This window comes from Mycetocola zhadangensis (assembly GCF_003668565.1).
Lineage (GTDB): Bacteria > Actinomycetota > Actinomycetes > Actinomycetales > Microbacteriaceae > Mycetocola_A > Mycetocola_A zhadangensis.
This window is the reverse complement of record NZ_RCWJ01000002.1, coordinates 171,911-399,217: the sequence shown is the minus strand read 5'-3', so window position 1 is coordinate 399,217 and position 227,307 is coordinate 171,911. Positions and strand designations below refer to the sequence as shown.

224 protein-coding genes, 4 tRNA genes and 2 pseudogenes (1 of these 230 running past the window's edge) are annotated in these 227,307 nt (G+C 63.5%); 124 read left to right on the top strand and 106 right to left on the bottom strand.

The features are described from left to right. The 3 genes from D9V28_RS08460 to D9V28_RS08450 all read left to right on the top strand — a co-directional run. Positions 1–697: the 3' portion of a pentapeptide repeat-containing protein gene (locus D9V28_RS08460; RefSeq protein ID WP_121659277.1), read on the top strand. 170 nt of this gene lie to the left of the window's left edge; the window shows 697 of its 867 coding nt (coding positions 171–867); its start codon lies off the left edge, out of view; the stop codon is at positions 695–697. Positions 698–986: 289 nt separating this feature from the next. Beyond that, positions 987–1,373 carry a VOC family protein gene (locus D9V28_RS15950; protein WP_147440949.1) on the top strand — a complete coding sequence of 129 codons (387 nt, stop codon included), beginning with the start codon at positions 987–989 and terminating at the stop codon, positions 1,371–1,373. Between the two features lie 119 nt (positions 1,374–1,492). Then, entirely contained in the window at positions 1,493–1,810 is a 318-nt protein-coding gene (locus D9V28_RS08450; protein WP_147440948.1) for a hypothetical protein, read from the top strand. 197 nt (positions 1,811–2,007) lie between these two features. Here D9V28_RS08450 and D9V28_RS08445 read toward each other — a convergent pair whose 3' ends face one another. Further along, on the bottom strand, positions 2,008–3,156 hold the full coding sequence (locus tag D9V28_RS08445; protein ID WP_121659274.1) for an ROK family transcriptional regulator: 1,149 nt from the start codon (positions 3,154–3,156) through the stop codon (positions 2,008–2,010). Between the two features lie 217 nt (positions 3,157–3,373). On the opposite strand from D9V28_RS08445, the gene D9V28_RS08440 reads away from it, so the two are divergent. From D9V28_RS08440 to D9V28_RS08420, 5 genes are all read left to right on the top strand, one after another. Continuing rightward, on the top strand, positions 3,374–5,557 hold the full coding sequence (locus tag D9V28_RS08440) for an alpha-galactosidase (RefSeq protein ID WP_121659273.1): 2,184 nt from the start codon (positions 3,374–3,376) through the stop codon (positions 5,555–5,557). A 2-nt stretch (positions 5,558–5,559) separates the two neighbouring features. Continuing rightward, the gene (locus D9V28_RS08435; protein WP_121659272.1) at positions 5,560–6,510 is read left to right on the top strand and encodes a carbohydrate ABC transporter permease; all 951 of its coding nucleotides are present in this window, start codon (positions 5,560–5,562) and stop codon (positions 6,508–6,510) included. A 9-nt stretch (positions 6,511–6,519) separates the two neighbouring features. Continuing rightward, the gene (locus tag D9V28_RS08430) at positions 6,520–7,446 is read left to right on the top strand and encodes a carbohydrate ABC transporter permease (protein ID WP_121659271.1); all 927 of its coding nucleotides are present in this window, start codon (positions 6,520–6,522) and stop codon (positions 7,444–7,446) included. Beyond that, positions 7,443–8,828, top strand: a complete 1,386-nt coding sequence (locus D9V28_RS08425; RefSeq protein WP_121659270.1) for an ABC transporter substrate-binding protein — start codon at positions 7,443–7,445, stop codon at positions 8,826–8,828. Before D9V28_RS08430 ends, D9V28_RS08425 begins: the two co-directional genes overlap by 4 nt. A 277-nt stretch (positions 8,829–9,105) precedes the next feature. Next, positions 9,106–10,281, top strand: coding sequence for a macrolide family glycosyltransferase (locus tag D9V28_RS08420; RefSeq protein ID WP_220700475.1), 1,176 nt, complete (start codon positions 9,106–9,108; stop codon positions 10,279–10,281). Positions 10,282–10,521: 240 nt separating this feature from the next. On the opposite strand, the gene D9V28_RS08415 is transcribed toward D9V28_RS08420, so the two are convergent. The 13 genes from D9V28_RS08415 to D9V28_RS08350 form a co-directional block, all read right to left on the bottom strand. Further along, positions 10,522–11,505: a formylglycine-generating enzyme family protein gene (locus D9V28_RS08415; RefSeq protein ID WP_308472497.1), complete on the bottom strand. Its 984-nt coding sequence runs from the start codon at positions 11,503–11,505 to the stop codon at positions 10,522–10,524. A gap of 11 nt (positions 11,506–11,516) precedes the next feature. Beyond that, positions 11,517–12,956 carry a sulfatase family protein gene (locus D9V28_RS08410; RefSeq protein WP_121659269.1) on the bottom strand — a complete coding sequence of 480 codons (1,440 nt, stop codon included), beginning with the start codon at positions 12,954–12,956 and terminating at the stop codon, positions 11,517–11,519. 48 nt (positions 12,957–13,004) lie between these two features. Then, positions 13,005–14,501 carry a sulfatase family protein gene (locus tag D9V28_RS08405; RefSeq protein WP_229727870.1) on the bottom strand — a complete coding sequence of 499 codons (1,497 nt, stop codon included), beginning with the start codon at positions 14,499–14,501 and terminating at the stop codon, positions 13,005–13,007. Further along, positions 14,502–15,521, bottom strand: a complete 1,020-nt coding sequence (locus D9V28_RS08400) for an aliphatic sulfonate ABC transporter substrate-binding protein (protein ID WP_121659268.1) — start codon at positions 15,519–15,521, stop codon at positions 14,502–14,504. 14 nt (positions 15,522–15,535) lie between these two features. Continuing rightward, the gene (locus tag D9V28_RS08395) at positions 15,536–16,390 is read right to left on the bottom strand and encodes an ABC transporter ATP-binding protein (protein WP_183086473.1); all 855 of its coding nucleotides are present in this window, start codon (positions 16,388–16,390) and stop codon (positions 15,536–15,538) included. Then, positions 16,372–17,193 carry an ABC transporter permease gene (locus tag D9V28_RS08390; RefSeq protein WP_229727872.1) on the bottom strand — a complete coding sequence of 274 codons (822 nt, stop codon included), beginning with the start codon at positions 17,191–17,193 and terminating at the stop codon, positions 16,372–16,374. Before D9V28_RS08390 ends, D9V28_RS08395 begins: the two co-directional genes overlap by 19 nt. Positions 17,194–17,236: 43 nt before the next feature. Beyond that, positions 17,237–18,478 (bottom strand): ROK family transcriptional regulator, encoded by a 1,242-nt coding sequence (locus D9V28_RS08385; protein WP_121659267.1) that lies wholly within the window; start codon positions 18,476–18,478, stop codon positions 17,237–17,239. Between the two features lie 192 nt (positions 18,479–18,670). Beyond that, a complete protein-coding gene (locus D9V28_RS08380) occupies positions 18,671–19,717 on the bottom strand; it encodes an NAD(P)-dependent alcohol dehydrogenase (RefSeq protein WP_121659266.1) in 1,047 nt (348 codons plus the stop codon). A gap of 94 nt (positions 19,718–19,811) precedes the next feature. Next, positions 19,812–20,993, bottom strand: a complete 1,182-nt coding sequence (locus D9V28_RS08375; RefSeq protein WP_121659265.1) for a DUF4232 domain-containing protein — start codon at positions 20,991–20,993, stop codon at positions 19,812–19,814. A gap of 698 nt (positions 20,994–21,691) precedes the next feature. Continuing rightward, positions 21,692–23,071 (bottom strand): APC family permease, encoded by a 1,380-nt coding sequence (locus tag D9V28_RS08370; RefSeq protein WP_229727873.1) that lies wholly within the window; start codon positions 23,069–23,071, stop codon positions 21,692–21,694. 106 nt (positions 23,072–23,177) lie between these two features. Beyond that, positions 23,178–24,107, bottom strand: coding sequence for an aldose 1-epimerase family protein (locus D9V28_RS08365; protein WP_121659264.1), 930 nt, complete (start codon positions 24,105–24,107; stop codon positions 23,178–23,180). Between the two features lie 99 nt (positions 24,108–24,206). Then, the gene (locus tag D9V28_RS15945; protein ID WP_147440947.1) at positions 24,207–24,608 is read right to left on the bottom strand and encodes an NINE protein; all 402 of its coding nucleotides are present in this window, start codon (positions 24,606–24,608) and stop codon (positions 24,207–24,209) included. Between the two features lie 703 nt (positions 24,609–25,311). Next, on the bottom strand, positions 25,312–26,916 hold the full coding sequence (locus D9V28_RS08350; RefSeq protein ID WP_121659261.1) for an SNIPE associated domain-containing protein: 1,605 nt from the start codon (positions 26,914–26,916) through the stop codon (positions 25,312–25,314). An 842-nt stretch (positions 26,917–27,758) separates the two neighbouring features. Between D9V28_RS08350 and D9V28_RS08345 the strand changes: the two genes are divergently transcribed. The 5 genes from D9V28_RS08345 (at position 27,759) to D9V28_RS08325 (ending at position 33,041) form a co-directional block, all read left to right on the top strand. After that, positions 27,759–28,079 (top strand): nucleotide pyrophosphohydrolase, encoded by a 321-nt coding sequence (locus tag D9V28_RS08345; protein WP_121659260.1) that lies wholly within the window; start codon positions 27,759–27,761, stop codon positions 28,077–28,079. Positions 28,080–28,257: 178 nt separating this feature from the next. After that, a complete protein-coding gene (locus D9V28_RS08340; protein WP_308472499.1) occupies positions 28,258–29,841 on the top strand; it encodes a DNA/RNA helicase domain-containing protein in 1,584 nt (527 codons plus the stop codon). A 179-nt stretch (positions 29,842–30,020) separates the two neighbouring features. Continuing rightward, a complete protein-coding gene (locus D9V28_RS08335; protein WP_121659258.1) occupies positions 30,021–31,223 on the top strand; it encodes an epoxide hydrolase family protein in 1,203 nt (400 codons plus the stop codon). A 237-nt stretch (positions 31,224–31,460) separates the two neighbouring features. Next, the gene (locus D9V28_RS08330) at positions 31,461–32,105 is read left to right on the top strand and encodes a DUF4230 domain-containing protein (protein ID WP_220700474.1); all 645 of its coding nucleotides are present in this window, start codon (positions 31,461–31,463) and stop codon (positions 32,103–32,105) included. Positions 32,106–32,369: 264 nt separating this feature from the next. Continuing rightward, positions 32,370–33,041: a hypothetical protein gene (locus D9V28_RS08325; RefSeq protein ID WP_121659257.1), complete on the top strand. Its 672-nt coding sequence runs from the start codon at positions 32,370–32,372 to the stop codon at positions 33,039–33,041. A 25-nt stretch (positions 33,042–33,066) separates the two neighbouring features. Here the strand turns inward: D9V28_RS08325 and D9V28_RS08320 are convergent, their stop codons facing one another. Both D9V28_RS08320 and D9V28_RS08315 read right to left on the bottom strand, forming a co-directional pair. After that, positions 33,067–33,471: a hypothetical protein gene (locus D9V28_RS08320; RefSeq protein ID WP_121659256.1), complete on the bottom strand. Its 405-nt coding sequence runs from the start codon at positions 33,469–33,471 to the stop codon at positions 33,067–33,069. A 34-nt stretch (positions 33,472–33,505) separates the two neighbouring features. After that, positions 33,506–33,898, bottom strand: coding sequence for a hypothetical protein (locus D9V28_RS08315; protein ID WP_121659255.1), 393 nt, complete (start codon positions 33,896–33,898; stop codon positions 33,506–33,508). Between the two features lie 150 nt (positions 33,899–34,048). On the opposite strand from D9V28_RS08315, the gene D9V28_RS08310 reads away from it, so the two are divergent. From D9V28_RS08310 to D9V28_RS15940, 7 genes are all read left to right on the top strand, one after another. Then, positions 34,049–34,951 (top strand): MptD family putative ECF transporter S component, encoded by a 903-nt coding sequence (locus tag D9V28_RS08310; protein ID WP_147440946.1) that lies wholly within the window; start codon positions 34,049–34,051, stop codon positions 34,949–34,951. A gap of 85 nt (positions 34,952–35,036) precedes the next feature. Further along, positions 35,037–35,918 (top strand): MerR family DNA-binding transcriptional regulator, encoded by an 882-nt coding sequence (locus tag D9V28_RS08305; RefSeq protein WP_121659253.1) that lies wholly within the window; start codon positions 35,037–35,039, stop codon positions 35,916–35,918. A 36-nt stretch (positions 35,919–35,954) separates the two neighbouring features. Continuing rightward, positions 35,955–36,875 carry a class A beta-lactamase gene (bla, locus tag D9V28_RS08300; protein ID WP_121659252.1) on the top strand — a complete coding sequence of 307 codons (921 nt, stop codon included), beginning with the start codon at positions 35,955–35,957 and terminating at the stop codon, positions 36,873–36,875. A gap of 207 nt (positions 36,876–37,082) precedes the next feature. Further along, positions 37,083–37,442: a DUF4190 domain-containing protein gene (locus D9V28_RS16095; protein ID WP_183086472.1), complete on the top strand. Its 360-nt coding sequence runs from the start codon at positions 37,083–37,085 to the stop codon at positions 37,440–37,442. Positions 37,443–37,523: 81 nt separating this feature from the next. Continuing rightward, the gene (locus D9V28_RS08290; protein ID WP_121659251.1) at positions 37,524–38,036 is read left to right on the top strand and encodes a hypothetical protein; all 513 of its coding nucleotides are present in this window, start codon (positions 37,524–37,526) and stop codon (positions 38,034–38,036) included. Between the two features lie 152 nt (positions 38,037–38,188). Further along, on the top strand, positions 38,189–38,770 hold the full coding sequence (locus D9V28_RS08285) for an LURP-one-related/scramblase family protein (RefSeq protein ID WP_121659250.1): 582 nt from the start codon (positions 38,189–38,191) through the stop codon (positions 38,768–38,770). Positions 38,771–38,899: 129 nt separating this feature from the next. Continuing rightward, entirely contained in the window at positions 38,900–39,370 is a 471-nt protein-coding gene (locus D9V28_RS15940) for a hypothetical protein (protein WP_147440945.1), read from the top strand. Positions 39,371–39,452: 82 nt separating this feature from the next. On the opposite strand, the gene D9V28_RS08275 is transcribed toward D9V28_RS15940, so the two are convergent. Beyond that, positions 39,453–40,379 carry a DMT family transporter gene (locus tag D9V28_RS08275; RefSeq protein ID WP_121659248.1) on the bottom strand — a complete coding sequence of 309 codons (927 nt, stop codon included), beginning with the start codon at positions 40,377–40,379 and terminating at the stop codon, positions 39,453–39,455. Between the two features lie 167 nt (positions 40,380–40,546). Here D9V28_RS08275 and D9V28_RS08270 point away from each other — a divergent pair, with 167 nt between their 5' ends. Next, complete coding sequence (locus tag D9V28_RS08270; RefSeq protein WP_121659247.1) at positions 40,547–40,798, top strand: type II toxin-antitoxin system Phd/YefM family antitoxin; 252 nt, start codon at positions 40,547–40,549, stop codon at positions 40,796–40,798. Further along, a complete protein-coding gene (locus D9V28_RS08265; RefSeq protein ID WP_121659246.1) occupies positions 40,783–41,187 on the top strand; it encodes a PIN domain-containing protein in 405 nt (134 codons plus the stop codon). The genes D9V28_RS08270 and D9V28_RS08265 overlap by 16 nt, the downstream gene beginning before the upstream one ends. 30 nt (positions 41,188–41,217) lie before the next feature. On the opposite strand, the gene D9V28_RS08260 is transcribed toward D9V28_RS08265, so the two are convergent. Further along, positions 41,218–42,195 (bottom strand): NAD(P)H-quinone oxidoreductase, encoded by a 978-nt coding sequence (locus tag D9V28_RS08260; protein ID WP_121659699.1) that lies wholly within the window; start codon positions 42,193–42,195, stop codon positions 41,218–41,220. A gap of 170 nt (positions 42,196–42,365) precedes the next feature. On the opposite strand from D9V28_RS08260, the gene arr reads away from it, so the two are divergent. Continuing rightward, positions 42,366–42,806: an NAD(+)--rifampin ADP-ribosyltransferase gene (gene arr, locus D9V28_RS08255; protein ID WP_220700473.1), complete on the top strand. Its 441-nt coding sequence runs from the start codon at positions 42,366–42,368 to the stop codon at positions 42,804–42,806. Positions 42,807–42,889: 83 nt separating this feature from the next. Here the strand turns inward: arr and D9V28_RS08250 are convergent, their stop codons facing one another. The 3 genes from D9V28_RS08250 to D9V28_RS08240 all read right to left on the bottom strand — a co-directional run bounded on the left by D9V28_RS08250 (position 42,890) and on the right by D9V28_RS08240 (position 49,641). Continuing rightward, complete coding sequence (locus tag D9V28_RS08250) at positions 42,890–43,729, bottom strand: class C sortase (RefSeq protein ID WP_280524739.1); 840 nt, start codon at positions 43,727–43,729, stop codon at positions 42,890–42,892. 150 nt (positions 43,730–43,879) lie between these two features. Further along, positions 43,880–45,403 carry a SpaH/EbpB family LPXTG-anchored major pilin gene (locus D9V28_RS08245; RefSeq protein ID WP_121659244.1) on the bottom strand — a complete coding sequence of 508 codons (1,524 nt, stop codon included), beginning with the start codon at positions 45,401–45,403 and terminating at the stop codon, positions 43,880–43,882. An 80-nt stretch (positions 45,404–45,483) separates the two neighbouring features. Next, positions 45,484–49,641, bottom strand: a complete 4,158-nt coding sequence (locus tag D9V28_RS08240) for a DUF7933 domain-containing protein (RefSeq protein ID WP_121659243.1) — start codon at positions 49,639–49,641, stop codon at positions 45,484–45,486. Between the two features lie 453 nt (positions 49,642–50,094). Between D9V28_RS08240 and D9V28_RS16090 the strand changes: the two genes are divergently transcribed. The 3 genes from D9V28_RS16090 to D9V28_RS08230 all read left to right on the top strand — a co-directional run bounded on the left by D9V28_RS16090 (position 50,095) and on the right by D9V28_RS08230 (position 50,887). Further along, positions 50,095–50,164 (top strand) — tRNA-Cys (locus D9V28_RS16090). Position 50,165: 1 nt separating this feature from the next. Then, positions 50,166–50,239: transfer RNA gene (locus tag D9V28_RS08235), tRNA-Met, on the top strand. A gap of 279 nt (positions 50,240–50,518) precedes the next feature. Then, positions 50,519–50,887, top strand: coding sequence for a DUF4190 domain-containing protein (locus D9V28_RS08230; protein WP_121659242.1), 369 nt, complete (start codon positions 50,519–50,521; stop codon positions 50,885–50,887). 28 nt (positions 50,888–50,915) lie between these two features. On the opposite strand, the gene D9V28_RS08225 is transcribed toward D9V28_RS08230, so the two are convergent. Together D9V28_RS08225 and D9V28_RS08220 are read right to left on the bottom strand one after the other, a co-directional pair. Next, complete coding sequence (locus tag D9V28_RS08225) at positions 50,916–51,374, bottom strand: anthrone oxygenase family protein (RefSeq protein ID WP_121659241.1); 459 nt, start codon at positions 51,372–51,374, stop codon at positions 50,916–50,918. Further along, a complete protein-coding gene (locus tag D9V28_RS08220) occupies positions 51,371–52,228 on the bottom strand; it encodes an NAD(P)H-binding protein (RefSeq protein WP_121659240.1) in 858 nt (285 codons plus the stop codon). The genes D9V28_RS08225 and D9V28_RS08220 overlap by 4 nt, the downstream gene beginning before the upstream one ends. Before the next feature lie 81 nt (positions 52,229–52,309). On the opposite strand from D9V28_RS08220, the gene D9V28_RS08215 reads away from it, so the two are divergent. Continuing rightward, a complete protein-coding gene (locus D9V28_RS08215) occupies positions 52,310–53,266 on the top strand; it encodes an AraC family transcriptional regulator (RefSeq protein WP_121659697.1) in 957 nt (318 codons plus the stop codon). On the opposite strand, the gene D9V28_RS08210 is transcribed toward D9V28_RS08215, so the two are convergent. After that, positions 53,203–54,342: a glycosyltransferase family 2 protein gene (locus D9V28_RS08210; protein ID WP_121659239.1), complete on the bottom strand. Its 1,140-nt coding sequence runs from the start codon at positions 54,340–54,342 to the stop codon at positions 53,203–53,205. The genes D9V28_RS08215 and D9V28_RS08210 overlap by 64 nt on opposite strands. A 246-nt stretch (positions 54,343–54,588) precedes the next feature. Here D9V28_RS08210 and D9V28_RS08205 point away from each other — a divergent pair, with 246 nt between their 5' ends. After that, complete coding sequence (locus tag D9V28_RS08205) at positions 54,589–55,455, top strand: AraC family transcriptional regulator (protein WP_121659238.1); 867 nt, start codon at positions 54,589–54,591, stop codon at positions 55,453–55,455. 120 nt (positions 55,456–55,575) lie between these two features. On the opposite strand, the gene D9V28_RS08200 is transcribed toward D9V28_RS08205, so the two are convergent. Then, a complete protein-coding gene (locus D9V28_RS08200; protein ID WP_121659237.1) occupies positions 55,576–56,421 on the bottom strand; it encodes a G5 domain-containing protein in 846 nt (281 codons plus the stop codon). Between the two features lie 141 nt (positions 56,422–56,562). On the opposite strand from D9V28_RS08200, the gene D9V28_RS08195 reads away from it, so the two are divergent. Then, positions 56,563–57,096 carry a hypothetical protein gene (locus D9V28_RS08195; protein ID WP_121659236.1) on the top strand — a complete coding sequence of 178 codons (534 nt, stop codon included), beginning with the start codon at positions 56,563–56,565 and terminating at the stop codon, positions 57,094–57,096. A 175-nt stretch (positions 57,097–57,271) separates the two neighbouring features. Continuing rightward, positions 57,272–58,309, top strand: coding sequence for an LLM class flavin-dependent oxidoreductase (locus D9V28_RS08190; protein WP_121659235.1), 1,038 nt, complete (start codon positions 57,272–57,274; stop codon positions 58,307–58,309). Between the two features lie 129 nt (positions 58,310–58,438). Here the strand turns inward: D9V28_RS08190 and D9V28_RS08185 are convergent, their stop codons facing one another. Next, entirely contained in the window at positions 58,439–58,726 is a 288-nt protein-coding gene (locus D9V28_RS08185) for a glycine zipper domain-containing protein (protein ID WP_121659234.1), read from the bottom strand. Positions 58,727–58,875: 149 nt separating this feature from the next. On the opposite strand from D9V28_RS08185, the gene D9V28_RS08180 reads away from it, so the two are divergent. Next, the gene (locus tag D9V28_RS08180; protein WP_183086471.1) at positions 58,876–59,397 is read left to right on the top strand and encodes a MarR family winged helix-turn-helix transcriptional regulator; all 522 of its coding nucleotides are present in this window, start codon (positions 58,876–58,878) and stop codon (positions 59,395–59,397) included. After that, a complete protein-coding gene (locus D9V28_RS08175) occupies positions 59,394–60,179 on the top strand; it encodes an SDR family oxidoreductase (RefSeq protein ID WP_121659232.1) in 786 nt (261 codons plus the stop codon). Before D9V28_RS08180 ends, D9V28_RS08175 begins: the two co-directional genes overlap by 4 nt. A 163-nt stretch (positions 60,180–60,342) precedes the next feature. Here D9V28_RS08175 and D9V28_RS08170 read toward each other — a convergent pair whose 3' ends face one another. Beyond that, positions 60,343–61,137, bottom strand: a complete 795-nt coding sequence (locus D9V28_RS08170) for a helix-turn-helix domain-containing protein (RefSeq protein WP_121659696.1) — start codon at positions 61,135–61,137, stop codon at positions 60,343–60,345. Positions 61,138–61,207: 70 nt separating this feature from the next. Here D9V28_RS08170 and D9V28_RS08165 point away from each other — a divergent pair, with 70 nt between their 5' ends. Beyond that, on the top strand, positions 61,208–61,732 hold the full coding sequence (locus tag D9V28_RS08165; RefSeq protein ID WP_121659231.1) for a VOC family protein: 525 nt from the start codon (positions 61,208–61,210) through the stop codon (positions 61,730–61,732). 241 nt (positions 61,733–61,973) lie between these two features. Here D9V28_RS08165 and D9V28_RS08160 read toward each other — a convergent pair whose 3' ends face one another. The 3 genes from D9V28_RS08160 to D9V28_RS08150 form a co-directional block, all read right to left on the bottom strand. Then, a complete protein-coding gene (locus D9V28_RS08160) occupies positions 61,974–62,543 on the bottom strand; it encodes a TetR/AcrR family transcriptional regulator (RefSeq protein WP_121659230.1) in 570 nt (189 codons plus the stop codon). Then, positions 62,536–63,393 carry an alpha/beta fold hydrolase gene (locus D9V28_RS08155; RefSeq protein ID WP_121659229.1) on the bottom strand — a complete coding sequence of 286 codons (858 nt, stop codon included), beginning with the start codon at positions 63,391–63,393 and terminating at the stop codon, positions 62,536–62,538. Before D9V28_RS08155 ends, D9V28_RS08160 begins: the two co-directional genes overlap by 8 nt. 99 nt (positions 63,394–63,492) lie before the next feature. Next, positions 63,493–63,786 (bottom strand): DUF1905 domain-containing protein, encoded by a 294-nt coding sequence (locus D9V28_RS08150; protein WP_121659228.1) that lies wholly within the window; start codon positions 63,784–63,786, stop codon positions 63,493–63,495. Between the two features lie 72 nt (positions 63,787–63,858). On the opposite strand from D9V28_RS08150, the gene D9V28_RS08145 reads away from it, so the two are divergent. The 6 genes from D9V28_RS08145 to D9V28_RS16420 all read left to right on the top strand — a co-directional run bounded on the left by D9V28_RS08145 (position 63,859) and on the right by D9V28_RS16420 (position 71,396). After that, entirely contained in the window at positions 63,859–65,052 is a 1,194-nt protein-coding gene (locus D9V28_RS08145; RefSeq protein WP_229727883.1) for a glycosyltransferase, read from the top strand. Further along, positions 65,049–65,858, top strand: a complete 810-nt coding sequence (locus D9V28_RS08140) for a PIG-L family deacetylase (RefSeq protein WP_183086470.1) — start codon at positions 65,049–65,051, stop codon at positions 65,856–65,858. Before D9V28_RS08145 ends, D9V28_RS08140 begins: the two co-directional genes overlap by 4 nt. Positions 65,859–65,918: 60 nt before the next feature. Continuing rightward, positions 65,919–66,629, top strand: coding sequence for an FMN-binding negative transcriptional regulator (locus D9V28_RS08135; protein ID WP_121659226.1), 711 nt, complete (start codon positions 65,919–65,921; stop codon positions 66,627–66,629). Then, positions 66,626–68,107: an amidohydrolase gene (locus D9V28_RS08130; protein WP_229727885.1), complete on the top strand. Its 1,482-nt coding sequence runs from the start codon at positions 66,626–66,628 to the stop codon at positions 68,105–68,107. The genes D9V28_RS08135 and D9V28_RS08130 overlap by 4 nt, the downstream gene beginning before the upstream one ends. Before the next feature lie 119 nt (positions 68,108–68,226). Then, positions 68,227–69,630, top strand: a complete 1,404-nt coding sequence (locus tag D9V28_RS08125; RefSeq protein ID WP_229727887.1) for a M14 family zinc carboxypeptidase — start codon at positions 68,227–68,229, stop codon at positions 69,628–69,630. Between the two features lie 182 nt (positions 69,631–69,812). Next, a complete protein-coding gene (locus D9V28_RS16420; protein WP_121659225.1) occupies positions 69,813–71,396 on the top strand; it encodes a M20/M25/M40 family metallo-hydrolase in 1,584 nt (527 codons plus the stop codon). A gap of 75 nt (positions 71,397–71,471) precedes the next feature. Here the strand turns inward: D9V28_RS16420 and D9V28_RS08115 are convergent, their stop codons facing one another. From D9V28_RS08115 to D9V28_RS08105, 3 genes are read right to left on the bottom strand one after another with little or no spacing between them, the layout of a single operon-like run. Continuing rightward, entirely contained in the window at positions 71,472–71,771 is a 300-nt protein-coding gene (locus D9V28_RS08115) for a transcriptional regulator (RefSeq protein WP_121659224.1), read from the bottom strand. Beyond that, on the bottom strand, positions 71,772–72,242 hold the full coding sequence (locus D9V28_RS08110) for a hypothetical protein (protein WP_121659223.1): 471 nt from the start codon (positions 72,240–72,242) through the stop codon (positions 71,772–71,774). A gap of 60 nt (positions 72,243–72,302) precedes the next feature. Continuing rightward, positions 72,303–72,743, bottom strand: coding sequence for a hypothetical protein (locus tag D9V28_RS08105; RefSeq protein ID WP_121659222.1), 441 nt, complete (start codon positions 72,741–72,743; stop codon positions 72,303–72,305). A gap of 190 nt (positions 72,744–72,933) precedes the next feature. Here D9V28_RS08105 and D9V28_RS08100 point away from each other — a divergent pair, with 190 nt between their 5' ends. Together D9V28_RS08100 and D9V28_RS08095 are read left to right on the top strand one after the other, a co-directional pair. Then, positions 72,934–73,920: a diacylglycerol/lipid kinase family protein gene (locus tag D9V28_RS08100; RefSeq protein ID WP_229727889.1), complete on the top strand. Its 987-nt coding sequence runs from the start codon at positions 72,934–72,936 to the stop codon at positions 73,918–73,920. Positions 73,921–73,980: 60 nt separating this feature from the next. Further along, positions 73,981–75,804, top strand: coding sequence for a hypothetical protein (locus tag D9V28_RS08095; RefSeq protein WP_121659220.1), 1,824 nt, complete (start codon positions 73,981–73,983; stop codon positions 75,802–75,804). A gap of 207 nt (positions 75,805–76,011) precedes the next feature. Here D9V28_RS08095 and D9V28_RS08090 read toward each other — a convergent pair whose 3' ends face one another. After that, complete coding sequence (locus tag D9V28_RS08090) at positions 76,012–76,782, bottom strand: VOC family protein (RefSeq protein ID WP_121659219.1); 771 nt, start codon at positions 76,780–76,782, stop codon at positions 76,012–76,014. Between the two features lie 81 nt (positions 76,783–76,863). On the opposite strand from D9V28_RS08090, the gene D9V28_RS08085 reads away from it, so the two are divergent. Next, complete coding sequence (locus tag D9V28_RS08085) at positions 76,864–77,109, top strand: hypothetical protein (RefSeq protein ID WP_121659218.1); 246 nt, start codon at positions 76,864–76,866, stop codon at positions 77,107–77,109. 83 nt (positions 77,110–77,192) lie between these two features. Here the strand turns inward: D9V28_RS08085 and D9V28_RS08080 are convergent, their stop codons facing one another. Together D9V28_RS08080 and D9V28_RS08075 are read right to left on the bottom strand one after the other, a co-directional pair. Beyond that, positions 77,193–77,684 (bottom strand): SRPBCC family protein, encoded by a 492-nt coding sequence (locus D9V28_RS08080; RefSeq protein WP_121659217.1) that lies wholly within the window; start codon positions 77,682–77,684, stop codon positions 77,193–77,195. Continuing rightward, the gene (locus D9V28_RS08075; protein ID WP_121659216.1) at positions 77,681–78,052 is read right to left on the bottom strand and encodes an ArsR/SmtB family transcription factor; all 372 of its coding nucleotides are present in this window, start codon (positions 78,050–78,052) and stop codon (positions 77,681–77,683) included. Before D9V28_RS08075 ends, D9V28_RS08080 begins: the two co-directional genes overlap by 4 nt. Positions 78,053–78,173: 121 nt before the next feature. On the opposite strand from D9V28_RS08075, the gene D9V28_RS08070 reads away from it, so the two are divergent. From D9V28_RS08070 to D9V28_RS08050, 5 genes are all read left to right on the top strand, one after another. Further along, complete coding sequence (locus D9V28_RS08070; RefSeq protein ID WP_121659215.1) at positions 78,174–78,653, top strand: nucleoside deaminase; 480 nt, start codon at positions 78,174–78,176, stop codon at positions 78,651–78,653. A 13-nt stretch (positions 78,654–78,666) separates the two neighbouring features. After that, positions 78,667–79,506 carry a DUF4097 family beta strand repeat-containing protein gene (locus tag D9V28_RS08065; RefSeq protein ID WP_121659214.1) on the top strand — a complete coding sequence of 280 codons (840 nt, stop codon included), beginning with the start codon at positions 78,667–78,669 and terminating at the stop codon, positions 79,504–79,506. Between the two features lie 72 nt (positions 79,507–79,578). Then, a complete protein-coding gene (locus tag D9V28_RS08060; protein ID WP_121659213.1) occupies positions 79,579–79,926 on the top strand; it encodes a hypothetical protein in 348 nt (115 codons plus the stop codon). 11 nt (positions 79,927–79,937) lie between these two features. Then, positions 79,938–80,948 carry a PHP domain-containing protein gene (locus D9V28_RS08055; protein ID WP_121659212.1) on the top strand — a complete coding sequence of 337 codons (1,011 nt, stop codon included), beginning with the start codon at positions 79,938–79,940 and terminating at the stop codon, positions 80,946–80,948. A gap of 120 nt (positions 80,949–81,068) precedes the next feature. Next, on the top strand, positions 81,069–82,055 hold the full coding sequence (locus D9V28_RS08050) for an SDR family oxidoreductase (protein WP_121659211.1): 987 nt from the start codon (positions 81,069–81,071) through the stop codon (positions 82,053–82,055). 47 nt (positions 82,056–82,102) lie between these two features. On the opposite strand, the gene D9V28_RS08045 is transcribed toward D9V28_RS08050, so the two are convergent. Beyond that, on the bottom strand, positions 82,103–83,314 hold the full coding sequence (locus tag D9V28_RS08045) for an MFS transporter (protein ID WP_229727891.1): 1,212 nt from the start codon (positions 83,312–83,314) through the stop codon (positions 82,103–82,105). Between the two features lie 187 nt (positions 83,315–83,501). Between D9V28_RS08045 and D9V28_RS08040 the strand changes: the two genes are divergently transcribed. Further along, positions 83,502–83,930, top strand: a complete 429-nt coding sequence (locus tag D9V28_RS08040) for a DapH/DapD/GlmU-related protein (RefSeq protein WP_121659210.1) — start codon at positions 83,502–83,504, stop codon at positions 83,928–83,930. A 178-nt stretch (positions 83,931–84,108) separates the two neighbouring features. After that, on the top strand, positions 84,109–84,915 hold the full coding sequence (locus tag D9V28_RS08035; RefSeq protein ID WP_121659209.1) for a tryptophan-rich sensory protein: 807 nt from the start codon (positions 84,109–84,111) through the stop codon (positions 84,913–84,915). Here the strand turns inward: D9V28_RS08035 and D9V28_RS08030 are convergent. Next, positions 84,912–85,343 (bottom strand): DUF1761 domain-containing protein, encoded by a 432-nt coding sequence (locus D9V28_RS08030; protein WP_121659208.1) that lies wholly within the window; start codon positions 85,341–85,343, stop codon positions 84,912–84,914. The two genes, D9V28_RS08035 and D9V28_RS08030, sit on opposite strands and share 4 nt — an antisense overlap. A 145-nt stretch (positions 85,344–85,488) precedes the next feature. On the opposite strand from D9V28_RS08030, the gene D9V28_RS08025 reads away from it, so the two are divergent. After that, positions 85,489–86,121, top strand: a complete 633-nt coding sequence (locus D9V28_RS08025; protein WP_121659207.1) for a LysE family translocator — start codon at positions 85,489–85,491, stop codon at positions 86,119–86,121. A gap of 316 nt (positions 86,122–86,437) precedes the next feature. On the opposite strand, the gene D9V28_RS08020 is transcribed toward D9V28_RS08025, so the two are convergent. Next, positions 86,438–87,334 carry a 3-methyladenine DNA glycosylase gene (locus tag D9V28_RS08020; RefSeq protein ID WP_371870001.1) on the bottom strand — a complete coding sequence of 299 codons (897 nt, stop codon included), beginning with the start codon at positions 87,332–87,334 and terminating at the stop codon, positions 86,438–86,440. 92 nt (positions 87,335–87,426) lie between these two features. Here D9V28_RS08020 and D9V28_RS08015 point away from each other — a divergent pair, with 92 nt between their 5' ends. Next, positions 87,427–88,626, top strand: coding sequence for an ROK family transcriptional regulator (locus D9V28_RS08015; protein ID WP_121659206.1), 1,200 nt, complete (start codon positions 87,427–87,429; stop codon positions 88,624–88,626). 388 nt (positions 88,627–89,014) lie between these two features. On the opposite strand, the gene D9V28_RS08005 is transcribed toward D9V28_RS08015, so the two are convergent. The 3 genes from D9V28_RS08005 to D9V28_RS07995 form a co-directional block, all read right to left on the bottom strand. Next, positions 89,015–90,019 carry a sugar phosphate isomerase/epimerase family protein gene (locus tag D9V28_RS08005; RefSeq protein ID WP_121659204.1) on the bottom strand — a complete coding sequence of 335 codons (1,005 nt, stop codon included), beginning with the start codon at positions 90,017–90,019 and terminating at the stop codon, positions 89,015–89,017. 48 nt (positions 90,020–90,067) lie between these two features. Continuing rightward, entirely contained in the window at positions 90,068–91,219 is a 1,152-nt protein-coding gene (locus D9V28_RS08000) for a Gfo/Idh/MocA family protein (protein WP_121659203.1), read from the bottom strand. A gap of 114 nt (positions 91,220–91,333) precedes the next feature. Next, on the bottom strand, positions 91,334–92,383 hold the full coding sequence (locus D9V28_RS07995; protein WP_121659202.1) for a substrate-binding domain-containing protein: 1,050 nt from the start codon (positions 92,381–92,383) through the stop codon (positions 91,334–91,336). A 174-nt stretch (positions 92,384–92,557) separates the two neighbouring features. Between D9V28_RS07995 and D9V28_RS07990 the strand changes: the two genes are divergently transcribed. The 4 genes from D9V28_RS07990 (at position 92,558) to D9V28_RS07975 (ending at position 97,437) form a co-directional block, all read left to right on the top strand. Further along, a complete protein-coding gene (locus D9V28_RS07990) occupies positions 92,558–94,078 on the top strand; it encodes a sugar ABC transporter ATP-binding protein (protein WP_183086469.1) in 1,521 nt (506 codons plus the stop codon). Beyond that, positions 94,075–95,130 carry an ABC transporter permease gene (locus D9V28_RS07985; protein WP_121659201.1) on the top strand — a complete coding sequence of 352 codons (1,056 nt, stop codon included), beginning with the start codon at positions 94,075–94,077 and terminating at the stop codon, positions 95,128–95,130. Before D9V28_RS07990 ends, D9V28_RS07985 begins: the two co-directional genes overlap by 4 nt. Positions 95,131–95,236: 106 nt before the next feature. Then, a complete protein-coding gene (locus tag D9V28_RS16085) occupies positions 95,237–96,304 on the top strand; it encodes a DUF2207 family protein (RefSeq protein WP_183086468.1) in 1,068 nt (355 codons plus the stop codon). Positions 96,305–96,339: 35 nt separating this feature from the next. Continuing rightward, positions 96,340–97,437: a DUF2207 domain-containing protein gene (locus tag D9V28_RS07975; RefSeq protein ID WP_121659200.1), complete on the top strand. Its 1,098-nt coding sequence runs from the start codon at positions 96,340–96,342 to the stop codon at positions 97,435–97,437. Between the two features lie 58 nt (positions 97,438–97,495). On the opposite strand, the gene D9V28_RS07970 is transcribed toward D9V28_RS07975, so the two are convergent. Then, the gene (locus D9V28_RS07970) at positions 97,496–97,774 is read right to left on the bottom strand and encodes a hypothetical protein (RefSeq protein WP_121659199.1); all 279 of its coding nucleotides are present in this window, start codon (positions 97,772–97,774) and stop codon (positions 97,496–97,498) included. A gap of 141 nt (positions 97,775–97,915) precedes the next feature. After that, the gene (locus D9V28_RS07965; protein ID WP_121659198.1) at positions 97,916–98,206 is read right to left on the bottom strand and encodes a DUF4287 domain-containing protein; all 291 of its coding nucleotides are present in this window, start codon (positions 98,204–98,206) and stop codon (positions 97,916–97,918) included. Between the two features lie 340 nt (positions 98,207–98,546). Between D9V28_RS07965 and D9V28_RS07960 the strand changes: the two genes are divergently transcribed. Together D9V28_RS07960 and D9V28_RS07955 are read left to right on the top strand one after the other, a co-directional pair. Then, complete coding sequence (locus D9V28_RS07960; protein ID WP_121659197.1) at positions 98,547–98,906, top strand: hypothetical protein; 360 nt, start codon at positions 98,547–98,549, stop codon at positions 98,904–98,906. 165 nt (positions 98,907–99,071) lie between these two features. Continuing rightward, positions 99,072–99,401, top strand: a complete 330-nt coding sequence (locus D9V28_RS07955; protein ID WP_183086467.1) for a DUF4234 domain-containing protein — start codon at positions 99,072–99,074, stop codon at positions 99,399–99,401. A gap of 10 nt (positions 99,402–99,411) precedes the next feature. Here the strand turns inward: D9V28_RS07955 and D9V28_RS07950 are convergent. After that, a pseudogene (locus tag D9V28_RS07950) lies at positions 99,412–99,651 on the bottom strand (LysR substrate-binding domain-containing protein); the annotation flags it as partial. Positions 99,652–99,830: 179 nt separating this feature from the next. Further along, positions 99,831–100,550, bottom strand: coding sequence for an alpha/beta fold hydrolase (locus D9V28_RS07940; protein ID WP_121659195.1), 720 nt, complete (start codon positions 100,548–100,550; stop codon positions 99,831–99,833). Between the two features lie 172 nt (positions 100,551–100,722). Here D9V28_RS07940 and D9V28_RS07935 point away from each other — a divergent pair, with 172 nt between their 5' ends. Beyond that, on the top strand, positions 100,723–101,208 hold the full coding sequence (locus tag D9V28_RS07935; protein ID WP_121659194.1) for a glutathione peroxidase: 486 nt from the start codon (positions 100,723–100,725) through the stop codon (positions 101,206–101,208). 3 nt (positions 101,209–101,211) lie between these two features. On the opposite strand, the gene D9V28_RS07930 is transcribed toward D9V28_RS07935, so the two are convergent. Next, complete coding sequence (locus D9V28_RS07930; RefSeq protein ID WP_121659193.1) at positions 101,212–101,574, bottom strand: hypothetical protein; 363 nt, start codon at positions 101,572–101,574, stop codon at positions 101,212–101,214. Positions 101,575–101,710: 136 nt separating this feature from the next. Between D9V28_RS07930 and D9V28_RS07925 the strand changes: the two genes are divergently transcribed. Next, positions 101,711–102,025, top strand: coding sequence for a TFIIB-type zinc ribbon-containing protein (locus D9V28_RS07925; RefSeq protein WP_121659689.1), 315 nt, complete (start codon positions 101,711–101,713; stop codon positions 102,023–102,025). 84 nt (positions 102,026–102,109) lie between these two features. Here D9V28_RS07925 and D9V28_RS07920 read toward each other — a convergent pair whose 3' ends face one another. The 7 genes from D9V28_RS07920 to D9V28_RS07890 form a co-directional block, all read right to left on the bottom strand. After that, a complete protein-coding gene (locus D9V28_RS07920) occupies positions 102,110–102,430 on the bottom strand; it encodes an ArsR/SmtB family transcription factor (protein ID WP_121659192.1) in 321 nt (106 codons plus the stop codon). Continuing rightward, positions 102,430–103,110, bottom strand: a complete 681-nt coding sequence (locus tag D9V28_RS07915) for an SRPBCC family protein (protein ID WP_121659191.1) — start codon at positions 103,108–103,110, stop codon at positions 102,430–102,432. The genes D9V28_RS07920 and D9V28_RS07915 overlap by 1 nt, the downstream gene beginning before the upstream one ends. 12 nt (positions 103,111–103,122) lie before the next feature. Beyond that, positions 103,123–104,178 carry a glutathione S-transferase family protein gene (locus D9V28_RS07910; RefSeq protein WP_121659190.1) on the bottom strand — a complete coding sequence of 352 codons (1,056 nt, stop codon included), beginning with the start codon at positions 104,176–104,178 and terminating at the stop codon, positions 103,123–103,125. Positions 104,179–104,373: 195 nt separating this feature from the next. Further along, positions 104,374–105,666, bottom strand: coding sequence for a M18 family aminopeptidase (locus tag D9V28_RS07905; RefSeq protein WP_121659189.1), 1,293 nt, complete (start codon positions 105,664–105,666; stop codon positions 104,374–104,376). Between the two features lie 33 nt (positions 105,667–105,699). Then, positions 105,700–106,452, bottom strand: a complete 753-nt coding sequence (locus D9V28_RS07900; protein ID WP_121659188.1) for an SDR family NAD(P)-dependent oxidoreductase — start codon at positions 106,450–106,452, stop codon at positions 105,700–105,702. A gap of 84 nt (positions 106,453–106,536) precedes the next feature. After that, positions 106,537–107,496 carry an isoprenylcysteine carboxylmethyltransferase family protein gene (locus D9V28_RS07895; protein ID WP_121659187.1) on the bottom strand — a complete coding sequence of 320 codons (960 nt, stop codon included), beginning with the start codon at positions 107,494–107,496 and terminating at the stop codon, positions 106,537–106,539. Positions 107,497–107,529: 33 nt separating this feature from the next. Next, positions 107,530–108,279, bottom strand: coding sequence for a hypothetical protein (locus D9V28_RS07890; RefSeq protein ID WP_121659186.1), 750 nt, complete (start codon positions 108,277–108,279; stop codon positions 107,530–107,532). 118 nt (positions 108,280–108,397) lie between these two features. On the opposite strand from D9V28_RS07890, the gene D9V28_RS07885 reads away from it, so the two are divergent. From D9V28_RS07885 to D9V28_RS07860, 6 genes are all read left to right on the top strand, one after another. Beyond that, entirely contained in the window at positions 108,398–109,054 is a 657-nt protein-coding gene (locus tag D9V28_RS07885) for a hypothetical protein (protein ID WP_121659185.1), read from the top strand. Between the two features lie 16 nt (positions 109,055–109,070). Further along, positions 109,071–109,739 (top strand): hypothetical protein, encoded by a 669-nt coding sequence (locus D9V28_RS07880; protein ID WP_121659184.1) that lies wholly within the window; start codon positions 109,071–109,073, stop codon positions 109,737–109,739. Positions 109,740–109,880: 141 nt separating this feature from the next. Next, entirely contained in the window at positions 109,881–110,063 is a 183-nt protein-coding gene (locus D9V28_RS07875; protein ID WP_121659183.1) for a hypothetical protein, read from the top strand. 47 nt (positions 110,064–110,110) lie between these two features. Further along, positions 110,111–110,617 (top strand): metallophosphoesterase family protein, encoded by a 507-nt coding sequence (locus D9V28_RS07870; RefSeq protein ID WP_121659182.1) that lies wholly within the window; start codon positions 110,111–110,113, stop codon positions 110,615–110,617. A 79-nt stretch (positions 110,618–110,696) separates the two neighbouring features. After that, a complete protein-coding gene (locus D9V28_RS07865) occupies positions 110,697–111,095 on the top strand; it encodes a hypothetical protein (protein ID WP_121659181.1) in 399 nt (132 codons plus the stop codon). A 136-nt stretch (positions 111,096–111,231) separates the two neighbouring features. Beyond that, the gene (locus tag D9V28_RS07860) at positions 111,232–112,422 is read left to right on the top strand and encodes a MarP family serine protease (RefSeq protein WP_229727892.1); all 1,191 of its coding nucleotides are present in this window, start codon (positions 111,232–111,234) and stop codon (positions 112,420–112,422) included. 10 nt (positions 112,423–112,432) lie between these two features. On the opposite strand, the gene D9V28_RS07855 is transcribed toward D9V28_RS07860, so the two are convergent. Beyond that, positions 112,433–112,693 (bottom strand): hypothetical protein, encoded by a 261-nt coding sequence (locus D9V28_RS07855; protein ID WP_147440944.1) that lies wholly within the window; start codon positions 112,691–112,693, stop codon positions 112,433–112,435. Between the two features lie 296 nt (positions 112,694–112,989). Between D9V28_RS07855 and D9V28_RS16415 the strand changes: the two genes are divergently transcribed. Then, a complete protein-coding gene (locus tag D9V28_RS16415) occupies positions 112,990–115,854 on the top strand; it encodes a helix-turn-helix transcriptional regulator (RefSeq protein ID WP_121659178.1) in 2,865 nt (954 codons plus the stop codon). 14 nt (positions 115,855–115,868) lie between these two features. Here the strand turns inward: D9V28_RS16415 and D9V28_RS07845 are convergent, their stop codons facing one another. Next, a complete protein-coding gene (locus D9V28_RS07845) occupies positions 115,869–116,684 on the bottom strand; it encodes a DarT ssDNA thymidine ADP-ribosyltransferase family protein (protein ID WP_121659177.1) in 816 nt (271 codons plus the stop codon). Positions 116,685–116,833: 149 nt separating this feature from the next. Beyond that, positions 116,834–117,925 carry an alkene reductase gene (locus D9V28_RS07840; protein ID WP_121659176.1) on the bottom strand — a complete coding sequence of 364 codons (1,092 nt, stop codon included), beginning with the start codon at positions 117,923–117,925 and terminating at the stop codon, positions 116,834–116,836. A gap of 114 nt (positions 117,926–118,039) precedes the next feature. Here D9V28_RS07840 and murQ point away from each other — a divergent pair, with 114 nt between their 5' ends. Continuing rightward, positions 118,040–119,923, top strand: a complete 1,884-nt coding sequence (gene murQ / locus D9V28_RS16270) for an N-acetylmuramic acid 6-phosphate etherase (RefSeq protein WP_229727895.1) — start codon at positions 118,040–118,042, stop codon at positions 119,921–119,923. Positions 119,924–119,938: 15 nt separating this feature from the next. Here the strand turns inward: murQ and D9V28_RS07825 are convergent, their stop codons facing one another. Further along, positions 119,939–122,677: a helix-turn-helix transcriptional regulator gene (locus D9V28_RS07825; RefSeq protein ID WP_121659175.1), complete on the bottom strand. Its 2,739-nt coding sequence runs from the start codon at positions 122,675–122,677 to the stop codon at positions 119,939–119,941. A gap of 421 nt (positions 122,678–123,098) precedes the next feature. Between D9V28_RS07825 and D9V28_RS15935 the strand changes: the two genes are divergently transcribed. The 3 genes from D9V28_RS15935 (at position 123,099) to D9V28_RS07805 (ending at position 128,984) form a co-directional block, all read left to right on the top strand. After that, positions 123,099–126,965: a choice-of-anchor G family protein gene (locus D9V28_RS15935; protein WP_147440943.1), complete on the top strand. Its 3,867-nt coding sequence runs from the start codon at positions 123,099–123,101 to the stop codon at positions 126,963–126,965. Positions 126,966–127,086: 121 nt separating this feature from the next. Beyond that, positions 127,087–127,836 (top strand): DUF5819 family protein, encoded by a 750-nt coding sequence (locus D9V28_RS07810; protein WP_121659173.1) that lies wholly within the window; start codon positions 127,087–127,089, stop codon positions 127,834–127,836. Then, positions 127,833–128,984: an HTTM domain-containing protein gene (locus tag D9V28_RS07805; protein WP_121659172.1), complete on the top strand. Its 1,152-nt coding sequence runs from the start codon at positions 127,833–127,835 to the stop codon at positions 128,982–128,984. The genes D9V28_RS07810 and D9V28_RS07805 overlap by 4 nt, the downstream gene beginning before the upstream one ends. Positions 128,985–128,990: 6 nt before the next feature. On the opposite strand, the gene D9V28_RS07800 is transcribed toward D9V28_RS07805, so the two are convergent. Further along, positions 128,991–130,538 carry a deoxyguanosinetriphosphate triphosphohydrolase family protein gene (locus tag D9V28_RS07800; protein ID WP_121659171.1) on the bottom strand — a complete coding sequence of 516 codons (1,548 nt, stop codon included), beginning with the start codon at positions 130,536–130,538 and terminating at the stop codon, positions 128,991–128,993. 167 nt (positions 130,539–130,705) lie between these two features. On the opposite strand from D9V28_RS07800, the gene D9V28_RS07795 reads away from it, so the two are divergent. Further along, positions 130,706–131,128 (top strand): bleomycin resistance protein, encoded by a 423-nt coding sequence (locus D9V28_RS07795; RefSeq protein WP_121659170.1) that lies wholly within the window; start codon positions 130,706–130,708, stop codon positions 131,126–131,128. Between the two features lie 6 nt (positions 131,129–131,134). Here the strand turns inward: D9V28_RS07795 and D9V28_RS07790 are convergent, their stop codons facing one another. After that, positions 131,135–131,749 (bottom strand): TMEM175 family protein, encoded by a 615-nt coding sequence (locus tag D9V28_RS07790; RefSeq protein WP_183086465.1) that lies wholly within the window; start codon positions 131,747–131,749, stop codon positions 131,135–131,137. A 182-nt stretch (positions 131,750–131,931) separates the two neighbouring features. Between D9V28_RS07790 and D9V28_RS07785 the strand changes: the two genes are divergently transcribed. Next, entirely contained in the window at positions 131,932–132,852 is a 921-nt protein-coding gene (locus D9V28_RS07785) for a DUF4190 domain-containing protein (protein ID WP_147440942.1), read from the top strand. 52 nt (positions 132,853–132,904) lie between these two features. On the opposite strand, the gene D9V28_RS07780 is transcribed toward D9V28_RS07785, so the two are convergent. Together D9V28_RS07780 and D9V28_RS07775 are read right to left on the bottom strand one after the other, a co-directional pair. Next, the gene (locus D9V28_RS07780; protein ID WP_121659167.1) at positions 132,905–134,149 is read right to left on the bottom strand and encodes an RNA polymerase sigma factor; all 1,245 of its coding nucleotides are present in this window, start codon (positions 134,147–134,149) and stop codon (positions 132,905–132,907) included. A gap of 24 nt (positions 134,150–134,173) precedes the next feature. After that, positions 134,174–134,593: a YciI family protein gene (locus D9V28_RS07775; protein ID WP_121659166.1), complete on the bottom strand. Its 420-nt coding sequence runs from the start codon at positions 134,591–134,593 to the stop codon at positions 134,174–134,176. A 315-nt stretch (positions 134,594–134,908) separates the two neighbouring features. On the opposite strand from D9V28_RS07775, the gene D9V28_RS07770 reads away from it, so the two are divergent. Beyond that, entirely contained in the window at positions 134,909–135,166 is a 258-nt protein-coding gene (locus tag D9V28_RS07770) for a type II toxin-antitoxin system Phd/YefM family antitoxin (RefSeq protein ID WP_121659165.1), read from the top strand. Next, complete coding sequence (locus D9V28_RS07765; RefSeq protein ID WP_183086464.1) at positions 135,163–135,561, top strand: type II toxin-antitoxin system VapC family toxin; 399 nt, start codon at positions 135,163–135,165, stop codon at positions 135,559–135,561. The genes D9V28_RS07770 and D9V28_RS07765 overlap by 4 nt, the downstream gene beginning before the upstream one ends. Here D9V28_RS07765 and D9V28_RS07760 read toward each other — a convergent pair. Continuing rightward, a complete protein-coding gene (locus D9V28_RS07760) occupies positions 135,558–135,869 on the bottom strand; it encodes a hypothetical protein (protein WP_121659163.1) in 312 nt (103 codons plus the stop codon). The genes D9V28_RS07765 and D9V28_RS07760 overlap by 4 nt on opposite strands. Before the next feature lie 195 nt (positions 135,870–136,064). On the opposite strand from D9V28_RS07760, the gene D9V28_RS07755 reads away from it, so the two are divergent. After that, complete coding sequence (locus D9V28_RS07755) at positions 136,065–136,652, top strand: hypothetical protein (RefSeq protein WP_121659162.1); 588 nt, start codon at positions 136,065–136,067, stop codon at positions 136,650–136,652. A 21-nt stretch (positions 136,653–136,673) separates the two neighbouring features. Here the strand turns inward: D9V28_RS07755 and D9V28_RS07750 are convergent, their stop codons facing one another. Both D9V28_RS07750 and D9V28_RS07745 read right to left on the bottom strand, forming a co-directional pair. Continuing rightward, positions 136,674–137,291 (bottom strand): GyrI-like domain-containing protein, encoded by a 618-nt coding sequence (locus tag D9V28_RS07750; protein ID WP_121659161.1) that lies wholly within the window; start codon positions 137,289–137,291, stop codon positions 136,674–136,676. 26 nt (positions 137,292–137,317) lie between these two features. Further along, a complete protein-coding gene (locus D9V28_RS07745) occupies positions 137,318–137,839 on the bottom strand; it encodes a DUF6609 family protein (RefSeq protein ID WP_147440941.1) in 522 nt (173 codons plus the stop codon). Between the two features lie 102 nt (positions 137,840–137,941). On the opposite strand from D9V28_RS07745, the gene D9V28_RS07740 reads away from it, so the two are divergent. Beyond that, positions 137,942–138,880 (top strand): prenyltransferase/squalene oxidase repeat-containing protein, encoded by a 939-nt coding sequence (locus tag D9V28_RS07740; RefSeq protein WP_121659159.1) that lies wholly within the window; start codon positions 137,942–137,944, stop codon positions 138,878–138,880. A gap of 83 nt (positions 138,881–138,963) precedes the next feature. Here the strand turns inward: D9V28_RS07740 and D9V28_RS07735 are convergent. From D9V28_RS07735 to D9V28_RS07725, 3 genes and pseudogenes are all read right to left on the bottom strand, one after another. Next, a pseudogene (locus D9V28_RS07735) lies at positions 138,964–139,287 on the bottom strand (DUF3427 domain-containing protein); the annotation flags it as partial. 96 nt (positions 139,288–139,383) lie between these two features. Next, complete coding sequence (locus D9V28_RS07730) at positions 139,384–139,887, bottom strand: hypothetical protein (protein ID WP_147440940.1); 504 nt, start codon at positions 139,885–139,887, stop codon at positions 139,384–139,386. Between the two features lie 196 nt (positions 139,888–140,083). Further along, positions 140,084–141,079, bottom strand: coding sequence for an HNH endonuclease (locus tag D9V28_RS07725; protein WP_121659156.1), 996 nt, complete (start codon positions 141,077–141,079; stop codon positions 140,084–140,086). A gap of 377 nt (positions 141,080–141,456) precedes the next feature. Here D9V28_RS07725 and D9V28_RS07720 point away from each other — a divergent pair, with 377 nt between their 5' ends. Continuing rightward, on the top strand, positions 141,457–142,398 hold the full coding sequence (locus D9V28_RS07720) for a NaeI family type II restriction endonuclease (RefSeq protein ID WP_121659687.1): 942 nt from the start codon (positions 141,457–141,459) through the stop codon (positions 142,396–142,398). 14 nt (positions 142,399–142,412) lie between these two features. On the opposite strand, the gene D9V28_RS07715 is transcribed toward D9V28_RS07720, so the two are convergent. The 3 genes from D9V28_RS07715 to D9V28_RS07705 all read right to left on the bottom strand — a co-directional run bounded on the left by D9V28_RS07715 (position 142,413) and on the right by D9V28_RS07705 (position 145,241). Continuing rightward, positions 142,413–143,399 (bottom strand): DNA cytosine methyltransferase, encoded by a 987-nt coding sequence (locus D9V28_RS07715; protein WP_121659155.1) that lies wholly within the window; start codon positions 143,397–143,399, stop codon positions 142,413–142,415. Positions 143,400–143,536: 137 nt separating this feature from the next. After that, positions 143,537–144,076 (bottom strand): HEPN domain-containing protein, encoded by a 540-nt coding sequence (locus tag D9V28_RS07710; protein ID WP_183086463.1) that lies wholly within the window; start codon positions 144,074–144,076, stop codon positions 143,537–143,539. Between the two features lies 1 nt (position 144,077). Further along, positions 144,078–145,241, bottom strand: a complete 1,164-nt coding sequence (locus D9V28_RS07705; protein WP_121659154.1) for a DUF262 domain-containing protein — start codon at positions 145,239–145,241, stop codon at positions 144,078–144,080. A 335-nt stretch (positions 145,242–145,576) separates the two neighbouring features. On the opposite strand from D9V28_RS07705, the gene D9V28_RS16080 reads away from it, so the two are divergent. From D9V28_RS16080 to D9V28_RS07695, 3 genes are all read left to right on the top strand, one after another. Continuing rightward, positions 145,577–145,735: a hypothetical protein gene (locus tag D9V28_RS16080; RefSeq protein ID WP_183086462.1), complete on the top strand. Its 159-nt coding sequence runs from the start codon at positions 145,577–145,579 to the stop codon at positions 145,733–145,735. Between the two features lie 121 nt (positions 145,736–145,856). Further along, positions 145,857–146,069 (top strand): hypothetical protein, encoded by a 213-nt coding sequence (locus D9V28_RS07700; protein ID WP_121659153.1) that lies wholly within the window; start codon positions 145,857–145,859, stop codon positions 146,067–146,069. A gap of 143 nt (positions 146,070–146,212) precedes the next feature. Then, the gene (locus D9V28_RS07695) at positions 146,213–146,659 is read left to right on the top strand and encodes a hypothetical protein (protein ID WP_121659152.1); all 447 of its coding nucleotides are present in this window, start codon (positions 146,213–146,215) and stop codon (positions 146,657–146,659) included. Between the two features lie 5 nt (positions 146,660–146,664). Here D9V28_RS07695 and D9V28_RS07690 read toward each other — a convergent pair whose 3' ends face one another. The 5 genes from D9V28_RS07690 to D9V28_RS07670 all read right to left on the bottom strand — a co-directional run bounded on the left by D9V28_RS07690 (position 146,665) and on the right by D9V28_RS07670 (position 150,794). Next, positions 146,665–147,672 carry an isopenicillin N synthase family dioxygenase gene (locus tag D9V28_RS07690; protein ID WP_121659151.1) on the bottom strand — a complete coding sequence of 336 codons (1,008 nt, stop codon included), beginning with the start codon at positions 147,670–147,672 and terminating at the stop codon, positions 146,665–146,667. 136 nt (positions 147,673–147,808) lie between these two features. Next, positions 147,809–148,783, bottom strand: a complete 975-nt coding sequence (locus D9V28_RS07685) for an NAD(P)-dependent alcohol dehydrogenase (protein ID WP_121659150.1) — start codon at positions 148,781–148,783, stop codon at positions 147,809–147,811. Positions 148,784–148,785: 2 nt separating this feature from the next. Further along, a complete protein-coding gene (locus tag D9V28_RS07680; protein WP_121659149.1) occupies positions 148,786–149,028 on the bottom strand; it encodes a helix-turn-helix transcriptional regulator in 243 nt (80 codons plus the stop codon). After that, positions 149,022–149,450 carry a hypothetical protein gene (locus D9V28_RS07675; protein ID WP_121659686.1) on the bottom strand — a complete coding sequence of 143 codons (429 nt, stop codon included), beginning with the start codon at positions 149,448–149,450 and terminating at the stop codon, positions 149,022–149,024. The genes D9V28_RS07680 and D9V28_RS07675 overlap by 7 nt, the downstream gene beginning before the upstream one ends. A gap of 87 nt (positions 149,451–149,537) precedes the next feature. Beyond that, positions 149,538–150,794 carry an MFS transporter gene (locus D9V28_RS07670; protein WP_229727901.1) on the bottom strand — a complete coding sequence of 419 codons (1,257 nt, stop codon included), beginning with the start codon at positions 150,792–150,794 and terminating at the stop codon, positions 149,538–149,540. A 123-nt stretch (positions 150,795–150,917) separates the two neighbouring features. Here D9V28_RS07670 and D9V28_RS07665 point away from each other — a divergent pair, with 123 nt between their 5' ends. Together D9V28_RS07665 and D9V28_RS07660 are read left to right on the top strand one after the other, a co-directional pair. Beyond that, positions 150,918–151,835 (top strand): NADP-dependent oxidoreductase, encoded by a 918-nt coding sequence (locus D9V28_RS07665; protein ID WP_121659147.1) that lies wholly within the window; start codon positions 150,918–150,920, stop codon positions 151,833–151,835. 146 nt (positions 151,836–151,981) lie between these two features. Continuing rightward, entirely contained in the window at positions 151,982–153,085 is a 1,104-nt protein-coding gene (locus D9V28_RS07660) for a hypothetical protein (RefSeq protein ID WP_229727902.1), read from the top strand. Between the two features lie 155 nt (positions 153,086–153,240). Here the strand turns inward: D9V28_RS07660 and D9V28_RS07655 are convergent, their stop codons facing one another. The 6 genes from D9V28_RS07655 to D9V28_RS07630 all read right to left on the bottom strand — a co-directional run bounded on the left by D9V28_RS07655 (position 153,241) and on the right by D9V28_RS07630 (position 159,505). Then, a complete protein-coding gene (locus tag D9V28_RS07655; RefSeq protein ID WP_121659146.1) occupies positions 153,241–154,716 on the bottom strand; it encodes a flotillin family protein in 1,476 nt (491 codons plus the stop codon). 149 nt (positions 154,717–154,865) lie between these two features. Then, the gene (locus D9V28_RS07650) at positions 154,866–155,192 is read right to left on the bottom strand and encodes a nuclear transport factor 2 family protein (protein ID WP_121659145.1); all 327 of its coding nucleotides are present in this window, start codon (positions 155,190–155,192) and stop codon (positions 154,866–154,868) included. Positions 155,193–155,501: 309 nt separating this feature from the next. Then, positions 155,502–156,602 (bottom strand): DNA alkylation repair protein, encoded by a 1,101-nt coding sequence (locus D9V28_RS07645; RefSeq protein WP_229727904.1) that lies wholly within the window; start codon positions 156,600–156,602, stop codon positions 155,502–155,504. A gap of 31 nt (positions 156,603–156,633) precedes the next feature. Beyond that, positions 156,634–157,395, bottom strand: a complete 762-nt coding sequence (locus D9V28_RS07640; RefSeq protein ID WP_121659143.1) for an SDR family NAD(P)-dependent oxidoreductase — start codon at positions 157,393–157,395, stop codon at positions 156,634–156,636. A 104-nt stretch (positions 157,396–157,499) separates the two neighbouring features. After that, positions 157,500–158,321, bottom strand: a complete 822-nt coding sequence (locus D9V28_RS07635; protein ID WP_121659142.1) for a nuclease-related domain-containing protein — start codon at positions 158,319–158,321, stop codon at positions 157,500–157,502. 260 nt (positions 158,322–158,581) lie between these two features. Continuing rightward, positions 158,582–159,505: a J domain-containing protein gene (locus tag D9V28_RS07630; protein WP_121659141.1), complete on the bottom strand. Its 924-nt coding sequence runs from the start codon at positions 159,503–159,505 to the stop codon at positions 158,582–158,584. Between the two features lie 126 nt (positions 159,506–159,631). Here D9V28_RS07630 and D9V28_RS07625 point away from each other — a divergent pair, with 126 nt between their 5' ends. From D9V28_RS07625 to D9V28_RS07600, 5 genes are all read left to right on the top strand, one after another. Then, on the top strand, positions 159,632–160,309 hold the full coding sequence (locus D9V28_RS07625; protein WP_121659140.1) for a response regulator transcription factor: 678 nt from the start codon (positions 159,632–159,634) through the stop codon (positions 160,307–160,309). Next, positions 160,302–161,825 (top strand): sensor histidine kinase, encoded by a 1,524-nt coding sequence (locus tag D9V28_RS07620; RefSeq protein WP_147440939.1) that lies wholly within the window; start codon positions 160,302–160,304, stop codon positions 161,823–161,825. Before D9V28_RS07625 ends, D9V28_RS07620 begins: the two co-directional genes overlap by 8 nt. A gap of 76 nt (positions 161,826–161,901) precedes the next feature. Then, on the top strand, positions 161,902–162,495 hold the full coding sequence (locus D9V28_RS07615) for a PepSY domain-containing protein (RefSeq protein ID WP_220700470.1): 594 nt from the start codon (positions 161,902–161,904) through the stop codon (positions 162,493–162,495). Between the two features lie 362 nt (positions 162,496–162,857). Beyond that, complete coding sequence (locus tag D9V28_RS07605) at positions 162,858–163,160, top strand: hypothetical protein (RefSeq protein ID WP_229727906.1); 303 nt, start codon at positions 162,858–162,860, stop codon at positions 163,158–163,160. 93 nt (positions 163,161–163,253) lie between these two features. After that, positions 163,254–164,927, top strand: a complete 1,674-nt coding sequence (locus D9V28_RS07600; RefSeq protein ID WP_121659137.1) for an HNH endonuclease signature motif containing protein — start codon at positions 163,254–163,256, stop codon at positions 164,925–164,927. Here the strand turns inward: D9V28_RS07600 and D9V28_RS07595 are convergent. After that, positions 164,883–166,469: a CYTH and CHAD domain-containing protein gene (locus tag D9V28_RS07595; protein WP_121659136.1), complete on the bottom strand. Its 1,587-nt coding sequence runs from the start codon at positions 166,467–166,469 to the stop codon at positions 164,883–164,885. The two genes, D9V28_RS07600 and D9V28_RS07595, sit on opposite strands and share 45 nt — an antisense overlap. 128 nt (positions 166,470–166,597) lie before the next feature. Between D9V28_RS07595 and D9V28_RS07590 the strand changes: the two genes are divergently transcribed. After that, complete coding sequence (locus D9V28_RS07590; RefSeq protein ID WP_121659135.1) at positions 166,598–166,783, top strand: hypothetical protein; 186 nt, start codon at positions 166,598–166,600, stop codon at positions 166,781–166,783. After that, on the top strand, positions 166,780–167,232 hold the full coding sequence (locus tag D9V28_RS07585; RefSeq protein WP_121659134.1) for an HhH-GDP family DNA glycosylase: 453 nt from the start codon (positions 166,780–166,782) through the stop codon (positions 167,230–167,232). The genes D9V28_RS07590 and D9V28_RS07585 overlap by 4 nt, the downstream gene beginning before the upstream one ends. Before the next feature lie 10 nt (positions 167,233–167,242). On the opposite strand, the gene D9V28_RS07580 is transcribed toward D9V28_RS07585, so the two are convergent. After that, the gene (locus tag D9V28_RS07580; protein WP_121659682.1) at positions 167,243–168,670 is read right to left on the bottom strand and encodes a lipase maturation factor family protein; all 1,428 of its coding nucleotides are present in this window, start codon (positions 168,668–168,670) and stop codon (positions 167,243–167,245) included. Between the two features lie 188 nt (positions 168,671–168,858). On the opposite strand from D9V28_RS07580, the gene D9V28_RS16265 reads away from it, so the two are divergent. Beyond that, a complete protein-coding gene (locus D9V28_RS16265; protein WP_229727908.1) occupies positions 168,859–169,635 on the top strand; it encodes a pyridoxamine 5'-phosphate oxidase family protein in 777 nt (258 codons plus the stop codon). 196 nt (positions 169,636–169,831) lie between these two features. On the opposite strand, the gene D9V28_RS07570 is transcribed toward D9V28_RS16265, so the two are convergent. Next, positions 169,832–170,254, bottom strand: coding sequence for a hypothetical protein (locus tag D9V28_RS07570; protein WP_147440938.1), 423 nt, complete (start codon positions 170,252–170,254; stop codon positions 169,832–169,834). A 125-nt stretch (positions 170,255–170,379) separates the two neighbouring features. Here D9V28_RS07570 and D9V28_RS07565 point away from each other — a divergent pair, with 125 nt between their 5' ends. After that, the gene (locus D9V28_RS07565) at positions 170,380–170,772 is read left to right on the top strand and encodes a PPOX class F420-dependent oxidoreductase (protein WP_121659132.1); all 393 of its coding nucleotides are present in this window, start codon (positions 170,380–170,382) and stop codon (positions 170,770–170,772) included. A gap of 22 nt (positions 170,773–170,794) precedes the next feature. Here the strand turns inward: D9V28_RS07565 and D9V28_RS07560 are convergent, their stop codons facing one another. The 3 genes from D9V28_RS07560 to D9V28_RS07550 all read right to left on the bottom strand — a co-directional run bounded on the left by D9V28_RS07560 (position 170,795) and on the right by D9V28_RS07550 (position 172,686). Then, positions 170,795–171,346, bottom strand: a complete 552-nt coding sequence (locus tag D9V28_RS07560; RefSeq protein WP_121659131.1) for a type 1 glutamine amidotransferase domain-containing protein — start codon at positions 171,344–171,346, stop codon at positions 170,795–170,797. A gap of 177 nt (positions 171,347–171,523) precedes the next feature. Further along, positions 171,524–172,126, bottom strand: coding sequence for a DNA alkylation repair protein (locus D9V28_RS07555; protein ID WP_121659130.1), 603 nt, complete (start codon positions 172,124–172,126; stop codon positions 171,524–171,526). Between the two features lie 71 nt (positions 172,127–172,197). After that, positions 172,198–172,686, bottom strand: coding sequence for a MarR family winged helix-turn-helix transcriptional regulator (locus D9V28_RS07550; RefSeq protein WP_121659129.1), 489 nt, complete (start codon positions 172,684–172,686; stop codon positions 172,198–172,200). Positions 172,687–172,789: 103 nt separating this feature from the next. Between D9V28_RS07550 and D9V28_RS07545 the strand changes: the two genes are divergently transcribed. Together D9V28_RS07545 and D9V28_RS07540 are read left to right on the top strand one after the other, a co-directional pair. Further along, on the top strand, positions 172,790–173,404 hold the full coding sequence (locus tag D9V28_RS07545; RefSeq protein ID WP_121659128.1) for an NADPH-dependent F420 reductase: 615 nt from the start codon (positions 172,790–172,792) through the stop codon (positions 173,402–173,404). A gap of 265 nt (positions 173,405–173,669) precedes the next feature. Continuing rightward, on the top strand, positions 173,670–175,397 hold the full coding sequence (locus D9V28_RS07540) for a stealth family protein (protein ID WP_229727909.1): 1,728 nt from the start codon (positions 173,670–173,672) through the stop codon (positions 175,395–175,397). Between the two features lie 207 nt (positions 175,398–175,604). Here D9V28_RS07540 and D9V28_RS07535 read toward each other — a convergent pair whose 3' ends face one another. Beyond that, positions 175,605–176,570, bottom strand: a complete 966-nt coding sequence (locus D9V28_RS07535) for a phosphodiesterase (RefSeq protein WP_121659127.1) — start codon at positions 176,568–176,570, stop codon at positions 175,605–175,607. 180 nt (positions 176,571–176,750) lie between these two features. Here D9V28_RS07535 and D9V28_RS07530 point away from each other — a divergent pair, with 180 nt between their 5' ends. From D9V28_RS07530 to D9V28_RS07520, 3 genes are all read left to right on the top strand, one after another. Continuing rightward, complete coding sequence (locus tag D9V28_RS07530) at positions 176,751–178,223, top strand: phytoene desaturase family protein (RefSeq protein WP_121659126.1); 1,473 nt, start codon at positions 176,751–176,753, stop codon at positions 178,221–178,223. 2 nt (positions 178,224–178,225) lie between these two features. Then, on the top strand, positions 178,226–178,669 hold the full coding sequence (locus D9V28_RS07525) for an SRPBCC family protein (protein ID WP_121659125.1): 444 nt from the start codon (positions 178,226–178,228) through the stop codon (positions 178,667–178,669). A gap of 174 nt (positions 178,670–178,843) precedes the next feature. Continuing rightward, positions 178,844–180,208 carry an ABC transporter substrate-binding protein gene (locus D9V28_RS07520; RefSeq protein ID WP_121659124.1) on the top strand — a complete coding sequence of 455 codons (1,365 nt, stop codon included), beginning with the start codon at positions 178,844–178,846 and terminating at the stop codon, positions 180,206–180,208. 91 nt (positions 180,209–180,299) lie between these two features. On the opposite strand, the gene D9V28_RS07515 is transcribed toward D9V28_RS07520, so the two are convergent. The 5 genes from D9V28_RS07515 to D9V28_RS07495 form a co-directional block, all read right to left on the bottom strand. Further along, complete coding sequence (locus D9V28_RS07515) at positions 180,300–181,268, bottom strand: carbohydrate ABC transporter permease (protein WP_121659123.1); 969 nt, start codon at positions 181,266–181,268, stop codon at positions 180,300–180,302. Further along, a complete protein-coding gene (locus tag D9V28_RS07510; RefSeq protein WP_121659122.1) occupies positions 181,265–182,251 on the bottom strand; it encodes a carbohydrate ABC transporter permease in 987 nt (328 codons plus the stop codon). Before D9V28_RS07510 ends, D9V28_RS07515 begins: the two co-directional genes overlap by 4 nt. Positions 182,252–182,487: 236 nt before the next feature. Beyond that, positions 182,488–185,412 carry a helix-turn-helix transcriptional regulator gene (locus tag D9V28_RS07505; protein WP_229727911.1) on the bottom strand — a complete coding sequence of 975 codons (2,925 nt, stop codon included), beginning with the start codon at positions 185,410–185,412 and terminating at the stop codon, positions 182,488–182,490. Between the two features lie 248 nt (positions 185,413–185,660). Further along, complete coding sequence (locus D9V28_RS07500; RefSeq protein ID WP_121659120.1) at positions 185,661–185,987, bottom strand: hypothetical protein; 327 nt, start codon at positions 185,985–185,987, stop codon at positions 185,661–185,663. Positions 185,988–186,101: 114 nt separating this feature from the next. Then, complete coding sequence (locus tag D9V28_RS07495; protein WP_121659119.1) at positions 186,102–187,688, bottom strand: DUF7059 domain-containing protein; 1,587 nt, start codon at positions 187,686–187,688, stop codon at positions 186,102–186,104. Between the two features lie 100 nt (positions 187,689–187,788). Between D9V28_RS07495 and D9V28_RS07490 the strand changes: the two genes are divergently transcribed. From D9V28_RS07490 to D9V28_RS07480, 3 genes are all read left to right on the top strand, one after another. Continuing rightward, positions 187,789–188,160: a YccF domain-containing protein gene (locus D9V28_RS07490; protein ID WP_121659118.1), complete on the top strand. Its 372-nt coding sequence runs from the start codon at positions 187,789–187,791 to the stop codon at positions 188,158–188,160. A gap of 46 nt (positions 188,161–188,206) precedes the next feature. Further along, positions 188,207–189,232 (top strand): cell division protein ZapE, encoded by a 1,026-nt coding sequence (zapE, locus tag D9V28_RS07485; RefSeq protein ID WP_229727922.1) that lies wholly within the window; start codon positions 188,207–188,209, stop codon positions 189,230–189,232. A gap of 117 nt (positions 189,233–189,349) precedes the next feature. After that, positions 189,350–191,497: a RecQ family ATP-dependent DNA helicase gene (locus tag D9V28_RS07480; RefSeq protein ID WP_121659117.1), complete on the top strand. Its 2,148-nt coding sequence runs from the start codon at positions 189,350–189,352 to the stop codon at positions 191,495–191,497. On the opposite strand, the gene D9V28_RS07475 is transcribed toward D9V28_RS07480, so the two are convergent. Both D9V28_RS07475 and D9V28_RS07470 read right to left on the bottom strand, forming a co-directional pair. After that, positions 191,475–192,020, bottom strand: coding sequence for an 8-oxo-dGTP diphosphatase (locus D9V28_RS07475; RefSeq protein WP_121659116.1), 546 nt, complete (start codon positions 192,018–192,020; stop codon positions 191,475–191,477). The genes D9V28_RS07480 and D9V28_RS07475 overlap by 23 nt on opposite strands. 52 nt (positions 192,021–192,072) lie before the next feature. Continuing rightward, positions 192,073–192,453 (bottom strand): TraR/DksA family transcriptional regulator, encoded by a 381-nt coding sequence (locus tag D9V28_RS07470; protein WP_121659115.1) that lies wholly within the window; start codon positions 192,451–192,453, stop codon positions 192,073–192,075. A gap of 126 nt (positions 192,454–192,579) precedes the next feature. Between D9V28_RS07470 and D9V28_RS07465 the strand changes: the two genes are divergently transcribed. The 7 genes from D9V28_RS07465 (at position 192,580) to D9V28_RS07430 (ending at position 201,064) form a co-directional block, all read left to right on the top strand. After that, positions 192,580–192,933, top strand: coding sequence for a hypothetical protein (locus D9V28_RS07465; RefSeq protein ID WP_121659114.1), 354 nt, complete (start codon positions 192,580–192,582; stop codon positions 192,931–192,933). A gap of 457 nt (positions 192,934–193,390) precedes the next feature. After that, complete coding sequence (locus D9V28_RS07455) at positions 193,391–195,541, top strand: DUF6049 family protein (RefSeq protein ID WP_121659112.1); 2,151 nt, start codon at positions 193,391–193,393, stop codon at positions 195,539–195,541. Continuing rightward, on the top strand, positions 195,534–197,162 hold the full coding sequence (murJ, locus tag D9V28_RS07450) for a murein biosynthesis integral membrane protein MurJ (RefSeq protein ID WP_121659111.1): 1,629 nt from the start codon (positions 195,534–195,536) through the stop codon (positions 197,160–197,162). Before D9V28_RS07455 ends, murJ begins: the two co-directional genes overlap by 8 nt. A gap of 113 nt (positions 197,163–197,275) precedes the next feature. Beyond that, complete coding sequence (gene trxB / locus D9V28_RS07445; protein ID WP_121659110.1) at positions 197,276–198,250, top strand: thioredoxin-disulfide reductase; 975 nt, start codon at positions 197,276–197,278, stop codon at positions 198,248–198,250. A gap of 26 nt (positions 198,251–198,276) precedes the next feature. Next, entirely contained in the window at positions 198,277–198,600 is a 324-nt protein-coding gene (trxA, locus tag D9V28_RS07440) for a thioredoxin (RefSeq protein WP_121659109.1), read from the top strand. A gap of 140 nt (positions 198,601–198,740) precedes the next feature. After that, a complete protein-coding gene (locus D9V28_RS07435) occupies positions 198,741–200,063 on the top strand; it encodes an aminotransferase-like domain-containing protein (RefSeq protein WP_121659108.1) in 1,323 nt (440 codons plus the stop codon). A gap of 47 nt (positions 200,064–200,110) precedes the next feature. Then, positions 200,111–201,064: a D-alanine--D-alanine ligase family protein gene (locus D9V28_RS07430; RefSeq protein ID WP_121659107.1), complete on the top strand. Its 954-nt coding sequence runs from the start codon at positions 200,111–200,113 to the stop codon at positions 201,062–201,064. A gap of 84 nt (positions 201,065–201,148) precedes the next feature. Here the strand turns inward: D9V28_RS07430 and D9V28_RS07425 are convergent, their stop codons facing one another. The 8 genes from D9V28_RS07425 to rpmH form a co-directional block, all read right to left on the bottom strand. After that, positions 201,149–202,111, bottom strand: coding sequence for a ParB/RepB/Spo0J family partition protein (locus D9V28_RS07425; protein ID WP_121659106.1), 963 nt, complete (start codon positions 202,109–202,111; stop codon positions 201,149–201,151). After that, a complete protein-coding gene (locus tag D9V28_RS07420) occupies positions 202,111–203,031 on the bottom strand; it encodes a ParA family protein (protein ID WP_183086496.1) in 921 nt (306 codons plus the stop codon). The genes D9V28_RS07425 and D9V28_RS07420 overlap by 1 nt, the downstream gene beginning before the upstream one ends. A gap of 1,939 nt (positions 203,032–204,970) precedes the next feature. Beyond that, a complete protein-coding gene (gene rsmG / locus D9V28_RS07415; RefSeq protein ID WP_121659104.1) occupies positions 204,971–205,606 on the bottom strand; it encodes a 16S rRNA (guanine(527)-N(7))-methyltransferase RsmG in 636 nt (211 codons plus the stop codon). Positions 205,607–205,747: 141 nt separating this feature from the next. Then, entirely contained in the window at positions 205,748–206,266 is a 519-nt protein-coding gene (locus tag D9V28_RS07410; protein WP_121659103.1) for a Jag family protein, read from the bottom strand. 4 nt (positions 206,267–206,270) lie between these two features. Then, the gene (gene yidC / locus D9V28_RS07405; RefSeq protein ID WP_121659102.1) at positions 206,271–207,380 is read right to left on the bottom strand and encodes a membrane protein insertase YidC; all 1,110 of its coding nucleotides are present in this window, start codon (positions 207,378–207,380) and stop codon (positions 206,271–206,273) included. Positions 207,381–207,386: 6 nt separating this feature from the next. Next, entirely contained in the window at positions 207,387–207,728 is a 342-nt protein-coding gene (yidD, locus tag D9V28_RS07400) for a membrane protein insertion efficiency factor YidD (protein WP_121659101.1), read from the bottom strand. After that, the gene (gene rnpA / locus D9V28_RS07395) at positions 207,725–208,066 is read right to left on the bottom strand and encodes a ribonuclease P protein component (RefSeq protein WP_121659100.1); all 342 of its coding nucleotides are present in this window, start codon (positions 208,064–208,066) and stop codon (positions 207,725–207,727) included. Before rnpA ends, yidD begins: the two co-directional genes overlap by 4 nt. A gap of 28 nt (positions 208,067–208,094) precedes the next feature. Continuing rightward, positions 208,095–208,232, bottom strand: coding sequence for a 50S ribosomal protein L34 (gene rpmH / locus D9V28_RS07390; RefSeq protein WP_121659099.1), 138 nt, complete (start codon positions 208,230–208,232; stop codon positions 208,095–208,097). Positions 208,233–208,562: 330 nt separating this feature from the next. On the opposite strand from rpmH, the gene dnaA reads away from it, so the two are divergent. The 12 genes from dnaA (at position 208,563) to D9V28_RS07330 (ending at position 221,875) form a co-directional block, all read left to right on the top strand. Continuing rightward, on the top strand, positions 208,563–209,993 hold the full coding sequence (gene dnaA, locus D9V28_RS07385) for a chromosomal replication initiator protein DnaA (protein WP_121659098.1): 1,431 nt from the start codon (positions 208,563–208,565) through the stop codon (positions 209,991–209,993). Positions 209,994–210,394: 401 nt separating this feature from the next. Continuing rightward, entirely contained in the window at positions 210,395–211,543 is a 1,149-nt protein-coding gene (gene dnaN / locus D9V28_RS07380) for a DNA polymerase III subunit beta (protein ID WP_121659097.1), read from the top strand. A 70-nt stretch (positions 211,544–211,613) separates the two neighbouring features. Beyond that, positions 211,614–212,504, top strand: a complete 891-nt coding sequence (gene gnd / locus D9V28_RS07375) for a phosphogluconate dehydrogenase (NAD(+)-dependent, decarboxylating) (protein ID WP_121659678.1) — start codon at positions 211,614–211,616, stop codon at positions 212,502–212,504. Between the two features lie 32 nt (positions 212,505–212,536). Beyond that, complete coding sequence (recF, locus tag D9V28_RS07370) at positions 212,537–213,742, top strand: DNA replication/repair protein RecF (RefSeq protein ID WP_121659096.1); 1,206 nt, start codon at positions 212,537–212,539, stop codon at positions 213,740–213,742. Further along, on the top strand, positions 213,735–214,235 hold the full coding sequence (locus D9V28_RS07365) for a DciA family protein (protein WP_121659095.1): 501 nt from the start codon (positions 213,735–213,737) through the stop codon (positions 214,233–214,235). The genes recF and D9V28_RS07365 overlap by 8 nt, the downstream gene beginning before the upstream one ends. A 122-nt stretch (positions 214,236–214,357) precedes the next feature. Beyond that, complete coding sequence (gene gyrB, locus D9V28_RS07360) at positions 214,358–216,364, top strand: DNA topoisomerase (ATP-hydrolyzing) subunit B (RefSeq protein ID WP_121659094.1); 2,007 nt, start codon at positions 214,358–214,360, stop codon at positions 216,362–216,364. Between the two features lie 85 nt (positions 216,365–216,449). Beyond that, on the top strand, positions 216,450–219,035 hold the full coding sequence (gene gyrA / locus D9V28_RS07355) for a DNA gyrase subunit A (protein ID WP_121659093.1): 2,586 nt from the start codon (positions 216,450–216,452) through the stop codon (positions 219,033–219,035). Between the two features lie 2 nt (positions 219,036–219,037). Next, on the top strand, positions 219,038–219,442 hold the full coding sequence (locus D9V28_RS07350; RefSeq protein WP_121659092.1) for a DUF3566 domain-containing protein: 405 nt from the start codon (positions 219,038–219,040) through the stop codon (positions 219,440–219,442). Between the two features lie 78 nt (positions 219,443–219,520). After that, positions 219,521–219,594, top strand: a tRNA-Ile gene (locus D9V28_RS07345). Positions 219,595–219,631: 37 nt separating this feature from the next. After that, positions 219,632–219,704: transfer RNA gene (locus D9V28_RS07340), tRNA-Ala, on the top strand. 898 nt (positions 219,705–220,602) lie between these two features. Further along, positions 220,603–221,025, top strand: coding sequence for a hypothetical protein (locus D9V28_RS07335; RefSeq protein WP_121659091.1), 423 nt, complete (start codon positions 220,603–220,605; stop codon positions 221,023–221,025). Between the two features lie 400 nt (positions 221,026–221,425). Beyond that, complete coding sequence (locus tag D9V28_RS07330) at positions 221,426–221,875, top strand: NUDIX hydrolase (RefSeq protein ID WP_183086461.1); 450 nt, start codon at positions 221,426–221,428, stop codon at positions 221,873–221,875. Positions 221,876–222,004: 129 nt separating this feature from the next. On the opposite strand, the gene D9V28_RS07325 is transcribed toward D9V28_RS07330, so the two are convergent. After that, a complete protein-coding gene (locus D9V28_RS07325; protein WP_121659089.1) occupies positions 222,005–222,535 on the bottom strand; it encodes a DNA helicase in 531 nt (176 codons plus the stop codon). 105 nt (positions 222,536–222,640) lie between these two features. On the opposite strand from D9V28_RS07325, the gene D9V28_RS07320 reads away from it, so the two are divergent. The 6 genes from D9V28_RS07320 (at position 222,641) to D9V28_RS07300 (ending at position 226,215) form a co-directional block, all read left to right on the top strand. After that, positions 222,641–223,183: a peptidylprolyl isomerase gene (locus tag D9V28_RS07320; protein ID WP_121659088.1), complete on the top strand. Its 543-nt coding sequence runs from the start codon at positions 222,641–222,643 to the stop codon at positions 223,181–223,183. Positions 223,184–223,207: 24 nt separating this feature from the next. After that, positions 223,208–224,056: a rhomboid family intramembrane serine protease gene (locus D9V28_RS07315; RefSeq protein WP_121659087.1), complete on the top strand. Its 849-nt coding sequence runs from the start codon at positions 223,208–223,210 to the stop codon at positions 224,054–224,056. Positions 224,057–224,102: 46 nt separating this feature from the next. Next, positions 224,103–224,348, top strand: a complete 246-nt coding sequence (locus D9V28_RS07310) for a cell division protein CrgA (protein ID WP_121659086.1) — start codon at positions 224,103–224,105, stop codon at positions 224,346–224,348. Positions 224,349–224,587: 239 nt separating this feature from the next. Beyond that, positions 224,588–225,394: a class E sortase gene (locus tag D9V28_RS07305; RefSeq protein WP_121659085.1), complete on the top strand. Its 807-nt coding sequence runs from the start codon at positions 224,588–224,590 to the stop codon at positions 225,392–225,394. Positions 225,395–225,397: 3 nt separating this feature from the next. Beyond that, positions 225,398–225,556: a hypothetical protein gene (locus tag D9V28_RS16075; protein WP_183086460.1), complete on the top strand. Its 159-nt coding sequence runs from the start codon at positions 225,398–225,400 to the stop codon at positions 225,554–225,556. Positions 225,557–225,564: 8 nt separating this feature from the next. Then, a complete protein-coding gene (locus D9V28_RS07300; RefSeq protein WP_121659084.1) occupies positions 225,565–226,215 on the top strand; it encodes an anthranilate synthase component II in 651 nt (216 codons plus the stop codon). A 7-nt stretch (positions 226,216–226,222) separates the two neighbouring features. Here the strand turns inward: D9V28_RS07300 and D9V28_RS07295 are convergent, their stop codons facing one another. Further along, positions 226,223–226,996: an LpqB family beta-propeller domain-containing protein gene (locus tag D9V28_RS07295; RefSeq protein ID WP_183086459.1), complete on the bottom strand. Its 774-nt coding sequence runs from the start codon at positions 226,994–226,996 to the stop codon at positions 226,223–226,225. Positions 226,997–227,307 lie beyond the last annotated feature (311 nt).

Genomic DNA, 227,307 nt, shown 5'->3' with positions numbered 1-227,307 from the left:
CGACTTCTCCTGCACAATCCACGACAGCCTGCGCCCGAGGGGCTTCCGTGGGTGCACAGTCTTCGACTGCTTTGGAGCAGGCCAGAACGTATCGCAGGGCCTTTTCGCCGGGAAGAGTTGGATCGAGGACCCCGACTCCAGAAGCGACATGTTTGCCGCATTCGCTGCGGCCCGGCAACTCCACGAGATGCTCTGGTATCTGGTTGAGGCGCAGACGCGAACCTTCGATCCCGACGCCTCACGTCGTGGGGCAAAGCTTAGGAACACTATCGAGCAGGCCGTCGGGGGCGAGTTGTCGGACTTGCTTGCGCTCGGTTTACAGGATCTTCACTCCCAAGTGAGATCGCTGCTGATCGAGGTCAGCGAAGAAGTGCGGGCGTCGTACCTCGCCGTTGGTGATGACCACCTCGATGCCGCACTGGAACCGGGCGCGGACCTGATGGGTCAGAATTTCCGGTCCCGCCGATTGTGCGGGGCAAACCTTCGCGGGGCCTATCTCATCGCCACGGACCTGCGGTCAAGCGACCTGTCGGGTGTGGATCTGCTCGGCGCAGACTTCAGAGACGCCCGACTCGACGAAGCTGACCTCTCGAAGGCCCTGTACCTGACTCAGCCGCAGCTCAACGCCGCCAAGGGCAACCACGCAACGTCTCTGCCCGCGTTTCTGGAAATGCCATCGCATTGGCAGAACGGATGACCACCCCATGCGAGCGGGACCACGCGACAGGTGCCCGGCGGGTGTTCTTTGGTCACTCAGTGGCGAGGGAAACACGAGCTTGCTGGTGCCTTCGTCGCGGTCGTCGCCTGCACCGCGGGGCGGCTGCCTCAGAGCCGACCGGCGATCCTCCGGCGGAGGCGCTGGCGCTCGCAGCGCACCACTTTGTAATTAAGCATGAACTCATGAAGGATCAGGCGGTTAGCCTGCGAACGGCTCCAGCAGCACGTCCCCATTGCTCGTCAGCACAGATACTGCCAGCATTGCCATCGTGACCGCTCTCATCTCGCACACCACTTTCGACTGCCTCAACGCCTACGCGCTTTCGGTGTTCTGGAGCAAAGTTCTCGGATTCGCGCCGGACGCCGACAGTCCCGACGGCCCTGGAGATGAGGAATGCATGATCTTCTCAGCTGACCGCACCCAGAGGTTGCTGTTCATCGAAGTCCCCGACGCGAAACAAGTCAAGAACCGATTGCACCTTGACCTTGTGCCCGCCGATGGGACGCGCGACCAGGAGTTAGCGCGTCTGTTGGAGCTGGGCGCCCGAGCGATTGACGACCGACGAATGCCGGATGGAACAGGTTGGGTGGTACTGGCCGATCCCGAGGGCAACGAGTTCTGCATACTTCGCAGTGAGGCTGAGCGGTCGGGCTAGCCAGGACGAACCAGACCCCGCTCGAAAGCGAGGCCGTAACACCCGACTACTTGGTGACTCACAGGCCTCGAAACAAAAGCCCGTCACCGCTTGGGCGACGTACTCGTATTGTTTGACACATGGAAACGTTGGCGGTGGTCCTCCCGTGGGTCTGCGTCGCCATCTTCCTGTTGACCGTCTTCATGCTTCTGTTCCGCTCAAGGAACGCGGACCGAATGCGCGACTCCTGGCTCCAACTCAACGCCCAGCCCCGTCTGAACTTCGTTTTTGGATGCGTGCATCTCCTGATTGCATTGGGACTGCTAGTCCTTGGCGTCGCATTTATTCAGGTCGGTTATACGTTCGGATGGGGCTTCTTCCCGCTCGCCGCGACGCAAATCTTCGGTGTTGCTTTCTGCTTTTGGATCGCCCGTCAACGATTCGACGAGGACTCATAGCCCGAGCTTTCCCTTCGTGGTGCGCGGCGCAACCGGCCTTAGCCGAACCCCACGCATCAGCCATTCGAGCGTGTGCCTCGGGAAGTCGGCCAGGTGCGGTCGAATTGCATCCCACAGCGTCTCGACCTCACCCGGAAGCGCCACTGCATTCGAGAAGATCGATCAGCTCGGCAGCCGGTCAGGCCAGTGATCCCGAATCAGCGGCCGACGACGAACGTCTCGATCGCTGTCGCCGCGGCGCCTCGCGCCCACTCGGCGAAACTCACCGTCTGGATTTCGAGGTCAATCGGTGTCGCACGACGGTTGCGGTGATCGCTGATCCCGCGGTCGAGCGCCTCACGGTTGGCCAGAGCAAGGTCGACGCCATCACCGGTCAGGATGATCTTCTCCGGCAATGCTAGGTTCGCGACGGACGCGATGAGCTTTCCGAGCCCGTATGCCGCGGTCTCGACGATGGATGCGGCCGCCGGGTTCGTGTCGGCGAGCGCCAGCAGCTCGTCGTGGGTGACGTTCTCGTCGAGCGCAAGCCGAGCACGGGAGAGGAGAGCCTTCGTCGTGAGCAGGCTCTCGGCGCAACCCGTGTGCCCCTGCGAACACACTCCCCCGCCGATGCCCAGTGGAAAGTGGGTAATGGTGCTGAGTCCAGGGTCGGGTCCCTCGAGGATGCCTGAACCGGCCACGAGACCGTAGCCGATACCGGCGCCGATCGTGATCAGCGCAAAGTGGTCGCTGTCTTTCGCCGCACCAAACCACCGCTCAGCGCGCACAAGCGACAACACATCGTTGTCGACCACGACGGGCAGATCCATTCGATCCTTGAGTAGTGCGCCGAGGTCCACGTCACTCCAGCCGAGCAGTGGCGCTTCGAGGACAAGGCTGTTCCGCGACACCTGGCCGCCCAAGCTCACCCCGAGAGCACGGATATTGCGCCCTTCCTCGCTCAGTTCACCGACAACATCCGTAATCTGGTCCGCCACCGCGCTCGGCTCAAGACTTGCAAGCGAACGTGAGATCTCGGTAACGAGCTGAGCACGCAACGTTGTCACGACACAGTGCAGTGTGTTCTCGGTGATCTTGACGCCGACGTAGAAATCGCGACCGAGCTCGAGGTCCAGGGGTTCTTCCGGACGACCGATTCCCGGTCGACCAGAACTCGAACGCTGCACGAGCGCTCGCTCCACCAGCAGACCGGCTTCGAGCAGCGGGCCGGCAACCCGGGTCAGTGTGCCAGGCGAAACGCCCAGTCGGGCCGCGAGCTGCTTTCGGCTGAGCGGGCCGTGCAACAGCACATCAATCGCAACAGCGTGCTGCAAGCCCTCAAGCGGAAGCCGCACGTCCTGTTGCATGTTTCCCTCTCAAAGCCGAATCGCTGGAACCACAATATCGCCGGAACCGCCTGCCTTAGTTGCCAAATCAAACTTAATTTGACGAGCTACCGCGAAATCAGCTCCTGATGAGCCATCTTTTTCCCGATTTGAGTTGACTTAGTTTCGCATTGCAACTAACTTGCTGATATCCCACCCACTCACACCGGCGCCAACGCGGCCGCCACCAGGAGTAGCAATGACGCAGTTATCCGAGCCCATCGCCGAGACATCGGCGGGCAACACCGGATCGTTTTCGCCGATCGTCCATCTGCGGAACGGAGGTGTGAGCCTGGTCATCGACCTCAGCGCCGGACGCCTTCCCGTCATCCTCTACTGGGGGGAAGACCTCGGGGAGATCGGTGAATCCGAGCTGAAGAACATCGCTCTCGTCTCGGTCCCCTCCGTCGTTCCGAACGACCTCGATGTTCCTGAACTCGTCGAGATCCTTCCTCTGGCGTCTGGCGGCTGGCGGGGCCTTCCCGGCCTCGAGGGCCACAGCACCTCAGGCACCGATTGGACGCCCCTCTTCACGGCCACGTCCATCGCAGCGGATGCCACGACTCTTACGGTGCGAGCCACCGATGACGAGGCGGGACTCACAATCGTTCTCGACGTTGAGTTGCTTTCCACCGGCCTGCTCCGCCAGCGCGCCGCCGTCGAACGCACCGGCTCTGGTGAGTTCACCCTCGATGGGCTTCAGCTCACCCTTCCGGTGCCGCGCCGCGCGAGCGAGCTGCTTGACCTGGCCGGCCGCTGGGGTCGCGAGCGCTCACCGCAGCGCATGCCGTTCTCCGTCGGCGCACACCAGCGCGACAGCCGCCGCGGCCGAACGAGCACAGACGCCTCAACGATTCTCGCCGCGGGTACCCCCGGATTCGGGTTTGGCACTGGCGAGGTATGGACGATGCACGTCGCGTGGAGCGGCAACCACCGCGAGTACGCCGAGCGCCTGTCCAACGGCACATCCCTGCTCGGTGGCGGCGAACTCCTGCTCTCAGGAGAGGTCCGCCTGCAGACCGGTGACCGATACGAAAGCCCATGGGTGTACGGCTCATGGGGTCGCGGACTCGACGACGCCGCCGCGCGCTTCCACGGCTACCTCCGTGGACGCCAGACCCACCCGTCCTCGCCGCGCAAGGTCGTTCTCAACACCTGGGAAGCGGTGTACTTCGACCACAACCTGGAACGCCTGACCGAACTGGCGGCATCCGCGGCCGAGGTCGGCGCCGAGCGCTTTGTTCTCGATGACGGCTGGTTCCTGCACCGACGGGACGACAGCGCGGGTCTCGGCGACTGGTACGTGGACGAGGATGTCTGGCCGGGCGGACTCGATCCGCTGATCAGCGCCGTGACCGAGCTGGGGCTCGAGTTCGGACTGTGGGTCGAACCCGAGATGATCAACCCGGACTCCGACCTTGCCCGCGCGCACCCCGAGTGGATCCTGTCCCCAGCCAGCCGGCTGCCGGTGCCATCGCGCAACCAGCAGGTGCTCGACCTGGCTCACCCCGGTGCGTACACCTACATCCTCGACCGGCTGAGCGACCTGCTGAACGCCTACGACATCGGCTACCTCAAGTGGGACCACAACCGTGACCTGCTCGAAGCCGCACACTCCACCACCGGGGCAGCAGGGGTGCACGAACACACCCTCGCGCTGTACCGCTTGCTCGATGAGCTGCGCGACCGTCACCCGGGTGTGGAAATCGAGTCGTGCTCCTCCGGCGGAGGCCGTGTCGACCTCGGAATCCTTGAGCGCACCGACCGGGTCTGGGGCAGCGATGTCATCGACCCGCTTGAGCGGCAGACAATCCAGCGCTGGACAAGCCAGCTCATTCCGCCTGAGCTCGTCGGCTCGCACGTTGGCTCACCGAAGGCTCACACTACGAGCCGCACCCAGAGCCTGTCGTTTAGAGCGGGAACCGCCCTGTTCGGGCACTTCGGTATTGAGTGGGACATCACCAAGGCGTCAGCGGAGGACCGCGCCGAACTTGCTGAGTGGGTGGCCCTCTATAAAGAGGTACGTTCGCTCGTGCACACGGGCCGTGTCGTTCGGGCAGACGGACTTGATGAGTCGGCGCTCCTTCACGGCGTGGTTTCACCCGAGCAGGACGAGGCTCTCTTCGCCTACGTTCAGCTCGCAACACCGCTGACCGCGATCCCGGGCACCATTCCGCTCCCAGGTCTCGACGACGACGCCGTGTATGACGTCACCGTGCAGAGCCCGGGCGACAACGCGCGTCGCCGCTCACACACCGCGGCACCGTGGACGGCAGAAGGATCTCTCCGGCTGACCGGTCGGACCCTTCGCACGATCGGTGTGCAGGTGCCAGCGCTTCACCCCGAGCAGCTCCTGCTGCTTCGCGTTCGAAAGGTCGCCTGATCATGGCAACAGTGCTTCTGCCCGAGGCGACGCCGTCCACACCAGCCCAGCCCACGGCATCCGCTCGCTCGAATCGGCGTCGCGCCACACGTCGCCAGACCTGGACAGCTCTCGCGTTCATTGCACCGTCGCTTCTCGGTTTCGTCGTGTTCTATTTCTGGCCGACGCTGCGAGGGATCTACCTGAGCTTCACGGACTTCGACGTGTTCACCGATCCGGTCTGGGTGGGTCTCGACAACTACACCCGTCTGTTTGGCGACGAGACGTTCTGGAACTCGGCGCGGGTCACCGTGCAGTACGTGCTGATCAACATCACGCTGCAGACGATCCTGGCGCTGGCGCTTGCCGTGCTCATTCACCGGGTCACGCAGTCGACGTTCCTCCGCAGTGTTGTTGTCGCGCCGTACCTCGTGGCCAACGTGGTTGTCGCTCTGGTCTGGTTCTGGATGCTCGATTACCAGATCGGCATCGTGAACCAGGGAATTGAGTGGCTCGGCGGAAACGCCATCGCCTTCTTCGGTGACGAGAGCTGGGCGATTCCGACGATCGCGCTCGTCAACACCTGGCGTCACGTGGGCTACACAGCTTTGCTGATCTTTGCCGGGCTGCAGATGATTCCGAAGGAGGTGTACGAGGCGGCCCGCACCGAAGGTGCGAACGAGTGGAAAATGTTCTGGAAGATCACTGTTCCCCTGCTGCGCCCGGTGCTAGCGCTCGTGCTCGTCATCACCATGATCGGATCGTTCCAGGTGTTCGACACGGTGGCCGTCACGACCAGCGGTGGGCCGGCAGACGCCACCCGCGTTGTGCAGTACTACATCTTCGACCTCGCCTTCCAGCGGCTCGACTTCGGTTACGCATCCGCGGTGTCAGTGATGCTGCTGCTCGTGCTCGCCGTCATCGCATTCATCCAATTGCGCCTCACTCGGGCCAATGAGTCGGATCTCAACTAGGAGCCCGCCATGACAACTCAACTTGAAACGCCGCGGCGAACTCGCCCATCGGCACGGCGCGCACGGCCGTCACTGGGTAAGGTCCTCGCCTGGACGGCACTCATCGGCTTCGTTCTCGTCACCCTCTTTCCGTTCTACTGGATGCTTCGCACCGCTCTCTCGAACGGAGCGGCGCTGGCGACAGACCCGGGTTCCCTGGCTCCCGTCGACTTCACCTGGGGTGCGTTCGAGCGTGTGCTCGGCATCGCCACAACCGGTGAGGCGCAGGCGGAAGGTGGATCAGGAGCGAGCCTCGACTTCTGGGGATACCTGCTCAACTCGGTGATCGTCGCCACCAGCATCACGCTCGGCCAGGTTTTCTTCGGAGCGCTTGCGGCATACGCGTTCGCCCGGCTGCAGTGGCCCGGCCGCAACGGGGTGTTTTTCCTGTTCCTGCTCGCGCTGATGGTTCCGCCGATCTTCACCCAGCTGCCGAACTTCCTGCTCATGCGCGACCTCGGACTGGTGAACACCTACGCCGGAATCATCCTGCCGTTCTTCTTCATGACGCCGTTCGCGATCTTCTTCCTGCGGCAGTTCTTCCTCGGTATCAGCAGCGAGATCGAAGAGGCAGCACGGCTGGACGGAGCGAGCAACCTGCGCATCTTCTTCCGGATCATCCTGCCGATGAGCACGGGGCCACTCGCTACGCTGGCGATCCTGCAGTACATCCAGGCCTGGAACGAGTACTTCTGGCCCCTGCTTGTCGGTAGCGACAACAGCGTTCGAGTGCTCACGGTGGCACTCGGTGTGTTCCGGTCGCAGACACCGCAGGGCGCACCTGACTGGGCGGGGCTCATGGCCGCCGCACTGCTGGCGGCGCTGCCGATCCTCATCCTCTTCGTGATCTTCAGCCGTAAGATCGTCAACTCAATCGGATTCTCGGGCATCAAATGACACTCACATCACCACGCACGAAGCGACGTCGCCTCTCTCGCCGGGTCGTGACATCCGCTCTCGCAATTCTCACCGCCACTGGTCTCGCGGGCTGCACGCAGGGCGCAATGTCGGAAGGCGCCTGGGGCGAAACCGGAGATCTGACCTACTGGATGTGGGACTCGAACCAGGTGCCGGCCTACCAGGCCTGCGCGACGGCGTTCGAGAAGAAGAACCCCGACATCAGCATCACTATCGAGCAGTTCGGCTACGACGATTACTGGAACAAGCTGATGACGTCGTTCGTGGCTGATTCGGCCCCGGATGTGTTCGTCGACCACAGCTCGAAGTACGGTGACTACGCGTCGCGAGGGCTGATTGAGAACCTCGACGAGCTCGTTGAGAAGGACAACATCGATCTCGACCAGTACGTCAACGGCACCGTCGACCTGTGGCGCGCCGCAGACGGCCACCAGTACGGCATGCCGAAGGACTGGGACACGGTCGCGATCTTCTACAACGAGGAGCTTGCGTCTGAGGCCGGGATTTCAGCAGAGAAGCTCGGATCGATGACCTGGAACCCCGAAGACGGTGGCACCTACGAAGACGTCATCGCTCACCTGACCGTCGACAAGAACGGTGTGCGAGGCGACGAAGAGGGCTTCGACAAGACGCGCGTCGAGACCTACGGACTCGGCCTGGACGACTCGGGTGGAGGCTACGGTCAGGTGACCTGGTCGATGCTCGCGGGAACCACCGGCTGGACCTACATGGACGAGCCAACCTGGGGCAGCGAGTTCAACTATGACGATGAGCGTTTTCAGAGCGCCATCGCGTGGTGGCGTGGACTGATCGAGAAGGGTTACATGCCGCCGCTGTCGCAGACCGTCGGCACAGCGCTGTCGTCGAAGATGCAGGCTGAGTCGTACGCGATGGTGACGGATGGCGCCTGGAACATCAACACGTACGCCAAGCTTCAGGGAGTCAAGCTGAACACCGCTCCCACTCCGATCGGTGTCGATGGCGAGCGCGCCAGCACGTTCAACTCGTTGGCTGACTCGATCTCGGCGTCGTCGAAGAACAAGGGAGCCGCATGGGAGTGGGTCAAGTACCTGTCCTCTCCCGAGTGCCAGTCAACCGTCGCTGACGCAGGCGTCGTCTTCCCCTCGCTTTCCGCGGTGGGTGACACGGCATCCGAGCGTTTCGCCGAGACCGGGTTCAACATCGAAGCGTTCACCACTCACGTGGATGACGACACAACGATTCTCTTCCCACTTTCGGAGAACGCCGTCGAGATCAACGCACTCATGACCAACGCCATGGACAAGGTTCTGTCGTTCTCTACCGAGCCGTCGTCGCTCACCGAGGTGAACAAGACGGTTACCGGGCTGCTCGACGAGTAGGGCGATCCAAAAGCGCTGCCCTTCCACTCAACGCGAGTGGAAGGGCAGCGCTTTTTGTGGTTTCGGTTACTCATCGGCCCACGCTTGCACCCTTGACAGCGCCCGCCACCTCCGGCCTAAGGTGTTCCCCATGTGGATTTTCATGCGCATTCGCAATTCCTGACGCGACGCACTGCAGGGCCGGCTTCCGATAGCGCGGCCCCACCGAGCGAACACTCCCCCGTGAGTGAACTCCCGTGCGTCGCGCAATGCCCGCGCTCACACAAAGGATTTCGCCATGCGCACCCCACACCACATCTCCATGGTCGGCACGACAGCGCCCAGCCACATTTACCCATCGCTCGCCCTCATCCGCGAACTCGTGAACCGCGGCCACCGCGTCACCTACACGGTCGGCGAACAACTTGTCGACCTCGTCACCCCGACCGGAGCCGAGGTCATCGCCCACCCGTCGATCCTGCCGCTCGACGACACCGAGTGGCCCGACGACCCGGGCGGAGCCATGCGCGTCTTCCTCGATGAGGGCATCGCGGTGATGCCGATCCTCACCGAGCGATACGACACCGACCCGCCCGACGTCGTCCTCTACGACATCGGCGGTCTCCCGGCACCCCTTCTCGCCGCCCGGTACAGCGTTCCCGCCGTGCAGCTGTCGCCTACCTATGTCGCCTGGGACGGGTACGAAACCGACTTTGCCGATTTCATCAACGCGCTGCAGGCATCCGCTTCGGGAATCGCGTATTACGAGACGTATAACGCTTGGCTGCGGAAGAACAATATTCAAACGGATGCCACGGTGTGGCAAACTCGACCAGCGCACGGGTTGGTGCTGATTCCGCGGGCCATGCAGCCGAACGCCGAGAAGGTCGCCGATAACATTCAATTCGTTGGTCCCTGCCTGGATCCGGAGCGACTGGCAGACACGAGTTGGCAGCCGCCGGCGAGCGGGGCGAAGGTGCTGCTCGTCTCGTTCGGCACCGCGTTCAACGACCAGGCTCCCGTGTACCGTGCGTGCATCGAGGCGTTCGGAGATTCGGGATGGCATGTGGTGATGGCCATCGGGCAGCACGTCGATCCGGCCGAACTCGGTGACCTGCCCGACAATGTCGAGGTGCATAAAACGGTGCCGCAGCTCGCCGTGCTTGCTCACGCGAGCGCGTTCATCACCCACGCCGGAATGGGCGGTTGCACCGAGGCGCTCTGGTTTGGGGTTCCGACCGTGGCGATCCCGCAGGCGGTTGACCAGTTCGGCAACGCAGCGATGCTCGAGTCACTCGGTGTCGGCACGCATCTGCCCGCCGACGAGGTGAGCGCGGCGACACTTCGCGAGTCCGTCAACAGAGTGGCGAGTTCACCGGATGTCGCCGCCCGGCTCACCGAGATCAGTGCCGAGGTCCGCGCGAACGGAGGTGTGGGAAAGGCGGCGGATGCCGTTGAGGCCTTCCTGAGCTGAAACGTGTGCCGCCCACCCCTGCTCGGTCGCAAACGGTCGCTGGCTCGCGCGCGAAGGCTTGCTCGGTCGCAAACGGTTGCTGGCTCGCGGGCCGAGGCTTGCTCGGTCGCAAACGGTCGCTGGCTCGCGGGCGAAGGCTTGCTCGGTCGAGAACGGTCGCTCATTTCCGAAATGAGCAGCCCGTTGCGACCGAGCAAGGGCTGAACAGCCGGTTGCGACCGAGCAACAACCCCGGCTGCGTCAGGCGTCGCGCGCGCAGCGGAAGCCGAGGTGTGTTGTTGCCGAGTCTTCGGTCTGCGGCGAGCGCGCCGCCGGGCGGTAGCGCTGGCAGTATTCCGGAGCACACAGGTGCGAGCCACCCTTGGTGACGCGACTGACCGCCGGATTCGGGGCAGAGCCCAACGACAGCCCACTCTTTCCTGAGTCCGACGGTCCGCACATGCACCCGTCGCCGCATCCTGCACCGGCACTCGGCTGCGTCGACGCCCCGAGCAAATTCGCTGTCGCGGCCCGTTGGGCCTGGTGATCGGTCGTGAATGCGGTCGACGTCCACTCCCACACGTTGCCGATCATGTCGACCAGGCCAAACTCGTTGGCCGGGAAGGACCCGACCGGCGAGGTCCCCACCCATCCGCTCGCGCCGGTGTTCCGATACGGAAACGAGCCCTGCCAGGTGTTGGCGAGCAGTTGACCGTTTGGCGAGAGCTCGTCGCCCCACGCGAAGTCGCGGCCGTCGACCCCTCCGCGAGCCGCCCGTTCCCACTCGACTTCGGTCGGGAGCCGTTTGCCTGCCCACCGGGCGTATGCAGCCGCGTCGGCAAAACACACCTGCACCACCGGGTGCTTCCCGCGGTCAGAGATATCCGAATCGGGTCCGAACGGGTGTCTCCAGTTCGCGCCCGGCTGCCAGGCCCACCACGCCCGCCAGTTGCGCAGGTCGACAGGCCCATCGGTTGGGTGAAACGCGAGGCTGCCCGCCGCACGCTCCGCCACGCTCAGTTGCGGAAACTCGGCAGCATCGAGAGGACGTTCGGCAACGGTGACGTACCCCGTGGCATCCGTAAATTCGGAGAACTGGCGATTCGTGACCGGATGTTTGTCGAGCTCGAACGCTGCCACAGTCGCGCGAAACACCGGCGCTTCCTCGGGGTAATACGACTCGGATCCCATGAGAAACGGCCCGCCCGGAATGCGGATCATTTCAACCTCGGTCGTGACGGTCACGGTTGCGCCTTCTACTGAGCCGACAAAGCACCAACGGGCGCTGGCTGCGAGGGGTGCGGCGCATCGCCGAGCTCCGCCTGAAGTTGCCACAACCGCACCTTGAGTTCGTCGCGGATTTCGGCGTAGGCAGCGGCGTGGTAGACGTTGTTGAGCTCCTCCGGGTCTTCCGCCAGGTCGTACATCTCCCACTCGGGCGGGTAGATGTGGTCGGAGGACCCGGGCAGGCCCATGCCGTCGTTGTAGAAGTAGATCAGCTTGTAGCGGTCGGTCCGTATGCCGTAGTGGGCGAGCGCGTGGTGGTGCTGGTCGTCGTTCTCGTAGTACCTGTAGTAGATCGCGTCCTGGGTCGGTTCGAGAGATCCGGTGAGCTGCGGCCAGAAGCTGACCCCCTGCATCCGTTCGTGGGGATCGATTCCGACAGCGTCGAGGATCGTCTGCGCAAAATCGACGTTGGTCACGAGCTGCTCGACCGGTTTCGCGGGCGAGATCGCGTTGGGGTAGCTGATGACCAATGGCATCCGTATCGATTCTTCGTACATGAATCGTTTGTCGAACCAGCCGTGATCGCCCAGGAAGAAGCCCTGGTCGGAGGTGTACATCACGAGGGTGTCGTCGAAGTCGCCGCGCTCACGCAGCCAGTCGATCACCCGGCCGACGTTGTCGTCGACGGATGCAACGCAGGCGAGGTAGTCCTCCATATAGCGCTGGTACTTCCACAGCGCGAGCTCGTCTGGGGTGAGGCCCTCCGGCGGTGCGACCTTGAGGTCGTTGAGGTCGAGGTAGTCGGCGACGCGCATAGTGGCGTGGCGAGCGGCCATCGACCGTGTGGCGTAGTCGTCGTCGAAGGTGCTTGGAACCGGGATCTTCTCGTTGGCGTACATGCCCTGGTGTTTCTCGTCGGGTTCCCACGCGCGGTGCGGCGCCTTGTGGTGAATGAGAAGGCACCAGGGCTCGTCACCGTCGAGCGACTCGACCCAGTTGATCGAGAGGTCGGTGATGATGTCTGTCACGTAACCGGGCTGGATGTGTACGCCGTCGTCGGTGAGGATCTGCGGGTCGAAGTACTCGCCCTGTCCGCGCAGCACCGCCCAGTAGTCGAAGCTCTGCGGGTCGTGCCCCTCACCCTCACCCATGTGCCACTTGCCGACGATGCCCGTGCGGTATCCCGCCGCTTTGAGCTGCGACACGAAGGTCGGCTGGCTCGCGTCGATCGGGGTGTCGAGCGTCGTGACCTCGTTGATGTGGCTGTGCGTGCCGGTGAGGATCGATGCCCGGCTCGGCGTGCAGAGCGCGTTGGTGCAGAAGCAATTGTCGACGCGCACTCCGGCGTCGGCGATCTCGTCGATGCGTGGGGTGGTGTTCACCACCGAGCCGTACGCGCTGATCGCATGAGACGCGTGGTCATCCGTGAGGATCAGCACGATGTTCGGTCGTTTGTTCGGGGTCGTCATGGTTCTCGCTTCGTGATTTTTCCAACGGATGCCACGTGGCAGCCGGGATTACTTCTGGTAGGTCGCGTCGTCGAATCCGCTGAGGGACGGGTCGTAGCCCACCCCTCCAACGTCATACATGGCGGTCATCCAGTGGTAGAACTTGTCACCGCGGCCGCGGAGCACGTCGTACAACCGCTGCATCATGGACTCGCGCACGCCTGCCATGTCTGGGAGCGTGTAGACGTTGTTGAGCTCGTCGGGGTCGCGCTCGAGGTCGTAAAGCTCGTTGACCGACTCCGGGTTGACGACCAGCTTGTACCGGTCGTTGCGGAGCATCCGCTGGGCGATCGGAAAATGGTGCCCGTGGTATTCGCAGACGATGTCCTCTGACCACTCCGGCTGTTCGCCCGACACAAGCGGAACGAGGCTGCGTGAGTCGACGGCCGGTGCGGTATCGAGTCCTGCGAGCTCGAGGAACGTCGCCGTGCAGTCGAGCAGGCTGACGAACTCGTCGCGCACCTGCCCGGCGGGTGCTCCAGGAATCCGGACGATGCCCGGAGTCCGGTAAATGTCTTCGTACATCGCCGGACCCTTATCGTGCATCCGGTGGGAGCCGGTGAATTCGCCGTGGTCGCAACTGAAGAACACCGCAGTGTCGTCGGTGAGCCCGAGTCGGTCCATCGCCTCCATCACCCGGCCGATCTGCTCGTCAATGAGCGTTACGTAGCCCCAATAGATGGCGATGAGTTTGCGGCTCGTCTCGATCGGCATGCTGTCGAACGCCCAGTGGTCGCTGTAGTTCTGCTGCACAGGCGGTTTGCCCACGAAGGTCTCTGACATCGACTTCGGCAACTCGATGTCGGCCGGGTCGAATCTGTCGAAGTACTCGTTCGGCACAACGTACGGGAGGTGCGGGCCGAAGAAATGCAGTGCGAGGAAGAACGGCTTTCCGTCGCTCTCCCGGTCGCGGGTGTAGCGTTCGAGCATCTCGATGGCGCGGGTGGCCAGGTAGTACTCGAATGTCGCCTCGACCGGCTGGTGCAGCCGAGCGGCGAGCAGGTTGCCCGGCCCGCCGTTCGGCAGCGTTCCACGGATTTGGTCACTGATTTTGTACGGCGGCAGGCCGTGCTCCGTCAGGTAGGCCAGGTAATCCTCGTTCTCCACAGGGTTGTGCCAGCCGGGCAGGTCGGGCCCGTCGAAGCCGTAGTACGCGGCGTTCTTCTCGTTGCCCGCGTGCCATTTGCCGATCAGCCCGGTGTTGTATCCGTGTTCGCGGAGCGCTTCCGGAAAGGTGAACTGACCATCGGGGAGATCCTCCAGATAACCAACGTTGCGCTCGTGATTGGCGAGCAGCTTGTGGCGGAACGGGGCCTGCCCCGTGAGCAGGCTCGCACGGGCGGGCGTGCAGATCGCGGTGGGTGTGTACCACCGGTCAAAGCGCGTTCCTGTGCGAGCCAGCTCGTCGAGCACGGGTGTTTCCGCCAGCGCGTTTCCGTATGCACCAAGAGTGTCCACCCGGTGCTGATCGGTCATCAGGAAGAGGATGTTGCTGGCCTTCGTCACCTACTTGCCTGCTCCGACATAGAGGTCGCTGGTGTAGTAGGTTGCCGGGTCGACCGGTTCGGGCAGCTTGCCCGCTCCGACGAAGTAGGCGTTCATTCCCTCAAGCCATCCGGTGACCGACCCGTCCTCGGTGAGTTCGTCGAGTTCTGCCGAAGTCATGATCTTCACGTTCTTGGAGTCCGCTTCGACGCTCGCCTCTTCAAGCTTCAGCATGGCGGCCGTCAGTGCGACGGTTTCGTCCATGTTTTCGGCGCGGAAGTCGTTGGCCTCCCGAAGAGCGGCGATGACCTTCGTCACGGTCTCCTCGTTCTCCTCAACGAACTTGGGCGCTGACACGAACGCAGTCGGGAAAGACACTGTCTCTGCGAAGTCGTCGTTCTCGGCGAGGATGTTGAGGTCGGGCACCTGTTGTTCGATGGTGTCGATCAGCGGGTACCAGATCCCGGCCGCGTCCACCTGCTTGGAGGCGAAGGCAGCGACGACGGTCGACGGGTCCATGGCCACCTTCTCGACGTCGTCGATCGACATTCCGACGGACTCGAGGGCGAGGTTGAGGATCATGTCGCCAGAGGTCCCCTCGGGAACGGCGACCTTCTTACCTTTGAGGTCTTCCAGCGAATCGATGCCGGCCTGTGCGATCACTCGGTCAGCACTGCCCAGGGTATTGATGGAGACGATCTTCGCCTGGCCGGACGCCGGGAGCCACATGGCGCCAGGGCCGATGTATCCGAAATCGAGGTCGCCGGTGCCGAGCGCCTGGATCTGCAGTGGTCCGTTCGTGAAGACGCTCGGAGTGATTTCGATCCCGTGCTTCTCCCAGATGCCCTGATCGTCCGCGACGGCCAGGAGGCTGGCGCCGTTGAAGTCGGCAATGTATCCGAAGTTGACCGGTGTGAGCTCTTCGGGGGCAGCGGCGTCGCTGCCCTTGCCTCCTGCGGAGTCAGCTGCGCACCCCGTGAGTGCGAGCGCGACAACTGCGACGGCGGCGAGGATGCCCCGTTTGGCGAATGCGTTTGTCATGATTTCCTTGGTGTTCAGGCCGTCAGGGTTGACGGCATCGAACCGGCTGCTGCGCCGGTGGTTTGGTGGTAAACCGCGTGCCATACCCGATTGCGGAGCGCGGTGAACTCGGGGCTCAGTCGCATTTCCTCGGTGCGAGGGTATGGAAGATCGACGTCGATGATGTCGAAGATGCGCCCGGGGCGAGCGGCCATCACGACCACGCGGTTGGCGAGATACACGGCTTCGTCGACATCGTGGGTGATGAAAACAACCGTGCGCTTCTCCTGGCTCCAGGTGTCGAGAAGCTGCTCCTGTAGCTTCACTCGAGTGAGAGCGTCCAGTGCGCCAAATGGTTCGTCCATGAGCAGGATTGTGGGGTCGACGGCGTAAGCACGGGCGATGGCGCAGCGTTGCTTCATGCCGCCTGACAACATCTTTGGCAGGGCATCGGCGAACTGGCTGAGTCCCACCATTTCGATGAAGTGTTCGGCCTTTTCCCGGCGCTCCTTCGCGCCAAGCCCCGCCGTTTTGAGTCCGAACTCGACGTTCTTGCGCACGGTCAGCCAAGGGAAGAGTGCGTACTGCTGGAAGATCACGCCGCGTTCGGGGCCTGGCCCGGAGACGACCTTTCCGTCGACGACGGCCTGGCCGCTCGTCGGCTTGTCGAGGCCGGCGAGCACGTTCATGAGGGTGCTTTTGCCGCAGCCCGATGGTCCGACCACGGTGATGAATTCATTGTCGGCGACATCGAGCGACACGTTGTCGAGGGCGAAGAACTCCTTGCCGGCGAGGTTGTAGGTCTTCGTGACACCCTGCACCGAAATGCGAGCGGCGTCGGCGGCCTCTGTGGAGGCGGGGTAGGTGGTGATCATCGGCGTTCCTGCCATCCGGTCAGTTTGTTTTCGGTGAAGAGAAGAATGCGGTCCATCAACAAACCGAGGATGCCGATCGCAATGAGGTTCACGAAAATCGTCGGCAGGTCGTAGAAGATCTGGGCCTGCTGCATCCGGGCACCGAGCCCGTTCTGCGCGGCAATGAGTTCCGCGGCAACGACGGTCGCCCACGACGCGCCCAGACCGACGCGCATGCCGACGAGGATGAACGGCGTCGACGCTGGGACGACGACGCGGATGAAGATGCCGCCGTCCTTGCTGCCGAGCACACGAGCCGCGTTGATGAGCGTGCGGTCAACACTGATGACGCCCTGGAAGGTGGAGATCACGCACGCGAAGAACGCGGCGAGGAAAATCACGAAGATCTTCGGTTCCTCGCCGATGCCGAGGAGCACAATGACCAGCGGAATGATGGCAAGCGGCGGGATGGTCCGAAAGAACTGCACCCACGGCTCAATGAGCGCTCGGGCGACGGGGTACCAACCCATGAGAAAACCGACGGGGATGGCCACGAGCGTTCCAAGCGCGAACCCAATCAGCACGCGGGTGAGGCTTGCCGCGAGGTCGGTAGCGAGAGTTCCGTCGCCGATGACGGTGACAGCCCGCTCAGCGACCTCGACCGGGGCGGGAATCCGGAAACCAGCGAGCGAGAATCCCCACCAGATCAGGATTCCGGCAATGACGCTCGCGACGTTGAGCACGAGCATCAGTGTGTGGTTCTTCGCGCGTACCTTTGGCGCTTTCCTGGCGGGCGTAGTCGACTGGGCGGCCATCGCCCGCGTTGCGGTGTCTGTCATGCGTGTTGCTCCTTACGCAGCGGATGCCCGTGGGCGCGGATGGTCATGAAATGTTCCTTTGCGTAGAGCCCCGCTGGTGGTCGGGTTGATGGGTTTCGGGATAACTGGCGAGAAGAGGCGACCGGTGGAAGAGCGCAGCGATGGCACCGAGCGCGCCGTCATCGTCACCGAGTTTCGCCAGTCGGACGTGCGGCGCAGCTTCAGGTACTGGGAGCAGCTCATAGGTGATCGTTGCGACGGCCTGCTCGAAGATGACGTCGGCGATCTGCGCGACTTCACCCGCGATCACGATCTCGCGGGGATTGAGCGCTACCGCGACCGATCCGAGTACGCGACCCAGAGCATCCCCTGCATCGCGCAAAACACTCGCGACGATCGGGTCGCCCTTCGCGACGGCGGCACGAAGGTCATCGAGTGAATGAATCGGAACCCCTTTGGCTGTGCAGCCCGCGAAGATCGCGGGAACCGAAGCGATGGTTTCAAGACAGCCGCGCTTGCCGCATCGGCACTGGACGCCACTCGGGCTCACCGAGACGTGACCGAGCTCGCCGGCGAAGCCTGACGCACCGGTGACGAGCTGGCCACCAACGACGAGCCCGCCACCGATTCCGTCGGAGAGCCGCACGTAAAGAAGGTCTTGCGTCCCGGCGGCGCTCCCCCAAATCGCTTCGGCGAGGCCAGCAAAGCGTGTGTTGTTGTCGATGATCACCGACGCGTCGAACCGCTCCACGAACGAGGAAAAGACAAGTTCACCAGCGGGTACCGCCGAGGAGCCATCAGCAACGGGTGCGGGTTTCGGCATCCGCGGAGAGAACGGGCCGGGAAATCCGATGCCAATTCCCTGCAGAGCGCCATAGTGAATTCCGGATTCCTCGCCGACACGCTCGATCAATCGGAAGCAGCTGTCGATGCGTTCCGGCCAGGCCGAGTCGGCTGCATAGAACTCGGCCCCAGACGCGATGATGTCGTGTGCGGCGTCCGAGACGGCGATACGCACCCTGCGGTGGCCGAAGTCGACGCCCATGAACTGGCCAGCACCCGGATCGAGGACCAGTCGTTCGGCAGGGCGACCGCGTCCAGCACGGATGCCACCGGTCGCGTTGGCGACGGTGATCGCCCCGCGCTCGAGCAGCACGTTTGTGATCTCAGAGAGGGTTGTTCTCGAGAGGCCGACTCGGTCCGCGATTTCGCCCCGTGTCAGGGCGCCGTGCTCACGAAGCACGCGCAGAACGCGGTCTTCGTGGGTTTGGCGAATGAGTGTATGCACTCCAGCGGGCTTGAACACACCGCAACCCTAGGGAGGTCTATTTATTCCGTCAACAGTCCGACATAATTCGGTTTGAAAAATGTCCAAGTTGTTGCAGAAATCGCCTGCACCGAACAGCGAGGTCCGCCGACGCTCTGAAGACCCCTGCCAACGCGCAAAAAGGCGCTGCCCCTCAGGGCAGCGCCTTTAGTGAATCCCGCGGGCTCGCGCCTACGCGATGGTCGCGGTGTCGATCACGAAGCGGTAGCGCACGTCGCTCTTCACAACACGCTCGTACGCCTCGTCGACCTGGTCAGCGCCGATGACCTCGATCTCGGAACCGAGACCGTGCTCGGCGCAGAAGTCGAGCATTTCCTGGGTCTCGCGAATGCCGCCGATGTTGGAACCAGCGAGGCTGCGACGTCCACCCGTGAGCGAGAAGACCCGGAACTCTTGCGGCTTCTCGGGCAGTCCGACGAAGACCATCGATCCATTCAGGGTCAGCATCGACAGGTACTTGTCGATCGGCAGGTCAGCGGAGACCGTGTTGATGATCAGATCGAAGCGCTTGCTGTTCTGCTTGAAGGTTTCGGGGTCCGAAGTGGCGAAGTAGTCGTTCGCACCGAGACGCAGGCCATCTTCCTTCTTGGACAGGGTCTGGCTGAGCACGGTCACCTCGGCGCCGAGCGCCGCAGCGATCTTGACGCCCATGTGGCCGAGTCCGCCCATGCCGACGATCGCGACCTTCTTGCCCGGACCGGCACCCCAGTGCTTGAGCGGCGAGTAGGTGGTGATCCCGGCGCAGAGCAGCGGAGCGGCAACGTCGAGGTCGATGCCCTCGGGGATGCGCAACACGTAGTTCTCATCGGCGACGATCTGCGTGCTGTACCCGCCGTAGGTCTCCTCGCCTGAGTACTGCCGACCGTTGTAGGTGGCGACGTTTCCCTTGAGGCAGAACTGCTCTTCACCGGCGAGGCAGTTCTCACACTCGCGGCAGGAGTCGACGAAGCAGCCGATGCCGACGCGGTCGCCGACCTTGTGCTTGGTGACGTCGTCACCGACGGCAGAAACGATGCCGGCGATCTCGTGTCCTGGCACCATCGGGAAGATGCCTGCACCCCACTCCTCGCGGGCCTGGTGAATGTCGGAGTGGCAGATGCCGGCGTATGCGATGTCGATCTGCACGTCGTTCGGGCCGACGTCACGGCGTTCGATGGTGGAGCGCTCGAATGCTGCTCCGGCGGATGCGGCGACGAGTGCGGGCACGGTGGTGGGCATAAGGACCTCCAAGTGTGGGTGCGCGGCAGCAACTACGCCGCGAAGGCTTAAGGCTACAACGCGCTCGAACTTGCGCCCGGCCCCTTGACGCGCCTCAGTCTGAGACTTCGCCTGTCTCAGTCGGCGGCGTCGCCCACGCCGTTACCGACACGCTGCCCCCGGTGATGTCGGTCTCGACGGTGACCATTTGCCGCTGCGCTCCGGCATACGCCGCAAGGTGAAGCCAGCCAGCGGTTTCCAGCCCCGCGGTGGGCATTGCGCTCCAGCCCAGGGTCGACACGACGGCCGCGCCGGGCTCAACCTCGATACGAGTAACACCCGGATCGCTGCCGAGCATCGTACCTCCGTGGTCGACACTCACATCGAGGGCGTTGCTGTAGACGTCGGCGAACGCGACATCCGGATAGCCCTCCAGGATGCACGCCGCATCACTGACGTTGGTCGCGCGCATCACGAGCGCGCGGTGCCCCGTTGCCGCGTCAGGAGTGCCCGCTGTCATTTCCAGCTGACCGGCCGTGCACCACAGCGGATCGGCCTGCCACTCTCCCGGCGCAACACCCGGCACGGGCGTTCCGGTCGGAATCGGCTCAGGTGCCGGCCCGGTCGGAATCTGCGCCTGCACTGCCGCGTGCGCCTGCGGGGCCGCGAGAGTCAATCCGATCGCGGCGATGAGGAACAGCGCAGCGGCCGGAATCGCGATCATCCGGCGCGCGAAAACTCGGTGATCCGAGTTGCCCATCGTTTCGATCGCCACGGCGACCGCGGCCGGAATCCAGCCGTAAAGCAGACCCCACTGCGCGGCCCCGGCGACTCTCTCGGCGACCAGGCCGATCGGGGTCTGCTGCTCGACGACCGCGTTAAGCAGTTCAATCACGACCGGAATCGCAGGAACCAGAAATCCGGATGCCACGGCGCACAGCCAGTAGGCGGCAAACGCAGTTGCAGTGTTACCTAATCGCTGCTGGGAAGGGCCCGCAACCGAACCTGAGTACGGGGCGACCACCCCGGCAGCGTTATCGAGGGGCTCCCGACGCACGATTGCCGCGAGACCCGCGTATGCCGCGAAGATCGCGAGCATCGACAGCACGATCAGGAGGAAACTCCACGGCGCGGGTGCCGTGAGTTCCTGCACGGGGATCGTCTCCGGCGCAACCAGCGAGAGCACGTGTCCCTTCGGACCGGAGAGCGTCTGCCGACCGAGAAGCTCAAGGCCTCCGCTCACGAGCCAGAGGAGTGCGGCAACGGCGGCGGGCAGACCGGCTCGAATCAGGCGCATTCGGCCATCGTATCGACGGCGGGCCGAACCTCGCGGACCGGCGCTGATGACAGCCCGGACTGGGGGCCACCGGGCACACCGACTTGAGGACTATGCCTCGACCTTGGGAGTCAGGTGAGCCGTAGCCACACTCCGAGCTGCTGGAGGATAAGCAACTGGTCCGCTACAAACTCTCTGTTGGTCAGGCGCCCCAGCTTTTTGAGGTCTGTGTTCAGCCCCGAGAGCACGTACCTGCAGCAGGCGACCATTCCGTCGTTCGATAGCGAATCCGCCGCCTCTAGATTGTCGTAATACCCTGCCGGTCAGACCCGACAACTGCGGTGGGATTTACCGCACGGTAGTGATTTGATCCGTGTTGACATTTAATTGTCGATAGACCCGCATTTGCATAATGGCCTCAGAATCCCTGTATTCAGTTGAGACAATGACAAAGACAGATTGAAAGTTATCAAAAGCTGTCCGCGCCCTATTTAATTTCGCAAAGACAAGCAGTTCGTTCAATTCCCGTTTCAATGGTCGCTATTGTCGAGATTCCGCGCTACTCTGCCCGCGCTGTTTTGAGCAGCCCGCACCCCCATAGGGGCATAATTCCTACAACTGTCAGCATTCGCGGAGTCGGCATCGCCAGTCCCTCAGACTCACGATTAGTCCCCATCGGGAGACGACTCCGGCAAGAAAAGAGCGGGCGTTGGCCGTCGTCAACTCGCAACTTCTTCGTGAACTGGCGACGCCTCTGAAGGAGTGACGTTCCGTGTCGGCAGGAATAGACCCCCGACGAACACTCCGACGAGAATCACTCCCCACACGACAGCCGCGACCGGGCCGCCAACCAGGAACGGGAAGTTCCATATGGCGAGCGCAAGCGCTCCAAGAAGTCCGAGCCCGCCAAGAATCGAAGCCACGGTGACCCAGCGCGACGGCGCCTCACCGGCCACCCCGCGGTGCTTCAACCCAAAGGCGAGCACCGCGAGGCTGGTCAGTGCCATCATCCAGAGAACGCCAACCGCGCCGGCGCCCGAGTACCAGGTGTAGATCTGAACCACCGGGTCGAGCTGGGCAAGAGCCGACACCACCACGACGACCGAGGTGATCGCGCTGACCCAGAGCGACGCACGTGAGGGTGCGCGGTGCTTCGAGTGCACCTCTGCGAGCTTCTGCGGCAATACCCCGCGCTGTCCGAGAGTAAAGAGGTAGCGGGTGACGATGTTGTGGAACGCCAGCACACACGCAAACATGCTCGTCACGACGAGCACCTGCACGATGTCAGCGGCGATCGGAGCGATCACCTCGCCAGCCAAACCGCGAACCACGCTATCCGGGTTCGCCGACGCGGCGGCAACCGCATCTCCCCCACCGAGCCCCGAAATCACCAACCACGAGGAAACGAAGTACAGCACGCCCACCGAGACGACCGCGATATAGGTCGCGCGCGGCACCGTCTTCTCCGGATCACGCGCCTCATTACGGAACACCGCCGTCGCCTCAAACCCGAAGAACCCGAGAAAAACGAACAGCAGCCCAAGGCCGGGTGCACCCGAGAGCGCCTCAACCGGGCTGAACGGCACCGCCGTCAACTCCCGCCCGGAGAACACCACCCCGAGGTCGATCGCGATAACCGCGATCACCTCGAGCACGAGCACAACGCCGAGCACCTTCGCCGACAGGTCGATGCTGCGGTAGCCGAGCAGCCCAACGATCACGAGCATTACAGCGGAGATCAGCCACCACGGCAACTGCAGCCCGGTCCACAGTTCGATCAGGTTTCCGGCCTGCACCCCGAGGTAACAAATCATCGACACCGTGAGCAGCACGTAGCAAAGCAGGGCGATCGCCGCGGTTCCGAGCCCCGCACGCCGCCCAAGCCCGCGATGCACATAGGAGTAGAACGCCCCAGCGTCAGGCACCCGCGGCGTCATCCACGCATACCCGACCGAGAAGAGCAGCAGCACGACGGTAGCGACGAGCACCATCAGCGGCGCACCGATCGATCCGGACACACTGAGAATCAGCGGGAAGTTCGCGGCCACCACGGTGATCGGCGCGGCCGCCGCGATCACCATGAAGACGATGCCGGGCACGCCAAGTCTGCGGGTCAGGGCGGTTCCAAGAGAGTTCCTTACGTATCGAATCCACGACGCAATAAGACGAGCGGATGCCACGTGGCCGGCACCCGCACACCGCAAGCTAGATTGCGGCGATACTCCACGACGCGAAGGTGACGCCGCCGGGCTGAAGCACGAGCAGGTCCTCGCCCGAGTTGAACGCATCGGGCGGGCAGGTCATCGGTTCGACCGCGAGGCCGATGCGGCTGGGCAGCGGCGCGTCCGGCTTCTGGTCGGCCGTGTGCACCTGCACCCACTTGCAGGAGGAGTCCCAGCGCATGCGCACCCCAGTGCCGGACGGCGCGGTGACCTGCACCTCGGCAGTGCGGTTCGCGTCCCGAATGAGGCCGGTGAAGGCGTGGTCGATGAAGGTGTCGCCGAGAACGCGGGGACTGCGGAAGTCGAAGGTTCCGTCTGACTCGGTGGCGACATCCGCTTTCTTAATCGGGATCAGGCGGTCCTCGGTGACCGTGAGGACCTGCTCGGCGGGGAGGAGGAGGGTCCAGTCGTCGACGGTGCCCTCGCCGGCGACGAGGTACGGGTGCGGGCCGGTGCCGAACGGGGCGGGCGCGTTGCCGGTGTTGCGTGCGGCGACGGTGGTGTGGAGGCCGTCTTCGTTCAGGACGAACTCGACGCGCACTTGGATGCGGAAGGGGTAGCCGGTCTCCGCCTCGATCGTGGTGGCCAGCATGACGCGGTCGGCGGCCTCGTCGAGGGCGATGAAGTCGTGCCAGGCGACGAGTCCGTGCAGGGCGTGGTGCCGCTTCGGCTCGGTGAGTGAGAGCTCGTAGTCGGTGCCCTCGAAGCTGTAGAGTCCGTCGACCACGCGGTTCGGCCACGGCGCGAGGGTTGCTCCGCGGAACGCCGGGCGCACCTCATCGGCGTCGAACGGCACGACGAGGTCGCGGCCGTTGTGCTTCAGCGAGCGCAGTGAGGCACCGACACTGGCGATGGTCGCGGTGTATGGGCCGCTGGTGAGCTCGAACTGGGTCCCGGAGAGAGGAATGGTCATGGGTCAATTCTGCCGGGAACCTGGGCTGCGCCGCGCCACGTGTCAAGAGGCAGTGAAGCGGATGCCACATGGTTGGCTTCCGAGTTGAGGACAACTACCTCACGCAGCATTGACGGCGAGCGCGCGAGCATTCGCCGCGCGAACATAGCTGGGCAATAAGCAGAGGTCCACGACGAACCAAATCAGCACACCGATAATCAAGAGAACTCCAACGCCAACAAACGCCGTGGCCCAGCCGCCCCACCAGAGCACAATCACCATTGCGCCATTGAGCGGTTGGTTCAGATAGAACTGGTGAGCCCCGAAACTGCCAAGAAAAATGAGCATGAGATACGCGACGGCGAGTTCTTTCGGCCCTTGAGCCTCGGGCGCAGTAGCTACGGCCGGCGTGGTGCCCGTCGGAGGTGCGTACGGCCCCCACTGTGTCCCGTCCCACCAACGAAGCAGACCGGCGGAGTCGTAATGCCAGCCTGGCGCGGCCTGCGGTCGAATATCACTCATATACAAACCGTATGGCCCGCAAGACCCAGTGACAGCAGAGCCAACGTCCCCAGTGTGGGGAATCAAGCTATTCCAGCGAACGAGCAGAGCCAGAGTCTGCACATGAGACCGCTCCCGCGTGTCGACGCCACGTTCATCTAACGGACACGTCGAGCATCTCGAATGACCTCCTCAAGCGTGCCAAAACGACGGGACGATCCGTCTGCAAAGAATCCTCGAGCGTCTCTCCGGACGGTGTGAGTGGGTTGACCCTCGAGCATGACGGACCATAAGTCCATGCTCTGCGGGCGGACCGTGTATGAGGTTCCGCGAATATCGAGCGTCCAGTCGTTGCCTTCGCTGCTCGGCTCAACGCTGCTTTCGAGCGACTCAGCAGCGGCCGTCTGCACTGCTCGGCCCTCATGCCAAAGAGCGTGCCGTTGCAGGCCCTGCGAGACGGCGGAGCGAATCACCGCGTGCAAGATCACAAAGGAGATGAGAGTTACTTTCGGCTCGCCCCAGTGCGGGGCAGCACCCACCATGGAAGCGGAGCTCGCTAGTGCTCAGAGCCAGCGCCATTACTGACCACGAGGAGGCGAGCGCGCACCTCGAGGTCGAGCTTTGCCGCAAACCGGATTGTTCTCGAAGAACTGGCGCTGGAGGCAACGCCACAGGTCACCGGAACCCCCGACACGACACGATCCTTTGTTCTTGAGGGTGGTACCTAACCGACAGCGATCGGGTCATTGAAGCTCGCCCGGTACTCCGGCGCGTCCGGCTCGGTGGTGAACTCAACAATCTCGACGGATTCTTCCTTAAGCGCTTCGAGCACCTCGGCGGGTGTGACCCGGAAGAATTCCCGACGCAGGTTGACCTTGTTGACGCGGTGTTCACTGAAGCGCCGGTGGAGGAACGCTTCGATTCCGACAGCGTCTGTCGCAAAGAAAAGGGCGTGGACATCAAACCGGAAGGGCACAGAGGCATCTCCGAGTTCGGTGACCCGATCCATCGGTTCCAAGCGTCGGGTCATTCCAATCTTGACCATGTTCTCACCGAAAGCGCCGATGTTCGAGATAACGTACACATGACCCGCGCGGATGTTCGCGGCCCGGTAGTCAACGTCGTTGATCGCCCGGTCGACGTCGGTGAGTTGTGCGCGAATTCGTTCGGCTCCTTCGACGTCGCCGTTAGCCTCTAGGGCGGCGAGAGTGGAGAGGTAGTGGGAACGTTCCTTCTCCAGGCGTTCCTTTTCCCGGCGAAGTTCTGCTTCCGCTTTCTGCTGTTCGCGAAGTTCCGCTCTGCGTTCGCGTTCGAGTTCGCGTTCACGCTGGACAGCCAGCAGATGCGTGTTGGCGAGTTCGAGCTCCTTGAGACGGAGGCGGTGGTAGTCGTCGGTAATCCGGAGGCTAATCATTTTGCCGCTGTTGGCAATCTGTTCCGCGGCTTTGCTAAGGCGCGCCTGAGCTACTTGGAGATTCCCGGCCTTCGTCGTCTTGACTGCGTTCTCTGCTTCTGCGTTGTATGCGCGAAGGAGGACTTTGGACATGTCGTTGATGAACTTTTTTCCTTGAGCGGTGGAGCCGTTGAAGGTGAAGCCGGTGGCGAACGTGACGGCGCGTTTGTCTCGGATCATCCCCTTGATCCAGGACCGGACACTTTCGAGTTCGGTCGCGAGGCTCGCTGACGACTGAGCGGGGTGGTCGTAGTCGAACAGGCCGACGTCTTGCAAGGTGATGCTGTCGGTGATGTCGATGTGGCGCTGACGGAGGCTTTGGAGCGCGGCTTGCGCTTCGCCGACTTGTTTGTGGAGTTCATTGAGGTGCCCGTTGGCGGAAGCGATGGCCGCGTCGGCCGCTGCACGTTGAGCGGCGATCTCGGCATGCGCGCTGTCACGGGTCGCAGTCACAGCGGCTTCGGCGTCAGCTCGATATGTGTCGATGTCGGCGAACGCTCGTGAACCGTGCTTGTCGATGACGGCGCGAAGTTCTACATTCTCCGAGGTTAGTTGTTGAGCGAGGTCCCGGGCGTCGGCCTTCCCGAGTTTATCGATGGGGCGGATGCTCTGCCGGAGGCTCGAGGCTGCAGGCCTGCTGTTCGTCGTCGGCGCGGGCTGCCCGCCCGTGTCCAGAGCTCGGGCCTGTGCAGTCCAGCTATTGCCGTCCCACCACCGCTCAGAACCTGTTATCTCAGGGTCTGGGTACCAGCCGGGCGGGACTGTGGTCGCCGACGGTGCTTTGGCCTGAATCTGGGATGTCCATGTAGAGCCGTCCCAGAATCGCACTGTAGTCATATCGTCAGGGTTGTCGTACCAGCCGGCGGCCACAGTCATTGCAGGATATTTCCTCAATCTCGATAAGCGGCCGTCCACTCCGACGCGGACGCCCCCACCCACGCTATCGGCACAACCATCCGACCCGTAGCCCCAGTGCAGGTGAGGTGTCGGATCGCCGCTCACGGCGGCAGGGCGGCATGCTATGCCGCCACCAAGAGTAAATCTCGTTCGAGTCCAGCGCGATCCAGCCGTTTGTCTGTCGACTACCGGCCCTGGGCGTATCTCCTCGAGCGGGCCTTGGCTGAGCCGTGAGAACGCACAGGTGTTCCCCGACGTCAAAGCTCTGCAGCGGTGAAGCGCAGCCGGCCCGCGAGGGGTGACGCGGGTGCCCGCAAATGAGCAAGTCGCCGATGGAGACCCAAATGCATTCTGAGGCGTCCGCCAATGAGACGATCCTTTCGAGCATCTGCGGCAGGTAGGTCCGGGTCATGATTGAGGCTCCCGTTTGCCCCGCCCGCAAGAAAATCGTGCTCATTTGCCTCGTACGAATCGTCTTTCGTCTTTCGTCCTCAGATTGCCCCCTGACGGCACGCATGCTTCGCGCAGTTCTCGAGTGGTAAATCCCGTTACGCAGTTCATCTGCACCAGCGTGCACATCGTGCCATCCGGCGATAACGCTGAAACGTCGGCCCGACGCCGCAACACCGACACGATGGACGCATGACGTCATGGCCCAGAAGTCGTCCGCCGTCGGACGCCCACAGTCCGCATGTGGTGGCGAGGCGATGGTCTCCCGTAGCCCGCGCCGCCGAGTTTCGAATGCCCAAATCGGGTAGTGATTTTGACGAGCGGGCACCCGGGCTGTCTACACATCAATTCGCCACTGCTAGGTTGACGGCATGGTTGAAAAGTCAGTCCGCGATGAGATCGCAACGTTCATGGCGGAGCGCGACTGGGCCCAGTTTCACACTCCAGAGAATCTCGCGAAGAGCATTGTGATTGAGGCCGGCGAGCTTCTCGAGTGTTTCCAGTGGGACGCCGACGCCAATCCCGCTCGCATCCGTGAAGAGCTTGCCGACGTTCTCACCTATTGCATGCTTCTTGCCGACCGCATCGGTGCTGACCCCAACCAGATCATCTTGGACAAGCTAGCCATCACACGAGACAAGTATCCGGTCGACAAAGCGCGGGGCCGAAGCACGAAATATGACGCCCTCTAGCATCGCGCGCCTCGATTTCACCCACGAGGCAGTTTCACAGTGGGCCCCGACTCATCCACGAAACACCGACTGGCCCATCGTGTACGTGCTGGACGACTCCAAGCCCGGAGCGACAGGTTCGAGGGATCGCAAGCTCACTGACGTTTATGTTGGCGAGTCTAGAAACGCCGCATTACGTTTGAGACAACATTTCGATTCGCCGAGCAAGCAGCACCTCAAAACCATCCGCGTCATCCTTGATGAGCGCTTCAACAAATCGGCCTGCCTCGATCTCGAGTCGTCCCTCATCCGGCTTCTTGCCGGCGACGGTGCCTACCGGGTACTCAATCGAAACGACGGAATCACGGAGGGCGACTACTACGACCGTGAGTTGTACCGACGGACGTTTCGCGACGTCTTCGAGCAGCTCCGAATCGACGGTGTCTTCACCCGCAGCATCCCCGAGATCGAGAACAGCGACCTCTTCAAGCTCTCGCCCTTCAAGGCCCTGACCCCGGATCAGGCGATTGCAGTAGAGGATATCTTCAACGGCCTTTTCGAGGATTTGAAGTCCGACACCGACAGCACTATCGTCATCCAGGGCGAGCCCGGAACCGGAAAGACGGTCGTCGCCATTTATATGCTCAAGCTCCTCGTCGACATTGCAGGCACTGCCCGGGCGGAAGGTTTCGATAGCGACACGATGTTCGCGGACTTCTTTGTCCCTGAGAACCGGGTGTTGCTCGCCGGCCTTCGGATTGGACTGGTTGTGCCGCAGCAGTCCCTTCGTGAATCCATCAAGAAGGTCTTCCGAAAGACTCCGGGGCTTAACCCGTCCATGGTCATGACGGCGTTCGATATTGGAAACTCAGACGAGAATTTCGACCTCCTCATCGTGGACGAATCGCACCGACTCAACCAGCGCGCTAACCAGCCGTCTGGTGTTCAGAACAAGAACTTCTCCGACATTATCAAGAAGCTGTTCGGCGCCGACGACACCAGCAAGACCCAGCTGGATTGGATCCACACCAAGAGCACGCACCAGATCTACCTGCTCGACGCGGAGCAGAGTGTGCGCCCGGCCGACATCCCCTTCGAGGTGCTGCGTGGACTCGCAGAGGACGCAAGGAGTCGCCATCGTCACTACCCTCTGGCGACACAGATGCGTGTTCAAGCCGGATCAAACTATGTCGCCTACGTCCGAAACATGCTCGGCTCATCCGAGGACCTGAAGCCGATGCTCTCGACGGAGACGCTCGAGGGCTATGACTTCCGGATGTTCGACAGTGTTGCGGACATGCGCTCAGAAGTTTTGAGAAGGGAAGAGGAAACGGGGCTTTCTCGCCTCCTTGCCGGATTCGCCTGGCCATGGAACTCCAAGTTCGATAAAACTGCGTTCGACATCGAAGTCGAGGGCCAGCGGTTCCGCTGGAACAGCACCCAGAAGGACTGGATCGCATCCGCCAACAGCATCAATGAAGTCGGTTCGATTCACACGGTGCAGGGATACGACCTCAACTACGCCGGGGTCATCATTGGTCCGGATCTTCGCTATGACGCAATCGAAGGCCGTCTCTATGTCGATCGCGACTCCTACTTCGACAAGAAGGGGAAAGAGAACAACGCCGTTCTCGGCAAGACGTACACCGACGGCGACTTACTCCGTTTCGTGCGCAACATCTATGCGGTTCTTCTGACACGCGGCATCCGTGGCACCTTCGTGTACGTTTGCGATCCCGCGTTACGCGAGTACCTGCGCGGATTCATCCCAAGCGCCAACTAGCCGCGCGCACTCGCGCTTCAGCGGCATCACTTCTCGCCGCGCTAAGAGAATCGTGGACGACCCCGCAAATAGGCGACTTCCCCCGGCCTACGGCATCCGCTGGTCGATTTCCCAATGCGGACACTCTGTGGCCGCATGCCCTCCTACCGTCGAACCAGACGGAAGAGGAAGGAGAAGAGATGGACATCCGCCCATTCACAATCGAGGTACCGCAGCTGGAGCTCGACGACCTCCGCGAGCGGCTGGACCGAACGCGCTGGCCCAACGAAACCACGCCGACCGGCTGGCTGCGCGGCACCGAACTGGCCTACCTGCAGGAGCTCACCGAGCACTGGCGCACCGGTTACGACTGGAGCGCCGCCCAAGCGAACCTCAACCGGTTCGACCACTACCTAGCCGAGGTTCAGGGCCTGGACATCCACTTCATCCACCAGCGCTCCGGGCGAGCGAACGCCGTGCCGATCGTGCTGCTGCACGGCTGGGCTGACTCGTTCTACCGCTACATCCACCTGATCGATCGGCTCACCGGTGGAGACGGGCCCACATTCGACGTGATCGTGCCGTCGCTGCCCGGATTCGACTTCTCCGACCAGCGCCCTGCGGGGACCGGCGAGCAAGACGCCGTCTTCGCCGCTGAGGTCGTCGCCGAGCTTCTCGAGGGCCTCGGCTACGACCGCTACCTCGTGCACGGCGGAGACTGGGGCAGCTCCATCGGCCAGGAGATCGCCCGCGCCCACCCCGACCGCGTGATCGGCCTGCACCTCACCGACGTGCCGTTCGCCAACATGTACCTCCTCGACCCGACCGACACCACCGATGCCGAGAAGGCGTTCGTCGCCGCAGTCGAGACCTGGAGTGAAAGCTTCGCCGGATACGTCATGATCCAAACCACCCGCCCGCTCACCCTCTCCTACGCGCTCAGCGACTCCCCCGTCGGCCTGGCCGCCTGGCTCATCGACCACTTCGAGCGTTACTCCACCACCCGCCTGCCGCACGACGACCTGCTCACCAACGTGATGCTCTACTGGCTGCGCAACAGCATCCGGTCGTCGATCCGCTATTACAACGAGGGCATGGGCGACTGGTCAGCCACGGAAGAGTCCTGGGGTGACGCGGCACTCGATGATCAGACGACGGATGCTTCACCCAACGAACAAGATTGGTCAGCGGATACCGGTGGCTGGGCTATGAAGATCGACGTTCCGACTGCGATCGCTGTGTTCCCGGACGACATCACCGACCCGCCTCGAGAGTACGCGGAGCGGTTCTTCGACATCCGCCGGTTCACGAAGATGGAGCGCGGCGGTCACTTCGCCGCACTCGAGGTGCCGGCTCTGGTAGCGGAGGATATTCGCGCGTTCGTGGCCGAGCTGGACAAGTGAGGAACAAGCTCGTCGGCGGAACAGTTCGTGGTTGGGTTGTAGCCCGCCGGGGATTCTCGATATCCGCGTGACTTGCCGCGGATGCCCTCCTCAGAATTCTCATGGGTCACCCCAACTGGTACTGCCGCGAGCCGGCCCATCGCTGGGATGCTTGTGTGACGAGCTATCGACCGAGCTCCATACTCTCGCCCACTCCCAGTCGAAATCCGGCGGAGAGGCAATCGCCGAAGGAGCCAAATGATCGCAGCCAGTTTGTTCAAGCGGATGGTCGTTGCGGTAGTTGGCGTGCTCGCTGTGCTCGTTGTGGCGTTGGCCGGACTCGGGGCAGCGAATCTCGTCGGGCTCAGCCCGTTTGGGTCGAGCCAGACCGATAGAAGCCATCCCGCGCTGCTGAAGTCAATTAATGACATCAGCCAGTACCACGCTGCGGAAGCGAACTTCGAGCTCGTGGTGGACGATGGGGACGAGGAAGGCGTTGAGTGGCTGCCCGACGTTATTTCCGGACGACGGACGCTGTTTGTCGCGGCGGGCACCGTCAACGCGTATGTCGACCTGTCCGATCTCGCTGACGGGGATCTGAAGCTGTCTGCAGACGGCACATCAGTGACCGTGACGCTGCCAGAGGCGCAACTCGACGAGCCGAACCTCGACCACGAGCGCTCCTATGTTTTCTCTCAAGACCGGGGCGTGCTCGACCGAATCACAGACGCGATCGAGCCGGCGCAGCAATCGCAGTTCTATCAGCTCGCCGAAACGAAACTGACCGCCGCAGCGGAGGAATCCGAACTAAGACAACGTGCGTCTGAAAATACCAAAGCAATGCTCACCGGCATGTTCGGCTCACTGGGCATCAGCGCCACCTTCGTCGACGTTTCTCAGTAGCGTCGGTGGTCGGACCAGAGGCGATCCAAGCCTCGGTGGCAGCGGGTTCTGGACGCGCTCGTCCTCGCACTGGGAGGAAAGCACCGGGCCGCTCTACGTCGCGATCAAGTTGAGCGTCGCCACGAAACCGACGCGACCGCAGGCCATGGCGCCACCTGCTCGCGAATGCTGAAGCACAGTACCCCCAGTGTCAGGGCGAAGCACCGAGTCGAGCCGATCTCGCCTGTTAGCTTGAAGCGCCAGGCAACTTTTCAGGGGGAATTCATGCCGACATTCAAGGCTCGACTTCAAGTGTGCGTTTCACTCGCTGTTATTGCCACTGCCGCTCTCACCGGATGTGCATCGGGGGACGTCGCGGCGAAGGAGCCAAAGGGCACGGCTCAGTCGGAGACACCTCGGCCGTCAAACACGGCGGAGGCCGAAACGGACGTCGACCGACTCCCGCTGCTCGAGGGAACGGCGCTGCCAGCCGGGTGGACCACAGCGACCTGTGCCGGGCTATCCGCTCCGGTTCCGCCCGGGTGGTTGCACAGTGTCGACGGCGAGGACACCACCGTCTATTCGAACGACTCGCCCTCGGCTGTGCCCGCGAAGCCCGGTTACAACGGCCTCGCCCAAGTAGTGGGATTCAACTGCTCGGGGGAAAAGTCGGACTGGGACGGATCCTGGAGCGTGCAGGAAGGCACCGAGTCGTGGCGCGTGGAAGTGCCCGGCGCGAAATTCGCGGCAGCGTTCTCGCAGGTCGTTCCTGCAGCCGAAGACGGAGCGGACCCGGTTCCTGCGACCGCACCGGGCGACGAGATCGTTTCGGGAGAATTCCAGATCCTGAGCGAGGACGACGTCTATTACAACATCTATTTCGTGTTGCCTGTCGGAGACCCCAACAACGAGATCTTGCTTCAGGCGATCGCTGGAAACCTCGCGGTGGCTCCGTAAACCGACTTGTCTTTCCCGGTGGCCGCTACTCGGCCGGGGTGGGCAGGCCCCGCTGGCGGCGCAAGCTTGTCGCCTTCGCTTCCTTGACCAGGTTCCACGTCGAATAGCCGATGAGCAGTACCCACAAGCCGAACACGACCCACAAGCCACCTGGAACGTCGGTGTGCCCGGCCCCCACGCCGGCACCCAAGGCCCAAAAGAAGAGGGCCAGAATGGCTATTTCTGCCGCGACGAGAACAGCGTGCCCCCACACCGTATGGATCTTCGGTCCGAGCCCGGTGCGACCGACGCCGTACTCTTCCGGGAGATAGCTGACCAGTTCTCCGTTGTACGCACGGCGCAGATAGCGCTTCTGCCCGCTCGCCACAGCCTGCTCATGCCACGCCTTAGCCTGCTCGTCTCGCAGTTCGCGTTGCGGATCCACTGCCATTTTCTTGTCCTATCGAATCGTTCGGAACCGCGGGCTATTCCGCCGGTGTGGGCAGGCCGCGCTGGCGGCGCAAGATTGTGGCCTTCGCTTCTTTGATCAGATTCCACGCGGAATAGGCGGTCACCAGAAGAAAGAAACCGAAGGCAAACAACACTCCGCCGCTCAGCTCACCGCCCCCAAACTGGAACGCAGAGAAGACCGCCACCAAGGCAATGATCTCGCAAACCACCAAGACCGCGTGCCCCCACACCGTGTGGATCTTCGGTCCGAGCCCGTTGCGACCGACGCCGTACTCTTCCGGGAGATAGCTGACCAGTTCTCCGTTGTACGCACGACGCAGATAACGCTTCTGCCCGCTGGCGAGCGCCTGCTCGTGCCACGCCGTCGTCTGGCGGTCACGGAGTTCGCGTTCGGGGTTAGCTGTCAATTTCTCGTCCTGTCGAGTGGCGCGGACCCGCTCGACAACGTCGGTGTCCGAAAGCGAGGGGAGGGCTCTAGGTTAGCGTCGCCCACGGTTCACCGGACATGGGGAGCTCTCCCCCACCGTCACTTCCGGGGAGTGCGGCAGACTCGACGTATGACGAACCTCCCGCCGAGCCCATCCGCCCCCGCGGAGTCCGCGCCGCAAAGCCAGCCGGCCTCCAGCACGGCTCAGTACTCCCCGCAGGAGCAACGGCCGAATGGGTACGCCACAGTGGGCCCCACGCCACCAAAGCGCAGCAACGGGCCGGGGCGCGCAGCGCTGATCATCGGTATCGTCTCGATGGTCCTTTCACTCCTCCCTGTGGTCAACTTCTTCTCGTTCGTGCTCGGCTTCGCAGGCCTCATCTGCGGAACCATCGGACTCATCCTTACCGACCGGCCTCGACGACAGGCGTTGTGGGGCACCATCCTCTCGGGCGTCTCGATCAGCGTCGCGTTCTTCACGGTCCTCGCCTACACCTTTGGCCTGTTCTTCGTCGGCGGCGCCATCTCGGAATTGACCCGCGACCTGCCACAGGCCAGCGAAGCGGCATCCCCACCGACGCTGCCAACGGCTGCGGACCCGCTGCCGCTCGGGGAGATCGTTGAGCTCACCGGCGCGACAGGTGAGCCGGCCTACGAGGCGACGGTGACGGCATCCGTTATTGATGCAAACGACCAGGTTCTCGGCAACGCGCGCAACGTCGAAGCGCCCGCTGGAATGCAGTGGGCGATGGCTCGCGTCACGGTCACGTCGTTGTCGGAGGGGCACAGTACGGTCGCGAGCGAAATCACCCTCGAATACCTTTCGTCGGATGGCCACATCTTCAGTGCCGATGATGAGTATGTGATTGCTCCTGAGCCGGAGTTCGCGATGCTTGCTCCCATCAATGTCGGCGAGACCACGACGGGCAACATTGTGATCGCTGTTCCGAATGAGGACCCGGCCGGCGGGACCTGGGCGTTGTCGTACAACACGAACACCGGAACCGAGCCGTTCTACTTCGAGGTCGGGTAGCCGCGCCCGGGAGGTAACCCGCGTTTGACCTCGCCCCAAGGGCAACCCTCATGCTGGAAGCAGACCGAGAAATTTGAGGAGCCCCGTGAACGATGCACTGACCGCTGGAGAGTTCGAGGCGATCACCGGACTGACGCCGAAAGCGCTGCGCTTGTATGCGGAGCGGGGAATCCTCGCGCCGGTCGCGGTGGATCCGATCAACGGGTACCGCAACTACCAGCGCGCCCAGGGGCAGCACGGGATCATTCTCGATCTGCTGCGACGGGCTCGCGTGCCGGTCGCGGAGCTTCCGTCGACGTCCGACTTCGATTTTGACGCGCGGCGGCAGTCGCTCGCCCTGCAACGGGTCGTCGAGGACTTTTATCTTGATGTTGCCGAGCGGGTCGCCGACTTCGACCCCTCGAACTTCGTCGCGCACAGCATCGAGACGCCAGCGATGAATTGGGTCGGCGTGGTTGTCGAGATCGGATTCCCCGACGACATGAACGAGCGGGTTGAGGCGGTGCAGGAGCTCGCGGTCGACACTCCTACGATCGACCGCGCGTTCGCGAAAGCGCTCGCTGAGCTGCAGGAAAACTCTGCGAACATCGTCTGGACGGCAACACCCGGCGACGGCAAGACCAGCGGTCGAGCGATGGTGATCACACGACCAACCTCACAAGTACTTGACCCGGCAGCACGCCGCCATCTTGAGTCGCAGATTCACTCGAGCACCGGACAGAACGTCGCCGTCGCCGCGGGAACACTGCCGCGCCGCCTCGAGGTGACGTTTGCCAGTGTGGCTTCCGGCGACCCGACTCCCGCCGACGAGGCCGCAGCCGGTTACCTTCACGCGCTTGCGTTCGCGCACTATCTCGGCCAGCACAAGCTCACGGCGATCTCCGCTCACGCACGCCAGGTCGTGGACGGGCCCGCCCTCTTCGAAGGCCCGGCTCCGGTCAGCGTGTTCGACGTTCAGTTGCGGTAGAGCGCCGCCCGTCGTTCATGACAGGCTGGAAACACCATGCCGCACTCTGCCCGACTTGCCTCTCTCTCATTCATCCTCGCCATGGGCGCACTCACCGGATGCGCGGCCGGTCCCGCGAACTCCACTGCCACGCAGGTTCCTCCCGCGACCGCGGAACCTACACCCATAGCGCCCGCAGCAGACGCGCAATTCGGAGAGCTCGAGGCGAAGTTCGACGCCCGCCTCGGCGTGTACGCGCTCGACACCGGAACCGGCCTGGCCCTGGAGTATCGGAGCGACGAGCGATTCGCCTATGCCTCCACCATCAAGGTGTTCGCGTCGGCCGTGCTGCTCGATCAGACCACCGATAGCGAGCTCGACAGCCTCGTGCGCTATGACGAGTCGGACCTGCTCGACTACGCACCCATCACCGAACAACACGTCGACACCGGGATGACACTCCGCGAACTGGGCGACGCCGCCGTTCGATACAGCGACAACACGGCAGCGAACCTCATCTTCGAGCGAATCGGCGGGCCGACTGGACTCGCCACAGCGCTCAAAGCAATGGGCGACGACGTCACCCAGGTGGACCGCACCGAGCCGGAGTTGAACGAAACCACGCCCGGCGACCCGCGCGACACGACCACACCTGAAGCCTTTGCTGTGGGCCTCGAGGCACTCATTCTCGGAGATGCACTAGAACTCGCTGATCGAGAGACCCTGACCGAATGGCTCGTGGGCAACACCACCGGCGACAATCTCATCCGTGCGGGCGTGCCCACGGAATGGACGGTCGGCGACAAGACCGGGTCAGCGGGATACGGCACCCGAAACGACATTGCCGTGATCTGGCCCACGGAGGGTGATCCGATCGTGCTCGCCGTTCTGTCCAGTCGCGCGGAACCCGACGCCGAGTACGACGACGACTTGATCGCCGAGGCAACCGCTGTCGCCATCGATGCCCTGAAACGCTGAATTTCGCTGAGTAATCCGGTCCGCACCCGACGCGTGGCGTGACATCCGCTCGCTCGCATCTCTTCCAGCGGAACCTGGGGAGAGCTCCCCTACGTCGTATCCGGGGACGTCCGCAGGCTGAAGCCTGTCTAGGTCCTGGCCGCTGGGGCGCTCTGCCACCCCAACTGGTGCTGCCGCCGGACCACTCGCACTGACAGGCTGGAACGTGTGAGTTATCAGTACCCGTACGGACAGCAGCAGGTCATCTACCAGTCCGTCATCAAGCAGCCGTCGAACGGGATGGCCGTCACCGCGCTTGTTCTGGGTATTGTCGCGATGGTATTCGGGATCTGGATTCCGATCCCGGTGCTCGGATTGTTCATGATGTTTGTCGCCTTTTTGCCCGCGATTCTCGCTGTCGTCTTCGGCCACGTTGGTCTGCGGAACGCGGCTCGAAGTGGCGTTGGGCGCGGAGGGTCGATCGCCGGACTGGTGCTCGGCTACGTGGTGATCGCGCTGGCCGTCGGGACTACCGCTCTGTGGATCATCGCGGGTGCAGCCTCTTCGAGCACTACCGTCGTCGCCTAAGGGACAAGCCGAACCCCCTGCGGGCTGCAGCCGGTCGAGGGAAGGAACCCAGCTCTGCATAACGAATACTCCCTCGCCGACATGCAGACGTATGGCGCCGAGGACGCGGAGGACCTCACGGGGATTCTCAATGCCATCGATCGCGCCCTCGGTGTGTCTGAGGAGACGGAGTCTCGCAGCGATGACTGGGCGCGCATCCTCGAGGAGCGGCCCTTTGAAGTGGGAACCCTGAACATCTCGGAGGTCCCAACGGGCCCCGGGGTACATATCTGGTCGCACGACGGTGATGTAGTTTTTCTTGGCGAAGCGCTTGGCAAGAAGGGGCTGCGCGGTCGAATCCGTATTCATCTCGCGACCGGCCGCGATCTCAGCAACAGCACATTTCGCACCGCCGTCGCCGCGAGGTTATTGAGGATGGGGCGCAACGAAGCTCGATCGCGCCCACCCGTCTTGTCGGGCGTCCAGTTCAACTGGGTCAACGACTGGATCGCCAGTTGCGAAGTTAGGTGGCTGGAGTGCAGTACGCCGGAGGAAGCACATGCCATGAGGATGCGTTTGCAGGCAGATTGGCTTCCTCCTTTGAATGCTGACTAGCCACTTTGGGCCACAGTCGTAGCTCGGTGCACTTCCACGGAAACGGGTCCGCTACCGGCGCTTTGAGGCAGCGTCGATAGAATCTTCAGCGTCTGCACGTTTCGGCGCCCCCGTCGCCGCACGCGCCTGCCCATCCCCCTCAGAGGACACCGATGATCGAGCCAACGCTTCAACTCCAGTACGTGCCCCAGTTCTTCGTCAAGCAGCGCATCACCATGATGGTGAACCGCTACGAGATCGTCGAGGTGAACCCTGACGGATCCGAGGGGCGGCTCTTCGCCGTCGCCCAGCAGAAGCGGATGGCCATGCGCGAGCAGGTCACCTTCTTCTCCGACGACTCGAGAAGCGTTCCGCTGTTCGGTTTCCGGGCCCGGCAGGCCATCGACCTGGCCGCGTCGTACGACGTCACCTCCGCCGACGGCACCCTGCTCGGCTCCTTCCAGAAGGACTTCGCGAACAGCCTGCTGCGCTCGTCGTTCCACTTGCGCGGCCCCGGGTTCGAGGCATACGGGCAGGAACGCAACGCGGCCCTCGCCCTCGTGCGCCGGTTCATCGATCTCCCGCTCCCGCTGCACTTCGACTTCACCGACCGTGCCACGGGCACTCCGGTGCTGACGAGCGAACGCCAGTTCAGCCTGCGCGACCGGTACACCGTGAGTGTGCCAGACCAGCGGATCGACTTCCGTCTGGCGGCGTCGATGGCTGTTGGCCTCGACGCACTCATGCAGCGGTAGTTTTTCGCGACCGACCGACTCACCGGGGCGTGCGCGCGGGACGTGCGCCGTGGCATCCGTTTTCGAGAGACGGATGCCACGGAGCTTACGTCCCCGCACCGCGCCACCGAATACGGCAGACTCGGTTCCATGACTAACCTGCCGCCGAGCCCATACGGACCCGCCGACCCCACAGCGCAAGGCCCTCAATCACCGTATTCGGCGCCACAGCCCTCCGGCGTCGCCGAGTACGATCCCCGACAGCAGCCTCAGCACGGCTACACCGCGGGCGGCCCGACGCCGCCCGAACGCGGCCAGGGGTTGGGACGTGCCGCCTTCATCATCGGCATCGCCTCGATGGTCGCCGCGTTCATCCCGATCGTGAACGTGCTCTCCTTTGCACTCGGCCCCGTCGGCGTTGTCCTCGGCGGCATCGCGTGGGCGCAGGCGGGTCGACCGCGGGCGCAGCCCATCTGGGGCCTCGCACTCTCCGCGGTCTCGATGCTCGTGTCATTCGTCATGATTTTCGTGTTCACGTTCGGCGCGCTTTTCACCCTGGGAATGACCGTCGAAAGTGCCCCAGCCCTTGAAACGGTCGTCGCCATCGCACTTGGGGCGTAACCGCACGGAACCGCTTTCGTGCCCCGTGGCATCCGCTCGACTTTAGATTTTTCGAGAACGGATGCCACGGAGCCTCACGTTTCTAACGCGACTGGGCCGGATTGATCGGGCGCCCACGGCGGCGGGTGAGCGCGACCCCGACGAGGCAGAGGATGCCTCCGACGATCGCGAGCGGGACGGGAACTTCGCCGAGGAAGAGCGCGCCGAGGAGGATGGCGAGCGGCGGCACAATGTAGGTCGAAATGGTGAGCTGGCCGGCCGGAACGCGTGACAGGGCGTATGCCCAGGTGCTGAACGCGATGGCTGTCGGCACGGCGCCGAGGTAGACGACACCGAGGATCGAACTGGCCGGTGCCTGCTGGATGTCGGCGATCAGCTGGCCGGTGAACGGCAGGCAGGCGATCGTGCCGATGACGCAGCCGAGCCAGGTCACCTGTGCGGCGGGGAGTCGTTTCAGTGCGGGCTTTTGAAACAGCACACCTGCCGCGTATGTGACCGCGGCGAGGAGCGCCCAGAGCACGGCGATGCCGTCGACGCCTCCGTCGTGCCCGCCTGCCCCGACACCGATCAGTACGACGCCGATGAACGCGACTCCGGCCCCGATGGCCAGCCACTTCGGCAGCCCCTCGCGGAGGAAGAGACCGGCACCGAGCGCGACGAGGATCGGTGCGAGGTTGACGATCATGGCCGTTGTGCCGGCGTCGAGCGATTGCTCGGCGGTGTTGAGCGCGAAGTTGTATGCGCCAAACCAGGTGATGCCAAAGCCGAGGATGAGCAGCCATTCCCGCTTCGTCGGGCGAACCCAGCGGCGGCCGATCAGAAGCAGCGCCAGCAGGACTGTGCCGACGAGCAGCCGCAGCAAGGACAGTGCGCCAGCCGTGAAGTCTGAGCCGACGTCGCGGATGACGATGAACGCGCTGGCCCAGGCCAGCAGCGTCACCGCGATGGCGACGAGAACGAGCGGGCTCAGTGCGGTCGGTCGGATGGCGGCTGGCAAAGGTGCTGACACGTTCTCAGCGTAGGCCGCTCGCGCGGCCCTGCGGTGGTCGCACGAGCGATCTGGCCGGAACTCGACGGTGTTTCACCGAGTTTGTTGCACGAAAAGGCTGAAACCCCGGCTCGTGGTGGCCCTTCACTCGGATGCGCTCACACGGAATATCAGATAATCTGATCTGCATGCGCACCATCACGGCGACCGAAGCGAGCCGATCCTTCGCGTCACTTCTCGATGCCGCGGAGAACGGAGAATCCGTTGTCATTACACGCGGCGGGCGACGTATCGCGGCGCTTGGTCCCGCTGCGTCGAGCAACGGAACCGAATTCCTTGCTCTGCTCGGCTCCGGGGGCGTCGACTCCGACTTCCGGGGTGACGTTGAGAAAGCTCGAGATGCGGTCATCCTGGAAGGCCCGGCGTGGCCAGACGATTGATCGTCGATACGGGCGTCCTCATCAGTTCGGAACGAGATGCCGACTCGCTGCAGGCGAGCATCGATCCCGAGGACGACCTGGTGATTGCTGCCCTCACGGTGGCGGAACTGCGCACCGGGATCGAGCTTGCGAGCGAGCGACACCGCGCCGCTCGAACGGACTTCCTGGTTCGCGTTCTCGAAACGCTGCCGGTCGAGCCTTACGACCTCGCCGTTGCTGAGATGCACGGCCGGCTGCTGGCACATGTCCATCGAAGCGGATCTCGGCGTGGCGCCCACGACCTGATCATCGCCGCAACCGCGCTCGCCACCAAGCGCACCATTCTCACTACCGACAAGAATGCACGGTTCGGCGATCTACCCGGGGTGGATTGCCTACTCCTTTCCTAGAATCGACGCGAGCCACGTGGCATCCGTTCGTTAGATAGTCAGAAGGATCTTGCCGGTGTGCCGTCCGGAATCGAAGTGCTCGTGCGCTTCGGCGGCGTTCTCGAGCGGGAAGCGCGTCTCGACGGCGGCTCGGACGGCACCCGATTCAATCAGAGGCCAGACGTGTTCGGCGACCTGCGCGACGATTGCCGCTTTCTCGTCGGCCGGCCGAGATCGAAGGGTCGTCCCGGCGACGCTGGCGCGGCGGGACATCAGGAGGCCGAGGTCGAGTTCGGCCTTCGCTCCACCCTGAAGACCGATGACGACGAGGCGTCCGCCGAAAGCGAGGGCACGAACGTTGCGGTCGAGGTACTTCGCGCCGATCACGTCGAGGATCACGTCGGCGCCGTGTCCGCCGGAGAGGTCACGAATGCGTTCAACAAAGTCTTCGTCGCGGTAATTGATGCCCGCCTCGGCTCCGAAGGTGCGGCAGTAGTCGAGCTTCTCGGCGCTGCCAGCGGTGACAACGGGGTGGGCGCCGAACGCGGAGACGAGTTGCGTGGCCATGGTGCCGATGCCGCCGGCGCCGCCGTGGATGAGCACCCAGTCGCCTGCGCTCACGCGAGCGGTGAGGAAGAGATTGGACCAGACCGTGCTGGTGACTTCCGGCAGGCCGGCGGCGTCGACGAGGGTGGTGTGCGTGGGAACGGGCAGAATCTGTCCGGCTGGAACCGTGACGTACTCGGCGTACCCGCCACCGGAGAGCAGGGCGCACACCTCAGCGCCCACCTCGAATGTGTGAACGCCGTCGCCGAGCGCGGTGACCGTTCCGCTGACCTCGAGGCCCGGAATGTCGGACGCACCGGGCGGTGGCGGATAGACACCTCTGCGCTGCTGCACATCGGCGCGGTTGAGCCCGGCTGCGGCCACACGGATGAGCACCTCGCCCGACGATGGCTCAGGTCGGGGGCGATCGACGACGCGAATGACCTCGGGTCCGCCGGCTCCCTGATACTCGACTGCCCTCATGGTTGCGGTCATTCCTGCTCCCTCGATCGTCGTGCACGCCTCGCGGGTGGGGACCGCGAAGCCCTTCGACCCATGGTTGCACGCTCTCGGGCAGCTTGCCTCGGTGTGGCGTCAGCCGGAAATGCGGCTACAGCCCAGCGACGGCGCAGCGCGCTAGGCTAACGCACCAGATGGGGGTATCAACGATGAGCCAACCGACACCGTTCGAAGTGCACGAGTCCGGTGCGCTGCTCCACGGAACAAAGGCCGCGCTTGCGAAAGGCGATCTGCTCGTGCCTGGCCGCACCTCGAACTACGGCGGAGGGCGAACCGCCAACCACGTCTATCTGACGGCCACTCTCGATGCCGCAGCGTGGGGCGCCGAGCTGGCCGTGGGCGATGGCCCAGGGCGCGTCTACATCGTCGAGCCGACCGGGGATATCGAAGACGACCCCAACGTGACCGATAAGAGGTTTCCGGGCAATCCGACACGGTCCTTCCGCACAAAGGATCCGGTGAAGGTCGTCGGCGAACTCACGGACTGGGTGGGGCACACACCCGAGCAGATTCAGAAGATGCGCGATGGGCTTGCAGAGCTCTCGCGCCAGGGCAAAGCGGTGATCGACGACTGAGCTTCCCGAGCAAAAGCTTGTTGTTTTGAGCGAAGCGAGCGGATGCCAGTTGCCGCCGCTTTTCGAGACGCCTGCCACCGACCTCAGTCTTCTGCTGCACTCCCACGGGACGAAACCGTGGTTCGCGGCGGTCGTCCGGACAGCCACACGTAGACGATTGCGGTCAGCAGCACGCCGGCGGCGATCAGCGCCCACCACGGGAACGTCGGGATCTCTGGGCGCTGCCCTGCGGCGTCGAGGTCGCCGCTCGGTGTGGGAATGACACGTTCCCCCGTCACCAGAATGCGGTGGCTGTTCACTCCGAGGGGCGTGCAGGTCACTAGGGTGATGAGGTCCTTACCCTCCACAGGGAAGAGGCTCTCGGTCTCGGATGGTTCGACGACACGCGAATCGATCACGCGATACGTGAGGACCTCACCCAGGACCTCGACGACAAAGGTGTCATCCAGTTGCACGCGGTCGAGGTGGGTGAACAGTTCGGAGGTCGCAAGGCCGCGGTGAGCCGTGAGAACCGAGTGTGTGTGCGCTCCGCCCACTGGCACGGCGGTGCCTTCGAGGTGTCCGACTCCGTGCTCAAGGACGGTGCTGCTCGTTCCGTGGGAAATCGGCAGGTCCAACTGAATGGACGGGATCTTGAGGCGGCCCATCAGGCCCGCCTCGTCGACGCTGAGAATCGATTCGTAGTCACCGTCCTGCTCCGGCTGGTCGGCAAGCGGCAGGCGCTCGTTCGCGAGGATGTTCGCGCCTCCGCCGGCGATCCTCGCGTTGTAGTCGCGAGCCTGGTCGAGTTTCCTTTGCAGGGTCGAAGCGCTGAGGTCGGCAACATCGTCGGTCAGACCGTCGATGCGCTGTGACTGCTCATACTGGCTAAACCACGACACCACCGTGGGGAAGAGAAGTAACCCCGCGCCCAGTACCGCTATCAGCGCGATGATGAGCGAGATCGCCGACAGCCGCCACCGCCCGGAGCGACCGACGTTCCGTCGCGAGAGCCGCGGCTGTCTACCCTTTTTCGGGGACGACGAAGGCAGGGGTCCCGTGGGACTCCCTGCCTCCGTTGTCCTCACGTTGACTTACGCGGCGATGGGTGCGGAGACCGCACGACGACGCGACACGATAATGGCGGCACCGAGTGCGGTGACCAAAAGGGTGGCGCCCCCAATACCGAACCACAGCCCTCCATCACCACCGGTGAGGGGCAGCAGGAAATTCGCTGCCGACACCTGGGTGTGGTTGAACTCGACGTAGTTCTGCACCGGCGCAACTGTCGACGTGGGCCCAGGAACGACCACGGCCTGCACCGGGTTGCTCTGAGGCAGGTTGAAGCCGCTCGGCGGGGTAACCTCGCGCACATAGTAGTTACCGGGCGTCATGATCGGAATCTGGACGGTGCCAGCCGCGCCGGTCGTCCAGTTCGTGCTGCCGTTGATCGAGATGGGGTTCTGCTGGTTGTTCGCGTCGTTCTGGTTCAGGTAAACCTGGTACGTCGCGTTGGCCAGAGGGGTACGCGGGCCGCCGTTGTTGCTTTCGTAGGCGAAGACCGTCAGTTGCCCGATCGGGGTGGAGCCCGTCACTGTCTCGACAGAGCCATTGATGCTCGCCGTGGCGCTGTTGATGATCAGTCCGTTGGATGGGATCGACACAGCGCGCGTCAGCACGTTGAACGTTACGAGGCCGCCCTGGAGGTTGGTGAGACGGCTGAGACCTGCTGGAGTGAAGACCAGTGTGGACGTCGCCTCGGCCGTCGGGGTGGCATCGGTGTTCGTGATCGTGTAGTCGACACCGAGGACGAAGTTCTGCGCGACACCTGCGGAGCTTGTTACGGCAACGGTCGATGGCGAAACGCCGACGGGGAGCGTGGTTGGGAATACCAGCGCGCCCGGCACGGAGTCAGTGAGCGAGAAATTGGTGATGGTGTCGCCTGCTGCCAGCGTGGGAACGCTCGAGGCAATCGCCCAACGGATGAGGTCGGGGTTGCGCGCTTCAGCTGAATTCGCGGGAGCCGGAGTACGCGTCTTCGTCAACTCGGTGACAGCGTTCTTCGGGTACACGTGAACGTCGTAGATCCACTGGTTCGCTGGAGCGCCGACCGGTCCGGTGGGCAGCGGAAGCGAAACGAGAAACGGCGCGGTCGGGTTGGTCGCATCGGCGGGCAGAACGGTTTCCTGCACGTAGAACAGTCCAAGCGGCAGGTCCGCCGGGAAGGTCGCCGTTCCATTGGCCGCGGAAGGTGTCGATGTGTACGGCGCACCGGTCAGGCGCGTCGAGGCCGTCTGCGGGCTCAGGCTGTTCGCAATCGCCCAGCCCTCGGGCGTGGAGAAGTCGACACCGGCGACCTGCGTCGCGGTGAAGACTGCGCCAGGGAGGGGCGTGCCGAGGCCACTGGTGGATGGGAGCTCCTGGCCGGTGCCGACGATCTGACCATTGTTGGGGCCGAGCGCGAACTTGTGCACCGTGAGGCTGCGAGGTTGGGCTGTGTCGATGTTGCCGGGCAGGGTCACAGCCTGCGCCGGCGCGCTGGTCATGACCGCTACGCCGGCGGCCAAGGCAAGGGCGCCGATCGTAGCGGTGACCCGCTGAGTAATGGACCTGGGCATTGTTACTCCTGTCAATGATGAAAGTGATGTAGCGAGGTGGAATTCAGAAATGGGATCGCGAAAGTAGGGAAGTCAACGTGTCAGGTCATGCTCCTTCTCACGCGGCGGCGTCCCTGCCATACGGCGAGGGCGAGTGCCAGGGCGAGTACAGCCGAGCCGCCGATGAGGAACGCATCGGTGCTCGAGCCACCCGTCATGGGCAGGATGGTGGGCTGAACTGGCGCATTGACGAAGCGGTAGATCGCATTCTGGCCGGCAGCCGGGGCGGTAATCGTCTGCGATGACACGGGCGTCCAGCTGCCGTTCGGTTGGCGCAACTCGAGCCGCAACTGCTGATACGCCAAACGCGTACCGCTCCGGGCGAGTGCTTCGCTGAGGGTGTAGGAGTGCCCCGGCCGAACGTTGAATGTGCTGGACGGGTTACCGGTGGTCACAAAGTCCGCACCGGACACGGTTGTCGGGCTGAGGCCAGTCAGGGTCGCCGGCGTCGCGGTCACGTTCCAGGTGGACGGCTGGAATCCCGTCGACGGGTTCTGCACGTTTTTCAGCAGGGTGAGGGATGCTGTCGCATTCGTGACTGTGCACGTCACAGCCGTCCCTCGGGTCAGGCTCACATCTCCCGCAGCTGTGACGGGCACGGCCGCTCCAGACGCAGTAACGCACGACCAGTTGCCCACCTGCAGATACGTAGCGGGACCGCCCGCCTCCGACAGGCGGTAGGGGATGTTTGCCGAAACGGGCACCGCGTTCACGGTCCCAGTTCCGCCAGCACCGCTGGGACCCGGAAGAGCTGAGGGCAGGCTGCGCGTCGCGGCGAGCTGCCATTCCGACGGCGAGGCGCTGCCGAACGAAATGTTCTTGACGAGAGTCAAAGTGGCGATCGGCCGGTTGGTGTAGACACAGTCCACGACGGTGCCCGGCCCGATGTCGACGTTGAGCGAGCCCCGGACCTGGTCTCCGACGGTCGTGACCGTTGTGGCGCCGGCAACACCGTTCACCGTGCACACCAGGCTTTGGTAGCGGAAGCCGGTTTGGGTTGTCTCACTCACGGTGACACGCCCTCGCTGGGATGCGGCGCCGAAGAGCACCTGCCAGGTGGCAGACCCATCGGCCCCGGTCTGCTGCACTGGGTTGCGTGAAGGCAGGGTGCTGACTGTGCTGCCGGTGTTGGCCGTCGCGGCGGCGCTCATCGTCCAGCCGGGCGTTGGCGTGCGATTGGCGCCACTCCAGTCCTCGATGATTTTCGTGACTCGCACCGTTGCGAACGGCGACGGTGAGTTGGAGAACGTGCACGCGACGCCGACGCTCACTCGGTTCGGGATAGTGATCGTGGCCGACTTCTCTGTGCCGGTGTAAATGCGAACCCCGTCGGCCCAACACTCGTATACAGAGTTGTATGACGAGAGCGGCGACAGCGAGCCGAACGCCATCGTCTCGGAGATCGTGACCGATGTGTTGATCTGCACCGGTGTCGGGCCTATGCGGGCGCTCTGCACACCCGTCGCCGTCCCACTCGTCGTCGCCACCGATGACTCAGAACGAGGCGTCCCGGCTGACACAGCTATACGAAACTGATCGAGCATGCTCTGACGCCCGACCACGATCTTTTCGACGGAGAGCGTCGACGGTGACGCGCACGCGGCGAGGTCGGTAACGTTGTTGGGGGCCGCAGCGCCAATAGTGGAACGCGGGCTGTTCGGCACGCGCTCCCAGGTCATCGGGTCGAACTGGTATGCCGATGTTCCGTTGCTGAGGTAGACGTTACCTGTCGGCGAAAACGCCATACCGTTCACGGCGGTGAGGGCTTCGCCCGCGTTGGTGCCGCTCAGCGCCCTACGGACGTTCACACTGGCTGGGATCGTCCCCCCGGATGCTGCGAGAAGCGATTCACGCGTCACGCTGAACATGCCGACGTTGCTGGAGTCCGCCGCGGTCTGAACAATGTGCAGGTTGCCCTGCGCGTCGAAGGAGATGTCGCCGTTCTCTCCAACAGTCGTTCCCGTGGCCACTTGGCCCAGGTAGAGGAAGCGGCTGCCGTTATTGAGCGCGCCTGGCGTGTACTCCCACAGGCGCACGGAGCCGTTGGCCGACTTGCCAACGACGAACCGGCCATTGAGAGGGTCGACGGCACCGGCGATGATGGTGCCATCAACCGTCGCGCCAGTACGGTCGAGGAACGACCCCTGAGTCCCAGTGAAGGGCGTGCGCGTCCCTTGAAGCGCACCATTGACGATCGTGTAATTGACAATGCCGCTGGCGCTTGCCGCGTTGGTTCCCGTCCGGTCCAGGGAGACAGCGCTCGTGCCCGCTCCATTCACACCGAATGCGTTGATGTCGGTTGCCCCGGTGACCGCTCCGACCAGCTGCGTCGGCGCGGCCGCGCTTGTGGCGTTCGCCTGGGCGATCGACCCGTTCGCCCGGACGGCGTAGTAGTAGGTGCCATCGCAGTAAAGGGTCGCTGCTTGCGGAGTATTGGTGAAGGTGCAGACGATCTCGGCGCCCGGCTCGTTCGGAATGGTGATCTGTCCCGATACCGAGGTACCTGTGGCGATCGTCGTCGTGCCGCGCAGACACTGGTAACTCGTCGTGTACGAGTTCAGCGTTCCCGTGGAAATGATGGACTCAGAGACGGTGTAGACGCTGCCGCGCGTCACATTGATTGGTCCAACTCGCGCGGCCTGGATGCCAGTGTTCGTGCCGACGGTGGTGACGCTCGCGACCTCGGTGGCACCCAGACTCAGCGCGAGACGGAACTGGTCGGTCACCGCAGCACGACCTGTCACGTTCTTTTGGATTGTGATGCGCGCCGGAGCCTCCGCAACGAACGTCGCGGTTTCGGGGGCGTTCAGCACCGTGGAGACGTTGGCGGGGCCGTTTGAGTACGTGCCTGGAGTGTTCGCAACAACGTTCACGCTGATCGTGCAACTCGATGCGTTGGTTGCGAGATCGCCGCCCGTCACGGCGATCGAGGCGGCACCGGGGTTTGCCTGGACCGCGAATGCGGTGCCTGTGACGTTTGCGCACGTGCCACCAATCGAAGGCGTTGGAGCAACGACGAGGCCAGGGGGCAGATTGTCCGTGAAGGCCCAGTCGTTCTTTGCGGCGAGCTCTGACGTGTTTGTGATGGTGAATGTCAGCGTCGTCGGCGTACCTGTGGTGCCCAGGCCGGTTGCGAACGCCTTGTCGAGACTCGGCGTGGCATCGACGATGCGCAGGTTATCAAAGGCGAAGTCGTTGCCTGAGGAGGCGGAGATCTCGTTGCTGACGCGGATGCGCGCTTGAGCAGCTTCGGTCGGGGTCAGGCGCATGGCTGTGTCGGTGAAGAACCGACCTGCCCGCACCGACGTCTCGCTACCGAACCCGCCCGTCAGCGTCGGCGATGTGTAGCGGCCGTCAGTGATATTGCACGCGATGATGGGCGCCACCGTAAGGGGCTGCACGGTCGGACCGACCAGCAACGCGACGTCGATGCGCGAATTGTTGTTGGCGCCGGCCGGCCGGGCCGAGCAGGAATCCTCCGCAACGTCGATGGATGCGGCATAGTAGCGATCCGCAGAGGCCGAAAGGCCGACGGGCGAGACGGACTCGATCATCGTTTGGTTCGCCGTTGTCGTGCCGCCAGCCATCGTCATAGCGGCGACGGCGCGGTTCGCCTGCGATCCGGAAGCACCCGTCGTCGACCCGTTGGTTGGTGATGCATTGTTCGTGCTGCCGACAACCCCGAGCCTGGACTGGCCGAGTACATCGGCCATACGCCGCACCTGGTTACGCGACACGACGTCCGTGGCGGTGCCGCAGTAGCCAGTCGCCGGAAAAGCCACCGTGTAGTTCAGGATCACGCCGTTGCAGTTCGCGTAGTTCAGCCAGAAGGCGGCCGCGGTGTATCGGTTCGACGCGTAGGCGCCGAGCTGAGATGGCGCAGCGCTCGATTCGAAATCTTCGAGCCACAGCTGCACGGGAGCTTCGGGAACCCCGGCGGCAAGGACCGACACATCGGACGCTGCCACCGACGAGGGCGCGGCCTCTGGCGATGAAGCCGTTTCCTCGGCGGGTGCCGCAGAACCACCGGAAAGGTCAGACAATCCAGTAGCCGCCGCCGAGGCTTCGGGAGCCGCGACCAGCCCGAGCGTAAGTGCTACGAGCGCTGCCATCGCCGCGAACGAAAAGCCGACACGGCGCAGCGGCGCGACGTGTTCGGCCTTGCATGCTCGCTCGCGAGCAAAGCGGTCGTGGGGCATGTGCCATCCCGGGGCGAGGGGGCGGCACCCGGGGGAGCCGCCAAACGGTGGGAGCAGCACTTGCCCGCTCGCCGGAAGTGCGCATGAAGAGAAGTATCGCGGCGCTCGCGCTCAACAGGGAGGCGCACGATCTAGAAAGTCGGATATGAAGAGCCAGTTACGTCCGCGTTAGCGAGATCCCCCGATCGGCTCCGACTCATTTCGAGCATAGGAAATCCTCCGGCCTCTCGTCAATAGGTCCGACGTTTAATGTTCTGAACGCGGAGTGGGGAGTTGTCCCGCGTCGAGGTCTCAGTCCGACACAATTCGGTGCGGCCCCTGTTCCAGCCGCGGCGCGGGGTCCGCATCACTTCTGCTCGCAAGCGACCTTAATCGTTGTGTGACGACATGCGGAGTAAGTCTGCGACACATTGATTGCATCAGTGCGTCGAGGTTCGTAGCCTCGTTCTCAGTCGCGGTGCCCGAGGTACGGAGACGGTCTGCAAAACCGTTCACACGGGTTCGATTCCCGTCATCGCGTCCACCGCGGCGTACCCAAGTGGTCAAAGGGAACGGTCTCATAGCCCGTCATTCGCAAGTTCGAATCTTGCCGTCGCGTCGGTGCCAGTAGCTTTGCTCCAGCACGCGGAAACGCACGAGTACCGCCTCGGTGTCGTCCGTCACGATGACGTGCGCGCCCTCACCCGCGCTGGCCTACCGGACGTGACGTCCGTGGCATCCGCTCGCTTTGAACCCGCCTCGCTCGGTCTCGTTCGGTCGAGGATTTCAATATTCGTCGACCTTCTTCGACCGACCAGGAAGGCTTCAGCCCTTCGTGACTCCGCGGAGTGCTGTCGGGTCGGGCGGAAAATTTCTGCCCCTCTGCCATGCTGAGTGGGTGAGCAACTCGCAGCAGGCCCCGTACATGCAGTACCAGCCCGGCTATTCGCCGACCGTACGCCCGCCATCGAACGGCGCTGCGATTACCGCAGTTATTGCCGGCACCGTCGCGATCGGGATCGGGATATTCATGCCGATACCGATCGTCGGGATCCTGCTGCTGCCCTTCGCACTCATTCCAGCGGTGGTCGCCATCATCTGCGGTCACATTGGACTTCGAACTGCCGCACGAGTGCGGGTGGGACGTGGAGTTGCGCTGACGGGGTTGATCCTCGGCTACATCACAATCGCACTGGCGATCGTCACAATCGCTCTGGCGATCATCTTCCCCACGAGCGTCACCGACATCATGCTGTACGGCGTCTAGCGAATTCGCCGTGTGAAGGACACCTCGGTCAACGACGTGCGAGGGGCACAAGCAAAACAAGGGCTGCGGCGATCGACAGCAGCATCCTGAGGTGGTTCAGTCTGGTCCAGCGGAGCGCGAACCTCGACCAGACTTCGGCACGGAGATCTCCCGCCGAAGCCAGCCGCCGGTTGATGGGCACGTTCGCCGCGATTGTGGATACGACGCCGACGAGATACAGCGACGCGCCCACAATGCGAAACGGCGCGGCGGGCTCCGGATCCGCGACGGACATCACGATCGTTCCGAATGCAGCGACCGTGGTGCCGAAAAAGACAAGCAGGAATGGAGCGCGCTCGGCCTCCTCGTTGATCGCCGCCATCGTCGTAGCCGACTCTGCGGGCGGTCGACGCCGGAGCGCTGGCACCACCACCCCCGAGAACGCGAGATAGAAACCACCAGCAACCGCAGACCCGACCCCGGCGACCACCGGCACCCACTCGGTCATCGCGTCGCCCCGACCACGACGTCCCACACCCCGGTCGCGGCGGCACGGGCAGCCGAGGTCCCGAAGTCCGTGGGCTCACGCCCAAGCGCTGTACGAAGGTCCGGTGTCGTCGACGCATTGCGACCGTCGAGAATTTCCGTGAACAGCCCGGCGAGAGGCAGCGCCTCTTCTGCCGGGATTCCGTCGAGCGCCAGATCGGCGGCGAACTCCTCGGGTGTGCTCGGGTGGAACACGATTGGGCGCCCGGTGACGGCTGCCAACTCGGCCGCCACACCAGACAAGGTGAGAAGCCTTGGCCCGGTGAGCTCGAGCACCTGGTTGACGTGACGATCACCGGTGAGAGCGTCGACCGCCACGTCGGCGAGGTCATCGATGTCGAGAAAGGGCTCAGCGATCGAACCGTCGGCGGGGAGCAACAGCCGCCCGCGGCGCACAGGCCCGACGAGGAAGTGCTCGCTGAAGTTCTGGGCGAACCACGAGCAGCGCAACACGGTCCACTCGAGACCCGAGCCGCGTACAAGATCCTCCGTCGCACGTGCGCCCTCTTCGCCGCGACCGGACAGCAGCACCAGGCGGGCCACTCCCGCACCGCGGGCCGCGTCGATGAACCGGGCCATCATCTCGGGAACTCCGGGAAAAGCCAGGTCCGGGCTGTAACAGAGATAGGCCGCGCGCACTCCGGTGAGCGCCGCCGGCCACGTCGTCGGGTCATCCCAGTCAAACGGAACGTCGACCCTGCGGGAGCCGATGCGAGCGGGCACTCCGCGGTCGGTGAGACGCCGTGCGATTCGAGACCCGGTACGCCCGGTCCCGCCAGTGACGAGGACGGGTGAGAAGTTCGATGAGATATTCATGGGTCGATCCTGCCCGGCTTACGTTGGACGGTGAATAGTTATCCGTCTCGTTTCGATGCGCCAGCGTCTACACTGATGGCCATGGATCCACTCTCCCGGTTCTTCACTGAACCTCGCGCTCGTGACGCGTTCTCGCTCCGGGTGGTGATGTCGCCGCCGTTCGCCATCGACGTGCGCGATGAAGCGGCGCTGACTCTCATCGTTCCGGTGCGTGGCTCGTCGTGGCTTATTCCGAGCAGCGGCCCTGCTCAATCGTTGAGCCCGGGTCAGTCGGCGACGGTCCGCGGCCCCGAGCCCTACCGGATCAGCGATGCCCCCGACACCGAACCCACGGTGATCATCGGTATCGACCAGACCTGCCGCACCCCCGACGGCGACTCCCTCGAGACCACGCTGCGTCACGGCGTTCGCACGTGGGGCAATGATCCCACCGGTGACACCGTGCTCCTCATCGGCACCTACCCGAGTGATGCCGCCGTTGGCCAGCTCGTGACATCCGCTCTGCCTCACGTCGCGATTTTTGACGAAGACGAAACGGATGCCACGCTCGTTGCGCTCCTGGAACGGGAACTTTCGTCGTCCGACCTGGGCCAGGGCAGTGCCCTCGATCGCCTGCTAGACCTGCTGCTGCTGCATGTGGTCCGGGCGTTCGCGCGACGACCGGACGGTGTGACGCCGAGCTGGGTGAATGGCGCGGGTGACCCGGTCGTCGCGTCAGCCCTCACGTTGATGCACGAAGACCCGGCTGCGGGATGGACTGTAGCGTCGCTCGCCGACCGTGTGCACGTGTCGCGCGCGAAACTCGCGGCGCGCTTCAGCGCCACCGTTGGGCAGCCGCCGATGAGTTACTTGAGCAACTGGCGACTCGCGCTTGCCGCCGATCGGCTCGCGAGCTCGGACGTGACAACGGCGACCGTAGCCGCCGAGGTCGGATACAGCAGCGCGTTCACGTTCAGCACGGCGTTCTCACGCACCTACGGCCAAAGCCCAACCGCGTATCGACGAGCCCGTCGGAGTGCTGTCGCATCCGAGGCATGACCAGGGCCCCGGCGCTCAAGCCTCTCCTGCAGGGCAGCCTTTGAATGAGCCGCTCTCCGTAGACGAGAGCTTCCGTATTTCACGCCTCCACGCATCCGTTCACCGACCGCAAGCCAGACGCATACCGCACGTTCCAACACCCAGACCGGTGCCCACAGCGCACTGGTGACCGGGAACACCCGGGTGCCGCCACTGCGTTGCCGACCGACTTCGGCGAGCGCCAGCACGGCGGTGGCGAAGCCGATGAGGCGCACCGGGTGAAGGATACTCGCACCAAGCAGGGGAAGAAGGGCGAGTTCGAGGGTGAGCCGGGCCGGTTGCGCGAAACTGTCGTAGGCCTGCCGCACGCGCTGCCCAGCGAATTGCTCGGTTTTCGGCGGGATCCTCCCCACGAAAAGGTCGTCGACCCGACGTTCTCTGCCACCACCAGCCCGAACCGTGCGGATGAGCTCGAGATTCTCGAACAGAACGTTGCCGTCATACCCGCCGAGCGCGAGCACAAGGTCGCGGTTGACGCCGAGCGTGCCCGGATAGTCGGATGCCACGGCGCGATTGAGCAGGCTGCGTGCGGTATCCCAACGCGCGTGCCACGGCAGCGCCGTGAAGTAGTTCTGCGGGCGAACAACGTCGGCGTAGTGCAGTTCCTCCACCATCCGCTCGAGACCGCGCCTGTCATAACGGACGTCATCGTCGGCCAGGATCACCTTTTCATGGCGAGAGAGACGGATGCCGGTGAGCACGCTGGCGACTTTCCCGTTGCGCGTGCTCGGACCGTCGGGCGCTACATGGCGAACGAGACCTCCCCAGAGTGCGTGGTGCGCTGCGAAGACCGGCTCCGTCGATCCGTCGACGACCGTCACGTCGAGGCATTCGGCGAGGTCGATCAGGTAGTCGGTCAACTCGAACACGTCGCCGGCGCAGTAGGTCTCCCACTTCAACGGCAGGACGTACTCGGCGTCCAACCGGTCGTGCTGAAACTCGTAGTCAGCGTTCACGATGCGTTCAGTGCGACCGGGCGAGTCGGTGACGTTGAGGTGAGCCGCTGCGAGTGGAGCGGCAATCGTGCGGGGAGCCATGCCCACACCCTCCGCCCGCGCGTCACCGCGGTCAACCCCTTGCCGGAGTTGCGAGAAACACTTGACATTCCGGGCTCAAGGGAGTGCGTTTTGCGTGCCTGTCGCCCGCCCGGTCGCAACCGGTCGAACATTTTGCGCGTTATCGACCGTCCGCGACCCCGCGGGACCTGGCGCGACCACATCGAACCGCAATAGTGGGCTACGAACGTACTTCGGTGAGCAGGCTTGAGAAGGAAAGGGGAAGCCGTGATCGCAGTTCTCAACCGCATCGTCGATTTCGTCGAGGAGCACCTCACCGAGGAGATCGACATCGCCGCCCTGGCCAGTGCGCTCGGCACGACGGAGTACTACGCGCGCCGGATGTTCTCGTCGCTGGCTGGCATGCCGTTGTCCGAGTACATCCGACGGCGGCGCATGACGGTCGCCGCGGCCGAAGTTCTCGAGGGTCTCGACCTGTTGGGAACCGCTGTGCGTTTTGGCTATGGATCAACGGAAGCGTTCAACCGCGCGTTCCGAGCGGTGCATGGCACCAGCTCCGGCGATGCCCGTCAGAACGGTGGCCCCCTTCGCACTCAACCGCAGATCAGGTTCCGCCTGACCATAGAAGGGAACACAACCATGGACACTCGCATCGCAGACCGGCCCGCATTCCGGCTCGTCGGTCACTCAGTTCGCGTGGCGCTCATCTACCAGGGAGTCAACCCACACATCCAGGCGCACATCGCCTCGCTGCCCGAGACCGAGCACGGCCGCCTCAAAGCGCTGAGCGATACCGAGCCGGCTGGGCTGCTTCAAGTGAGCGCCGACGTGGACCCGGACTACACAGAAGGAAGCGAGCTCACGTATCTGCACGGCGTCGCGATCGAGGCGGAGACGGCTGTGCCCGAGGACCTCGACGTGATCGAGATCCCAGCCGGCACCTGGGCCGTGTTCCGCACGGCCGGACCCTATCCGGAGGCTCTGCAGTCCACGTGGGCTGCGACTGCCGCCGACTGGTTCCCGTCGAACCCGTGGCGCTTGAGGCCCGGGCCGTCGATTGTGGCCATCCTCGATCGCGCCGCTGATTTCAGCACGGCCACCTCGGAGTTGTGGCTGCCCGTGGAACGCGCCTGACCGCGCTCGACCTACCCAAAGAGGCTCTCTGAGAGGTGCGAAAGCGCACTCAGAGAACCTTTTTCGGTGGATCGGCATTCGTGTGTGGGTGGTTCTCTCGACCGGACCCGGGAGGAACTGCTACTTGTCGCAGGCTATTCCGTCGCTGTCCCGTTCAAGGTCGTACACATCCGGCCCGACCACCGTGAGCGGCCCGCGCACGTATTCAGGGCCGTTCCCGCTTCCGCCTTCGCAGTCGACGTCACTCGCGAACGGGACACACGCTCCGCTATAGCTCGGGTGGCATCCGCCGCCTGCTGCGGGTGGTGCAGGTGCGGGAGGCGCTACAACGACGGGTTGTTTGGTGCCGACGGATGTCACCTGGGTGACCGGCTGGACCGTAGTTTCTTCACGCAGCACCTCTCGGGCGGTCTCGACTCCGTCTGTCGTCGTTACCCGCGAGATGATGACCTTCTCGCCGTTAGCCCCGGCAGTGGTGACGACAGACGTCCCGATGGCGATCGACGCATCGTTAACGGACGTGCTTTCGAAGGGGATGGCGACCGGCTCGCGGATCTCGGTCTGAGTCACGACAGGGGTCGGAGTTGGAGTCGAGGTCCTCGGGGGACGCGGCTTCGTTTGCGTTTTCTCGCTCGCCTCGGAAATGCCCGCGACGCTTTCGTTAGGATCCACTGTCGCAGCGTTCGCCGCACCACCAATTGTTGCGGCAAACAGGCCACCGGCGAGCACAAGCGCACCGATCTTGCGCGAGCGAACACGGAAAAACTTGGCCGATCCAACCGTTGCCGCATATGCCCCGACACCGGTCGCGATCACGCCCGCGAAAATAACGAACTGGGAAAGCGCTCCACTTACGGCGACGATGAGGAGTACGAGAGCTCCGATCACGACCCCAATGAGGATCTTCCGCTGGCGCGAGATCGGTTCCGATGGGTTGTTGTGCTTTCCCGGGCTGGGCACCGACATGGTTACTCCTTGTTTGCTTCGCCGATGAAGCCTGCCTTCGATCGAAACGCCTGCCCCATCGTTGCCGAGTCGTTGGCGCCTGCGTAGTCCCCAGTCCGGGCTGCGGCGGCGCGTGTCGGTGGCCGGGCTCACACTGTGGCCATGAAGAAACAAGCCGCACTCATCGAAGAGGTCCTGGTGTCCTTCTTCGGCAAAGAACATGACGCCAGCACTGGGATACGTCAGAAGCGCATCGAGCAGGTTGACAAGCTTCTCCGGCGCTATCTCGAGACGGAAGCCACAACCTTCCTCACCACCCCCGAGTTGGCTCTCGTTGAAGCGGAACGCGAGTTCAACCCGAAGGCCGCGGTCGTCCGCACCGTACAAGCGGAGGCACTGCTCTTCGGGCTCAAATCCTTCGTCGAACCGCCTTATCTCGATCCCGATCCGCTGTTGCGACGCGTGCAATTACAGTGCGTCGAGAAGCTCGCCTGGCGCCTCATCACGACAGAACTCCGCGGGGAAGACACGGGCTGCGTCGAAATAGACCTCGACTGTGCGCTTCGCCGGGCCAAGGACGAGCTGACTCGCGAGCGACGCGAGAAGACGAGCGCTCGTCGGCGTGCACTGCTGGATGAGGAGATCCAAGCCCGCATTGCAACGCTTCCCCAGATTCCTCGGCAGGTCGAACCGTAAAATTCAGCTCCACGCCACAAACGCGCCGCTTCCCGCATGCGCACAACTCCGCTCCGTGAGGTTCGCGTACCCGCTGGGCCGCCATGGCCAGGCGGGGAATACGATTCAGTCGAAGACAGTTGGCTCGTATTGATGCGTACGCATCGACCTACGCGATACCCGGACGGACACCCCCATGGCACAGCAGCAGCTCGAACTCGGCCTCGATACCTTTGGCGACGTCTCGGTCGACAGCACCGGGACCCCCGAGAGCGACGCCCAGGTGATCCGCAACGTCATCGCGCAGGCCGTGCTCGCAGACTCGGTCGGCGTCGACTTCATTGGCATCGGTGAGCACCACCGCGACGACTTCTCGATCTCAGCACCTGACATGGTGCTCGCCGCAATCGCCGGCCAGACCGAACGCATCCGCCTCGGCACCGCCGTCACCGTGCTCTCGAGTGACGACCCGATTCGTGTGTTCGAGCGTTTTTCGACACTGGATGCCGTCAGTAACGGCCGCGCGGAAGTCATCCTCGGTCGCGGCTCATTTACCGAATCCTTCCCTCTGTTCGGCTTCGACCTCGCCGACTACGAGGTGCTCTTCAACGAGAAACTCGACCTTTTCGTGCAGTTGCTCAAAGAGAAGCCGGTCACCTGGTCGGGCTCCCACCGGGCGCCGCTCGTCGACGCTGACGTTCACCCCAAGACCGAGTCCGGCCGTCTCACCTCGTGGATCGGCGTCGGCGGATCTCCCGAGTCGGTCGTGCGATCGGTGCGCACCGGCATCCCCATGATGCTCGCGATCATCGGCGGCGACCCGGGTCGCTTCCTGCCGTACGTCGAGCTCTATGGTCGCGCATCCGACCAGCTCGGCCTGCCACGGATGCCGCTCGGAGCGCACTCCCCCGGCCACATCGCCGAGACCGACGAGCTTGCCCGCGAACAGCTCTGGCCGCACTTCAGCGTCAACCGTAACCGCATCGGTGCCGAGCGCGGCTGGCCCCCAGTGACCGAAGCCGAGTACGTGAATGAGATCGAACACGGCTCGCTCTACACCGGGTCACCCGAGACCGTCGCGCAGCGCATCGCCACAACGGCTCGCACCCTCGGCCTCAACCGGTTCGATCTCAAGTACGCCAATGGCCCGATGCCACACGACCAGCTCATGACGAGCATCGAGCTCTACGGCACCCAGGTCATTCCGCGGGTTCGCGAGCTGCTCGCTTCATAGCGCGCCGCTGGTCGGCACCGAACTTGCGCCGAGGATGGACGCCCCAGGCCAGGATGCCCAGCGCGATGTCGATCAGGAACGTCCACGTGCGACGCTTGTAGGTCGAACCGGCGTGATCGCGAGAGTCAGCTACTCGGGCCGGGGCGGGGCGTCGGGGGCGTCGCCGACCTCGGGTGCTTCGCCCGAATCGTCACCCGGCTTCGCGGCGCCCTTATCCTTCTGGGCCGCGTCGAGCGAGACTCCGATCGCGACTCCGATTGCGAGGCCCGCTCCGAGAAACGCCCAGTTGTCCATAGCGACACTGAGTGCCACTCCGAAACTGAGCCCGAGGGCTATCCCGATCGCCAGGAATTTACCGTCTCCGCCGTCGCCGCCCCATGCCGAGTCGCTCGGTTTCGAATTCTTGTCGGTAGCCATAACGCAACGTTATGTCGGGCACGCGAGCCACGGCATCCGCCTCAAGGAGGAAATCGCGGCCAGTGGGCGCCGCTACAGCCGCGCCCGCCCTGTCGCTGCTGCTCCGGGACCGATATGCTGTCCTTAGGACAGTAATTGAGGAGCACTTAGTGTCAGAGCCCTATTCGGAGCATCCGTACTCCTCGATCTTTCTCGCGTCGCTCACCAGTGTGATCGCGCAGTGGACGGCACCGAGCTTTCTCGTGGCCATCACCGCGCGTGAGGGCATCGATCTGGACTCGACATCGATCACGGCGATCAGCATCCTGGACCGACAGGGCCCGATGCGACCGTCCGTGCTGGCCGACAACCTCGGCACCGGCGCCTCCAACGTGAGCAAAATTCTCGGGCGCCTCGAAACCGCCGAGCTCATCGAGCGCCGTAAGGATGACGCCGACGCGCGCGCCTGGCTGGTCCACCTCACGCCGGCCGGAGCCGAGGTAGCTGCCGCGTTCATCCGGGCGGGTGACGGCATGCTCCGCGAATTGCTCGACGGCTGGAGCGAGAAGGAGCGCCACCTGCTCACCCAGCTCATGCAACGTCTCGACGCTTCGACCCGCGCGTTCGCGGCCACGCTCGACACCGACTCAGCCCGCTCCTCAACCCCTACAGAAAGCACAGTGTCATCATGACCCGCACCTACGTCGTTACCGGTTCCGCCTCAGGCATCGGCCAGGCCACCGCCGAGCTTCTCCGCGAGCGCGGGCACCGCGTCATCGGCGTCGACCTCCGCAACGCGGACATCGAAGCTGACCTCTCAACCACGCTGGGACGTGACGCCGCGATCGCAGGCGTGCTCGAAGCATCCGATTCAAAAATCGACGGCATCATCGCTGCCGCCGGCATCTCCGCCCCAAAGGCCCTCACAGTCGCGGTCAACTTCTTCGGCGTGACCGCGCTGCTCGACGGCCTTGCCGAGACCCTCGCTAAGAGCGACGCCCCGCGCATCGCGGTCGTGAGCTCGATGGCGTCACTGCAACAGAACTCGCCCGAACTCGTCGACGCGATCCTCGCCGGCGACGAGGCACGCGCGCTCGAACTCGGTGCGGCGCTCGAGGCACAGGGCCCCGAGGCCGGCTACCTCAACTACCCGTCGAGCAAGCGCGCGCTGTCGCGTTGGGTTCGCCGCGAGAGCATCGCACCGCGTTACGCCGGCGCGGGCATCCCGGTCAACGCCGTCGCACCCGGAACCGTCGTCACCGCCATGACCCGCGACCTGCTCGCCACCGAACAGGGCCGTGCCATGGTCGACTCCGCCGTGCCGATGCCGCTCAACGGCCACTCCGACGCCGTCGTGATCGCACGCCTGCTCGTCTGGCTGACCAGCGAAGAGAACACGCACGTCACCGGCCAGACGATTTATATCGATGGTGGAGCGGATGCCACGCTCCGCGGCGACAACATTTGGAGCTAGCTCCTCCAACAGACCCGGTCGGGATTGGCTGGCTTCGGCCCCGATCCCGACCGCATCACTCGGATTCCTCCTCATGATCCGTTTGCCAAAAATGGCTCTTACGACCGTCCCCCAGCGGCTGCGAGAGCCATTTTTGGTATCTGGGCAAGGGAAACCCGGCGCGCTACACGTCGGGCGTGGAGTTCCGTCGATAGTTCGTCGGCGTGAACCCGACGACGCGCGTGAAATCGGTGGTGAGGTGAGCGTGGTCGGCGTACCCCAGGTCGGCAGCAACCTGCGCGATGGTCAGCGACGGGTTCTCGCGGAGCTTTCGCGCGGCCTCCTGCAGCCGATATCGCCGGATCATCGCCAGCGGCGGGACTCCCACAAAACGCCGCGCGAGGCGCTGCACCCCACGGGCTGAGAGGTGGAGGGCACTCGCAACCTGCTCGACCCGAACGATCGACGGGTCCGAGGCGATGAGGTCCTCCATGGCGTTCGCCAGGAGGCCCGACTCGTCGGGCGGTTCGAGGTTCTCAGTCGCCCAGGCCGTGAATTCCGTGATTGCCTGTTCGATACCAGAGGCGTCATCAGCACTCATCACATCGCAGAGTGCCCGCTGCAGGTCTGGCGCGTCGAAGGGTACTTGCGTGTTCAGAATGCCCGACGGGTTGGTGCTTAGCGACGCGATGCCGCCCGGACGGAGCAGCGCTCCGGCCGCCCATCCGCTCCCGCGAAGGTCACGATACGACGCCCCAGTGGTGGGCCCAGACAACGAGACACCACTCTCCTCGACCACGAGGTTCGACGCAGGAAACGGCAGCACGTTCTGCCGTGACGTCCTCCCCGGCGCGAGTTGCCACTGCGGAATCCAGAACCATCGGACGCGATCCTGAAGCTCCGGTGGCGCCGGCCGCCGGGAAAAGGATGGGAGTCGCGTCGGATAGAGGACGCCTCGACCGTCGGCCGGTTCCGTCATAGTCGTACCTCCCGAAATCTCGTCGCGAATCTTCAAGCCGATGACGTGCACGCCGACGTACGGTCTTCCCATGAATTCAAACACGAACGACACAGCCCGGCTCGGCGTGACTGGCGAGAACACGACCAACGGCATCCCGCACGGCTCGACCAGTCTGACCCCGTTCCTCGCCGTGAAGCGAGCCGCTGAGGCGATCGAGTTTTATTCGTCGGTCTTCGGCGCGCGCGTCATCGACGTCACGGAGATGGGCGGCGTTGTGGTGCACGCGGACCTTGACTTCGGCACCGGCCACCTGCAGCTCGGGGAGCCGATGCCCGACTACGGCCTCGTTGCCGCCCCTTCGGGCGACGACGACTGCTACTCAATGGGCCTGTACTGCGCCGACGTCGACTCGACAGTTCAGCGGGCCGTCGACTCGGGCGCGACAATCCGGGAGGCGCCGAGCGATTTTGTCTCCGGCGACCGGTTCGCGTCGATCCGCGATCCGTTCGGTGTGCGTTGGTCCGTGATGTCCCGCGTCGAGGACCTCTCCGAGGCCGAGAGCGCCGCCCGCGTCGCGGAGTGGGCGGCCGCACAGCAAGCCCCGAGCTCGTAAAGCTTCAACGCACGCCTGTTGCGGCTACCGCACGATTTCAGCGCCCTGTTCCCCGAGACATTACAACACCCGTGGGCGTACGCCGCAACCGAGTGGTCTCCGGCCAACCCCTAACTTCCGGGCGCCGGGCCCTCAGTTATTGAGTGTGCGGCGTGCGCCAGGAGGGGCATCCGGGCGGGGACAACTGTGGATTCCGCTCGCTCATTCCATTACCCCATTGGGCAGGGTGACGGTCTGTGAGTCACAGTGATGAGGCGCGCAGGCCACGGTCGAGAAACTCCACCACCCAGGCGAAACTGGCCTCGACATCGGCAGCCATCTGAAAACCATCGGATGCTTCAAGAGTTCCGAAGCCGTGCAAGACGCTGCGAAGCATCCGGAGCGCGTGGATCTCGTCGGACGGCTCGAGCCCATAGCCTCGAAGTACGGCGGCGAAGGAAGCGAGTGTCCGGTCGAGCGCGAGAGTGAGGGTGCCCTCCGCGTCAGCGGGGCGGGCGACGAACGTCGCGGCGTAGCGCCCCGGATGCTGCTTCACGTAGTCGCGGACGGTCTGTGCTGCCGCGGCGAGCGCGTCCCTGCCCGCTCTGCCTTGCATCGCGTCGCGAAGTTCGTCGCCGAGCTCGGTTGCCGCGAGAACAGCGATGCGATGGCTGAGGTCCGCGAGCCCGTCCACGTGCTTGTAGAGGGAGGGGGCTTTCACCCCTAGCCGCTCGGCGACGACACTCATACTCAGTTGCGAGATGCCGATCTCATCGGCGAGCGCTGCGGCGGCCTCGGTCACCGATGCGGGGTCGAGGCCTGCTCTAGGCATTGTTGTCCGATCCGGCGGTGGTTGTCAGCGTCTTGCTCAGGAACGGCAGCACAAGGTCGAGGACCTCCACCGGCGTTTCGGCGTGCGGGTAGTGCCCGGCGCCCTCGATGACGGCAAGCTCGCCGATGCCGGCAGGGAGGTCCGCGAGAATTCTCAAGCCCTCCGCTCGCGGGTCGGCCCAGTCGGGGTCAGCGCTTCCTTCGATAATCAGGACGGGGCACTGCACGCTGTCGAGGTAACCACCGGCATCCATTGGTGAAGTCTTGGCCATCCCTCGAAGTGCCGCCATCCGTTCGGGCTGGCGCAACGTTTCCTCGAACCGGCTGCGTTCGCGGTCCCAGTCGGCTGGCTTGGTGGGGATGGCCAGGTCCAGGTAAGACAGCCAGCCCTTCAGGCTGCCACTCAGCAAGACTTTCGCCAACTGAGCCGTTCCGCTGCGGTGAGCCTTGTTCCGGAGCAGCCCGCCGATGTCCACCGACTGCTTTCGCGTGAACGGGGCGAGCTCCACGATGCCGACGACCACGTCCGGAGCCGTTGCGGCCGCGATGGTTGCGGCGCCGCCACTGATGGACTGTCCGACGATCACGGCAGGGCCACCCAGGTGCCGCACGAGGGCGACGAGGTCACCGGCGATATCGGCGCGTTCATAACTTCCCCAGACGGCGGTCGAGTCGCCGCAGCCGCGGATGTCGACGTTCGCGACGCGGTAACCAGCTGCAACCAGCTCCGGGACGAGAAAACGGTATGAGTGCCGGCTGTCGCCCATCCCGTGAGCAAGGACGACGAGGGGGCCCCGTCCGCTCAGGTCGTAAGCGATGGTTCCTTCTTCGAGGTGCAGTTGCTCAAGCATTATCTTCTCCTTGGCTAATCTGAATAGCTTAAAGCTACGCCCCATAGCTAAGTGCGTCAAGTGTTGTCTTCATTCATCTCTGCGAGCGCGTGTTGGGGCCTACAGATCAAGCAGCTCCAGATGCACGGTCACCGGGTCGCCGTCTTCGATTCCCTCGGCCAGGCGCACGGCCTTCTTCATCGGCAGAATGTAGACACCCTCACTGCTGTCGGGAAACACCGATGTGTCCCAGGTCGATGACCCGACCGTCGCCCGCACCTTGACCGCGCCGAAGCCAGACGGCATCCGCGGGATCTCCCGAATATCGGCACTCTCCTCCTCGGGCACGGAGACGAAGTACCACGCGGCCCGCGCATCCCATTCCCAAAGCGGCGAGGTGAAGGTGAAGTGCATGCTCGATGGTATCGACGCCTGGCGAACTTCAGCCAGACAGAACACTCAGGCGTGCGGCCTATCATTTTGTGAGTGCCCCTCTCCATCGCCCTGATCAGTCTCCACACGTCTCCAGACGACGATCCGGGCACCGGTGACGTCGGCGGGATGAACGTGGCCGTCCGCGCGACGGCTCTCGAACTCGGCGAACTGGGTCACACCGTCGACATCGTGACGCGTCGCACGGCGCCGCAACAGGCATCCGCTCATAAAATCGCTGCGAACGTCACAGTGCACCACCTCACCGCGGGGCCGGTCGAGCGCCGCATCAAGGGCGAGCACGAGGGCTTCATCGCCGAGTTCGGCACCGCGCTCGACGCGTTCGGTGACGTCGACATCGTGCACTCACACCACTGGTTTTCCGGCATGGCCGCGATCGACGTCGCTCGCCGCCGCGGCATTCCGCACGTGCAAAGCTTCCACAGCATCGCGGCGGATGTTTCGACCCCTCTGTCCGAGGGTGAACGGCCCGAATCCCCCGGACGGATGCGCGGCGAAGCGCTCCTCGCCCGCGAATCGGATGCCGTCATCGCCGTGAGCGCCGCCGAACGAGACACCATCGTCAACCGGCTCGGCGCGGCACCGACGCGCGTCAGCGTCGTCCACCCGGGCGTCGACAGCGCACTCTTCACGCCGCTCGAAACACCGACGACCGAGCACCCCGGCTACGTCGTCGTCGCCGCCCGACTCGAACCACTCAAGGGACTCGACCTGGCGATCGCCGCCCTTGCCGCGATTCCAGCGGCCGACCGGCCGGACCTCGTGGTTGCCGGCGGACCGACCACGGGCCACGAGTCCTACCCGACCGAACTGCGCACCCTCGCGTCCGATGCCGGCATCACCGTGCGTTTCGTCGGCCCGCAGTCGCGCCGCGATCTGGCCGTCCTGCTCCGCGGCGCCCGCATGCTGCTTGTGCCGTCGCACTCGGAGACGTTCGGCCTGGTCGCCCTCGAAGCGGCGGCGAGTGGCATCCCGGTTGTGGCCATGCGCTCGGGTGGCCTGGTCGAGGCCGTCGAGCACGGCACGACAGGACTCCTCATCGATACCCGCGATGCCTCTTCGTGGACGGATGCCATCAGCCGGCTCCTCGCGGACCCCACGTTCGCAACGTCGCTCGGCACCGCCGGACGCGCTCGGGCCCTCGACTTCCCGTGGCGGCACACCGCCCTTCACACCCTCGATGTCTATCAGGGCCTGCTCGCCGGCCGCGGCCGAGTCGCTTCGTGAGCGCAAGCGGAACGGCGATCGACGACATCCTGAACGGCGCCCGTTCGGTGCTGTTCGCGCATGCCCACCCCGATGACGAGACGATCGCCTCTGGCGGGCTTATCGCCGAGCTGGTCGCCCGTGGCATTCGCGTGACCCTGCTGACCGCGAGCAGGGGCGAACGGGGCGAAGTCGTGCCAGGGCCACTGTCTGCCCTCGTCGGAACCGAGGCCCTGTCGCTCGAACGCAAACGCGAACTTGCCGGAGCGCTCCGGGTGCTCGGCATCACCGACCACTACTGGCTGGGGCAGCCGCCCGCCCGCGTCGACGGATCGCCCGAGCGCATCTACCGTGACTCCGGCATGGTGTGGGTGAGCGAGGGTGTTGCGGGCCCAGCCGACGATGCTCCCACCGACGCCCTGGCCCGCGCCGACCTCGGCGAAGTGACCGCCGACGTCGCCGCCCTGCTTGCGGCCACCCGGCCCGACCTCGTGATCAGCTACGACGACCACGGCGGATACGGGCACCCCGACCACGTGCGAATCCGCGATGCCGCACTGCGAGCATCCGTGGCCCTGGACATTCCGTTTGCCGAGCTCCTCGACGAGCCGACCTCGGGAGCCGAGTGGTTCAACCTTGAGCACCGTCGAATCACGATGACGGATGCTCTGCGTTCCCACGCGAGCCAACTCACCGTTTTCGGGAATGAGGTTGTGCACTCGGGTGGGCAGCGGGACCCGATCCGCCCGAGCGTTGGGCTGCGCATCGTCGACGCAGCCGGGGTCGCGACCGCGGCGGATGCCCGCGAGCTGCTCGCCGAGCACTAGCCCCGCTGCAGCCCGATCACGCCCCCCGCGCGCCCCAGCGTCATCTGTCAGAATTTGCCCATGCGCCATACGCCCTCGTACATCGTCACCGACCCACAGGAAGTGAAGCGGCTGATCCGCGAGAACCCGTGGGCAACCATCGTGTCGAACACGGCGAAGGGGCTCGTCGCCTCGCACTACCCGGTGATCCTCGAGGAGGGGCGAGACGAGATCAGCATCGTCAGCCACGTCGGGCGCCCCGACGACCGCACACTCGAGCTCGGCCAGCACGAGGTGATGGTGATTATTCAGGGACCACACGGCTACGTTTCGCCGAGCTGGTACGACGGCTCGCCTGCGGTTCCCACCTGGAACCACGTCACCGCGCACCTGTACGGCAACCCGGAAATCCTCAGCGACGACGAGAACTGGCGTGTGCTCAGCGAACTGGTCAGCCACTTTGAGCACGAACTTCCCGAGCCGAACCTGCTCGAGGACAACGAGGAGTACGGCCGGCGCATCGTCTCGGGCACCGTCGGATTCCGGATGCGTGTCACCCGGTTCGAGGCACGCGCGAAGCTCAGTCAGGGTAAGTCCGACGAGATCGTCGACAACGTGATGACCGAGCTCGAGCACGGCGAGCACTACTCCCACCCCGGACTGGCCGCCGAGATGCACCGCGTCCACGACGGTCGTCACACGGACGCCCAGCACGCGGATGCCCCCACCCCTACCCCCCAGCCGGAGATTTCCGACCCCGGAATCGCCGACCCCGAAACCGCCGACAGGTGAGCACTGGGCGACTGGACCTCGTCCTCCGCGACGCCCGAATCGGCGAGCGCGTCACCGATGTTCTCATCACCGACGGCCGTATCGCGAAAATCGCCGATGGCATCCGCTCGGGAGTTGAAAAGGTGTCGCTCGACGGTCGCTGGCTGATTCCGGGGCTCTGGGATGAGCACGTGCACTTCACCCAGTGGGCGCTGAAGACCCGGCGGCTCGACGTGTCGACGGCAACGAGTGCGCGCCAGGCCTCCACGATGGTGCGCGACGCTCTCGCCGCGGCCGGGCCACTCGCCGTGGATGACACAGGCCGGCCCCTGACCTTCGTGGCGAACGGGTTCCGCGACGGAATCTGGCCGGACGCCCCGAACCTCGCCGACCTCGACGCTGCGGGCAACGGCGTGCCGATCGTGCTGATCAGCTTCGACCTGCACTCGGTCTGGCTCAACACTGTCGCTCTCGAGCTGTTCGGCCACGCCGGTCACCCCACCGGTCTGCTCCGCGAGACGCCGGCGTTCGCGATCGAGAACCTGGTCAACACGGTGCCCGATTCGGTCCTGGACCCGATGGTGAATGATGCAGCAACGGATGCCGCTGCTCGCGGAATCGTCGGAATTGTCGATCTCGAGATGGCCTGGAACCTGGAAAGCTGGCAGCGCCGCATGGCCTCGGGCACAGACACGTTGCGCGTCGAGTTCGGCATCTACACCGAGCACATCGACCGTGCGATTTCCGAGGGGCTCTACACCGGGCAGCGGGTGAACGAGCTGCTCACCGTCGGTCGGCACAAGATCATCACTGACGGGTCGCTCGGCACACGAACGGCGTTCTGTTTCGACGAGTACCCGGGAATGGCCGGGCAGCCGGACGCGCGGGGCATCCTCGTCGTTCCGCCTGAGCAACTCGCCGCGCTGCTCACCCGCTCGACCGAGGCTGGGCTGCGGGCCGCGGTGCACGCCATCGGGGACCGGGCGAACGCGCACGTGCTCGACGCCTTCGAGGCGCTCGGGCTGAGACACGGCCGGATCGAGCACGCCCAACTCGTCACCGATGCCGACGTCGCCCGGTTCGCGGCGCTCGGTGTCGACGCCAGCGTGCAGCCAGAGCACGCCATGGACGACCGCGACATCGCCGACCGCTTCTGGCCCGGCCGCACGGCCAACGCGTTCATGCTGCGCTCGTTCGCCGACGCCGGGGTGCGGCTCGTGCTCGGCTCTGACGCACCGGTTGCACCTCTCGACCCGTGGGTCACTCTCGCTGCCGCGGTCGGTCGCACCCGTGATGGTCGCGACCCGTGGCACGTCGAGCAGGCGCTGACCGCACAGCAGGCGCTTGCGGCGAGCACACGAACGGATGTCACGGTGGGCGAAATCGCGGATCTCGCGATTGTCGAGTCGGATCCGCTCGCATCACCACCAGAGGTACTGCGCACGCAGACGGTGGCCGGCACGCTGCTCGGCGGCCGCTGGACGCACCGCGAGCTGTAAGACGGGCGCGGGCGACGGCGGGACGGCTGCGCAATGGCGGGAACACCCAGCCCACGCCCGTATCGTGAGAGGGTCCGGCTCGCCGCACTCCCGACCCCGAACCCAAGGATCACGCCCACGTGGATACAGCCCTCACCCTCGCTCGCGGAAGCCGGGTCGGCTCAGCCGACGACATTCTCGCCCGAAGCGGCGCGATCCCGGAGTACACCTCCTTCCCGTCGATGGACGAGCTCACCGCCCGATTTGAAGCGCTGCGGAAGGAGCACCCCGAGCTGATCTCCGTCCAGCGGATCGGAACCAGCAGACTCGGCGATGCCCTGATGATGTACTCGATCGGTGAGGGAGCGCTGTCGCACCTCGTCGTGGGCGGCGTTCACCCCAACGAACCGGTCGGCGCGTGGACGGCACTGCACCTGCTTGAGCAGCTTGCGACCGACACCGAGTTGCGGCTCGGGCTTGCCGCACGCTGGAGCATTGTGCCGTGCATCGACCCAGACGGCGCCCGCCTGAACGAGGGCTGGTTCGCTCACCCGGGCGACCGGAGCAGTTACGCTCGCGCGTTCTACCGTCCGGCTCCCAACGAGCAGGTCGAGTGGACCTTCCCGTGGAGCTACAAGAGAGCGTACTTCGACGCGATGCTCCCCGAGACGCAGGCTCTCGCACGCGCCATCGACCTCACCACACCCGACCTCTATGTCGCCCTGCACAACGCCGAAATGGGTGGCGTCTACTACTACCTCACCCGTGACGTGCCCGAGATCTATGATCTCCTGGCTGCCGTGCCCGAGAGCCTCGGGCTTCCCCTCGATAAGGGCGAGCCGGAGGGCGGGCACCTCACTGAACTCGCGCAGGCCATCTTCCTCACCGGCACCCTCGAGGAGGTCTACGACTGGATCGAGTCGCTCGGCGGCGACCCCTTCCCTCCGGGTTCGGGCGGAAACGCCTCGAGCGACTACGCGCTCAGGCACGGGACGCTCTCGCTCATCGCCGAGCTGCCGTACTGGAAGCACGCTGACGCGGACAACACCGAGCCGATCGACGAGTCATACGCCGAACTGCTCGCCCGCACCGGCAGCGTCTTCGTCGACTTCGGCACCGAGCTCATGGACATGCTGGCTGCGGCCGAGCCGATGCTCACGCTCGACTCCCCGTTCCTTCGCGCCTCACGGGCGTTCGTTCCGATGATGACGGCGACCGGCGAGTCGAACATCGCCCGTTCGCTCCAGCCCGAGGCACAACGGCCGGCCACCGTCGCCGAGCGCTTCGGCTGCGAAGACCTGATCCACATGTACAGGCTTCGCTACGGCGGGATGCTGCTTCGCGCTTTGGAAGCGGAGGTTAACGCGGGAACCGCTCGGGCCGAGCTCCGTCGAATCTGTGCGCGAATGCACGCGCTGTACACACGCTGGCAGGAAGAGGCGGCCGAGGAGAACGCCGCGGAGACCATCCCGATCTCCTCTCTCGTCGGCGTTCAGTACGGCGCAATCCTCGCCGGAGCGTCGTATTTCGCGGGATCTCTATAGCGCCAGCGGGCATGCATACGAATGCTTCGTCGAGCTTTCGCCCGGGTCCACCAGTTGGGGGACCTGTGCGAGGTTCGCTCACTTTTTACTCCCCATGCCCCCGTTCGGGGGTCTAAGGTCTGAAACACCGTGCCGGGCTCAGATCCCGGTCTGACTGTCACTCTCCAATGAAGGGGTAATACATGTTTCAGAAACGCAAGGTGGGAACCGTGCTGGGGGCGGCTCTCGCCACTGGCGCATTAGTCGCCGTGAGCTTCGCCGGTCCGGCGTACGCCGGTGGAGGCAAAGGAGGCGGTGGCCACGGAGGTGGCCACGGCAACTCCGGGGGCAAGTCCGCTTCCGAGGTGCTGAGGAAGGCCGTCACCGCCGACGGCATCACGAGACACCTCCAGGCGCTGCAGGATGTCGCGGACGCCAACGGCGGCAACCGTGCGGCCGGCACTCCGGGTCACGTCGCTTCCGCCGACTATATGGAAGCGAAGCTCAAGAGAGCCGGCTACACCACGTGGCGGCAACCGTTCAGCTACGACAAGACAGTTGTCGACACCGCCGCGCTCCAACAGCTCACCCCAACGCCGACGACCTACGGCTACCAGGTGGACTTTGTCGAGGCGGCCAACGCGTCAGAAGGAGATGTCTCCGCTGCCGTCGAAGCGGTCGATATCAACCTGACCGGCGACCGGGCTTCGACGAGTGGGTGTGAGGCCGCCGACTTCGCCGACTTCACAATTGGCGCTATCGCTCTCGTTCAGCGCGGCACCTGCGACTTCCGAGTCAAAGCAGACAACGCGCTCGCAGCCGGAGCTGTCGGAGTGATCATTTTCAACCAGGGCAACGATGTTCCCGGTGAGGACCGGTTGGGACTCTTCGGCGGAACGTTGGGTGACACCATCTTCGAGCTCCCCGTCGCGACCACAACCTTCGCGCTCGGCGAGCAGTTCGCCACGACAGAGGGCGTGACGGCTCGCCTGGCGTTCGATGCGCACGTTGAGACGATCGACACGTTCAACCTGTTCGCCGACAGCCGGGGCAACCCGAACGAGACCGTCGTCGTCGGCGGCCACCTCGATGGCGTGCTGGAAGGACCTGGCATCAACGACAACGGTTCGGGAACCGCATCGATCCTCGAGACCGCGCTGCAGATGTCGAAGAAGAACCTCGTTCCCAAAAACCAGGTTCGGTTCGCATTCTGGAGCGGCGAGGAAGACGGCCTGCAGGGCTCGAACTACTACGTCAGCCAGCTGACCGAAGCCCAGATCGCGCAGCACGCGCTCAACCTCAACTTCGACATGGTGGGGTCACCCAACGCGGTGCGCTTCGTCTACGACGGTGATGGCAGCGCGTTCGGCCTGGTCGGACCCGAGGGCTCCGACGCTATCGAGGCGAACTTCACCGAGTTCTTCGCATCGCAGGGACTCGCCAGCGAGCCGACAGCGTTCGACGGACGCAGTGACTACTTCGCATTCATCGAAGCGGGTATCCCGGCCGGTGGTCTGTTCTCCGGAGCGGAAGACATCAAGAGCGCCGAACAGGCCGCCATCTACGGTGGCACCGCAGGCGAAGCGTTCGACCCGTGCTACCACCAGGAGTGCGACGACATCAGCAACATCGACCCGGTGGTGCTGGAGCAGATGGCTGACGCCATCGCGCACTCAACGGCGACGTTCGCGGAGACCAAGACGAAGCACCACGGTGGAAAGGGCCACGGCAAGGGCCACTGGCGCACCGATCACTTCGATCACAAGGGTCCCCACGGAAGGCGCTAGTCGCACCCGTGCATAACACCGGGTCCGGGCCCGTCGCGATCTCGCGGCGGGCCCGGACTGTGCGTGGGAGGGGCCTCAGTCGCCTGTGACCTCACGCAGAAACGCAACGTGTCCCTCGAATGCCACCCTTCCGGCATCCGTCAACTCAGCCCATGTCTTCGTTCGACCCCCGAGCGCAAGACCCTTCTGCACACGGATGTACCCGGCCTGCTCGAGTTGCTTGAGGTGCTTGCTCAACGTGGGGTCGCTCACCCCGAGAGCGTCCCGGATGACCGCGAAGTCGGTAGCACCCAGGCGAGCGAGCATCCCGCAGACGCGAAGACGCACAACTCCATGGATGGTTTCATCGAACCGCGCGACGGCCTTGCCTGGCATCTAAACGCCCTCGGCGACGTCGAGCGCCAGGGCGCGCTCCATCTGCAGCCCAAACCACACGGTGGTGCCGCAGGCCAGAATGGCCGTTGGCCACAGCACCCACTCAGCATCGAGCTGTTTGAAAAGCAGTGCGCCAACCGCGATGATCGCCACCGCCGACACGAACTGGAGCACACCGGGGCGAACAGCGCGCGTCGACGTCGACCACGGCTCCGCGCGGGTACGCGTGATCCAGGGTCGGATCATGCCGAGCCCAACAAATACGAGAGCACTGATGGCGAATCCTGCTGCCTCCCATCGGCCGAGGCCGAACGAGAAGACGAAGCCAGCGACGCTGAGACCGTGCAAGGCGATCAACCACCAGGGGGCTGCCGCTCGGCTACTGGACACTGCACGATCTGCGGCAAGCAACTCGAGTTGGGATCGCGCATCGTCGCGATCGACCGGGCCGGCTTCGTAAATACTTTCCATGTCGGCAACTCTAGTGTTGCCATAATGGAAAGCGCAACGGTGCCCACGAAATCGGCCAACTCAGCCCGCTTCAGCTGCCAGCCGGCTCGGCTCCTCCGGACCCTCAAACCACCCGAGCCACCCACCCTCGACCGGCATAATCTCGTAGTCGTCGCACACGGTCACGACATCCGGGCGGTCGGCGGCGGCCGTCCAACTCGCGGTCAGCACGGGCACACCCTCGCGCGGCCGCTCCTCACACTCGCCCTCAAGCGGGCTCGATGTGCTCACGCGAATTACCGAGAGGCGCCCGTCTTTCGTTTCAAGTGAACGGATGCCAGTGGCATCCGTCGGGATCCAACCCGGCAGCTCGCCCGAAGGCCACATCTCGACCGCGGCCTCGTAGCTCGCGAACTCCGTCTCACGTGAGTTGCTGAGCACATCCTGCACCGAGCAGCCGGTGAGGCTGAGCGCGGCGAGGGCGGTCGCGGCGAAAACGAGGACGGGGCGGTGAATGAGCATGACTCCAGTTCAGCGAACCGGTGAGCGCGGCGGATCGGCCCCCGGGATGATCCGGGGTCACCCGAAAGGATGAACTCGCGAGGCGTAGAACTGCATGACCGACCGCCATCCTTATAACAGGGGAAACAGCATCCGGCTCTCTTCTGGCAAGGGACTTGCGCACACGGGGCGCAGCCGTCACGGTGAGACAGTGAGCACAGAAACCAGCAACACCTCAGACCCGAAATTCGCGGCCGTCATCTTCAACCCGATCAAGGTCGACATCGACGCGATCAAGCAGGCCGCGAGCCGTGAATCGTCCGAGGCTGGCTGGGCCGAAACCCGGTATTACGAAACATCTGTAGAGGACCCGGGCGGCGAGGTGACGACCGAGGCACTCGGCGACGGCGCCAGCATGATCATCGCGGCCGGTGGCGACGGAACGGTGCGTGCCGTCGCGGAGGCCATGTCGGGCTCGGGAGTGCCGATCGCGCTACTGCCGTCGGGAACGGGCAACCTGCTCGCCCGCAACCTCGACCTCACCCTCGACGACCTGGACCACTCGCTGCACTCGGCGTTCAGCGGCAAGGACCGCCCGATCGACCTTGCGAAGATCGACATCGAGCGCTCCGACCGCACCATCGATCACCACGCCTACCTCGTGATGGCCGGGCTCGGTCTCGACGCCAAGATGCTCGCGAACACCGATGACGAGCTCAAGGCCAAGGTCGGCTGGCTCGCCTACGTCGGCGCGATCGGCAAGGCGCTGACCGACAAGAACTACCTGCGGATGCGCTACCAGCTGGGCAACGAGAAGCCGAAAGCGGTACGCGCCCACACGATCATCATGGGCAACTGCGGATCGCTCATGGCCAACGTCGTGCTGCTGCCCGACGCCGCCGTTGACGACGGCGAGCTCGACATCATCGTGCTGCGGCCGGAGGGCTTCGTCGGCTGGGTGCAGATTTTCGTGAAGGTGATCTGGGAGAACGGCGTTCTGCGCCGGTCGAAGCTCGGCGAAAAACTAATCTCGAAAGACGTGAAGGCGCTCAACTACTTCCGCGGCGAGAAGCTCACCGTGAGGCTGAGCCGGGCCGAGCCGATCGAGCTCGACGGTGACGAATTCGGCGAGGCGACCGCGTTGAAGACCTGGGTTGAGCCCGGCGGCCTGGTCGTGCGGGTACCGGCAGACGCCTGACCCGCGGCGCGCTCAGCGTCAGGATTCGCTCCCCCCGCACGGGTGACATACCGTTGAAGCATGACTCGTCGCCGCATCCTCCGCACCGCGGCCGTGAGTCTCGGTGTCGTTCTCGCGCTCTCCGCCTGCACGGCGACTGATTCCACCGAGTCGACCACGCGGACGATTAAGACATCGAGCCCGGATGCCACGCTCACCGTCATCGCGGACACGAACGAAATCGCGGCATCGGTCTCCACCAGCCGCGAACTGTTCGACCGCGCACCCGTTGTGGTCGTTGCCCCTGTCGGTGAACCCGAGGCTCAGGATGTTGCGGCACGGGCCGCGATTGCGCTCGGCGTTCCTCTGTTGATCGGCGACAAGAGGGCGGCGCCGAGCGAGAGCACGAGCGCTCCGGCCACCGACGCGGCGGGGGAAAGTACGACCGAGCCCGCGGCTCCCGCCGACTCCCCCGGGCCCACCGAGTCATCCGATTCATCCGAGCCATCCGAGTCTGCTGAGCCTCCCCAGCCCGGCGCGGAGACCGCGACACCCGACGAGCCCGCCGATGCTCCCAACCTCATCGCCGATGAACTCCAGAGGCTCAAAACGACGACGACCCTGGTGATCGGCGACGCCGCAGCTCCCGCAGTCGATGACGAGTCAGACCTGACCATCGTGCGGACGAAAGCAACGGCGCAAGCGGCGGGAACAGCCATCGGCCACGACCTCGCCGAACCCAGCACCGACCTGCCGGCGATGTTCCCTGCGGAGATCGCCGCACTGTCGGCTCCGGAATCCGCCTCAACCGAGGCACCGGGCGCCACCACGTCCAGCGCGAAGATCCCGGCCGTGAAGCGGCCCAAACCCCTCGCGGACACAGCGGCGATCGCCATTGATGGTGTCGAACAACTCGCGTCGATAGCGACCACCCGGGCCGCGGGGATCCCGGTGCACCTCTTGACCGGAGGGTTCACGAATCCGCAAGCGGATGCATCCGTTATTGACGCTCTTCATAAAACCGCTGGCGAGAAGACAATCGCTCTCGGCGCGGCGTTCGGCGCCGAACCGGCGCTCGACTGGAAGGTGCGCACCGCGCGGACGGGAGCGCAGTTGCCCGGCGGCGGCCAGTTGCTGTTTGCCGACCACCAGTTCGTGGCGATCTATGGAACGCCGTCGACGCCGGTCCTCGGCGTGCTCGGCGAGCAGGACATCGCCGGTTCGGTGGCGCGGGCGCAGGAGGTTGCGGCGCCGTACCAGGCGCTCACGGCGAAGACCGTCGTTCCGATGTTCGAGATCATCGCATCTGTCGCTGCTGGGGGGCCTGGCACTGACGGCAACTTCTCGAACGAGCTTTCGGCCGAGTCGCTTCGCCCGTGGGTCGACGCTGCCGCCGAAGCGGGAATGTACGTCGTGATCGACCTGCAGCCGGGGCGAACCGACTTCCTCACCCAGGCTCAGCAGTACCAGTCACTTCTCGAGCTGCCGAACGTCGGGCTCGCGCTCGACCCCGAGTGGCGGCTCGCGCCCGACCAGTTCCATCTGCGCACGATTGGTTCGGTGTCTGCTGCTGAGGTCAACTCGGTGACACACTGGCTGGCCGACCTCACCAACGAGAAGGGGCTGCCGCAGAAAATGCTGATCGTGCACCAGTTCCGACCGAGCATGGTGACCGATCGGCAGAACCTGGACCTGAGCAGGCCCGAGGTAGCGATGCTTCTGCACGTCGACGGCCAGGGCGGGCAGCCAGACAAGCAGGCCACCTGGGCGAATCTGCAGCGCGACGCCCCGGCCGGGGTCGCCTGGGGCTGGAAGAACTTCTACGACGAAGACGTGCCGATGCTCACACCCGAGCAGACCATCTCCGGCGTACACCCGACACCCGAGTTAATCACGTACCAGTAGCGAGCCGCGACGGGTCCGCGTGTGGTGGCGGCGCGTGCGCGACCAGCCCTGGGCCGCGCCGCCGCGCCGAGCCGTTCCGGTCGCGGGATTACGTCGAATGAGCGCTCATTCGAGGTAATTGCGCGACCGGAAGGGTGTCGAGCGCCGCGCGGGGGCTCATTCGGTGCGTCTCCGCTACCTGGATGGGCCCGGGGCTCGCGGCGAGGCTCAGAACGACATCAAGCGCAGCACTGCACCGGTCGGGTCGGTGACCGTTGCGATGCGGCCGTACTCCGTGTCGACGGCCGGGTCCTTGACGCTCGCCCCGAGTTCGAGCGCGCGAGCAACCGTGGCGTCGACGTCATTCGCGCCGAAATACACCGCCCACGCCGACGGCTCCCCCTCGGCGAGCGCACCCTTCGCGTCGTAGATTCCCGCGTACGGCTGCCCGTCACGCTCGAAGGTCTTGTAACCGAAGTCGTCGCCGGTGCTCTCGTCCTTGAGCGTCCACCCGAACGCCCTCTCGTAGAACCGCGCGGCCCGATCGAAGTCAGCAGCGAGCAGTTCGCACCACACAGGGGCGCCGTGCTCCCGCTCGACCTGGAAACCGGTGTGGTGTCCCGACTGCCAATAGCCGACCGTCGCGCCGAGAGCATCAGTGGCGAAGCCCATCACGCCCATGTCCGGCACCTCCATCGGCTCGAACATGTTGGTTCCGCCGGCCTCGGCGATCGCTGCAGCCGTGGCCGTGGCATCCGTCGTCAAAAGGTATACCGACCAGCTGTCGGGATACGGAGCGTCGTCCTGCTTCTTCATGGCACCGGCGACGCGCCGCCCGGTCGAGCTGAAGCCGACATAGCCGCCGTAGAGCACCTCGTCGCCGGTCGCGGCGTCCCAGCCGAAGAGGGCGCTGTAGAACTCCTGCGAGCGGGCGGGGTCTGAAGTGGTGAGCTCGAGCCAGCATGGTGCGCCCGGGGTTGTCACAGTGATGTCAGGCATGGGTGTCCCTTCGTCCGTGTTGTGGAGTCAGGGTACTCCGGCCGATTCGAGCCGGCTAGGGGCGCGTGCGATGCTGGGTGCATGAACGATCAGGCCGTCGAATTCCTCCGCAACACCACCGAGGGCACGCGTGTTGTCATCCGTTATTCACTTGATGACGGTCAGGCGACGGATGCTCTGGGCTGGTTTATCCGCGGCGACGCGACCGCCTGCGTCATCGCTGGCAAACGCGGAATGGAGACCGTTCGGTTCGACCGGGTGATCGCAGCCAAGGAAGTGCCACCACCCCCAGCACCCCGGTCGCCGCGGCGACGCGAGGGGTACTGAGCGCGAGCCGTTCACACGACGAAAAAGCGGGCGGGCTCTCTGCTGAGCCTGCCCGCCTTTCGTGTTGCGGAGCATCCGTGCTTTTACGCTGAGACGGAGTTGTCTGACGTCGCGAGCAGTTCATCGAGCCGTTCGTAGCCCTCGTTCACGCCGATCTCCATGCCGGACTGCACCATGCCCTCGCGGCTCTCCAGGTTCGGGAACACGCTGCGGCCGTGCAGCCGGGTGCGCCCATTGCCGAGGTCTTCGAACGACATGAACTCGAGGCTCACGGCGCCGGGGAAGTCCTCGTACTCGAAGGTCTGCACGATGCCCGCCTCGAGCGAGGCCGAGTGCACAACCCCGTTGAACGGGTACTCGCCGTTGCCGTCTCGTTGAACGTACCGGTAGCCACCGCCTTTCACGATGTCCCATCGTTCAATGTCCATCTCGTAGCCACGGGGACCAAGCCACTGGACAACGAGTTTGGGGTCGGTGTGTGCTCGATACACGGCTTCAACGGGAGCGTCTACCTCGCGCGTGATCTCAATGAACGGCAGGCCCTCGGGCGCCGTGATCGTGGTTGGGTGTGTCATTTCTTCTCTTCCTTTCTTCCTGTGGGGGTGTGTACGGAGGTGCCGGCAAGAACGTCGTCGAGCCGGCGAAAGCGGGATTCGGTGGTGAGCCGGTAGGTGTCGATCCAGGCGGTGAGCAGCTCGAGCGCCTCGGGCACGAGCGCGGCCGGACGCCGTTGTGCGTCGCGGGAACGGCTCACGAGCCCGGCCTGCTCGAGCACGGCTATGTGCTTCGAGACGGCCTGTTTCGTGATGGCAAACGGTTCGGCGAGTTCGTTCACCGTTGCGGGGCCCCTGCTCAGGCGCGCGATGAGAGCTCGACGCACCGGATCGGCGAGGGCCATGAACGCCCGGTCGAGGTGTTCGTCGGTGTCCGCGCCGAGTGCCATTGTCAACCATTCCCTTTATCAACTTGTTGGTTGTTAAAGAGTAGATCTGCCGTCGTGTTGCGTCAAGGGTTTTTTGCGAAACCTCCTTCAACCGGGCACACCCGTGTGGATACTCTGAAGCATGTCCGTTTCTGGTGACCCCGCAGCATCCGCTCACCTCAACCACGCCATCGCCCTGGCCGTCGAAAACGTCGCGGGCGGCGGCGGGCCGTTTGGTGCCGTGATCGTGACCGGGGACGGCCGCGTCTTCGGCGGAGCCAACCGGGTGACGGCCGATAACGACCCGACGGCGCACGCCGAGGTGGTCGCAATCCGGCACGCCTGTGCTGAACTCGGCACCTTCGACCTCACCGGTTCAACGCTCTACGCGAGCTGCGAACCCTGCCCGCTCTGCGTCGCCGCATCGCTGTGGGCGCACGTGGACGCCGTGGTCTATGCGGCCGACCGGCATGACGCCGACCGCGCCGGCTTCGACGACAAACGTTTCTACGACCACTTCGACGGAATCGCTCCGGCGATCACCATCACCCTGAGCGCCGCCGACGAGCCGCTGGCCCCCTTTGCCGCCTGGGCCGATAACCCCGCTCGCACCGAGTACTAGACGGGAAACTCCGATGACCACTCCCCCTCCCACCGGCTATCCCCCGGCCCCACCCCCGCAGCGGATGTCGCGCGGCCTTCGCCTGTTCCTCCTCATCGGCATCCCGATCCTGGTCATTGTGCTGATTGTCGCGTTCGCGATTTCGCTCTCCTCCGCCATTCGGGCCGCTTCGGGTGGCTCCAACGTCAGTCAGGATTTGAACGCGGATGCCGGCTCAAGCGTCTCGATCGACGTACCGAACGCCGCGCTGTTCCTGGGCCCGAGTGACGATGACCGGGTTCACGTCACGATGCAAGGCACTTACTCCGGCACGAAGCCGGAGCTCAGCCTGCGGAACGACGACGGTGAAACCGAAATTACCGGCGGATGCCCGCGCGGCTGGTTTCTGTTCAACCGGTGCTCGGTGCGCATCGAGGTGCAGTTGCCCGCCGAACTGGACGTGGAGGCGGAGGGGCAGAACGGTGGCATCTCGGCGAGCGAACTCGATGGTGACCTCGACCTGTCGACGACGAACGGCACAGTTTCGGTTGAGCAGGCCAGTGGTCGGCTCATGCTCGAGACCACCAACGGTCGCATTGAACTGACGGATGTGACGTCGACGGACGTCGAGGCAGAGACCACAAACGGAGCGGTACTGCTCGCATTCACCGAGGCCCCGGACGCCGTTTCGGCGAGGAGCACCAACGGTGAGATCTCGGTGCGGGTTCCGGACGACGACGAAAGCTACCGGGTGGACGCCGACACTACGAACGGCAAGGTGAATACTGCAGACATCCGCACCGACCCGGACTCCGACCGCTCGATCACCGCGCGAACGACAAACGGACGAGTGACAGTGGAGCAGGCGGGCTGACGCCACACCAGGGGGTTGCGCCCGGCGGGCCGAATCGCGTTTGCTTGTCCGACCGAGACCGAGGGAGTCGACATGGCAGTGAAACTCAACGAGACGGCGTTCCGTTCCGCGAAGAAGCTCGTGCTCGACGGCAAAGTCGTGAAGGACGAGCGCGACGCCTGGAGCGAGGACGCGCCAACCGCCGACGAGGAGAACGGGTTCATCGAGAGCGAGAAGTGGGCCGAGTACTCGAAGTGGCACCTCGGAGTCGACGACGACCACCCCGACGACACCAAGGGGCACTATAAGTTTCCGCTCGGGGACTTCCGAAAGGTGCACCGCTGCGCCATCATTTCCGGTGAGAGCCGTGCCGGACAGTACAACTACGACGACATCCGGGACGCTCTCGGCACCCTGCTGGAAAAGATCGACGCGGACTGAGGGGCGCAGCCATGGAAGCCACAGACGCTCTCGACGAGATAGCCTTTCTGCTCGAGCGCAACCTCGCATCGCCCTATAAAACCAAGGCGTTCCGCGGTGCACTCTCGGCCATCGAGGCGTTCACCGCCGACGAGATCGAGGCCGGAGTCGATGACGGCAGCCTCAAACGGAGAAAGGGCATCGGGTCGACGACCTGGACCGTGATCGAACAGGCCGTCGCGGGCGAGGTGCCCGACTACCTGGCCGACCTGCGCGAGCGCATCGGCGGCCCCGTGACGAAGGCGGGCACCAAACTGCGTGCGAAACTCAAGGGCGACCTGCACAGCCACAGTTACTGGTCAGACGGCACAACTGACCTGGCCACCATGGCTCGCACCGCCGAGCGGATCGGCCACGACTACCTGGTCGCCTCCGACCACTCACCGTCGCTGCGCATCGCCAACGGGCTGAGCACCGAACGACTCGAGCAACAGCTCGACGAACTGGCCACACTCAACGAGGGGTTCGACGACTTTCGGATGCTCTCAGGCATCGAGGTCGACATCCTCGAAACCGGTGACCTCGACCAGTCGGCAGAGATGCTCGATCGGCTCGACGTCGTCGTCGCGAGTGTGCACTCGAAGCTGCGCACCCCATCCCGGGAGATGACCACACGAATGCTGGCGGGCATCCGCCACCCGCGTACCAACGTGCTCGGCCACTGCACAGGGCGCCTCGTACAGGGCAGCAGGGGTACCCGGCCACAGTCCACATTCGATGCGAAAGCCGTGTTCGCGGCGTGCGCAGAGAATGACGTCGCCGTCGAGATCAACTCACGCCCGGAGAGACAGGACCCACCTGACGACCTTCTTGCCCTCGCCCTCGACGCCGGCTGCCTGTTCAGCATCGACAGCGATGCCCACGCGCCGGGGCAGCTTGGGTTGCTCGATCTCGGGGCAGCTCGCGCCGAGGCGCTCGGCATTCCGGCTGACCGCATCATCACCACCTGGCCTGTGGACAAGCTGCTCGAGTGGTGTCGTTGACGCACCCGCGACAGCGCACGTAGCCCATCAATCCGCACCGCACCACCGCTTGACCGCGGAACCCCGCCGCGCGCACCGTTGAATCACGCGCCAACCGGTGCGACTCGAAGGGAGAAACCGATGTTCTCGGGAACCGTAGTAGTCATCACAGGGGCGTCGAGCGGCATCGGCCGAGCGACAGCCCTCCGTTTCGCGAAGCGCGGCGCCGCCGTCGTTCTCGCCAGCCGCCGGTCCGAGGCGCTTGCCGAGCTCGCCGTCGAGTGCGAGACAGCGGGAGGAAAAGCACTGGCCGTGCAGACCGACGTGACCGACGCCGGACAGGTGCAGGCGCTCGCCCGCCGTGCCGTCGACACCTTCGGCACGATCGACGTGTGGGTGAATAACGCGTCTGTCTCCGTATTCGCACCATTCCTCGAGATGCCGCTCGATGACATCCGTCGTGTTCTCGATGTCAATCTGATGGGCTACATCTATGGCGCCAAGGCCGCCCTCGGCGTTATGACGAAACAGGGGCACGGCAGTCTCGTCAACGTCGCGTCGATTGTCGGCGAAGTGCCGCAGCCGTACACGGCGCCGTACGGCATGGCGAAGGCCGCGGTGCGCGCGCTGAGCGTGAGCCTGAGGTCGGAGCTCGCGCTTGCGAAGCAGAAGCACATCTCGGTGTCGACGATCCTGCCGGCAACCATCGACACGCCATTCTTCCGTCACGCCGCGAACTACACGGGCCGCGAAGTGCTGGCGATGCCGCCCGTGTACGCGCCGGACATCGTGGCGAAAGCCATCGTGAAGGTGTCGAAAAAGCCCCAAAACGAACTCATCGCCGGCGGGCCGATCGCGAAGACCCTCGTCGCCCAGCACCGCAAGACCCCGGCCGTGATCGAAGCGCAGATGGCCCAGCAGACCGACAAGACCCACCTGTCGATGACCACGGCGGCGCCTCGAACGCGCGGTGCGCTTTATTCGCCTCCATCGACGACGGATGCCACGGTGACCGGCGGCTGGAACGGTCGCCAACGCGAAGGCAACAGAAAAATTCTCGGTTCACTGCTCGCCGCGACAATCGGTGTGCTGCTCGCCCGCCGCGTGCTCGCCCATTCGGACAGCTAGGGCGCGGGCGGTCGAAGAACCGGCTCACGCCCCGCGCCGGCTTGGGGTCAGGCGGGGAGTGGGGTGCGGCCCATGCTCTTCGAGCCGTGCACGAAGTGGTAGAGCACCGCTGCCAGCACGACCATCAGGGCCAGGAAGCCGTACATTCCGTGGAATCCGGTCGCCGGAAGCAGTGCGCCGAGCACGAGGGGACCGAATCCGATGCCAGCGTCGAGCATGAGGAAAAAGGTCGAGGTGGCGACGCCGATGCGGTGGCGCGGCGACATGGTCACGGCAATGGCCTGCGCGCACGGCATGAGTGCGCCGAAACCGAAGCCGATGAACACGGCGGAGATCGCGAGGACCGTGCCGTTCGGCGAGTAGGCGAGCAACGCGAGCCCGATCGCGAAGGAGAGCATGGTCGGGTAGATCACAGCGTTGTCGCCGAACCTGTCCTGCAGGCGCCCCATGACCAGGCGCGATGCCAGCACGACGACCGCGTAGATGAGGAAGAAGGCGCTTGCCGCCGTCACCATGTTCTCGCTCTCGGCGAAGGAGTGCAGGAACGCGAGCACCCCGGCGTAGCCGATGGCCGCGATGAACATGACGGCGCCGATGGTCAGCGCTGCCGGCTCGAACAGGTCGCTCAGGTGGAAGCGCCACTTGTTGGCGACCTCCTGCTTGCTCGGCGTGCGCTCCGGCAGTTTCAGGAAAAGCGAGAACACCAGCCCGGCAGCGGCACAGATGCCGCAGAGGATGAAGAGTGCGTCGTAGGTGGCGGACTCCGCGAGCACAACGGCGAGGAACGGGCCGATGGCGGTAGCCAGGGTCGTCGAGACTCCGAAGTAACCGGTTCCCTCGCCACGACGGCGAGCCGGAATGAGTCCCATCACCGACGCGGTGACCGCGGTGCTCGCCGCACCGAACGCGACACCGTGGATCGTGCGGATGATGAGAAGAAGCACGAGGTTGTCGGCGGGCACGTAGAGGAATCCCGCGATCGCGTAAACGACCAACGCGAGAATCAGCATCCGTCGTCGACCGACGAAGTCGAGAAACTTGCCGGCGAAAATGCGTGCGATGAGCGCGCCGATGATGAAGGTGCTCGATGCGAGCCCTGACACGGTGTCTGAGGCGCCGAACTGCTGAACGGCGTACAGCGCCATCGTGGTCATCAGGAGATAGAAGACCATCGCGAGGAAGAAGTTGACGAGCACCGCGAGGACAAACGGGGGTGTCCAGAGTTTCTCAGGGGAGATTGGGGCAGAATCGTGCGTCACGATCGGATCGCTTTCAGTCGATGAGGGACTACGCACCACATCGTGACGAGCCGAGTACCCCCAATTTTATCACCGCAACCAAGCTGACAGGTGCCTGAGTAGGAGGAATCCTCTGCGACTTCGCGCTGTTGTTTGAGGTAGCGCACAAAACCCGTGTCCTTTCACGGAACAGCGTCGTTAGGAGATCATGAGCAAAGTATTCGAAGAGATTGAGTCCTCCGCGGGCGACATCGCCAAGTACCGTCGCCACAGCAACGGGCGCGGCTTCGTCGCGTCCACCGCCAAAGTTGATCCGACCACCTTCCTCGACCCAACGGCATATGTCGAACCAGGCGCGCAAGTCGCCGGTCGCTGCTGGGTCGGAGCCGGCAGCTGGATCGACCGCGACGTCGTTCTCTCGCCAGGTGTGTTCATCGGCGCCAACGTTCACGTTGGAGCAGGAACCATCGTCGGTGTCGGCTCGAAAATCGAGAGCCACTGCCGCATCGGCGAGAACGTGACGATCGGCGGGAGTGTACGGGTTGACCGCGACAGCACGATCGCTGCCGGCACGGTTCTGTCCAACTCACGTGGAAGCGCCACACCGACACAACGCGACATGACCCGCGCTGCGTAGAGCGGACCGCTCAACCTCGATTCCCGATTCGAGAAACGGATGCCACGGTGTGGCATCCGTTTTTTCTCGCTTTATGCACATCCCGGCACCGTTCGAAAGGTTGATTTTTCGCGTGCCGCCCGTTGCTAGGGTCGGAGAAACTCGGCGCGGATCGCGCCGTTCTCGGGGAGGAAAGCTCATGAAGCAGAACGACCGACTACGCCAGATCGCCGTGCTGATCAGCGCCATCATCGCCCTGATCGGGGCGTTCATCGGGTCGGGCGCCGCCGGTGGAACACCCATCGCAGAGGCGTCCGGCGGAGCGCTGTCTGCAGACGCAACACCTGTCGCCCCTGACGGGCCAGCGTTCGGCATCTGGTCCGTGATCTACGCCGGTCTGATCGCGTACGCGATCTGGCAGCTGCTCCCCGCGCAGACCACGGCAGCTCGGCACCGCCGGCTCGGCTATCCCATCGCCCTGTCGTTGATCCTCAACGCCGCCTGGATTCTCAGTGTGCAGTTCGATCTGCTCTGGGCCAGCGTCCCGGTGATTGTGATCCTGCTCATTGTGCTGATCGGCGCGTTCCGCATCACGCTGGCCAGCAGGCCCCGCAACCTCATCGACGGCATCGTGACAGACGGAACCGTCGGCCTCTACCTCGGCTGGGTGACCATCGCAACGGTGGCCAACACCGCAGCCGTTCTCGCAGCGTCAGGGTTTGACGGGTTCGGCATCTCACCCGACGTCTGGGGTGTTCTCCTCATCCTCGTGGCAGGAGTGATCGGCATCGCCCTCGCGCTGTACAGCCGCGGCCGCCTCGCACCGTCTGCAGCGCTGAGCTGGGGCATCGCCTGGGTCGCCGTCGGCCGGCTCACCGGCGACCTGCTGTCGACCCCGACGGCCATCGCCTCGATCGTCGTTGTGATCGCACTCGTTCTCGCGACCATCATCATTCGGGTCCGCGCTCCTCGGCCACTGCCCGAGCGCACCACCGCGACGCGCTAGCCGACGAGGTTCGGTGGCCACACCCCGATAATCAGCGCCATGATTACGATCGTCACGAACTCATGGGCGACATTGAGCACGGTCAGTCCTGGCGCGCGACCGTCGAACGCGTCATGTGTGATGAATCGTGCGGCCGTGAAGCCTGCCCAGAGGATGATGCCGGTGAGTAGGGCGTTGACGAAGAAGCTGCCGCTGTAGAAGTTCCACGACAGGTAGGTGGTGCCCGCGAGCACCCACGCCGTCACGAAACTCACCACCAGTGTCAACAGAATCGGCCGGACGGCGTCTCTCGAGTTGCCGGACGGAGTGACGTTCGCGGCCTTCATCCAGTAGTTTCCGAAGACCTTCGGGGTGTACCAGATCGAGCCGACGACCATGCTCGACAGAGTGGCGAGGAGAACCGCCCAGTAGTTGATGTCCGGAATCATGAGATGCCCCTTTGCACTGCGATGTGGAACCGCAGTTTAGTCCCGGGCGGATGCTGTCGGCAGGGCCATCGAGGCGCGTCTCTATTCCGTGTGCGCGCCTTGAAACCCCCTCGCCGCCGCCCGACCCACGGAGTACATTTCGCTCATGATCACTCCCTCGACCCTGCTGGCGTTCGCGCTGGCATCGATCGTCATCATTCTTGTTCCAGGGCCGAGCGTTCTGTTCGTGATCGGACGGTCGATTGCCCTTGGCCGCCGCGCCGGGGTGCTCAGCGTGGTGGGTAACACTCTTGGAACCATCCCGGCCGTGATCGCTGTCGCGTTCGGCGTCGGGGCGATCGTGGCGTCGTCTGTCATCGCGTTCACCGCGATCAAGTTCGCTGGGGCGCTCTACCTGGTGTGGCTCGGGATTCAGGCGATCCGCCATCGCAGAGGGCACCTGCAGGACCTCGCCCCCGTGCGCATTCCAACCGGGACGCTGCTCAGGCAGGGCTTTTTCGTGGGGCTGACCAACCCCAAGACCATCGCCTTCTTCGTCGCGGTGCTGCCCCAGTTCGTGGACCCGGCCGCCGGGTCGGTGTGGGCGCAGCTCCTTCTGCTCGGGCTGGTGTTCCAATGCATCGCGCTCGTGAGCGACAGCGCATGGGCCCTGGCTGCGGGCACGGCGCGCCAGTGGTTTGCCCGGTCGCCCCGGCGCGTCTCCACGCTGGCCGGCACGGGTGGGGTGCTGATGATCGGGCTCGGCGGCACGCTGGCTCTGACGGGCAACCGCAGCTGACGCTCACACCGCAAACCTCAGGCCGGCAACTGTCGGGGTGCCGCGCGTCTGCAGGTGCGGGTAGGTGCCAGGAGCCGTGATTTCGTCGGTCCCTTAAGTCCGGCACACCGGACAAAAGTGGACGCAACGGACCGATGAACTAGGCGTCCTCGTTTCGTCGGTCCCTTAGGTCCGTCGAAACGAAGATAACGGGACGCAACGGACCGATGAACTAGGAGCCCTGATTTCATCGTCCCTTAGGTCCGTGCAAACGCGGGAAAGGCGACGCAACGGACCGATGAACGGGACATGGCGACCGGCGGCACGCGACGCACCCTCATCCAGTGAGGGCGACGGTGCGTGCGTCGCGAATCGCGTCGACGACACGGGAGCGCAGCGCGTTCGACCGGTCGGCGAACGCTCGCTGCTGGCGCACGTACTCGGCTTTCCCTTCCGGTGTCTCGATCGCGACGGGCTCCCCCGCCCACTCCAACACGTCATACGGCGATGCACGCATGTCGAGCCAGCGGATGTCCCGCGCCAGGTCGAACGCGTCGAGCAGGAGCTCACCGGGCACGAGCGGGCCGAGCTTGATCGCCCACTTGTACACGTCCATCCCGGCGTGCAGGCAGCCGGGCTGCTCGAGCTCTGGCTGATTGTCCCTCGTCGGACTCAACCGGTTCAGCGGTACTGCCTCCGGCGTGAAGAAGCGGAACGCGTCGAAGTGCGAGCAGCCGATGCGGTGCGATTCGACAACCTCATCGGTGCCGCTCTGCCCGAGCCGCAGCGGCACGTCGTGCCGGTGGTCACCCCTCCGGTAAACCATCGCCCACTCGTGCAGGCCGAAACACCCGAACTGCCCGACCCTGGCTGCCGTCCGGGTCAGCAGCTTCTCGATGAAATCGACGGATGCTTTCTTAGCCGCAAGAAAAGCCGCGGCGTCGACGGAAACCGAGCCGATGGCATCCGTTCGATACCAGCGCCAGGCGGTGCGCTCGAAATCGCCAGCGTCCTCGAGTGCGACGCCGGCGCCCGGGTGCCAGCGGCGCAGGTGGGTGGGCTTGACCGGGTAGTAGGTGAAGAGGAAGTCTTCGATCGGATGCTTCTGGCCGCTTCGCACCCGCGCCCGCCAGTCGGCGGTGATCGCGTCGGCCCGCTCGGCGTGCGTCACCTCGCGCGCCTGCCAGTCGGCGCGCGTCAGCAACACGGGTGGGGCGAGAACTGCGTCGGACACCCTTCGAGGGTAACCCGGCTAACCCGGCTCGCCTCCCGCAGATATGACGAAGCCTCGCAACATATGCTCGTTGGCTGTGGTTGAATTGCCTGATGGTCGACATAAGTCCCGGAGGAGCGCTCGGATCGAGTGCGACGAGCGATATCTTCCAAATTCTGCGAGACGGTCGACCGCGCACTCGCACCGAGCTCGCCACGCTCACCGGGTTGGCACGCTCCACTGTTGCGCTGCGCATCGACTCGCTCACCCAACTCGGCCTGATCGGGCCGGCCGAGACAGCCCCATCCACTGGTGGCCGCCCGTCGTCGCAGTTCGCGCTGCGCGCCGGCAACAGGGTCGTGCTCGCCGTCGACATCGGGGCCACGCACGTGCGGATCGCCGTGAGCGACCTCACCGGCCACCCGCTCAGCGAAGACACAGCCGCGATTGAGGTCACCCGAGGGCCGGAGGCCGTGCTCAATTGGGTGATTGACGCAGGCGACAGCCTCCTCACCACGGCTGGTCGATCGCCCAGCGACCTGCTCGCGATCGGCGTTGGCCTGCCCGGACCGGTCGAGCACTCCAGCGGCCGCCCGATCAACCCGCCGATTATGCCCGGCTGGGACAACTTCGATGTACCCGCCTGGCTCGGCACGCACTTTCACGTGCCAGTGCTCGTCGATAACGACGTCAACATCATGGCGCTCGGCGAGCGCGAGGTGGCCTGGCCACAGGTTGATCACCTCATCTTTGTGAAGGTCGCGACGGGCATCGGTGCCGGTGTGATTTCCGGGGGGATGCTGCAACGCGGCGCCCAGGGAGTGGCCGGCGACCTCGGCCATGTTCGGGTGTCACGAGACAGCGGTACGCTCTGCCACTGCGGCAACACCGGCTGCTTGGAAGCACTGGCGTCGGGTCCGGCCCTCGCGCACTCGCTCGGCGTCGCGACACCCTCGAGTCAGGACGTCATCGACCTCGTGCGTTCGGGCAACCTCGACGCCATCCAGGCCGTACGCCAGGCGGGGCGCGACCTCGGCGAGGTGCTCACGGCCTGCATCAGCCTGATCAACCCCTCGGTCATCGTGGTCGGCGGCGCCATGGCGCAAGCGGGCGAGCACCTCATCGCCGGCGTGCGCGAGGTAGTTTATGCCCGCTCGATGCCGCTCGCGACCCAGCACCTGCAGATCACCCAGTCGAGCGTTGGCGCGAACGCGGCCGTCCTGGGCGCGAGCCTGCTGGCGATCCACCACGTGCTCTCCCCTGAGAGCGTCGAGGCCATGGTGGTCGACCTCGCGGACGCCACCGCGAGGTAAACCCACGCTGCGTTTCGCACGCCACCCCGTGGCATCCGCTCGCGGGTTTCGCCGACCGCACGCGCCTCGAGCCATCGAGAATCGGTTGCACCCGCTGAACAGACCCACTTTGCCGTTGGGTGCGCCCACGAACGACGAAGTTCGGCAACTCAGCTGGCGCTACGACGGCGTGTGGCATTCACACCACTCGGGCCGCCCGAACGCGCCGGCCAACTCGGTCCACCGACCACCACGCGAAATCGAGTCGGCCCAAAGGGTCACTCACGAAATCGAGTCGGCCCAAAGGGTCACTCACGAAATCGAGTCGGCCCAAAGGGTCGTTCCACGCAAAACGAACGACCTTCTCGGACCGATCGATTGCAGAAACGACCGTTCGTGACCGATCGAGTCAGTTTTTCGTACTGAACGCCGCGTCGAACGCGGCCGCCGGCGCCGGAAAGGCGAACTTCCGCACGAACTCGAGCGCCTCGGGCGCACCAACGAGGCGATCCATACCGGCGTCCTCCCACTCGACAGACAGCGGCCCGTCGTAACCGATCGCATTCATCATCCGGAACGCGTTCTCCCATGGCACATCACCGTGACCAACCGAGATGAAGTCCCAGCCGCGGCGCGGATCCGCCCACGGCAGGTGCGACGAGAGCCGCCCGTTGCGGCCGTTGCCGAGACGCTTCTTCGTGTCTTTGCAGTGCACGTTATAAATCCGGTCCTGGAAATCCCAGAGGAAACCGACCGGGTCGATGTCCTGCCAGACCATGTGCGACGGGTCCCAGTTGAGGCCAAACGCCTCGCGGTGCCCGATCGCCTCAAGCGTGCGCTTCGTCGTCCAGTAGTCGTACGCGATCTCCGACGGGTGCACCTCGAGCGCGAACCGCACCCCAACCTCGTCAAACACGTCGAGAATCGGGTTCCACCGGTCGGCAAAGTCCTGATAACCGGCCTCAACCATCGCCTCGGTCGCCGGCGGGAACATCGCCACATACTTCCAGATCGACGACCCCGTGAACCCGGTCACCGTTCTCACGCCAAGCGCAGCGGCGAGCCGCGCGGTGTTCTTCAACTCCTCGGCCGCACGCTGCCGCACACCCTCGGGGTCGCCATCACCCCAGACCCGGTCAGACACAATGTCGCGGTGCCGCTGGTCGATCGGGTCGTCACACACCACCTGCCCCTTCAGGTGGTTCGAGACGGCCCACACCTTGAGGTTGTGCTTCTCAAGCAGCGCGAGCTTGCCGGCCACATACTCCTCGTCATCCCAGCGCCACGGGTCGAGGTGGTCACCCCAACAGGCAATCTCGAGACCGTCATAGCCCCACCCCGAGGCAAGACGCACGACCTCCTCGAACGGCAGGTCGGCCCACTGACCGGTGAACAATGTGACAGGACGGGTCATGAAACTACTCCTTGGTCGATGTCGATCGAGAGAACGGATGCCACGAGCTCAGTTCGGCCCGGACGTCGCGGTCCACGCGCTTCCGGACTCCGCACTGCGCTCGACGGCGTCGAGCACCTGCTGCACCTGCAGCCCGTCGGCGAACGACGGTGTTGGCTGGCTGCTCCCGGCGACGCCGATCACGAAGTCGCGGGCCTGGTGGGTGAAGCCGTGCTCGTAGCCGAGCATGTGACCGGTGGGCCACCAGGCTTCGAGGTACGGGTGCTGCGGCTCGGTGACGAGGATCCTGGTGAATCCCTGCCGGTCCGCTGGGGCCGTTGCGTCGTAGAAGCCGAGTGAGTTGAGGTCCTCGAGGTCGAACGAGATCGCACCCTTCGATCCGGAGACCTCGATGCGCAGCGCGTTCTTCCGCCCGGTCGACATGCGTGTCGCTTCGAACGATCCGACCGCTCCCCCGTCGAACCGACCGGTGAACAGGGCGAGGTCGTCGACGGTGACGTCGCCCATCTCGTCCGACGCCGTTCCGGCCAGCCCCGACACCTCAGCGAGCTTCGGGCGCTGCTTCACGAACGTCTCGAGCATGCCGCTTACGCTCGTCAACCGCTGGCCGGTGATGAACTGGGCCAGGTCGATGGCGTGCGCGCCAATGTCGCCGAGCGCACCCGATCCGGCCAGGTGCTTCTGCAGCCGCCACGCCAGAGGAACTTCAGGGTCAACGAGCCAGTCCTGCAGGTACATGGCGCGCACCTGCCGGACCTCTCCAACGGCACCGGATGCCACGAGGTCGCGAGCGAACGTCGCGGCTGGCACCCGTCGATAGGTGAATCCCACCATGGCGTAGACGCCGTTCGCCGCAGCCTTCTCGGCGGCATTCGCCATCGCGCGCGCCTCCTCGACCGTGTTCGCCAGGGGTTTCTCGCACAGAACGTGCTTGCCTGCCTCGAGTGCGGCGATCGCGATGTCGACATGCGAGTCGCCCGGGGTCACGATGTCGATCACATCGATGTCATCGCGCGCGACGGCATCCCGCCAGTCGGTCGCCGTCTCGGCCCAGCCGAACTTGTCGGCGGCGGCCGTTGCCGCTTCGGCATTACGACCGACGAGCAGCGTCATCTCGGGAGCGACGGGCAGATCGAAGAACCGTGGAGCGACCCGCCAACCCTGCGAATGCGCGGCCCCCATGAAGCCGTATCCGATCATGGCGATCCGAAGCGGTGGTTTTTTTGGCACGGTTCCTCTTTCTGGCGGTTCGCCGCGGATGCAGCGGTGCAATGAGAAGACGGGGGCGCCCCGAGGCACCCCCGCCCGGTTTGCCTATGACTCGAAAGCCGTCGGCAGATACTTATCGACGTTCTCGCTCGTTACGACGGGAGCGTTGAGGACGATGCGGTTCGGGACCTCGATCTCGACCAGGTCACTCATTGCCTTTTCCTGTGCCACGAGTCGGGCGAGGCGGATGCCGTCAGCGGCCTGCGTCGACGGGTAGATGACCGTCGCCTTCAGCACGCTGTCACCACTCTTGATCAGTTCCATGGCGTTCTTTGATCCGGCGCCGCCGACCATGATGAACTCATCGCGGCCTGCGGCGTCGATGGCTGCGAGGACGCCGATGCCCTGGTCGTCGTCGTGGTTCCACAGGGCGTCAATCTGAGGTGCCGCCGCGAGCAGCTGCGAGGTGGCCGCTTCGCCACCCTGCACGGTGAAGTCAGCAGCGACGCGGTTGGAGACTTCAAGTCCGCAGTCTTCGAGTGCGTCATTGAAACCCTGCGTGCGGTCCTGGGTCAACGGAAGCGAGTCGATTCCGGCGATCTCCGCCACGATGGCATCCGGGTTGTCACCGACTTCTTCACAAATGTAGGTTCCTGCCGAGACGCCCATGCCGTAGTTGTCGCCGAGGATCGTGACACGGGAGGCGAATGTGCTCGAGAACTCACGGTCGACGTTGATCACCGGGATGCCTGCCTCCATCGCCTGAATGGCGACCTCGGTCAGCGCAGCTCCATCGGTAGGCAGCAGGACGATGGCATCGACTTTGTCGTTGATGAACGTTTCAACCTGACTGATCTGCAGGTTTGCGTCGTTGGTTCCCTCGGCGACCCGGAGGTCAATGTCGGGGTACTTCTCCGCTTCGGCGATGGCCGATGCGTTGATCGCGCCGAGCCAGCCGTGGTCGGCAGCCGGACCCGAGAAACCGATGACGACAGTGTCACCCTTTGCCTCGTTGTCTTCAACTGTCGATCCGCCGGTTTCGGCACCGGTGTCCGTGCCAGTGTCACCGGCCGTACAGCCGGTGAGAACGAGAGCGGCGGCCAGGGTAGCGCCCGCGGCGACGAGCGTCCTTCCCCGTTTGTGTAGTGAAAGCATGTGATTCCTCCGTTTGGGTGATTCGCAAGGTTGCCAACGATGAGGAGGGCTTGGCCAGGGGGCTGCTGAACCGAAATGCCTGTGTCGACGCTGACTTTTGTCACCATAGCAGAAGTGGTCACGAAATCGGCGACTTATTATCGTCCATCGTCATATGTGTGCTAGATTGCGCTCATGATCGATGACGACCATGCAGCACCCCTGCTCGAAGTCCGCGGAATCACCAAAACCTTCGCTGGGGTGCAGGCGCTCAAGGGCGTGAACCTCACCGTTCGTGCGGGAGAGGTCCACTGTGTTCTCGGGCAGAACGGCGCGGGCAAGTCGACGCTGATCAAGACGCTCGCCGGAGTGCACCAACCAGACTCGGGAGAGATCCTCTGGCGCGGCGAAGCGGTAACCATCGCCCACCCGGTCGCTGCGCTCGACCTCGGAATCGCGACCATGTACCAGGAGCTCGATGTCGTCGACGGCCTCACCATCGCCGAGAACATCTTCCTCGGCCATGAACATTCCACCGGCGGGTTGCTGAAGGTCTCGCAGGCGAACCGCATCACCAGGGAGCTGCTCAGCCGGCTCGGCCACGGCGACATACCCGCGTCGACCGAGGTCGGCCAACTGTCGGCAGCGAACAAACAGATCGTCAGCATGGCCCGTGCCCTCTCCCGCGACACCAGGCTCATCATCATGGACGAGCCGAGTGCCGTACTGGACTCCGGAGAGGTGGCCAATCTGTTCCGCGTCATCCGCGAACTGACGAGCTCCGGAATCGCGGTCGTCTACATCTCTCATCGGCTCGAGGAGATTCGGCAGATCGGCGACCGCATCTCAGTGATTAAGGACGGGAGGAGCACCGCGAGCGGCCTGGCCGTATCTGAGACACCGACTCCTGAGCTGATCAGGCTGATGACCGGGCGTGACGTCGCCAACGTGTTTCCGGATGCCGTCCCGGTGCCCGCCAGCGCTCCTATCCTTCTCGAGGTGGATCACCTCAACCTCCGCGGCCACTTCTCCGATGTGCACTTCACCGTTCGTGCGGGAGAGATCGTTGGGCTCGCCGGGCTCGTCGGTTCCGGCCGCTCGGAAATTCTGGAGACGATCTACGGGGCGCGCAAAGCGACATCCGGCACCGTCTCTGTTCAAGGCAAGCCCCTGCACGCCGGCTCTGTCAGTTCAGCGGTCGGCGCCGGGATGGGTTTCTCACCCGAGGAACGCAAGAGCCAAGGTCTGATCCTCGACGAACCGATCTTCAAGAACGTCACGCTGTCGACCTTCAGCCGGTTCTCACGCGCAGGCTTCCTTAACGAAGGTGCGGAGAAGGTCGCGGCTCGCGAACAGATCAACGCCCTCGAACTGCGGCCAGCCGATCCTGAACGCCCCGCGCGCACCCTCTCCGGTGGCAACCAGCAAAAGATTCTCCTTGCTCGCTGGCTCGTGCACGGCACCCGTGTGCTGCTGCTCGACGAACCGACGCGTGGCGTCGACGTGGGGGCGCGTGCAGAGATCTACGCCCTCATCCGCCGGTTGGCGGCCGAAGGCACAGCCATTGTCGTCGTCTCGAGCGAAATTGAAGAGGTCCTCGGCCTTTCCGACCGGGTGCTCGTGATCAGCGACGGGAACGTGCTGGCCGAGACGAACGCCGGTGACATCGATGAATCCGGTGTGCTTGACCTCGTAATGAAAGGAAGTGCCGCGTGAGCGAGCAGAAGACCCCGGTCCACGCGGAGGCTGCGCCCGTCCCGGGTGCATCACAGCAGGCGGAACGCCCCAGTGCGCTGAAGCGTGTCCTTGGCGGGTCCGTCGGTCGAAACCTCGGCCTCGTCATCGCGCTTGTCGTGCTGTTGATCATCGGAACAGTGACCGCAGGCGATCGTTTCGCTGACGTCAATAATTTCCTCACGATCATCCGTTACGCGTCAATCATTGGCGTGATCTCAATCGGCATGACGTTCGTCATCACCGCAGGAGGCATCGATCTCTCCGTCGGTTCAGTGATGGGCCTCTCAACGGTCGTCGCGAGCCTCACGGCAGTGCAACTCGCTGCGACGCAGAGCTCGTGGTTGCTGATGATCCTGGTCCCGCTTGCCGTGGGCGCCGCCGCAGGGCTGGTTAACGGCATCATCATCGCGTACGGCAATGTCGTGGCCTTCATGGCGACACTGGCGATGCTCGTCGGCGCGCGGGGCCTCGCCGAGCTCATCTCCGGGCGGCGTACGCAGATCGTCACCAACACGGGTTTCCTCGAGTTCACGCGCGCAAACCTGCTCGGTGTGCCAGTGCTGATCTGGATCTTCGCGATCGTGGCGATCGCCGGATGGATCCTCCTCAACCGCACCACGTTCGGCCGCCGCACCGTCGCGATCGGCGGGAATGCCGAAGCATCCCGCCTCGCTGGCATCAAGGTGAGGCGTCACCTGCTCATGGTCTACGTGCTGTCCGGCTTCACCGCAGGCATCGCCGGCATCATGATGCTCGGTCGCACGACGGCAGGAACATCCACCCACGGAACGCTCGTGGAGTTGGATGCCATCGCTGCGGTCGTCGTCGGTGGCACGCTCCTTATCGGTGGCCGGGGAACGATCGTCGGCACCGTGCTCGGTGTGCTGATCTTCTCGACCCTGACCAACGTGTTCACGCAGAACAACCTCGACACCTCCGTGCAGGCGATCGCCAAAGGCCTGATCATCGTGGTGGCCGTGCTGCTGCAACAGCGGTTTGCAACGCACGGTGCGGCGGCACAAAAGAGTTAGTCCGCTGCCGTTGTGGACCTGGACGCGCCGCGTGGCATCCGGTCGATTGCTGCCACACTGAACCCACGACACCGTGCGACGTCCGCCGGTTCTGACGGGGGTATGAGTGAGCGACATCCAGTTGGCGATTCTCTTCACGGTGATCAGCGGCATTATTTGCGCGGTGTCAGGAATTCATTTTTTTCGATCGCCGCGCTCCCCGAAATCGACCCGCGCCGTGATCGCTCAGTATGTACCGCCCGCTGGTATTTCAGTTCTCGAGGCTGCAATCGTTCTTCACGGACAGAAACGTAGCGTCAGCGCTCAAATCGTTGACCTTGCCGTGCGCGGCGTGCTGTCGGCGCTTGAGCCCGAACAGGTCGGCAAAATCTACCTCTTACGACTGGACGACCCGCGTCTGGTAAACGGGCCCATCGAGGAACGTGTTGTCCATGCGATCTTCGGCCGAACCGGGAAACCTGGCGACGTCGTGCGCGTTAACAAGACAAACGCCCGGCTCGCCCGACGCCTGATGATCGCCCAGGGACGCGCGGCCGCCGCAGTTGTTCAGGCCAACCTGATGCGCCCACCGAGAAATGGATTGCGCGCAATACTGCCGTTCCCGCAGCTGCTCATCGTTGCACCGGCGATGGTGTGGGGTGCCGGAGTCGTCCCGATCGGGCTGCTCGCGTTAGCCTTCGGGCTGATCACGATCGGTTTCGCGTTCGGGCGATATCACGCGCTCACTCCACGAGGTGTCGAACTGCGCGACTACCTTCATGGACTGCGCGAGTATATTCGGCTGGCTGAGTCGGATCGGATCCGGGTGCTGCAAGGCCCGGACACCGCGATGACCCGCGGAGATGTGCTCGTTCTCACGGAACGTCTTCTCGGTTGGGCCGTGCTGTTTGGTTACGGCAAACCGTGGGCACAACTGCTTGAACTGCAGCGGGAGAACACCGATGGCGGCACCCTCACGAGCGTGCCAGTGACCCTTGGGTTCTCCGAGGCATTCGAAGGCGTCGCTTCCACAGGCATTTCAGGAAGCTTCGACTCGTCAGACGAGGGTGGATCCGACTTCGGGAACTCAGGTGGAATGGACTTCGGAGATTCCGGCGGGAGCTCTGGCGACGGCGGCGGAGACAGCGGTGGAGGTGGAGACGGCGGTGGAGGTGGAGGCGGAGGCGGCGACTAGCTCTCTCGGCACGCGGACTCTGCCAGACTCGTGACATGATGCTCGTCCTGGTGCTCGTTTTCCTGACCTTGCCAACACTGGCGTTGCTTGCGATAGCCATCACTGCTCGGGCGACCGGGCGAGCTTTGCCCAAACCGCGCGTCGTCGAGTACGTTCCCCCGAAGGGTGTGCCCGTTCTCGACGCCGCTCTGCTGAGCGGCAACGAGAAGCGCGGGATCGCCGCGGCTCTCATCGGGATGGCCGTCGACCGCAAGATCCGCCTTCTCGCCGAACCCGACAAAAAAGCGCCGGTTGCTGTCGAGGTGCAACCCCACGCTGTGTTCACCATCCAGGAGCTCGGTCTTCTCGATGCCTTGTTTGGCCCGGGACACAGCTCAAGTCGGGTCCGGCGCTTCAGTAAAGACCGACGGGCGCAGTCCGCTCAACTTGCGAAGGTATTGGCCGCTGCCGAGTCCTACCTCAGGAGCTATGGGCTCATCGGCCCCCTCGTAAAGTGGCGCCTGATTCTCCTCCGCGTGTGCGCGGGAATCTTCCTTCTTTTCGCTCTCTTCGTCGCGCTCGGCGCTGGCGGCAACGGCGAGATCGCCGCGATGTATATCTCTCTGCTGACAGCCGGGATCGCTCTGGCCTCCATGATCGTGGCGCCGGGTAAGTGGCGTAGGTACGGGGAGCCATCGGCTCTTCTCCGGGAACAGTTGGCCGGGCTCAACGGGTACATCTCCCTTGCCGAAGCCGATCGGCTTCGATTCCTGCAGAGCCCGTCAGGAGCATTGCGCACCGCGTCCGGGGTCACTGCGGCTGGCCTCGCCGTCGGCGTTGGCGTCACCGGACAATCAGGCCCGTCCTTCGAACTCGACAGGCTCATCCTGAATGAACGGTTGCTACCGTATGCCATCCTCTTTGGGCACAGCGAGGAATGGCTTGCCGAGCTCCGGGTCAGTTATAACGCGGTCGGTGCGACCGATCTCCAGGGCGTCGGTGCCGCACTCGACGTTGCCGCTGATCTTCTCCTCCTCGCGAGCGTCGTCGGCAACCTCGCTGAATTGGCCTTCGCCCTCGGCGATGCCGTCGACGCTGGCGGCGCGGTATTCGAAGCCGTCGGCGCTTTTGCCGATCTCTTCGATGGGCTCTAACCCCGCTCCGCGGCTGCTCTGCGCGTCCGACACAAAGTTCTGACCCAGCGCGGTCGGGTCAGAACAGGTCAGCGATGTCCCATGCATTGTCGTCGCTGTACGGCTCTGAAAGGTGACCCGTGTCACGCGGGTCATCGGGGACCTCCTGCGTGGTGATGACAATGGCGACACCGGGACTCACCAGAACGCTTACAGCAATGTTTCCAACAACTGTGAGGTCCACAAACTTGCCGCCAGCGACCACCGCCTCCTCCGCGGAGGCTTTCAGTGTGGCAGTTTCCGTTCCCTGGGCGAGCACGTAGGAGTGCCCTTCGATGGTGAGTGTCGTGCGCCGCATCAGCGCCCCTTCCGTCGTCGAACAGGTCTCGCCCGGCCACGCTACAGCCGAGGAACTCCCACGGCGATGTGTTGACGACCCGCGGAAAACGGGCTACCGCCAGCTAGCAAGGTAACCCTACGGGGCGAGGTTTGCCGCGCGTTAGGCCGGTTTGCTCGCCTTTCCGTCCAGCCACAGGACGTCTGAGTCATCGCGATGGGTGCCTGTGGTTCCCACGAATTTCGCATCGATCTGCGGGCCCTTTTTGATGACGTGCACGAGCGCCATACCGTGCCCGCGACCGAGGCCGTAGTCGACCTTGAGCCACTCGAGCACCTCGCCGGCCTTCACCGACTCCCCCTCGAACCCCTTGCTGTGAGCAATATCGAGCAGCTGACGTGGGGTGAGTCCCGTCTTGTCTTCGATCGTGTCAAGGTACGCCTGAAATGACATGCCGTTTCCTCCCGGTAATGCAGTCACCGTAGCAAGGCGAGACCTCGCTCGCATCCGCAATTTACTGCGATACCGGGAACGGAATTTCCATGTGGGCCAAGGGCGACACCGAGTTCCAGTCGGAATAGCCCCCATGGGGAGTCCGCCCCATGGGGCAAAATGTGGGTCGCCGCTAAGCTCAAGGTGAACGTGCACCTGCTTTTGTTCGCCACCCTCCGGAGCTGCCATGTCTGAATCGCTTGGCGCCGATGTTCAAGAACTCAGCGCACTGGCCAAGGAATTCTCTGGCAGATCTCAGTTACTCGCCGTAGCCCTGCGGCAGCAGTTGAATGAGGCCTAAGTGAGTGAAAGCCCAGACAACAGCCAGCCGCAACACGGACCGAACTACGATCCAAATCCGTTCAACGTAAACCAGTACCGGGAGGAATACGGGCCGGGTGGAGTCCCGTCCGACTACACGTTCCACGCAAAAGCACCGCTGCAGAATCCCATCGGCATCCGCATTCTGGGCGTTGTCCTGTTCGTTATTGCCTGCGTTCCGATCTACCCGGCCACGCTGTCTGGCTTTACCATGCCCGGCAGCATTTATGCCGGTCTGATTTTTTTGGGAGCGGCCACGGCAGGCGTCTGGGCCTTCATCATTGCTGGCCGCCGGCAGCGGTGGCTTACCGCCAAGGGTGTGCCCCGCAAAGACTGGTAATCCCGATTTCATCAGCAGGCAACCGTCGTATGCCGCCCACTATTGTCACGGCCCCGGGCGGCAGCTACACCAGCGTGTCCACACCGATTGCGGAGCCCCGAGTGAGGGCTACCCCCACAGCTCACCCTCCACTACGGTTCGAGAAACCCCATCGATCGGATCCTCTTGAAGCAGCGCAGCGCGGCAGCCGTATTTTTTCTCCCACTCATTACGTTCGGCATCTACTGGATCGTCTGGCTCGCCAAAACCAGGGGCGAAGTGAACGGCCAGGGCACCTCCGTCCCGACCACCTGGCTCTTTATCGTTCCGTTCGTATCGATCTGGTGGCTGTGGACGCTCTCGGCCGGCATCTCTAAGGTCTCGGGAGGCGGCACCGGAGGCAAGTTTGCGCTCCTGCTCCTCCTGGGCAACATTGGGGCCACCTTTGTCCAGGCCGGTATGAACACCCGAAGCCGTGGGATCGCCGGGTCGGCACACGCGTTCGCCACGGCGTAGAGCCGAAGCGTCAGATCTCGCCCATCAGTTGCGGTTTGAACGCAGCCGCACGCACCCGGAGCGCATCCGCAACCACGGCGACTGCGGGCTGACGCAGCGAGTCAGGCCTCAGCACCATAAAGTACGGCTGCTCCTCGCGGAAGTCTCCGGGCAGCAGTCGCACCAGATCATCGTGCTGGTCAGCCATGAAGCACGGCAACAACCCGACACCCGCGCCAGCACGCGTCGCCTCGACGTGCACAAACACGTTGGGTCAAACTCCTCGATCGGGCTTACCTCTTGGATGCCGGCGTTATTCACCAGAATGTCGATGCCATCGAGGGCCGGGGCACGCGCGGCGACGGCGACGGCGTGAGGGTACGCCGCGATGGTCACCGGCGCGAGCTACACAATGAACGGCGGCTGGTCGGCGCGATAGCCAACCCGCACTTAACCCAATGTGGCGTGCCGGTAACCGTCGAGCAGGGCCTCGGTGAACTCGGTGGGCCGCACAACGCTAACCATGTGACTGGCACCTGGCACCGTAACCAGTCGCGCGTCACGCGTCGCCGCGAGGTACCGACCGGCATGGGCCCGCACGTGATCGAATTGTCCGTTGATGAACAACACGGGCACGTCTATTTCGGGCAATCGCTCGAGGGGGCGCAGCGTCAACAACGTGAGCAGCACGTCGTCCATCACCTCCAGGGCCACTCCCCCGGCAATCACGTCTGTTGCACCGGGGTTCGGCACGAACAGACGCACGGTGAAGTCGTTGAGTGCTCGACCGCGGTCAGGAAATGTGTGGATCACCTTCGAGATTGCTCGCCAACCGTGCATGATCACCGGGTGCGGCACTGTGGCGCAGGCCGCAGCGAGCAGGCCTGCAACCCGGCCGGGGTTTCGTGCCACCCACTCGATGGCCAGGTAACCGCCGAGCGAGAATCCGACGAGGTACGGTTTGGTTCCGGATGCCTCGGCGGCGGTCACAGCGTCATCGATACTCTCGAGAGCGAGCTCCAGGGTGAACCGTTCGCCGATTCGTTTCCCGTGCCCGGGCAGGTCGATTGCGTCGGTGGGGATGCCGAGTGTGCTCAACTCTTCAACCTGGTGACGCCACAGGGTCGCTGACGTGCGCAGGCCGTGCACGAGGATGACGGTGGCAGGCATGCTCTTCATCCTAGGTTTACGCGCGGCGTCGGACCGCCACCGACTGCCCGCTTGGTCCGTGCGGGCCTGTGGTGTGTCACCGAGCACCCCGCGATGTCATCGATCGTTCCGAGTATGCAGTCGCTGCAAACTGCGCAGGCAACCTCCAGCATCCGGTCGTAACCTCAGAATCATGAGCATCCGCGACATTCCCCTCACCACAATCTCCGGCTCGACAACGACCCTGGCTGAGCATTCGGACAAGGTGGTCCTGATCGTCAACGTCGCCTCCAAGTGCGGGCTCGCGCCGCAGTACGACACCCTCGAGGCGATGTACCAGAAGTACCGCGACCGCGGCTTTATAGTTCTCGGCTTCCCGAGCAACCAGTTCTTCCAGGAGCCCGGCGAGGGCGAGGCGCTCGAAGAGACCTGCCGAATCAACCACGGCGTGACCTTCCCGCTGTTCGAGAAAACCAAGGTAAACGGCAAGAACGCCCACCCGCTCTACGCCGAGTTGACTCAGACTCCGGATGGCAGCGGCAAGGCGGGCAAGGTGAAGTGGAACTTCGAAAAGTTCGTCATCACTCCCGACGACACTGTGCACCGCTTCCGTCCGACGACGGTTCCTGACGCTCCCGAGATCGTCTCGGTCATCGAGGGCGCACTCGCGACCGTGTAGCGCTTAGCCGTTGCTCGGCGCTGGAGTCGCGGTGTTGCCGCAGGCGTCAAGCAGAGCGTCGATGGTTTCGCGTGACACTTGGCCATCTCCGCCGGCGATGCTGTCGATCGGGTTCAGGAACTCGGCCGGAACGCCGGCCGCCTCGGCCGCCGTGAGCAGCCCGGCAAGCACATCCTTGTCCTGCTCGCTGAGCTGGCCGTCCTCGATCGTCGTGCAGATCTGCTCCTGAAGTTCAGCAACGGCAGCCGATCCGGCCTGCGAAGCGGCCTCACCGGCAATGTCCCTCGCGGCGTCACCGACCGAGCTGCACCCGGCGAGCACAACGAGAAGCGGAACGGCAAGAAGCGGAGCGAATCGGCGAATCATGCTTTCGAGCCTACGGGGACCGGCCCGCCCAATCCTGAAAGACCGGTCACCCCCACGCTCTGCACGCGCAACTCTCAGGATCAGCAGAAACCGGCTCCCTAGGATGAACCGAACACTTTTCGCCTTGGAGGACATCATGAAGTGCCCGACAGATTCAGCCACCCTCGTCATGAGCGAGCGCAGCGGCGTCGAGATTGACTACTGCCCCGAGTGCCGGGGTGTGTGGCTCGACCGCGGTGAACTCGACAAGATCATCGAACGCGCCGAGAACGAGATCGCGAAGAGCACTCCAGCTCCAGCCGCGCCTGCGATGCCCCAGCAGCAGTACCCGACGAACCCCCGTTCGTACGCCCCGCAGTACGGTGAGCGCAACAACGACCGCCGCTACGACGACCGCGACGGCTACCGCAAGTCGAAGAAGGAAAGCTGGATCGCCGACCTCTTCGGTTAACCCGAGAGCCGACGTGTCGACCCACGTCACCACTCGATGAACGGATGCTGTCCCGCACGCTGCGGGACAGCATCCGTTTATCGTTTAATGACGTGAACCGCGCACGATCTCGGTTCCGAGGGCATCGAGCCGCTGGGTCCAGAAGCCGCGGAAGTGCTCGAGCCAGTCGTCGACCGCGTGAAGCGGATCGGCGTCGACCGCGTAGATGCGCCGCCGGCCATCAGCACGGACCGTCGTGAACCCCTGCTCGCGCAGCACTTTGAGGTGTTGCGACACAGCCGGCTGGCTGATGCCGAACTCACCACGGATGATGTCGACGAGCTCGCCAGCCGGCCGCTCACCATCCGCAAGCAGCTCGAGCAGCCTGCGCCGCACCGGGTCGCCCAGGATGTCGAACGCGTGCACTACCCGGCAACACCCTCGGCGGGGTCGGGTCCGACGCCGGTGTAGGCCGCGAGGCAGCGAGCTGCGGCAGCGTCTGCGTCGGCCTTCTTCTCCCCTGCCGCGATGCTGGCGTTCCGCCACGCATCGTTCGATCGAGTCATGAAACGGATGCCATCGGCTGATTCCATCCAAGCCATGGCTTCTTCGGGAGCGAGGCTTGCGCCGCTCGAAGTGTGGAGGGCAAGACCGAGGAGCATCGAGTCCCAGCCGATACCGACGGCGCCCGGGCCGAACTGCTTCCAGTCGGCGTCGTCGACGAGCGCCGCGTGCTCGACCTCGAGGGTCGCCGAGTTTTCGTCGCCGGTGAGGCGGGCGGTGACCCAGCTGACGTCGCCGCCGTATTCCCACGTGACTGCGAGGGTGTGTGGCTCGGCGCACTCGAGGATCTCGCCGCCAGCGTTGCCCTCCAGCTGGTAGTGCCCGCCGAGCTTGAGGTCACCGCTGATCGGCATGAGCCAGCGCGAGATGCGATCGCCGGTAGTGATCGCATTCCACAGGTCGGCCTGGCTGGTGGGATAGGTCTGCGACAGGGTGAGGACGCGACCGTTTTCGCCGTCGATCTCGCGGCGGCTCAGGGTTCGCGTGACGGCGTCGATCTGGGCGCCGGTCGCCTCTGTGAGTTCCGAAGTGTTGATGTCCATGCGGACAAAGTATCAGGCGCGACTTATATGTGCAAGCGTCGCCTCAAGACCGTGCCCCTCAGTTGCCCGCTCGGCGGGCAGCGGCGGTCCAGGCGGAGTTCCGTCGCCGAACGGCCGTCCACCGAGTAATTCGCGACCGTGCGCTGTGAGCCAGCCAGAGGCATCCGGCCCCGCAGGCACAATTCCGGTCGGGTTGATGTCGGAGTGAACGACGTAATAGTGCTGCTTGATCTGCTCGAAGTCTGTGGTGTCACCGAAGCCGGGCGTCTGGAACAGGTCGCGGGCGTATGCCCACAGCACCGGCATCTCGGTGAGCTTGTTGCGGTTGCACTTGAAGTGGCCGTGGTAGACCGCGTCGAACCTGGCGAGGGTGGTGAAGAGGCGAATGTCGGCTTCGGTGATGGTGTCGCCGACGAGGTAACGCTGCCCGGCGAGCCGTTTCTCGAGCCAGTCGAGCCGGTCGAAGAGACGCGAATACGCCTTCTCGTATGCCTCCTGCGACCCGGCGAATCCGGCGCGATAGACGCCGTTGTTGACGTCGCGGAAGACGAGGTCGTTGACCTCGTCGATCTCAGCGCGGAGGTGCTCGGGGTACAGGTCGGGTGCGCCGTCACGGTGGTGCTCGGTCCACTCGGTTTCAAAATCGAGCGTGATCTGCGGAAAGTCGTTCGTGACGACCTTGCCCGACGCGATCTCGACGATCGCTGGCACCGTGATACCGCGCGGGTAGTCGGCGAATCGCCGGAAGTAGGCGTCCTGCAGGTGGTGAATGCCGAGCACGGGGTCGAGTCCGTCTGGGTCGAGGTCAAAGGTCCAGCTGCGGGCGTCATGGGTGGGGCCGGGCAGGCCGAGCGAAATCGCGTCCTCGAGACCGAGCAGCCGTCGAACGATGGCCGTGCGGTTCGCCCACGGGCAGGCGCGGGCGGCAACCAGTCGGTACCTGCCTGCCTCGACTGGCCAGCCGTCGCGACCGTCGCGCGTGATGCGGTCTTCGATGTAGTTCGTGTCGCGGGTGTATTCCTCGCCCGGCTCGACGTAGCTGCCCGTCGTGGATCCCTGCGTGCTCATGACATCAGCCTAGGCACCGGCGCCGGGCGCGCCCCGTTTCGCCCGGGGCCTCGACGCCAGCACCGAGGCCCGCTACCCTGCCTCTGGGTTCCCGATGAACGCGACCGGGCGCTCAGGGGCCTGAGCTGTCACAAATCGTCCCAAAGCGGCGCGCGGTGAACGACGAAGTATGTCTCTTCAGCGGAGCAGCGACTCTCAGGCGCCGGCGAAGAACGAGCCGATGGCCCTGGACAATCCGACGAGGTCGTTCACGTGAGCCAGTTCGCGCGCGGAGTGCATCGACAACAGCGGCACTCCGACGTCGAGCACCCGAATGCCGAGTCGCGTCGCCGTGAGCGGGCCGATCGTCGAGCCACACGGCACGGTGTTGTTCGACACGAACTCGCTGTACGACACGTCGGCAGCGGCGCAGGCACGTGCCCACAGTGCTGCTCCTGCAGCGTCGGTCGAGTAGCGCTGGTTGGCGTTGATCTTCAGCAACGGGCCTGAGCCCATCACCGGCTGGTTCACCGGGTCGTGCTTCTCGGCGTAGTTCGGGTGCACCGAGTGGCCGGCATCTGCCGAGAGACACCACGAGTCGGCATACGCACGCAGCTTGTCTGACACGCTCGCGCCGAGGCCCGCCCCGATCCGTGAGAGCACGTCGTCGAGCATCGGTCCGGAGGCACCCGAGCGGGAGTTCGACCCGAGCTCTTCGTGATCGAACGCGGCGAGCACGTTGATGTGGTCGGCGTCCTCTGGCGCACCGAGCAGCGCGACGAGACCGGCGTATACCGAAGACAGGTTGTCCATCCGTCCCGCAGCGAACAGCGAGTCAGCGAGGCCGAACCGGCGCGGCTCCTGGGTATCTGCGGTGAGGATGTCGTAGCCGGCAACAGCCCAGCCGTCGATCCCGGCGATGTGAGCCAGGTGCCCGATCAAGTCAGCCTGGCTGGCGTCACCAACCCCGAAGACCGGGGTGGTGTGGCGCTGCCTGTCGAGCGTGAGTCCGGCATTGGCGTCGCGGTCGAGGTGAATGGCCAGCTGCGGAATCCGCAGGAACGGCCCGGTGCGCACGAGGTACTCACGTCCGTCGCGGGTGACGAGGCGACCGGCGAGCTCAAGCTCCCGGTCGAGCCAGGAGTTGAGGAGCGGCCCACCGTAAATCTCGACACCGGCCTGCAGCCAGCCGTGCGACCCGATCGTCGGCTTCGGCTTGAGCTTGAAACCCGGCGAGTCGGTGTGCGCTCCCAGAATTCGAAAAGGCGTTATTGACGCGGATGCCATCGGCTGGTTCCACGCGATTACCGCGCCATCCCGAACGACATAGCGCTTCCCAGCCTCTGTCGGCCATTCTGCCGATTCCTTCAGTCGCGAAAAACCCGCGTCATCGAGCCGTCGAGCCACCTCGGCTGCCGCGTGGTACGACGACGGGCTGGCCGCTATAAAACGGGCGAAGTCCTCGATGTACTCGGCGACGGAATCGGTTCGGGCGGGCGCGTTCGTCATGGTTCCATCCAATCACGCGCCCGCCCTGCGCGATTACTGGGCGGTGTAGCCGCCGTCAACCAGGTACTGCGACCCGGTCACGAACGAGGCGTCGTCCGAGAGCAGGAACAGCACCACCTTGGCGACCTCTTCGGATGCACCGAGGCGACCGATCGGGTGCTTCGCGACGAGACCGTTGTATGCCTCTTCCGGCAGCCCCTGAAGCAGCGGGGTGTCGATGTAGCCCGGGTGCACCGAGTTGATCCGGATTCCCTTGTCGGCGTAGCTGATCGCCGCAGCCTTGGTCATGCCGGCGACGCCGTGCTTGGCCGCAACGTAGGGCAGCGCGTTTGCGTCGCCGACAACTCCGAGGATGGATGAGGTGTTGACGATCGCTCCGCCGCCAGCCGCGAGGATCGCGGGCACCTGGAAGTGCAGTCCGTAGAAGACGGAGTCGAGGTTGACGCCCATCAGTGCGCGGTATCCGGCGATGTCGATGTCGGCGACTGGGCCCTGTGGGCCGCCGATTCCGGCGTTGTTGAACGCGAGGTGGAGTCCACCGTATGTGTCGACTGCCTTCTGCACCGCAGCCTGGACGTCGTCGGGGTTGGACACGTCACCGGCGATAGCGACGGCTGTTCCACCCGCCGAGGTGATCTCGTCGGCGACCGACTGGGCAACCTCGATCTTGAGGTCGTTGATGACGACGCTCGCACCCTCGGCCGCGAGGGCCGTGGCGACTGCCTTGCCGATACCTGATCCGCCGCCCGTAACGAGCGCGGTCTTGCCTGCAAATTTCTCAGTCATGTTTTCTCCTTCAGCCCCTTGTGGAGGCACGTGGAAGGTCGGCCCAAACGACCGACTACTTATCCCAACAACATTTCCCCCGATTTATTCACTTGCATAAGACTGTGCCGCTTCAGTCGCCGGAAAATCCGCCCTCGGGTGGACCATACCTGCCCGTGGCACCCGGGGAATCCAGCAGCGAACGGAGCTGGTGTATCGGCGAAACTCCTCACCGAAGCGCTGCTCCAGATCGCTTTCCTCGTGCGGTCTGATGGCGAAGTTCCACAGCAGTGAGCCAGCAATCGCATAGATGACGACGAGCCACGAAGAGAGCAGGAGTCCGACACCGATGCCCTGCACGATGCCGGAGACCGCCATCGGATTGCGCACCCACAGGTAGGGACCGGCAACAACCAGCCTGTGGGGCATGGCTGACGGCAGCGGCGTTCCGTTTCCAAGCGTCGACATGGTGACGGCGGCCCAGATACCGAGGGCGCTTGCGGCGATGAGCACCACTCCCCCCAGCGTTGCGGCGAGCACCGACGGCGGGAGGGCCAGTTCCCACCGTCGCTCGAGCGCAGCAACGACCAGGGGAATTACGACGAGGAAGAGTCCCCAGAAGACCGCGATCTGCCGGAAGGTTCTCGCCACGTGAGTAGCGGCCGCTGGAGCAACGGCCGCCGGACGAAACGCGAACGGGCCACGGATGAGCTCGGACGTCGGCACCCGCCCCAGCACGAGAAGACACAGCGCAAGCGCGGAGCACACGGTGGCCGCGATCATGATGATTACGCCCCAGCCGGCCTCTGTCGTGACCGTGGCATATACGGCGAGCGCCATCGCGACACAGCCCGTCCAGCCCGCCGTCACGGCAGCCGCACTTCGAACACCGCACGCCGCGATCGCCGAGGCCACCACGAAAAGCGGAATGTCGAAGCACGCCACCAGAACGGGATCAAGACCGCCCAGGGTCGCTTCGCGCACGAAAGGTGAGGTGAAAACGGCGAACCACCAGATCGCCCCTGCCGCCGCCTGCACGGCGAAATAGATCCGGCCCCAACGCATGCCCTCACCCTTCGGTGCGTGATCCACGAGCGGTCAGGACCGGAACGCAGCGAAGTCGGGGTGCCGCTTGAGCGCCGACTCCCCCGCGCTTCCCCAGACGGCAAGCACCGCGACAGACTCGGCGTGTGCGCAGGCCACAAGGAGCGGTGCCTGATCGTTGACCCGGAGCACGACGGCACCGGGAACAAGATGAACGGCAGTGATGTCCGCGTATGGCACGTCGATCAGTCCGCCGCTCCCCCGGAGCAGGATGCGACGATCTGTTACAGCGAGACTGACATCGTCAATCGACGACCAGGCTCCGTCGGTGCGCGGCGAGCGCTGAGTGTCCGGACCAGCTTCGGATGAGGATGCCAACGCTCGCGCTGATGCGGTGAGCGTGCGGGTCGTTGGTGTGGGCTGCCGGTGCCTGGCGACGACCGCGGTTTCGGAGAGGAAAACCAGCTCAGTGGCATCCGTTTGAATATCGGGTGACGTTGTCGCCTGCGGAAGCAGTCCGTTCGACAGGGACCACAACAACTCACTCCCCTGCTGGATGCCGTTGCTCGCCGGGCCGGTCACCTGGCGGGCTTCGACGCGGCGGGCATGCATCGCCCGAACGACGAAGTAGAGACACACCGCGGGGACGAGAATGGCGAGCGCGAGCGCGGATTCGGAGATGAACCAGCTGACCGTTGAGGCCGGAGCGTCGGAGGTTTCGGTGGCGATCCAGACCCACCCGAAACCGATGAGCGCGACAAGCCCGACTATGAGGGGCACCAGCGGGCTCTGTCTGCGGGTCACCCGTCTAATCTACGGTCTCTCGGCACTCTCGAACACGAGTGGCCCAATTCGCAACCCCTTGCATCAAATTCGGGCCGCGGCCTTGACTTGAGTCAGCAATGGAGAGAGGACACAGACCATGAGCACTCCAGAAGACAGGGAACGGGACGCGCGCACAGCCGCGTACGATCGGGACGCCGGGCCACAGACGCACGGCGCTGTACCCGCTGAATCACAGCAGTCGCACCGCGAAAACGTGGTCGCACGGGAGAAGGAACGCTTCGGCGGAATGAAATTCGGGTCGGCGTTCTTCGGCTGGCTGACCGCGGTCGGACTCACTGTGATCCTCACAGCCCTAGTCGCGGCGATAGTTGTCGCCGTATCCGGTGGGGTTGAGGATGCTGCGGAGAGCACGCTGAGTGCGCAGCTCGGTGGAGTCCTCGTGTACGCGATCGTCGTGCTCGCGGTGTTGTTTGTCGCCTACTACTGCGGTGGATATGTCGCCGGGCGCATGGCACGGTTCAGCGGAGCGAAGCAGGGCATCGCGGTCTGGATCTGGTCTGTCGTGATCGCTATCGTTGTCGCGATCTTCGGAGCGATCGCTGGCAGCCAGTTCAACATCCTGGCCAACCTCAACACCTTCCCGCGGATTCCGATGAGTGCGGATGAGCTGACATCCGGCGGAGTCATCACGGCGATTCTTGCGCTCGTGGTTGCCCTCGGTGGCGCAGTTCTCGGCGGTCTCGCCGGAATGCGATTCCACCGCCGCGTTGACCGCGCTGGCCTCGGCCGCTAGTTCAGAAAGGAAACAGATGCTGGATTCACGAGACATCGGTGGCCTGCAGGGCGCCCCGGTCCACGGACCCGACAACGAGAAGATCGGCAACGTTCACCAGGTCTTTGTTGACGCGGTGACCGGTGCGCCGAACTGGGTAACCCTCAAGACGGGTTTCCTTGGGCGCCACGAAATCTTCGCACCGCTGGCGAACTCCACCTGGGACGGAGAGATTCTGCGACTGGACCTCGACAAGGAGACCCTGCTCGCTGCACCGCGGCTGAACGCGGACGAGGGTCTCAGTCCGCACAACGAGGAGGCGCTCAACCGCCACTTCGGCCTGAGCGATGTGGACACCGACGGCGGAACGGCGCGCCCAGCCGAGGAATACCCCGAACGGACGGAACTCCTGGAGCAGGCCGCCGCCCGCCAGCGTAACGAGGAGGGCGGGGAGCGCTCGGCGCACGACGCCGGCGAGAACACGCACGACAGTGAGAACGACGGGCACGCTCGCGAGACCGACGAGCAGGCGCACGACCGCAACTTCGACGAGCAGGCACGCGAGAACGAAGCGGCTGAGCCTGTTCGGGACAGCGGGGGAGACGTGGGCCGAGAATCCGCCCCGGTTCGGGCGGACCTCGGCGACGTACAGGCGAACGGCGGTTCATCGGGACCGCGCCACGCTAAACCGAACTCCGCGCTGTAGAACCAGTTGAGGCCCGGGGTCACTGCGCTCCGGGCCTCAACATCATGAACCGACGACGACGCCAGCGCCCCACAAGCGCACTGACGCCACGACCGACGGCGGACCGCTCGCGGTCCGCCTCCATATCGGAAATGGAATGGCATGAGCAATCCAGAATATGACGCGGCAGAACCAGCCCTGGAGGGCCAGAACAAACCGGTTGTCCACGACGACGCCCACGAAGATGCCCGCAGGCGCGAGCGGATGCAGGCGCTCGAGGACGAAGCCATCGAGTCGGAACACATCGACAATTTCCTCGCCGGCGGGGCCGATGAGCTCCTCTGACCCTCGGGCATCCCCCGCTCCTCGTGCCCCAATGCAACAATCGGAATATGCCAACCCGCCTTCTTCTGCTCGCTGACACCCACGTCCCAAAACGAGCACGAGAGATGCCAGGTCAGGTGTGGGACGCCATCGACCAGGCCGATGTTGTGTTCCACGCTGGTGACTGGGTGACCGAGGATCTGCTCGACTCGATCGAGCACCGGGCCGCCCGGTTGATTGGCGTGTACGGCAACAATGACGGTGAAGCCCTGCGGCGTCGCCTGCCGCTGGTCGCGAACGCGGTGATCGATGGCATCCGTTTTTCAATGATTCACGAAACGGGACAGGCGAAGGGCCGGGAAGTAAGGGCTGATCTGGGGTTTCCTGATGCGGATGTGTTGATCTTCGGGCACAGCCACATTCCGTGGGACGCGGTGAGCCCCAATGGGCTCCGGCTCCTCAACCCCGGTTCGCCAACTGATCGTCGGCGACAACCCGTCTGCACCTACCTGACGGCGGTCGCTGACGATGGCGAGCTTCGGGATGTCACGCTCGTGCCTGTCGCGCGAGCATAGGGATTTCGCTCCCGTTCGCAACCCCTTGAGGCTCTTCTCGAGGTCGCCCTAGCGTGAATATTCCGACGATTGGAGAATCATGAGCGATGCAGAGAACACCGGTTCGAACGACACCTCGGTGAACGACGAGAGCCCGGCAACAGACGGTCTGACCTCTGAGGGCGGCGTCTGGGGGGTTGGCGACCCGAAGGACGAGGAAATGCTCGCCAACCAGACCGTCACCAATGATGCGGTCGCAGGCGAGCCGGTCGACGCCGCGTTCATTGACGTTGACGAGGCTGACGTTGAGACCTCGCTGTCTGGCGACTCGATGGATTCTGAGAACGACCAGCACCTCTTCAGCAACACGCACGGAGAGGTCGAGCCGGGCACGGACAACCAGGACACTACGACGTCGCAGTTGACCGACGCTCTCGACAGCGACGCTCTCGCCTCGAGCGAGGCTCCAGCCACAGATGAGACCGGCTCCGAAAACTAAACCAGTCGATCAGCGACCTGCCGCCCCTACCCGGGCGGCAGGTCTCTGTAGTTAACCCGGAAACGACCGACTCTCTGCCATCGGGATCCTCACGGATGCCGCGCCTAGAATGAATCCGGATACGGCTGGAGGGCCCTTGAACGCAGCATCATTCGGGTCGATCGCGCTCGACGTCGTTCTCCTTGTCGTTGTTGTTGGCGCCCTGATCCAGGGCTACAGCCGCGGGTTGTTTCGTATCGTCGGCGGCATTGCGGGCATGATTGCCGGGGGAGTGGCCGCGTTCTTCTCCCTGCCACTGATCGCCACCTGGCTCCCGGAATGGCGGGTTCTCGCGTCCATCGCCGCGGCGGTGCTGCTCATCAGTATCGGATACACGGTCGGCATCGCGCTCGGAAACCTGATTCGGCGCCCGCTGCACAAGACCCCGCTCAAGCTGGTCGACAAGCTCGTTGGCGCGCTCGCAAACACCTCGGTCGCGCTTCTGGTCATCTCGGTACTCGCCTTCAGCGCGCAGGCCCTCGGAGCGCCCATGGTGAGCCAGGCCATGGCGTCGTCCACCGTGCTTCGCACCCTCGACTCGCTCATGCCTGCGCCCGTCGAGTCGTTCCTGGCCCAGGTGCGCACCACCGTCATGAACGACGGACTGCCGCGTGTCCTCGACGCGGTCGGTGTTCCGACGACCTCGCCAGACTTGCCCGCCGTCCAACTGGACTCTCCGGCGTTGACGACAGCAGCGGCATCCGTCGTTCGAATCACCGGAAACGCGCCATCCTGCGGAACCGGGCGCGTGGGGAGCGGATTTGTCGTCTCCGAGGACCGCGTCGTGACCAACGCCCACGTGCTGGCCGGGGTGACGGAGCTCGTGGTTGAGGCGCCGAACGAAATGCCGCGGCCAGGCCGCATCGTGTACTTCGACCCCGTGGATGACCTCGCCGTGATCGACGTATCCGGACTCGACGCTCCGGCCCTGCCGATGGCGACGGCACTCTCGCCCGGATCCGAGGCCGCGGTGATGGGTTACCCGTTCGGCGGACCGTTCACCGCAGGGTCGGCGAGCGTTCTCGCCCACGGCACCACGCTCGTTCCCGACATTTACGGCGCCACCCCGGCTCCGCGCCAGGTCTACACGCTCGCCGCCAACGTGCAGCAGGGCAATTCGGGCGGCCCGCTGCTGACGACGGACGGCGCGGTTGTCGGCGTAATTTTTGCGAAGTCGGATGTCACGGAGAACGTTGGTTATGCGCTCACCATGGAAGAGGTACTTCCGGTGATCGCACAGGCACCGTCGTTCTCGGCCCAAGTGCAATCAGGCGCTTGCACGCGATAAGACGCGGACGCTAGCGGAAGTCGCTGAGTCCCATGCGCTGGACCTGCGGGATGTACGCCGGGGCTCGCACGCCGGCTCCCGTGAGATTGTCGCATCGTGTGAACTGGCCGCCGATCCGTTGGAGAAGGCAGGTTTGCGAGAAGGTGAGCGTCTCGGACGGTGATGGTGCGGTGGAAGCGGCAGCCCCACCGGAGAGACCGGCGACTCCCGCGCCGAGTAGAAGCGCGCCAGCAGCGGCACTAACGGCAAGACGACCACGTATTTTCAACATCAGCACACCCTTTTCTTGAGGCGACCAACGCCCGCCGGGAGCACCCGACAGCCGTAAACCGGTGGGAGCCGACGGATCCCCAGGGGGAAAGATCACGCCGACTCCGCACCTGATCTGGCTTGAGGATCCTCCGCATGACACCACCTACACATCAGAAACCACCCCTCAGAACCTCGTAGCGAACCCTGAGATCCGGGCGACGAGAGGTCATTTTGCCGAATTCCAGGTGCGCAAATCAGGAAATATCCTCAGGGGAGGGGCTCGGCTGCCGGACCGATCAGTGCAACACTGGGGCAATGGAGGCGCGGGGAAGCGTACCGGACCCCGTTCTCGTCGGTCGCGACGCAGAACTGGCCGTCCTTCGCGCGATTCTTGAACGGGCGAGCGGCGGAGATGCGGCAACCCTCCTCGTCACGGGAGACCCCGGTGTGGGCAAGACTGCCCTGGTGAGAGGGGTAAAACGCCTTGCCGGTTCCGTCACCGAACTGTACGGAACCTGCCTTCCGCTTACCTCACTGAGCGTGCCATTCCTCGCGTTGCGCTCGGCGGTGCGCAATCTCAGCCCCGACGACGGGCCACCGCCGCCGCGCGTGACGGACACCACCATGAACGTTCCCGTTCTCATTGACACGTGGCTGGACGAACTGTGTGCCATCCGCCCGGTGGTCCTCACGGTTGACGATCTCCAGTGGGCCGACCAAAGCACTCTCGACGTGCTCATGTACCTGATCGCCGGGCGAGTGCGCCGACCCCTCACCATCCTCTGCACCATCCGCAAGGACGACTCAAACCTTCGGCTGCAGCGCTGGCTCGCGGACATCCGCCGTCTGCCCGAGATCACCGAACTGGTTCTCCAGCCGCTGGATCGGATCGCGACCGGTGAACAGATGGCCAAAATCTTTGACAGCACTCCGCACCAGTCCCTCGTCGACGAGGTCTACTCGCACACACGTGGAAACGCCTACCTCACCCGGCTCGTTGTTTCCGGCCTGTCCGCAAACGCCCGCCATATCCGGTCGAACTTCCCCGACGATCTGCGCTCGGCGGTGCTGCAGTCCTGGCGGCAGCTTTCGCCCGAGGCACGCCGCCTCGCGCAAACGCTCGCGGTAAACGGCGGCCCGATGAGCGTGAACGACCTCGAGGCGGTCTCCGGCGTCCACGACATCCTGCCGCTGCTTGCGGAGGCCGTCGACGCAGGAACTGTCGATGCGGCACCCAACGGCACGTACTGGTTCCATCACCCGCTCATCGCTGAGGTGCTCGAGCGCTCTCTCGCGCCGGACTCCAGCCACCGCTGGCATGCCCGTTTCGCGGACTACTACGAAGGGAAGCTGTCGGACGGCCCCGGACGTATCGAAGTGCTCGTCGCGGTCGCGGACCATCACGACCGTGCCGGGCATGCGGCCGAGGCGCTCGATTGGGCGCTTCAGGCGGCTGAGGAAGCCGGCGACTCCGGTGGGCGTCCCGAGATGCTCAGGCTCCTGCGCCGGGCCGTTGCCCTGCGGAAGGAACTTCCGGATGCGTCCGCGAGCGTTCATGACCTGCTCGTGCGACTTCGCGCAGCGGCGGATGCTGCCGGGGCGCACGAGGAGGAGCTCGGTGCGATCGAGCAGTTACTCGAGAACCCGGATCTGCCTCCGCTCGACGTTGCCGAGATGCTGGTCCGCAGGATGCACCTGCGATTCTCGACCGGGCGTGCGTTTCTCTCCGTTCCTGAAGCTCGCGCCGCAGTGGACGTAGCCCGGTCTGACGCGTCCAGTTGGCAATACGCCCTCGCGCTGGCAGAACTCGCCCACGCCGAACTCTGGGCCGGTGTCGACGGGGCTTCGGCGCGGGCAGCGGATGCCCTGGACCTGGCACTGAGCGCCGGACACCCACGAGCGATGTCCTATGCCCATTCGGCGATGGCCATGGCTGTCCTGTTCGACCAGCACAACGACGCCGAGGCGTTCGATCACGCGTCGAAGGGACTCGAGGAGGCGGTCGACGCGCGCGACTGGTGGGCCTACGTCCATGCCGCGTCGTGGGAAGCGCATGCTCTCGAAACCTGGACGGCGCAGGAGTTCGCGAACCACCTCAGCGGGAGGCGTGAGCGCCTGAGCGCGTTGAACGCCCCGCACACCTACCTGGCGTATCTCTCGGCCGAAGAATCGTCCTCTCGACTGGCCTTCGGTGATTGGATGACGGTCCTCGGCGGGCTTCGCGTCGTCCTTGGCTCGGATCCGGGAGCTGTGGCAGACGCCACTGCCCGCCTCACAGCGGCTCGGCTCTCAGCCTGGCAGGGTCACACGGCAGAAGCGCACGCGCATCTTGAGCGCGCAGACGAGTTGTTCGGAGACAAAAGCGAGTTTCTGGCGCTCCCTTTCGATGCAGTGCGAAGCGAGGTCGCCCTGGCGCAGGGGAACAACACCGCCGCGTTCGACGCAGCTCTCGCCGGTGCGACATTCACCGGACTTCCGCCCATGCGATGCGAATGGCTGGTTCCGCTTGCCGCGTCGGCTCTGGCTAACCTGATCGGCGAGCAACGAGATGCAGGCCAGGACCCCACCGACCTGATCGATCAGCTCGACGGATTCGTCGCACAGTTTCCCGCAGTCATCCGTCATACCGGCGCTGGATCCGACCTCTACGACCGCCAGTGTTCAGCCCTGGAAGCCCTATATGCCGCCGAGGTTGCACGCGGGCGAGCGCATGCCGATCTGGGCATTCAATGGGTGAACGTTGCCGATCGGTTCGCCGATGCGCGACTTCCGTGGGAGGAGACGTACGCCTGCTGGCGGGCCGCTGAGTCGCTGCTGACGCGAGGTCATCACCATCGTGACCAGGCAGCATCCGTGCTTCGCCGTGGAGTCGACCTGAGCGAACGGCTCTCCGCCGACCCACTGGGGCAGTTGCTGCTGTCGCTGGCTGAAACCGCGCGAGTGCCGCTCGGGCACGTCGAGCAGGCGGGCACGTCACGCTTGCCCGAGGCGGGGCTCACACCGCGCGAGCACGAGATCCTCGATCACGTCATCGCCGGGCGGACCTACTCGGAAATCGCCCGGGCGCTGGTGATCAGCGAGAAAACGGTGAGCTCGCACATTTCGAATCTGCTGCGCAAAACAGGAACGGCAAACCGGGTCGATCTGGCCCGGTTTGCCAGTCGTACGCTGCGTGAGTAGCGGCGAGAATTGGTTTACAGCGCGCTCTCGTACTGGAACCACGGCGGGTGCGCGGCAACCTTCGCCTTGTACGGCGTCGATTCGAGCATTTCCTTCACCGTTTCCCGAACGGACACCGTTGCGACACTGATCACTGAGATGGCGTCGAACGGCAGGCTGGTCTCGACGAGGACTTCAGCCTCAAGAATGGCACCCGATTCCTCCTCGGCACGGAGCTTGCGCAGCATTCGCTCGGCGCTTTCCTTCGTGGCCTCGAGTCGGGTGACCGCTCCTGCAGCGTCTCCGTCGGTGACGACGATGTTGGAGTAGCCGGGTTCGCTCGTGTCGCGGACCTTCTTGATCGAGCTGACCAGGACCACGTAGTCGTTGACGGCTGTGCTGCGTGCTTCACCTGAGAGCCGCGGGTCAGCGGCGTCGGACCGAAGGCTCGCCCAAAGGCTGGCGTTCGGGGTCAGGAAGAACGGCACGTAGTCGGCGACCGTCGCGGTTCCTGCCTTCGAAACCAGGGTCGAGCGTCGCGCGTCGCGGTTCTCGGGAGACGAGATGTCAACGCGGGGATCCGCTGACACGGAGTCAGCGAGCAACACTCCGGACGCGAGCATCTTCTCGAGGTTTGAGATGTGGGTGACATGGTAGATCCGCTGCTCGGCGATGTCGATCGACGACTCCGCTGCGGCTTTCGACCCTGCGGCAGGGGCCGTGCGCAGGCTTGTGGTGCGAGGACGAGGTGCGCGTTTCGGAGCGACAACGACCTTCGGAGCTGGTGGGGCGGAGGGGAAACAGGTTGCACAGGCTCCGTTTTCGAAACCGTGCTTACATTCGTTGCTCAAGGCAAACCTTTCGGAGAGCGTGGCGTGCGCTCGGCGCCCGAGGGGGGACCCGGTGCCACCTCTCTACGTTACGGGGTTTCGCTGGGTATTCGAACTTCGAACACCGCTGGCCCGCACCGATGAACAGTGCGGGCCAGCGGGAGAAGCACCTACGCGCCGGCGAGCACTGACTCGTCGAGGCGCGGGTAGTCGGTGTAACCGAGTGCACCCTCTGCGTAGAAAGTTGCCGGGTTCGGCTCATTCTCGGGGTGCTCGCCGCTCCAGCGCTCCACAAGGTCGGGGTTGGCGATCGCCATTCGACCGATCGCGACGGCGTCAGCGTGTGACGAATCGATGAGCTCGATCGCCTCGTCGCGGGTGGTGACGGCGCCGAACCCGCTGTTCGCGATGATCTTGCCGCCGAACCGCGAACGCAGTCCCTGAACAAAGTCGCCGGTCGGGTCGTTGTGCAGAATGCTGAGGTAGGCAAGCCCGAGCGGGGCAAGCCCGTCCATCAGCGCACCGTAGGTGGCCGCAACGTCGTCCGCGTCGGTTTCGAGCACGTCCTGAATGTTGTGTGAAGGAGAAATACGGATGCCTACGCGGCCTGGCCCCACAGCATCCGCTACCGCTTTGGTCACCTCGAGAACGAAAGCCGCGCGCTTCTCGGGCGATCCGCCGAATGCGTCGTCTCGCGTGTTGGAGGCGGGGGAGAGGAACTCGTGCAGGAGGTAGCCGTTCGCACCGTGAACTTCGACTCCGTCGAGGCCCGCCTCGATTGCTCGAACGGATGCTGTCACGAACTCATCGCGAACCGTCTCGAGTTCTTCGAGAGACAGTGCATGCGGCACCGGGAAGGGAAGCTTGCCGTCCGGCGTGCGCACGTCACCATCGATCGCGATCGCACTCGGTGCGACGATGCGGTCGGTGCCGGTGATCGCCGTGTGCGAGACACGACCGCCGTTCATGACCTGCATGACGATGCGTCCGCCCCGAGCGTGAACAGCCTCGGCGACCGAGCGCCAGCCGGCGACCTGCGCATCGGTGATGATGCCGGGCTGGCCCGGGTATGCACGTGACTCGGCGCTCGGGTACGTTCCCTCGGTGATGATCAGCCCAAGGCTGGCTCTCTGCGCGTAGTGTTCGGCGATCAGGTCGCCTGGCACGCCATCCTCTCCGGCACGGAGCCGGGTGAGTGGTGCCATCACTATGCGGTTGGCGAGCTGGAGGTCTCCGAGGGAAACGGGCGAGAACAAGTCCATAAAGTGCGTGCCTTTCGTTGGTGGGGCCCGGCTGAAGCAGGGCCTCTGGGCCCAACCGGGGGAGCGGGCGAACTATTCCGACCGCCTGGGAATGCCCCGTGCGATAGTGGAGCCATGTCTGAACCTCGGTTTCCCGACCTGATCACGATCGGCGAGACGATGGTCGTGATCGCGCCAACCAATGCGGGGTCGCTTGAGACCGCGACGGACTTCTCGCTCGGAGCCGGCGGGGCTGAGTCGAATGTGGCCATTCACGTCGCGGGGCTCGGCCAGCGAGCGGCCTGGGTGAGCGCGGTTGGGAACGATGCTCTCGGTCGTCGCCTGACCCGGCAGGTATCTGAGCGGGATGTCGACACCCGCTGGCTCACCGTGCACCCTGACGCACCTACCGGGGTGTACGTCAAGGACCCGGGCAGGGGCGTTCTGTACTACCGCGGCGGCTCGGCGGCCTCCCGGATGTCGCCGGCGTCCCTCGACGGCATCCCGCTCGAGCGGGCGTCGATCGTGCACATTTCCGGCATCACGGCAGCGCTCTCCTCGAGCTGCGATGCGATGCTCGACGCGGTGATCGAGCGCCTCGCTGCGACCGATGTGCTGCTGAGCTTTGACGTTAATTATCGGAGTGGACTGTGGGATGTCGCCACGGCCGCACCGCGACTGCTCGAGTTGGCACGACGGTCGGACATCGTGCTTGTCGGCCTGGACGAGGCAGAAACGCTGTGGGGAACGTCGACGGCGGAAGAGGTACGAGCGCTGATCGACACTCCCGCGCGACTCGTCATTAAGGACGGACATGTCGGAGCCACCGAGTTCTCGGCGGGAGGAGCCGTCTTCGTTCCGGCGATCCAGACCGAGGTGCTCGAGGCTGTCGGTGCCGGCGACGCCTTCGCGGGCGGCTACCTCGCCGCATCACTCGCCGGAGCGAACGCTGCGAACCGACTGACGGCGGGGCACCGGCAAGCCGTTCTCGCCCTGACCACGGCCGGTGATGTACCCGATGCTGTGTCGCTCGATGCCGTTCGGGAGTCACAGCCGGAGTTGAGCGCCCCGGCCGGCGAGACGGATGGGGCTCCCGATGCCCGCGGCGACCTTCGGAACGAACTGTCCCAGCTGAGCACCGAGGTGGTGGCCGAGGATCTCCGTGACCTCGACCTGCGCAGCACGGCAGAGATGGCAGCGGCCATGAACGCGCAGGACCGAACCGTCGCCGATGCCGTTGCGGCGCTCACACCGGCGATCGCCGCGGCCGTGGACGCCATCGTCGAACGCATGACGGCCGGCGGGCGCCTGATCTACATCGGCGCCGGCACCTCAGGCAGGCTCGGAGTGCTCGACGCGAGCGAGGTTCCCCCGACCTTCGGCACCGACCCGAGCCTCGTGATCGGCATCATGGCTGGCGGCCCCACGGCGATCACGTCTGCCGTTGAGGGCGCAGAGGATGATGCGGATGCCGGCGCGAACGACCTTCGTGCCGTGCACCTGCAACCCACCGATGTGGTGGTCGGCCTGTCGGCGTCCGGCCGCACGCCGTACGTCGCGGGAGCGCTCGCGTATGCCGCATCGGTCGACGCGTTGACCGTCGCCGTTGCGTGCAACAGCAATTCACGGATCGGCGCTCTCGCGAAGCATCCGCTCGAGGTTGTTGTCGGAGGCGAGTTCGTCGCTGGCTCGACCCGCCTCAAGGCCGGAACCGCTCAGAAACTGATCCTCAACATGATCTCGACGCTCACGATGGTGCGGCTCGGCAAGACTTTCGGCAACGTCATGGTCGACCTGAAGGTCACCAACGAGAAGCTCAGGGCGCGCGCGGAGCGCACGATTATGTCGGTGACGGATGCTTCGAGCGAGCGTGCAGCAACTGCCCTCGTCGCTGCGGATAACTCGGTGAAAGAAGCCATTCTGGCGATTCGGGGGAGCCTCACGCCTGACCAGGCGCGGCAGCTGCTCGCCGATCACCACGGGTTCCTGCGGGCGGCACTCGGGGCGGCGAGCGCCTGAGCTGTCTCGCCGCGACTATCGGTGTGACGTTCCGCCTGCGTGTGTGCCTGGCGTGTGCCTGAAGTGGAGCGCTAGTTCGGTGCGTCGACCGGCGCCGAGCTTCTTCCGTGCTTGAAGGATGTGTGATTCGACGGTTCGCACACTGAGGTACAGCCGCTCGGCGATCTCGGCGTTGCTCAGCCCGACGCTCGCGAGACGGCCGACCTCGAGTTCCCGTTTGGTGAGAAGGGCAAGTGGGGAGCTGGCCATCTGGAGCTGGGGCGTCGCATGGCGCTGGCCAGGTGAATCGGTCCATCCGCGACCCTGAGCCAAATGGGAAGCGGCCGTGAAGCTCGACGTTGCGGCCTCGGTCCGCCCGTGGGCGAGGTGGGCGACGTGAGCGGCGCCGTATGCGAGCGCGGACTCTGCGAACAAACCGATCGACTGGAGGTGCGTGGCCGCGGCGTCGAGCCGGAACGCATCAGCCGCGTCTGCCGCCCGAAGGTGCTCCTCAAGAGCGCGAGTTACCTCACACTGCTCGACAGGCGGCGGGCAACCGAGCTGGGCGACGGTCTTCTTCGCCGGTTCGCCCAGTGCGTATGCGAGGTGGAGAACGCGGACGAGCATCAGTCGGCAACGCCGATCCAGGGTGTCAGCGATGCTAAGGCACTTCTGTCTGGCAGCGTCGGTATCTCCCGAACTGATGAGGAGCTGGACCAAACCCAGGTCCTCACCAAAGCTTTGCCATGGCGATCGCGTGTTCTCAAAGGCGGCGAGTCGCGTGCGCATCGCGCGAGCGCTATCTGATTGTTTCAGCACGGCGAGGGTATGCGTAAGCAAGAGCAGAATCAGAGGGGTGAGAATGGCAGCCGTCGTGCCTTCGACCCGTTTGGCGGCGGCGAGCAGCTCGCTCAGCGCCTGGTCCGCGCGGCCACCCACGAGCGCAGCGTGCCCCGCGACGATGTTGACGCAGGCGAGGGCGGCAACGTCACCGCTGTCTGCTGCCTTGAGCGCAAACGAGTTTGCGTCTTTCATCAGCGTCGAGGATCGGGTCCCGGTCAGGCCGCGGAATAAACCCGAGTGCAGAAGAAACTCCAGGCTTGCATGTCTGACTTCCGGGCTGTCGGCTGAGCCGACCGCGATAAGTTCGGAGGCGAGCGTGCGACCGAGGTCGATTGCGGTGTCGAGTTCCCGAGCCCGACCCGTGTACACGTAAGCCGGAACCAGCGCTGTCAGCGACCGGAGCCGTATCTCAGGACTGGTGCTGCGCGCTTCGAGCAGGCGCTCGAGGTGGTCGATGCCGCGGGCGTATCGGGACTCAACAAGCTCGGAACCGGCAGACGTGAGGACCTCCCAGTCGTCGACCAGGTCATTCACCGTGCCCCAGCTTCGAGCGACATCGAAACAGGTTCGTCGCCTGGACTCACGATCTCCATCCCACTGAATGAGTGTCATCCACCACGACAGGAGTCGGATGTCGTTCTCGCGTTCCGTGTGAATCGCAGCCGGGGAGTTCTCGAGGAGCTCGAAAGCTCCATGTACATCCCTTTGCGCGGCACGGGCGCGGGAGAGCTGTTCCAGGATGCCGGGGCTCGTGTGGAGAGCGCGTGCGCGCCGCGCAAAAAGTTCGGCGGAGATTGGGTGCCCTGCGCTGTTGGCGCGCTCGGCGGCCCTCTCGAGGATGCGAGCCGCCTCCGCGGGAGAACCAGCAGTCGCGGGGGTCCCGTCTTCGTCGTTAGCCCACAAGGTGCCCACAACGACGCAAGCCTCCGGGCTGTCCGCTCCGTCGCGTATCAGGCACACCAACGCTTGCTCCAGGTCGCGCTCGCACTTCGCGATGAACACAGGATCTGCATCCGCCAGAAGCACATTCGCATACAGCACGCCAGTCGAGACGCCTTCAACTGACCCCGGGTTTCGGCGGATAAAGCGCCGACGCACAAGAGTGTTGATGACGTCCGTACCGAAGAGGCGGGTTGCCCACGGATAAGCCACCGGCCCGAGCTTCGCCAGGACGATGAGAGCGACTCGGTCGCGCTCCGTGAGCTCACCGAGCTGTGGCGCGACGAGCTCGATCAGTCGCGACGAAACGACGGCCGGTCCGACGGCAAGGGAGAACGAGTCGCCCAGGCTCCACCCGTCGGAATCGACGGCTGCCTGCGTAAGTTCGCGAAGGAGGAGAGGGCTTCCGGCAGCTTCCCCGATGATCTGCGCCCGCGTCACTGCGTCGAGTTGAACCTTGCCTGAGGCCTCGTTGACTATTCGAGTTGCTTCGTCATATCCAACACCTTTGAGGTCGACTCTCTCGGAGTCGAGGTCAGTCCACAGGGCCGATAGATCACGGCCTCGTAAAGGTTCACCTTGCCCTCGTGACGGCTCCGTGGAGATCGTCGCGATAAAGGGCGTACCGGTTTCCACCAAATGGTTCAGAAGAAGTGTGAAGGCTTCGTCGGAAAGCGCATGCGCATCGTCGATCGCCAACAGCTGATTCGGTTGCGCGTGCTGGATGTAGTCCAGAACGAGTTTCGTCGAACGCGCACCGCGGACTTTGATAATCGAGACCTGGGTGTCCACCGAACGCAGTTCAGTTACGAGGCGAGAGAGCATGAAACTTTTGCCAGCACCCCACGCCGCCGCAATCACGACCCCGGTTCCGAAACCGAGACGCGAGAGAAGATGCGAAACCAGGCGCTCTCGTTCCGCGTCCAAGGTAGATGAACCCTCAGCGACCTCGATGTGGAAGGCGGAGTACCCCACAGCGCTTGTTACCGTCACGTTTGTTCCCCCGAACCGTTTGTATCGATCTCAATTGCGGAGAGACGCCTTACCTCCCCGACCCGCCCGAACACCTCAGTAGTAACGTGATTTCGCGATTCACTGCTGAGACGGTCTCGGTAGTCGCTACTGAAGCCGCCGGTTTTCCGAGGGAAGAAGAACGTGCAAAGCCGGTCAACTTCGACCGCCAGCCACACCTTGATCTTCCAAACCCGAGCGTGCCCCCATACCCGGGGTTGAACAATCCTAACTTCCCTCAGGTTGCGCCTCAGTACATCAGCATCGCTACTGAGTTTAAGCAGTAGTTCACCCTCGTTTTCACCGCACCCGCCGGCAATACCTTCATTTTGGGCCCTTCTGTCGGCCCTCAAATGACGCGGGTCGTTCCCCGCCGTCATTCCTTCTCGAATTAGGGGATTTCATGAATTCAACGCGAGCTCGCGGTAGGCCGAAAGCATTGAGGCTGGGAGCAGTCGTCGGGGCCACATCTTTGATGCTCTTCGGGTCCGTGACAGCAGCCCACGCTGCTCCGGGCGATAGCTCTAACTCGTCGGCGCGGTTCTTGTCCGGATCGTTGTTGGCAAACGGTGAACTTCTGGACGCGATCGCTGAACTCGAAGGTGTCTCTACCTCAAGCGACGGGACGGAGTCTGAAAGCCAGGCGACGCCGCTGGATCTTGAGGTCCTGAGCACGCTGAATGTTGCGATGCCGTCAGGGCTGAGCATTCCGCTCGGGGACCTCCTCGCTCTCGGTGCCGCGAACCAGTATTCCGAGTCCTCCGCTGATGGCTCGTCTCGTGCCGTTTCCGGCACGGTCACCGACGCGGGAATTATCGACACGAGTGGATCAGCCGCGTACCCGGCGGATGCGACTCTCGACCTGATGGCGCTGCTGCCTTCCACGTCGATACTCGACACTGCGTCACTCAACGTCGGCGCCGTCACCGGTGTTGCAGCGCTCGATGCTGCGAACCCGGCCGTGATTGCTGAGGCCTGCGACGACGTGACGAACCCCGACCACTGCCGTGGTTACTCTGTTGCCGGACTGGGACTGAATGTCGGCTCGGAGACCGTCAGCGGTATCAGCGCGGGCGTCAACGGTGCCCTGGCGACCGCTTCGACAACGGTCAACGGACTTTCTGATGTGATCGAGCAGGGCGTCCTTGACGGAGTACTCGACTCGCTGGATCTGATCGGCGGAATCCTTCCCGGTGTTCAATTGGGGGCTAACGATCTTGAGGTCGCCATCAGCGCGGACCTCGAGGCCGCCGTCTCAGGTGTCCTTTCGACACCGACATCCCTGAATGGGGTCACAGTCGACCTGGCAGCAGGAACCATAGTCGTCGACTGGGCCGAGATTGCCAATCTGAATGGCCTGGCACCCAACACGCCGGTTCTCAGCGCGGCAACCATTGGCGCCGTCGCCGACACGCTGGCAGAACTGCTGGGCAACCTGCAAACGACGCTTAACAACGCCATCGCGCCTGCTGTGAACGCAGTGGCGGTTGACATCTCCGGCGGCGTTTGCCTCCTCAGCCTGCTTGGAATCTGCACGGCGGGACTGGACATCAACTATGACGGAACGCTCGGCGATCTCCTCGACGGTGATGCCGCGCTTACGGTCACTGGAACGGGCCTGCTCGCGGTGCTCGACCCAATTTTGACTCCACTGCTGTCCACCCTTCAGGGCGCGGTTTCCGGTGTGCTGTCTCCAGTACTCGAGACTCTGCTGAGCACGACGGGCACGGCCGTGGGTTCGGTTGTCACGAATGCTGCGAACGTTCTTGATCCTGCTCTTCGGGCTATCGGCGATGTCGCAGGAGTCACGGTAAACGTCCAGGAGCAGCCCGCACCCGGAGTGTTCCGCGAAACAGCCGTCCGCGTGACACTTCTGGGCGGCATGCTAGGCACGGTTGATCTCGGCCGCGCCCAGGTCGGACCGAACGTTTCGGCGGCACTCGACGTGACGGATGTTGTGATCACGTCCCCCACGCCGGGACAGGTAGTTGAAGTTCCGGCTGAAGGCGGCACAGCTGACGTGACCGTCAGCGGCGAAGGCGAGCCCGGTGCCACAGTTGTCGTCAATCTCACCGACGAGGAAGAACAAAGCGTAATCGTGGGCACGGATGGCACGTGGACCGCGCCTTTCACTGGCTTGCCTGTCGGCCCATACACGGCCACGGCGACGCAAACGTCCGGTGGCGATGTCAGCACGACGACCGTGGACTTCACGGTGGCCGTCGCAGTGATCGATGACGTTGCGATCACTGCTCCTACCTCAGGCCGTGTATTTGAGGTCCCGGGTGAAGATGACACTGCTTCCATTTCGGTCGCCGGTACCGGTGAAGCCGGTGCATCAGTAGTCGTCAACGTGCCCGGTCTGCCGGTGCAGACCGTTGCTGTTGGTGAGGACGGCACGTGGGTCGCCCCCTTCACCGGAGTCCCCGTAGGCGCTCACACCCTCACAGCGACCCAAACCGTGGGCACGGAGGTGAGCACGGCAACAGTCGACTTCTCTGTCGCTGTTGATGTTACTGAGGTCACCATCACCGCACCGACGGATGGACAGGTGATCGAGGTGCCACTGGGGAGCACAAACACTCCGGTGACATTTGCTGGCGCGGGTGAGCCCGAGGGAACAGTGACCGTCACAATCCCTGGGCAACCAGAGCAGACGGCGACCGTTGACCCTGACGGCACCTGGACGATCCCCTTCCCGGCCTTGCCGGTGGGCTCGTACACTGCAACGGCCACTCAGACCTCGGGCTCTGATGTCAGCACCGCAACGGTTGACTTCTCTGTGGCAATCGATGTGGCAGCAGATGCGGACACCGACGCAGACACGGACGCAGCAGCCGACGCTGACGCAGACGTGGACGCAGCAGCAGACGTGGACGCGACAGACGCAGCAGCCGACGTGGATGCTGCAGCAGACGTTGATGCGGCAGACACCGACGCGGCATCAGATGCAGACGCAGCAGCGGACGTAGATGCTGACACAGACGTGGACGCAACGGACACCGTCGCAGGAGCAGACACGGACGCAGCTGCGGACGTGGATGCTGACTCAGACGTCGATGCGACAGACGCCGACGCGGCAACCGACGTGGACGCTGACGCTGACGTTGATGCGACCGACGCTGACGCAGCCGCAGACACAGACGCAGACGGCGCAGCAGCAGACGTAGATGTAGACGCAGACGCAGACACGGATGCAGCAGCCGATGCTGACACCGACGCAGCAGCGGACGTAGATGCTGGCGCAGCAGCCGACGCAGACGTGGACGCAGCAGCGGACGTGGACGCGACTGATGCTGATGCAGGGGCCGACGTCGACGCGACAGACGCCGACGCAGCGGCCGACGTGGACGCTGCAGCAGATGTTGATGCGGCGGACACCGACGCAGACACGGACGCGGCATCAGACACAGACGCAGCAGCGGACGTAGATGCTGACACAGACGTGGACGCAACGGACACCGTCGCAGGAGCAGACACGGACGCAGCTGCGGACGTGGATGCTGACTCAGACGTTGATGCGACCGACGCTGACGCAGCAGCAGACGCAGACGGCGCAGCAGCAGACGTAGATGCAGACGTGGACGCTGACGTGGACGCTGACGCAGACGTGGACGCAACGGACACAGACGCAGCCGCAGACGTTGATGCAACTGACGCTGACGCTGACGCAGCAGCAGACGCAGACGGCGCAGCAGCAGACGTAGATGCAGACGCCGACGCTGACGCGGATGCAGGAACCGACACGGACGCGGCAGCCGATGCTGATGCTGATGCTGATGCTGATGCAGCAGACGCCGCAGCTGATGCTGACGGTGCAACCGACGCAGGCGGCGACGTGGACAACAGCGGCACCAAGGGCATGGTGAAGCACACCAGCATCGTCCGCGGTACCGGCGTGGTGCAGGAGGTCCTCGGAATTGGGTTCGCGCCCGGCGAGACGGTCTCCGGCACGGTTCACTCGACACCGTTCCCACTCACCCCGAAGGTCGCTGACGCTGCGGGCAACGTGACGTTCAGCTTCGCCATCGACGCGGCATTCGAGCTCGGAGCCCACAGGGTCGACCTGGTCGGAAGCGTGTCGGGTGAGGTTCTCGACCGCAACGAAGCCACTCAGTTCACGGTGATCGCTCCGGTTACCGCGGGCAACGGCGATGCTGGCAGCCTTCCGGGCACCGGCTTCGGCGGAATCTGGCTCGGCGGTGTCTCCGCCCTCCTGCTCCTTCTCGGAGCTTCGCTGGTGTTCGTTCGCAAGACGCAACTCCAGTAACACCTTGAGCGGGTCACTGTCCTCCCGACCGTGACCCGCTCACACCTCAGAGTGGCGGCCATCGACATCGATGGCCGCCACTCAATTTCCACTTCCACTCCCACTACCTATCGGAGAACGAATGAGTTCGAGAGCAAAGGGTCCGCGGATCGCAGCGATTGTCGCCTTGCTGGCGGTTGCCGCCTATGTCGCCGTCACCCTGATCATCGTCCTCCCGTCGTCGCCCATGCGACCAGCGGTCGTCTCGGCGGCGAGCCCATACTTTTCCCAGAAGTGGAACGTCTTCGCTCCCAACATCATGAAGACGAACTCCGAACTGGTCATCCAGGCCCAGTGGCGCGACGATGGCCAGCTCGTCAAGAGTGACTGGGTCAGCATTACAGCGATCGAGCAGAACTCGGTGGCGGGAAGCGCCATGCCCTCCCGCATCCAGAAGTCCTCCTGGAACGCCGTCAACGCATACAACAAGCGATACGTTGCGCTCACCGAGGCCCAACGCAACGTGGTTCGCGACACCTTCATCGAGCGGCACGACGGTGGCTACCGCGCGAAGCAGGCCGAACCGCTGGTGTCTCAACTCACCGAAATGGGCCAGAACCGCGCCGCAGTGGTCCAGTTCTTGCGGTACGACTACATGCTCAAGGAGTCCGCCACCACCTTCGCAACCGCACACTTCGACAAACCCATCGAACGCGTCCGTTGGAAGTTGCAGCGCGAACGACCGAACGACTTCGAGCACCGGTTCGATGACGAGGCCCAATTCGATCCGTACGTTGTTGTCTTCGGCTGGCGCCACGCCGACGACCTGATCGATCCCGAAACCATCGCCGTGTACGACGACGTCCTGGCCCGATACGGAGACTCCCGATGACCACAACGCCCAGTCGGACGAAGAAGCGCACCATTTCAGCAACGGATGCTTCGCGCAAGCCGCAAGCGACAGCATCCGTTTCTGCGTTTTCGGTCTCAAACCGATTCGATGCCCTGGTGCGCTGGATCACAGACGCGAAACGTGCCACCTACAGCCTTTCGGCGCTGCGGATCGTGTACGGGACGATCATTCTCGCGTTTCTCAGCACCAACCTGAGGGATCGGCATTACCTCTGGGGTGTGGCCTCTGCTTGGGTTGAACCGGAAGCGAAACGCAGGGGTTGGGCCGAGATCCTGAGGGTTCTGTTCAGTAAGGACAACGCGTTTCTCTTCGATGTGGCGTACGGCGCTCTGTTCGTTCTCGCGCTCGTCTTCCTCGTCGGGTGGCAGACCCGGTTTGTGACGCCACTGTTGACGTTGTTCTGGGTGGGGCTGTCGACGAACAGCGCGGTCCTGACCAACGGCGGCGACACGATCATGAGGATTTCGCTGCTGTTCCTGGTCTTCGCGAACCTCTCACAGCACTGGTCAGTCGATGCCTGGCTGCGGCGCAAGCGCGGCCCCACGCGCAAACCCGTACTCAAGGGCTGGTTCACGTTTCCGTCATGGGTGGGAAACGCGGCGCACAATGCAGCCGTCATGCTCTGTGCGTACCAAATCCTTCTTGTGTATGTGAACTCCGGCATATACAAACTGATGGGTGAGGAGTGGCGCGACGGCACGGCCTTCTACTACTCGGTGGTGCTCGACGTGTTCCGCCCGTTCCCGGCGCTGAGCGACCTCACCTGGCAGTGGGAATTCGGCGTCTACGTCGCGACATTCCTGTCGATTTGGGTGCAGTTGCTCTTCCCTCTCTTCCTGCTGTGGCGGCCGACCCGCATCGTCGCGCTGGTCTTCATTCTCGGCATGCACCTCGGAATCGGTTTGTTCCTGGGCCTGTGGCCGTTCTCGCTCGCCATGATCGCGCTCGATCTCCTGTTCGTTCGAGACAGTTCCTGGTGCCAGGCGATCATCTGGCTTCGTGGGGTGAGCGCCACCCTGCGGGAGATCGTGCAGCAGCGCCGAGCGCCAGCGCTCGCTCAGGATGAGCCCGCACCGGCTGAGCCGACGCAACCCGAGGTACGCGAGACGGCCGGGGCGCGCTCCTGAACTGGGCTACAGGCCGCGGCCCGACTCCCAGAGGTTGTCTGAGGTGCCGCTGATCAGCGTCGCCACCGAAATGGCCTGGGCGTCGGTGAGTGACGCGATGTAATCGATCACGGCGCGAGCCTGGCCCAGGCGGGTGATGTCCGACTCGCCTGTCGACACCCCTGCCAGGGTGAAGTACTCGGGTGCTTCGTCGCGCAGGCGGCGGTATTCGTCTGTGGTCGCTTCGACCGAGTCGAGCAGTCGGCGTGGGGCACGGGCGGCGTCTGCCGGGTCGTTAAGCCAGCCGTGGAAACCGTCGACGAGGGCTTCGATCACGCGGGACTGGCCGCGCTGGAACACGGCGAGGTCGGGGCGGTCGAGCACAAAGCGGGTGTGCACGAACTTCAGCACAACGACGTCGTGCCAGGCCTGCCGGCTCAGCCGCACGTGTCCGCTGCGAATGTTTGGCTCCCGCTCGACCCGAATGGACCCTTTGAGCCGGTCGATCCAGCGCCGGGTAAATGCGGAAACCGCGCGGTCTGCCTCGAGTCCGCCGTCGTACGGAATTGTCAGGAGACCCTCAACGAGATCGCTCGTGACCCGTTCGACCGCGTTGCGGAAAGCATCCGCATCGGCAATCCAGGCATCCTTTGCCTGCACCTGTCGCCATGCTGCTTCGAGCGAGTGCCCTGGGATGCGGCGAACGGCGAGTTCCGAGTCGTCGAGCGCGGCGAGCGCCGACTGGGAAGCGAGCCAGCCGTTGAGCTCGGCGGACACCGAGGTGTACTGCAGAACCCCAGCGCGGTAGAAGTCGTCAAGGTCGTGCACGGAATACGCGATGTCGTCTGCGACGTCCATGACCGAGCACTCGAGGGTTTGCTGGTGGCGCCCGATGGCGGGGAAAGCGGCGAGCACGTCTGCCATCTCCCGAGCGTCGATCGAGTACGCCGAGAACTTCTGCGCACCGGTCGAGAAGTCTGAGCCAACACCACGTGGCAGGTCTTCGGCGTCACGTGGGGGGATGGTGCGCCACTCGTTGCGAGTCCACGGGTACTTGAGCACAGCGGCTCGCACGGCTTTGGTGAGATTGAGGCCGCGCGGGGTCGCGTCGCTGCTGTCGAGTGCGGTGAGGATGCGGAAGGTCTGGGCGTTGCCCTCGAAGCCGTCAGGCAGGCCCAGCTTGGTGCGGGCCGCACGGTCGAGCACCTGCTCGCCGAGGTGACCGAACGGCGGGTGCCCGAGGTCGTGCGCCGCTGCTGCGGCCTGAACGACCACGGGGTCACATCCGCCGAGGTCCTCGATGGTGCGGCGCACCTCGTCGGATGCGTCACGGAAGCTCACGGCGATCGAGCGGGCAACGGCAGACACTTTGAGCGAGTGAGTGAGACGGTTGTGTACGACGGTGCCTGAACCGGCCTGCGGGATCACCTGCGTGACGGCGGACAGCCGCGAGAAGTAGGGAGAGAACCGGATGCGTTCAACGTCGACGCGGAACTCGTCCTCGAGATCGGTGTGCGGCTCGGCAATCGTGCGGTCACGACCGCCTTCGGTGTGGGATCTCGGGTAGCTCAGCATGGTGTTCGCCAGCCTACCGACGTCGCATCGAGAGGATGACCGGGTTGCGAAGTCGCACAATCGCGGGACGAGACCGCTGTGTCCGGGCGACGACGAAACTCCGAGGCTAAGCGGCGGGCCTCAATCTCTATTCCGCCTGATTCGGCTCGGGCGCTCATACTGAGATCATGAGCCAGAAAGCGGACGCCCCGCTCCCATCTGTTGTACCGGAGCTCCTCATATCCGATCTCAGTGCCAGTCTTGCCTTCTGGTCGGGCTTGTGTGGCTTCGAGGTTCTCTATGAGCGTCCTGAAGAGGGATTCGCCCTTGTGCACCGTGGTTCCGCCCACTTCATGCTCGACCAGATAGGACAGGGCCGAGACTGGGTGACCGGAACGCTCCAACGGCCTTTCGGACGGGGAGTCAACTTCGAGATCTCGGTTGACGCCATCGACGACATCGTGTCCACACTCGACGAGGCCAACTGGCCTCTCTTTCTGGCTCCCGAGACAAAGCATTACCGAACTGCAACGGGCAGCACGGGGGTCAGGCAGTTCCTCGTCCAGGATCCCGACGGTTACCTGCTCCGCTTCAGCTCACGCCTGACGTAACTCCCATCACGTCACCCGCGCAGCACGCCGACCAAGCACCCGCTCGATCGGCCCCGCGAGGACCAGGAGCAAGAGCGCGAGATAATTCACGCCCGGCACGAGCACAGCAACGACGAGCGCAATCCCGAACAGGATAGTCATCACTGCGGTGCCGCGAACCCCGCGCGGGTCGATCGGATTCTCCGACGCTTCCAGCTGGGAGTTCCCCCGAACCGTGAGCGACAACAGCGTCAGCAACAAACTGCTCACAAGCATGGTGCCTAGGTAAAACACGATGGTCAGCTTTTCGGTGTCGAACTCAGCCGACATCGCCGTCGGCAACGGCAGCACAACGATCGTGAACACCCAGGCCAGGCTGAGAAAGATGACGCGCCCGTTGTACGACGCGACGTGCTCGAAGAGCGTGTGATGCGCTACCCACAGCCGCGCAATCACGGCGAAACTGATGAGAAAAGCGAGAACCTGGGGCCATTCCTCGGTGAAAAAATGGGCCGCGGTTTTTTCGGTATCGCTGTGAACGGATGCCGCATCCACCAGCGGCAGGATCAGTAGCGTTATCGCGATGGCGACGACCGCATCCGTGAAGAAGATGAGTCGTTCAAGTCCGCGCGTCGTCGGCATGGCCCCAAGGCTAGCCATGCGCATTCGTGAGTGCCATGGTTCTCGACCGACCAACTGGGGATTGCCTCGCATGGCAGAAGCGACGCCAACGGGACGACGTCAATCGAGTGTCACCCTAAGACGGGGTAGCGACAACGGGCAATCAGGCTGGGGGAACGCTGAGTGCAATGGAGAATCGAATTATGTCCGAAACGCAGCAGCCTTACAGCGCACAGCCAGTTCCGCCCGCCCCCGACACTTTGGGATCGCCGTACGGAGCACCGACCCCTCCCGCCCCCGGCATGCAGTACCCGCCGAGCGCACCACCCGCCAAGCCAGGTAACGGCCTCGGCGTTGCAGCTCTGATCGTCGGCATTGTCGCCTTGATCGGCGCTTTTATCCCTCTCATCAACTTCGTTTCCGGCTTCCTGGCAGTTGTCGGCATCATCCTGGGCATCATTGCAGTGGTTCGCAAGAACAAGCCCAAGAAGCTCGCCATCGCCGGTTTGATCGTGTCGGTCGTTGCCCTGATCCTGTCTGTTGTACTCGCATTCGCGTACACCGCAGGGTTCGTCGCCGCCGTCGAGGATTCGACGCCGCAGACCAGCGAGCAAAAAGAAGAGGAAGAAGCCGCAGTCGGTCCACGGGATGACGTCGCAACCGACGCGTCAGCAGAGGTTGGAACCCGCGAGAACCCGGCGCCGATCGGCACCACCGTCGAAATTACCGATGCTGGAACACCCGAGTACGAAGTGACCCTCGGTGCTCCGATCCTGGACGCGACAGCAGCTGTCGCCGAAGCCAACCAGTTCAACGAGCCCGCCCCGGAGGGCTTCCAGTACGCGGTCCTCCCGGTCACGGTGACCTACGTCGGAACCGACACCGGTACGCCGTGGATCGACCTGAACCTCGCATTCGTCTCGGCCGCGGGCACCACTCACGACGAAGCGGACAGCCTGGTCGTTGCTCCCGCACCGACGTTCATGGAGATCAACGAGCTGTACCCGGGCGCCAGCGGCACCGGCAACATCGTTGTCGCCATCCCGACGGCTGACGCCGCAAACGGTGCATGGACGGTTGAGGCCCTCTTCTGGGGCGACTCGTTCTTCTTCGCCGCACAGTAACAATCACGATTCGACGAGGCCGAGCACCCACGGTGCTCGGCCTCGTCTTCGTTCAGAGCGCGGCGGCCTTCGCGATCAACACGTCCCGTTGTCGCGAGTTCGGCGTCAGGGCCGCAGCTGTTGCGAACTCCGAGCGCGCCTCCTCGACCCGGCCGAGTTGCGCCAGCAACTCGCCGCGCACGCTCGGCACCAGGTAGGACCCGCGCAGACTGCCCGCGTCGACGAGGCTGTTCACAATACGAAGAGCGGATGCCGGTCCGGTCGCCATCGAGACTGCCGCGGCTCGATTCAGTTCAACGACCGGGTTGGGAGCGACCCGGCCAAGCGCCTCGTACAGCAGCACGATTCGATCCCAGTTGGTGTCCCTCACACTCGGCGCTGTCGCGTGGCACTCAGCGATCGCCGCCTGCAGGGCATAGCTGGCCCGGCCGCGACCGAGTTCGTCCGCTCGCGCAAGGGCAGCGCGACCCCTGCCGATCTGCGCTCGATCCCAGCGGCTCCTGTCCTGGTCAGCCAGCAGAATAGGCGCACCGTCCTTGTCCACCCGGGCAGCAAACCGGGACGCCTGAAACTCCATTAGCGCGACGAGCGCGTGCGCCTCGGGCTCTTTCGGCACGAGGCCAGCGAGCACTCGGCCGAGCCGCAGCGCCTCGTTCGCCGGCTCAGCACGAAACCACCTCTCTCCCGATGTGGCCGCGTAGCCCTCGGTGAAGATGAGGTAGACCACGCCGAGCACTGCGGACAGGCGCGGTTTCCACTCGCTGGGTTCCGGCACCTCGAACGGAACATGCGCCGCAGCGAGGGTCTTCTTCGCCCGCACAATCCTCTGCTGGATGGTCGCGACCGGAACGAGGAACATCCGCGCGATCTCCTCGGTGGTGAGGCCTCCAACAATCCGCAGTGTCAGCGCGATCTGTCCCTCACGACTGAGCACGGGGTGGCACGCGGTGAAGACCAGACGCAAGACGTCGTCGTCAATCGGCTCCCAGACATCCGCTGCCATTCCTTCGCCATCGGCGGCGTCTTCCAGATCCTGAGCCAGCGCGCGATAGCGTTCGTCGAGCCGCTCGCGGCGTCGCCAGCTGTCGATCGCCTTGCGTTTGGCGACGGCGGTGAGCCAGGCTGCACCGTTGCGTGGCACCCCGGACTCGGGCCACTGGGCCAGTGCGTCGACGACGGCCTCGTGCGCGAGGTCCTCGGCGAACCCGAGATCGCCGGTCATGCGGGCCAGGGTGGCGACGATCTTCGCACCCTCGATGCGCCAGAGTGCATCGAGGGTGCGCTTCACGTCAGCCATGACAAACCTCAGCAGACCGACGGGCTAGAAGCCCTCGGCCCGCCAGACGGCTTCCTTCTGCATGGCCGGGGTGTCGGCGTACTCGGCGAAGTCGCTCATGTCCGTGACCCGACGCACCTCGAGCCTGGCGCCTGGACCGAGCGGGCACCGGCTTGCCCATTCGACGGCCTCTTCCTTCGAGGCGACCTCGATGATCCAGAAACCGTTGAACAGCTCGTGGAGCTCACCGTATGGACCGTCGGTCACGGCAGGGGTGTCGCCCTCGAAATCGACGACGAAGTTATCGGTCATGTCTTCGGCGAGCCCCTCGCCGGAGAGCATCACTCCAGCATTGATGAGTTGCTCGTTGTAGTTACCCATCTGCTCGAGCACCTGCTCGAACGGAATGTCCTTGTACGCCTCGAATGCCTTCTGCGACGACCGCATGATCAACATGTACTTCATGAGAGTTTCTCCTTGAGTTGTGGGCGCCGATTGCGCCCTCTACACAAACGTCGAACGGCGTTGCGTCAGATCGACACTGCGCCAAAAGTTTTTTGCCGACCCAAGTCTGCCAATTCTGCCCGGCACAGATCCACTTGATCTTCTCGGCTCGGATGCGTTCACGCAAGAGTTATCCACAGGACTGGGCCACTCTGTTCTCTGCGATCGGCGCGAGGTTAGCCTCACGAAATGACAACGCCGAGTTCTTCCGCACGCGCACATCGCTGGGTATTCTGGCTAGATAACCTAGCCATCTTGGAACGCGAGGCGATCAGTATGGAAACTGTCAACATCCTCGACGCGCGCAACAGTCTCTCGAAGCTCGTATCGGCGGCCGAGCGGGGCGAAGATGTGGTGATCGCGAAGCGCGGCAAGCCGGTGGCCCGTCTCACGGCGATCCCTGATGAAGCCAACGCCCACACCGGTGCTGCTCTCACCTCGTGGTTGAACGAGCACACTCTTCCCGACAGGATTCGTCGAAACACTGCGGACCTGGATGAGCAGATCCTTCTCGAACGCGAGGCGTGGGAGTGATCTACCTCGATACCTGCATCCTCGTATACGCGCTGGAAGATACAGGGCCTCGAGGCGACATCGTTCGCGCACGCATCGCCGCGCGCCCCGATGTGACGTTTGCGGTCAGCCCTCTCGTCACCTTGGAACTGCTCGTAGGCCCGCTGCGAAACGATGACCTGGAGCTCCGCGACCACTACGTCGCGTTCCTCGCCCAATTCCGGCGCCTTCCACTCACGGAGAACGAGTTCTTCCGGGCAGCCGAACTGCGCGCGAGGCATAACCTGCGCACGCCGGATGCCCTCCATCTCGCGGCCGCCCAGCTCTCGGGCTGTGACGAGCTGTGGACGAACGACTCTCGGCTCGCCGTTGCCTCCCACGGTCTCGCCGCAAACGTCCTGACCCTCGAACGTTAGAGTCCCTCCCGACCCCCTGGAACCTTGTGCCAGGGGTCATCGGCGTTCTCGAGAACATTCGACCAGAACACAACCGTCGAAATCGGCAGCGCGAGTATGCCGACGATCAGCGCGATCGTCGCCATCCACCGACCCGTCTGGCGCTGAGCGATGCCGATAATCGCCAGCACCATCGCGGTGATCGCGAACAGGAAGGTGAAGCCCGAAAGCTTCGGCACCACCGCGAACAACAGAGCAATCCCGGCGAAGACGAGTGCGACCACGCTCACGCGATTGCGCCGCACCGCCGGTATGTGCAGATTCGTCACGACGTCTCCCGTTCATCGATCAGCTTGTAGTGAACCACGCGGCACAGGAAACGTCGGGATCTCACGGCGAGCGGATGCCACGGGGCACGAAACAGCAAATCCCCGGTCGCCGACCCATCCTTGGTCGTGCTCAAAGCGGCTCGCTATCGTGGGGAGCGAACCACACCCTGAATCGCTCGCCGACGAACGGATGCCATGTCGAAGAAGAAGAAGCCCGCGAATCGCACCGGACATCCCGCCCGCCGCAGCCACCTCAACCTGGTCGGCTCACCGTCAACCGCGGATACCGCTCTCCTGCTGAAATTCACCACCTGGTACCGCAAGCACGCCGTCGAATACGACGAGCATCCCGAGCCCGATGCATTCAAAATCCTCGCTGGTGTCCTCTTCCAATTGGCCGCCGACCGCGGACTCTCACTGAGCCACCCCACCGTCGACGTGCTCGATACCGTGCTCGGAATGGTCGCGGACGACGAGGAACTCAGCGAGCTCGAGGGACCAGCCCTCGACGTGTTCATGCACTTCCTCGAGTTCCTCAATGAAACCGACGCCTGGCGCGGCACTGATGAAGAGTTCGACGAATCGATTCAGTTCATCGGAACACTGCTCGACGATTCGCTCGATGACGAGAACGAGCCAGAGGCCATCCTCGACGAGCTGCTCGAAGGTCTCGAGGCTATCCCGAACGTACCGATCGAGAGTGGCACCAGCGACCCCGTTGCCAACACCAGGCGTGAGACTGCGCAGAACACCTGGTCCGACCGGCCGCCAGCGTCGTCCTGATGTCTCGAGCCGTGGCGCTCGTCACAGCGGTCGGACGGGCTGTCGCAACACTGTTTTGAGCTTGGCGGGGGCGGTGCGGCGCGGGTCGCTCAGGTAGATCTCGTGGTGGTCACCGTTGAACGCCAACCGGTGTGCAGGCATATATTCGTGGTGAAGCCTGTGCAGCGTCGGGGCCTCATCGTCGTAGGAACCCACGTGGAGAATCTGCACCGTGGTGCCCTCGTTCAACGTGAGGAGCCGCACGCGCTCGGCGCCCGGAACGCCCTTCTTCGCTTTCACATTCGCGACGGCACGCTCGACCATGTCGACGGTGATCCACTCTGGTTGGTTAATCAGCATGGTCCAGTCCCAGGTGTCCTTCTCACGCCGGGTGAACGCGGTCATATCGTCAGCTCGCCACAGCCCTTCGAGCGGTCCGACAACGAAGTCCCGACCGAGCGCCTTCTTACTCTCGAACTTGAGCGAGTAGGCCACGGGATACAGGGTTTCGAGTGCTTCCGTGTACTCGGGCGAGGTGTTGGGGTCGCCGTGTCCGTCGATCGCGAGGTACTGCAGCTCGGGCACGTCCACGACCGAAAAGTCCTTGGATGACGGCGCATACAGCGCCTTATGCGCGGTCTTGACGTCGTACTTGTCCACTCGGTTCCCTTCCTCCGAAGCCATGGCTAGCTGTAGCTCACGGCGATCATGAGCGCGCCACCAAGGATCTTGAGCACGCCGTCGACCGCCCAGAACACACGGAGGTCGACGCTCGTTGTCCTCAACCCGATCCAAGCATTGACCATGCAGACAATCGCAAGAACGGCGCAGATCGGGCCATGACTGAGGCCGAGGATCAGGAAGTGTGCGCCGACGATAAAGAGCATCCACATCCAGAACGGGCGCGAGTCCATGTCAAGGAACTTCCGCACGACGACGCTAACGAGGTAGCCCTCGACGAGAAATGCAATGCCAAGCACGATCCACTGCCATATCGGCGGGCGCACGCCTTCGTCGAAGATCAGCCGGGTCGCACCACCAACGGCCATGATCAGCACACCAAGGGCGGCACCTGCGATCAGCCAGACGATGCGCCACTTGCGTCCGCCGAATGCCCCGACGAGGATGCCGAGCCCGATCGCCACCAGGAACGCACCGCCCCCACGCATGAGCGGGAATAGCTCGGGCATGTCTGTAAAAATGGGCACGGCCCGAGTCTGTCAGCGGGTCGGCGTGTACGGAAGCCTTGTGTGCGGCCACGCTCAGGTCGCCCCTTTCACCTGCCGAAACAGCGCCCTAGGATTCCGGTCATGACCGTCACGGACTGGCTGCTCGACTCCGATCCCTCGATCCGCTGGCAGGTGATGCGCGACCTGCTCCACGAGCCGGCCGAGGTGGTTGCCGCCGAGCGAGCGAAGGTCGCAACCGAGGGATGGGGGGCGCAACTCCTCGCCCTACAAACGCCAGATGGGCTGTGGGACGGCGGCGTTTATGACCCAGCCGAGCAGCGCGACCCGGACGCTCCCGGACAGCCGTGGACTGCCACGCACCACACACTCGTCCTCCTCCGCGAGCTGGGCCTCGATCCGGCGAGCGCCGAAGCCCGCACCGCGATCACCCTCGTTCGCGAGCAGGTCAAATGGGATCACGCCGGCGAGAACTACTTTGACGGCGAGATCGAACCATGCGTCAACGGAATGGTCGTCGCGCTCGGCAACTACTTCGGCGAAAATGTGCGGTCTCTGGTCGACCGGCTCCTCGGTGAACAACTCGACGACGGAGGTTGGAACTGCGAGGCTGAGCGCGGCTCCACCCGCTCGTCATTCCACACCACGATCTGCGTCCTCGACGGGCTATTGCAGCACGAACAGACGCACGGGCCATCCGCCGACGTTACTGCGGCGAGACGGCGAGCGGAGGAATATCTCCTCGAACGACGGATGCTCCGCCGCCTGTCGACAGGACAAATCGCGGATCCCGATTTCGCCCGCTTCTCCTTCCCCACCCGCTGGTTTTACGACGTCCTGAGGGGTCTCGACTACTTCCGGCGGACGGGCGACGCGCCGGACCTGCGTCTCGCCGAGGCGATCGACCTGGTCGAGAGCAAGCGTGGACCCGACGACCGGTGGCTACTCGAGCTGTCACACCCCGGCAGGGTGCATTTCGAGCTGGAGAAGGAGGCCGGGCCGAGCCGCTGGGTCACGCTGCGGGCGCTGAGAATCCGGGATTGGATCGGCGGCTCCCGCTAGCACCATCTACCCGTCGCGTGGCACACCTTCGCGCTCACGTCGGCCTACGAGTCATGTCTCCAATTACTGCCAAGCTGCCGGAACTAGTCAGTCAAGTCGGTGTGAAAGTAATCGAACAGTGCGGCCTCGATGGGCTTTTCGAAGCTCAGGAGCATCCGAACTACCGGGACAACGCTCCCCTTTTCGCCGCTCATCGTTGTCTGCATGGCCTCGCTTGAGCGTGCCCTGCCGAGGGAGTAGAAGCCCGTGCGCTCGGCGTCATTCTTCTTCACGAAGACATGCAGACCGACCGAGTTCTCCACTATGGATCGCACCTCTGCACTCTCGAGCGTGCGCTTGCTCCGCGTGTACCAGCTGAACGTGCGAGTGTCGATCAACTCGTCCTCATAGGCGGTGGTCGCCGATACTTCGTCAGACTTTCAAGGCCGCAATTGATTGCGCCCACGGGTCTCACGCTCAATTCTTGAGCGTGATTCGTTCTCCAAACCGATGAGGCGGAGTGCCTAATGAAAGGTCAACGGGCCTGACTCTAACGTCGGCCAGAGCGTTTGGGTAGCGAACACCCAGATGGTGACTGCTGTCCACAGGGGGGAAGCCACGGCAACAAACCAGTTTGTGATGCGTCCTTGCATAAGCCAATCACCGGCGTGACCACCCACAACGAATGCGATCGCTCTGCCAGCAGCCTCTCGCCCGCTGCGACCACCGAGTCCCCACACGTCAACGGCTAGCCACAACGCCAGAACCATGATGCCGACGTAAGCAGTGGTCGCGATGACCCAAGACAACAACTCGACAACTTCTTGCATCGACTTAGATGTCTGAGCCTGCATTTGCAAACCAACGATCGCGCCGGTGAACGACGAAATACAGAACAACGCGGCACCACGGACGACCTTCCCCAACCAAGCGACTCGCGCCAGCAGGTGGCTCTTGCTGGCCAAGGGCACCAGCGGCGGAACGATGGCAAGAATCGAAAGACTCGTCGCCACTCGGGAGAGCGCCACGCCGCCCAACGTAGGCAGTACCCAGGGCGCCGGATGCAGTACGGCAAAGCAAATCACTACGACGATGACAAGGTTGACGACGACGCTCTCGACGGTCGGAAGGTCAGGAACATGGAATTCAGGCTTTTTCCTCGGTGGAGGGGATGCTGCAGACGCATATCTCGAGTTTGATGCCGGAGGCTTGCCTTCCGGCTGGCTACGCAACCTCACGCCCCAGACTTATCTTTCGATGCCACGATAAATACCTTTCGCCTGGCGCCAGCTCACGAGCCCGGATTCGCAACGATCGGACGAGGCCCTCCTGACCGAAATTTCTCTCAATGGCAGCATCGCCAGCGATCGCTTTTTTCAATTCCCTTGTCACCACAACTGAGAGGTCTGGCAAGACTGTGATCAAGAAAGCGTCGAATGCCGCATCATGCGTAGGACAAGCCGCAAGCCCGTTCAAGGGATCGATCCGCTCTGAGCCGATACTGTTTTTCCAGGGCTTTATGTGGCTAGCGACCAGCATCCGCGCGGAGGGCAGGCCCATTGCTTTGAAGCTGAGCCCGCAAAAGACACACGCGAAACCGGCGTTCGACAGAACCTTCCGCGCAAATTGCTGCTGGCCCACACGTGCGCTGCCCAACATCGCCCGTTCGGTTTCCACGGTATCCACGCCGGGATTCAGGTTCATCCAGTCGCGTATCTCATCCTCAATCGAGTCCCTCAACTCATCGGTTGAAATGCGATCGGCCTCCACAACTGCGTGCAAAGGCGTGTCTGGAAGATCAAGGAAGTCTGGCAACTGATTCTCATCGATACCGACGAGGCGCGCCGCGTCGATGACAGTCGCATAGAGATGACCAAAATGAAACAGATCGTTCGTCAGGGCTACCCACAGCGCGCGCTCGTGTCGGGCGGAATTCGGCCGACGTCCGTCCAAATTGGCGAGCTTAGCCGCGAGGCTGGCAGGAGTCCGCTTCACCAAGCTCGCAAGTTTCAGTGCGACCGGGTCCCGTTCGCTGATGTTGATGTTCCCGCGTTTACTTCGATGCCCGATCAGACCAAGTCCGAAGCACAACAGCGTTTCGATTGGTGCGAAATCGACCTGGCGGGCACCGGCGGGAACAGAAGATCGTTGGAGCACCTCCCGCCACTGAGCCTCCGCCGCAGAACGGGAAAGCTGCAAGTAATCTCGCAATTCAAGCATCAGTCGAAAACGCTCACACGATCGTGGAGACCGTCGGCATGGAGCATAGGCACTCTTGATACTTCAGGAGCTGAGTCGGCATGGGAATACCGGCGCTTGCGCAATTCGTCTGACATCTTCCCCTGTTTCGTCGTCATTCATGACGCTACCGATTGAGCAGACGCAACAGCAGCCCCAGTGTGCGGGATGTAGATGCAACCGCTGAGCGCGCTCACGCTCGAATCGGCCGAGTGGAAGGTTCTCCGGTTGTGAAAAGTGAGTCGCGTAGTGAGGCCGCGACAACGACCATCCATGCCATGGCAGCGATCGACCGGCGTAGTAGGCGCCTGCTTCCCCAAGCTGCGACCGCCAGGTCTACAGTTCCCTATTCTGATCTCATGACCTTATTCGACTACCCGGGCGCCCCCGAGAACGACCACGCCCTCACCGCAGTAGTCGCGGAAATGAAGCGACTGGACCCAGACGGCACTCGGGCCGCCAAGGTATTTCGTCGAACCTTCGACCAGCTTTATGACGGGCAAAGAACGGGTCGATTCAAGGTGGATCAACTCTTCAAAACAGAGAAGACCCACTTCGGAACTCTGATAGAAATCAACCTCCAACGAGAGTTCGAGTTTGTCGACGGGGACGTGCTCGATTTTCGGATCGCGGGTCACGAGGTTGACTGCAAGTATTCCCATACGGGCGCGTGGATGCTGCCGCCTGAAAGCTTCGAGCAGCTGATCCTCGTGGCCCAAGCGGACGACCTCCAGTCGCAATGGAGCCTGGGTGTAGTCCGGGCGACGCTTGCCAACCGGAGACTAAGCGAGAATCGCGACAAGAAGACCGGCCTCAACTCGGTGGGCCGTAGCAACGTCACCTGGTTGCATCGTAACGCGCCGATGCAACCGAATGTTTTGGCTCAGCTGTCACCAGCCGACGTCAAGCGCATATTTGCTTCCTCAAGCGGGCAACAGCGGATCAACGAACTTTTTCGCGTTGCGATTAACCGTCGCCTGTCGCGCTCTATCATCGCGACAGTGGCGCAACAAGATGACTTCATGAAGAGAGTCCGCGCCAATGGGGGTGCGCGCGAGAAACTGCAACCGGAGGGCTACCTAGTGCTAGGAGGGGACTACGCGGCGCAAGTGGCTGTCGCGCGGGCCCTGAATATCACAATCCCGGAACCAGGTGAACTCGTTAGCGTTCGAGTTGTCCCGGCTACGCGTGATGACCGCAACTCTGTGATGCTTGATGGCGCCTGGTGGAGAGCTGCCCTGCCCTCGGAACTAATCGAGGTGCCCGCCCCAACGCTTACGATGTTGAGCAACAAAGCCTAAGTTCGTTAACTCGACTACCCAGCCGCGCGAAGAATGGCCGGTTCCGTAGCCGCCTGTTTCGAGCCGAGCGCAGCGGCTATAGCAGCTCCGACTCCGCAAGCCACCGGAGGGGGGAATGCGTTTCCGATTTGGCGATATACCGAAGTCTTACGACCCTCAAATTGCCAGTCGGGCTCGAATCCCTGGATTCTGGCGACCATCGGGTTTGTGAGGCGTGGGATATGCGTCTCCGGCATGTCGACTGTTGGAGCTTCGTCCACGATGCCCTTACCATCGACACCGAGAGCGAGCCATGCGGCTTTCGCACGAGTCGGCCCTAGATCTGCACCGCCATGCTTCTTCGATCCACCAACAACTGTTGGAGCGATCCCATTGGCGTTTTGCGCCCACCGCTCGGTTCCACTCCAACCGTTCGCCCCCATTAGCGGTTTGAGCACGTCGCCAACAGTCGACATTGCGGTCACGGGGCGCGGCCATTCAAACTTTTTCATTTTGGAACGCTTGAGTGCGACCAAGATGAACCGCGGTCTCAACTGCGGCACGCCGAACTCGGACGAGAACAGAAGCTGCCAGCTCGACTCATAACCCAGGTGCTCAAGCTCATCAAGGATCTGGGCGCGATACGGCGCAAAGCGCGCCGAGGCGAGCCCCTTCACATTCTCGAGCATTACGGCTTTGGGCTTCGCCTCTCGAACCAATCGGAGAGCCTCAGGAAACAGATCCCTCTCGTCGTCCGCACCCAGTTGTTTACCAGCCAAGCTGAACGGAGGGCACGGTACACCACCGGCCAAAAGATCTATGCCACGATAATCCGTGCCATTGAGGTTGCGAACGTCGTCGGTTACAACGTTCCATTTCGGGCGGTTCCGTCGAAGAGTCTGCGCGGCGTCCACGTCGATCTCAAGGGCCAGCTCATGCCCGAATCCGGCCAACTCCAAACCGGATGATTGGCCGCCAGCGCCAGCGCAAATCTCGATCGCGGAAAGTTGATTTGAGCTCATATGAACAGCCTACGTTGCGCCACCGACAAGGCGGGGCGGTGGGCCGGAGTATCAACACACTTATGCCACTCCCAAGCTGAAGCTCCGCCGCTCTCAACGAGATAGCCAGGCACCAACCTCGAGTTCTTGCCGCGGGATCACGTTTTTAGCGACCCCGCCGGAAAGACTGTCGATACAGCTGGCGGCGAAAGCAGTTCACTTGTCATCCAAACGTAGACGGCTTCGCACAGCTTTCTATACCTCTCTGGGTCAAGCTTCTGACCGCCCGTGACCGCGCCGTGCGCGATCGCATTCCGCACAGACGAAAGGTCATTGAGACTATCTCGCAGCGGCTTGGTTAAGAATTCCTCAAAACGAGCGGCATGGTCTTCGCCGAACCTACCCATCAGTTTGACAAAAGCCTCCGAGTTCAAGTTCGGAGCCTTCGAAAAAAACGACCTGGCGAACTCGAGTCCGGGACCGCCAGCCTTGGTCTCCAAGTATTGGGTAACGCATTCGTGAACGAGCTTCTCTAAGAAACCCGCGCAACGCAGGCATAGATAGCGTCGTAGGTCGTCTTGCAGTTTGAGCTGGTTGGTTGGGATGAATGAAATAGCAGCGTGGTATCTGTCGAATTCGGATTGAAGCCGGGACCATAGTGCGAAAGCGTCCTTGTGCGCGATAGTGGTCGCGGACACTTTAGACCTTCAACGATTCGTAGGCGGTACGCAGCCTCCCGAACACGCTGTCACGGTGAGACGTGCTGCGCGACACCCAGTCCACGTACTGTGGGTCATTCCTCAACGCCGCGACCGCCGTCTTGACTTGCGTGGCGGTGACTGCGTTGCCATTCAAATGGGCGGAGATCAGCGCACCTAACAACGCATCGATGTGAGCCGCGTTGAGACGCCCAGCGAATTTGAGTCCATCGCGACCGCCAGCATCGACCAGAAGTCGACAACTAGCGCCGAAGGCCTCGGCTACATTGGGGGCCAAACTAGCTAGATCACCATGAGTCTCAAGGAAATGGTTCAGGAACTGCGCCATCGGCGGCTTGTACGCCGTCAATCGCAGGTCGTCATCCTCCCACCGCTCCGCTACTTTTCCAATCACGTCAGACATAGAAAGGGCGCGCAGTATTAGCTCGTGGTCCTTCAACTTCTTGTGGGGCGCCCCGAAGAGGTGCCGCCATGATGGGTCGTGGTTCAAATCGCGGATGAACTCGACTAAAGGGCCACGATAAAGCGCCACTCGAATCTCCTGCGCCGTAAGTGAAACTCCTCCACTGTTGAGTCGGCCGAATAAGCGGTAAACCGCATCCCGTCCATCCTCGCCAGCAGGCTCGATTACCACGGCCTGGATGAACGTGTTATTTAAGCGCCGTTGGCTTTCCTTGGAGAGAGTGGCGTAAGTCGCATTTTGAAGATGCTCAGCGACTTCGGTAAGAACGAAAGGACGCCCGTCCAGATGAGTGCCGCTGTAAAAATTCTGCAAAGTGGTGAGCCGCTGTTGCCCATCCAAGACGAGATAACGTCCATCGGGCTCGACGACCAGGAAGATACTCGGAACTGGCCAGCCCAAAAGGAGGGATTCGATAAATTTCTCCATGCGCGGCGCCGTCCATACACGCTGGCGTTGGAAACCTTCAATTGTCAGATCTTCGGACTCGTCCGGGTCAAAACGGGGAACAAGGATGTCCTCGTCTTCAAGACGCCGGACAAGGCCTGCAACGTCAAAGTCTGCCCCGAAATACGGCAAACTGGACGCTGCCGTCTCGAATAGACCTAGATCGTCGGCTTCAGTCTCATCGTCGACAGCCGAATCCGTCGCGTCGTCAGAGTTCAAGAACTCACCACTGCTCATTTATCTCCTTTGATGATTCAAGTGCTGACCCAAATATCCCGCATTGACGATGATCAACCTGCATAAGAATAGGTCCATTCGATAGGAGGCGGGCACACTGGGCCGCATCATCGGCCATCTCGCCGTGTTGGTGGCTGAAAACCACGGAGGGCTAAGGCGCCGACATGGCGGTTCGGTTGCGCGGCGTGATCACCCTGTCCAACTGGTCGACTTGCTCCCCACGGAATTGCTCAGCGCACTAACGCCGCCCCATCTCCATTCAAGGGCCGCCGACAGGGTTCGCGATCGACTCGAGTTGAACAGAACTCGAGATTGAGCGCGGACACGGCGCAGAGGTGACCTTCCTCGACGGCAGCGACACCGCGGCACAGGTGCTCGCACTTACTGACGGTTACGGCGCAGACGCCGTGTTCGACGGGGCATCCGCCTTTGTGCGGGCCTTCCGCGCCTGCCTCCGTCGTGCGGGAGCGACAGCCGATGGCGCGGGACGCTAAGCGTTTATTGACGCCGACCCGGCGAGTTGCCAAGCTTGTAGCCTCCCGACCGGAGGCTTCCGTGAACCTCATCCTCGACTTCCTATAGGTCCTCATAACCCTGGCCGCCGTCGTCCTCATCGTGGTCGTCATCATTCTCGTGCCGTTGACGGTGCGGAACCGCTCCGAAGCCAAACCCAGTGCGCCGCCGCACCCGCCGGGTGTGGATGGAGCACAGCCGGAGGCTGGAACACCGGCCGAACGTCTGCATGAATTAGGGATCCGCCGCGCCTCGCGTGAGATCACCCTCGAAGAGTATGCCGCCGCTCGGGAAGACATCCTGGGAGACCTCTGACCGCTCGAGTAAACCGCCTACATACGCTCGTCGCGTCCCCGTCGCACCCGCCTGCCACCGTGTTCGAAGTGGGATGGAGGCACACCGCCGTAGGGAGTACTGTGCGACCCATCGGGCAGACTGTCCGAGTTTGGGGCAACACAATGTTCAAAAAATCACTAGCGCGAGCCGGCGCCACGGGCATCGCACTCGGCACGCTTTTAGCGGTCGGCGCGGTCGCACCGGCCGAGGCAGCACCGGTGCGCACGTCGGTTGACGTCGTCGTTCACACCGTCTTCGGTTCAGAGGTGAGCTCGTTCGAAGGGAATATCCCCGGGTGCGAGACCGGCACCGTGACCGAGGGTCGAAGCACGACGCACTTCACATCGTGGGGAGGGGTCTACACAGGAGTGAAGGAGTTCACCTGCGCTGGCGGGGAGGGTGGGGTCGACGTACACCTCTCCGCGGTATTCGGCGAATTTGGGTCTCGAGGAAAGTGGACCGTCCTCGACGGACGGGGCTTCCTCGACGGAGTGAAAGCGTCCGGGTCTCTCATCGGCACGAGCACCGAGAACGGTATCGACGACCGTTACATCGGCTCGGCTCGGTAGCACCCCTACGTCAACAGATCACTGTGGTGGATCTCCGCCACGTTGGGGTGAGCGCGCAACCGGTAGCGCAGCGCGTTGTCTCCGTACGTGTCGAGGATCGGGCTGTTGGTCGGGTCGACCGACAGCCCTCGAGCCGCAGCGGCAAGCTCCGGGCTCAGTTCCAGCCGCGGCATCACCGTGTCGAGGGCCGGGTTGAAGAAGAACGGTACAGAGATGCGGTCCGAACCGACCGGCGGTGAGAACACCCGGTGCAACGTCGCCTTCAGGTAACCGCCAGTGGCGAGCTCAAGCATCTCGCCGATGTTGACGACAAACGCGCCCGGAATGGAGGGTGCATCGATCCACTCGCCTTCGTGTTCGACCTGCAGACCCTCCTTGCCCGGCTCGACCAGAAGCAAGGTAAGCACCCCACCGTCCCGATGAGCACCAACGCCCTGCTTGCGCTCGGTGTCAGACTCACCCGGGTATCGCACGATCTTGGTGAGAGAGAACGGCTTCTCAGCGAAGGCCTCGTCGAAGGAGTCCTCGGGGGCTCCGAGCGCCAGCGCCCAGGCGCGGAGCAGCCGGAGCGAGACGCGGCTGAGCTCGTCGTTCCAGCGCTCCGCGGTCTCCTGCAGTTCCGGCAGGAACTCGGGCCAGTGGTTTGGACCCTCCAGCCGCCAATAGTCGGCCGTCCCCTCGGCTTGCTTCACGGCATCCCGTTCGGGTCCAATGTCAATCTGCTCACGCCAGTCGACGTCGCCGTGAGTGAGCTCACCACCGACCCGGGTGTACCCGCGGAACTGCGGGCTGTGCACGTTCTCGAGCTTCAGCTTCTCCTCGGTCGGCAGAGCGAAGAACCGACGCGACACATCGAGCAGGTCGTCGATCAGCTGCCGGTCGACACCGTGCCCGACGAGGTAGAAGAATCCCACCTCGTGTGTCGCGCGAAGCAAATCGACGCGGAACGCAGCTGCCTCGTCGGCACCAGCGTCCAGTCGGGAGAAGTCGAGAATCGGAAGCGTTGAGATCATGGCCTCAATGGTTTCACGGGCCTCTCGGCTAGCCTCCCATGTGACGAACCGATAGTCACCACACGGTACTCAGCCTGATCACCGTCATATTACGTCGACATCGGAATAGGAATCACGCCCGGAGAATGCGCGGCTCTCAGACCGTGACGACAACCTTGCCGACCGGACGACCATCGTGCAGGTACTCGACTGCCTTGCCGGCCTGCTCAAGCGGAAACGTTCGATCGACGGGCGGCACAACATTGCCCGCCCCGATCAGGTCGCGCAGCGCTTCGAGTGTGGGCAGGTCTTCGCCAGACATCAGCCCTCGAAGTTTCTGGCTTCCGAAGAGTGAAACGAGTGGTGCCCGAAGCGACCGACCGAATCCGCCGAGCAGCGGACCGCCACCCTCTCCGCCGACGATCACCAGCGTGCCGCGCTTCGTCAACACCCGGCGCAACCGGCCCAGCGACGTGTGCCCTGCCGTGTCGATGATCAGGTCGTACCGGTCACTCCCCGCCGCGAAGTCCTCGCGGCTCCGGTCGATCACCCGTGTTGCGCCCAGGGACGAGACGAACTCAACCTTGTTTGTGCTGCACACCCCGGTCACGGTCGCACCCATCGCCACCGCGATCTGCACGGCGAACGAACCAACTCCACCGCCAGCTCCGAGTACGAGCACTTTCTGACCAGCCTTCAAACCCCCGGCATCACGCACACCGTGCATCGCCGTACATCCAGACACCGACGCCGCCGCGGCCTGCTCGAACGAGATGTTCGAGGGCTTCTGCGTGAGCCGAGTCTCGGGAGTTTGCGTAAATTCGGCATAGCTGCCCTTCAGGGTCGTGCCGAACACCTCGTCACCGACGACGAACCGCGTCACGCCCGCGCCGACCCGCGAAACGGTGCCGGCAACATCCCGCCCCGGAATTCTCTGCTTCGGCGCACGCAACCCAAAGCCGAACAGCCGCAACAGGTACGGTTTGCCTGCCATCGTGTGCCAGACGCCAGCGTCAACGCCAGCGGCCTTCACCCGAACCACGACGTCGTGATCACCCACCTCGGGCGCTTGAACGTTCTCAATGCGGAACACATCGCGCTCCCCATATTTGTGTTGCACGACAGCCTTCATGATCACTCCTCAGTGATGACGGGCGCCGAATAAGAGAAGACATCGTCGAGCGGCACCCTGAAAACACCGGCGATTTCGAATGCCATCTCAAGCGACGGCGAATAGCGACCCTGCTCAATGGCGATGATCGTCTGTCGGGTGACCCCGATGCGGTCGGCCAGTTCGGCCTGTGTCATCTCACCATGAAGAAATCTCAGCCGGCGGATGTCGTTCGTCACCCGCGTCGCAGCCTTCGACCTCACCATGTCGGCAGCCCTCGACGGTAGGCGATGACGCGGGCGATCGAGCCCAAAAACGCCGACAGCACGAACGCGAGGTAGATCACGTTCGCGATCCAGAAGTACGGCGCCTCGAGCATCGCAAGGATCAGCGCCGCAACACCGCCGATGATCACAAAGGACTGCCCGATCGAGTCACCGAAGCGGGTGATCTCGCGGTCACGCTGGTCTTTCCTGCCCGCATCCTTCGGCGAGAAAATCCCGAGAACGATGTTCAGCAGCATCCCGGCGACAATCCCGCCACCGATCGTCCACAGCATCGCGGTCACCCACGCGGTTTCCATCAGTGAAACGGATGCCGCCTGTGCGGCCACGATGACCAGATACGTCGCGTAGCCAGCCAGCGATACGACCAGCATGACCCATGCGCTTTTCTCTTCGGATGACATCCGCTGCTCCTCGATCATGTAAAGAAAACCTTACATTCTTCAATGTAAAGAAACTTTGACTTGGTGTCAAGGAAAAGTTACCTGGCGTCAGGCGGTGCGAGCTCGAGAGGTGGGAACAGCGACCACGGTCACCGCGATCACCACAATGGCAACGAGCACTCCGGCCGACGCCGCGAGCCCCGGGTAGCCGAGAAGGGCGAGCGCCGGTCCGGCCGCTGCGCCGCCGAGCGCCCCGGCAAGGTTCATCACGAGGTCGCTGCGCGCCTGAATGATCGGTCGCGCCGATCCCGTGACGAGGTCACCAAGCAGAGCGGATGCCGACACCGTCGACGCGCTCCAGCCGAGGCCGAGGAAGATGAGGCCAACCGTCACCCAGGTCATGGACTGCTCACCGAACGCGACAATTACGAGAGAGACCGCGAACAGGGCCTGCCCGGTGAGGATGATCCGATACCGGCCGTAGCGGTCGCTGAGCCAGCCGAACACGGGGGAGAGGGCGAACATGCCGGCGATGTGCAGGCTCAGCGTCAGCCCGACCCCGGCGAGGGAGGTGCCGTGGTGCACGAGGTGCACCGGCGTCATCGACATGACCGCGATCATGGTGGCGTGGCTGAGCCCGAGGATCCCGATGGTGATGATCACGAGCGAGCGGTTGCGCTGGGCGTCTGCGTCTTCACTCACCGTGTTGTTCACACCGACCGCCGCTTCCGCCGGGGCGGCGATCGACTGGCTGACCAGGTACGGGTCAGGCCGAAGTGCGAACGCATAAACGCAGACGGCCGCGAGTTGGGCCGCGATCGCGACCACGAAGGATCCGGTGAGGGGTGGCATCCGTAACCAGGTCGCTATCACCTCGCCTGGACCGAACAGGTTAGGCCCGACCACCGAACCGATCGTGGCCGACCAGACCACAATCGAGAGGTCACGACCACGGTGGCGCGGATCGGCGACATCGGTCGCTGCAAAGCGGGACTGCAGCCCAACGGCCGCACCGGAGCCGAGCATCGCGAAACCGACGAGCAGCAGCGGGAAGACGTCGATGGCGGCCGCGAAGACTGTGACGATGGCGCCGAGCAGGGCGATACTCGTGCCGAGGGCGAGCGAGACGCGGCGGCCATACCGGCGGGTGAGCCTGCCGAGCGGGATCGCGACAGCGGCAGCACCGAGCGTGCTCATGGTCGCCGCCGACCCGGCCCACGCCTCTGACCCGCTCACCTCCGCGGCGAGCACCGAGCCAATCGAGAGCGTCGCACCGATGCCGAGCCCGCCGAGGATCTGGCCAGCGACGAGCACGCGCATTGTGCGCTGCTGAAGGGCAACAAGGTCAAGAGTGGTGGAAGTCACCGCACCATTCTGGCTGCCACCTTCCCTCGGCGCGAGCGAAATATTGTCAGCCATGGGAACAATACGGACATCCGTCGGGTAGACCTGAGGTAACGCTCGATCACCGCTCAGAAAGCAGGACTCATGCCTCGATTTCTTTCGTACTCCGAGTTTGGTGGGCCTGAGGTCCTGACGCTTCTTTCGGTCGACAAGCCGACCGCTGGCCCAGGCGAGATTCTGGTGCGGGTTCGCGCCATCGGTCTCAACCCGGTCGACGTCAAGATCTTTCGCGGACCGGCCGCGGAAACCTACGGCGCAAAACCACCGACCGGCGTCGCGAATGACTTTTCGGGTGTGGTTGAGCAGGTCGGCGAGGGCGTCACCCGCTTCGCCGTCGGTGACGAGGTTCTCGGTGGCGCACGCAACCTCGCGATGGCCGACTTTCTGGTCACCACCGAGAACGCCACTCTCGTTCATAAACCCACGAACCTCAGTTTCGAGCAGGCCGCAGCGCTTCCCGTCGTCGGGCGCACCGCGTGGGCGACTGTCGAGTCGCTTTCGTTGACGGATGCTGACACGGTCCTGGTCAGCGCCGCCGCCGGTGGCGTCGGTGGGCTCGCCGTTCAACTCGCGAAGCGCACAGGGGCGACGGTCGTCGGTACAGCGAGCGAGTCCAACCACGACTACGTACGCTCACTCGGTGCGATCCCCGTTGCATACGGCGACGGTCTCGTGGAGCGGCTACGGGATGCCGCACCTCGGGGCTACACCGCCGCCCTCGACAACCACGGACCAGACTCGATCGACGCGGCACTCGAGCTCGGCATCCCGATCGAGCGAATCAACACGATCGCCGTCCGCGGGCCCGCCGACCGCGGAGCGGCGCACGTCGGTGGGGCGCAGGCGACCAACGACGACCTCACCCTTGTAGCCGACCTGCTCGCGAAAGGCGAACTGGAACTCCCGATCAGCGGCATTTACCCCCTCGAGCGTGCAGCAGAGGCCTACGAGGAGCTCGAACGCGGCCACGTGCGCGGCAAACTCATCGTCGTTCCCAACTGAATCTTCCCTCGGGTTCGCAATTCAGGAACTCCGACGTATTTCGAACAACATGGCGCCGAAATCGTCCCGATTCGCCCCGGACTGACTGAATTGCGAACGTGATCGCCGCGCGCCGGCGACCACCGGCGTTTCGATAGCGTGGATGGGTGAGCATTTCTTCCCTCAGACCCGGTCTGGCTTTCGACCCGACCCCGCTGACCGAACCGGTCGACGCACGACGAGTTCACGAGCACCACCAGGCGCACAAAGCGAGCCGCCCGCGCACCGCTGGTGACGTGATCGTGTGGGTCGTTATGGCCCTTCTGGTCCCGTTCGGTCTCATTCCGGTCGTCATGCTGTTCACCGACCTGGCCCGCCTTCCTGCGGGTCCGGTGATCGTCCCGGTTGTGTTCGGCGGCATGATCGCGGCAACCGTGCTCATCATTTCTCGAGTGCGTCGCCAAGTGCGGCGTGACCGGGAAATTCGCTACCGACTCGACCGCTTCGCTGCCGCGAACTCCATGACCTACCAGTCCCGGGTCGCCAATCCTTCGCTTCCGGGAATGATTTTCTCGATCGGTGGTGATCGCATCACCACCGACGCCCTTCGCACGGTGACGTCACCGCACGTCGAGTACGGCCACCACCAGTACGTGGTGCGCCGCGGAAAGCGATCGACGACCTTCCGCTGGGGATACATCGCGATCGAACTCGGCACAGCGCTCCCGCACATCGTGCTCGACGCCGTCGCCAACAACTCCATTCTCGGCACGAACCTGCCGACCTCGTTTGGGGCCCAACAGCGACTCTCGCTCGAGGGCGATTTCGATCGATACTTCGAGCTGTATTGCCCCGAGGGATACGAACGCGACGCTCTCTACCTCTTCTCCCCAGACATCATGGCGCGGTTCGCCGACACCGCCGCCCTCTTCGACGTCGAGATCGTGGACAACACCCTCTTCCTCTACACCGGGCCGGGCATCTCGACCGTCAACCCCGAGATGTGGGCCTGGCTCTTCGGCACGGTTTCGGCGCTGCAGAGCAAGGTCGACCAGTGGACACGCTGGCGCGACGAGAGATTGCTCGAACCTTCCGCCGTTCCGGCCGACACCCCCGTGGCTACATCGGTGGGGACACCACCGCCCTCGCGTCCGCCCGGTGTTGCCATGAAAGGCCGTCGGTTGCGTCGGGGTCGCGGCAACGTCTGGATTATCTTCGGCTTCCTGACCCTCGTCGCGCTGGGCTGGTTCCTACCTCTTCTCGCCGTCTGAGCCGCCCGCGCTCGGGAATACAGAACTACAGAGCGGATGCCACGGCGCACTACATGAGGAACCCCCGGCTCCCACGGAAAAAGGCCCCGGGAAAGGACGGAATGTACTGCTTCTGTCCTTCTCCGGGGCCGATCTCCGTGTACGGAGGGCTTGAGCTACTCGGCGGCGACTGGCTCGCCCTGGTGTGCCGGTGCTGCTTCGGTTTCGTTCGCTGAACCGTCGGCGTGCACACTGGTGCGCGTTCCGTAGGTCGGCGCCTTCGCGACAGCGTGTCCGCTCGCCGCGCCGCCCGCGAATCCGCTGAGCAGGCTCGCCAGGTCGATGCCGGTCGAATCCTTGAGCAGCTGGGTGACCTCGGTGACGTTTCCGACGACCTGCTTCGACAGGTGCGATGCTCCGTCGGTCGAGATGACCGTGAGGTTGTCGATGGCACCGTACGGCGCCGCCAGCTGCTTGGCGATCTCCGGGAGAATCTCGATGGCTCGCTGCTGTAGCAGCGCCTCGGACTCGTCGCGAAGCGCGGCAACACGCAGCTCGGTCGCCCGTGCCTCGGCCTCACCCTTCGCGAAAATCGCGGCCGCCTCGGCCTCACCCTCGGCGCGAGTTGCCTCTGCCTCGGCGATACGACGGTCACGGTCTGCCTTAGCCTCGGCCACCACCTGCGCGGCGTGCGCCTCGGCGATCTGGCGAATGCGGTACGACTCAGCATCGGCCGTCTTGCGCACGTCCGCGTTGAGCTGCTGCTCACGCAGTGCCGTCTCGCGCTGCGCCGTGATCTCCCGCTGCTGCAGAATGCCCTGCTGCGCGAAGGCCTCGGCGAGTGGCTTTGCTGCCTCGGCTTCGGCGAGCGCCTTGTCGGTCTCACTCTTGATCGACGCGTTCTTCAGCGACAGTTCACGGTTCGCGTCGGCGATCGCCTCGGCTGCCTCAATGCGGGCCTGCTCCGATGCTCGAGCAGAAACCGACTCGGCAATCTCGGCGGCCTGGCGCACGCGCGCCTGCTCCGGGCGCCCAAGGTCGGTGATGTAACCCTTGTCGTCGGCGATTTCCTTGATCTGGAACGTGTCGACGTCGAGCCCCTGGTTGAGCAACGAGGTGCGTGCCGCCTCGATGACCTGCTCGGCGAGCCCGGCCCGGTCGCGAATGATCTCCTCAACCGTGAGGTTACCGATCGACGAACGCAGCGAACCAGACAGCACCTCCTGGGTGAACGGTTCGATGTGCTGGTCCTGCCCGAGGAACCGCTGGGCGGCCGAACGAATCGCGGAGTCACTGTCGCCAACCTTCACAACGGCGACGGCCTCGATCCGGATCGTCACTCCGTTGCGGGTCTGCGCAACCACCTGGATGCCGATCGCGCGGGAGCGCAGCGACATCGAGAACTGCTTCTGCAGGAACGGGATGACGAAAACACCACCACCCTGCACCACCTTCTGGCCGGTCAGATCGGTGATCGTGCGCCCGTCCGCGCCAACCGACTTCCGTGCACGACGCCCGGTGACGATGATCGCCTCGTCGGGCTGTGCGATTTTGTAGCGACCCTGAATGAACATGATGATGATGATCAGCAGGATGACACCCGCCACCACCGCCACGATGATCGGGCTCAGAACAATTCCTAGCAATTCCATGACACTCCTCGTCGGCCGGTGGTCGGCGCCCCCAGCCTAGTGGCGCGGCATTTCACGTCGATAGACACCAGTCACAGGGGTCACACCGAGCCGGGCGGCGAGACATCGGGCGCAGGTCGGCAATCGGCTTGTGCCATCTGGTGGAGTTCTCAGGCGGTGATGGCCATATCGGTCACGAGGTCGTTGGCGACCGTGAAGCTGAAGTGGCTCTGCCCATTGAACCCGCGGCCGCCCACCATGGCCGTCACCGTGGCGTGTTCACGCGTAGTGATCTCAGCGGTGACATCGAGGGTGACGCCGACTCCAATGAACTCCGAGTCCGACCATGCGCGGATGGCGTCACGGCCTGTGAAGACGCGACCCCAGTCGTTGACCGCCCCGGTCTCGGCGAACGTATCCAGGAAGGCGTCGGTGTTCCCGGCGTTCGCCGCCGCGATCAGTCGGGCCACCGGTTCCGGCAGGGTGCTTGACGTCATCGTCGCTCCTTCTCTTCCGGTCACCGTAGTCCCCATGGGCTCGCCAGCGAAAGAGGACAACCGAGAAGCGCAACCCCCAATTTTCAAGTTTGCAGCCGCTGCACTTGCCGGGTTATCGTGAATCCCGGACCACACCCGGGGGGATGTGCAGTTAGCGTCTTCCAGTAGTGCTGGATTCAGGTCTCTTTCGGGGGGAAGAGAGGTGCTGTGCCTCGCGCACGCACCATGCTGGACGAGTGGGCACCTACTGGGGGTAGGTGCCCCCTCTACCCCAAACACCTGAGCGTCATTTGGCCGCGCGGGCACGGGTCAGTCGACGGCGCCCCGCTCAACCAGGAATTCAGCCTGCGGCGAGAGCACGCCATTGGCCTGGACCGCGATGAAGTGCCTGCCCGGGTAGTACACCTTTGTGGTGATCGGCCGGAATGAGTGGGACTTTGAGACGGTCACCGTCTCGCCCGGTGCGAGCGACCGTGACCCGAGCTTGAACGTCTTGGGGCTGACCGATCCGTTCGCCCGGGTGAAGCCGACCGAATAGTCGACAGCGACCACGGCCGCCGTCGACCCGGTGTTGGTCACGTCGGCGGTGAACTCGACAGTGCCTCCCCACTCGATGACGTTTTCCGCCAGTTGCGGCTGGGCCACAACGAGCCCGTCCCCACTGAAGCCGAGAAGGGTGAGTGCCCGCTGGTCGCCGCGCTTGACCAGGTTTCGAAGGGCATGGCGGATCACCCACGCCGTATTGCCGTCCGGGTCTTCGGCCCAGCGGGCTGCGGTCGCCGTGACAATCGCCGGATCGATGCGGCTCAGGTCGTTGAGGTGGTTGGCGGTTGAACGCCGAACGTACTCGGCGGAATCCCGGTACGTCGCGTGGAGGATACCCATCGTCGATTCGGGATTCTCGAGCAGCCACGGCACCCTCCTGGCCCACGGCAGGTAGGCGCGTGATCCCTCGGTGGCCAGCCGGCGGACGTGTTCGTTGTCGTGGCTCGTCCAGGAGTGCATGATCGACAGTGCCCGTTCGGGGCGTTCGTTGAGAAGGTCGCGCACCGCGAACTCTGCTGTGAGCTCGACGGTCAACCGGGCGAGTAGCTCCATGGCCGAATCGAAATGCTCGGTCGACCCCGATCGGAGTGCCCGGTGCGTGACCAGTTCGGTCACGGGCCAGATCATCCAGCCGGCAAACAGGGGGTCGCGGAGCAGGTGAGGGACGATTCCCTCCACGGTGTCGAATCCCCCGGGCAGATCCGAAAGCAGGGCGTCGCGCACGACGTCGACCCGGCCGCGCAGCCGCTTGTCTCGCACGGCCGACTGGGCGCTGGTCATCGACGGCAGGTCGAGTCCTGGCGCCGCTGACGAGATCGCGGTGGTCAGTCGTGCCACGACGTCAGGGCTGAGAAGGTCGTCCATTGCACCCATGGTTATCGCTCCAAAACGTACATCAGCTGCGCAGGTGGGAGGCGCCGTTGGCGTCGAGGATCGCTCCGGATGACCACGCGGCCTCCGGCGACGCCAGCCAGAACACGGCGGCGGCGATCTCTTCTGCGGTTCCGACCCGACCGAACGGGCTCTGCGCCCGAAGGGCGTCGCCGTCGGGTCCGCTAAGTTTCTCGAGTTGCCTCTGGGTTGCGACAAAACCGGGCGCGACGGAGGTAACCGAGATGCCGTGTGGCGCCAGCGCAACGGCCAGTGACTGGCCGAGGGCGTGCAGTCCGGCTTTGCTTGCCGCGTAGGCGGGAAACTCGGGCTCGCCACGAAAGGCACCGCGGGAGCCGATGTTCACGATGGCCCCCGGGGCTTTCCGCTCGATCAAATGGGTGGCGACGGCCCAGGCCAGGTTCGCCGCTCCGAGGAGATTAACGTCGACCATCTCGCGGAACGCCGCCGTCCACTCGGCGTAGGTCGACTCGCCGATCACGTGCCGGTTGGCGGGGGCAGGAGCTACCGCCGCGTTGCAAACGAGAACATCGAGCGAACCGAGCTGCTCGATCGCCGACGCCACAACGGTCGCCGCACCGTCGGGGTGTCCGAGATTCCCGCTGACGAGAACGTGTCCCGTGCCATCCAGCGAGCGAATCGTGGCCTCTGCACCTTCCCGGTTGGACGCGTAGTGAATGGCAACCCGATCGCCAGCTTCGGCGAAGCGTTGCGCGACCGCCGCTCCGATTCCGCCTGAGGCACCGGTGACGAGGACAGTCCTCATTCGGCGACGGCCTTCGAATCGACAGTCCAGAAGAACACAGTCGAGAAAAACACGGGGTCTCCTTAGTCACGGGCGGACGGCGGAGCCGCACGTGCCTTCCCACGCTAGGGCATCAGCGAGTAGACCACCTCGGTGTACATCTGCAGCGCGAGCGGGAGCCCGCCGAGAAGCGCTGCGCCGATGCCGACGACCCCAGCTCCGGCCCAGAGTTTGCGGCGGGTGCGGGCAGTACGCACCTCCGCGTCGAGCCGGTGAAACTCGGCACCGAGGTCGCTCCGGGTGGGCGTTCCCGTTCCCCAGACATCGGGATCGTCGAGCAGGGCGGTCAGGGCCGACACTGTCGCCTCGTCCAGCACCGACGGCCGTTTCTCGAGCCACCTGCGCAGCTGTCGAGAAGTGAGTACCGTCACCCTGTCCGGTTTCTGCCTAATTGTGATCTGCCTTGGGGCGACGATGACGACGAGGGGCTGAACGTCGATGCCAAGTGGCATCCGTTTAGTGATCAGGGTGCTGACCCGGGTGGCCTCGTATTCCGCGTTGCGCAGATAAGGCACTTTGCGTCCGTTCACCATCACGGCCCGTCGCCCCACCCAGATGTTTTTGCCCAGGTGGTGTTTGGTGTTGACCGTGAAGACGCCGCCCGGACCGATCACGATGTGGTCGATGTCTGAGCCCCTGGTGCCGATCGGCACAGCGTGAAGCACGGTCCAGCCGGCAGGAAGGTCGGCCAACTCGCGCCCGACGGCGATCTCGCCTTCGGCTCCGATGTACCAGGGTCTGCTTTCGGTACCGAGTGGAGAGCGCCCGAGAAAACGGGCGATCGGCGTTCGCGGCGGCACGAATTCCTGCTGGCGGAGGAACTCGGCGATCACCTCCTGCCCCGCTGTTCGGCTTCGCATCGGCGTGATCGTGGTGAGTTCGGGCACGGCCCGACACTAGGGGCAGGGGTGCACCTGGAGCAGTCCCCAGTACGGGCCGAGCGCCATCGTCCAGCCCGATCGCGCCGAGTGGCACCGCGTGACCGAATTGCGAGCCATCACCAGCCGAAGGAGCACCATGACCAACGTCCCCACCGTCCCTTTTGTCTGGGTTCAGCAGGCGCTGAACGCCGAGCTGCTGTCCGACCTCTCTGCGGCAAACCTTGAGCGGCAGGCTTTTTTAGCAGACAGCTCGCGTTCGCAGCGCGCTATTCAACGAAGCGGATGCCATTTTGCAGCTTCGTTCGGACGTCGAACAGTTCGTTTCCACCCGCCCGGTCCATTCCGGGAAGCCCGTTGCGCAGAAGCCCTGGCAGGTACGACGAGCGGACGGCCAGATTCGCGGCTCCACGGCTTGAGCCCAGTTCGACAACGGAATCCTCCAGTGCGTCGTCGGGCAGCACCAGCACAAGTGCCGTGAAGCGGACCCGAAGCGCCCGGGAGAGGATCTTGGCGCGCGCCGCGAGCTCGTGCATCGGGCGGTCACCGGCGACGGCCTCACCGATGAGTTCGCCTCGTTTGACCTTCACCGGACCACCGAAGTCCTCAGACAGCAACGCGAACAGCCCGGTCGGGCCGAGCACAACGTGGTCGACCTTCTCGTCTGGCGCCCCCGTGGCCACATCGTGCCAGGCGGTGAAACCGAGCCCGAGGTCGGCCAGTTGGCGGGCCGTTGCCTCTTCGGCGAGCGCGTCCGCCAGCAGGTGCCGAAGTTCGCGCGGCGCTGTGCGCACGAGCGCCGGGTCGTACGGGTCTGCGTCAACCCCGCGACCTGTCCACTCACGCATGAGCCGCAGGTAGCGTTCACGCCGCCACCCACCGGGGTGGCCGTATGAACGAGCCCGCGGGCGGGAATCGGGTTGCGGCCTCGAGGCCGACGCCGCCCAGGTGGGATGCTCCTCCGACGCCGGCGCGCCTGTTGACCTGCCACGGTCGTACGCGGCACGGTCAGCCGCCGTTCCGACACGCTCCCAGGCCATCTGAACCGCCGTGAACCGAGCGGCGCTTCCGCCGGTGTCCGGGTGGGTCTCGCGCATCAGCTTGCGGTATGCGCGACGCAGCTCGTCCTGGTCGGCCGTCGGACTGACGCCGAGAACTTCGTAAGGCGTCGCCGAAATCGGGCTGTCTGGCATCCGCTCGCTTTCGGGTCGGGAAATCTGCAGACTCACGATACCGAGGAAATCTGGGAGCACGCTTCAGCGGCACTTCAGCAGCGCTTCAGGCCGGCTCGGGCAGAATGGCTCACGGAGGTGGTCGGAATGCGGATTCTCGTTGTCGAAGACGAAAAGCGGCTCGCCGACGGCCTGCGCCGCGGGCTCGAGGCCGAGGGGTTCGCCGTGGATATCGCGCCGACCGGAACAGATGGACTCTGGCTGGCTCGCGAAAACACCTACTCGGTGATTTTGCTCGACATCATGCTCCCGGGCATGAGCGGGTACCGCGTTTGCGAGACGCTGCGCGCCGAGAAGAACTGGACGCCCATTCTGATGCTCACCGCCAAGGACGGCGAATGGGACCAGGTCGAGGCCCTCGACACCGGCGCAGACGACTACCTGACCAAGCCGTTCTCGTTCTCGATCCTGCTGGCCCGGGTGCGTGCGCTGATGCGCCGCGGTGCCGCGGAGCGCCCCGTGGTGCTCGAAGCCGGCGATATCCGGGTGGATCCTGCCGCTCGAAAGGTGTGGCGGCAGAACACCCCGATCGACCTGACCAGTCGTGAATTCGCTGTACTCGAATACCTCATCCGCAACCTCGGCACGGTGGTGTCCAAGCGCGATGTGCTCGACAACGTCTGGGACTTCGACTTCGAGGGTGACCCGAACATCGTCGAGGTGTACGTGCGTCATCTTCGCAACAAGCTCGACCGTCCGTTCGGCCGGGAGGCCATCGAGACGCTCCGCGGTGCCGGGTATCGGCTGGCGGCGAACGGTGGCTGACGCCGGGTCTCGCCGCCGCATCTCCCTGCGCACCCGCATCGTGCTCGCGGCCACCGCTGTTGTGGCGATCGCCCTCCTTCTCGGCGCGGCCGGTTTCGTGGTGCTGCTGCAGAATTCGCTCCGCGAAAGCGTGAAAGCGAGCGCTGAACAAAGCCTCTCTGACCTCGAAAATCGGGTCGAGGCATCCGGTCTGGATTCAATTCGAACGGATGCCACGGGGCCACAAGCGACGGACCGTGGCGACGACGAGAGCGACGAAAACGACGAAAACGACAGTGGTGATGGCGGCAACAGTGACGGTGATGACGGTGGCGGCAGCGGTGACGGAGACAGCAGCGACGACGACCCGCTGACCCAGAGCACCGAGGACTTCCTCGAGAGCTTCGAGGACGACGAAGCGTTCTTCCAGGTGATCGACGACTCGGGCACCGTCGTCGCCTCGAGTGAGAACGCCCTGGCGATCGGTGCCCTGGCCGCACCGGCGCGGGACGACGCCCGAATGACCTCCCTGCAGGGACAGTCAGCCGAGTTTCTCACCGTGTCTGCCGAGGCGGACGGGTTCACGATTCTCGCCGGCCGCAGTGTCGAGGACATTGACGAGACCACGTCCACTGTGACGCGACTCCTGGCCATCGCGCTGCCCGTGCTCCTCGCTTTTGTGGCCCTGACCACGTGGTTCGTCGTCGGTCGTTCGCTTCGACCTGTCGAACGGATGCGCCGCGAGGTCGACGACGTCACCTCAGCCAACCTGCACCAACGAATTGCCGACCCCGGCTCGCGCGACGAAATCGGACGTCTCGCCACAACGATGAACCGGATGCTTGACCGGCTCGATGCGGCTCAGACGACCCAGAGACGCTTCATTTCGGATGCCTCGCACGAGCTGAAATCGCCTCTCGCGTCGATGAGACAGTACGCCGAGGTCGCCAGGGCGCACCCGGATCGAGTGAGTACGAACGAACTCTCCGACGTTGTCCTCGACGAGGGTGCCCGGCTGGAGCGACTGGTGCAGGGAATGCTCGTGCTGGCCAAAGCCGACGAGCGAACCCTCGCGCCCAATCGCACGGCTGTCGATCTCGATGACCTCGTCCTCGCCGAGGCTCGTCGACTTCGCGACACAACGGCGCTCCGCGTGGACGTCTCGGCCGTCGGTCCCGGCAGGGTGCGTGGCGACATCGCGCTGCTTGGGCAGGCCATGCGCAACCTTGCAGACAACGCCGTTCGGCACGCAGCTGGTGAGGTGCGATTCGAGCTCGCTGAGTCGGACGGGCAGGTGCTCCTCGTCGTGTCGGACGACGGCGCCGGCATACCCGAGCACGACCGAGAGCGGATCTTCGACAGATTCGTTCGGCTTGACGAGGCCCGTGCCCGCGATGCGGGTGGCAGCGGGCTGGGGCTGTCGATTGTGCGGGAGATTGCCGTGGCCCACGGCGGTTCTGTGCGTGCAAGCGCAACCGCGCAGGGGAGTGCGCGATTCGAACTGCGCCTGCCAGCAGCATCCGACTCGCTCTCCTGAAAAATCGTGCAGGAAGCTTCAGGAGCGCTTCAGCACCTCCCGTGCACAGTGGAACAAACGCCACAAGGAGGCTCTCGTGAAGAAGAAGACAGTAGTGATCGGGTCCGTACTCGCCGCGGTGCTCGTGCTCGGAGGAACAGGGGTCGCCGTCGCGGTGACCGATCCGTTCGACAACGACGACACCCTCACCGGGTCGACACTGGAGAAGGCCTCGCAGGCAGCGCTCGACGAGGTCGGCGAAGGAAAGGTCACCGACTCGGAAGCAGACGACGGCGGATACGAGGTCGAGGTCACCCTCGACAACGGCCGCGAGGTCGACGTTCGGCTAGATGAGGCGTTCGCCGTGCTCGCTGTCGACCGGGACGACAACTCGGGTGACGACGGTTCGGGAAACTCCAACGGTTCGAGTGGATCGGACGGGCAGCGGGCCGACGACTCGGACGACGTACCGCTCACCGACGAGGAACGCTCGGGCGCTGAGGCGGCCGCTCTCGCCGCTGTCGCCGGAACAGTGACGGACATCGACCGCAGCGACGATGTCGACCACGCTTTCGAGGTCGAGGTCACCCGTGACGACGGCACGCAGGCAGATGTCGAACTCGACGAGTCGTTCGGCGTCGTGCGGATCGACGAAGACGGCGTGAACGACGACGCCGCCGTTCAGAAGTAGGCTCGCGCTCCTTTCGCGAGAAAACGGGTCGGGCGCTGAGCGCTCGGCCCGTTCTGCGTGGGGCCGCCCCGATGCACCGCACCGCATGCCACCCACCGCACCGCATCGCATCGCATCGCATCGCATCGCATCGCACCGCATCGCACCGCACCGCACCGCACCGCACCGCACCGCACCGCACCGCACCGCACCGCACCGCACCGCACCGCACCGCACCGCACCGCACCGCACCGCACCGCACCGCACCGCATCGCATCGCATCGCATCGCATCGCATCGCATCGCATCGGCCGCACTCTGCGGGATCGCTGCGCGAAATGCAAGGGCCTTCTCGCCTCTTCCGCCCGACCGTAACCTCGAATCATGAGCGACGAGACACTGAACCCAGGCGACAACATCGAGAGCGGCGACCCCGTGCAGCGCACCAAGAGCGGTGACCTGAACGACCGCGAGCAGACGACCAAAGACCGTTCCTACAGCCCATCGAGTGGACTCGAGACCGAGCAACTGCAGCAGGACGGGTCGGACTCGCTTGCTCTCGATGACCCCGCCATCAACCAGGATGACGTCAACCTCCTGCCTGGCACCGGTGGCCCGGATGATGTCGGAGACATCGAGGTAGACCCGGACGAGATCGACCTGAGCGGACACGCCGGCCTCTCCTGAGCACCGCCCTCCACAGGGGAAAGTTAGCGAGCACTATCCACCGTTCGCCAGGCGAGGGTTCCGTTGCATCCTCTTCGCCAGCATGGTGGGAGCATGTCTCAGATTCTGGATCGGTTGCCAGAGGTCGTCGCGCAATTGCGCGTCGGTCTCGGGCTCCCGGCCCAGATCCTCACCGACTCACACGTCGGCCCCGCTGGATCGGACACCCCCGGCGTTAGCATGAGCAACGCCGGCAGGGCTGACCCGGGCACCAGTGACCCCGGCGTTAGCAAACCCGGCATCACCGACCTCAACGCCCACGACCTGGTGGATCGGCTCGATGCCGACGAGGTCGAATGGTTCACACGAACCGCGGCTGAGGTGATGAAGCTCGGCGAAGCTCTCGTGGCTATTGGTGCCGGCCGCATCGCGGTTCTCTCCGACCGGGAACTCGGATACTCCGGGCTCGCCCAGCGTCGGGGAGTGCGCACGGCTGAGCACCTCGTGCAGTCCCTCACTGGCTCGAGCTACCGAGACGCTGCCCGGCAGGTGCGTATCGGTGGAGCAATGGGCGAGGCTAAGGCGGTTGAACGGGCGCAGGCCCAAGCCTCGTCGAGGCAGGTCGAGGCCGACGGCGAGGAACCCGACGTTTCCCTCACGGTGAAAGTCCCGTGGCATTTCCCGATCTCCCTCGCCGCCTCCAAAGGCACACTGTCGACCAGCGCGGCCGAAGCGATCACACGAGGACTTGGCGACCCCACCGAGGACGCACCAGCAGATCTCCTTCAGGCAGCGGCTGAGCGACTGTTGCCCCTGGCAAACACCACAGACATGGATGAACTCGGCCGCCTCGCGCGCGAAGAGCGCAATCTCATCGACGTGACCGGCGTAGCGCAACGGGAGGGAGCGCTCCGCGAAATGCGCGGTCTTCGGATGCTTCGGCGCGACGCCACAGGAATGCGCGGGGTCGCTCTTCGACTCGACCCCGAGAACGAGGCAATCTTCTCCACTCTCATCGATGCGGCCACAGGTCCCCGCAGGGGCGGCCCTCGTTTCGTCGACGCGAAAAATATCGCAGCCGCAGAAGCACTGATCGCGGACCCGCGCAGCACAGAGCAAATTGCACTGGACACGATGATCCAGCTGATGGAACTTGGTGCGGAGGCTGACCCCGGTGTGTTGTTTCCGCGGCAGTCAGCGGTTCGCATCGTCGTCACCGCCGACAGCCTCGACACCCGCTCCGAGGCTGGAGGGCTCACAGGAACAGGGATGCTCGAAGACTCGCGAGAAGCCGTCTCCGGTGCCACTCTTGAGCGCACCATCTGCTCCGCAGAACTCACAGCCATTCTGCTCAGCCCCGACAACGTCCCGTTCGAGTCGAGCATAGGCAAGCGCCTGTTCGACCGCAGGCAACGGCGGGCTCTGGCGGTGCGCGACGGTGGCTGCATGTTCCCGAACTGCGATCGCCCGGTGTCCTGGACCGAAGCGCACCACATCATCCCGTGGAGCATGTCGCCAAAGACCGAGGTGATCGACGGCATCCTGCTCTGCCGACATCACCACATGCTGTTGCACAACACCGGCTGGGTAATCCGACGTCGGGAGACCGACTATGTCCTGGTCCCTCCCGTCGGTGTCGACCCCGATCAGAAAGAAATTCCGCTCGAGAGTAAATCCGGACTCATGCGAGCTCGCAAACGCGCACGGCCCGCGGCCCGCGCCCCCACCGGGCCGCCGGCGAGGTCAGAACCGGTCGGCAAACCCCTCGACACCATCGATAGCTCGTGACGACTCGTCAAGCGCCGCCTGGCCACTCTGGTCGTTGAGCCCGGCGAGCACTCCGTAGACGAACGTCTTCTCACCCTCGGCGTCGGCCCGATTCGAAGTGAGCACGAGATGCTGTCCGAACAGGACGCTGTCGCGATGCTCACCGAGGGTATCCTGAACGCGTTCGCCCGCCTCGGCGACTCCGGCATAGGCCGAACCACCGTCTCCGTTGTAGGCAACATCTTCGGCCGTGTACCGCAACCGTCGTCCGGCACGTCGCACAGCGTGCAACTGAGCCTCGAGGTTCCCGCCATCAGCACCGATGGCATCCGCTCGCTTTTTCACCCGACGGATTTCACGAGCGACCGCGGAGGCGACGGCATTTGCCGCTGGCTTCGACGCCGCATCGGTTAGCGGCGGACGAGCCACGAACTTGTCGAGCGCATCGAGCAACCGGAAGTACTCGGGCGAGGTGAGCCCCCGACGCAACCGGTCATGCGCCTCCCGGTAGTCGGACTGGGCGCCGTCAATGAGTCGAGCGCGAGCGTCGTCATCGTCCTGCTGCACCGGCAGGCCGTCGAGGTAGGCCCGCGCCCGCAGGCCACGCACCTCAGCATCTCGGGCCTCACCCAAAACTGAACCGAACCGTGCCAAACGATCGCGCAGCTCATCGACCACGTCTCGATCAAAGATCCTGCGGAACGCGGCAAGCACACTCCGCAGGCGCCGAACCGTCGTGCGCATTTGGTGCACAGCATCGGGTTCGTCAGCACGGGCGGCAGGGTCGGCCTGTTCAAGCGCGAGAACCAGGTCAGCCAGTGCGGGAACGACGACGGATGCCACGCTGCCCGGTTCGAGATCGGCCTGCGCCCGATCCTCACCCGGCTCGGGCGCCCCGGGAGCCGCACCAAGAGCGGGCGTCACATCGGTGAGCGAATCGACCCCGAGGGTGCGGGCCATCTTCGAGACACTCGGGGATGGGTGTGCGCCGACGGCTCCGAGCATCCGTTCGATCTGGTCCAACAGAACGGTGCGACCCTCTTCGGTATCCGGGGCCCCACCGAGCAGCTCCACCTCCCACTCGCGCCACGTGCGCAACGCACCGTTGCGGACGTCACCGCCCTCAACCTCATCGTCGGCAAGTTCAACCACCCCGACGCCGGCGGCATCGAGCAGGTGAACAGCCGTCCGCCGAGTAACGATCCGGGCGAGCGGAGTGAGCTCGCGATCCCGCACCACCGCCCGCACCGGTTCGAGCACGGCATCGGGAACAACCCCGGTGTCCTCTCCAACCGGCCAGTGCAGCTCGGTACGCCCCTCAGCTGCCGGCTTCTTGATGTGCCATCCAGCGTCACCACCGCCCTCACGCCGTCGGATGATCACCCGACGACGCGCCAGATCACAAGTCGCGGTGTCGTAGTACACCGCCTCAAGCGTGACCGGGTCATGAACCTCGACCGATGCGATTCCGGCGACGCCGGTCAGGTCGGGCAACTGCACCTGCCTGTCAACGTCGTACTTGCGCTCGATCTCGGTCTGCGAACGGCCAGGCTCATCTGTCATGCCTCCTGTTTACCGCTTCCCAGCCGTCGCTTCCATCCGTTGACAACCACACGACAAGCGGATGCCACGTGGCGGCTGCGGTCGTCAACCCCTCAGCGGCTCGAATTGGGTCGGCGTACGCTCGCCCCATGACGAACCACGAAGAAACCCCTCAGGACTCCAACCCCCGATCCGACGACGCCGCACCCACGTCCGACACTGACACCTCGGATGACGCTGGATTCGGTGCCGACGAGGGAATCGGTGATGGAACCGGTCTCGGCGAGGGCAACGGAAACGCCGGTCAGTCCTCGGAGGACTCGCCAGCCGAATGAGGGCCCACCTGACGCCGGCCGACCTTGATCTGAATCCGGCGGGCGGGTCACCCGAGCAGCTTTACCGCTGGTTTCTGGCGAGCGTCCTGTTTGGTCGGCCGATTCAGCAGTCTGTGGCTGCCGCAACCTATCGGACGCTGATCGCGGGTGGGCTCACCAATCCCTCGGCGTTCGGCACGCTCAAGCGCGAGCCGCTGCGACGTCTTCTCGACCGGGGCGGCTATGTGCGGCTCGACTACCAAATGGCCGACACCCTGCACGCCGTCATGCGCACCATCGTGGACGACTACGGATCGGTCCACCGCCTCGTCGTGACGTCGGAGAATGAGACAGATCTCACGGAACGGCTCACCGCGCTTAAGGGAGTCGGCCCGGTGACGGCGCACATCTTTACTGCGCAGATCCCCGCCGAGCTCTATGGGCCAGCGTCGCCTGGTGCTCAGGGATAACCGTCGCCTCTCACGGACGCAACGTCACCGGGTCGACAAGCGTGCCGACGAGTGTGCGTGACCACCACGCCCCGGTCTGCCGTTTCTCGGCGCGGGTCGAGAATCGGTAACGAAACGCACGAGCCCGGATCCAGCGAGGCGGAGCCTCGGGAAACGGGTTCAGGCTCAGCAGTCGCACCGTGCGCGGATCACCGGCGAGCAGCCGCACGAGCAGCATCTGGAACCAGCGGTTGTCCGGCGTTCCAAGTGCCAGAAACCACATCAGCCAGTCGAGCCGCAGGTGATACGGGGCGACCTGGCGTGGCCTCCGCGTCACATCGCCCGGTTTTCCCTTGAACTCGTATGGCTTCCATTCGGAGTCCGGTGACGGGTGCTCGTCGCTGCACCCCTCGATGATCACTTCGAGGCGCACCTTCGTCACCGTCCCGAACGCTCCATACGCATTCACCAGGTGATAGCGGTTGAAGCTGGCGTTCATGAGTTGGTGGCGGGAGAACAGGTTGACGAGCGGCCGCCAGCTCAACACGAGCAGGAACACCGTCACCACGAGTACGAGCACCATGAACCACAGTGGAGTGGGTGGCGCGGCACCGACGAGCCCGAGCGAGGGAATCACTGCCCGGACCACATCGTCACTGATCGCGGAGAACGCCAGCACGATCGTGATCCAGTTGAGCCAGGCGAAGTTGCCGGTGGCGACCAGCCAGAGCTGGGTCAGGATAAGGATGGTTGCGGCGATGGATGCTACGGGCTGTGGAGCAAACAGGAAAAACGGCACGACCAATTGGGCGAAGTGACTCCCGAGAACCTCTCCCTTGTGGAACCAGCGCGGCAGATGGTGTGCGTACCAGCTCACCGCATTCGGCATGGGCTGCGTCTCGTGGTGATAGGTCAGCGCGGTGAGGTCTCGCCACTCGGACCCTCCCCGCATCTTGATCATTCCGGCACCGAACTCAAGCCGGAACACGAGCCATCGCACAAACAGGATCGTCACCAGGGGCGGTGCGACCTCGTCCGAACCGAGGAAGGCCACGATGAACCCGGCCTCGCAGAGCAGGCTCTCCCAGCCGAAGCCGTAAAACGTCTGTCCGATGTTCACGATCGACAGGTAGCCGACCCAGAGCAGCAGGAAGGCGATCATCGGCAACCACGGTGGCCCCTGTTGCGGAAGACCGGCCACAAGTGTGGCCGCGATGCCCGCTCCCGCCGACGCGATGCCGAGGAGGTAAGCGTCGCTGTATTTCCAGTGGAAGAGGCTCGGCGACTGCCGAAACGTCACCCGGTCGAGAAACCACGGAGCCGGCAGGAGGCCGCGTTCGCCGAGCAGCGCCGGAAACTGATTCGCGGCCGAGACAAAAGCGATCAGGTAGAGCGCGGCGATTCCGCGCTGAAGAACCTGGCGAGCCAGTTCATAATCTCCCGCGGCGAACCACTCCATGGTGATGCTGACGGTAGTCCCGCTCTCCCCGGTTCTGTCAACCGCTGGACCGAGCGGCCCGGCCTGCCGCTCGCGCCAAACCTTGTCAACCCGGTAGAAGACGACGGATGCCACGGCGTAGCGTTCCGAGGAACGAGCCAGCGCGTGCTTTGAAAAGCGTCGGCAGCCAGACACTGAGGGAGAGACCGATGACGTTGAACGATCCAGCCGACACACCCCGCGCCGGACGAGCAGGAACACCGGGATCTCCCGGCACGACGGGCCCGTCTGGCGAACCAATCGGCACCAGCTCCGACACCATCAACACGGCACACGGTCGAACAGACGCCGCCCACGACGCGGCAACCATCCCCGACCCGAATGAGGCCGCCGAGGTCACGACCACAACGGATGGCGGACTCATCGACGCAGGGATCAGTGACGCGGTCACGGCACCGAGCACCGACGCCGAAACCACCAATCCGGCGTCGAGCGAGTTTCACGCTGCCGATGATGACGACATGGCCACCATCGCCAAACTCGTGAAGGCATCAAGAATTGCGCTGCTCACGACGGTGACGCCGAGCGGCCAACTGCACAGCCGTCCACTCGCCACACAGGAGATCGATTTCGACGGTGACCTGTGGTTCTTCACACAGGACCCGAGCTCGAAGGTCGACGACATCCGCTCGAACGACCAGGTCAACGCAGCCTTCGAGTCGGGTAAGGGCTACCTTTCGATTTCCGGCTCAGCCACCCTGGTGCACGACAGGGCGAAGATCGACGAGCTGTGGTCGCCCGCTGTCGGGGCGTGGTTTCCCGACGGAAAGGACGACCCGACCGTTGCCCTGATCAAGATCAGTGCTCAGTCAGCGGAGTACTGGACCTCTGACGAACCCGGCGTTGTGAGCGTCTTCAAGATCGCCAAGGCCGCGCTCACCGGCGGGCAACCTGACGTCGGTGACAACAAGTCCGTGGACCTCTGACGCGCAGTCAACTCGGCCTGACGCGCCGTCCACCGTGCCTGTCACACGGTCAGCCGTCTCTGCCACATGGTCAATTGCGTCCAGCGTGCGGCCAACTGAGTCCGGCGCACGGACGACGATGTCTGATGCACGGTCGGCCACGTCTGATGCACGGTCGCCCATGTCTGGTGCGCGGTCAGCCGTGTCTGACGCATGGTCAACTGAGATAGTCGTCTGGCGCCAGCCAGCGAACCCCGCGCTTGTGGCTCAGCAGCTGCGCACGAATCGGCACTCCGATTCCGGAACACGCATTGTGCAGCTGCTGTGCCCACGCTCGGTCGAGCGGCGTCAGGTCGGATCCGGCGTATCGCTCCCAAACGAGAATCACCTGGGCGGCCCTCGCTGCTCCCGCAATGTGTCGGATGCCGTTCGCTAACTCATTGGCATGATCGGGCGTCGGGCGACCCGGGTAGTCATCCGTGGGGATGAGCAGGGGCAACTGCACGTTGTCGCTGTCGAGGAAGAGAAGCCAGAGCTGCCGTCTGGACGCACGACCGATGAGGTCGCTTACGCGTTGCTCGATGAGCTCGTCGGTCACGAGCGGCTGGGTGTTCGCCGTTGAGGCGCTGATTCCGGTCATGAATCGATACTTGGCCGATCCCGCGAAATCCGCCCGTGGCATCCGCTATCTGTGGAGAAGCGCACCGCTGTGGAAAACTGCCTCGATCCGCGACACCGCTGCTGATGCCACCTAGATTGGACACCATGACGACCGAGATTCCGGCTTCTCTCCTGCACCTTCTGACCAACGCCAACTTCGGGAGCCTCGCCACGGTGCGGCCGAACGGCACCGCGCAGGTGAATCCGATGTGGTTCGAGTTCGACGGCGACAACCTGCTGTTCACCCACACGACACAGCGTGCGAAGTTTCGTAACCTGCAGAAGAATCCGTCGATGGCGTTTTCCATCTTCGACCCGGCAAACCCGTTGAGCTACATCGAACTGCGCGGGGAACTCACCGAGGTCAGGGACGACCCAACCGGATCGTTCTATGTGCACCTCGGCAAGCGATATGGCAATGCAACGCAGGAGGCACCGCCGGACAGTGCCGACCGGGTGATTCTCGTGATGAAAATCACCAAGGTGATCGGCCGCTGATCCGGCGGTGCCCTGTGTTGCGCTAAGCGGTCTGTCCGGAGTGCTCACCCTCGGCGATTTCCTCGACGAACTTGGCGTTGAACGCCGGCAGGTCGTCGGGAGTACGGCTGGACACGAAGCCGCTGTCGACGACAACTTCCTCGTCGACCCAGTTCGCTCCGGCGTTGATGAGGTCGGTTTTGAGGCTCGGGTAGCTCGTGAGTTCACGGCCCCTCACCACATCGGCCTCAACGAGGATCCATGCACCATGGCAAATGACGCCGACCGGCTTGTGCTCCTCGAAGAAGGTGCGGGCAAATGCCACCGAATCGGCGTGCATTCGCAAGTGATCGGCGTTCACCACACCGCCAGGCAGCATGAGCGCGTCGAACTTCGTCGACGAGGCGTCGGCGGAGCGAACGTCGACCTGTTGCTCGTGTCCGTTCTTGCCGGAAATTGTGCCGATCTCCGGTGAGACCAGAACCGCCTCACCACCGGCATCGGTCACCGCCTGCCAGGGGCTGGTCAGTTCAGAGTCCTCGAATCCATCGGTCAGCAGAAATGCGACCTTCTTGCCAGAAATGTTCTCAGTCATCGTGCTCCTTTCCCGTCCGCCACGTTACGCGGGAGGCCGCTTTGGCAGGAGGGCCTTGACGCCAGGCTGGGTGACCCCTTAGCTGTCAGGCTGCGAGACCGCTTAGCTGTGCTGCCTGGTGCAAATTCAGCGAACGGATGCTGTCGGCTCGGTTGGCCTCCAGTGCGGGCCGTTCTGTCACTTCGGCAGCGCGTCAAGCACGGTATCGATGGCCTCGCTGACGACATCACTTGTGTACGGTTCAGCGAGAAGCGCGCGTGCCGAGCGGGCGAACCGTTCGGGGTCGCCGTTTCCGGCACGCAACGCCCGCAGCGGGGCGAGGATCGCGGCCCGGCGCAGCCAGACATTGTTCTCTCCGAGCCAGCGATCGAGAGCGACGAACGCTCGATTACGTCCAACCTCGTCCAGCCGCTCGATTAGGGGGCCGACAACGTCGATCGCGAGTGGGTCGACGAGAGAACGCACCCGGCCCTCGCGGAGGAATCCCTCAATCCGGGTGAGGTCGGAGTTGTCGAGCAGCGGAACACTCGACTGCAACAGAACGACAGCGGCGAGCCGGCGTTCGAAGACCGGAACGCTCCACAGCTCGGAGGCGAGTGCGGTGACCTGGTCGTGCGGCATGCCGCGGAATTTGCGGAGCGCATCGCGCACGGTTCCGCGCACAGCGCCGATCGACGCGCCATACGAGTGCAGACCGCTCGAGTCGCGATCGTCGGCCGGCGAGGTCCACGCTGTCTCGCGCTGCAGGGCCGCGTCAATGAACTCTCCGGCCTCACTCATTCGACTATTCTCACCCAGGCGCAGGCGCCCAGTCTCACCTGGCCGCAGGCGCCAGCGCACTCAACGGGCGATCACGCCCCGCGGGCGCCCGGGTTGAATCGATGCTCAGGATCGAGGGTGGCGAGAATGCGCCCCATGAGGCGATCAAGGTGGGCAACGTCTTCAGGACTCAGCGGGTCGATGACATTTTCACGCACCGTGGCGACATGACCGGGAGCGGTCGCAACGACCTTCTCATAACCCAACTCCGTGAGCCGAGCGTTTGTCGCCCGCTTGTCTTCCTCACACGGCGTGCGTTCGACAAACCCTTTTTTCTCCAGTCGGGATGCCACGTGCGACAGTCGAGGAAGGGTGGCGTTCGTTGCACCGGCCAGCGCGGTCATGCGCAGAGTGCGGCTCGGCGCCTCCGAGAGCATGGCGAGCACGAAGTACTCGAAGTGGCTGAGTTCGGCGTCGCGCTGCAGCTGGGAATCGAGAACGCCAGGCAGCAATTCCACAACGGCCACGAACTTCTTCCACGCGTCCAGTTGGTTGTCATCGAGCCAGTGCACATCGGTCATGAATCCAGTGTACTCCAATACTTGACGCTACAACTAATACCCTCTAGGATTACTTGTATCGACAACCAATCGGACCACTGTCGGAACCAAGGAGAGAGTGCACATGACGAACGTCACCATCATCGGAGCAGGCAACATGGGCGCCGCCATCGCCAACCTCGCTCTCACGGGCGGCAACACCGTGCAGGTGCTTGCCCGCGATGAGAACAAAGCGCAGGTGCACGCGTCAGCAACGACCAGTGTCGTGGGGGATCCCCTCACGGGTGACCTGGTCGTCCTGGCGCTGCCGTACCCTGCGGTCGCCGATGTCCTCTCCACCTACGCCGGCCAGCTCGACGGCAAGATTGTCGTCGACCTGACCAACCCCCTCGATTTCGCGACCTTCGATGACCTCGTCGTCCCGGCCGACAGCTCAGCCGCAGCCGAAATCGCCAGGCTCGCACCGGCATCCGTCGTTCTGAAGGCGTTCAACACCAACTTTGCCGCAACGCTTGCCGGCGGAATCGTTGGCGGCACGAAAACAACGGTGCTCATCGCCGGAGACGACGCTGACGCGAAGGCGACACTCGTGGCACTGGTCGAGGCCGGAGGACTGAACGCCGTCGACGCCGGATCACTCAAGCGTGCCCGCGAGCTTGAGGCACTCGGCTTCCTGCAACTGACTCTCGCCGGCAGCGAAAAAATCTCCTGGGCAGGCGGCTTCAACCTCAGCAAGTAAGAGCTGTCGAAGCTGTAACGGCCGGTGTGCGAAAGCGCGCCGGCCGTTTTGTGTACCTATCGACAATCGCGACACGTGAGAGTAGCGCCCACCCGCCGCGAAACCGCAGCGAGAGCATCCGCGTCGGGCGGTGTGCTTAGAATGAGCACAGGGACGCCGGTCATTCGACCGCAACGTCGGCCAAGCGCAGGCAGCGCCGCCACACCGCAAATGCGGAGCGCACCACACACGCCCACAAGGCGAACCACCGAGAAGGGCGGCGATCATGACGACGTTTAACACACCGAAGAAGCACCAAACGGCGACGGAGAGCGCCGCAGACGCCTTCCGCCGTGACGAACCGATCACGGCATCGATGCCGATCCTCAGCGAGACCCCCGAGCTCGTCCTGCTCTCGAACGGAGACCGCGAGAACCGCTTCTCCCGCGAAGACGTGGTTCTGCGCAAGGGCGAGTTCACCCTGATCAACGGTCACCTCACTCCGCGTGAGTCGCGCATCGCTGACCTGCTTGAGATCCGCCGGGTGCTCGAAGAAAACGACATCGCCTACCTTCTCGTGCGAGGAAGCAACGGCAACCTCGTCCTCGCTGTCGACCGCAAACGCCGCAAGCAGCTGGCGAAAGCCTTCGCCGAGGCTTTCGCCGACGAGCCGTTCTACGCGAAACCTGTCGACCCGGCCACTTCCCATGAAGATGGCAAATCATCGAAGAAAACGGATGCCATAGCTCAGCTTCTCGCGGACGGTACGTTCGCGAGCGAGAAGAAAGCATCGGTCTTCCGGCTGTACCGGCCTCGCATCGAACCGATCGGCCGACTGCGTTACGGCCCGGACACCGCTGTTCAGCTGGAACTCTGGAAGTTCGGCGAAGACGAAATCATCGCGCCCGTCGAGAACGCCCTCATGCGCCGGTGGTTGCCGCGCTCAGAGGCACTTGAGGACACCGTCGAGATGTTCGGTCAGACCTGGCCGACTCTGCAGAACATGTTCGCTGACCTCGCCAGCGACGTCACCTTCGACATCGACATGGTGTTCTCCTGGGTCGACGGTTCAAGTATCGAGTTCCAGCGGGCACGCGCCAAGCGCATGCAGAACTACGTCGTGGGCGACGGTGACGACTCCGAGGCCCGCTTCCGCCAGATCAACGAGCTCAAATACGCGCTTCGCAGCATTTACATGTTCGCGCCGTGGGTACGACGGATTTTCATTGTCACCGACTCACCGCGACCGGAGTGGCTGGCTGAGCACCCCGCGGTGACCCTCGTCCGCAGCGAGGACCACTTCGAAGACACCAGCGTGCTGCCGACGCACAACTCGCACGCGGTCGAGGCCCAGTTGCACCACATCGACGGTCTGGCTGAGCACTTCCTCTACTCGAACGACGACATGTTCTTCGGTCGTCCGATCAGCCCCGACATCTTCTTCTCGCCCGGCGGAATCACGAAGTTCGTTGAGGCGTCCACCCGCATCGGGTTGGGCGACAGCGACCCATCGCGCAGCGGCTTCGAGAACGCGGCGCGAGTGAACCGCCGGCTCCTGCGCGAGCGCTTCGGCAAGGTCACCACCCGGCACCTCGAGCACTCGGCCGCGCCGATGCGCAAGAGTGTGCTGCACGAGCTCCAGGCTGAGTTCCCCGAGGATTTCCGGCGCACAGCGGCCAGCCGGTTCCGGTCGGCAACCGACATCTCGGTCACCAACTCGCTGTATCACTACTACGGACTGATGACCGGTCGCGCTGTCGTGCAGACCAACGCACGGGTCAAGTACATCGAGACGACGCTGAAGTCGGCGTTGCCGTCGATGGATCGGCTTCTCAAGCGACGCGACCAGGACATGTTCTGCCTCAACGACGGCTCGAAACCAGAGATCTCGGTGGAGAAGCGCACCCAGGCGGTCACCGAGTTCCTCGAGCACTACTTCCCATTTGCGGCGCCGTGGGAAACGGAAGTTGCGGTCTATGGCGCAGAGTCCGGTTCGGTGACCGACGCCGGTTAGTCGAACCCGGCCGCGGCTGACCCCCCCTGGTGGTCGACCAGGGCAGAGCAATTCACCTTGCGTGTTCAATCCCCTCACAGAAATTCACGCTTCCTCGTCGTCGGTCGCGCCGTCGTGGTTATCGCACGGGGATCCCGTCCGCTGGCTACTCGTCGGTCCGCCAGCAGGTGTGAAGCAGCCGATCAAGACCGAGCCCTCGAATCAGGCTCAGACCAGAACCGGGATGGACTCGGTTGGTGGTGCATGCCGCGCGGCGGGGGCCTGGCGCACGGGCATGTCGCCGGCCATGCTGACCGGCGCAGAGATGTGTACGCCGAGCAGGCCAAGGCGCTTGGCGCTCTCCTCGGCATCGATGTAGTCGAGCGTCGGGAACGAACCCAGGGGAACCACGGAGTGCAGCACTGTCTTCGGGTACACGTGCACGAGGTTGAACGCACGGGCACCATCACGGCCACGCGTGCCGCCGACCGGAACGGTGAGGTCCTGCGTGTAGCAGGTGGCCGATGCCACAGACACTGGAATCCCCGCGAACGTCGCCATCGATGAGTAGTGCAGGTGACCGCCGAGGATGCTCCGCACATCTGAGCCCTCGAGCACCTCTTCAAGGCCACCCTGGTCGCGGAGCTCGACGCTCACGGCGAGGTCGAGCACGCTGGGGACAGGCGGGTGGTGCAGTGCCAAAATCGTGCCGTCTGGCGCAGGTACGGAAAGCTCCTCAGCGAGCCAGTCGAGTTGCTCCCCGCTGACCTCACCGTGGTGATGCCCAGGCACCGTGGTGTCGAGCGTGATCACACGCAATCCGTTCACGTCGTAGACGCGATCGACCGGGCGACCCGTCGGCACCTCGTTGAAGAGTCCGGCGCGAAACGCCTCCCGTTTGTCGTGGTTGCCCATTACCCAAATGACCTGTGCGCCCAATCGGCTGGCCGCCGGGTCGACGATGCGGCGGATGCGCTCGTATGCGTCAGGTTCGCCCTTATCGGCGAGGTCACCGGTGAAGATGATGGCCTCGGGGCGTCCGCCTGAGGCCTCGAGTTCAGTGAACACCTGTCTAAGGTGTTTCTCGCTGTCGACCGAGCCGTACAGTTTGTCACCCCCCGCCAGAAGGTGGGTGTCGCTGATGTGCAAAAGGAAATGGTCCGGCCTCGGATACTCAGCCGCGCGGTCTGTCACGTTCCGTCCAATCGGGTTTGGTGGCGGCGCCTTGTCCGCGCCACCGTACGTGTTGAGGCCATTCCATCAGAGTTTTCCGAACGCGAGATGAACGCCGCACGACATTTGCCCATCACAGTTCTGATCGAAAACCCCGTCAAGGGGTCGATACGAGTCCATCGCACTGGCATACTGCGATGGATGTCTGAGCCTGAAGCAATCATTGTCGGAGCGGGACCCAACGGACTTGCCGCCGCAGTCACACTGGCTCGAGCCGGTGTTTCCGTGCGGGTGTACGAACGCGCGAACACCATCGGAGGGGGCTCACGCACGTCCGAGGTGACGCTGCCCGGATTCCGCCACGACACCTGTTCAGCTGTGCACCCGATGGCACTCGCCTCCGACTTCTTCACCCGATTCGGCCTCACCGACCGAATCCGGTTCGCTCTTCCCGAACTGTCATACGCACAGCCACTCGACTCAGGTCGAGCCGGCCTCGCCTGGCACTCACTCGACCGCACTGTCGACGACCTCGGGCGAGATGGTGCGGCATGGCGGCAACTCCTTGAACCGCTCGTCTCCCACGCGAACTCCGTCGCCGGTTTCGTCGGAACCAGCCTCCTCCGCATCCCGGAGCATCCCATCACCATGGTGCGATTCGGACTTCGCGCCCTCGAACAGGGCAGCGGACTGTGGAACACCCGCTGGCACGATGACGCAGCGCCAGCTCTCCTCACTGGGGTGCTTGCGCACGCCATCCGCCCGCTTCCGAGTTTCGCGCCGACGGCCGCTGGCCTCGTCCTGGCGACACTGGCTCACGCTGGGGGCTGGCCGGTTCCGATCGGCGGCAGCCAGTCCATTGTTGATGCGATGGCGGCGGATGTCACGGCTCACGGCGGCGAGATCGTCACGGGGGCCGAAGTCACTCACCTTCGCGAACTGCCACCGGCTCGAGCCGTTCTCCTCGACACGAGTGCTCGCGGCCTGCAGCAGATCGCCGGTAACCGACTCCCAGCCGGATACGCACGCCGACTGGGCCGGTTCCGTTACGGGAATGCCGTCGCCAAGGTCGACTTCGCGCTGTCCGGCCCTGTGCCGTGGACGAATGAGACGCTGCATGAGGCTGGAACACTTCACCTCGGAGGCACCCGGGCAGAAATCGCACGCGCGGAACAGGAAGTCGCTCGCGGACAGCATCCGTCTAATCCTTACGTCCTCGTCTCCCAACCGAGCACGTTCGACCCGACCAGGGCACCGGAGGGCAAGCACACACTCTGGGCCTACACGCACGTGCCGGCCGGCTCGACAGAGGACCGTACGGAGGCGATCATTCGGCAGATCGAACGATTCGCTCCCGGCTTCCGCGACCTCATCCTGGCGTCAACCCACCGGTCGGCCGTCGAGTACGAGGAATACAACCCCAACTACGTCGGTGGCGACATCTCGGCTGGTGACGTGAACACCGTCCAGCTCGTGGCTCGACCGACGCTGTCACTGAATCCATGGCGGACCCCGCTGAAGGGCGTGTACCTGTGCTCGTCATCGACACCTCCTGGCCCAGGTGTGCACGGGATGCCCGGCTGGAACGCCGCACTGCTCGCCCTCCGCGACGAGTTCGGTGTCACAACGCCCCCTTCGCTTTCTCCATTGCCCGAACAAATCGTTGAAAGGTAGCCATGAGCGTCAACTATCGACTCATTCACACGAGCCCGGAGCGGGTATTTGAGGTGCTCGCCAATGGCTGGCTCTACCCCAGCTGGGTTGTCGGCGCGTCGCGAATGCGCGACGTCGATGATGCCTGGCCCGCCGAGGGTGCACGACTGTTTCACTCGTTCGGTGTGTGGCCGTTTCTCATCAACGATTCGACTTCTGTACTCGAATGGGACCCGCCACGGCACATGAAGGTGCGGGCGCGCGGCTGGCCGATCGGTGAAGCGCACGTCACGCTCGACGTCAAACCTCGAGGCGACGGCTGCGTCGTGCGCATCGGGGAGGACGCCGTCAGCGGTCCGGGCCGTTACATTCCTGAACCGGTTCGACGTGTGATGCTTCACGCGCGCAACACCGAAACGCTCCAGCGACTGGCGTATCTTGCCGAGGGCGGCGCCACAGCGAACTAAACCAGGTTCGGCCAGCGGAATCGACGAAATTGGAGAAACGAACCCGCCAGCATGCGGGTCCGCAACCCCTTGCCGGTCTTCCGCTCTGTGGATACCTTCACCTGAACAGCGACATTTTTCGTGCGCGGAGACTGACGACGACGTTGGTCTCTCGGTTCAGGAAAGGGACAACACATGGTTCAGAGGCAGAAGGTGTTGATCGCGGCCACCGTGACAGCATCGGTTTTCATCCTCACGGGGTGTGGCGGTGGAGGTAGTGGCGAGACGGCGGATGTGTCATTCAGTGACAGCCCATCAGGAGCACTCTCCGCATGGGGATTCGACAACGCCGATGATGTTGGCACTTCGAGACTCGATTACGCCGAGAAACAGCTCAGTGATGTCGACATCAAGATCGACCAGACAGCGTTTGACGCCCAGAAGTTCACGACGAGGGTTGCGAGCGGCAACGTGCCGGATGTGGTCCAGATGGATCGTCAGTTCGTCGGCACCTATGCAGCGCAGGGGCTGATCACACCTCTCGACGAGTGTTTCGCAGCCCACAGTGTCGAACCAGACGACCAGTACTACGAATCGGTCATGGACGACGTCGAATGGGATGACAAGGTTTGGGCAGTGCCGCAGTTCTACCAGCCCCCCGCGATCATCCTCAACAAGCGGGTGATGGACGCCGCCGGAGTCACGGCCGATCAGATTGACACGTCGAAACCCGACGTCCTCCTCGACGCCATCGGCAAGATGTATCAAGAGTCCGGTGGCAACCCAAGCGTGCTCGGATTCGACTCCGTCGGTGTGAACCAGGCGGGCCTGTGGCTGCTGGGCTACGGAGGAGAGCTGATGGACGATGACGGGGTTCCCGCGCTCGATTCACCCGAGAACGCCGAGGCCATCAACTTCCTCAAGCAACTGTTCGACGCGCAGGGCGGGTACGCGAAGTATAAGAGCTTCACCGATTCCTTCGACGCATTCGGTGACGAGAACCCCTATGTGGCTGACCAGGTGGGAGCTCAGGTCAACGCCCAGTGGTACGTGAACGTTCTGAGTCCGTATGCTGACGAAATCCAGATCGAAGCTGTTCCGTTCCGCAACATTGAGGGTGAACCGTTCGCCGTCACCGGGGGACAGGCGTTCGTCATTCCCGCCGGTGCGAAGAATGCGGATGCCGCCTGTGCGTGGGCAGTGAACCTCACGTCGCAGGACGCCTGGATGGCAGCGGGAGAAGCTCGTGCGAAGACCATCGCGGCCGAGCCGGGTGCCATCAACACCGGGCTCTTCACTGGCTCGCCCGAGGCTGACGAGGCGATCCGCGAAAAGTTTGTGACGACCAGCGGGAACGCTGGATTCGACCAGACGATTGCCACCTTCTACGACGTTGTCGGTGAAGGAGAGTCGTTCGGTGCTTCCGCAGCAGGGCAGGAGATCCAGACCGAACTGAAGAATGCGGTCACGTCGACGCTGCTCGGTGACAAGTCGGCGGAGGACGCGCTGGCCGACGCACAGGAAGCCGCAATGCGGGCCTATGACAAAGTCACGAAGTAGTAGTTGAGGTGATGACGTAGCCGCACCTCGCACATAGAAGAACGGGCAACCCGGCCAGGGTTGCCCGTTCTTCTATGTGTCTGCGCCTGTCCTAGCCTTTTCGACCCTGAGTGGCCACTCCCTCGATGAAGTACCTCTGCCCAAAGGCGAAGATCAGCAGCATGGGAAGCGTGATGATCAGTGACGCGACCATGACGTATTGGTAGTCACCCTGTCCGCCAGCCGTTGGGCTGTACTTGGTCATCACGTACGCGATTCCCAACGGGGCAGTGAAGCCCTCAACCGAACCGGCATTCAGGTAGATCAGTGATGCCTGCAGGTTGTTCCAGCTGGCCTGGAACTCGAAAACGAACACGATGATGAACGACGGCACCGACAGTGGCATAGCAATGCGGCGGAACAGTCCCCAGTAGCTGCAACCGTCGATTCGTGCTGCCTCAAACAGTTCGCGGGGAAGGCCGAGGAAGAACTGCCTCTGCAGGAAGATGTAGAACGCCGAGCCGAAGAGGTTCGCACCCCACAGCGGAACCCATGTTCCGATCAGGCCCAGTTCCTTCCAGATCAGGTACTGCGGAATCATCGTCACCGCACCGGGCAGCATCATGGTCGCCAGAACCAGCGCAAAGAGAATGTTGCGCCCCGGGAACTTGAAGTAGGCGAAACCGAACGCGACAACCGAACTCGAGATCGCCACGGCAAACGCGGCGAGCAGCGCGATGGAGATGCTGTTGAACATCCAGCTGACCAGCGGAAGCTGGTCCCACACCGCGACATAGTTCTCGGGAGCCCAGGTCTTGGGAATCAGGGCGTTGTCGAAAACCTGTCCGCGGGGTTTGAGGCTGGCCGCGAGCAACCAGACAAACGGGTAGATGAACAGAAGCGCGAATCCGATGAGCGTGATCCAGAGCACCACCTTGCCCAAAACGCTCTTGGGTTTGTACCAGCGATCGACCTTCGGGCTCTTCCCTCTTCCTTTCCCGTTCCCGGGAACAACTGTGTTCTCACCGATCACCTGCCCGGTGAGCTTGATCGCGTCCGGAGACGACTGAGTGACGCTCATCTGTTGTCATCTCCCTCGTAGTACACAAATCGGTTTCCGAACTTCATCTGGATGAAGGTGATGAGCATGATGATCATGAACAGCAACCAGGCCATCGCAGCGGCGAATCCGAAGTCGAACTGCCGGAATGCCTGTTGGAACAGGTAGACCGCGTAGAACAGGGAGGACTCAGGCGACGCGTTCGACTGGTCACGCCAGAACAGGAGATAGGCCTGGTCGAACACCTGGAACGCCGCGATGGTCAACACGATCACGTTGAAGAAAATCGCGCCGGAGATCATCGGAACCGTGATGGCAAAAAACTGCCGAACGGGTCCCGCTCCATCAAGCGACGCAACCTCGTAGAGGTCGCGAGGAACGTTTTTCAGGGCGGCCAAAAAAATCACCATCGTCCCGCTAACCGTCCACAGGGTCATCAGCACGATTGAGGGCTTCACCCAGGCCGGGTCAACAAGCCACTGCGGCCCCTCAATGCCGATCGCCGAAAGTCCCTTGTTGATGGCACCCGAGTTGCCATTCAAAAGCAGAAGAAAGACGGATGCCGTAGCGACGGTTGGCGTCATTTTCGGCAGGTAATAAAAGGTACGGAAGAAGCCGGCGCCCCTGCCGACGCGAGCGAGGAGCATGGCGAGAAAGAGCGCAAACGCGATCTCGAGGGGAACGGCCATTAGCGCGTACACGAGCGTGTTTCCGAGTGCGAGCCCCACCTTCGGATCTTCGAAGAGCTGCGCATAGTTCGCGAAGCCGACAGGTGTCGCCGTGTTGGCGGCGAGGTTGTAGTCGCTGAACGAGATCACGAGGCTGTAGATCATCGCACCGAGGGTGAAGACCAGAAAGCCGATGACCCACGGTGCGATAAAGAGGTATCCCGCGATGGCCTCTCGGCGGTTGTACTTTCGCTTCCGCACCCGCGGCTGAGTAGCGGGGCTCGTCTTGTCGCCGTCCGGACGGCCGCCGTCGGTGCGGCCGAGCACGCTGGTCATGTCGATGTCCCGATCGGAGCCCGAGCCTTGTTGGTTTCCATGCTCATCCCCTTTGTCAGGTTCAGCACGAAGCTGAATGGTGGCACCGTTGCCACACCGGGACTCTAGAAGCGAACGGAAAAGTCGGCAACCGCTTCTAGAAGCAGAAGAATCGGTCTATCATGCTCTGATTCCGCTGACACTGCTCGGCGCCGTCACGAGACCTCCGTCACCGACGTCGAACCGTCGGAGAAATGTCACACCGCTTCGCGAGCGAGGAACGCGGCCTCGGTCCGGCTGGACGCGCCGAGCTTCCGCAGGATGGCCGAAACGTGAACGCTCGCCGTCTTGGCGCTGATGAAAAGCCGCTCGCCGATCTGGCGGTTGGTCAGCCCCTGCCCGATCAGGTCGAGCACTTGCCGTTCTCGAGCCGTGAGTTCTGTGGCATCCGCTGTTCGTCGTGCAGGAGTGGAATGAAGCGAGAGTCCGGCGCGGCTGGCCAACGCGGTGGCCTGGGCAGACACGAGACCTGCACCGAGCGCATCAGCCCTTCGGATCGCGTCACGTAAGGCATCGGCTGCGCCGTTTCGATCGCCAACCGCGACTCGTGCCTGACCGAGTCGATACGCCGCGTATGCAGGAAGGTGGGCCTGTGCCAGAGGGTCTGACGCAACGATGTCGACAACGCGTTGCCAGGCATCGGGGTCATCGCCCGTGCCGTGCTGGCCCGCAAGCTCGGCATCGACGATCGCTGCCCAGAGAGGCGCGGTCGGCCACCAGCTCACTTCATCGAGGAGGGCGCACAACCGTTCTTCGGCACCGGCAGGTGCCTCGCCTGACGCTCGGAGTGCGGCAAGTGTTCTCGCAGCTGTTGCCAGCAGTGGCAACTCGTAGCCCGGGACCGGTCGGTGGTCCGCATCGAACAGTACGGACAGCTCATTCCACGCCTCAGCGGGTTCACCACGAGCGAGCAGCAACTCAGCGGCCACCCGCGGAGTGCCGAGCTTCACCTGCATTTCGACCTCTCCGAGTTCGCGCATGGATGTCCGAACACTGCGCCACAGGCGAGCGGCGGCACCTGTATCCCCCCGCCAGGTCAGGAGGAAAATACGCGCCCGATTGAGGTAGGCGTTGAATGTCGGCGAGGGGAGAAGCCGAATGGCACTGTCGATGAATGAATCCGCTCGATCCCACTGCCCCAGGGCGATGAGGGGGTCGACGGCGTTCGATTTGAGGATGATGCCCGAACTGCGCTCGACACCGAGTTCGCGTGCCCGCTGGATGCCCAATTGGGCGATACCAAGCGCCTCGGCGTAGTGCCCGAGGAGGTATTCGGCGTCTGACGCGTTCACCCGGTACCTCAACCGGGCACTCGTGTCGTTCTCGGAAAGGACTCGAGCGTCGTCGAGGTGTGCGCGTCCCTCGGTAATGAGGCCGGAGTTGATCTCGCTCGATCCGAGAACGTTCGACGCGATCGACGCGTGGCGATCGGAGCCAGCCTGGTGCGCCTCGGCGAGCGCCTCCTGCGCGCTCTCAATGGATTCCTTGAAGTGCGCACCGAGCATGAGTCGACTGGCGAGGGCGGTGAGCAGCCCCGACCGGAGCTCTCCGGCGCTCATGGTGGAACCGGCGAGGCCCGACGTTCCGGCATAACCAGAGGACCCGGCTGGAACAAGCTCAAGGGCTTCCCGCAGCAGCGGGATCGAGCCGGGTCTGCCGACATTACCCAGGTACAGGGCCTTGTCGCGCAGCAGACGCGCGTACCGAAGGCCCTCGTCACGCGGACAGTCCGCGAGTGCGCGGTCGATGACGGCGAGGGAACGCTTGCCCTCACCCGCATTTCGAAGAGCGGATGCCGTCTGCGCCAGAAGGTCGATTTTCTTGCGTGACGCGATGATTTCAGCGTCAGGAACAGAGTCCCACAGCTCGAGCGCACGCTCACCCATTTGCGCGGCCGTTCCGTAGGCGTAGCTCGCGCGTGCCTCGGTCATCGCTGCGAGCGCCGCCGGGAATGCCCGGCCAACGTCGTGCGCGGCGAGCCAGTGATAGGCCACCTCGGTGGCGACCCGGCGTTCACCCGGCATGGCCTCGAGCGCTTGGGCAAAACGACTGTGGAACCGGGCACGCTCACCTGGCAGCAGATCGGTGAGAATCGCCTCCCGCACGAGTGCGTGCCGGAAAGCGTAACTCCGGTCATCGGCCACGAGGATGTTGGCGAGCACGGCCTCGCGGGCCGCAGTCTCGAGTGCGTCAGGATCGCCGGAAAACACCTCGGAGAGGAGCGAGTGGTCGACCCGGACACCGCCGGCCGAAATGAGCCGCAACAGGTGCTGTGCTTCATCGCTCAGGCGCTCGTAGCGCGCGAGCAGAAGTTCACGGACGGTCCAGGGCAGTTCGCCCTCACAAGTTGATTTGAAAACAACTAGTTCCTCGACAAAGAAGGGCACACCCTCGCTGCGGGCGTAGACGCTGTCAAACGCCTCATCATCCGGGGCGGAACCGAGGATCTCGACCACCTGACGTCGCGCCTCCGACCGAGTGAGCCGTCGCAGCTCGACCCGCGTGACGCTGCGGCTGCGATCCAGTTCCGAGAGGAGAATGCGCAGCGGGTGACCGCGCGACACATCCTCGGTGCGAAAGCTCAGCACAACAAGAATTCGGCCTGAGCCAAGCACGCGCAGGAGAAACCGGAGGAGATCGAGAGTGCCCTCGTCTGCCCAGTGCAGGTCTTCGAGGACAACAACGAGCGGGTTCTGTCGCGACACCGTTTCCAGAACCGTCGCAACCGTGTCGTGCACGCGGTTGAGGCGGCCACTACCGGAATCGGCGGCGCGCGGCGCAAGTTCGGGCATCAGCGCGGTGAGCGCCTCGGCACCGGGTCCCCCAGCCTCAAGTACTGCATCGGCACCGAGGGCAGCGACCAGCCCCCGCATGACACTCTGGATCGGCGAGTATGGGGCGGCAACAGCGCCGAGGTCGACGCACTGGCCGGTGAGGACGAGGGCCTCCCCTGACGCGAAATCCCGAAACTCCTCAAGCAGGCGCGTCTTCCCGATACCGGCCTCACCCGAGACCACGACACCCTGCGGTCGCCCCTCGAGAGTAAGGGCGAAAATCTCGCGCAGCAGATCGAGCTCGGACTCCCGCCCGATCATGGCGGGACTCGATGCCGGTGACTTCACCCCATCATCGTGCCACGGCACTCCAACGCGCGTCGAGGAGAGTCCGTCCGCCCGCAGAGAAACGGGCCGTGACGCCGACGGTTCCACGGCTCGCTTTCTCAGCCTCGCCTCAGCCAGCTTCGCCTTGATTGCACGTGTCTCTGGCAGCCCTGTCTCTGCTCGACCTGCCTCTGCCCGACCTGTCTTAGTCAGACCTGCCTCTGCCCGCCCTGCCTCTGCGCGACCTGTCTTAGTCAGACCTGCCTCTGTCACAGACGCCGGCGGACCGTCGGGGACGAAGGCATCTGCTGTTCTTCTTCCCTCGACGCCGCTGCGGCTGCCATGGTCTGCGGCACGTACGGCTCAAACCCGGGCGCAGGCGCCATCTCAACGTCGGGGCGCGTCCACTCGGGTGTCTCGGCATCGGCCTCCTCACGGAAGAAGAACCGGGCGAAGCGAGACAGTTTTGTGCCGTTTTCGAATCGAGACTCAGCGGCTCGCTCGTTCGACACTCGACGCTGCTCGAGTTCACGAGAGAGCCGCTCCTCGGTGTAACGCAGGAGAAGTTCGCTTCCGTAGTCGCCTGAGATGATCATGATTCCTCCTGAGTGTTCCGATGGTTTCATCGTGTCCTCTAAGGAGGGGTCCTGGTATCGGGCGAATACCCTATCTTTGCCGCCGTGGGTGCCTCAGCGGTAAGAGAGTGGCCCTTAGTCGGCGGGGAGGAGGAACCCGTCGGAGAGGAGATCCCGAATGCGCGGCGTCAGCTCGGCCAGCAGTTCAGGGAAATCGACGTCGAGCAATTGCGCGATCGCAGCGACCACCGCCCCAACCGAGAGGTCACCGTCGCTCGCTCCGACGAGAGCCGAGAGCGCCGTCTCCATCCGCACCGTGCGGCCGAAACCGCCGCCCTGCCGGAGCATCATGGCCGTCGGGTGTTCGGCGCCTGGCCAGTAGTGGCGCTCTTCGGTCACGTCTGGCGCGACGGTGAGGTGAGCAGAGGCCAGTTCGGCATCTGTGCGTGCCGCCTGCCAGTCGTGTGCGCCGAGGACGGACGCGAGGTGCAGGCCGAGGCCAGCTTCGTTCGAGCCGAGAGAACCGTGTAGCCGCTCAAGCCGGCGCAGTGTCGGGGAGCCGGCCAGTGGCATCCGTAGTGTGACGTATCCGAAACCGACCTCTGTCACGCGCCTCGCCTCGAAATCGTCAAGCCAGGCCGCGTACAGCCGGTCGAACTCGGGCGTGCCGGGTTTGGTGCCGCCGTCGCGGATCCAGGTTTCGGCGTACTGTGCTGCGCTCTGGGTGTCGCGTTCGATGATCCACGCGTCGAGACCGGTGCCGTCGATCCAACCGCCGACACGACGGAACGCGTCCTGACCGACCCGGTACTCCCAGTTGCCGAGCATCTGGGCGACCCCACCTGGGTGAAGGTGGGCTGCTGCGCCCCGCAGCACCGCCTCGACGAGAGCGTCTCCCTCCATGCCGCCGTCGCGATACTCGTACGCCGGAACGCCTTCGGCACGCGGCGTGATGACGAACGGGGGATTGGACACGATCTGGTCAAACCGCTCTCCATGAACCGGCTCGAACAGGCTGCCGTGCCGGAACTCGATGTTCGAAATGGAGTTGAGCTGCGCGTTGAGGGCGGCGAGCTCAAGCGCACGCGTCGAAATGTCCGTGGCGACCACCCTGGTGGCGTGCCGTGCCGCGTGCAGAGCCTGAATGCCGCACCCGGTGCCGAGGTCGAGCACGCTGCCGACCGGCGTCTGCATCATCAGGCCGCTGAGCGTGATCGAGGCGCCACCGACGCCGAGCACGTGTTCCTCGCCAAGCGGTCCGCCGAGCGCGAGTTCGCCGAGGTCCGAGACAATCCACCAGCTGCCGGCACCGTGGCCGTCGACGAAACTGTACGGGCGCAGGTCGAGCAGCGGCCGCACCTCGCCGCCTTCCAGCTCGACGAGACCGAGCTCGATCGCGCCTTCGACGGTCAGGGCGGGCAGCGCGGCTGCCAGGTCGTCGCGGGGAACAGCGAGTCCGAGCACAAACAGTGTCGCGAGGGTGGCGGGTGCCTCCGGCCCTTTCGCCTGCCGCCTAACGGTGAGAGCGCGCAACGCTGGCACCCGCTCGTTGCGGTGCAGGGCCGCATCGGCCTCGGCTCCCCAGAGTTCGGTGAGGGTGGTCACCGAAAAGGCGGCGTCGTCGAGGTCTGATCGGAGGGAATGCACGAGCTCAGGAGTCACCGCACCAGTCTGACACCGGTGTGGCCGAGCCGATAACTCAGCCGAATTCGACCCGGTCATGCCCACAGTGCGGGCAAAACCGCCTGCCGACCGCAAGATTGGCTGAATTGTGCGCACTCATACCCCGGCACCGCAGCGTCGGTGCGAGACTGGGCGCATCATGCGAACACTGTTGAACATCATCTGGGTCGTGCTGTCCGGGTTCTGGCTGTTCCTCGGCTACATGCTCGCCGCAGCAATCATGTGCCTGCTCATCGTCACGATCCCGTGGGGCATCGCCGCAGCGCGAATCGGCCTGTACGCACTCTGGCCATTCGGCAAGGAGGTCGTCGATCGCCCGACGGCCGGTCTCGGGTCGGCTCTCGGCAACGTGATCTGGCTGCTGCTGGCCGGATGGTGGATCGCCCTCGAGCACATCGTCAGCGGTGTGCTGCTCTGCGTCACCATCATCGGCATCCCGTTCGGCTGGGCCAACTTCAAAATGGTGCCAGTCGCACTGCTGCCGCTCGGCAAACAGATCGTCGACTCCTGAAGTCGGCCCCCCAAGGCTGGTTGCTGCGAACGCTATGGAGATGCGAGTGACAAGCACGCTGTTCAGCATCGTCGAGAACGAGGCCGCTGATCGCGGATACATCCTCGACGGTGAGCAACGCGCCCTGCTGAACCGTCTCGCACAGTTGGACGCAGCCCTCACGGGAAGCACGCGCCGCTCGGCACCCCCGCGAAGCCTCTATATCTACGGCGACGCCGGCCGGGGCAAATCATGGCTCGCGGATTCCTTCTACTCGGCGCTCCCGCTGCGGCGAAAGACCCGGGTGCACTTCCACGGGTTCTTCGACGAACTGCATCGCAGCATCCACAAGCACCGAGATGAACACGACGCAGTGACGCGCGCGATCGACGAGGTGACGAAGAACAGTCAACTGATCTTCTTCGACGAGCTGCACGTGCACGACTCCGGCGATGCTCGATTACTCACGCGCCTCCTTGACCACGTATTCAGTCGTGGGCTGACGGTGCTGGCAACGTCCAACTACGCGCCTGACGATCTGCTGCCGAACCCGATCTGGCACCACACCTTCGAGCCCGGCATCGCGCTCATCAAAACTCAGATGGACAGGTGGCACCTGAACGGCCCAACCGATTACCGGACTGTCACGCGCGACCACAGCCGCGGCTTCGCCGCCGGCACCTGGTCGGCCGTCTTGGATGGCGGCACCGTGGGCGCGCCAACCACTTTGACCCTGCTTGGGCGGACGTTTGTCGTTATGTCAGCCACGAACGGCGAGCTGGTCGCGACGTTCGAGCAACTCTGCGGTACCGCTACCTCGACCGTGGAATACCTCGCATGGGCGCACGCTTTCCCGCGATGGGTCATCACAGACATTCCGCGCTTTGATGATGCAGATCGTGAGTCCCAGCAGCGTTTCATCAACCTCGTCGACGTGCTGGTTGACGCGGACGTGACCGTCTCATTCACGTCGACCCTCGAACTGTCTGACTTCCTCGTCCTGGCGTCGGCTCGACCCGACGCCTTCCGAATGTCCAGCCGCCTCCGGCTTCTGCGGAGCACGACCGCGTCGGAAGTCGCCCCGGAAATCTGAACGTTCCGGAACAGGCTCTTCATCGGACAACGTCTGCTGTGATGACGGCACCCACAAACCATCGGTTCAGCGGTGGTGGCGAAGCGATCTGTCAGCGGTAGCTGAGAAGCTGGGGGAATGACGAACACCCGCGCTGACGCGCTCGAGATTCTCCGAACACTCGTCGGCGCACCAGAGGCCGATTTTCACGAGGGCCAGTTCGAGGCGATCGCGACCCTCGTTGATGAACGGCGTCGCGCTCTCGTCGTGCAGCGCACCGGCTGGGGCAAGTCCGCGGTGTATTTCGTGGCGACCCTCCTGCTTCGCCGACAGGGCGCTGGTCCGACGCTGCTCGTCTCCCCGCTGCTCGCACTCATGCGCGACCAGGTCGAGGCTGCGGCTCGTGCCGGTGTTCGCGCCGTCGCCATCAACTCGGCGAACCCGCACGAGTGGGGAGATGTGCTGGGCAAACTCGAACGCGACGAGGTCGATGTTCTGCTGGTGTCGCCCGAGCGCCTCAATAACCCTCGGTTCCGTGACGAGCAACTGCCGAGCCTCGTGAAGCGCACCGGCCTCCTGGTTGTCGACGAGGCACACTGCATCTCCGACTGGGGGCACGACTTCCGTCCCGACTACCGTCGCCTGCGTGACCTCATCGCCGAGATGCCCACAGGCGTTCCCGTGCTCGCAACGACCGCCACGGCGAACTCGCGCGTGGTGACCGACGTCGCCGAGCAGCTCGAGTCAGCCGGCCACACCGAGGTCGTGACGATCCGCGGGCCGCTCGCTCGAGCATCCCTTCGCCTTGGCGTCCTCCGCCTGCCAGACGCCGGTGCCCGATTGGCCTGGTTGCTCACCCACCTGGGCGATCTGCCTGGCTCCGGCATCATCTACGCGCTCACGGTTTCCGCCGCAGACGACACCGCCCGACTGCTGCGCGAGGCCGGTCACGAAGTGCAGGCATACACCGGTCGAACGGATGCCGGCGATCGCGAAGGCCTGGAGCAAGCGCTCAAAAACAACTCGGTTAAGGCACTCGTCGCGACGAGCGCACTTGGAATGGGATTCGACAAACCAGACCTCGGGTTTGTGATCCACCTCGGCGCACCGTCGTCACCCGTTGCGTACTACCAGCAGGTCGGACGAGCGGGCCGAGCCGCGATGATCGACGGCAGACGCGCGAGCGCCGACGTGCTGTTGCTGCCCGGCGACGAAGACGAAGCGATCTGGCAGTACTTCGCCACCTCGTCGATGCCGGATGAGGCCCGGGCGACGGCCGTCCTCGATGAACTCGCTTTCAACGGTGCCCCTCTGTCAACACCGGCGCTCGAGGCGCGGGTCAACCTCAAGCGCAGCCCCCTCGAGCTGCTGCTCAAGGTGCTCGACGTCGACGGAGCTGTTCAGAGGGTGGCCGGCGGGTGGATCGCCACCGGGCAGCCGTGGGTGTACGACGCCGAACGCTACGCCCGCATTGCGGCGGCGCGGATCGCCGAGCAGAACTCCATGCTTGAGTACGAGCGAACAACAGCATGCCGGATGGAGTTTCTCCAACGGGCCCTCGACGATGCGACGGCGGTTCCATGCGGTCGATGCGACAACTGTGCGGCCGCAGCGGGCCAGCCGGCCTGGTACCCGACAGATATTCGGCAGGAGGCGACGGGCCAGGCATCGCAGTCGCTCAATCGGGTCGGGGTTGTGCTCGAACCGCGAGCCCAGTGGCCCACGGGTGCCGACCAGCTCGGTGTTCCCGTGAAGGGCAAGATCGCGCCCTCCGACCGGGTTGAGCCGGGGCGTGCCCTTGCCCGGCTCACCGACCTGGGCTGGGGCGGCACTCTCCGCAACCTGTTTGCGGCAGGTGCGCCAGATGCTCCGGCGAGTCCAGCGCTGATCGACGCGTGCATTCGAGTGCTCGCGCAATGGGACTGGGACGAACGGCCAGCTGCCGTGGTGGCGATGCCGTCTCGACGCCGCCCGCAGCTCGTCGACTCGGTGGCACGTGCACTGTCTGACGTGGGACGGTTGCCATACCTGGGCGCACTTGAACTCCGAAACGGCGGACCATCCGGGGAACCGGGCGGCAACAGTGCCTACCGACTCTCGAGTGTGTGGGACCGTTTTGAGGCCGCACCCGAGTTGGTAACCGCTCTTCAGAGTTACACGGGGCGTCCTGTGTTGCTCGTTGACGACCTGGCCGACAGCCGGTGGACGATCACGGTCGCTGGCCGCGTGCTTCGCTCCGCCGGAGCATCCGCCGTTCTTCCGTTCACACTCGCGATTCAGGCCTGACGGAGCTGATCTCGAGGGCGTCGCCGTCGGAGTCGACGACCGTGGCGAGGTCGGGGCCGAATACAAATCGACGTGCGATGAAGTCTCCCGCACCGGGGGCCGCCAGAGCGCCAGGGAGCCAGAACCTGGCGTCGTCCCACATTCGGTCAAACGGGATCGCGTTGACGGGCACCCAGTCGAGCAGCAGTTCGTCAGACTCCACGATGTCGCCGTGAAAGCTCCGTATGGCGAAGACCCACGAGATCTGGCTCCACGCTTCGCGATGCGGAAACTCGTATCGAATGCGACCAAGGGGGATCAGGTCCTCCTCGTGGATGCGAAGGCCGGATTCCTCGAGCACCTCACGCACGGCGGCCTGTTCGGGCGTTTCACCCGGCTCGAGTTTGCCGCCCGGTCCGACCAGCCTGCCCGAGCCGAGACCCTTCTTCTTCTCACCGAGAAGTACGCGGTAACCGGCATCGGGGGTTTCGCTGAGGATGTAGCAAACACAGACCTCTGGAAGCGCTCTGAGGTTCTCGGTCATACCGAGAGGGTACGCGTCGATCCAGCCATGAGCGACTCGGGAGGCCGTAACCCTATCTGCCGGTTTCCGCCAGGCGGGCACACTCGATGCACAGCTCGGCCACCGGCCGGGCCTCAAGCCGCGCCCGTGCGATCGGCTGGCCGCAGCGTGAGCAAAATCCGTAACTGCGGTCGGCGATCCGTCCGAGCGCCTTGTCGATCTCCTTCAGCTGGCGGACGGCGTCATCCTGCAAACCGGTCAACCGGGACCACTCAGTGGTGAGCGTCGGACCCTCCGGGTCGTGCTCGTCGTCCTGTTCACCGTCTCGAGCCTCGCGCACCTCGGCGAGTGACGAGGCAACGTGCGCCTGTTGCGCCACGAGCTCCGCTCGTTGGGCATCGAGGATCCCGTGGAAGTGCCGCAGCGTGCTGCTGGCGAGCGGTTTCTGTTCCATGGCTCATGGTTGCACGACAACACCGCTTTACCGGCGAATTTCGCTTCTGGCTTTCCTCATGTCGTCCGAGAAAATCCTCGCGTACGCTTTAACCCGGCACGACGCGCAGATCGGAAGGAGGCGGGAATGACCATGGCAAAAATGGACCTCGCCGAGCTGCGCCGCTACGCCCGATACGAACTCGACGTGCTGATCGAGCATCGCTGTCGCGCAGGTGAAGACCCATACGACTTCATCCACGACCTCCCGACGGTTGATGAACTCGTCGTATTCGAACTTCGGGCCGATGCGCTCGATGCCCGCGGAATGACAGCGCAGTACGCCATGGCAAAGCACGCGGCCCGAAGTGCCCTGCCTGATGCGGCAGTGCATCGCGAGAACATAGCGAAACTGGAATATGACCTGCTGAGAGGCATTGCGCTTGAGCATCCCGACCTCACGCGCACGGTCTGGACTCTGCTCGGCACCGTCGCCGACTAGTCACGAGGGTCGGCTGTCGAGCCAACCCCCGCCTTCCGCTATCAACCGCTCTTTGCGAGAGCGTCTCCAGCCGTGCACCTCACGTTCCCGGTAGAACGCTGCGTCAATGCGGTCGAACCACTCGACATAGACCAACTCGACCGGCCTGCGCCAGGCGGTACGCGTTCGACCGCTCCCGCATTCGTCTCCCAAGTGGTGGGACAGATCCCACGCGGTACCCGTGATGATCGCGCCATCCGTGCAGCGAAGCATGTACATGTATGGCATGGAATCAGCGTGCCCGCGCCGCAACCGGTTGAAGGGGTTAGCGGCAGAACTGTGCGGAACGTGCCCGGGAGGCGGGGCTGTGCAGGGCCTCGATCCGCGATTCCCCGCGTGCTGAAAGCATCCCCTCAGCGTCCACCCATAGAATCGGATCGATGCCGGCAGGTGATTCCTTCTGCGCCGGCGAACGCCTATGACCCAGAATCGACTGCCACTGACCCTCCGTGCGCTTCTCGCCACCGCGGTCGGTTTGCTGTCCCTTGGGACTGTGCCAGCAGCATCCGCTCTGGAAAATCAGACCACAGCAGTGCCCGTCGTCGCGTCAAAGGCGGACCCGCTCGATGACGTTTCTGTCTCGATTCGGCAGTCAGCCAGCTTCCTCGGCGCCGGGGCCTCCATGGCCATGACGGTGACCGTTGAAAACCTGACGGAATCGTTTGTTCCCGAGGGAACACTCGCGATCCAGACGGATGATCGACCGATCACCTCCCGCGCCGACCTCGGCGAGTGGTTCGACCTTGCCACCACGTCGAAAACCGACCACACAGTGGCCGCTGTACCGGTTCCTGCACTTGATCCCGGTGCGAGCTACACGCTCACTCCGATCGAAGTCACCGCCGAGTCGCTTGGGTTGCCCGCCACCGGGGGCACCTATCCGCTCGACGCGATCTTCACGAGCGCCGAGACAGTGATCGAATCCCGGGACACCGTCGTGTACAGCCCAGACGCCTCGGCGACACCCCTGGGAATCGCCGTGGTGATGCCGATCACCGCCCCAGTTGGGACCTCTGGTCTGCTTTCGGCCGAAGCACTCGAGATCTACACCTCGCCAACCGGAGTGCTCACGAAGCAGCTCGACGGGGTTCTTGACCGACCCGTCGCACTCGGAATCGACCCCATGCTGATTGCGTCGATCCGTGCACTCGGCGACGCTGCACCTGCCTCAGCGATCGGCTGGCTTGACCGGTTATCGCGGGCGACCAACGAGACCTTCCCGCTCCAGTTCGCTGACGCCGACCCGTCGGTGCAGTCTCAGGCCGGCATTCCCGCTCTCCTGAGCCCGACGTCGCTGCTCTACGGCCTCAACCCTGACAACTTCGTCGGTGAGGCCGATGCCGCCGACGGCACGCCAGGGGAGGAGCCGACACCCGGCGAAAGCCCGTCGCCGTCACCGACCCCGGGAACCAACGAACCAACGCTGCCGACCCTGGCCGAGCTCACTGCGTGGGAATACACAACGAGTGGGGTTGTCTGGCCGACCGACGACACGGTGATGGCGACGGATCTTCCCGTGTTTGCGGCATCTGGCGCCACCTCGACCATCGTGTCGTCGAACAATGTCGCGTTCTCCGAGCCCTACACGTCTGGTGCTGCGGCGAACGTTGGCGACGCGGCTCTTATTGTGTCGGATGCCGCGGCATCCGACGCTCTGCGAGCTGCGGTCACAGCGATCAGCGCAGACGCCCAGCAAAACGCGCTCGCTGATCTCGCCGCACAGCTCATGGTGGTTGGGTCTGAGCGCGGTGCGCCCCAGCGGGACCTCGTCCTCACGCTCGACCGGGGATGGCCGCCGACCGCCGCCCGGCTGAGCGAGGCACTGTCCGCCCTCGCGACACTTCCGGGCGTCGTCAGCACCTCGCTCAGCGCGGCGTCGACAGCCGTCCCGAGTGCCGTGACGATCATCGATAGGGCGCAGGACGCCGCGCGTACATCGACGGCGACCCGGCTGAGCGCCCGCGAGGCCGAACTCACCAGCTTCGCGACAGTGCTCGATGACCCCACACTCCTCACCGGTCGCGAACGGGCTGAAATTCTCGCCCTGCTGGCAACCTCGTGGCGCGACGACACCGAGGACTGGACGAAGGCCGTCGTCGACCACGACAAACAGACGACGAACACCCTGGCCTCGGTCTCGATCACGGCGACCACCCAGATCAACATGGTGAGCAACCAGACCTCCCTGCCCTTCTCCGTCCGCAACGACTTCAACCTGCCGGTCACCGTTGTGCTTCAGGCCTCAACCTCGAGCCTCAAACTGAGCGTCGACTCCGCAGTCACCCAGACCATCCCCGCCAATTCCCGAGAGACGGTGCGTGTTCCCGTTCAGGCCCGGCTGGGCAACGGCGACGTTTCCGTCCGAGTGCAGCTGTATTCGCCCCAGAACGTAATGGTCGGCGGCAGTGTGCAGGTCCCGGTCAGCGTGCGCGCCGACTGGGAAGGCATCGGGGCAACGCTCATCGTCGCACTCATCGCGGCCCTGTTCCTCGGTGGCCTCATCCGTACAATCCGCAAGCGCCGACTTTCCAAAGTCGAGCCGTCACCCGCCGAAAGCGTGAATGACTAAGACAACAGACGGCGCCGGTATCGGCCGCGCCAGCTTCTTCCTCGCATCGGGAACCATGGTGTCCCGCCTTCTCGGTTTCGTGAAGGCGATGCTCCTTGCCACCACCATCGGCCTGGTCGGGTCGCGAAGCGCTGACGCGTTCGGCGTGGCCAACCAGCTCCCGAACACGCTTTACGTCATCATCGCCGGCGGTGTGCTGAGTGCTGTGCTCGTCCCGTCGATCGTGCGGAGCATCGTCCACGCCGACGGCGGCAAGGCGTACATCAACAAGCTGCTGACGATCACCTTCGTTGTGCTCATCATCGCGACAGTCGCGGCCGTTGTACTCGCCCCTGTGCTGGTGCACATGTACTCGCTCCGCCTGGATTCTGATGCCCGCGCCCTGGCCGTCGCGTTCGCCTACTGGTGCCTGCCCCAGATCTTCTTCTACGGGCTCTACACGGTGCTCGGTGAGATCCTCAACGCACACAAGCTATTCGGGCCGTTCACCTGGTCACCGGTGATCAACAACATAGTTTCGATGGCCGGTCTCGTGGTTTTCATCGTGCTCTTCGGTGCCGACCCCAACGGCACTCGACTTGTCACCGAGTGGACACCGAACATGGTCACCCTGCTCGGTGGGACCGCAACAGTCGGCGTGGCCGCGCAGGCGATCGTCCTGTTCTTCTTCTGGCGACGAATCGGCCTCCGCTATCGCCCCGACTTCGCCTGGCGCGGCGTGGGACTCCGCGCGACAGGCAAGCTCGCCGGCTGGTCGTTCGCCATGCTCGGCGTCACCACCATCGGCGGACTGATTCAAACCAACGTCGCCCTTATCGGTTCGGGGTACGGTCCCGGCCCTGCGACCCTGCAGAACGCCTGGCTCATCTACATGCTGCCGCATTCCGTCATCACGCTCTCCGTCGCGACGGCCTACTTCACACGCCTGTCTGAGCACGTCCGCGAGGATCGAATTGAAGATTTGAAGACGGATGTCTCGGCTGCGGTTCGCCAGATCACCCTTCTTATCGTGCTGGCGACGTCCGTACTTCTCGTTGTGGCGTTCCCTTTCGCCAGTCTGTTCACCGGTCGCTTCGCTGACACCGCCGCAATGGCTTTCGTTCTCATGGGATACCTCATCAGCCTGGTTCCCTTCGCCGTGCTCTTCGTCTTCCAGCGCACCTTCTACGCCCTCGGGGACACCCGCACGCCGTTCTTCTTCACTCTCGTGCAGACCGCCGTCTATGTGGGCCTGGCCCTGGCCTGCGCCCAACTGCCGAAGCAGTTCATCGGCATCGGTCTTGCCGTCTCCATGTCGATTTCGATAGTCGTGCAGATGGTGACTGCAGGCATCCTGCTTCGAAAGCGGATCAGGGGCCTCGAGATGGCACGGATCATCCGCAGCCTCACCATCTACACGGTTGCGGCAATTCCGGCTGTGCTCGCCGGCGTCGTTCTGCTCTTTGTTCTCGGTGGATACACCGACGGCTGGGCGCTGAGCTCGGTCGTCTCCGCGGTGCTCACCATGGCACTCATCGGTGTCGTCATGCTCGTGCTGTACCTGGGCGCCCTCGCGGCCATGCGATCCGAGGAGCTCAGAGCCGCCATGGCTCCGGTCACCCGACGCCTGCGCCGCCGCTAGTCCCCGCACAGCGAACCGACTCACAGGCCCCTCTCAGCCCGTCCGGGGGCTCTGGAATACCGCCCAACTAAGATGTGTTGGACTGGTCGAGCGAACTTTTGAGGAGCAATACCGTGCGCAATGTCATCATCATCGGGTCTGGACCTGCCGGATATACAGCGGCGATTTACGCGGCTCGGGCCAACATGAACCCGCTGCTCCTCGCGTCGAGCGTCGAGGCTGGCGGTGAACTGATGAACACCACAGAGGTCGAGAACTACCCGGGATTCCCCGAGGGCATCCAGGGCCCCGAGCTCATGAGCAAGTTCCAGGAGCAGGCAGAGCGCTTCGGCACCGAGGTCATTTTGGATGACGTCACCGAAGTATCCCTTGATGGCGACGTGAAGACCATCAAGACCGGTTATTCCGGCGACTTCGAGGCGTCCAGCGTCATCGTGGCCACCGGCAGCGCCTACCGCAAGCTCGGTCTCGCCGATGAAGAGCGCCTCTCGGGTCGCGGTATCTCCTGGTGTGCAACCTGCGACGGGTTCTTCTTCAAGGAAAAGACCATCGCCGTTGTTGGCGGTGGCGACTCCGCGATGGAAGAGGCCACGTTCCTCACCAAATTCGCGTCGAAGGTCTATGTCATCCACCGCAAGGACACCCTGCGCGCGTCCAAGATCATGCAGGAGCGCGCGTTCGCCAACGAGAAGATTGAGTTTGTCTGGAACTCAGAGGTCGTCGGCATCTCCGGTGAGAACGCCGTCAACGGCGTGACCCTGCGCAACACGGTCGATGGCACCGAAAGCCACCTCGAGCTCGGCGGACTGTTCGTCGCGATCGGCAACGACCCACGCACCCACCTGTTCCACGGCCAGCTCGAGCTCACCTCGGACGGAACCATTGCTGTCGACGGTCGCTCGTCCCGAACGAACCTCCCAGGTGTCTTCGCCGCTGGCGACGTCATCGACCCGAGCTACCGGCAGGCCATCACCGCGGCCGCGTCCGGAACCGTTGCCGCCCTTGACGCCGAGCACTACCTGGCGAGTCTCGAGCAGGAAGCGCACCACAATCCCGAAATTGCGTCCGCTGTCGCGGCATCCGTTTAATTTTCATCTATCCACAAGGAGTAACAATGTCAGCACGTGCAGTATCTGAGAGTACTTTCGACGCCGAGGTTCTGAAGAGCGAGAAGCCCGTTCTCGTCGACTTCTGGGCTGAGTGGTGTGGCCCCTGCCGCATGGTTTCGCCGATCCTCGACCAGATCGCGTCGGAGAACGCCGACAAGCTCGACATCGTCAAGGTGAACGTTGACGAGAACCCCCAGCTCGCCATGGACTACCAGATCACGTCGATCCCCGCACTCAAGGTGTTCAAGGGCGGCGAGGTCGCGCAGACCATCATCGGCGCCAAGCCGAAAGCTGCTCTCGAGAACGATCTGGCCGCCTTCCTGGCGTAGCCGGACCCGCTTTCCCTCGACCCGTCCGGCACTCGCCGGGCGGGTTTTGTGGTTCAACGACAGCACGCAGGCCACTTTCGGTCGATTGGCATCCCCGCGAGGCGGCTAACATCGATGAAAGACCAGGAACGGAACGAACAGTGTCAGAACTCGGCTCTCGCCACTCATCCGGAAACAACCTTGACCCGTGGTACGGCGCGTATGCCGCCCGCACGGCCGGGTTGGCCGCCAGCGAGGTTCGGGCCCTGTTCGCCGTTGCGAGTCGCCCTGAGGTCGTTTCACTCGCCGGTGGAATGCCATTCGTCTCCGCCCTGCCTGAAGACCTGGTGACGGATGCCATGGGCCGCGTCATGCGGGAACAGGGACCTGTCGCTCTTCAGTACGGCTCAGGACAAGGCGTCGAGAAGTTGCGTGAGCAGACCCTCGAGGTGATGGCGCTCGAGGGAATTCAGGGAAGCGCCTCAGACGTCGTCATCACGACGGGCAGCCAGCACGCGCTCGAGCTGTTCAGCAAGCTCTTCATCGACCCGGGTGACGTCGTGCTCGCTGAGGGTCCGAGCTACGTCACAGCCATGGTGATCTTCAAGAGCTATCAGGCCGAGGTCGACCACGTCCCCATGGACGAGAACGGACTCATCCCCGAGGCGCTGCGCGAGCACATTGCCCGCCTCAAGGCCGCGGGCAAGCGGATCAAGTTCCTCTACACGATTCCGACCTTTCACAACCCTGCCGGCGTGACCCTGAGCGAGGCCCGCCGCAGCGAGATCCTCGAGATCGCACGGGAAAACGACATCCTCGTGCTCGAGGACAACCCCTACGGCCTGCTCTACTTCGACCAGAAGCCGCCTGCCGCGCTGCGCTCGCTCGAGTCTGACGGTGTCGTCTACCTCGGCACATTCTCCAAAACCCTTGCGCCGGGCTTCCGGGTGGGCTGGGCACTGGCCCCGCACGCCATCCGCGAGAAGCTCATCCTGGCTAACGAAGCCGCGATCCTGTGCCCATCGTCGTTCAGCCAGCTCGTCATCTCGCAGTATCTGGACCAGGCCGACTGGAAGGGCCAGATCAACACGTTCCGCGGCGTGTACAAGGAGCGCAAAGAGACGATGCTCTCCGCTCTGGGGGAGTACCTGCCTGAGCTCACCTGGACGAACCCCACCGGTGGGTTCTACGTCTGGTTGACACTGCCGGAACAACTGGACTCGAAGGCGATGCTGCCTCGGGCTGTCAAGGAACTGGTTGCATACACACCGGGAACGGCGTTCTACGCCGACGGAGACGGCCGCCGTAACATTCGCCTCTCGTTCTGCTACCCGACCCCTGAGAACATCCGTGTGGGAATCCGACGCCTTTCAACGGTCATCAACGGCGAACTCGACCTGCTGAACACCTTCGCGGGAACCGGTCGCCTGACCGGCGCAAAGTCTCGCGGAAACTTCGCGGGCCCCCCGCCAAACCTGTCCTGAGCACTGCGCCGCTGCCGCTCGTCCAGACCGAAAGAAAAGGCCTGATCATGACTGATTTCAAGAAGCTCGACATCGTTGTGCTCTCCGGGGGAATTTCCCACGAGCGCGACGTGTCCCTGCGTTCAGGGCGGCGAGTGGCCGAAGAACTGCAGGCGGCCGGACACACTGTCACCATGCGTGACCCTGACGCGCAGTTGTTGCCAACGCTCACCGAGAAGGCCCCCGACGTGATCTGGCCCGCTCTTCACGGTGCAAGTGGTGAGGATGGAGCGCTCCAGGCGCTATTGCGTGCCCGTGGCATCCGCTATGTTGGTTCGCATTCCGACGGAGCCGGTCTCGCCTGGTTCAAGCCGACAGCCAAAGCACTGGTTTCACGTGCCGGAATCGCAACGCCGGAGTGGCTCGCACTGCCAAACGGCACATTTCGCGAGCTGGGCGCCAACGGAGTGCTGGACGAGGTCGTGCATGGCATCGGTGCTGCCGCGGTCGTGAAGCCCGCACAGGGCGGCTCTGCGCAGGGTGTGACGATCGTGACAGACGTTGCGGACCTGCCCCGCGCAATGGTGGACGCGTATACCTACTCGGATGTCGCTCTGATCGAGAAGAAGATCGAAGGAACCGAACTCGCGATCACCGTGATGGACTCAGGACACGGGCCGGTCGCGTTGCCCGCCGTCGAGATTGAGCCGCTGTCGGGTGTCTACAGCTTTGAGGCGCGGTACAACGCGGGGGAGACGACGTTTTACGCTCCCGCTCGAGTCTCTGAAGAGATCGCTGAACGCGCCGGAGCCACTGCCGTTGAAGTGCACAAGTTGCTCGGGCTCCGCCACCTCTCGCGCATCGACCTGATCGTCGACCAGGACGGCGTTGTGTGGTTCCTCGAGGCGAACATGCTTCCTGGCCTCACAGAGACCTCGCTGGTGCCGCAGGCCATCCAGGCTGCCGGCCTGACGCTTGCGTCGGCATACAGCGCCCTGGCTTTGGCCGCAGCTTCGGAGTAACCCAGCCGCAGCCGCGGAACAGCACTGGCCGCAGCCGCGGAACAGCACTGGCCGCAGCCGGGGGATCCGGGCTGGGGGTTGCTGTTATGCGCCGTAGGCGGGCTCGCCGATCTCTGCGAGGATCCGATTGAGGTCACCGAGGGTCGCGAATTCGATCGTGACCTGGCCTTTTCTCGCTCCGAGAGCGACCTTGACCCGGGTGTTGAGGCGATCTCCGAGGCGGTCCGCGACCTCCTCGAGGTGGGCGTGCCGCGTTCCGGAAACCGGTTTGGCCTTCTTGGGTGCCTGCCCCTGGATTTGAGCTGCTGCGGCCTCAGCCGCGCGCACCGAGAGGTCCTCGTTCACAATCTTGTCGGCCAGTTTCAGCATCAGCTCGGGCTCTACCAGCGAGAGAATGGCACGAGCGTGGCCTGCGGTCAGCACGCCCGCTGCCACACGCGCCTGAATCGCCTCCGGCAGTTTCAACAGGCGGATCGTGTTCGTGATTTGTGGCCGTGACCGGCCAATTTTCAACGCGAGCTCGTCCTGAGTGATACCAAAGTCAGCCAAAAGCTGCTGGTAGGCGGACGCTTCTTCCAGCGGGTTCAGATCTGCGCGGTGGAGGTTCTCGAGGAGCGCATCGCGCAGCATGTCCTCGTTGGCGGTGTCCTTTACCACAGCCGGGATGGTGGCAAGACCGACTTCCTTTGATGCACGCAGTCGACGTTCGCCCATGATGAGCTCGTACTTGCCACGGCGCTTCTGGTGGGGGCGGACAACAATCGGCTGAAGGACGCCGACCTCGCGGATGCTATGAACCAGCTCAGCCAGATCGGCTGCGTCAAAGTTCGTTCGCGGCTGCACAGCATTGGGGATAATGTCGGCCGGGTTCAGATTTACCAGCCGTGCGCCCGGTACCGTGATCAGGCCGTCGTCTTCTTTCGTGCGCTCAGGGTTGCTCTGTGGAAAGAAGACGTCGACCGGTCGACCGTTGTCGGTCATTTCCTGCGTTGTCGTCGGAATAAGGGATCCGATTCCGCGGCCAAGGCCCGTTCTCTTCACAGCCATTAGCGTGTTGCTCCTTCAGTCATTAGTTCAGTTGTGTTCTCTTCCGCGGTCTGGGCTAGCGCTTCTTCGCGTTGCGCCTCTCGGGATGCAATCTCGGTAGCTGCTTCGAGGTACGACACAGCCCCCACGCCGCTGGGGTCATGACTAATGACGCTCTGACCGAAGCTGGGTGCTTCCGAAATGCGGACTGCGCGCGGGATGATCGTTGCGAGAACTTCCGCCGGGAAGTGGGCACGCACGTCGTCAGCGACCTGGTGAGCGAGGTTGGTCCGGCCGTCGAACATCGTCAGCAGGATCGTGCTTACCCTCAGCGGGGGATTCAGGTGCTTTTGAATCATCCGAATACTGTTCAGTAGCTGACTGAGCCCTTCGAGAGCGTAGTACTCAGCCTGAATCGGGATCAAGACTTCCCTCGCAGCGACGAAAGCGTTGATGGTGAGAAGCCCGAGCGACGGTGGGCAGTCAATGAAGACGTAGTGGAATGGCTCGTCAGCTTCGCGGACGAACTGTTCAAGTGCTGTGCGAAGGCGGTGCTCACGGGCAACCTGCGAAACCAGCTCAATCTCAGCGCCAGCCAGGTGAATGGTCGACGGGGCGCAGAACAGTGTGTCGAACTCGGGGCTCTGCTGCACCACGTCCGCGAGCGGAAAATCATCGATCAGGACGTCGTAAATGCTTGGGATCTCGGCGTGGTGATCGACACCGAGCGCTGTTGACGCGTTCCCCTGGGGGTCCAGATCGATAACGAGGACTCGCGCACCCAACTTGGCGAGGGACGCCGCGACGTTCACGGTGGTCGTGGTTTTACCGACGCCGCCTTTTTGGTTCGATACGGTGAAGATCCGCGTCTTTCCGGGCAAAGGCACGGTTATTTCAGCGAGATTCTTGCGACGGTGTGTGAGATCCAGGATCTCGCGCATGAGCGGCGACGAGTCGTCTGCGGCGGGCGATTGAGTCACCGACTCTCCTTCTGTGTGGGGATGTTTCACGTGAAACGTGGGTCGTCCGGTCGTACTACCCAACCGTACCCGACCGACCCCGAGTCCTCGGCTCATGCAGGCGCCTGTCGCGCATTACTCAGCCCCACCCAACGGAATGCGGGCGTTCCCTGATCGTCTTGAGCAGGCAAACCCGAGGGGCACAGGCGAATCCGCGGTCATGTTTCACGTGAAACCTCCCCACCGATGGAGCGCGCCGCCTGGCTCCTATGCAGAGGCGCGGGCAAAGCGCCCGACCTTGGCTGATGCGGTTTGCGCTCGACGGCCGACGGTAAGGCCGCCCGTTGTTTCACGTGAAACTGCGACTACGCACCTCAGATCGATGGAGCTTGCGCATCTTCGATCGGCTCGATTCAGGTGGCACGGTCGAATAGAAACTACGGGGGGTCGAAGGTGACCTCGCCCCCTGTGATCACCTGCCGCCCTCCGGGAACGTAGTACCACCGCTTCGTGAACCTGTTTCACCGGCGCGAGTTGCTCACCGCACGGTCCTGAGGCTCAGAATAACGAAGCCGGATTGACCAAGATCTCGCCGCAGGGAAAGCACCGTTGACTGGCGACCTTCTGAATGGAAGTCCGCGTCCCCGGCTGTGTTCGGTCAAAATGCAGCCTCGCCTGTCTCGAATCCGCTTTTTCGCCGGTGAAACCGTCCGTTTGCGGCGTGAGGCGATGTTGGGTTTCCGCCTTAGGATCGCTCTCACAGGGCTGAACCGGTCGATTTCGTCCGAGGACTTGATGCGGACTTCACGAAGTTCACACCACCACCGCCCCGGAAACAGTCACCGCGGCTCCTCAGCCTGATCATTGCGCGTTTCACGTGAAACATATAACCGGTCTGGTCAATCTATGGAACCGTTGCCGACCGCAGACCGTCCTCAAAACCTCCGTCGCGCTACGCGGCGAAAGTGTCGTGTGCGCCACCGCTTGGGTTTGCACCCTAATGACCGCGGGGCTGTCGAGGTTTCATCCGTCACACCCAAACAGGCTCTCTGGCGCCGCCGATCCGCTCTGTTTCACGTGAAACACCGACGGCGAGTGTGAGTCAAAGAAGCGTCTGAAGCGATGGACTGTCACGCCACAAGATCACGGGTGGGCCGAACAAAGACCCCGCGGCGCGTGAGGGACAGAAGCCCAAGCGCCACTCAGGGGAGTGTCGAGTCTAATTCAAGGTCCGACCGCCCAGGCGCCCGCGCCAAAACGGGCTGAACCGAGTCGCACGAAGTCCAAATCCTGCTACGCCTCATCAACGGCGGGAATGAACCGCGCCAACCACTATCACGACCCACACGTTGCGCGCCGCAGCGAGGCCCGCAGAACATCACAGGTTCGGCGCGATAGATATCAGCCAGGATGCATAGTTGGGTCTACCAGGTTGACTGACGCCGACGGCAGGTTGGCGCCATATGGGAACGTACGCACGATTAGCGGCCGATGTTCAAACCATTTACGACAACTTTCGACCCGAATTTCGCTCGGTGGAAGTCGCCGCCGCGAGCTTAGGATCGCTCTCACAGAGCTGAAACAGCCAGCTCCCAGGCGACATGAGCGCTTTGGACATCAGTACGGCACATTTTCGATCGCACATTTTCGATCGTATCTGTGGTTGATGGCGTGACTAGAACACGAGATCACGGTCTTGTGCGGTGAGGGGGAGGAGGTTTAGGTGGACACGGTGCCGCTGCCTCCCGCGAAAGTGTGGAAACCGATGCCGACGACCGACGGCGCTCACTCTGACGCCATGTCCACAACCGATAGTGCCGCGATCCACTGAGAGTCGCCCGCGCAGAGCACCGAAGCGGATTTCCTTGAGCACCGTGATGTGCGATTCCCGGACGCGAAGGCGATACACCGCCTCCACGGACTACGCGCGGACCGTCCCAAGGATGACGCGCGTTGTGTCCACGGTAAGCCCTTCACCCAGTACTTCCACCCGCACGTTCGACACTTTGAACCTGCGGATCTCTTTGGCGGCGGCGGCGATTTCCGCTTCCGCGTTCGCACCCTTCATGAGGACCAGCTCGCCACCATCACGAAGCAGTGGAGCAGTCAAAGGCAGAAGCTTACGAAATGCGCTTACAGCGCGTGCCGTGACCTGATCGAGAGGCTCTGTGAGAAGGACCTCTTCAGCGCGGGCGCGTACGACCGACACATTGTCTAGTCCAAGGGCCCTTACCTGATCATTTAGCCATGCGACCCGCCGTTCCATCGGCTCAATAAGCACAAATTGCACATCGGGACGCGCAATTCCGAGCACGATCCCGGGAAGGCCCGCTCCCGACCCGATGTCACCAACGACACCCGGCCGCAAAAGGGGAGCGACCAGGGCGCTGTTCAACACGTGGCGAGTCCAGAGGCGGGGGAGTTCCAACGGGCCAATCAAGCCGAGTTCCTCACCGTACTTGGCGAGATTAGATGTGAACTGGCGGGCCACATCGAGGCGATCTCCGAGTACGGCTTCCGCGAATTCTGGCTCTGCCTCGAGTACAGGCTCGGTCATAACGTTCCCAACTCGCCCATCAGAGCGACAAATGTATCTGCGATTCTGGCTTCCGGCTTCGCACCAATGACACCGCCTGTGCCAGGGCGCTCCGTTCGCGCGGCGCGATCGACCTCTGCGGCAGAGACCCCGACTGCGAATCTAGCCGCGGGTGATTACTGTGTGTCGGTCGCGGCCCTCGCCGTGAGAGTTCGATGTGAACCCACGCTCGGAGACCACGTCGTGCACCAGCTTGCGCTCGTAGCTGGACATCGGGGGGAGTGCCGCTGACGCTGCACCCGACTCGATCTGGGCGATCGCGCTGTCCACGAGGACCGTGAGCTCCGCCTGTCGTGCCTCACGCGACCCACCGATGTCGAGGATCAATCGTGAGAACTGGCCTGTCTTGCTCTGCACGGCGAGACGCGTCAGTTCCTGAAGTGCGCTGACGACGTCTGGTTTGGACAGGACGCGGATATTGCTTCCCTCGCTCGCCGTCACTGCGACATAGGCGCGGCCATTACGCACATCGATATCGATGTCTCCATCGAGATCTGCGATGTCGAGGAACTCTTCAATGTAGTCCGCGGCAACGTCACCTTCTTCTTCGAGCTGGGTCGCTGTGGGGGAGTCGTTCCGAGGGGTCTCGATGTCGATCGGCTCTTCAATCACGTCACTCATGGCGCTACTTTCCGTTGCTCTGTGGGGAGGACTTGCCGGTTCCGAGATCAGCGGGCCCTACAGGCTTCGACGCTGACGACTTCGGTTCAGCCTGAGCAGCCCTCGCTGGGTTTCCTGACTTCGCGGGGTTCGCAGGCTTCGAAGCGGTCGACGGCTTTGGCGCGACCTTCTTCGCCCGGTTCTTACTCATGGGCTGCTGGCGCTGTGCAGGCCTTTTCTCTTCGACAACAAGAGTGTCACCTGCGGAGTCGGCCGGCTTCAACTTGCCCTTACGCGCGAGGCGCTCTTCGCGGTCCTTGGCCGCTTCAGTGCCTGGCATCGGCATCTGACGAATGATGATGAACTGCTGAACCATGGTCCAGATGTTGGAAACCAACCAGTAGAACATGACGCCGAGGGGGAACGCGAAGCCGGAGAAGAGGAAGACAAACGGCAGGATGTACAGGAGGATCCGCTGCTGCTTGAACATCGGGCTCGCCTTGGTCTCATCCGAGATGTTCTTCGAGACGATCTGCAACTGCGTGATGAACTGAGACGCCGTCATCAGGACAACCATGATGGCCGCGACGATCATGACGCCGACCTCGGGCCCACCGGCCGCGTTCATTGCGGACGAGAAGCTCATGTGCAGCGGAGCAAAATCGAACAGCGATGAGTTGCCGAACTCCGTCGAGAGCTCTTCATTCAACGGTCCGACGCCCGATTTGCCGTTCTGAGAGTCGTTGAGAACCGAGAAGAGCGCGAAGAAGATCGGCATCTGGATCAACAGCGGCAAGCAGGACCCGAGCGGGTTCGTTCCCGTCTTCTTGTACAGCTCCATAGTCTCGCGGCTCATGGCCTCGCGACTGAACTGGTCCTTCTTGCCCCTGTACTTGTCCTGGATCTTCTTGAGCTGCGGGGCAACTTCCATCATGCGCCGCTGGTTCTTGATCTGCTTCACAAACAGCGGAATCAGGGCCGCGCGGATCACGATCGTCAGACCAACGATCGACAGAACCCAGGTGAGACCATCCGCAGGGGGCATACCCGCGAACGAGAGCAGCGAGTGCCAGCCCACGAGGATGAGCTCCACGACCCACTTCAGTGGCCAGAGGATGATCGACAAGAGATCCATGCGGAGTTAGCCCTTTCGGTGGCTGGCTGTAACAACGAAACCGCGGGGGGTCACGGAGTAACGGAAATTCTTTTTCAGTGGTGCATCATCGACGCCACCGGCGGCCCAGGGATGACACCGGGCAATTCGCGCGGCGGCAAGCCCGGATCCCAGCACAACACCGTGCTGCTGAATCGCGTGCATAGCGTAGGCCGAACAAGAGGGATAGTACCTGCACACTTCCCCATACAGCGGTGAAACCACTGTGCGGTACGCGATCAGTGCAGCAACGGCGGTATTCCGGGGCAGCAGCAGGATGCCACGGGCCAAGTCGGTGCCGTTTGCCTCGTTCACAATCGTTCCGGTCATCTGCGGGACACCAGCTTCGCCGTGCTGTGCTCCAGCTCGGCCTTCAGTTCAGAAAACGGAGTCGAGGCAGCGGGTGGGAGCGCTCGGAACACGAACTCGACTCCGGCCGGGAGCTCAGGAGCAAGGTCGTGTGAGATCGCCTTCAGGCGTCGACGAACCCGATTGCGAACGACAGCGTTTCCTACGGTTTTTGCAACAATGAACCCGAACCGCGGAGTACCGCCGTTCGGGTTCATCAGTTGGTAGGTGACGCAGCTTGCGCCCGCCGCCCGTCGACCCCTGCGGACCACCCGTTTGTAGTCATCAGCGCTCGTGATTCGCTGCTCTGAAGCAAGCACGATGACGACGGGTTACCGGGGTGAGGTGCTAGGCGGAGAGTTCGGTGCGGCCCTTGCCACGGCGTGCGCTCAGGATGGCGCGGCCGGCACGGGTACGCATGCGCAGACGGAAACCGTGCACCTTGGCGCGACGACGGTTGTTCGGCTGGAAAGTTCTCTTGCTCATAATTACTTACTCCACGTTTGGAATTTCCACTGCTGCTGGTCGCACGCAGGGAGAATTGGGTGCCCGAAGGCAGAAGTCAACTGATTAAACCTACGTCTTCAGGACTCTGGGGTCAAACCGACTGAGCGCAAAAACACAATTATCCACAGATTCCACAGGTTCACTCGACCTGACACGCGGGTGGTTAACTGCGGTAAATTTGGGCCTTTCACGGTGATTCGTTACCGTGAGGAATAAGTTATCCCCAGCCTGACCGCTCCAGTTCCCCACAGATCCGGACTTTTCGGCTGCTCCGGTGGATAACTCTGTGAATAACTTCGTAAGGGAATCATGTCAAACGAGCAAGAGTCCATCACGCAAACGTGGCAGACCGTGCTCGACGTACTCGCTGCAGACGAGCGAATCACTCCGCCTCTGCACGGTTTCCTCAACCTGGTGGTGCCAAAGGGCATCATGGCCGGGACCTTCTACCTTGAGGTGCCGAACGAATTCACCGCGGGCCAGCTCAACATGCGGATGCGTGCGCCGCTCCTCAAAGCCATTGGCACCCTGCAGGACACTCACGGCGCGTCAACCTTCGCCGTCGTGGTTAATCCCGAAATCATCGATGAAGAATTCGAACCGCTGCCACAGGCACCGGTTCAGCAGCAACAGCCGAACTATCTCGACAACACCGCTCACGCGACGATGCATGACACGGCACTCCCGGCTCGGCAGAACGACACCCGGCTGAACTCGAAGTATTCGTTTGACAACTTCGTCATCGGTCAGTCCAACCGCTTCTCCCACGCCGCGGCTGTGGCCGTGGCCGAGGCTCCGGCGAAGGCATACAACCCGCTTTTCATTTATGGCGACTCAGGCCTGGGTAAAACTCACCTTCTTCACGCCATCGGCCACTACGCGATGAGCCTTTACCCTGGAATCCGCGTTCGCTACGTCTCCAGCGAGGAATTCACCAACGACTTCATCAACTCGATCGCGAACAACCGCGGTTCGGTATTTCAGTCTCGATACCGTGACATCGACATCCTGCTGATCGATGACATCCAGTTCCTCCAGGGCAAGGCCGAGACCCAGGAAGCGTTCTTCCACACCTTCAACACGCTGCACGACCACAACAAACAGGTCGCTATCACCAGTGACCTTCCGCCCAAGGCGCTCACCGGATTCGAAGACCGCATGCGGTCGCGCTTCGAGTGGGGCCTCATCACCGATGTTCAGGTCCCCGACCTCGAAACACGCATCGCCATCCTTCGTAAGAAGGCTCAGAGCGAGAAACTTCAGATCCCGGATGAGGTTCTAGAGTTCATCGCGTCCAAGGTGTCCTCGAATATCCGCGAACTCGAGGGGACGCTCATTCGCGTCACAGCGTTTGCGAGCCTCAATCGCACGCCTGTCGACATGAACCTCGTACAGACGGTGTTGAAGGACCTCATCACCCTCGACGATGACAACGTCATCTCGCCGGTCGACATCATCAACATCGTCGCTGCTTACTTCAAGCTGAGCGTTGACGACCTCTACGGTTCGAGCCGCTCACAGGCCATCGCCACGTCGAGGCAGATCGCTATGTACCTCTGTCGCGAGCTCACCAATCTTTCCCTCCCGAAGATCGGCCAGCTGTTCGGAAACCGCGATCACACCACAGTGATGTACGCGAACAAGAAGATTTCCGACCTCATGCAGGAACGTCGATCGATTTACAACCAGGTGACCGAACTCACCAGTCGCATCAAGCAGGGGCACCGCTTCAACCGTTAAAGCAGTGCTCAGCCTCACTTAAAGTGCACAGGTTGAGCCGTTCCTACACAGTGTGGATAACCCTGTGGAAAGAAATCTAATAACTCGGTCGAGCCTGTGAACGAAGTCGCCTCGAATGTGTACAACCCGCCTGCATGCCAGTAATGGCAAGGAACTCTGTTCGCATCAACTCCACAACACACCCACAAGTCACAAGGGTGTAGTTCCCTACTCGTTACTGGCCTCTCCGAAGTTATCCACAGTTTCCACAGCGGTTAAGACTCTTAAAGACTTCTTTAACTTTTAATCCGCCAATAACCTTTTGCCGATGGCGCACCTCGTCCCGAGGTGGTGTGACAGCAAGATTCAGACCCGGCTAACATGGGGATCCACTCGTACCTTGAAACGACAGGGGATCCACCGTGCGGTTTAGCGTCAATCGTGATGTCTTCAGTGAAGCGGTCTCGTTCGCTGTCAAACTTCTGCCACAGCGCACGACCCTGCCGATTCTCAGCGGAGTCCTGATCGAAGCGACCGAAACCGGTCTCGTGCTCTCGAGCTTCGATTACGAGGTTTCGGCACAAACGGAGATCAATGCCCAGGTAGACGAACCAGGCACCGTCCTGGTCTCTGGCCGACTGCTCGCCGACATCGCCAGCCGGCTTCCCAACGCACCTGTCGTGTTCTCCACGAACGACAACCGCATTGTGGTGAGCTGCGGATCCGCCAATTTCACGCTTTTGTCGATGCCGGTCGAGGAATATCCGAGCATTCCGCAGATCAGCGGCCAGACGGGCCTGGTTCCGGGTGAAGAATTTGCCGCTGCGGTTGCTCAGGTTGCCGTTGCTGCATCCCGAGACGATGTCACCCCGGTCATCACCGGCGTGCAGTTGCAGGTCACCGACAACCGCCTGGGACTGGTCGCTACCGACCGCTACCGCGTGGCTGTTCGCGAAATTGACTGGGATAACGGCGAAAACACGTCTCCAGAAGGCCTCACAGCTCTCGTACCAGCGAAGACACTCCAGGAAGTCGGCAAAACGTTCGGCCACTCGGCCACTATCTCCGTGTCATTCACTGCCAAGGATGACCGCGAACTGATCGCATTCACCGCCGACAACAAGACAGTGACGTCGTTGCTCATCAAGGGATCCTTTCCCCCGGTCCGCCGTCTTTTCCCCGAAACGACCGACAACTACGCGGTCATCAACACCGGCGAACTCATTGAGGCCGTTCGACGTGTATCACTCGTCCTCGAGCGTGAAGCCGCGCTCCGATTCACGTTCACCATCGACGGGCTCACCATGGAGGCGGTCGGATCCGAGCACGCCCAGGCGTCAGAAGCGATCGACGCGCTTCTCACCGGCGATGACATTGTCCTGAGCCTCAAACCGCAGTTCCTCATCGACGGCCTCACGGCCGTTCGCAGTGAATTTGTGCGCTTCTCGTTCACCAAGAGCGAGAACACGAACAAGCCGGGCCCAATGCTCATCACGAGCCAGTCCTCGAAGGACCAGCCGGGTGCCGACAGCTTCAAGTACCTTCTGCAGCCCAACCTGCTGCTGCGCTAGGACCGGTCACGACACAATCACGGATGCCTCCGCCCAACCCGCGCCGCATCGCTTCACGAAAGGGATGACCATGCACATTGGCCTCATCGGACTCGGCAAAATGGGCGGCAACATGCGCACCAGACTGCGCGCCGCAGGTATCGAGGTGACGGGTTTTGATCGAAATCCGGATGTCACGGACGTTGCGACAGTCGAAGAAATGATCGCAGCACTTCCAGCGCCGCGGACTGTATGGGTCATGGTGCCGGCCGGAAAAATCACCGATGACGTGATCGGCGAGCTCAACGAGCTGCTCAGCGCGGGCGACCTCGTCATCGATGGTGGGAACAGCCGGTTCACCGAGGACTTCAAGCATGCCGAGCTGCTCTCGGCGAAGGGTATTGACTACATTGACGCCGGTGTTTCCGGTGGAGTGTGGGGCCTGGAGAACGGCTACGGTTTGATGGTCGGCGGCTCGGTCGCGCAGGTCGAGCGCGTCATGCCTATCTTCGACGCCCTCCGCCCGGAAGGTCCGCGCGAAGAAGGTTTCGTTCACGTCGGCGAGGTCGGTGCTGGTCACTATGCGAAGATGGTGCACAACGGCATCGAATACGCCCTCATGCAGGCGTACGCCGAAGGATTCGAACTCCTCGAGAAGCGCGAAGACATCATCCGCGACGTCCCTGGCACGTTCAAGGCCTGGCAGCGCGGCACCGTCGTTCGGTCCTGGCTGCTCGAACTTCTCGTGCGCGCGCTGGACGAAGACGACGACCTCTCGGAAATCGACGGGTACGTGGAGGATTCCGGCGAAGGCCGGTGGACGATTGAGGAAGCTGTCGCGAACGCCGTTCCGGTACCGACGATTTCAGCGTCGATTTTCGCCAGGTTTGTGTCTCGACAGGACGAATCTCCCGCGATGAAGGCTGTGGCTGCACTGCGCAACCAATTCGGTGGCCACGCAGTGAAGAAGTCGGAGGAATAGTCGCGTCAGTGGTTGACGGGTAGCCTGTCTGAGTGATTGTCACCCACCTCAACCTCAGCGAATACCGCAATTACGCGGTCGCCGACGTGACATTCGCACCAGGGGCCAACCTGTTTGTCGGCCGCAACGGCCAGGGAAAAACCAATCTGGTTGAGGCGCTGGGGTATCTCTCCACCCTCGGCTCGCACCGCGTTTCGAGCGATCAGGCCTTGATCCGTGCGGGAGCTGACGCCGCGGTGATTCGAGCGCGTCTCCAGCACAACGGCCGTGACCTGCTTGCCGAAGTGCAGATCAATCGCAGCGGAGCGAACCGGGCCCAGGTGAATCGGGGCCAGATCAAGCCACGAGAACTGCCGAGATATTTCTCGAGCGTGCTGTTCGCTCCCGAAGACCTCGGCATCGTCCGTGGGGATCCCTCGGCTCGTCGCCGATTCTTTGACCAGCTTCTGATCCTTCACACCCCGCGCCTCGCCGGTGTCATGGGTGATTATGAGCGCACCCTGAAACAGCGCAACTCGCTCCTGAAATCGGCAAGAACGTCCGGTCTCAAGGCGAACCAGCTCACAACTCTGGAGATCTGGGACGACAGGCTCGTGGTCTTCGGGAGCGAAATCATCGATGAGCGGGTGCGGCTCGTTCACGCGCTCTCCCAGCCGATTCGCGACGCGTACGCCTCAGTGGTCGGCGACGATCACGGCCCATCGCTGACTCCCGTGCTCTCCATTGATGGCGTTGATGCTGAAGACAACGGGGCGTCCGAGTCGGCAGCGGGGCCGGTTGTTCCGTCAGATCTGTCGACGGCTGACCGCTTTCGCAGCGCCCTGGCTGCGCGGCGGAAAAGCGAGATCGAACGGGGTCTCACCCTGGTCGGGCCTCACCGCGATGACATTCTGTTCGAGCTCAACTCGTTGCCAGTGAAGGGTTATGCCAGCCACGGGGAGTCGTGGTCATTCGCTCTTGCGTTGAAATTGGCATCCGCTGAATTGTTGCGTCAGGATTCGAGCCTTGGTGACCCGGTGCTGATTCTCGACGACGTCTTTGCCGAGCTGGATGCGCACCGCCGGGCCCGGCTTGCGGCCGCTGTTTCGTCGTTCGAGCAGGTGTTGATCACCGCCGCCGTTCTCGCAGATGTGCCTGAGGCTCTTGCCGCTCACACCGTGCACATCGAGGCTGGTCGGATTCTGCCTGCAGCTGAAACCGCGGCGATCGTCGGCGATAAGGCGGAAGCTCATGGCTGAGGCGGAATTCGAACGCGGCACTGAGGCGGCCCGTGTGTACGTGCGATTCAAGGAACTGTTCGGCGGTCACAAGCACTACGCGAAGTCGAAGCGGAAGAGTCGAATCGATCCGGCAGACAGTGTGCCTTTTGGCGCCGGCCGTGATCCGAAGGGTCTCGGCGACATCGTCGGGGCTCTGACCAACCAGCTGGGCTGGGATTCTCCGCTCGCCCAGTCCGAGCTGGTCGCCAACTGGACCTCGCTTGCTGGCGAGGAGACGGCCAACCACTCGACGCCGGTCGGAATCGACAACGGAGTGCTCACTGTGCAGTGCGAGTCGACCGCGTGGGCGACACAGCTGCGACTCATGCGGGTCGACATCATGACGCACATTGCCGTGCGGTACCCCCAAGCCGGCATTGAAAGCATCCGTTTTCTAGGGCCCAACGTCCCTTCCTTCAAACGTGGCCCCAGATCGGTTCAGGGGCGTGGCGTACGCGATACCTACGGATAACCAGACAAATCAGGTCGCCTGACCGATAAAACCCGCTCAAACGGGCGATTCTGCCCCGAACCCGAGCAGTTCTTGATAGAATTAGATGTCGAGCAAGAACACGGTTTGGAGCCTAATTTCATATGTCATCAGAACCGAACAGGTCCGTGGATAACAGCAGCTACGGTGCAAGCCAGATTCAGGTTCTCGAAGGTCTCGAAGCCGTACGCAAGCGTCCCGGAATGTACATCGGTTCAACCGGTCCGCGTGGATTGCATCACCTCGTCTACGAGATCGTCGATAACGCCGTCGACGAAGCCCTCGCCGGGTACTGCGACAACATCGAAGTAACGATCCTCAAGGACGGTGCGGTTCGGGTCGTCGACAACGGTCGAGGAATTCCGGTCGACATCCACCCCGCAGAGGGCAAGTCGACCGTCGAAGTTGTTCTCACAATCCTGCACGCCGGAGGAAAGTTCGGCGGTGGCGGATACGCCGTTTCCGGAGGACTTCACGGTGTCGGTAGTTCCGTCGTCAACGCACTCTCAACCCGGTTGGACGTCGAAGTTCGCCGCCAGGGTTCGGTGTGGCGTGCCACGTTCCACGATGGTGTTGCTGACGCACCGCTCTCGCAGGACGAGGATTCTGACATCACCGGAACGACGATCACGTTCTGGCCGAGCGCAGACATCTTCGAGACGATCGAGTTCGATTACGACACGCTGAAGACTCGTTTCCAGCAGATGGCGTTCCTCAACAAGGGACTTCGAATCGCCCTGACCGACGAGCGCGACGACCACTTGGTTGAAGCGCCGACCAAGGAGGGCGCGGCGCCTGAGCTGGTCCACCAGTCCGACGTCTTCCACTATGAGCGCGGCCTCGTCGACTACGTCGAGTACCTCAACCGTGCGCGCAAGGCTGACCTGGTCAACGACGAAATCATCTCGTTCGAAACTGAAGACGACAACCGCAAGATCGCGCTCGAAGTTGCGATGCAGTGGACCACCTCGTACACCGAGAGCGTTCATACCTATGCGAACACGATCAACACTCACGAGGGTGGAACCCACGAAGAGGGTTTCCGTGCTGCGCTGACGACTCTCGTCAACAAGTACGCCAGGGAAAAGGGCCTGCTCAAGGAGAAGGACGACAACCTCTCCGGTGACGACGTGCGTGAAGGCCTGACCGCTGTTATTTCGGTCAAGCTTGCCGAACCTCAGTTTGAGGGCCAGACGAAGACGAAGCTCGGAAACACCGAGGCGAAGGCGTTCGTTCAGAAGGTCGTCGGCGATCAGCTCGGTGACTGGTTCGGACGCAACCCCGCCCAGGCGAAGGAAATCATCCGTAAGGCTTTCCAGGCTGCGACCGCGCGCATGGCCGCACGAAAGGCTCGCGAAACTGCTCGCCGCAAGGGCCTCCTCGAGGGTGGCGGAATGCCTGGCAAGCTCAAGGATTGCCAGTCCAAGGACCCGTCGCTTTCGGAGATCTTCATCGTGGAGGGTGACTCTGCAGGCGGTTCTGCTGTTCAGGGCCGCAACCCGGAGACGCAGGCGATCCTGCCGCTCCGAGGCAAGATCCTCAACGTTGAAAAGGCCCGACTCGACCGCGCACTCGGCAACGCTGAGGTGCAGGCCATGATTACCGCTTTCGGTGCGGGCATCGGCGAGGACTTCAACCCTGAGAAGGCTCGCTACCACAAGATCGTCCTGATGGCGGATGCCGATGTTGACGGTCAGCACATCACGACGCTGCTGCTTACCCTGCTTTTCCGTTACATGCGGCCGCTGATCGATTCTGGTTACGTCTACCTGGCGCAGCCCCCGCTCTTCAAGCTCAAGTGGTCCAATGCCGCGCACGAGTACGTCTACAGCGACGCAGAGCGCGATGCGCGGCTCGCCGCTGGTGCGGCAGCGGGCCGTCGGATTCCGAAGGACAACGGAATCCAGCGGTACAAGGGTCTCGGCGAGATGGACTACAAGGAGCTGTGGGAGACCACGATGGCTCCGGAAACCCGCACGCTGATGCAGGTCAACCTCGACGATGCAGCAGCTGCGGACGAGATTTTTTCCACCCTGATGGGCGAAGACGTTGAGTCACGCCGCAACTTCATCCAAAAGAACGCAAAGGATGTGCGCTTCCTCGACATCTGATCGGGCTGAACTCAGCCAGATCAGCGGGTCGCGGAGGTACGCGGCACGCATCGAGAAACGCCGACTGAACAAGTAGAGAAGACTGATGGCAGACGAAACGAACAACAGCGACGACAGCGCTGAGACCACGGCGGCTGTAGTGCCCATCGACCACGGCGTGCACGGTCGCATCGACCAGGTCGACCTTCAGCTCGAGATGCAGCGCTCGTATCTTGACTACGCCATGAGCGTCATCGTGGGTCGTGCGCTCCCTGAGGTGCGCGATGGCATGAAGCCCGTGCACCGTCGTGTGATCTACGCCATGTATGACGGCGGATACCGCCCAGACAAGGCGTTCTCGAAGTGCGCGCGCGTCGTCGGTGACGTCATGGGCCAGTTCCACCCGCACGGTGACTCGGCTATCTATGACGCGCTTGTTCGCCTGGTCCAGCCATGGAGCCTGCGTTACCCGCTCGCTCTCGGTCAGGGTAACTTCGGTTCTCCCGGAAACGATGGCGCCGCGGCTCCGCGGTACACCGAAACCAAAATGGCGCCACTTGCCATGGAGATGGTCCGGGACATTGACGAAGACACCGTCAACTTCCAGGACAACTACGACGGTCGCACGCAGGAGCCGGCGGTTCTTCCCGCCCGGTTCCCGAACCTGCTCGTCAACGGCTCCGTCGGTATCGCGGTTGGTATGGCCACCAACATCCCGCCGCACAACCTTCGTGAGGTTTCAGAGGGTGCTCTCTGGCACCTTGCGAACCCGGATGCGCCGCGCGAGGAACTTCTCGAAGCTCTGATGCAGCGCATCAAGGGTCCTGACTTCCCGACCGGGGCGCAAATCCTCGGAACCAAGGGCATTCACGACGCGTACAGCACCGGTCGCGGTTCGATCACCATGCGCGCTGTTGTCAACGTAGAGGAGATTCAGGGTCGCACCTGCCTCGTCGTCACCGAGCTTCCTTACCAGGTCAACCCGGACAACCTTGCAATCAAGATCGCCGACATGGTTAAAGACGGCAAGATCTCCGGCATCGCCGACATCCGCGATGAGACGTCTGGTCGAACCGGGCAGCGCCTGGTCATCGTGCTCAAGCGCGATGCCGTCGCCAAGGTCGTTCTGAACAACCTTTACAAGCACACGCAGCTGCAGGAGAACTTCGGCGCCAACATGCTGGCGATCGTTGATGGCATTCCGCGGACCCTCGCGATTGATGGCTTCATTACCGCGTGGACCGCGCACCAGATCGATGTCATCGTGCGTCGCACCAAGCACCGTCTGGCCAAGGCCGAGGAGCGGGCTCACATCCTGCGCGGTTACCTCAAGGCGCTCGACGCGCTCGACGAGGTCATCGCGCTCATCCGCCGATCCAAGACCGTTGAGGATGCTCGCGACGGACTCATCGACCTGCTCGACATTGACGAGCTCCAGGCGCGTGCGATCCTCGACATGCAGTTGCGACGACTGGCGGCCCTTGAGCGCCAGAAGATCATCGACGAGCACGACGAGATCGAGCTCGAGATCACCGAGTACAAGGCAATCCTTGCCGACCCGCAGCGCCAGCGCACCATCGTGAGCGAAGAGCTGACGGAAATCGTCGAAAAGTACGGTGACGACCGTCGCACCGAGATCATGTTCGGGTACGACGGCGATATGTCCATCGAAGACCTCATCCCCGAGGAAGAGATGGTCATTTCCGTTACGCGCGGCGGATACATCAAGCGCACGCGCAGCGACAACTACCGCCAGCAGCACCGCGGCGGTAAGGGAGTCAAGGGCGCTCAGCTCCGCGCCGACGACGTCGTCGATCACTTCTTCGTCACGACGACACACCACTGGCTGCTGTTCTTCACGAACAAGGGTCGCGTGTATCGCGCCAAGGCCTACGAGGTGCAGGAAGCCGGGCGTGACGCCAAGGGCCAGCACGTCGCCAACCTGCTCGCCATGCAGCCTGATGAAGAGATCGCTGAGATTCTCGACATCCGCGACTACGCCGTGGCCACCTACCTCGTGCTCGCAACCCGCGACGGCCTGGTAAAGAAGACGGCTCTGAGCGAATACGACACCAACCGCACAGGCGGCATCATCGCCATCAACCTGCGCGAGGGTGACGAACTCGTGGGTGCTCTGCTCGTCGAGAACGACAGCGACATCTTCCTGGTCTCGCGCCACGGAATGTCGATCCGATTCACGGCGAGTGACGAAGCGCTTCGCCCAATGGGGCGCTCGACGTCCGGAGTCATCGGAATGCACTTCCGGGAAGACGACGAGCTGTTGTCTGCATCTGTGCTTCCCGCGGAACCGGAGTCGGACGCATACGTGTTTATTGCGACCGAGGGTGGCTACGCGAAGCGCACCTCGATCGAGCAGTACCGCCTGCAGAACCGTGGCGGACTCGGCATCAAGGTCGGCAAATACAACGAAGACCGCGGTCATCTCTCCGGTGCTTTGATCGTCGGCGAGGAGGACGAGGTCCTTGTGGTTCTTGCCAGCGGCAAGGTGGTAAGGTCTGCCGTGGCCGAAGTTCCGGCCAAGGGCAGGGACACAATGGGTGTCGTATTTGCACGATTCGCAGACGACGACCGTATTATCGCCCTGGCCAGGAACAGTGACCGTAATCTTGTCGCCGACGCGGATGCAGACACCATCGCAGCAGCCGAGAGCGAATCTGAGCAGAAAGAGTAAGCATGAGTAGCGTTGCTGAGAAGCTGGCGAAAAAGTCGACCAAACGCACGACAACAAAGCAGGTGCGGCTCAAGCTTGTCTACGTTGACTTCTGGTCTGCGGTCAAGCTGTCCTTCCTGGTTTCGATCGCTCTCGCAGTGATCACCGTCGTCGTGTTCTTCCTGGTCTACACGGTTCTGGAGACCACCGGAATCTTCGCCAACATCAACGGACTGTACAAGGACGTCGCTGGAGTAGGCGATGACCTCACTGCGATCTTCAACCTCGGCCGCGTTATGGGCTTTGCGGTTGTGGTCGCGATCCTCGACCTCATCGTTGTGACGGCACTTGGTGCGCTTTCGGCTGCGCTGTACAACCTCAGCGTGAAGATCACCGGCGGGCTCCTCGTCGGGTTCACAAACAACTAGTTCATCCATAGTCGTGCGGCGAAAGCCGCTCGATTATAAAAATCGGCAGATCTCCGGTAGTCTCGAACCTGCCCAAACGGGGATATAGCTCAGGCGGTTAGAGCGCTTCGCTGATAACGAAGAGGTCCCAGGTTCAAGTCCTGGTATCCCCACTCGGGAGACAAATTTAATAAGTTTCTCCCACAAAATGGGGCCTTAGCTCAATTGGTAGAGCGCCTGCTTTGCAAGCAGGAGGTCAGGGGTTCGATTCCCCTAGGCTCCACAGTTTGACTCTGACGAAGTCAGAAGAATCGCTAAACGGAGAACTGGATAAGTTCCGGTTCTGAGGCCATTTCCTTGAGGAAGTGGCCTTTCGATTTTCTGAATGTCGTCATGCACTGCATGGGTGTCAGGTCCGGTTCCCTCTGAGCCGAGACTGTACGGTCGTCTGTGGCCGCCGGCTGTGGTGTGCCCCTGTCAGCTGGCTCACGATGCCCAGGACCCGCGCGGCGGAGTGCGTCTCGTGGTGTTAAGCGGCGTGCGGACTGAGGTCGAGGTTCTGGGGTCAGGATCGGAGCGGAAGACGATCCACTATCCCGGTCGCAAAAAATTCCGGGTCAGGAGTTGTTAACAGCCTTATTAACAGTGTGGATAGTTCTTAACAGCGTTGTTAACACTGTGGAAAGACACGGCAGGGTCGTCATTTCGAGGTCTGTGCAGGTACGGCTCGCCGACGCCATCGCACCGTGCGTCCGACCTCAGTCGGTTCTGCGAGACAAACGGGTTCGGCTCAAAGATTGAGACCGCTTCACACACTGCCTCGGCACAGACCGCTTGCGGCCACCTGTTCCGGCGGCGGGTGCTCGACTGTGTGTTCCGTCGAGCCGGAAAGGGACGCAAGCAGGTTACTCTCAGCGCCTCACGGCTCGCTCAGCGCCCTGGGGCTTGCTTAGGGCGTCTTGGGCAGCGGCGAAGCGGCAGGGGCCGCACTGGCCTCACGCGGCCTTAGAAGCGAGCGTAGGGCCTCCCGTACGAATCCTGTGCGAACACCGGCTCGCTCGCGGAGTACGTCTCGGCGTAGTCGTTGCAGCCCGTCCCGAGTGTTCTGCGCGATGACCTTCTCGGGGGTATCGACCGGGACGCGGTTGCACCGCTATTCTCGCGGCAAACGAAGGAGCTGCGTGGTCTGGTCAAAACCGTGGTGCATCGGAGTTCTCACGACTGTCGCTCTGCTCGCGACCGGGTGCACCGCGACAACGGGTCCGGCGTACACCGAGCTTGACCGACCACAGACAAACGCTGATCTGTTCCGGGAGGACTACTCCAAGATTTCAGAGTCGGGCTCCGTGCGTCTCGTCGGTGAGTTGGACGGCCGGTCGTTCTACCTCGCTCTGCCTAAGGGTGATGAGATCAAAGACGGCATCTGCATCCTCGTCTCAGGAGCCGACGTTCCGGACGGTGCCGTTGGTGGGTGTTCCGGCCCAAACTCCGCGAGTGGATACCCATTCGGGAAATTGAAGCATGCCCCCTCACGGATTCCGGATTCCGCGATCCAGGACGGTTGGGTTCGCATTTCAGACAACCTGATCTTCCTCCCGTCGTAGACGCCCACGACTGAAAGCCCCAGCCTCCCGGGATGAACCATCCTCGGTGCCACATTCCTCCTCGGGCGGTGGCCCGGGTCCCCGCACACGCTCGCCGGCCATTGTGGCCAGATCCCCCAACCACGAAGGGTGGCAGGCACGGCGGCTGGATTAGCAACTGCGCCGACAGCGACTCCGAATTAAGATTCGATTCCATCGGTGCAGCGTGGGATTTGGATGCGAATTACGTGCGTGTAGTTATCCACAGCGCTTTCCACAGCTGTGGATGGATTCCCAGATGATTCCCGATTAACGCCCTGTGAGTTATTCACACTTGAGCGTCAATCATTCGAACATCACCGCGGAAGGGCGGTTAGCCCGAAGGTTCACTGACGGGCTGGCGCATCTGTACATTGGGCCAATGGATATCCGCGTGGCTGCCTACGGCGTCGTCATCAAAGACGACGACATTCTTCTTGCTCACTGGAACGAGGGAGGGCGCAGCGGGTGGACCCTTCCCGGCGGTGGAATCGACCCCGGCGAAGACCCCGCCGATGCCGCAGTGCGCGAGATCCTTGAGGAGACCGGCTACACCGCGAAGCTCGACAATCTCCTTGGGATCCACTCCTACGTGGTTCCGGCCGAGCAAAGGCTCGATCCCTCAGCGGTTGTACCCCTTCACGCTTTGCGGATCGTCTATCGCGCTCAGGTGACCGGAGGTGAGCTAACTGACGAACGTGGCGGATCTACCGACATGGCCGCGTGGCATCCGCTCGCTTCTCTTTCTGAATTGGACACCGTCGGACTCGTGGCCGTCGCCCTGGACATGCTTGAGAACCCGCAGACCCAAGCGGGCAACGGTCACAGCTAGGGCTCGAGCGAGGATCGACTCAGAGTCACCGGCTCGGGTGCGCCTGGCGGCGCGCTGAACTGCCACCGAGACCGCTTAACGAAAAAATGGCCGGCCCCGTTTGGGACCGGCCATTCACTTCTTCAACGCTTAGAGGTTCGGCAGCGCCGGCTCTTCGTCAGCAACCCACAGTTCGTCGTCGGCGCGGAACGTCTGCCAGACGGCATATGCGACGCCCGCAGCGGCGAGGACGCCGACGCCGACGGCAATGACGTTGCCGGCACTCGACGTCTTCTTCTTGGGTGCCGGCTGCGTGGCGTGCTGCAGACGCTCAAGTGCCGAGCGAACACGAGTGTCCTTGGCGATGTCGCTGATCGAGAGAACCGAGCCGACAACACCACCGATCGCGGGGAGTACGGCCTTGTCGAGGCTGTGCTTCGCCGTGTCGACGATGCCGCGGGATGCGGCGTATCCACGCTCAACGACAGGCTGGACGCGGTGCTCGTATGTGTTGATCACCGATGGCACAACCTGCTCACGACCGTAAGCACTCAGTTGTCTCGACGCTTCGCGAGCGACGTGGTTGGCGTGATCGAGGATCTCCTGCTGGGCACGCCACAGGTCGTTTGCGTCTCCCTTGAGTCGCTTGAGTTCCTTCTTACGCTTGCGTGACAGGCTCACCGCTGACCTCCATTGATCTCGTTTAAACGCGACAGGTCTCCATCTTGCCACCGAATGGCCTGAACGCCACCTGACAGTGTCAGCGGATGTGTAAGAATTGGGAACATGTCAAAGCACACCGCTGTCGCCACCCTTCACACCAACTACGGAGAAATCAAGGTCAACCTGTTCGGTGACCATGCACCCAAGACGGTGAAGAACTTCGTGGGCCTCGCGACAGGCGACATTGACTGGACGGACGAAAAGACCGGCGAGTCGAAGAAGGGAACGCCTCTTTACAACGGCGTTATCTTCCACCGCATCATCCCCGGCTTCATGATTCAGGGCGGCGACCCGCTCGGCAACGGAACCGGTGGACCCGGCTACAAGTTCGACGACGAGATTAACCCTGACCTCAACTTCAACGAGCCGTACATGCTCGCAATGGCGAACGCTGGAACGATCGGTGGAAAGGGAACCAACGGTTCTCAGTTTTTCATCACAGTAGGAGCAACCAACTGGCTCCAGGGCAAGCACACCATCTTCGGTGCTGTCGAGGACGAGGCAAGCCGCAAGGTTGTCGACAAGCTTGCTGAGGTTCCCCGTGACGCCCGTGACCGCCCGCTCGACGACATCGTCATCGAGAGCATCACGGTTGCCGACGTATAACAAACGGCTGCTAGCGGTCATTCGATGACCTCGAACTCCACTCCCCCGGTTCAGCGCAACAACTTCTGTTATCGGCACCCCAACCGTCAGAGCTTCGTGCTCTGCCAGCGGTGTGGGCGTACCGTCTGCGGCGAATGCCAGACGCCAGGTGCGGTCGGCGTCATTTGTCCGGAGTGCATGAACGAGCAGCGCAAGACTGCGCCTCGGACGCGCACCCGGACCGGTTTCTTCAGCCGCTCGACGGACAAGCCGGTTGTCACTTACAGCATCCTTGCCGTAACGGCACTGGTCTTCTTGCTGCAGCTCATTCCTGGACTCGGGGTCACCGAGCGCCTGCTCTACGCTGGCCTTTACTCCTACCCGTTTGCGTTCGAGCCGTGGCGGATGCTGACCACAGCGTTGGTGCACTCCCAGAACTTCATCCTTCACGTCGGCCTCAATATGTACTCGTTGTGGCTCTTTGGGCAGGCACTTGAGCCAATGCTTGGGCGGGCTCGATTCCTGGCCCTGTATGTGATCTCCGCATTCGCTGGCTCCCTCGGCGTTCTGTTCCTCTCAGCGCCGAACCAGGCCGTTGTGGGCGCGTCGGGAGCGATCTTCGGCTTGATGGGCGCCTTCCTCGTGATTCAGCGCAAACTGGGCGGCAACATGAACGGGCTCCTCGTTCTCGTCGCGATCAATCTGGTTATCGGTTTCATCCCCGGAACGAACGTCGCGTGGCAGGCCCACGTTGGCGGTCTTATCGGCGGTGCGGTTGTCGGCCTCATCTATTACCAAACCAGAAGGTTGCGGCAAAAGCGCCTTCAGGCAGTTCTGATCGGGGCCTTCTCCCTCGTGTTGATAGCCCTCAGCCTGGTTCACTTCGTCTTCTAGCCGACAAAGGCGCGGTCCGACGGCTCTACCGGCTAGAATCATCCGTATGGCACGCGAGAAGACGAAGAGCACCCAAGCGCCAACGAGCGCGCAGCGATCCGGCGAACAGGCACCCAACCCGGTGTGGTTCAAGCCGGTGATGTTCGGCTTTATGCTCGTCGGTCTCATCTGGATCATCGTCTTCTACGTCAGCCAGGGCGCCCTCCCGATTGCGGCACTGGAATCGTGGAACATTGTTGTTGGTTTCGGAATCGCTTTCATCGGCTTCCTCATGACAACCCGCTGGCGCTAACCAGCCCCATCTTCGAGATCACCCGATCTGCGAAGCCGCTCCGGGCGGCCTCGCAGCGGGTGATTTCGCATTTAACGCTGAAAGCCGCAAAACTCCGGGTCGCGAGTTATTAACACCCTCATTAACAGTGTGGACAATTACACCGGTGTAATTATCCCCAGCCTGTGGATAACTGTGTGGAGAACCCCGTGGAAAGTGTGGACATCTCCCCCTGAGGCGCGCCGGATAGACTTGCCCGCATGTCTTCGATCGAGCCAGAAGCGCCGAGCACCCGGGCGGCCCGCCGGCGTCAGTCGGCGACGAAGGCTCCGCGCCCGACGTCACGGATCAGTGTGGTCGGGGTGATTGGAGAACTCCTGATCACAGGCGGAGTTTTGGTCATGCTTTTCCTCGTTTGGCAGCTCTGGGTAAACGACGCGATAGTTCGAGCGGCACAGGACAACGAGGCTGCGAAACTCAGTCAACAGTGGGCGGCGACCCGGCCCACGGCCGATCCGATCCCCTCCGAGAGTAATTCACAGCCTGTGGATTACGGCGAACCGGTGATTCTTCCCCAGCCGGGAGACGCCGAGACTTTCGGCATCATGCACGTTCCGCGTTTCGGACCCGACTACGCGGCCAAACTGTCGGGTGGCGTATCGAAGGCGCGCACCCTCGACCCCCTCGGTCTTGGGCACTACCCCGACACACAGATGCCGGGTCAGGTGGGAAACTTCGCCATCGCCGGTCACCGCAACACCCACGGAAAACCGCTCAACGCCATCGGTTCCCTCCAGGTCGGCGATGCCATTGTGATCGAAGTACCCGAGGGTTGGTACACCTACCGCTATCGCTCGACCGAGTATGTGCAGCCGTCGGGTGTCGGGGTGCTTGATGCTGTTCCGCAAGCCGATGGCGTCGTCGCCACCGATTCAGTCATCACCCTGACGAGCTGCAACCCCGTCTTTTCGCAAGCCGAGCGCATCGTCGCCTACGGCCTGTTCGAATCCTGGACTCCCGCGGCAGCCGGCCCACCCGACTCCCTCACCGAACCTCTGGAGAGCTAGATCATGTATGCGGCCCTCTGGCGCGCCCTCCCCGGACCGATCTGGGTGCGCATTCTCATTGTGATCGTTCTGATCGCTGTAGTTTTGTATGTGTTGGCGACGTGGGTCTTTCCCTGGGTGCAAGACATCGTCGACACGCAAGAAGTAACCGTTGAAGAGTAGAGGCTGACGTGACTCGAGTACTTGTGATCGACAACTACGACAGTTTCGTCTACACATTGAACGGCTATCTGCTCCAACTCGGTGCCGAGACCGATGTTGTGCGAAACGACACCTTCAAGAAAGCGGATGCCGCGGCGCGGCTTTCCGAGTACGACGCTGTTCTCGTTTCGCCCGGCCCCGGAACCCCTGCAGACGCCGGCGTCTCGATCGCGGTCGTGAACGCCGCACTCGACTCCGAAACACCGCTGCTCGGTGTCTGTCTCGGGCACCAGGCGATTGCCGAGGCGTTCGGCGCAACGGTTACCAACGCCGAGGAACTCATGCACGGAAAGACATCGCTGGTCGAGCACGACGGCAGTTCCTTCTACTCCGGGGTGCCCCAGCCGTTCACCGCAACCCGGTATCACTCCCTTGCCGTCGTAAACGGAACTGTGCCCGCGGACCTTGAAGTGACCAGTCACACGGCTGGCGGCGTGATCATGGGACTCCGGCACGCCACTGCGCCCATCTTCGGCGTGCAGTTTCACCCGGAAAGCGTGCTCACTGAGGGCGGCTACCTCATGTTGGGTAACTGGCTCGCAGCGGCCGGCCTTCCCCAGGCTGCGGAGACGGCCAAGGGCCTCACCCCCCTGATGCAGGCGGAGTCCAGCCGAAGCTAGCACCAGGTTAGTGACGCCAGGCGGGGAACATATCGTGACCATCGCCGTTGCTCACGGTCTCTATGTCGAGGGAATCCAGGTCGACGATCACGATCTTGCCGACGTTCGCCTTCCCATCAGCCGTGAAGGCCAGCTGGGTACCATCCGGTGACCACGCCGGAGGCCAGTGGTCATTTCCCTGGGAGCTCGTGATTTGCCTGGCCGGCCCACCGTTCGCGGGCATCACGAATATGTCCTCGTTCCATTTCACCGGGTCAGAATCCTCGATGTTGCCTGTGCCCAGCACGAAGGCTATCGCCTCTCCGTCGGGCGACCAGGAGGGTTCCGTTGGTGCACCGTCCATGTCCGTCAGCACGGTCTGATCGCTGCCGTCCGGAGCCATGGTCCAGAGTTCTGTTCCGGTGGAGCCGCGGTCAGAAACGAACACAATTTGCTCGCCGTCCGCGGACCATTTCGGCCACTCGCCATTTGACGTGAGCATACGACTTTTCCCGCCGTCACTGTTCATGACATGAATCTCACTGACGCTCTCGCCCCAGCGCACATAAACGATTTGCGTGCCGTCGGGTGACCAGGTGGGGACGTACTCCGCCGTGTCGGCGGAGTTAGTGAGGTTACGCAGGCCCGTGCCGTCAGCGTTGATCACGCAGATATCGCCGTAATGTTCCTGATCGACGGCGGATGCGAACGCCAGTCGTGTCCCGTCCGGAGACCAGGCAGGCATAAATCCGGTATTGTCACCGGTGGTCAGTTGGACCGGATCTGATCCGTCGATTGCCATCAACCACAAATGAAAGTTTCCCGAGCGGTCAGACGTGAAGGCGAGAGGTCGGTCGGTCGAGTCAACAACCGTTGGTGTATCGGTGGATTCCTGGCACAAATCGGCGTCCGCCGAACCGGCTCCGGTGGGAGCCGAACAGCCGCTGGCACCGAAGAGAAGTATCAGAACCGCAATTGCGAATGCTGGGCGCTTGGCGTGATGCGTAACAGCCTCCACTCTGAGCGGTCCCGGCCGTAGCCGTAGCTCCCCTCACGTGGTCCCGGATTCCTCATGCCTACTCCCTCACAGTGCCCTCCGCAAGGGCCCGAATT

What these genes read in the sequence shown, in the direction of transcription:
- D9V28_RS08260 (WP_121659699.1), bottom strand. Translation starts at nt 42,195, where the DNA reads ATGAGGGCAGTCGAGTATCAGGGAGCCGGCGGACCCGAGGTCATTCGC.
- D9V28_RS07925 (WP_121659689.1), top strand. Translation starts at nt 101,711, where the DNA reads ATGAAGTGCCCGACAGATTCAGCCACCCTCGTCATGAGCGAGCGCAGC.
- D9V28_RS07555 (WP_121659130.1), bottom strand. Translation starts at nt 172,126, where the DNA reads ATGAGTGAGGCCGGAGAGTTCATTGACGCGGCCCTGCAGCGCGAGACA.
- D9V28_RS07365 (WP_121659095.1), top strand. Translation starts at nt 213,735, where the DNA reads ATGGCTGAGGCGGAATTCGAACGCGGCACTGAGGCGGCCCGTGTGTAC.
- D9V28_RS08015 (WP_121659206.1), top strand. Translation starts at nt 87,427, where the DNA reads ATGGTCGACATAAGTCCCGGAGGAGCGCTCGGATCGAGTGCGACGAGC.
- D9V28_RS07585 (WP_121659134.1), top strand. Translation starts at nt 166,780, where the DNA reads ATGAGGGCCCACCTGACGCCGGCCGACCTTGATCTGAATCCGGCGGGC.
- D9V28_RS07965 (WP_121659198.1), bottom strand. Translation starts at nt 98,206, where the DNA reads ATGTCATTTCAGGCGTACCTTGACACGATCGAAGACAAGACGGGACTC.
- dnaA (WP_121659098.1), top strand. Translation starts at nt 208,563, where the DNA reads ATGTCAAACGAGCAAGAGTCCATCACGCAAACGTGGCAGACCGTGCTC.
- D9V28_RS07580 (WP_121659682.1), bottom strand. Translation starts at nt 168,670, where the DNA reads ATGGAGTGGTTCGCCGCGGGAGATTATGAACTGGCTCGCCAGGTTCTT.
- D9V28_RS08365 (WP_121659264.1), bottom strand. Translation starts at nt 24,107, where the DNA reads ATGACCATTCCTCTCTCCGGGACCCAGTTCGAGCTCACCAGCGGCCCA.
- D9V28_RS07330 (WP_183086461.1), top strand. Translation starts at nt 221,426, where the DNA reads ATGGATATCCGCGTGGCTGCCTACGGCGTCGTCATCAAAGACGACGAC.
- D9V28_RS07500 (WP_121659120.1), bottom strand. Translation starts at nt 185,987, where the DNA reads ATGATCATCTCAGGCGACTACGGAAGCGAACTTCTCCTGCGTTACACC.
- gyrA (WP_121659093.1), top strand. Translation starts at nt 216,450, where the DNA reads ATGGCAGACGAAACGAACAACAGCGACGACAGCGCTGAGACCACGGCG.
- D9V28_RS08395 (WP_183086473.1), bottom strand. Translation starts at nt 16,390, where the DNA reads ATGGCAGGAACGCCGATGATCACCACCTACCCCGCCTCCACAGAGGCC.
- D9V28_RS07705 (WP_121659154.1), bottom strand. Translation starts at nt 145,241, where the DNA reads ATGAGCAGTGGTGAGTTCTTGAACTCTGACGACGCGACGGATTCGGCT.
- D9V28_RS08375 (WP_121659265.1), bottom strand. Translation starts at nt 20,993, where the DNA reads ATGCGCCTGATTCGAGCCGGTCTGCCCGCCGCCGTTGCCGCACTCCTC.
- D9V28_RS07600 (WP_121659137.1), top strand. Translation starts at nt 163,254, where the DNA reads ATGTCTCAGATTCTGGATCGGTTGCCAGAGGTCGTCGCGCAATTGCGC.
- rpmH (WP_121659099.1), bottom strand. Translation starts at nt 208,232, where the DNA reads ATGAGCAAGAGAACTTTCCAGCCGAACAACCGTCGTCGCGCCAAGGTG.
- D9V28_RS07755 (WP_121659162.1), top strand. Translation starts at nt 136,065, where the DNA reads ATGTCGAAGAAGAAGAAGCCCGCGAATCGCACCGGACATCCCGCCCGC.
- D9V28_RS07930 (WP_121659193.1), bottom strand. Translation starts at nt 101,574, where the DNA reads ATGATTCGCCGATTCGCTCCGCTTCTTGCCGTTCCGCTTCTCGTTGTG.
- bla (WP_121659252.1), top strand. Translation starts at nt 35,955, where the DNA reads ATGCCGCACTCTGCCCGACTTGCCTCTCTCTCATTCATCCTCGCCATG.
- D9V28_RS07570 (WP_147440938.1), bottom strand. Translation starts at nt 170,254, where the DNA reads ATGACCGGAATCAGCGCCTCAACGGCGAACACCCAGCCGCTCGTGACC.
- D9V28_RS07320 (WP_121659088.1), top strand. Translation starts at nt 222,641, where the DNA reads ATGTCAAAGCACACCGCTGTCGCCACCCTTCACACCAACTACGGAGAA.
- D9V28_RS07655 (WP_121659146.1), bottom strand. Translation starts at nt 154,716, where the DNA reads ATGGAATTGCTAGGAATTGTTCTGAGCCCGATCATCGTGGCGGTGGTG.
- D9V28_RS08175 (WP_121659232.1), top strand. Translation starts at nt 59,394, where the DNA reads ATGACCCGCACCTACGTCGTTACCGGTTCCGCCTCAGGCATCGGCCAG.
- D9V28_RS08065 (WP_121659214.1), top strand. Translation starts at nt 78,667, where the DNA reads ATGACCACTCCCCCTCCCACCGGCTATCCCCCGGCCCCACCCCCGCAG.
- D9V28_RS07900 (WP_121659188.1), bottom strand. Translation starts at nt 106,452, where the DNA reads ATGACTGAGAAATTTGCAGGCAAGACCGCGCTCGTTACGGGCGGCGGA.
- D9V28_RS08450 (WP_147440948.1), top strand. Translation starts at nt 1,493, where the DNA reads ATGGAAACGTTGGCGGTGGTCCTCCCGTGGGTCTGCGTCGCCATCTTC.
- gnd (WP_121659678.1), top strand. Translation starts at nt 211,614, where the DNA reads ATGCACATTGGCCTCATCGGACTCGGCAAAATGGGCGGCAACATGCGC.
- D9V28_RS08040 (WP_121659210.1), top strand. Translation starts at nt 83,502, where the DNA reads ATGAGCAAAGTATTCGAAGAGATTGAGTCCTCCGCGGGCGACATCGCC.
- D9V28_RS08115 (WP_121659224.1), bottom strand. Translation starts at nt 71,771, where the DNA reads ATGCCAGGCAAGGCCGTCGCGCGGTTCGATGAAACCATCCATGGAGTT.
- D9V28_RS08390 (WP_229727872.1), bottom strand. Translation starts at nt 17,193, where the DNA reads ATGACAGACACCGCAACGCGGGCGATGGCCGCCCAGTCGACTACGCCC.
- D9V28_RS07410 (WP_121659103.1), bottom strand. Translation starts at nt 206,266, where the DNA reads ATGAGTGACGTGATTGAAGAGCCGATCGACATCGAGACCCCTCGGAAC.
- D9V28_RS08085 (WP_121659218.1), top strand. Translation starts at nt 76,864, where the DNA reads ATGAACGATCAGGCCGTCGAATTCCTCCGCAACACCACCGAGGGCACG.
- D9V28_RS07510 (WP_121659122.1), bottom strand. Translation starts at nt 182,251, where the DNA reads ATGACCAGCGTGCTCGGCCGCACCGACGGCGGCCGTCCGGACGGCGAC.
- D9V28_RS08160 (WP_121659230.1), bottom strand. Translation starts at nt 62,543, where the DNA reads ATGCCTAGAGCAGGCCTCGACCCCGCATCGGTGACCGAGGCCGCCGCA.
- D9V28_RS07470 (WP_121659115.1), bottom strand. Translation starts at nt 192,453, where the DNA reads ATGGAACAGAAACCGCTCGCCAGCAGCACGCTGCGGCACTTCCACGGG.
- D9V28_RS07915 (WP_121659191.1), bottom strand. Translation starts at nt 103,110, where the DNA reads ATGGACATCAACACTTCGGAACTCACAGAGGCGACCGGCGCCCAGATC.
- gyrB (WP_121659094.1), top strand. Translation starts at nt 214,358, where the DNA reads ATGTCATCAGAACCGAACAGGTCCGTGGATAACAGCAGCTACGGTGCA.
- D9V28_RS08095 (WP_121659220.1), top strand. Translation starts at nt 73,981, where the DNA reads ATGACTCGTCGCCGCATCCTCCGCACCGCGGCCGTGAGTCTCGGTGTC.
- D9V28_RS08330 (WP_220700474.1), top strand. Translation starts at nt 31,461, where the DNA reads ATGATCGCAGCCAGTTTGTTCAAGCGGATGGTCGTTGCGGTAGTTGGC.
- D9V28_RS07650 (WP_121659145.1), bottom strand. Translation starts at nt 155,192, where the DNA reads ATGACGTCAAGCACCCTGCCGGAACCGGTGGCCCGACTGATCGCGGCG.
- D9V28_RS07675 (WP_121659686.1), bottom strand. Translation starts at nt 149,450, where the DNA reads ATGTCATCCGAAGAGAAAAGCGCATGGGTCATGCTGGTCGTATCGCTG.
- yidC (WP_121659102.1), bottom strand. Translation starts at nt 207,380, where the DNA reads ATGGATCTCTTGTCGATCATCCTCTGGCCACTGAAGTGGGTCGTGGAG.
- D9V28_RS08110 (WP_121659223.1), bottom strand. Translation starts at nt 72,242, where the DNA reads ATGGAAAGTATTTACGAAGCCGGCCCGGTCGATCGCGACGATGCGCGA.
- D9V28_RS07540 (WP_229727909.1), top strand. Translation starts at nt 173,670, where the DNA reads ATGACGACGTTTAACACACCGAAGAAGCACCAAACGGCGACGGAGAGC.
- D9V28_RS07495 (WP_121659119.1), bottom strand. Translation starts at nt 187,688, where the DNA reads ATGACCGGGTCGAATTCGGCTGAGTTATCGGCTCGGCCACACCGGTGT.
- D9V28_RS07665 (WP_121659147.1), top strand. Translation starts at nt 150,918, where the DNA reads ATGCCTCGATTTCTTTCGTACTCCGAGTTTGGTGGGCCTGAGGTCCTG.
- D9V28_RS07625 (WP_121659140.1), top strand. Translation starts at nt 159,632, where the DNA reads ATGCGGATTCTCGTTGTCGAAGACGAAAAGCGGCTCGCCGACGGCCTG.
- D9V28_RS08185 (WP_121659234.1), bottom strand. Translation starts at nt 58,726, where the DNA reads ATGGCTACCGACAAGAATTCGAAACCGAGCGACTCGGCATGGGGCGGC.
- D9V28_RS07475 (WP_121659116.1), bottom strand. Translation starts at nt 192,020, where the DNA reads ATGACCGAGAACCTCAGAGCGCTTCCAGAGGTCTGTGTTTGCTACATC.
- D9V28_RS07455 (WP_121659112.1), top strand. Translation starts at nt 193,391, where the DNA reads ATGACCCAGAATCGACTGCCACTGACCCTCCGTGCGCTTCTCGCCACC.
- D9V28_RS08285 (WP_121659250.1), top strand. Translation starts at nt 38,189, where the DNA reads ATGATCGAGCCAACGCTTCAACTCCAGTACGTGCCCCAGTTCTTCGTC.
- D9V28_RS07545 (WP_121659128.1), top strand. Translation starts at nt 172,790, where the DNA reads ATGACGAACGTCACCATCATCGGAGCAGGCAACATGGGCGCCGCCATC.
- D9V28_RS08445 (WP_121659274.1), bottom strand. Translation starts at nt 3,156, where the DNA reads ATGCAACAGGACGTGCGGCTTCCGCTTGAGGGCTTGCAGCACGCTGTT.
- D9V28_RS07295 (WP_183086459.1), bottom strand. Translation starts at nt 226,996, where the DNA reads ATGGCAATCGACGGATCAGATCCGGTCCAACTGACCACCGGTGACAAT.
- D9V28_RS08325 (WP_121659257.1), top strand. Translation starts at nt 32,370, where the DNA reads ATGCCGACATTCAAGGCTCGACTTCAAGTGTGCGTTTCACTCGCTGTT.
- D9V28_RS07805 (WP_121659172.1), top strand. Translation starts at nt 127,833, where the DNA reads ATGACCACAACGCCCAGTCGGACGAAGAAGCGCACCATTTCAGCAACG.
- D9V28_RS08150 (WP_121659228.1), bottom strand. Translation starts at nt 63,786, where the DNA reads ATGCACTTCACCTTCACCTCGCCGCTTTGGGAATGGGATGCGCGGGCC.
- D9V28_RS08070 (WP_121659215.1), top strand. Translation starts at nt 78,174, where the DNA reads ATGTCCGTTTCTGGTGACCCCGCAGCATCCGCTCACCTCAACCACGCC.
- D9V28_RS07480 (WP_121659117.1), top strand. Translation starts at nt 189,350, where the DNA reads ATGACGAACACCCGCGCTGACGCGCTCGAGATTCTCCGAACACTCGTC.
- D9V28_RS08310 (WP_147440946.1), top strand. Translation starts at nt 34,049, where the DNA reads ATGACGAACCTCCCGCCGAGCCCATCCGCCCCCGCGGAGTCCGCGCCG.
- D9V28_RS07970 (WP_121659199.1), bottom strand. Translation starts at nt 97,774, where the DNA reads ATGCGGCGCACGACACTCACCATCGAAGGGCACTCCTACGTGCTCGCC.
- D9V28_RS07810 (WP_121659173.1), top strand. Translation starts at nt 127,087, where the DNA reads ATGAGTTCGAGAGCAAAGGGTCCGCGGATCGCAGCGATTGTCGCCTTG.
- D9V28_RS07880 (WP_121659184.1), top strand. Translation starts at nt 109,071, where the DNA reads ATGCTGGATTCACGAGACATCGGTGGCCTGCAGGGCGCCCCGGTCCAC.
- D9V28_RS08200 (WP_121659237.1), bottom strand. Translation starts at nt 56,421, where the DNA reads ATGTCGGTGCCCAGCCCGGGAAAGCACAACAACCCATCGGAACCGATC.
- D9V28_RS07595 (WP_121659136.1), bottom strand. Translation starts at nt 166,469, where the DNA reads ATGACAGATGAGCCTGGCCGTTCGCAGACCGAGATCGAGCGCAAGTAC.
- D9V28_RS08420 (WP_220700475.1), top strand. Translation starts at nt 9,106, where the DNA reads ATGCGCACCCCACACCACATCTCCATGGTCGGCACGACAGCGCCCAGC.
- D9V28_RS07525 (WP_121659125.1), top strand. Translation starts at nt 178,226, where the DNA reads ATGAGCGTCAACTATCGACTCATTCACACGAGCCCGGAGCGGGTATTT.
- D9V28_RS08435 (WP_121659272.1), top strand. Translation starts at nt 5,560, where the DNA reads ATGGCAACAGTGCTTCTGCCCGAGGCGACGCCGTCCACACCAGCCCAG.
- D9V28_RS08430 (WP_121659271.1), top strand. Translation starts at nt 6,520, where the DNA reads ATGACAACTCAACTTGAAACGCCGCGGCGAACTCGCCCATCGGCACGG.
- D9V28_RS08290 (WP_121659251.1), top strand. Translation starts at nt 37,524, where the DNA reads ATGCAGACGTATGGCGCCGAGGACGCGGAGGACCTCACGGGGATTCTC.
- D9V28_RS08135 (WP_121659226.1), top strand. Translation starts at nt 65,919, where the DNA reads ATGCGCCATACGCCCTCGTACATCGTCACCGACCCACAGGAAGTGAAG.
- D9V28_RS07530 (WP_121659126.1), top strand. Translation starts at nt 176,751, where the DNA reads ATGTCTGAGCCTGAAGCAATCATTGTCGGAGCGGGACCCAACGGACTT.
- D9V28_RS08165 (WP_121659231.1), top strand. Translation starts at nt 61,208, where the DNA reads ATGAATTCAAACACGAACGACACAGCCCGGCTCGGCGTGACTGGCGAG.
- yidD (WP_121659101.1), bottom strand. Translation starts at nt 207,728, where the DNA reads ATGACCGGAACGATTGTGAACGAGGCAAACGGCACCGACTTGGCCCGT.
- D9V28_RS08440 (WP_121659273.1), top strand. Translation starts at nt 3,374, where the DNA reads ATGACGCAGTTATCCGAGCCCATCGCCGAGACATCGGCGGGCAACACC.
- D9V28_RS07780 (WP_121659167.1), bottom strand. Translation starts at nt 134,149, where the DNA reads ATGGCTGACGTGAAGCGCACCCTCGATGCACTCTGGCGCATCGAGGGT.
- D9V28_RS07990 (WP_183086469.1), top strand. Translation starts at nt 92,558, where the DNA reads ATGATCGATGACGACCATGCAGCACCCCTGCTCGAAGTCCGCGGAATC.
- D9V28_RS07680 (WP_121659149.1), bottom strand. Translation starts at nt 149,028, where the DNA reads ATGGTGAGGTCGAAGGCTGCGACGCGGGTGACGAACGACATCCGCCGG.
- D9V28_RS07800 (WP_121659171.1), bottom strand. Translation starts at nt 130,538, where the DNA reads ATGCTGAGCTACCCGAGATCCCACACCGAAGGCGGTCGTGACCGCACG.
- D9V28_RS15935 (WP_147440943.1), top strand. Translation starts at nt 123,099, where the DNA reads ATGAATTCAACGCGAGCTCGCGGTAGGCCGAAAGCATTGAGGCTGGGA.
- D9V28_RS07420 (WP_183086496.1), bottom strand. Translation starts at nt 203,031, where the DNA reads ATGCGCGAGATCCTGGATCTCACACACCGTCGCAAGAATCTCGCTGAA.
- D9V28_RS07315 (WP_121659087.1), top strand. Translation starts at nt 223,208, where the DNA reads ATGACCTCGAACTCCACTCCCCCGGTTCAGCGCAACAACTTCTGTTAT.
- D9V28_RS07795 (WP_121659170.1), top strand. Translation starts at nt 130,706, where the DNA reads ATGAGCCAGAAAGCGGACGCCCCGCTCCCATCTGTTGTACCGGAGCTC.
- D9V28_RS07910 (WP_121659190.1), bottom strand. Translation starts at nt 104,178, where the DNA reads ATGAGCACGCAGGGATCCACGACGGGCAGCTACGTCGAGCCGGGCGAG.
- D9V28_RS08345 (WP_121659260.1), top strand. Translation starts at nt 27,759, where the DNA reads ATGGTTGAAAAGTCAGTCCGCGATGAGATCGCAACGTTCATGGCGGAG.
- D9V28_RS08055 (WP_121659212.1), top strand. Translation starts at nt 79,938, where the DNA reads ATGGAAGCCACAGACGCTCTCGACGAGATAGCCTTTCTGCTCGAGCGC.
- D9V28_RS08220 (WP_121659240.1), bottom strand. Translation starts at nt 52,228, where the DNA reads ATGAATATCTCATCGAACTTCTCACCCGTCCTCGTCACTGGCGGGACC.
- D9V28_RS07770 (WP_121659165.1), top strand. Translation starts at nt 134,909, where the DNA reads ATGGAAACTGTCAACATCCTCGACGCGCGCAACAGTCTCTCGAAGCTC.
- D9V28_RS07865 (WP_121659181.1), top strand. Translation starts at nt 110,697, where the DNA reads ATGAGCGATGCAGAGAACACCGGTTCGAACGACACCTCGGTGAACGAC.
- D9V28_RS07790 (WP_183086465.1), bottom strand. Translation starts at nt 131,749, where the DNA reads ATGCCGACGACGCGCGGACTTGAACGACTCATCTTCTTCACGGATGCG.
- D9V28_RS07425 (WP_121659106.1), bottom strand. Translation starts at nt 202,111, where the DNA reads ATGGCTGTGAAGAGAACGGGCCTTGGCCGCGGAATCGGATCCCTTATT.
- D9V28_RS08245 (WP_121659244.1), bottom strand. Translation starts at nt 45,403, where the DNA reads ATGCCCAGGTCCATTACTCAGCGGGTCACCGCTACGATCGGCGCCCTT.
- D9V28_RS08320 (WP_121659256.1), bottom strand. Translation starts at nt 33,471, where the DNA reads ATGGCAGTGGATCCGCAACGCGAACTGCGAGACGAGCAGGCTAAGGCG.
- D9V28_RS07690 (WP_121659151.1), bottom strand. Translation starts at nt 147,672, where the DNA reads ATGATCTCAACGCTTCCGATTCTCGACTTCTCCCGACTGGACGCTGGT.
- D9V28_RS07310 (WP_121659086.1), top strand. Translation starts at nt 224,103, where the DNA reads ATGGCACGCGAGAAGACGAAGAGCACCCAAGCGCCAACGAGCGCGCAG.
- D9V28_RS08240 (WP_121659243.1), bottom strand. Translation starts at nt 49,641, where the DNA reads ATGCCCCACGACCGCTTTGCTCGCGAGCGAGCATGCAAGGCCGAACAC.
- D9V28_RS08215 (WP_121659697.1), top strand. Translation starts at nt 52,310, where the DNA reads ATGGATCCACTCTCCCGGTTCTTCACTGAACCTCGCGCTCGTGACGCG.
- D9V28_RS07695 (WP_121659152.1), top strand. Translation starts at nt 146,213, where the DNA reads ATGTTCAAAAAATCACTAGCGCGAGCCGGCGCCACGGGCATCGCACTC.
- D9V28_RS07725 (WP_121659156.1), bottom strand. Translation starts at nt 141,079, where the DNA reads ATGCTTGAATTGCGAGATTACTTGCAGCTTTCCCGTTCTGCGGCGGAG.
- D9V28_RS07785 (WP_147440942.1), top strand. Translation starts at nt 131,932, where the DNA reads ATGTCCGAAACGCAGCAGCCTTACAGCGCACAGCCAGTTCCGCCCGCC.
- D9V28_RS08090 (WP_121659219.1), bottom strand. Translation starts at nt 76,782, where the DNA reads ATGCCTGACATCACTGTGACAACCCCGGGCGCACCATGCTGGCTCGAG.
- D9V28_RS08005 (WP_121659204.1), bottom strand. Translation starts at nt 90,019, where the DNA reads ATGACCCGTCCTGTCACATTGTTCACCGGTCAGTGGGCCGACCTGCCG.
- D9V28_RS07645 (WP_229727904.1), bottom strand. Translation starts at nt 156,602, where the DNA reads ATGGACGACCTTCTCAGCCCTGACGTCGTGGCACGACTGACCACCGCG.
- D9V28_RS07565 (WP_121659132.1), top strand. Translation starts at nt 170,380, where the DNA reads ATGACGACCGAGATTCCGGCTTCTCTCCTGCACCTTCTGACCAACGCC.
- D9V28_RS07875 (WP_121659183.1), top strand. Translation starts at nt 109,881, where the DNA reads ATGAGCAATCCAGAATATGACGCGGCAGAACCAGCCCTGGAGGGCCAG.
- D9V28_RS07465 (WP_121659114.1), top strand. Translation starts at nt 192,580, where the DNA reads ATGACCATGGCAAAAATGGACCTCGCCGAGCTGCGCCGCTACGCCCGA.
- D9V28_RS08225 (WP_121659241.1), bottom strand. Translation starts at nt 51,374, where the DNA reads ATGACCGAGTGGGTGCCGGTGGTCGCCGGGGTCGGGTCTGCGGTTGCT.
- D9V28_RS07590 (WP_121659135.1), top strand. Translation starts at nt 166,598, where the DNA reads ATGACGAACCACGAAGAAACCCCTCAGGACTCCAACCCCCGATCCGAC.
- D9V28_RS15945 (WP_147440947.1), bottom strand. Translation starts at nt 24,608, where the DNA reads ATGAGTGATATTCGACCGCAGGCCGCGCCAGGCTGGCATTACGACTCC.
- murJ (WP_121659111.1), top strand. Translation starts at nt 195,534, where the DNA reads ATGACTAAGACAACAGACGGCGCCGGTATCGGCCGCGCCAGCTTCTTC.
- D9V28_RS08105 (WP_121659222.1), bottom strand. Translation starts at nt 72,743, where the DNA reads ATGCTCATTCACCGCCCCGTCCTCGTTTTCGCCGCGACCGCCCTCGCC.
- D9V28_RS16075 (WP_183086460.1), top strand. Translation starts at nt 225,398, where the DNA reads ATGTATGCGGCCCTCTGGCGCGCCCTCCCCGGACCGATCTGGGTGCGC.
- D9V28_RS07640 (WP_121659143.1), bottom strand. Translation starts at nt 157,395, where the DNA reads ATGAGGACTGTCCTCGTCACCGGTGCCTCAGGCGGAATCGGAGCGGCG.
- D9V28_RS16420 (WP_121659225.1), top strand. Translation starts at nt 69,813, where the DNA reads ATGTTTCAGAAACGCAAGGTGGGAACCGTGCTGGGGGCGGCTCTCGCC.
- D9V28_RS08170 (WP_121659696.1), bottom strand. Translation starts at nt 61,137, where the DNA reads ATGACGGAACCGGCCGACGGTCGAGGCGTCCTCTATCCGACGCGACTC.
- D9V28_RS08350 (WP_121659261.1), bottom strand. Translation starts at nt 26,916, where the DNA reads ATGACTGTGGCCGCCGGCTGGTACGACAACCCTGACGATATGACTACA.
- D9V28_RS08380 (WP_121659266.1), bottom strand. Translation starts at nt 19,717, where the DNA reads ATGCCCACCACCGTGCCCGCACTCGTCGCCGCATCCGCCGGAGCAGCA.
- D9V28_RS08335 (WP_121659258.1), top strand. Translation starts at nt 30,021, where the DNA reads ATGGACATCCGCCCATTCACAATCGAGGTACCGCAGCTGGAGCTCGAC.
- D9V28_RS07905 (WP_121659189.1), bottom strand. Translation starts at nt 105,666, where the DNA reads ATGACGAACGCGCCCGCCCGAACCGATTCCGTCGCCGAGTACATCGAG.
- D9V28_RS07740 (WP_121659159.1), top strand. Translation starts at nt 137,942, where the DNA reads ATGACCGTCACGGACTGGCTGCTCGACTCCGATCCCTCGATCCGCTGG.
- arr (WP_220700473.1), top strand. Translation starts at nt 42,366, where the DNA reads ATGGGGGTATCAACGATGAGCCAACCGACACCGTTCGAAGTGCACGAG.
- D9V28_RS15940 (WP_147440945.1), top strand. Translation starts at nt 38,900, where the DNA reads ATGACTAACCTGCCGCCGAGCCCATACGGACCCGCCGACCCCACAGCG.
- D9V28_RS07840 (WP_121659176.1), bottom strand. Translation starts at nt 117,925, where the DNA reads ATGGACTTGTTCTCGCCCGTTTCCCTCGGAGACCTCCAGCTCGCCAAC.
- D9V28_RS07550 (WP_121659129.1), bottom strand. Translation starts at nt 172,686, where the DNA reads ATGACCGATGTGCACTGGCTCGATGACAACCAACTGGACGCGTGGAAG.
- D9V28_RS08195 (WP_121659236.1), top strand. Translation starts at nt 56,563, where the DNA reads ATGAAGAAACAAGCCGCACTCATCGAAGAGGTCCTGGTGTCCTTCTTC.
- D9V28_RS07940 (WP_121659195.1), bottom strand. Translation starts at nt 100,550, where the DNA reads ATGCCTGCCACCGTCATCCTCGTGCACGGCCTGCGCACGTCAGCGACC.
- D9V28_RS07560 (WP_121659131.1), bottom strand. Translation starts at nt 171,346, where the DNA reads ATGACTGAGAACATTTCTGGCAAGAAGGTCGCATTTCTGCTGACCGAT.
- D9V28_RS08270 (WP_121659247.1), top strand. Translation starts at nt 40,547, where the DNA reads ATGCGCACCATCACGGCGACCGAAGCGAGCCGATCCTTCGCGTCACTT.
- D9V28_RS08075 (WP_121659216.1), bottom strand. Translation starts at nt 78,052, where the DNA reads ATGGCACTCGGCGCGGACACCGACGAACACCTCGACCGGGCGTTCATG.
- D9V28_RS07490 (WP_121659118.1), top strand. Translation starts at nt 187,789, where the DNA reads ATGCGAACACTGTTGAACATCATCTGGGTCGTGCTGTCCGGGTTCTGG.
- D9V28_RS07605 (WP_229727906.1), top strand. Translation starts at nt 162,858, where the DNA reads ATGAGCGACGAGACACTGAACCCAGGCGACAACATCGAGAGCGGCGAC.
- D9V28_RS08400 (WP_121659268.1), bottom strand. Translation starts at nt 15,521, where the DNA reads ATGACAAACGCATTCGCCAAACGGGGCATCCTCGCCGCCGTCGCAGTT.
- D9V28_RS08190 (WP_121659235.1), top strand. Translation starts at nt 57,272, where the DNA reads ATGGCACAGCAGCAGCTCGAACTCGGCCTCGATACCTTTGGCGACGTC.
- D9V28_RS08060 (WP_121659213.1), top strand. Translation starts at nt 79,579, where the DNA reads ATGGCAGTGAAACTCAACGAGACGGCGTTCCGTTCCGCGAAGAAGCTC.
- D9V28_RS07520 (WP_121659124.1), top strand. Translation starts at nt 178,844, where the DNA reads ATGGTTCAGAGGCAGAAGGTGTTGATCGCGGCCACCGTGACAGCATCG.
- D9V28_RS08410 (WP_121659269.1), bottom strand. Translation starts at nt 12,956, where the DNA reads ATGACGACCCCGAACAAACGACCGAACATCGTGCTGATCCTCACGGAT.
- D9V28_RS08050 (WP_121659211.1), top strand. Translation starts at nt 81,069, where the DNA reads ATGTTCTCGGGAACCGTAGTAGTCATCACAGGGGCGTCGAGCGGCATC.
- D9V28_RS07995 (WP_121659202.1), bottom strand. Translation starts at nt 92,383, where the DNA reads ATGCTTTCACTACACAAACGGGGAAGGACGCTCGTCGCCGCGGGCGCT.
- D9V28_RS08155 (WP_121659229.1), bottom strand. Translation starts at nt 63,393, where the DNA reads ATGCTTGAGCAACTGCACCTCGAAGAAGGAACCATCGCTTACGACCTG.
- D9V28_RS08025 (WP_121659207.1), top strand. Translation starts at nt 85,489, where the DNA reads ATGATCACTCCCTCGACCCTGCTGGCGTTCGCGCTGGCATCGATCGTC.
- D9V28_RS07305 (WP_121659085.1), top strand. Translation starts at nt 224,588, where the DNA reads ATGTCTTCGATCGAGCCAGAAGCGCCGAGCACCCGGGCGGCCCGCCGG.
- D9V28_RS07685 (WP_121659150.1), bottom strand. Translation starts at nt 148,783, where the DNA reads ATGAAGGCTGTCGTGCAACACAAATATGGGGAGCGCGATGTGTTCCGC.
- D9V28_RS07715 (WP_121659155.1), bottom strand. Translation starts at nt 143,399, where the DNA reads ATGAGCTCAAATCAACTTTCCGCGATCGAGATTTGCGCTGGCGCTGGC.
- D9V28_RS16265 (WP_229727908.1), top strand. Translation starts at nt 168,859, where the DNA reads ATGACGTTGAACGATCCAGCCGACACACCCCGCGCCGGACGAGCAGGA.
- D9V28_RS08035 (WP_121659209.1), top strand. Translation starts at nt 84,109, where the DNA reads ATGAAGCAGAACGACCGACTACGCCAGATCGCCGTGCTGATCAGCGCC.
- D9V28_RS07350 (WP_121659092.1), top strand. Translation starts at nt 219,038, where the DNA reads ATGAGTAGCGTTGCTGAGAAGCTGGCGAAAAAGTCGACCAAACGCACG.
- D9V28_RS08000 (WP_121659203.1), bottom strand. Translation starts at nt 91,219, where the DNA reads ATGATCGGATACGGCTTCATGGGGGCCGCGCATTCGCAGGGTTGGCGG.
- D9V28_RS08080 (WP_121659217.1), bottom strand. Translation starts at nt 77,684, where the DNA reads ATGACACACCCAACCACGATCACGGCGCCCGAGGGCCTGCCGTTCATT.
- D9V28_RS07720 (WP_121659687.1), top strand. Translation starts at nt 141,457, where the DNA reads ATGACCTTATTCGACTACCCGGGCGCCCCCGAGAACGACCACGCCCTC.
- D9V28_RS08030 (WP_121659208.1), bottom strand. Translation starts at nt 85,343, where the DNA reads ATGATTCCGGACATCAACTACTGGGCGGTTCTCCTCGCCACTCTGTCG.
- D9V28_RS07430 (WP_121659107.1), top strand. Translation starts at nt 200,111, where the DNA reads ATGACTGATTTCAAGAAGCTCGACATCGTTGTGCTCTCCGGGGGAATT.
- trxA (WP_121659109.1), top strand. Translation starts at nt 198,277, where the DNA reads ATGTCAGCACGTGCAGTATCTGAGAGTACTTTCGACGCCGAGGTTCTG.
- D9V28_RS08425 (WP_121659270.1), top strand. Translation starts at nt 7,443, where the DNA reads ATGACACTCACATCACCACGCACGAAGCGACGTCGCCTCTCTCGCCGG.
- D9V28_RS07775 (WP_121659166.1), bottom strand. Translation starts at nt 134,593, where the DNA reads ATGAAGTACATGTTGATCATGCGGTCGTCGCAGAAGGCATTCGAGGCG.
- murQ (WP_229727895.1), top strand. Translation starts at nt 118,040, where the DNA reads ATGTCTGAACCTCGGTTTCCCGACCTGATCACGATCGGCGAGACGATG.
- D9V28_RS07935 (WP_121659194.1), top strand. Translation starts at nt 100,723, where the DNA reads ATGAGCATCCGCGACATTCCCCTCACCACAATCTCCGGCTCGACAACG.
- D9V28_RS07885 (WP_121659185.1), top strand. Translation starts at nt 108,398, where the DNA reads ATGAGCACTCCAGAAGACAGGGAACGGGACGCGCGCACAGCCGCGTAC.
- D9V28_RS16415 (WP_121659178.1), top strand. Translation starts at nt 112,990, where the DNA reads ATGGAGGCGCGGGGAAGCGTACCGGACCCCGTTCTCGTCGGTCGCGAC.
- rsmG (WP_121659104.1), bottom strand. Translation starts at nt 205,606, where the DNA reads ATGACCGAGCCTGTACTCGAGGCAGAGCCAGAATTCGCGGAAGCCGTA.
- D9V28_RS07870 (WP_121659182.1), top strand. Translation starts at nt 110,111, where the DNA reads ATGCCAACCCGCCTTCTTCTGCTCGCTGACACCCACGTCCCAAAACGA.
- D9V28_RS08210 (WP_121659239.1), bottom strand. Translation starts at nt 54,342, where the DNA reads ATGGCTCCCCGCACGATTGCCGCTCCACTCGCAGCGGCTCACCTCAAC.
- D9V28_RS07630 (WP_121659141.1), bottom strand. Translation starts at nt 159,505, where the DNA reads ATGCCAGACAGCCCGATTTCGGCGACGCCTTACGAAGTTCTCGGCGTC.
- D9V28_RS07895 (WP_121659187.1), bottom strand. Translation starts at nt 107,496, where the DNA reads ATGCGTTGGGGCCGGATCTATTTCGCCGTGCAGGCGGCGGCAGGGGCG.
- D9V28_RS07855 (WP_147440944.1), bottom strand. Translation starts at nt 112,693, where the DNA reads ATGTTGAAAATACGTGGTCGTCTTGCCGTTAGTGCCGCTGCTGGCGCG.
- D9V28_RS07515 (WP_121659123.1), bottom strand. Translation starts at nt 181,268, where the DNA reads ATGAGCGTCACTCAGTCGTCTCCGGACGCGATCAAGCTCACCGGGCAG.
- D9V28_RS07975 (WP_121659200.1), top strand. Translation starts at nt 96,340, where the DNA reads ATGATGCTCGTCCTGGTGCTCGTTTTCCTGACCTTGCCAACACTGGCG.